The sequence below is a fragment of the Rhizobium arsenicireducens genome, from assembly GCF_964021225.1.
In genome coordinates, this window is sequence record NZ_CAXHYK020000001.1 from 795,891 (window position 1) to 1,021,786 (window position 225,896).

General features: G+C 62.1%; 204 protein-coding genes, 1 tRNA gene, 1 other RNA gene and 3 pseudogenes (2 of these 209 cut by a window edge). 103 read left to right on the forward strand and 106 right to left on the reverse strand.

The window, feature by feature from the left end; all coding sequences use genetic code 11:
• Positions 1-223 carry the 3' end of an ABC transporter ATP-binding protein gene (locus tag ACWPVA_RS03730; protein WP_454289521.1) on the forward strand. The gene continues 1,679 nt to the left of window position 1, outside the view, so only the last 223 of its 1,902 coding nucleotides appear in the window; its start codon lies off the left edge, out of view; its stop codon occupies positions 221-223.
• 19 nt (positions 224-242) lie between these two features.
• On the opposite strand, the gene ACWPVA_RS03735 is transcribed toward ACWPVA_RS03730, so the two are convergent.
• Complete coding sequence (locus tag ACWPVA_RS03735) at positions 243-1,187, reverse strand: endonuclease/exonuclease/phosphatase family protein (RefSeq protein WP_454286391.1); 945 nt, start codon at positions 1,185-1,187, stop codon at positions 243-245.
• 286 nt (positions 1,188-1,473) lie between these two features.
• Here ACWPVA_RS03735 and petA point away from each other — a divergent pair, with 286 nt between their 5' ends.
• From petA to ACWPVA_RS03755, 4 genes are all read left to right on the forward strand, one after another.
• The gene (petA, locus tag ACWPVA_RS03740) at positions 1,474-2,052 is read left to right on the forward strand and encodes a ubiquinol-cytochrome c reductase iron-sulfur subunit (protein ID WP_454286392.1); all 579 of its coding nucleotides are present in this window, start codon (positions 1,474-1,476) and stop codon (positions 2,050-2,052) included.
• A gap of 14 nt (positions 2,053-2,066) precedes the next feature.
• On the forward strand, positions 2,067-3,335 hold the full coding sequence (locus ACWPVA_RS03745; RefSeq protein WP_454286393.1) for a cytochrome b: 1,269 nt from the start codon (positions 2,067-2,069) through the stop codon (positions 3,333-3,335).
• 25 nt (positions 3,336-3,360) lie between these two features.
• Positions 3,361-4,239: a cytochrome c1 gene (locus ACWPVA_RS03750; RefSeq protein ID WP_454286394.1), complete on the forward strand. Its 879-nt coding sequence runs from the start codon at positions 3,361-3,363 to the stop codon at positions 4,237-4,239.
• 123 nt (positions 4,240-4,362) lie between these two features.
• Positions 4,363-4,905, forward strand: coding sequence for an adenine phosphoribosyltransferase (locus tag ACWPVA_RS03755; protein WP_454286395.1), 543 nt, complete (start codon positions 4,363-4,365; stop codon positions 4,903-4,905).
• A gap of 69 nt (positions 4,906-4,974) precedes the next feature.
• Here ACWPVA_RS03755 and ACWPVA_RS03760 read toward each other — a convergent pair whose 3' ends face one another.
• The 4 genes from ACWPVA_RS03760 to ACWPVA_RS03775 all read right to left on the reverse strand — a co-directional run bounded on the left by ACWPVA_RS03760 (position 4,975) and on the right by ACWPVA_RS03775 (position 6,695).
• Complete coding sequence (locus ACWPVA_RS03760; protein ID WP_454286396.1) at positions 4,975-5,133, reverse strand: hypothetical protein; 159 nt, start codon at positions 5,131-5,133, stop codon at positions 4,975-4,977.
• A 129-nt stretch (positions 5,134-5,262) separates the two neighbouring features.
• Positions 5,263-5,742: a glutathione peroxidase gene (locus tag ACWPVA_RS03765; protein WP_454286397.1), complete on the reverse strand. Its 480-nt coding sequence runs from the start codon at positions 5,740-5,742 to the stop codon at positions 5,263-5,265.
• 12 nt (positions 5,743-5,754) lie between these two features.
• Positions 5,755-6,222, reverse strand: coding sequence for a MaoC family dehydratase (locus tag ACWPVA_RS03770; RefSeq protein ID WP_454286398.1), 468 nt, complete (start codon positions 6,220-6,222; stop codon positions 5,755-5,757).
• Positions 6,219-6,695: a MaoC family dehydratase gene (locus ACWPVA_RS03775; protein WP_454286399.1), complete on the reverse strand. Its 477-nt coding sequence runs from the start codon at positions 6,693-6,695 to the stop codon at positions 6,219-6,221. Before ACWPVA_RS03775 ends, ACWPVA_RS03770 begins: the two co-directional genes overlap by 4 nt.
• Positions 6,696-6,866: 171 nt before the next feature.
• On the opposite strand from ACWPVA_RS03775, the gene ACWPVA_RS03780 reads away from it, so the two are divergent.
• Positions 6,867-7,073: a YgaP family membrane protein gene (locus tag ACWPVA_RS03780; protein WP_454286400.1), complete on the forward strand. Its 207-nt coding sequence runs from the start codon at positions 6,867-6,869 to the stop codon at positions 7,071-7,073.
• An 89-nt stretch (positions 7,074-7,162) separates the two neighbouring features.
• On the opposite strand, the gene ychF is transcribed toward ACWPVA_RS03780, so the two are convergent.
• Complete coding sequence (gene ychF, locus ACWPVA_RS03785; protein WP_454286401.1) at positions 7,163-8,266, reverse strand: redox-regulated ATPase YchF; 1,104 nt, start codon at positions 8,264-8,266, stop codon at positions 7,163-7,165.
• 188 nt (positions 8,267-8,454) lie between these two features.
• On the opposite strand from ychF, the gene clpS reads away from it, so the two are divergent.
• Positions 8,455-8,766 (forward strand): ATP-dependent Clp protease adapter ClpS, encoded by a 312-nt coding sequence (clpS, locus tag ACWPVA_RS03790; RefSeq protein WP_454286402.1) that lies wholly within the window; start codon positions 8,455-8,457, stop codon positions 8,764-8,766.
• 19 nt (positions 8,767-8,785) lie between these two features.
• On the opposite strand, the gene ACWPVA_RS03795 is transcribed toward clpS, so the two are convergent.
• The 7 genes from ACWPVA_RS03795 to ACWPVA_RS03825 all read right to left on the reverse strand — a co-directional run bounded on the left by ACWPVA_RS03795 (position 8,786) and on the right by ACWPVA_RS03825 (position 15,028).
• Complete coding sequence (locus ACWPVA_RS03795) at positions 8,786-9,484, reverse strand: oxygenase MpaB family protein (protein WP_454286403.1); 699 nt, start codon at positions 9,482-9,484, stop codon at positions 8,786-8,788.
• On the reverse strand, positions 9,447-9,713 hold the full coding sequence (locus ACWPVA_RS03800; RefSeq protein WP_454286404.1) for a hypothetical protein: 267 nt from the start codon (positions 9,711-9,713) through the stop codon (positions 9,447-9,449). The genes ACWPVA_RS03795 and ACWPVA_RS03800 overlap by 38 nt, the downstream gene beginning before the upstream one ends.
• Before the next feature lie 68 nt (positions 9,714-9,781).
• Complete coding sequence (locus ACWPVA_RS03805; RefSeq protein WP_454286405.1) at positions 9,782-10,240, reverse strand: N-acetyltransferase family protein; 459 nt, start codon at positions 10,238-10,240, stop codon at positions 9,782-9,784.
• Between the two features lie 4 nt (positions 10,241-10,244).
• Complete coding sequence (pth, locus tag ACWPVA_RS03810) at positions 10,245-10,964, reverse strand: aminoacyl-tRNA hydrolase (RefSeq protein WP_454286406.1); 720 nt, start codon at positions 10,962-10,964, stop codon at positions 10,245-10,247.
• A gap of 94 nt (positions 10,965-11,058) precedes the next feature.
• Positions 11,059-11,775 carry a substrate-binding periplasmic protein gene (locus ACWPVA_RS03815; RefSeq protein WP_454286407.1) on the reverse strand — a complete coding sequence of 239 codons (717 nt, stop codon included), beginning with the start codon at positions 11,773-11,775 and terminating at the stop codon, positions 11,059-11,061.
• A gap of 30 nt (positions 11,776-11,805) precedes the next feature.
• Complete coding sequence (locus tag ACWPVA_RS03820) at positions 11,806-14,181, reverse strand: EAL domain-containing protein (RefSeq protein ID WP_454286408.1); 2,376 nt, start codon at positions 14,179-14,181, stop codon at positions 11,806-11,808.
• Positions 14,182-14,413: 232 nt separating this feature from the next.
• Positions 14,414-15,028, reverse strand: coding sequence for a 50S ribosomal protein L25/general stress protein Ctc (locus ACWPVA_RS03825; RefSeq protein ID WP_454286409.1), 615 nt, complete (start codon positions 15,026-15,028; stop codon positions 14,414-14,416).
• A 463-nt stretch (positions 15,029-15,491) separates the two neighbouring features.
• Between ACWPVA_RS03825 and ACWPVA_RS03830 the strand changes: the two genes are divergently transcribed.
• The 3 genes from ACWPVA_RS03830 to ACWPVA_RS03840 all read left to right on the forward strand — a co-directional run bounded on the left by ACWPVA_RS03830 (position 15,492) and on the right by ACWPVA_RS03840 (position 18,616).
• Positions 15,492-16,451: a GAF domain-containing protein gene (locus tag ACWPVA_RS03830; protein ID WP_454286410.1), complete on the forward strand. Its 960-nt coding sequence runs from the start codon at positions 15,492-15,494 to the stop codon at positions 16,449-16,451.
• Positions 16,452-16,590: 139 nt separating this feature from the next.
• Positions 16,591-18,105, forward strand: coding sequence for an aldehyde dehydrogenase (gene adh / locus ACWPVA_RS03835; protein ID WP_454286411.1), 1,515 nt, complete (start codon positions 16,591-16,593; stop codon positions 18,103-18,105).
• Between the two features lie 112 nt (positions 18,106-18,217).
• A complete protein-coding gene (locus ACWPVA_RS03840) occupies positions 18,218-18,616 on the forward strand; it encodes a DUF779 domain-containing protein (protein ID WP_454286412.1) in 399 nt (132 codons plus the stop codon).
• Between the two features lie 66 nt (positions 18,617-18,682).
• Here ACWPVA_RS03840 and ACWPVA_RS03845 read toward each other — a convergent pair whose 3' ends face one another.
• From ACWPVA_RS03845 to lgt, 7 genes are all read right to left on the reverse strand, one after another.
• The gene (locus tag ACWPVA_RS03845; RefSeq protein WP_454286413.1) at positions 18,683-20,962 is read right to left on the reverse strand and encodes a methyl-accepting chemotaxis protein; all 2,280 of its coding nucleotides are present in this window, start codon (positions 20,960-20,962) and stop codon (positions 18,683-18,685) included.
• A 117-nt stretch (positions 20,963-21,079) separates the two neighbouring features.
• Positions 21,080-22,012 (reverse strand): ribose-phosphate pyrophosphokinase, encoded by a 933-nt coding sequence (locus ACWPVA_RS03850; protein ID WP_454286414.1) that lies wholly within the window; start codon positions 22,010-22,012, stop codon positions 21,080-21,082.
• 116 nt (positions 22,013-22,128) lie between these two features.
• On the reverse strand, positions 22,129-22,965 hold the full coding sequence (locus ACWPVA_RS03855; RefSeq protein WP_454286415.1) for a hypothetical protein: 837 nt from the start codon (positions 22,963-22,965) through the stop codon (positions 22,129-22,131).
• A gap of 117 nt (positions 22,966-23,082) precedes the next feature.
• Positions 23,083-24,234, reverse strand: a complete 1,152-nt coding sequence (locus ACWPVA_RS03860) for a M24 family metallopeptidase (protein ID WP_454286416.1) — start codon at positions 24,232-24,234, stop codon at positions 23,083-23,085.
• 1 nt (position 24,235) lies between these two features.
• Positions 24,236-25,030 carry a peptidoglycan editing factor PgeF gene (gene pgeF / locus ACWPVA_RS03865; RefSeq protein WP_454286417.1) on the reverse strand — a complete coding sequence of 265 codons (795 nt, stop codon included), beginning with the start codon at positions 25,028-25,030 and terminating at the stop codon, positions 24,236-24,238.
• A gap of 124 nt (positions 25,031-25,154) precedes the next feature.
• Positions 25,155-26,255 carry a class I SAM-dependent methyltransferase gene (locus ACWPVA_RS03870; RefSeq protein WP_454286418.1) on the reverse strand — a complete coding sequence of 367 codons (1,101 nt, stop codon included), beginning with the start codon at positions 26,253-26,255 and terminating at the stop codon, positions 25,155-25,157.
• A gap of 21 nt (positions 26,256-26,276) precedes the next feature.
• On the reverse strand, positions 26,277-27,101 hold the full coding sequence (gene lgt / locus ACWPVA_RS03875) for a prolipoprotein diacylglyceryl transferase (protein ID WP_454286419.1): 825 nt from the start codon (positions 27,099-27,101) through the stop codon (positions 26,277-26,279).
• A gap of 212 nt (positions 27,102-27,313) precedes the next feature.
• On the opposite strand from lgt, the gene ACWPVA_RS03880 reads away from it, so the two are divergent.
• The 4 genes from ACWPVA_RS03880 (at position 27,314) to ACWPVA_RS03895 (ending at position 29,716) form a co-directional block, all read left to right on the forward strand.
• Positions 27,314-27,574 (forward strand): accessory factor UbiK family protein, encoded by a 261-nt coding sequence (locus tag ACWPVA_RS03880; RefSeq protein ID WP_454286420.1) that lies wholly within the window; start codon positions 27,314-27,316, stop codon positions 27,572-27,574.
• A gap of 464 nt (positions 27,575-28,038) precedes the next feature.
• The gene (locus ACWPVA_RS03885; protein WP_454286421.1) at positions 28,039-28,539 is read left to right on the forward strand and encodes a YbjN domain-containing protein; all 501 of its coding nucleotides are present in this window, start codon (positions 28,039-28,041) and stop codon (positions 28,537-28,539) included.
• Positions 28,540-28,541: 2 nt separating this feature from the next.
• Positions 28,542-29,360, forward strand: a complete 819-nt coding sequence (gene proC, locus ACWPVA_RS03890) for a pyrroline-5-carboxylate reductase (RefSeq protein ID WP_454286422.1) — start codon at positions 28,542-28,544, stop codon at positions 29,358-29,360.
• Entirely contained in the window at positions 29,357-29,716 is a 360-nt protein-coding gene (locus ACWPVA_RS03895) for a tRNA-binding protein (RefSeq protein WP_454286423.1), read from the forward strand. The genes proC and ACWPVA_RS03895 overlap by 4 nt, the downstream gene beginning before the upstream one ends.
• Positions 29,717-29,731: 15 nt before the next feature.
• Here the strand turns inward: ACWPVA_RS03895 and ACWPVA_RS03900 are convergent, their stop codons facing one another.
• Genes ACWPVA_RS03900 through ACWPVA_RS03915 form a run of 4 tightly spaced genes read right to left on the reverse strand, consistent with a single transcriptional unit; the run spans position 29,732 to position 32,971 of the window.
• Positions 29,732-30,316 carry a DUF1349 domain-containing protein gene (locus ACWPVA_RS03900; protein WP_454286424.1) on the reverse strand — a complete coding sequence of 195 codons (585 nt, stop codon included), beginning with the start codon at positions 30,314-30,316 and terminating at the stop codon, positions 29,732-29,734.
• A gap of 23 nt (positions 30,317-30,339) precedes the next feature.
• Positions 30,340-31,719, reverse strand: coding sequence for an ATP-binding protein (locus tag ACWPVA_RS03905; RefSeq protein WP_454286425.1), 1,380 nt, complete (start codon positions 31,717-31,719; stop codon positions 30,340-30,342).
• A 33-nt stretch (positions 31,720-31,752) separates the two neighbouring features.
• Entirely contained in the window at positions 31,753-32,454 is a 702-nt protein-coding gene (locus ACWPVA_RS03910) for a response regulator (protein WP_454286426.1), read from the reverse strand.
• Position 32,455: 1 nt separating this feature from the next.
• Complete coding sequence (locus tag ACWPVA_RS03915) at positions 32,456-32,971, reverse strand: MarR family winged helix-turn-helix transcriptional regulator (RefSeq protein ID WP_454286427.1); 516 nt, start codon at positions 32,969-32,971, stop codon at positions 32,456-32,458.
• A 256-nt stretch (positions 32,972-33,227) separates the two neighbouring features.
• On the opposite strand from ACWPVA_RS03915, the gene ACWPVA_RS03920 reads away from it, so the two are divergent.
• A complete protein-coding gene (locus ACWPVA_RS03920) occupies positions 33,228-33,875 on the forward strand; it encodes an MBL fold metallo-hydrolase (protein ID WP_454286428.1) in 648 nt (215 codons plus the stop codon).
• Positions 33,876-33,943: 68 nt separating this feature from the next.
• On the opposite strand, the gene ACWPVA_RS03925 is transcribed toward ACWPVA_RS03920, so the two are convergent.
• The 8 genes from ACWPVA_RS03925 to ACWPVA_RS03960 form a co-directional block, all read right to left on the reverse strand.
• On the reverse strand, positions 33,944-34,369 hold the full coding sequence (locus ACWPVA_RS03925; RefSeq protein ID WP_454286429.1) for a BA14K family protein: 426 nt from the start codon (positions 34,367-34,369) through the stop codon (positions 33,944-33,946).
• Positions 34,370-34,522: 153 nt separating this feature from the next.
• Positions 34,523-34,738, reverse strand: coding sequence for a cold-shock protein (locus ACWPVA_RS03930; protein WP_454286430.1), 216 nt, complete (start codon positions 34,736-34,738; stop codon positions 34,523-34,525).
• A gap of 251 nt (positions 34,739-34,989) precedes the next feature.
• Positions 34,990-35,139 (reverse strand): hypothetical protein, encoded by a 150-nt coding sequence (locus ACWPVA_RS03935; protein WP_454286431.1) that lies wholly within the window; start codon positions 35,137-35,139, stop codon positions 34,990-34,992.
• 52 nt (positions 35,140-35,191) lie between these two features.
• On the reverse strand, positions 35,192-36,082 hold the full coding sequence (locus tag ACWPVA_RS03940; RefSeq protein ID WP_454286432.1) for a DMT family transporter: 891 nt from the start codon (positions 36,080-36,082) through the stop codon (positions 35,192-35,194).
• A gap of 164 nt (positions 36,083-36,246) precedes the next feature.
• The gene (locus tag ACWPVA_RS03945; RefSeq protein ID WP_454286433.1) at positions 36,247-37,410 is read right to left on the reverse strand and encodes a PQQ-dependent sugar dehydrogenase; all 1,164 of its coding nucleotides are present in this window, start codon (positions 37,408-37,410) and stop codon (positions 36,247-36,249) included.
• A 94-nt stretch (positions 37,411-37,504) separates the two neighbouring features.
• Positions 37,505-37,684, reverse strand: a complete 180-nt coding sequence (locus tag ACWPVA_RS03950; protein WP_454286434.1) for a hypothetical protein — start codon at positions 37,682-37,684, stop codon at positions 37,505-37,507.
• Complete coding sequence (locus ACWPVA_RS03955; protein ID WP_454286435.1) at positions 37,674-38,066, reverse strand: hypothetical protein; 393 nt, start codon at positions 38,064-38,066, stop codon at positions 37,674-37,676. The genes ACWPVA_RS03950 and ACWPVA_RS03955 overlap by 11 nt, the downstream gene beginning before the upstream one ends.
• Before the next feature lie 153 nt (positions 38,067-38,219).
• Positions 38,220-39,137, reverse strand: a complete 918-nt coding sequence (locus ACWPVA_RS03960; protein WP_454286436.1) for an EAL domain-containing protein — start codon at positions 39,135-39,137, stop codon at positions 38,220-38,222.
• A 229-nt stretch (positions 39,138-39,366) separates the two neighbouring features.
• Here ACWPVA_RS03960 and ACWPVA_RS03965 point away from each other — a divergent pair, with 229 nt between their 5' ends.
• A complete protein-coding gene (locus tag ACWPVA_RS03965) occupies positions 39,367-40,569 on the forward strand; it encodes a pyridoxal phosphate-dependent aminotransferase (protein ID WP_454286437.1) in 1,203 nt (400 codons plus the stop codon).
• A 77-nt stretch (positions 40,570-40,646) separates the two neighbouring features.
• On the opposite strand, the gene ACWPVA_RS03970 is transcribed toward ACWPVA_RS03965, so the two are convergent.
• Positions 40,647-41,852 (reverse strand): OpgC family protein, encoded by a 1,206-nt coding sequence (locus tag ACWPVA_RS03970; protein WP_454286438.1) that lies wholly within the window; start codon positions 41,850-41,852, stop codon positions 40,647-40,649.
• A 422-nt stretch (positions 41,853-42,274) separates the two neighbouring features.
• On the opposite strand from ACWPVA_RS03970, the gene ACWPVA_RS03975 reads away from it, so the two are divergent.
• The gene (locus ACWPVA_RS03975; RefSeq protein ID WP_454286439.1) at positions 42,275-42,541 is read left to right on the forward strand and encodes a DUF2188 domain-containing protein; all 267 of its coding nucleotides are present in this window, start codon (positions 42,275-42,277) and stop codon (positions 42,539-42,541) included.
• Here ACWPVA_RS03975 and ACWPVA_RS03980 read toward each other — a convergent pair.
• From ACWPVA_RS03980 to trxB, 5 genes are all read right to left on the reverse strand, one after another.
• The gene (locus tag ACWPVA_RS03980) at positions 42,538-43,014 is read right to left on the reverse strand and encodes a bleomycin resistance protein (RefSeq protein WP_454286440.1); all 477 of its coding nucleotides are present in this window, start codon (positions 43,012-43,014) and stop codon (positions 42,538-42,540) included. The two genes, ACWPVA_RS03975 and ACWPVA_RS03980, sit on opposite strands and share 4 nt — an antisense overlap.
• A gap of 165 nt (positions 43,015-43,179) precedes the next feature.
• A complete protein-coding gene (locus tag ACWPVA_RS03985) occupies positions 43,180-44,280 on the reverse strand; it encodes an alkene reductase (RefSeq protein ID WP_454286441.1) in 1,101 nt (366 codons plus the stop codon).
• A 61-nt stretch (positions 44,281-44,341) separates the two neighbouring features.
• Complete coding sequence (locus ACWPVA_RS03990) at positions 44,342-44,635, reverse strand: ArsR/SmtB family transcription factor (RefSeq protein ID WP_454286442.1); 294 nt, start codon at positions 44,633-44,635, stop codon at positions 44,342-44,344.
• Between the two features lie 377 nt (positions 44,636-45,012).
• Positions 45,013-45,909, reverse strand: a complete 897-nt coding sequence (locus tag ACWPVA_RS03995) for a LysR family transcriptional regulator VtlR (RefSeq protein WP_454286443.1) — start codon at positions 45,907-45,909, stop codon at positions 45,013-45,015.
• Positions 45,910-45,929: 20 nt separating this feature from the next.
• Positions 45,930-46,904, reverse strand: coding sequence for a thioredoxin-disulfide reductase (gene trxB / locus ACWPVA_RS04000; RefSeq protein WP_454286444.1), 975 nt, complete (start codon positions 46,902-46,904; stop codon positions 45,930-45,932).
• A gap of 223 nt (positions 46,905-47,127) precedes the next feature.
• On the opposite strand from trxB, the gene ACWPVA_RS04005 reads away from it, so the two are divergent.
• Both ACWPVA_RS04005 and ACWPVA_RS04010 read left to right on the forward strand, forming a co-directional pair.
• Positions 47,128-47,595, forward strand: a complete 468-nt coding sequence (locus ACWPVA_RS04005) for an Lrp/AsnC family transcriptional regulator (RefSeq protein WP_454289522.1) — start codon at positions 47,128-47,130, stop codon at positions 47,593-47,595.
• Between the two features lie 225 nt (positions 47,596-47,820).
• Positions 47,821-48,489, forward strand: a complete 669-nt coding sequence (locus tag ACWPVA_RS04010) for a glycosyltransferase family 29 protein (protein WP_454286445.1) — start codon at positions 47,821-47,823, stop codon at positions 48,487-48,489.
• 134 nt (positions 48,490-48,623) lie between these two features.
• Here the strand turns inward: ACWPVA_RS04010 and ACWPVA_RS04015 are convergent, their stop codons facing one another.
• Complete coding sequence (locus ACWPVA_RS04015; protein ID WP_454286446.1) at positions 48,624-49,655, reverse strand: polysaccharide pyruvyl transferase family protein; 1,032 nt, start codon at positions 49,653-49,655, stop codon at positions 48,624-48,626.
• A 379-nt stretch (positions 49,656-50,034) separates the two neighbouring features.
• On the opposite strand from ACWPVA_RS04015, the gene ACWPVA_RS04020 reads away from it, so the two are divergent.
• Positions 50,035-50,766: a hypothetical protein gene (locus tag ACWPVA_RS04020; RefSeq protein ID WP_454286447.1), complete on the forward strand. Its 732-nt coding sequence runs from the start codon at positions 50,035-50,037 to the stop codon at positions 50,764-50,766.
• A gap of 6 nt (positions 50,767-50,772) precedes the next feature.
• Here the strand turns inward: ACWPVA_RS04020 and ACWPVA_RS04025 are convergent, their stop codons facing one another.
• From ACWPVA_RS04025 to ACWPVA_RS04045, 5 genes are all read right to left on the reverse strand, one after another.
• The gene (locus ACWPVA_RS04025; RefSeq protein ID WP_454286448.1) at positions 50,773-51,591 is read right to left on the reverse strand and encodes a glycosyltransferase family 25 protein; all 819 of its coding nucleotides are present in this window, start codon (positions 51,589-51,591) and stop codon (positions 50,773-50,775) included.
• A 4-nt stretch (positions 51,592-51,595) separates the two neighbouring features.
• Entirely contained in the window at positions 51,596-52,660 is a 1,065-nt protein-coding gene (locus ACWPVA_RS04030; protein WP_454286449.1) for a glycosyltransferase family 4 protein, read from the reverse strand.
• Positions 52,661-52,684: 24 nt separating this feature from the next.
• Positions 52,685-53,161, reverse strand: a complete 477-nt coding sequence (greA, locus tag ACWPVA_RS04035) for a transcription elongation factor GreA (RefSeq protein ID WP_454286450.1) — start codon at positions 53,159-53,161, stop codon at positions 52,685-52,687.
• Between the two features lie 134 nt (positions 53,162-53,295).
• Positions 53,296-54,585 (reverse strand): T6SS phospholipase effector Tle1-like catalytic domain-containing protein, encoded by a 1,290-nt coding sequence (locus ACWPVA_RS04040; protein ID WP_454286451.1) that lies wholly within the window; start codon positions 54,583-54,585, stop codon positions 53,296-53,298.
• A 93-nt stretch (positions 54,586-54,678) separates the two neighbouring features.
• On the reverse strand, positions 54,679-55,128 hold the full coding sequence (locus tag ACWPVA_RS04045) for an SRPBCC domain-containing protein (RefSeq protein WP_454286452.1): 450 nt from the start codon (positions 55,126-55,128) through the stop codon (positions 54,679-54,681).
• Positions 55,129-55,427: 299 nt separating this feature from the next.
• On the opposite strand from ACWPVA_RS04045, the gene ACWPVA_RS04050 reads away from it, so the two are divergent.
• Entirely contained in the window at positions 55,428-56,276 is an 849-nt protein-coding gene (locus ACWPVA_RS04050) for a DMT family transporter (protein ID WP_454286453.1), read from the forward strand.
• Between the two features lie 70 nt (positions 56,277-56,346).
• On the opposite strand, the gene carB is transcribed toward ACWPVA_RS04050, so the two are convergent.
• The gene (gene carB, locus ACWPVA_RS04055; protein ID WP_454286454.1) at positions 56,347-59,829 is read right to left on the reverse strand and encodes a carbamoyl-phosphate synthase large subunit; all 3,483 of its coding nucleotides are present in this window, start codon (positions 59,827-59,829) and stop codon (positions 56,347-56,349) included.
• Between the two features lie 300 nt (positions 59,830-60,129).
• Positions 60,130-62,502 (reverse strand): methyl-accepting chemotaxis protein, encoded by a 2,373-nt coding sequence (locus ACWPVA_RS04060; RefSeq protein WP_454286455.1) that lies wholly within the window; start codon positions 62,500-62,502, stop codon positions 60,130-60,132.
• Between the two features lie 221 nt (positions 62,503-62,723).
• On the opposite strand from ACWPVA_RS04060, the gene ACWPVA_RS04065 reads away from it, so the two are divergent.
• The 3 genes from ACWPVA_RS04065 (at position 62,724) to ypfJ (ending at position 66,033) form a co-directional block, all read left to right on the forward strand.
• Positions 62,724-64,208: an amidase gene (locus tag ACWPVA_RS04065; protein ID WP_454286456.1), complete on the forward strand. Its 1,485-nt coding sequence runs from the start codon at positions 62,724-62,726 to the stop codon at positions 64,206-64,208.
• A gap of 116 nt (positions 64,209-64,324) precedes the next feature.
• Complete coding sequence (locus tag ACWPVA_RS04070) at positions 64,325-64,996, forward strand: glutathione S-transferase family protein (protein ID WP_454286457.1); 672 nt, start codon at positions 64,325-64,327, stop codon at positions 64,994-64,996.
• A gap of 110 nt (positions 64,997-65,106) precedes the next feature.
• Positions 65,107-66,033, forward strand: a complete 927-nt coding sequence (gene ypfJ, locus ACWPVA_RS04075) for a KPN_02809 family neutral zinc metallopeptidase (RefSeq protein ID WP_454286458.1) — start codon at positions 65,107-65,109, stop codon at positions 66,031-66,033.
• A 35-nt stretch (positions 66,034-66,068) separates the two neighbouring features.
• Here the strand turns inward: ypfJ and ACWPVA_RS04080 are convergent, their stop codons facing one another.
• Complete coding sequence (locus ACWPVA_RS04080; RefSeq protein ID WP_454286459.1) at positions 66,069-66,548, reverse strand: SRPBCC family protein; 480 nt, start codon at positions 66,546-66,548, stop codon at positions 66,069-66,071.
• 45 nt (positions 66,549-66,593) lie between these two features.
• Here ACWPVA_RS04080 and ACWPVA_RS04085 point away from each other — a divergent pair, with 45 nt between their 5' ends.
• Together ACWPVA_RS04085 and ACWPVA_RS04090 are read left to right on the forward strand one after the other, a co-directional pair.
• Entirely contained in the window at positions 66,594-66,926 is a 333-nt protein-coding gene (locus ACWPVA_RS04085; protein WP_454286460.1) for an ArsR/SmtB family transcription factor, read from the forward strand.
• Between the two features lie 313 nt (positions 66,927-67,239).
• Complete coding sequence (locus ACWPVA_RS04090) at positions 67,240-68,640, forward strand: MATE family efflux transporter (RefSeq protein WP_454286461.1); 1,401 nt, start codon at positions 67,240-67,242, stop codon at positions 68,638-68,640.
• A 37-nt stretch (positions 68,641-68,677) separates the two neighbouring features.
• Here the strand turns inward: ACWPVA_RS04090 and carA are convergent, their stop codons facing one another.
• Positions 68,678-69,883, reverse strand: coding sequence for a glutamine-hydrolyzing carbamoyl-phosphate synthase small subunit (gene carA / locus ACWPVA_RS04095; protein WP_454286462.1), 1,206 nt, complete (start codon positions 69,881-69,883; stop codon positions 68,678-68,680).
• Positions 69,884-70,206: 323 nt separating this feature from the next.
• On the opposite strand from carA, the gene ACWPVA_RS04100 reads away from it, so the two are divergent.
• The 5 genes from ACWPVA_RS04100 (at position 70,207) to ACWPVA_RS04120 (ending at position 78,133) form a co-directional block, all read left to right on the forward strand.
• The gene (locus ACWPVA_RS04100; protein WP_454289523.1) at positions 70,207-70,659 is read left to right on the forward strand and encodes a GatB/YqeY domain-containing protein; all 453 of its coding nucleotides are present in this window, start codon (positions 70,207-70,209) and stop codon (positions 70,657-70,659) included.
• Positions 70,660-70,952: 293 nt separating this feature from the next.
• Complete coding sequence (gene dnaG, locus ACWPVA_RS04105) at positions 70,953-72,968, forward strand: DNA primase (RefSeq protein WP_454286463.1); 2,016 nt, start codon at positions 70,953-70,955, stop codon at positions 72,966-72,968.
• Between the two features lie 78 nt (positions 72,969-73,046).
• On the forward strand, positions 73,047-74,336 hold the full coding sequence (locus ACWPVA_RS04110; RefSeq protein ID WP_454286464.1) for an adenylate/guanylate cyclase domain-containing protein: 1,290 nt from the start codon (positions 73,047-73,049) through the stop codon (positions 74,334-74,336).
• A gap of 437 nt (positions 74,337-74,773) precedes the next feature.
• Complete coding sequence (gene rpoD / locus ACWPVA_RS04115; RefSeq protein WP_454286465.1) at positions 74,774-76,828, forward strand: RNA polymerase sigma factor RpoD; 2,055 nt, start codon at positions 74,774-74,776, stop codon at positions 76,826-76,828.
• 195 nt (positions 76,829-77,023) lie between these two features.
• The gene (locus ACWPVA_RS04120; protein WP_454286466.1) at positions 77,024-78,133 is read left to right on the forward strand and encodes a DUF930 domain-containing protein; all 1,110 of its coding nucleotides are present in this window, start codon (positions 77,024-77,026) and stop codon (positions 78,131-78,133) included.
• A gap of 12 nt (positions 78,134-78,145) precedes the next feature.
• Here ACWPVA_RS04120 and ACWPVA_RS04125 read toward each other — a convergent pair whose 3' ends face one another.
• Together ACWPVA_RS04125 and ACWPVA_RS04130 are read right to left on the reverse strand one after the other, a co-directional pair.
• Positions 78,146-79,294, reverse strand: a complete 1,149-nt coding sequence (locus tag ACWPVA_RS04125) for an amidohydrolase (RefSeq protein ID WP_454286467.1) — start codon at positions 79,292-79,294, stop codon at positions 78,146-78,148.
• A gap of 77 nt (positions 79,295-79,371) precedes the next feature.
• On the reverse strand, positions 79,372-79,977 hold the full coding sequence (locus ACWPVA_RS04130; protein WP_454286468.1) for a LysE/ArgO family amino acid transporter: 606 nt from the start codon (positions 79,975-79,977) through the stop codon (positions 79,372-79,374).
• A 92-nt stretch (positions 79,978-80,069) separates the two neighbouring features.
• Between ACWPVA_RS04130 and ACWPVA_RS04135 the strand changes: the two genes are divergently transcribed.
• The gene (locus ACWPVA_RS04135; RefSeq protein WP_454286469.1) at positions 80,070-80,963 is read left to right on the forward strand and encodes a LysR family transcriptional regulator ArgP; all 894 of its coding nucleotides are present in this window, start codon (positions 80,070-80,072) and stop codon (positions 80,961-80,963) included.
• An 83-nt stretch (positions 80,964-81,046) separates the two neighbouring features.
• Positions 81,047-81,421, forward strand: coding sequence for a nuclear transport factor 2 family protein (locus tag ACWPVA_RS04140; protein WP_454286470.1), 375 nt, complete (start codon positions 81,047-81,049; stop codon positions 81,419-81,421).
• Between the two features lie 23 nt (positions 81,422-81,444).
• On the opposite strand, the gene ACWPVA_RS04145 is transcribed toward ACWPVA_RS04140, so the two are convergent.
• Positions 81,445-81,918 (reverse strand): heme-degrading domain-containing protein, encoded by a 474-nt coding sequence (locus ACWPVA_RS04145; RefSeq protein WP_454286471.1) that lies wholly within the window; start codon positions 81,916-81,918, stop codon positions 81,445-81,447.
• A 196-nt stretch (positions 81,919-82,114) separates the two neighbouring features.
• Here ACWPVA_RS04145 and ACWPVA_RS04150 point away from each other — a divergent pair, with 196 nt between their 5' ends.
• Entirely contained in the window at positions 82,115-82,537 is a 423-nt protein-coding gene (locus ACWPVA_RS04150; protein WP_454286472.1) for a secondary thiamine-phosphate synthase enzyme YjbQ, read from the forward strand.
• A gap of 162 nt (positions 82,538-82,699) precedes the next feature.
• Positions 82,700-83,062, forward strand: a complete 363-nt coding sequence (locus tag ACWPVA_RS04155) for a hypothetical protein (RefSeq protein WP_454286473.1) — start codon at positions 82,700-82,702, stop codon at positions 83,060-83,062.
• A gap of 102 nt (positions 83,063-83,164) precedes the next feature.
• Here the strand turns inward: ACWPVA_RS04155 and ACWPVA_RS04160 are convergent, their stop codons facing one another.
• The gene (locus ACWPVA_RS04160; protein ID WP_454286474.1) at positions 83,165-83,902 is read right to left on the reverse strand and encodes an SIMPL domain-containing protein; all 738 of its coding nucleotides are present in this window, start codon (positions 83,900-83,902) and stop codon (positions 83,165-83,167) included.
• Positions 83,903-84,059: 157 nt separating this feature from the next.
• On the opposite strand from ACWPVA_RS04160, the gene ACWPVA_RS04165 reads away from it, so the two are divergent.
• Positions 84,060-84,135: transfer RNA gene (locus ACWPVA_RS04165), tRNA-Ile, on the forward strand.
• Between the two features lie 47 nt (positions 84,136-84,182).
• On the opposite strand, the gene ACWPVA_RS04170 is transcribed toward ACWPVA_RS04165, so the two are convergent.
• From ACWPVA_RS04170 to ACWPVA_RS04180, 3 genes are all read right to left on the reverse strand, one after another.
• The gene (locus ACWPVA_RS04170) at positions 84,183-84,443 is read right to left on the reverse strand and encodes a hypothetical protein (RefSeq protein ID WP_454286475.1); all 261 of its coding nucleotides are present in this window, start codon (positions 84,441-84,443) and stop codon (positions 84,183-84,185) included.
• A gap of 116 nt (positions 84,444-84,559) precedes the next feature.
• Positions 84,560-84,748 carry a hypothetical protein gene (locus ACWPVA_RS04175; RefSeq protein WP_454286476.1) on the reverse strand — a complete coding sequence of 63 codons (189 nt, stop codon included), beginning with the start codon at positions 84,746-84,748 and terminating at the stop codon, positions 84,560-84,562.
• 28 nt (positions 84,749-84,776) lie between these two features.
• On the reverse strand, positions 84,777-85,736 hold the full coding sequence (locus ACWPVA_RS04180) for a homocysteine S-methyltransferase family protein (RefSeq protein ID WP_454286477.1): 960 nt from the start codon (positions 85,734-85,736) through the stop codon (positions 84,777-84,779).
• Positions 85,737-85,961: 225 nt separating this feature from the next.
• On the opposite strand from ACWPVA_RS04180, the gene ACWPVA_RS04185 reads away from it, so the two are divergent.
• From ACWPVA_RS04185 to ACWPVA_RS04195, 3 genes are all read left to right on the forward strand, one after another.
• The gene (locus ACWPVA_RS04185; RefSeq protein ID WP_454286478.1) at positions 85,962-86,582 is read left to right on the forward strand and encodes a TetR/AcrR family transcriptional regulator; all 621 of its coding nucleotides are present in this window, start codon (positions 85,962-85,964) and stop codon (positions 86,580-86,582) included.
• A gap of 250 nt (positions 86,583-86,832) precedes the next feature.
• Positions 86,833-89,166, forward strand: coding sequence for a heavy metal translocating P-type ATPase (locus ACWPVA_RS04190; protein ID WP_454286479.1), 2,334 nt, complete (start codon positions 86,833-86,835; stop codon positions 89,164-89,166).
• Between the two features lie 63 nt (positions 89,167-89,229).
• Positions 89,230-89,709, forward strand: a complete 480-nt coding sequence (locus tag ACWPVA_RS04195) for a DUF411 domain-containing protein (protein ID WP_454286480.1) — start codon at positions 89,230-89,232, stop codon at positions 89,707-89,709.
• A gap of 248 nt (positions 89,710-89,957) precedes the next feature.
• Here the strand turns inward: ACWPVA_RS04195 and ACWPVA_RS04200 are convergent, their stop codons facing one another.
• From ACWPVA_RS04200 to ACWPVA_RS04260, 13 genes and pseudogenes are all read right to left on the reverse strand, one after another.
• On the reverse strand, positions 89,958-91,034 hold the full coding sequence (locus tag ACWPVA_RS04200; RefSeq protein ID WP_454286481.1) for an ABC transporter ATP-binding protein: 1,077 nt from the start codon (positions 91,032-91,034) through the stop codon (positions 89,958-89,960).
• The gene (locus tag ACWPVA_RS04205; protein ID WP_454286482.1) at positions 91,021-91,965 is read right to left on the reverse strand and encodes a carbohydrate kinase family protein; all 945 of its coding nucleotides are present in this window, start codon (positions 91,963-91,965) and stop codon (positions 91,021-91,023) included. Before ACWPVA_RS04205 ends, ACWPVA_RS04200 begins: the two co-directional genes overlap by 14 nt.
• Before the next feature lie 3 nt (positions 91,966-91,968).
• Positions 91,969-92,986 (reverse strand): annotated as a pseudogene (locus ACWPVA_RS04210) (SIS domain-containing protein).
• A gap of 2 nt (positions 92,987-92,988) precedes the next feature.
• Positions 92,989-93,834, reverse strand: a complete 846-nt coding sequence (locus ACWPVA_RS04215) for a carbohydrate ABC transporter permease (RefSeq protein WP_454286483.1) — start codon at positions 93,832-93,834, stop codon at positions 92,989-92,991.
• A 1-nt stretch (position 93,835) separates the two neighbouring features.
• Entirely contained in the window at positions 93,836-94,717 is an 882-nt protein-coding gene (locus ACWPVA_RS04220; protein WP_454286484.1) for a carbohydrate ABC transporter permease, read from the reverse strand.
• A 103-nt stretch (positions 94,718-94,820) separates the two neighbouring features.
• Entirely contained in the window at positions 94,821-96,059 is a 1,239-nt protein-coding gene (locus ACWPVA_RS04225) for an extracellular solute-binding protein (RefSeq protein WP_454286485.1), read from the reverse strand.
• Between the two features lie 353 nt (positions 96,060-96,412).
• Positions 96,413-97,651: a phenylacetate--CoA ligase family protein gene (locus tag ACWPVA_RS04230; RefSeq protein WP_454286486.1), complete on the reverse strand. Its 1,239-nt coding sequence runs from the start codon at positions 97,649-97,651 to the stop codon at positions 96,413-96,415.
• 19 nt (positions 97,652-97,670) lie between these two features.
• Positions 97,671-98,504, reverse strand: a complete 834-nt coding sequence (locus ACWPVA_RS04235) for an ABC transporter ATP-binding protein (RefSeq protein ID WP_454286487.1) — start codon at positions 98,502-98,504, stop codon at positions 97,671-97,673.
• A 76-nt stretch (positions 98,505-98,580) separates the two neighbouring features.
• A complete protein-coding gene (locus ACWPVA_RS04240) occupies positions 98,581-99,825 on the reverse strand; it encodes an ABC transporter substrate-binding protein (RefSeq protein ID WP_454286488.1) in 1,245 nt (414 codons plus the stop codon).
• A gap of 111 nt (positions 99,826-99,936) precedes the next feature.
• A complete protein-coding gene (locus tag ACWPVA_RS04245; RefSeq protein ID WP_454286489.1) occupies positions 99,937-100,998 on the reverse strand; it encodes a branched-chain amino acid ABC transporter permease in 1,062 nt (353 codons plus the stop codon).
• Positions 100,999-101,001: 3 nt separating this feature from the next.
• Positions 101,002-101,895, reverse strand: coding sequence for a branched-chain amino acid ABC transporter permease (locus ACWPVA_RS04250; protein ID WP_454286490.1), 894 nt, complete (start codon positions 101,893-101,895; stop codon positions 101,002-101,004).
• Complete coding sequence (locus ACWPVA_RS04255; RefSeq protein ID WP_454286491.1) at positions 101,892-103,883, reverse strand: AMP-binding protein; 1,992 nt, start codon at positions 103,881-103,883, stop codon at positions 101,892-101,894. The genes ACWPVA_RS04250 and ACWPVA_RS04255 overlap by 4 nt, the downstream gene beginning before the upstream one ends.
• Positions 103,880-104,683, reverse strand: a complete 804-nt coding sequence (locus ACWPVA_RS04260; protein ID WP_454289524.1) for an ABC transporter ATP-binding protein — start codon at positions 104,681-104,683, stop codon at positions 103,880-103,882. The genes ACWPVA_RS04255 and ACWPVA_RS04260 overlap by 4 nt, the downstream gene beginning before the upstream one ends.
• A 63-nt stretch (positions 104,684-104,746) precedes the next feature.
• Between ACWPVA_RS04260 and ACWPVA_RS04265 the strand changes: the two genes are divergently transcribed.
• Together ACWPVA_RS04265 and ACWPVA_RS04270 are read left to right on the forward strand one after the other, a co-directional pair.
• Positions 104,747-106,846, forward strand: a complete 2,100-nt coding sequence (locus tag ACWPVA_RS04265) for a hybrid sensor histidine kinase/response regulator (RefSeq protein ID WP_454286492.1) — start codon at positions 104,747-104,749, stop codon at positions 106,844-106,846.
• Entirely contained in the window at positions 106,839-107,585 is a 747-nt protein-coding gene (locus tag ACWPVA_RS04270; protein WP_454286493.1) for a response regulator transcription factor, read from the forward strand. Before ACWPVA_RS04265 ends, ACWPVA_RS04270 begins: the two co-directional genes overlap by 8 nt.
• Positions 107,586-107,643: 58 nt before the next feature.
• Here the strand turns inward: ACWPVA_RS04270 and ACWPVA_RS04275 are convergent, their stop codons facing one another.
• The gene (locus tag ACWPVA_RS04275) at positions 107,644-108,018 is read right to left on the reverse strand and encodes a hypothetical protein (protein WP_454286494.1); all 375 of its coding nucleotides are present in this window, start codon (positions 108,016-108,018) and stop codon (positions 107,644-107,646) included.
• A gap of 303 nt (positions 108,019-108,321) precedes the next feature.
• Between ACWPVA_RS04275 and ACWPVA_RS04280 the strand changes: the two genes are divergently transcribed.
• Genes ACWPVA_RS04280 through ACWPVA_RS04290 form a run of 3 tightly spaced genes read left to right on the forward strand, consistent with a single transcriptional unit; the run spans position 108,322 to position 112,604 of the window.
• Positions 108,322-109,029, forward strand: a complete 708-nt coding sequence (locus ACWPVA_RS04280; RefSeq protein ID WP_454286495.1) for an ABC transporter ATP-binding protein — start codon at positions 108,322-108,324, stop codon at positions 109,027-109,029.
• Positions 109,030-109,033: 4 nt separating this feature from the next.
• Positions 109,034-111,397, forward strand: a complete 2,364-nt coding sequence (locus ACWPVA_RS04285; protein ID WP_454286496.1) for an ABC transporter permease — start codon at positions 109,034-109,036, stop codon at positions 111,395-111,397.
• A 4-nt stretch (positions 111,398-111,401) separates the two neighbouring features.
• On the forward strand, positions 111,402-112,604 hold the full coding sequence (locus ACWPVA_RS04290) for an efflux RND transporter periplasmic adaptor subunit (RefSeq protein WP_454286497.1): 1,203 nt from the start codon (positions 111,402-111,404) through the stop codon (positions 112,602-112,604).
• 25 nt (positions 112,605-112,629) lie between these two features.
• On the opposite strand, the gene ACWPVA_RS04295 is transcribed toward ACWPVA_RS04290, so the two are convergent.
• On the reverse strand, positions 112,630-113,886 hold the full coding sequence (locus tag ACWPVA_RS04295; protein ID WP_454286498.1) for an AGE family epimerase/isomerase: 1,257 nt from the start codon (positions 113,884-113,886) through the stop codon (positions 112,630-112,632).
• Between the two features lie 192 nt (positions 113,887-114,078).
• On the opposite strand from ACWPVA_RS04295, the gene metH reads away from it, so the two are divergent.
• Positions 114,079-117,846 carry a methionine synthase gene (metH, locus tag ACWPVA_RS04300; RefSeq protein ID WP_454286499.1) on the forward strand — a complete coding sequence of 1,256 codons (3,768 nt, stop codon included), beginning with the start codon at positions 114,079-114,081 and terminating at the stop codon, positions 117,844-117,846.
• Between the two features lie 191 nt (positions 117,847-118,037).
• Here the strand turns inward: metH and ACWPVA_RS04305 are convergent, their stop codons facing one another.
• The 6 genes from ACWPVA_RS04305 to ACWPVA_RS04330 all read right to left on the reverse strand — a co-directional run bounded on the left by ACWPVA_RS04305 (position 118,038) and on the right by ACWPVA_RS04330 (position 124,363).
• Complete coding sequence (locus ACWPVA_RS04305; RefSeq protein ID WP_454286500.1) at positions 118,038-119,201, reverse strand: polyamine ABC transporter substrate-binding protein; 1,164 nt, start codon at positions 119,199-119,201, stop codon at positions 118,038-118,040.
• Positions 119,202-119,371: 170 nt separating this feature from the next.
• Entirely contained in the window at positions 119,372-120,430 is a 1,059-nt protein-coding gene (locus ACWPVA_RS04310; protein ID WP_454286501.1) for an ABC transporter ATP-binding protein, read from the reverse strand.
• A gap of 10 nt (positions 120,431-120,440) precedes the next feature.
• Positions 120,441-121,232, reverse strand: coding sequence for an ABC transporter permease (locus ACWPVA_RS04315; protein ID WP_454286502.1), 792 nt, complete (start codon positions 121,230-121,232; stop codon positions 120,441-120,443).
• Entirely contained in the window at positions 121,229-122,104 is an 876-nt protein-coding gene (locus ACWPVA_RS04320; RefSeq protein ID WP_454286503.1) for an ABC transporter permease, read from the reverse strand. Before ACWPVA_RS04320 ends, ACWPVA_RS04315 begins: the two co-directional genes overlap by 4 nt.
• 117 nt (positions 122,105-122,221) lie before the next feature.
• Positions 122,222-123,328 carry an ABC transporter substrate-binding protein gene (locus ACWPVA_RS04325; RefSeq protein ID WP_454286504.1) on the reverse strand — a complete coding sequence of 369 codons (1,107 nt, stop codon included), beginning with the start codon at positions 123,326-123,328 and terminating at the stop codon, positions 122,222-122,224.
• Positions 123,329-123,490: 162 nt separating this feature from the next.
• Entirely contained in the window at positions 123,491-124,363 is an 873-nt protein-coding gene (locus ACWPVA_RS04330) for a MurR/RpiR family transcriptional regulator (RefSeq protein WP_454286505.1), read from the reverse strand.
• 184 nt (positions 124,364-124,547) lie between these two features.
• On the opposite strand from ACWPVA_RS04330, the gene ACWPVA_RS04335 reads away from it, so the two are divergent.
• The 8 genes from ACWPVA_RS04335 (at position 124,548) to ACWPVA_RS04370 (ending at position 133,640) form a co-directional block, all read left to right on the forward strand.
• Entirely contained in the window at positions 124,548-125,330 is a 783-nt protein-coding gene (locus tag ACWPVA_RS04335; protein ID WP_454286506.1) for an N-formylglutamate amidohydrolase, read from the forward strand.
• 116 nt (positions 125,331-125,446) lie between these two features.
• Entirely contained in the window at positions 125,447-125,956 is a 510-nt protein-coding gene (locus ACWPVA_RS04340; RefSeq protein WP_454286507.1) for a TRAP transporter small permease subunit, read from the forward strand.
• Positions 125,953-127,278: a TRAP transporter large permease gene (locus ACWPVA_RS04345; protein ID WP_454286508.1), complete on the forward strand. Its 1,326-nt coding sequence runs from the start codon at positions 125,953-125,955 to the stop codon at positions 127,276-127,278. The genes ACWPVA_RS04340 and ACWPVA_RS04345 overlap by 4 nt, the downstream gene beginning before the upstream one ends.
• 106 nt (positions 127,279-127,384) lie before the next feature.
• The gene (locus ACWPVA_RS04350) at positions 127,385-128,431 is read left to right on the forward strand and encodes a TRAP transporter substrate-binding protein (protein WP_454286509.1); all 1,047 of its coding nucleotides are present in this window, start codon (positions 127,385-127,387) and stop codon (positions 128,429-128,431) included.
• A gap of 106 nt (positions 128,432-128,537) precedes the next feature.
• Entirely contained in the window at positions 128,538-129,908 is a 1,371-nt protein-coding gene (locus ACWPVA_RS04355) for a glutamine synthetase family protein (protein WP_454286510.1), read from the forward strand.
• 250 nt (positions 129,909-130,158) lie between these two features.
• On the forward strand, positions 130,159-131,544 hold the full coding sequence (locus ACWPVA_RS04360) for an aldehyde dehydrogenase family protein (protein WP_454286511.1): 1,386 nt from the start codon (positions 130,159-130,161) through the stop codon (positions 131,542-131,544).
• Positions 131,541-132,686, forward strand: a complete 1,146-nt coding sequence (locus tag ACWPVA_RS04365) for an iron-containing alcohol dehydrogenase (RefSeq protein WP_454286512.1) — start codon at positions 131,541-131,543, stop codon at positions 132,684-132,686. Before ACWPVA_RS04360 ends, ACWPVA_RS04365 begins: the two co-directional genes overlap by 4 nt.
• 234 nt (positions 132,687-132,920) lie before the next feature.
• Entirely contained in the window at positions 132,921-133,640 is a 720-nt protein-coding gene (locus ACWPVA_RS04370; RefSeq protein ID WP_454286513.1) for an AAA family ATPase, read from the forward strand.
• 107 nt (positions 133,641-133,747) lie between these two features.
• Here the strand turns inward: ACWPVA_RS04370 and ACWPVA_RS04375 are convergent, their stop codons facing one another.
• Positions 133,748-135,076, reverse strand: a complete 1,329-nt coding sequence (locus ACWPVA_RS04375; RefSeq protein ID WP_454289525.1) for a L,D-transpeptidase — start codon at positions 135,074-135,076, stop codon at positions 133,748-133,750.
• A 269-nt stretch (positions 135,077-135,345) separates the two neighbouring features.
• Between ACWPVA_RS04375 and ACWPVA_RS04380 the strand changes: the two genes are divergently transcribed.
• The 4 genes from ACWPVA_RS04380 (at position 135,346) to ACWPVA_RS04395 (ending at position 137,191) form a co-directional block, all read left to right on the forward strand.
• A complete protein-coding gene (locus ACWPVA_RS04380) occupies positions 135,346-135,522 on the forward strand; it encodes a hypothetical protein (RefSeq protein WP_454286514.1) in 177 nt (58 codons plus the stop codon).
• Complete coding sequence (locus tag ACWPVA_RS04385) at positions 135,519-136,349, forward strand: DUF4432 family protein (protein WP_454286515.1); 831 nt, start codon at positions 135,519-135,521, stop codon at positions 136,347-136,349. Before ACWPVA_RS04380 ends, ACWPVA_RS04385 begins: the two co-directional genes overlap by 4 nt.
• A 92-nt stretch (positions 136,350-136,441) precedes the next feature.
• Positions 136,442-136,780 carry a TIGR01244 family sulfur transferase gene (locus ACWPVA_RS04390; RefSeq protein ID WP_454286516.1) on the forward strand — a complete coding sequence of 113 codons (339 nt, stop codon included), beginning with the start codon at positions 136,442-136,444 and terminating at the stop codon, positions 136,778-136,780.
• Positions 136,781-136,849: 69 nt separating this feature from the next.
• Entirely contained in the window at positions 136,850-137,191 is a 342-nt protein-coding gene (locus ACWPVA_RS04395; protein WP_454286517.1) for a RidA family protein, read from the forward strand.
• Between the two features lie 75 nt (positions 137,192-137,266).
• On the opposite strand, the gene ACWPVA_RS04400 is transcribed toward ACWPVA_RS04395, so the two are convergent.
• The 4 genes from ACWPVA_RS04400 to ACWPVA_RS04415 all read right to left on the reverse strand — a co-directional run bounded on the left by ACWPVA_RS04400 (position 137,267) and on the right by ACWPVA_RS04415 (position 142,197).
• Complete coding sequence (locus ACWPVA_RS04400; RefSeq protein WP_454286518.1) at positions 137,267-138,919, reverse strand: thiamine pyrophosphate-binding protein; 1,653 nt, start codon at positions 138,917-138,919, stop codon at positions 137,267-137,269.
• A complete protein-coding gene (locus ACWPVA_RS04405; protein ID WP_454286519.1) occupies positions 138,916-140,118 on the reverse strand; it encodes a CaiB/BaiF CoA transferase family protein in 1,203 nt (400 codons plus the stop codon). Before ACWPVA_RS04405 ends, ACWPVA_RS04400 begins: the two co-directional genes overlap by 4 nt.
• 11 nt (positions 140,119-140,129) lie before the next feature.
• Positions 140,130-141,092: a DMT family transporter gene (locus tag ACWPVA_RS04410; RefSeq protein WP_454286520.1), complete on the reverse strand. Its 963-nt coding sequence runs from the start codon at positions 141,090-141,092 to the stop codon at positions 140,130-140,132.
• Between the two features lie 154 nt (positions 141,093-141,246).
• Positions 141,247-142,197 carry an alpha/beta hydrolase gene (locus tag ACWPVA_RS04415; RefSeq protein WP_454286521.1) on the reverse strand — a complete coding sequence of 317 codons (951 nt, stop codon included), beginning with the start codon at positions 142,195-142,197 and terminating at the stop codon, positions 141,247-141,249.
• A 249-nt stretch (positions 142,198-142,446) separates the two neighbouring features.
• Here ACWPVA_RS04415 and ettA point away from each other — a divergent pair, with 249 nt between their 5' ends.
• The 4 genes from ettA (at position 142,447) to metF (ending at position 148,741) form a co-directional block, all read left to right on the forward strand.
• Positions 142,447-144,096, forward strand: coding sequence for an energy-dependent translational throttle protein EttA (gene ettA, locus ACWPVA_RS04420; RefSeq protein WP_454286522.1), 1,650 nt, complete (start codon positions 142,447-142,449; stop codon positions 144,094-144,096).
• 233 nt (positions 144,097-144,329) lie between these two features.
• Positions 144,330-146,624 (forward strand): methyl-accepting chemotaxis protein, encoded by a 2,295-nt coding sequence (locus tag ACWPVA_RS04425; protein ID WP_454286523.1) that lies wholly within the window; start codon positions 144,330-144,332, stop codon positions 146,622-146,624.
• Between the two features lie 179 nt (positions 146,625-146,803).
• On the forward strand, positions 146,804-147,823 hold the full coding sequence (locus ACWPVA_RS04430; RefSeq protein ID WP_454286524.1) for an ArsR/SmtB family transcription factor: 1,020 nt from the start codon (positions 146,804-146,806) through the stop codon (positions 147,821-147,823).
• On the forward strand, positions 147,824-148,741 hold the full coding sequence (gene metF, locus ACWPVA_RS04435; RefSeq protein ID WP_454286525.1) for a methylenetetrahydrofolate reductase [NAD(P)H]: 918 nt from the start codon (positions 147,824-147,826) through the stop codon (positions 148,739-148,741). It abuts the gene before it with no gap.
• Positions 148,742-149,193: 452 nt separating this feature from the next.
• Here the strand turns inward: metF and ACWPVA_RS04440 are convergent, their stop codons facing one another.
• From ACWPVA_RS04440 to ACWPVA_RS04460, 5 genes are all read right to left on the reverse strand, one after another.
• Positions 149,194-150,111 carry a DMT family transporter gene (locus tag ACWPVA_RS04440; RefSeq protein WP_454286526.1) on the reverse strand — a complete coding sequence of 306 codons (918 nt, stop codon included), beginning with the start codon at positions 150,109-150,111 and terminating at the stop codon, positions 149,194-149,196.
• 134 nt (positions 150,112-150,245) lie between these two features.
• Positions 150,246-151,430 (reverse strand): lytic murein transglycosylase, encoded by a 1,185-nt coding sequence (locus ACWPVA_RS04445; protein ID WP_454286527.1) that lies wholly within the window; start codon positions 151,428-151,430, stop codon positions 150,246-150,248.
• A gap of 171 nt (positions 151,431-151,601) precedes the next feature.
• Positions 151,602-152,387 (reverse strand): glycoside hydrolase family 25 protein, encoded by a 786-nt coding sequence (locus ACWPVA_RS04450; protein ID WP_454286528.1) that lies wholly within the window; start codon positions 152,385-152,387, stop codon positions 151,602-151,604.
• 125 nt (positions 152,388-152,512) lie between these two features.
• Positions 152,513-153,184 carry a class I SAM-dependent methyltransferase gene (locus ACWPVA_RS04455; RefSeq protein WP_454286529.1) on the reverse strand — a complete coding sequence of 224 codons (672 nt, stop codon included), beginning with the start codon at positions 153,182-153,184 and terminating at the stop codon, positions 152,513-152,515.
• Positions 153,184-154,431, reverse strand: a complete 1,248-nt coding sequence (locus ACWPVA_RS04460) for a DUF3419 family protein (protein ID WP_454286530.1) — start codon at positions 154,429-154,431, stop codon at positions 153,184-153,186. The genes ACWPVA_RS04455 and ACWPVA_RS04460 overlap by 1 nt, the downstream gene beginning before the upstream one ends.
• Before the next feature lie 196 nt (positions 154,432-154,627).
• Here ACWPVA_RS04460 and ACWPVA_RS04465 point away from each other — a divergent pair, with 196 nt between their 5' ends.
• On the forward strand, positions 154,628-156,001 hold the full coding sequence (locus ACWPVA_RS04465; protein WP_454286531.1) for a serine hydrolase domain-containing protein: 1,374 nt from the start codon (positions 154,628-154,630) through the stop codon (positions 155,999-156,001).
• Between the two features lie 77 nt (positions 156,002-156,078).
• On the opposite strand, the gene ACWPVA_RS04470 is transcribed toward ACWPVA_RS04465, so the two are convergent.
• The 3 genes from ACWPVA_RS04470 to ACWPVA_RS04480 form a co-directional block, all read right to left on the reverse strand.
• Complete coding sequence (locus ACWPVA_RS04470; protein WP_454286532.1) at positions 156,079-157,035, reverse strand: transglycosylase SLT domain-containing protein; 957 nt, start codon at positions 157,033-157,035, stop codon at positions 156,079-156,081.
• Between the two features lie 105 nt (positions 157,036-157,140).
• Positions 157,141-157,776 (reverse strand): LysE family translocator, encoded by a 636-nt coding sequence (locus tag ACWPVA_RS04475; RefSeq protein ID WP_454286533.1) that lies wholly within the window; start codon positions 157,774-157,776, stop codon positions 157,141-157,143.
• Between the two features lie 47 nt (positions 157,777-157,823).
• On the reverse strand, positions 157,824-159,038 hold the full coding sequence (locus tag ACWPVA_RS04480; protein ID WP_454286534.1) for a pyrophosphate--fructose-6-phosphate 1-phosphotransferase: 1,215 nt from the start codon (positions 159,036-159,038) through the stop codon (positions 157,824-157,826).
• A gap of 449 nt (positions 159,039-159,487) precedes the next feature.
• Between ACWPVA_RS04480 and ACWPVA_RS04485 the strand changes: the two genes are divergently transcribed.
• From ACWPVA_RS04485 to ligA, 27 genes are all read left to right on the forward strand, one after another.
• Complete coding sequence (locus ACWPVA_RS04485) at positions 159,488-160,225, forward strand: TerB family tellurite resistance protein (protein WP_454286535.1); 738 nt, start codon at positions 159,488-159,490, stop codon at positions 160,223-160,225.
• Positions 160,222-160,983, forward strand: a complete 762-nt coding sequence (locus ACWPVA_RS04490) for an N-acetylmuramoyl-L-alanine amidase (protein ID WP_454286536.1) — start codon at positions 160,222-160,224, stop codon at positions 160,981-160,983. Before ACWPVA_RS04485 ends, ACWPVA_RS04490 begins: the two co-directional genes overlap by 4 nt.
• A gap of 267 nt (positions 160,984-161,250) precedes the next feature.
• A complete protein-coding gene (locus ACWPVA_RS04495; protein WP_454286537.1) occupies positions 161,251-161,772 on the forward strand; it encodes a lytic transglycosylase domain-containing protein in 522 nt (173 codons plus the stop codon).
• Between the two features lie 234 nt (positions 161,773-162,006).
• The gene (locus tag ACWPVA_RS04500; protein WP_454286538.1) at positions 162,007-163,194 is read left to right on the forward strand and encodes an NAD(P)/FAD-dependent oxidoreductase; all 1,188 of its coding nucleotides are present in this window, start codon (positions 162,007-162,009) and stop codon (positions 163,192-163,194) included.
• Between the two features lie 82 nt (positions 163,195-163,276).
• Positions 163,277-163,675: RNase P RNA component class A (gene rnpB / locus ACWPVA_RS04505), an RNA gene on the forward strand.
• Between the two features lie 419 nt (positions 163,676-164,094).
• Positions 164,095-164,535: a division/cell wall cluster transcriptional repressor MraZ gene (gene mraZ, locus ACWPVA_RS04510; protein ID WP_454286539.1), complete on the forward strand. Its 441-nt coding sequence runs from the start codon at positions 164,095-164,097 to the stop codon at positions 164,533-164,535.
• Positions 164,536-164,549: 14 nt separating this feature from the next.
• Complete coding sequence (gene rsmH / locus ACWPVA_RS04515) at positions 164,550-165,575, forward strand: 16S rRNA (cytosine(1402)-N(4))-methyltransferase RsmH (protein ID WP_454286540.1); 1,026 nt, start codon at positions 164,550-164,552, stop codon at positions 165,573-165,575.
• A gap of 3 nt (positions 165,576-165,578) precedes the next feature.
• Entirely contained in the window at positions 165,579-165,953 is a 375-nt protein-coding gene (ftsL, locus tag ACWPVA_RS04520; protein ID WP_454286541.1) for a cell division protein FtsL, read from the forward strand.
• The gene (locus ACWPVA_RS04525) at positions 165,953-167,704 is read left to right on the forward strand and encodes a peptidoglycan D,D-transpeptidase FtsI family protein (protein WP_454286542.1); all 1,752 of its coding nucleotides are present in this window, start codon (positions 165,953-165,955) and stop codon (positions 167,702-167,704) included. Before ftsL ends, ACWPVA_RS04525 begins: the two co-directional genes overlap by 1 nt.
• Before the next feature lie 60 nt (positions 167,705-167,764).
• A complete protein-coding gene (locus ACWPVA_RS04530; protein WP_454286543.1) occupies positions 167,765-169,225 on the forward strand; it encodes a UDP-N-acetylmuramoyl-L-alanyl-D-glutamate--2,6-diaminopimelate ligase in 1,461 nt (486 codons plus the stop codon).
• Positions 169,222-170,655: a UDP-N-acetylmuramoylalanyl-D-glutamyl-2,6-diaminopimelate--D-alanyl-D-alanine ligase gene (locus ACWPVA_RS04535; RefSeq protein ID WP_454286544.1), complete on the forward strand. Its 1,434-nt coding sequence runs from the start codon at positions 169,222-169,224 to the stop codon at positions 170,653-170,655. Before ACWPVA_RS04530 ends, ACWPVA_RS04535 begins: the two co-directional genes overlap by 4 nt.
• A gap of 24 nt (positions 170,656-170,679) precedes the next feature.
• Positions 170,680-171,780 carry a phospho-N-acetylmuramoyl-pentapeptide-transferase gene (mraY, locus tag ACWPVA_RS04540; protein WP_454286545.1) on the forward strand — a complete coding sequence of 367 codons (1,101 nt, stop codon included), beginning with the start codon at positions 170,680-170,682 and terminating at the stop codon, positions 171,778-171,780.
• Positions 171,781-171,787: 7 nt separating this feature from the next.
• Entirely contained in the window at positions 171,788-173,197 is a 1,410-nt protein-coding gene (gene murD, locus ACWPVA_RS04545) for a UDP-N-acetylmuramoyl-L-alanine--D-glutamate ligase (protein WP_454286546.1), read from the forward strand.
• 1 nt (position 173,198) lies between these two features.
• The gene (gene ftsW, locus ACWPVA_RS04550; RefSeq protein WP_454286547.1) at positions 173,199-174,353 is read left to right on the forward strand and encodes a putative lipid II flippase FtsW; all 1,155 of its coding nucleotides are present in this window, start codon (positions 173,199-173,201) and stop codon (positions 174,351-174,353) included.
• An 8-nt stretch (positions 174,354-174,361) separates the two neighbouring features.
• Positions 174,362-175,483, forward strand: coding sequence for an undecaprenyldiphospho-muramoylpentapeptide beta-N-acetylglucosaminyltransferase (gene murG / locus ACWPVA_RS04555; protein ID WP_454286548.1), 1,122 nt, complete (start codon positions 174,362-174,364; stop codon positions 175,481-175,483).
• The gene (gene murC, locus ACWPVA_RS04560; RefSeq protein ID WP_454286549.1) at positions 175,480-176,892 is read left to right on the forward strand and encodes a UDP-N-acetylmuramate--L-alanine ligase; all 1,413 of its coding nucleotides are present in this window, start codon (positions 175,480-175,482) and stop codon (positions 176,890-176,892) included. Before murG ends, murC begins: the two co-directional genes overlap by 4 nt.
• On the forward strand, positions 176,893-177,867 hold the full coding sequence (murB, locus tag ACWPVA_RS04565; RefSeq protein WP_454286550.1) for a UDP-N-acetylmuramate dehydrogenase: 975 nt from the start codon (positions 176,893-176,895) through the stop codon (positions 177,865-177,867).
• A 394-nt stretch (positions 177,868-178,261) separates the two neighbouring features.
• A complete protein-coding gene (locus ACWPVA_RS04570; protein WP_454286551.1) occupies positions 178,262-179,188 on the forward strand; it encodes a D-alanine--D-alanine ligase in 927 nt (308 codons plus the stop codon).
• 20 nt (positions 179,189-179,208) lie between these two features.
• Complete coding sequence (locus ACWPVA_RS04575; RefSeq protein ID WP_454289526.1) at positions 179,209-180,108, forward strand: cell division protein FtsQ/DivIB; 900 nt, start codon at positions 179,209-179,211, stop codon at positions 180,106-180,108.
• A complete protein-coding gene (ftsA, locus tag ACWPVA_RS04580; protein ID WP_454286552.1) occupies positions 180,105-181,436 on the forward strand; it encodes a cell division protein FtsA in 1,332 nt (443 codons plus the stop codon). Before ACWPVA_RS04575 ends, ftsA begins: the two co-directional genes overlap by 4 nt.
• A 100-nt stretch (positions 181,437-181,536) precedes the next feature.
• Positions 181,537-183,282, forward strand: coding sequence for a cell division protein FtsZ (gene ftsZ / locus ACWPVA_RS04585; RefSeq protein ID WP_454286553.1), 1,746 nt, complete (start codon positions 181,537-181,539; stop codon positions 183,280-183,282).
• Between the two features lie 279 nt (positions 183,283-183,561).
• Positions 183,562-184,518: a UDP-3-O-acyl-N-acetylglucosamine deacetylase gene (lpxC, locus tag ACWPVA_RS04590; RefSeq protein ID WP_454286554.1), complete on the forward strand. Its 957-nt coding sequence runs from the start codon at positions 183,562-183,564 to the stop codon at positions 184,516-184,518.
• 303 nt (positions 184,519-184,821) lie between these two features.
• On the forward strand, positions 184,822-185,631 hold the full coding sequence (locus ACWPVA_RS04595; protein ID WP_454286555.1) for an outer membrane protein assembly factor BamD: 810 nt from the start codon (positions 184,822-184,824) through the stop codon (positions 185,629-185,631).
• A gap of 31 nt (positions 185,632-185,662) precedes the next feature.
• Positions 185,663-187,336: a DNA repair protein RecN gene (recN, locus tag ACWPVA_RS04600; RefSeq protein WP_454286556.1), complete on the forward strand. Its 1,674-nt coding sequence runs from the start codon at positions 185,663-185,665 to the stop codon at positions 187,334-187,336.
• A gap of 64 nt (positions 187,337-187,400) precedes the next feature.
• Positions 187,401-188,849, forward strand: coding sequence for a cardiolipin synthase (cls, locus tag ACWPVA_RS04605; protein ID WP_454286557.1), 1,449 nt, complete (start codon positions 187,401-187,403; stop codon positions 188,847-188,849).
• Positions 188,850-188,964: 115 nt separating this feature from the next.
• Complete coding sequence (locus ACWPVA_RS04610; protein WP_454286558.1) at positions 188,965-189,780, forward strand: endonuclease/exonuclease/phosphatase family protein; 816 nt, start codon at positions 188,965-188,967, stop codon at positions 189,778-189,780.
• 83 nt (positions 189,781-189,863) lie between these two features.
• Complete coding sequence (ligA, locus tag ACWPVA_RS04615) at positions 189,864-192,023, forward strand: NAD-dependent DNA ligase LigA (protein ID WP_454286559.1); 2,160 nt, start codon at positions 189,864-189,866, stop codon at positions 192,021-192,023.
• Between the two features lie 9 nt (positions 192,024-192,032).
• Here the strand turns inward: ligA and ACWPVA_RS04620 are convergent, their stop codons facing one another.
• The 3 genes from ACWPVA_RS04620 to ACWPVA_RS04630 form a co-directional block, all read right to left on the reverse strand.
• Positions 192,033-192,443 (reverse strand): TIGR02588 family protein, encoded by a 411-nt coding sequence (locus ACWPVA_RS04620; RefSeq protein ID WP_454286560.1) that lies wholly within the window; start codon positions 192,441-192,443, stop codon positions 192,033-192,035.
• Positions 192,444-192,450: 7 nt separating this feature from the next.
• Complete coding sequence (locus ACWPVA_RS04625) at positions 192,451-193,320, reverse strand: TIGR02587 family membrane protein (protein WP_454286561.1); 870 nt, start codon at positions 193,318-193,320, stop codon at positions 192,451-192,453.
• A gap of 278 nt (positions 193,321-193,598) precedes the next feature.
• The gene (locus tag ACWPVA_RS04630; protein ID WP_454286562.1) at positions 193,599-195,728 is read right to left on the reverse strand and encodes a DEAD/DEAH box helicase; all 2,130 of its coding nucleotides are present in this window, start codon (positions 195,726-195,728) and stop codon (positions 193,599-193,601) included.
• Between the two features lie 259 nt (positions 195,729-195,987).
• Between ACWPVA_RS04630 and ACWPVA_RS04635 the strand changes: the two genes are divergently transcribed.
• A complete protein-coding gene (locus tag ACWPVA_RS04635; RefSeq protein ID WP_454289527.1) occupies positions 195,988-196,599 on the forward strand; it encodes a 3'-5' exonuclease in 612 nt (203 codons plus the stop codon).
• A 49-nt stretch (positions 196,600-196,648) separates the two neighbouring features.
• The gene (locus tag ACWPVA_RS04640) at positions 196,649-197,137 is read left to right on the forward strand and encodes a CreA family protein (RefSeq protein WP_454286563.1); all 489 of its coding nucleotides are present in this window, start codon (positions 196,649-196,651) and stop codon (positions 197,135-197,137) included.
• A gap of 386 nt (positions 197,138-197,523) precedes the next feature.
• On the opposite strand, the gene ACWPVA_RS04645 is transcribed toward ACWPVA_RS04640, so the two are convergent.
• Both ACWPVA_RS04645 and ACWPVA_RS04650 read right to left on the reverse strand, forming a co-directional pair.
• A complete protein-coding gene (locus tag ACWPVA_RS04645) occupies positions 197,524-197,988 on the reverse strand; it encodes a chemotaxis protein CheW (RefSeq protein WP_454286564.1) in 465 nt (154 codons plus the stop codon).
• Positions 197,989-198,301: 313 nt separating this feature from the next.
• Entirely contained in the window at positions 198,302-199,090 is a 789-nt protein-coding gene (locus tag ACWPVA_RS04650; RefSeq protein WP_454286565.1) for a DUF2189 domain-containing protein, read from the reverse strand.
• 137 nt (positions 199,091-199,227) lie between these two features.
• On the opposite strand from ACWPVA_RS04650, the gene ACWPVA_RS04655 reads away from it, so the two are divergent.
• From ACWPVA_RS04655 to ACWPVA_RS04665, 3 genes are all read left to right on the forward strand, one after another.
• Positions 199,228-199,386: a hypothetical protein gene (locus tag ACWPVA_RS04655; RefSeq protein WP_454286566.1), complete on the forward strand. Its 159-nt coding sequence runs from the start codon at positions 199,228-199,230 to the stop codon at positions 199,384-199,386.
• A 135-nt stretch (positions 199,387-199,521) separates the two neighbouring features.
• Positions 199,522-200,121 carry an SCO family protein gene (locus tag ACWPVA_RS04660; RefSeq protein ID WP_454286567.1) on the forward strand — a complete coding sequence of 200 codons (600 nt, stop codon included), beginning with the start codon at positions 199,522-199,524 and terminating at the stop codon, positions 200,119-200,121.
• 124 nt (positions 200,122-200,245) lie between these two features.
• A complete protein-coding gene (locus ACWPVA_RS04665; RefSeq protein ID WP_454286568.1) occupies positions 200,246-201,136 on the forward strand; it encodes a 50S ribosomal protein L11 methyltransferase in 891 nt (296 codons plus the stop codon).
• Positions 201,137-201,333: 197 nt separating this feature from the next.
• On the opposite strand, the gene ACWPVA_RS04670 is transcribed toward ACWPVA_RS04665, so the two are convergent.
• The gene (locus tag ACWPVA_RS04670) at positions 201,334-201,507 is read right to left on the reverse strand and encodes a hypothetical protein (RefSeq protein ID WP_454286569.1); all 174 of its coding nucleotides are present in this window, start codon (positions 201,505-201,507) and stop codon (positions 201,334-201,336) included.
• Positions 201,508-201,803: 296 nt separating this feature from the next.
• On the opposite strand from ACWPVA_RS04670, the gene ACWPVA_RS04675 reads away from it, so the two are divergent.
• Positions 201,804-203,645, forward strand: coding sequence for an aminopeptidase P family protein (locus tag ACWPVA_RS04675; protein WP_454286570.1), 1,842 nt, complete (start codon positions 201,804-201,806; stop codon positions 203,643-203,645).
• Here ACWPVA_RS04675 and ACWPVA_RS04680 read toward each other — a convergent pair.
• Positions 203,630-203,941, reverse strand: a complete 312-nt coding sequence (locus ACWPVA_RS04680) for an AzlD family protein (protein ID WP_454286571.1) — start codon at positions 203,939-203,941, stop codon at positions 203,630-203,632. The genes ACWPVA_RS04675 and ACWPVA_RS04680 overlap by 16 nt on opposite strands.
• On the reverse strand, positions 203,938-204,654 hold the full coding sequence (locus tag ACWPVA_RS04685) for an AzlC family ABC transporter permease (RefSeq protein ID WP_454286572.1): 717 nt from the start codon (positions 204,652-204,654) through the stop codon (positions 203,938-203,940). The genes ACWPVA_RS04680 and ACWPVA_RS04685 overlap by 4 nt, the downstream gene beginning before the upstream one ends.
• A gap of 150 nt (positions 204,655-204,804) precedes the next feature.
• On the opposite strand from ACWPVA_RS04685, the gene ACWPVA_RS04690 reads away from it, so the two are divergent.
• A complete protein-coding gene (locus ACWPVA_RS04690) occupies positions 204,805-205,053 on the forward strand; it encodes a DUF2164 domain-containing protein (protein WP_454286573.1) in 249 nt (82 codons plus the stop codon).
• Between the two features lie 31 nt (positions 205,054-205,084).
• Here ACWPVA_RS04690 and panB read toward each other — a convergent pair whose 3' ends face one another.
• From panB to pncA, 3 genes are all read right to left on the reverse strand, one after another.
• Complete coding sequence (gene panB, locus ACWPVA_RS04695) at positions 205,085-205,912, reverse strand: 3-methyl-2-oxobutanoate hydroxymethyltransferase (protein ID WP_454286574.1); 828 nt, start codon at positions 205,910-205,912, stop codon at positions 205,085-205,087.
• A 1-nt stretch (position 205,913) separates the two neighbouring features.
• Complete coding sequence (panC, locus tag ACWPVA_RS04700) at positions 205,914-206,786, reverse strand: pantoate--beta-alanine ligase (RefSeq protein ID WP_454286575.1); 873 nt, start codon at positions 206,784-206,786, stop codon at positions 205,914-205,916.
• Positions 206,787-206,906: 120 nt separating this feature from the next.
• Entirely contained in the window at positions 206,907-207,536 is a 630-nt protein-coding gene (gene pncA / locus ACWPVA_RS04705; RefSeq protein ID WP_454289528.1) for a bifunctional nicotinamidase/pyrazinamidase, read from the reverse strand.
• Positions 207,537-208,406: 870 nt separating this feature from the next.
• Between pncA and ACWPVA_RS04710 the strand changes: the two genes are divergently transcribed.
• Positions 208,407-208,685, forward strand: coding sequence for a DUF6074 family protein (locus ACWPVA_RS04710; protein ID WP_454286576.1), 279 nt, complete (start codon positions 208,407-208,409; stop codon positions 208,683-208,685).
• 150 nt (positions 208,686-208,835) lie between these two features.
• Here ACWPVA_RS04710 and ACWPVA_RS04715 read toward each other — a convergent pair.
• A pseudogene (locus tag ACWPVA_RS04715) lies at positions 208,836-210,446 on the reverse strand (ATP-dependent helicase); the annotation flags it as partial.
• 174 nt (positions 210,447-210,620) lie between these two features.
• Positions 210,621-211,535, reverse strand: a pseudogene (locus ACWPVA_RS04720) (ATP-dependent helicase); the annotation flags it as partial.
• A 315-nt stretch (positions 211,536-211,850) separates the two neighbouring features.
• On the opposite strand from ACWPVA_RS04720, the gene ACWPVA_RS04725 reads away from it, so the two are divergent.
• The 3 genes from ACWPVA_RS04725 to ACWPVA_RS04735 are packed head-to-tail and all read left to right on the forward strand — an operon-like array spanning position 211,851 to position 217,027.
• Positions 211,851-213,059 (forward strand): efflux RND transporter periplasmic adaptor subunit, encoded by a 1,209-nt coding sequence (locus ACWPVA_RS04725; RefSeq protein WP_454286577.1) that lies wholly within the window; start codon positions 211,851-211,853, stop codon positions 213,057-213,059.
• Entirely contained in the window at positions 213,056-216,244 is a 3,189-nt protein-coding gene (locus ACWPVA_RS04730; protein WP_454286578.1) for an efflux RND transporter permease subunit, read from the forward strand. Before ACWPVA_RS04725 ends, ACWPVA_RS04730 begins: the two co-directional genes overlap by 4 nt.
• A gap of 39 nt (positions 216,245-216,283) precedes the next feature.
• On the forward strand, positions 216,284-217,027 hold the full coding sequence (locus tag ACWPVA_RS04735) for a dienelactone hydrolase family protein (RefSeq protein WP_454286579.1): 744 nt from the start codon (positions 216,284-216,286) through the stop codon (positions 217,025-217,027).
• 10 nt (positions 217,028-217,037) lie between these two features.
• On the opposite strand, the gene ACWPVA_RS04740 is transcribed toward ACWPVA_RS04735, so the two are convergent.
• A complete protein-coding gene (locus ACWPVA_RS04740) occupies positions 217,038-218,000 on the reverse strand; it encodes an alpha/beta fold hydrolase (RefSeq protein ID WP_454286580.1) in 963 nt (320 codons plus the stop codon).
• A 173-nt stretch (positions 218,001-218,173) separates the two neighbouring features.
• Between ACWPVA_RS04740 and ACWPVA_RS04745 the strand changes: the two genes are divergently transcribed.
• The 3 genes from ACWPVA_RS04745 (at position 218,174) to ACWPVA_RS04755 (ending at position 225,216) form a co-directional block, all read left to right on the forward strand.
• Positions 218,174-219,583 (forward strand): FAD-binding oxidoreductase, encoded by a 1,410-nt coding sequence (locus ACWPVA_RS04745; RefSeq protein ID WP_454286581.1) that lies wholly within the window; start codon positions 218,174-218,176, stop codon positions 219,581-219,583.
• A 74-nt stretch (positions 219,584-219,657) separates the two neighbouring features.
• Entirely contained in the window at positions 219,658-223,356 is a 3,699-nt protein-coding gene (locus ACWPVA_RS04750) for an AsmA family protein (RefSeq protein ID WP_454286582.1), read from the forward strand.
• Positions 223,357-223,512: 156 nt separating this feature from the next.
• Positions 223,513-225,216: a hypothetical protein gene (locus tag ACWPVA_RS04755; protein WP_454286583.1), complete on the forward strand. Its 1,704-nt coding sequence runs from the start codon at positions 223,513-223,515 to the stop codon at positions 225,214-225,216.
• A gap of 89 nt (positions 225,217-225,305) precedes the next feature.
• Here the strand turns inward: ACWPVA_RS04755 and ACWPVA_RS04760 are convergent, their stop codons facing one another.
• From ACWPVA_RS04760 to ACWPVA_RS04770, 3 genes are all read right to left on the reverse strand, one after another.
• Complete coding sequence (locus tag ACWPVA_RS04760) at positions 225,306-225,524, reverse strand: ribbon-helix-helix domain-containing protein (protein ID WP_454286584.1); 219 nt, start codon at positions 225,522-225,524, stop codon at positions 225,306-225,308.
• Between the two features lie 110 nt (positions 225,525-225,634).
• Positions 225,635-225,826 (reverse strand): DUF4169 family protein, encoded by a 192-nt coding sequence (locus ACWPVA_RS04765; RefSeq protein WP_454286585.1) that lies wholly within the window; start codon positions 225,824-225,826, stop codon positions 225,635-225,637.
• Positions 225,827-225,886: 60 nt separating this feature from the next.
• Positions 225,887-225,896, reverse strand: partial view of an SspB family protein gene (locus tag ACWPVA_RS04770; RefSeq protein ID WP_454286586.1) — the 3' portion only. Its footprint extends 500 nt past the window's final position; only the last 10 of its 510 coding nucleotides appear in the window; the start codon falls outside the window, past its right edge; its stop codon occupies positions 225,887-225,889.

Genomic DNA, 225,896 nt, shown 5'->3' on the forward strand with positions numbered 1-225,896 from the left:
AAAGACCGTGCTGGCGATCGCCCACCGGCTGTCGACCATTGCCGCCCTCGACCGGCTGGTCGTCATGGACAAGGGCAGGATCATCGAGGAGGGGACGCATGCTGAACTTGTTGAAAGGGGCGGGCTTTATGCCGAGCTTTGGGCGCGCCAGTCCGGCGGGTTCCTGCATACGCACGATAGTGAGGATGAAAACGGCGGCGAGGGTCAGCCAGTTGCCGTGTGATGCCGCCGGCGCCGCCGCATCAGTGCTCGACGATGAGCGCCAGATCGCCAATCAGACCGTAGTGGTTCGAACCGTAGGCGTCCTCGAGGCGGGTGAGTGAAAGCGGCACGATGTCCTTCGACACGTAGATGTGATCGATCGGGATGCCGAAAATCCCGGCCGCGACCGGCCAGGTGGCGGGTTCTGTGCCGGCGGTCTGTAGGGCATTGCGCCGCAAGAATTCCTGCATGTCCGGCGCGATGGTGTCGGAGTTGAAGTCACCGCCGATCACGACGGGTCCGCCGCGCTCGCGCAGGACCATACTGGCGCGCCGCAATTCGATGGTGTGATAGTCGTCGAAATACGGCTTTGTCAGGTGGATCGCGGCCAGTTGCACGGACTGCCCGCCGACCCGGATTGTTGCCATGGCGAAACGGTTGCTACGGATCTCGCTCAGGCTGAGAAACTGCGGATCCTCGATCGCATATTTCGACAAGATCATCAGGTCGCATTCCTCCACCAGGATGCCGCAGCCGATCCTGTAGGGATAGGCGGCTTGCAGGGCTGGAAGGTGATGCAGCAGCGGACCTGATTCGAATAGGTAGGCAACGTCCGCTCCCGAGGCGTTGATCATCTCGGCGATGCGGCTGGCATTTTCGTGGTTGTTGCTCAGCATGTTGAAGGAGAGGAGGCGCAACCGCGTCGCCTCCGACGGCATGCCGATCTGGGCGGGCAGGAATTCTCGCTGCATCCATAGGGCATGACCGCACAGCAATAGCGAGGCGGTGAGCAGAGCATATCCAAAGGCGCTGCGTTTCAGCACCAGACAGGTGAGGGCGCCCAGGGCGGCGGTGACGCCAAATTGTGGTTGCAGGCTGAAGAAGAAGGACAGGAACCAGGAATCGGTCACGTAGCGAAGGCTGACGACTATCAGGCCGAAGGACAGAAGCACGCCCAGAGCGGAGGAAGTTCGATCTCTTATCAAAGGTGCAAGTCCGTGGGCGTGAACCCTGTCCAGAAGCGGCGAACATGCCGCAATTCGCTTTGCGTTGCAACAAGGCCCGCGGCTCTTCCAAAAACCCGCGAACAGGCGTGAATATTCCGCGACATTGTGCCCTCATCCCCCTGTGAAGACTGGACATAATCCGATATCAAGCTTAGAAGGCGCCAAATTGGCGAGGAATCTGTGGCGCAATCGTGATCGCGTTGGATTACTTGTCGCCTGGCAATGCGGTGTGTCGCATAGATTTTGCGAAAAGGATGGTTTGACCGTGAGCGAGCACGAGATGAATAGCGAAACCTTGGGCGAGCCTTCTCGCCGCGACTTCCTTTACCTGACCACGGGTGTGGCCGGTGCCGTCGGCGCCGCTGCCTTCGTCTGGCCCTTCATCGACCAGATGCGGCCGGATGCCTCGACGCTGGCGCTCGGCTCGATCGAGGTCGATGTCTCGGCACTCGAGCCAGGCATGTCGCTCATCGTCAAGTGGCGCGGCAAGCCGGTCTTCATCCGCAACCGCACCGACGCGGAAGTCGAGCAAGGCAAGGCTGTCGCGCTCGCAGATCTCAAGGATCCGGTCGCACGCAATGCCAATGGCGATGCCGCCGCCGAAGCTACGGACCTCGCCCGCTCCGCCGGTGAAGGCAAGGAAAACTGGCTAGTGATGATCGGAGTCTGCACCCACCTCGGCTGCGTGCCTTTGGGGCAGGCTGGTGATTTCGGTGGCTGGTTCTGTCCCTGCCACGGTTCGCACTACGATACCGCGGGCCGTATCCGCACAGGTCCGGCTCCGGAAAACCTGCCCATTCCGACATTTGCATTTGTTTCCGATACTGTGATCAAGATCGGCTGAGGGGATTCAGAAATATGAGTGATCATTCCAGTTACCAGCCGTCGAGCGGCCTTGAGAAGTGGATCGATTCGCGGCTGCCGCTGCCGCGCATGATCTATGACAGTTTTGTCGCCTATCCGGTTCCCCGCAACCTGAACTATGCCTATACCTTTGGCGCCATGCTGTCGGTCATGCTGATTGTGCAGATCCTGACCGGCGTCGTTCTGGCCATGCACTATGCCGCCGAAACGAGCGTCGCCTTCGTCTCGGTCGAGAAGATCATGCGTGACGTCAACAACGGCTGGCTGCTGCGCTATATGCATGCCAACGGCGCTTCGTTCTTCTTCATCGCCGTATACCTGCATATCGCCCGCGGCCTCTACTACGGTTCCTACAAGGCGCCGCGCGAGATCCTCTGGATCCTTGGCGTGGTCATTTACCTCCTGATGATGGCAACCGGCTTCATGGGCTATGTTCTGCCCTGGGGTCAGATGTCCTTCTGGGGCGCGACAGTCATCACCGGCTTCTTCACCGCCTTCCCGCTGGTCGGCGAGTGGATACAGCAGTTCCTTCTGGGCGGTTTCGCCGTCGACAATCCGACGCTGAACCGCTTCTTTGCGCTGCACTACCTGCTGCCGTTCATGATCGCCGGCGTCGTCATCCTGCACGTCTGGGCCTTGCATGTCACCGGCCAGACCAACCCGACCGGTGTCGAGGTCAAGTCGAAGACGGACACGGTTCCGTTCACGCCCTACGCGACCCTCAAGGATGCCTTCGGCGTGTCGGTCTTCCTGATCGTGTTTGCCTGGTTCATCTTCTACATGCCGAACTATCTCGGCCATCCCGACAACTACATCATGGCCGATCCGCTGAAGACGCCGGCTCACATCGTTCCAGAGTGGTACTACCTGCCGTTCTACGCGATGCTGCGGGCGATCACCTTCAACGTCCTGTTCATCGACTCAAAGCTTGGCGGCGTTCTGGTGATGTTCGGTGCGATCCTCGTGCTGTTCTTCCTGCCCTGGCTCGACACGTCGAAGGTGCGTTCGGCGGTCTACCGTCCGTGGTACAAGCTGTTCTTCTGGATCTTCGTCGCCAATGCCATCATGCTCGGCTGGCTCGGGTCGCGTCCGGCGGAAGGCTTGTATGTCACCCTGTCGCAGATCGGCACAGCCTACTATTTCGGCTTCTTCCTCGTGATCATGCCGTTGCTGGGTCTGTTCGAGAAGCCACGTCGCATTCCGAACTCGATCACCGAGGCGGTTCTCGAAAAGAGCGGCAAGTCCGCTGACGCAACCGTCTGATCGCTGCGATAGAGGGAAAACAAAGATGAAAAAGCTTGTCACAAGCATCGCTCTGATCGCAGGCCTGACCGGTTTCGGTGCCAGTGCTACGCTTGCTGCAGAAGGTAGCGACCTTGCCGCTGCCGTCGAACATGCGGCGGCCGCGAGCCACTATCCGATCCTCAAGCCGCATAACCTCGACTGGAGCTTCGCCGGCCCGTTCGGGAAATATGACAAGGGCCAATTGCAGCGCGGCCTGAAGGTTTACAAGGAAGTCTGTTCGGCCTGCCACTCGATGTCGCTGGTTCCGTTCCGCACGCTGTCGGATCTTGGTTACTCCGAGGATCAGGTCAAGGCGTTCGCGGCCGAGTACGAGGTGCAAGACGGTCCGAATGCCGACGGTGATATGTTCACCCGCACGGCTGTTGCGTCCGACTACTTCCCTTCGCCCTTCCCGAACAAGGAGGCAGCGGCTGCCTCCAACGGCGGGGCCGCTCCGCCGGACTTCTCCCTCATCGCCAAGGCGCGCGGTGTGGAACGTGGGTTTCCGACCTTCGTCTTCGACATTTTCACCCAGTACCAGGAAGGCGGCGCGGATTATATCTACTCCCTGCTGACCGGTTACCAGGATCCGCCGGAAGGTGTTGAAGTGCCGGAGGGCACGTATTTCAACCCGTACTTCGTCGGCTCCGCCTCGCTCGCCATGGCTCCGCCGATCTCTGACGATCAGGTGGATTATGACGACGGCGCACCACAGACGGTTGATCAGTATTCCAAGGACGTCTCCGCATTCCTGATGTGGGCTGCCGAGCCGCACCTCGAAGACCGCAAACGCACCGGTTTCATGGTGATGGTGTTCCTGGCGATCTTCACCGCGCTCATCTATCTGACGAAAAAGTCGGTCTACGCCAACAAGGAGCACTGATCCCTTCCGGGACCAGAGCTTGAATTGAAAAGGCGACCTTCGGGTCGCCTTTTTGTTGGTCTGGATTTGCCAGACTTGATAGTGTCCAGCGTCATCTCCCATAAACTCTCCAATGGACCCAACATGAGCAATTTTGCCCTGGAGCTTGCATCCTCGATCCGCTCCATTCCCGACTATCCCAAGCCGGGCATTATCTTCCGTGACATCACTACGTTACTTGGCAATCCGCGCGCCTTCCGGCGCACCGTTGATGAACTGGTGCAGCCCTATGCTGGCCTCAAGATCGACAAGATCGCGGGAATGGAAGCCCGCGGCTTTATCCTCGGCGGGGCCGTTGCGCACCAGCTCTCGACGGGCTTCGTGCCAATCCGCAAGAAGGGCAAGCTGCCCCATGAGACGGTCAGCATTGCCTACAGCCTGGAGTACGGCATCGATGAGATGGAAATGCACATCGATGCCGTTGAGCCGGGGCAGAAGGTCATTCTCGTCGACGACCTGATCGCGACCGGCGGTACGGCCGTCGGCGCCGTGCAGCTGCTACGCAAGATCGGTGCGGATGTGATCTCCGCCTGTTTCGTCATTGATCTTCCGGATCTCGGCGGCCGCAAGAAGCTGGAAGCCCTCGGGGTTGAGGTCCGCACGCTGGTCGAATTCTCCGGCCACTGAGATACTAAAACGGTAGCGAGCACCTTTCAACCGAAGATGCCCTAAGCGGCGCCTCGGGCAGTCGTTTGTTCAGCGATTGCCGTCCTTACCGTTGCGGACGACGGTCCCGGCGGATTGGGGATCCTTCCCTTCATTTTCGCGGGCGCGCGTTTCGGGCCCGGCGACGATGATCCGGTGATCGAGATCGCCCTTGTCTTCGGCTTCCTGCTGTCGCTTGTCCTTGTGCATCGTCAGCTCCTGTTCTTGTCAAACACAGGGTAGAACGAGTGCGGCATCGGACAGTTCCATCGGTGATAGCGGGCCGGAACATTTGTCGGCAGGCGGAAGGGCGCGAACGGCGTCGCGCCCAGCAATTGGTCACGCGGTGAGCGCCTTGCGGATGTCGTCCTCCAAAGTCTCCGGTTTCGTCGCCGGTGCATAGCGCGCAATCGGCTCGCCGTTACGGCCGACGAGGAACTTGGTGAAGTTCCACTTGATTGCCTCGGTGCCGAGGATGCCCGGAACCTCATGCGTCAGGTACTTGAACAGCGGATGCGCGCCTGCACCGTTGACCTCGACCTTGGCAAACAGCGGGAAGCCGACCTGATAGTTCAGTTCGCAGAAGGCCTTGATCTGCTGTTCGTCGCCGGGTTCCTGGCCACCGAACTGGTTGCAGGGGAAGCCGAGGACGACGAGATCCGCAGCATAGGTTTCCTGCAGCTTCTGCAGGCCTTCATACTGGGGCGTGTAGCCGCAAGCGCTGGCGGTATTGACGACCAGCACCAGTTTGCCGGCGAAGTCCGAAAGCGGGCGATCCTTGCCGTCGATGTCAATCGCGTGGAAATCGTGGAGGTTCACGGGGCATCGCTCCTATTCGAATTCGAAAATCTTGGTCTTGAAGCGCAGGACGGTTTCTCCGTTCTGGTTCTCACCTTCACCGAGGCCGACATTCAGCATCAGCCCGGGGCGTGATGCCAGAGGCCGGCTCTCCAGGCTGGTCAGACTATAGGTGATCGTGTCTCCGGCATAGACCGGCTTTAACCACTGCAGTTCCTCGAAGCCGGGGGAGGGGCCGAGACGCGGAGGAACCGTCCCCTCATCCATCAGCCTCTTGATCTCGGCGCCCCAGAAATCGACGAAGCAGCGCATCCATCCGGCACAGGTATGCCATCCCGAGGCGCAGAGCGCGCCGAATACGTAGGATTTTGCCGCCTCGGCGTCGGTGTGGAACGGTTGCGGATCGAATTTTTCTGCGTAACGGATGATGTCCTCGGCGGTGAAGATCCGCGCGCCGGTCACGACCTTGTGGCCGGCGGGATAGAGCTCGATCAGCTTCATGCGGCATCCCCCGTTTCACTCGTATCACGCCGGCGGAACATGATCGAATTGCGCGAGCGCAGGACGATCTCGCCTCGCTGGTTTTCCAGTTCGTGGTTCAACGTGACGATACCGATATGCGGCCGCGAGCGCATCGGTCGGGCACCCTCGACTGTCGAGCGGCCCTTCAGGGTGTCGCCAGCCAACACCGGCTTCTTCCATTCCATCAGGTCGATACCCGGCGCGCCCTCGGAGACGGAGTCAAGCAGGTAGGAATTGATCATCATCCGCATGAACATGCTGCTGGTGTGCCAGCCCGATGCCGAGAGGCCGCCGAGGATGCTGGCCTTGCCGGCCTCCTCCGAAAGATGCATCGGTTGTGGGTCGAATTCCTGCGCGAATTCGATGATCTCCGAGGCGCTGACTGTCTTCGGTCCAAGCTCGAACGCGCTTCCGACGCGGAAGTCTTCGAAATGAAGTTTCGGAGATGGCATGCGACGTTTCCTTGTAGTCGTTTCAGTGTAGAATGATCAGCTTGAAGGGCAATTACAAGGAGTGCCGGCGTTTGGTTTCGAACAGGCGTCGTTCCTGGCGGAACCGCGCGCGCGGCACGCAGACATCCAGAGACCTTCCTGTTGAAAACCAGCCCCTGAAAGGAGATTGCCATGCTCGCCAAGAATGTCGGATCAATCGATCGTATCCTACGCATCATCGTCGGTCTCGCTGTGCTGTCGCTATTCTTCATCTATCCAGACGCCTCGTGGCGCTATTGGACGCTGATCGGCATCGTCCCCTTGCTCACTGGGCTCCTCTCGACCTGCCCGCTCTATTCCATCTTCGGCATGTCGACCTGCCCGATGAAGAAGGTCTGAGACCGACGCCACGGCGCAACGAGAAACTGCCGCCCGTCGAGTGAAGGGCGGCAGCGCAAAGTCTTTCGTGATATGTGGTCCAATCCGTCTCAGGTGTTGAAACGGAAGTGGATCACGTCGCCGTCCTGGACGACATATTCCTTGCCTTCGTCGCGGCCCTTGCCGGCTTCCTTGGCGCCGACTTCACCCTTGAAATTGATGTAGTCGTCATAGGCGATGGTGAAGGCGCGGATGAAGCCGCGCTCGAAATCGGTATGGATGACGCCGGCGGCGGCCGGTGCCTTGGTGCCACGCACGATGGTCCAGGCGCGGCACTCTTTCGGACCGACGGTAAAATAGGTGATGAGATCGAGCAGGTGGTAGCCTGCACGAATCAGGCGGTCGAGGCCGGCTTCTTCCAGGCCGAGCGCGGAGAGGAATTCCTTAGCTTCGTCTTCCGGCAGCTGCGCCACTTCGGATTCTATCGCAGCGGAGATGATCACGCACTCGGCACCTTGCTCGGCGGCCATCTTGGCGACGGCCTGGGTGTGGGCATTGCCATCGACGGCGTCGCTTTCCGCGACGTTGCAGACATACAGGACCGGATGCGAGGTCAGGAGGTTCAGACCCTTCAGGACCTCGATTTCGTCGTCCGCCAGAGTTTTCAGCAGCAGACGGGCGGGCTTGCCTTCATTCAGCAGCTTGATGACGGCTTCCATCACCGGCAGTTGGGCGAGCGATTCCTTGTCCTTGGAGGCGGCGCGCTTGCGGGTCTGGTCAACCCGGCGCTCCAGGCTCTCGAGGTCTGCAAGCATCAGCTCGGTCTCGATGGTCTCGGCGTCGCCGACCGGGTTGATGCGGCCCTCGACATGGGTGATGTCGTCGTCCTCGAAGCAGCGCAGCACGTGCACGACGGCATCGACTTCGCGAATGTTGGCGAGGAACTTGTTGCCGAGGCCTTCGCCCTTGGATGCGCCGCGCACCAGGCCGGCGATGTCGACGAAGGAGATGCGCGTCGGGATGATCTCCTTGGATCCGGCGACGGCCGCGAGCTTCTGCATGCGTGGATCGGGAACGGCGACTTCACCGGTGTTCGGCTCGATCGTGCAGAACGGATAGTTGGCGGCTTGCGCCGCCGCCGTCTTGGTCAGCGCGTTGAAGAGAGTGGACTTGCCGACATTGGGCAAGCCGACGATACCGCATTTGAAGCCCATGGCCAGAATACCTGCTTAGCTTGGAATTTTCGTTGCCCACGCCTATGGGATAAAGGAGGCAGGCGGTCAAGTGTTTGCACCATCCCGGCCAGGTGCGCGAAGGTCGACGGCGGCTGGCGGATGCCCTATTATGCAAAAGCTGGGCCGGCGACAGAGGCCGGTCTGAAGTCATCGCAAGAGAGGTTCCGATGACGGGCGACGATGCTGCTCTCAAGCCGAAAACCGTGACCAAGCCGAAGCCTGAAAGGCCAAGGCTCTATAAGGTCTTGCTGCTCAACGACGACTTCACACCACGCGAATTCGTGACACTGGTGTTGAAGGTGGTCTTCCGCATGAGCGAGGAAACCGGCTACCGGGTAATGATGACCGCACACAAGTTCGGTATGGCCGTGGTGGTCGTCTGTGCCAGGGATATCGCCGAAACCAAGGCGAAGGAGGCAAACGATCTCGGCAAGGACGCCGGCTTTCCGCTGATGTTCACGACTGAGCCGGAGGAATGATCCGGACGCTCTCGGGGGCTCAGGGCCGCCGGCGGTAGAGGTATGTGTCCGGAAGCCCGAGGCGGCGACAGGCCTGGACCGGTGCGGACGATGGAAGCATAATGCGTTCGGCGCCGTAGGCGGCCGTCTTCACCAGCGCGCGTTGCATGGGCGTCAGGGACCAGGACTGCCGAATCCCCAGCCTGTCGCCCACCCAGGCGGGCAACAGCTCGACCGCAGCCGCGATGAGCAGTTTCTGCAAGAGTCGCAGGGTTGCCGGAAGGACTTGAACCTTGCCGACGATATCGAGGAACTCGAAGACAATCTCGGATTTCGCAAGCCGCGAGCGCATTACGTCGAACAGCATGTTCAATTCGGAGACCGAGGCTGGTGCGTTGGTCGCGCCATAGAGGTCGGCGGCAGCCTTGCCTTCTGCGAGGAAGCGGTTGCGGGCCTCGTCCGAAAGCGGTTGGGCATAGCGATGATAGGCTTCCATGAAGCCGTAGGCGGCGGTGGCCTGTACCCAGTCGAGCAGGATCGGATCGTCGGCGCGGTAGTGCTTGCCCTCGGTCGTCAGGCCGGTCACCGAGCCGTGGCGGCGATTGACCCCCTCTATCATCGCTTCGGCCCTGCTGCGCGCGCCATAGACGGTGATCATGGCGGCAAGGCCGGTGCGTTGCATGCGGGTCAGCGCGTCGGTTCTAAAGCTGCTGTGTTGCCAGAACTCCGTCGCGAACATGGGGTTCGGCCAGTTCGAGCAGGACGGCGGTGATGCCGCCGATGAAGACCGTGACGGGGTTCTTGAACACCTGCCAGGAAACCGAGTTCGCCGGCACCAACGCCGGTTCGCCTGCGGGTGCGGAGAAATCGAAAGCCATGCCCTTGGGCTGGGACAGGCTGAGGGCAAAGAGATCGAGTCTGCGGCTCAAGGGGCCGGGCAGGGGCAGGGGTGAAAGGGCGAGTCGCATAGGTGGCCTCCAGGGCTGGTCAATGCAGGAAGAGCCGACCTTGTTCCGCCCGCCCAGGCGGGCGAATTCTAGCGGGGTGGTATCCGACGTACCTCCAAGCCGTGTTTCGTCAGGTCGAAGCCGCAGCTCCTGTAGAAGTCGAGCGTGCCGGGCCGCGTTCCACCCGTCTGCAGCCGAACCGTATAGCAGCCGGCGCCGAACGCCGCATTGATCGCAGTCTTGACCGTCTGGCGTCCAAGGCCGGTGCGGCGATGCGCTCCGTCGGTCACGACGTTCTCGATGAAGGCATAGGACATGCCGCCACGGGTGAGATTGGGCACCACGATCAGGACGCATGTGCTGGCGAGAACGCCGTCGACGAAACCACCGAACACGGTGAGGCCTTCGCGCTTCAGTATCTCGCCGAAACGTGTCTCGGCCAAGGCAGGAGAGAGCGGCAGGTCGCCTTCGATCAATTGGGCATAGAGCGCGAGCAGGCCTGCGAGGTCGCGCTGTTGTAGGGGCCGGACCTCGACAGGCATCGGCATCGGATCAGTCGTCCTTCTTGCCGAACATGCGCTTCAGCATCTCGGCCATCGGCCCGGTCTCGGGCAGTTTTTTGGGCTGGGCCGTGTTGCGGGCCTGGCGGATATGCGACTGGCCGGCCGGCTTTGCCGCCTTGACCGGGGAAGGGGCTTCCTCCTTGCCTCCGGTGGCGAGCGCAAGCTTGTTCATCAGCTTGCTATCGTCACCCTTCACCAGCAGTTCGACATTGTCGGAGATGGCGTCGAGCAGAGGCTCCAGCCAGATGTGGTCGGCCTTGGCGAAGTCGCCGAGCACATGGCTGTGCACGCGGTCCTTGTCGCCCGGATGGCCAATGCCGAGGCGCAGCCTGCGGTAGTCCTTGCCGCAATGGGCGTCGAGGGATTTCAGGCCGTTATGGCCACCATGCCCGCCGCCGACCTTGATGCGGACCTTGCCCGGCAGCAAATCGAGTTCGTCATGCAGGGCGATGATGGCACCGGGACCGAGCTTGTAGAAACGCATGGCCTCGCCGACCAATTCCCCGGACAGGTTCATGAAGGTCTGCGGCTTTAGCAGCAGAACCTTCTCGCCGGCGATTTCGCCTTCGGCGATCTCTGCCTTGAACTTCTTCGCCCAGGGCGAGAAGGAATGGCGCCGGTGTATGGCGTCCACCGCCATGAAACCGATGTTGTGGCGGTTCGCCTGGTATTGCGCGCCGGGATTGCCGAGCCCCGCTATGATGATCATGTGCCGTGTCCGTCGATGGTGAACGTGGCCCCTCAGCACCGCGAAACGGCGGCGTTGTCAAGCCGGTTTGCCGGCCGGCGCGGGCAAGAGACGATCAATTGCCGCTCGGCATCTTGTATTTCTCGAAGATTGCCTTCTGCCTCCCATCGGCGATCAGCTTGTCGAGGCCGGCCTGCATCTCGACGAGCAAAGCATCCGGGAAGTCGATGTTGCAGGCGATGGAGAACTTCTGTTCGGAAAGGATGAAGAGAGCCTCGATCGCGTTTCCCTCGGCCTTCAGGTCCTCATAGTATTTTTCGGAGATCGGCATCAGGTCGATCCGTCCGCTCATCAGCTTCTTGAAAGTGAGCTTCAAGTCGGTCGCGAGATCGATTTTCGGGAAGGCGTTCCGTTCAAGCAGGTCTTGAGTGTAGTCATTGCGCTGGGTGCCGACGACGTATTGCCGCGCCTCCTCAATAGAACGTGGCTTGATGCCGGATGCCTTGTTGGCAATCATTACATTGCGGTCGATGGCGAGTGGCTCAACCCATTTGAACCGCTTGTCGCGTTCGGCGATGTGGGCGGTGGTGAAGACGCAGTGCGTCTTCTCGCTCTCGGCGAGCTGGAGCGCCCGCGCCCAGGGCATCATTTCGATCGTGTAGTCCGCCTTGACGTCTTTCATCAGGCTGACCGTCTGTTCGTAGCCGACGCCCCGATATTCCCCGCCTTCGCGGAAATTATAGGGCGGGTAGTCCTCGGTGGTGAAGTGGATGGTCTCTGCGCCGGCGGCGCCGGCGAATGTCATCGACAGGAGAAATGCGGCGATCCTCATAGGCACTTTCCTTCGCGACATCGGGGATGCTCAGGTGATTGAGCGTCCGCGTTTTGATGAACTCTTCAGGGTCTCGATCAACTGGTGGACAGGCTGGGGGCGAGCGAACAGATAGCCCTGGCCGCGATCGACGCCGAAGCGTCGAAGAATTTCGTGCTGCTCCTCGGTCTCAATGCCTTCAGCAACCACCGAGCATTCCATCTTGTGCGAGATTGCGGTGATGCCTTCGACCAGCATGCGGCTCTTGTGCTGAAGCTCCGGCTCTTCGGTCGAGAGCGAGCGGATGAAGGACTGGTCGATTTTGACGATGTCGACGGGAAATCGGTTGAGGTAGCTGAGAGAGGAATAGCCGGTACCAAAATCGTCAAGCGCGATGCGGCAGCCGAAACGGTTGAATTCATCGAGAATGGTGCGGATCTGCGGATTGTCGTGCAGCAGGGTTGCTTCGGTAATCTCGATGACGAGACGGTGCGGCGCGATGCCGTAGCGGGAGACCAGCGCCGCAAGCCGGATCGGCAGGGTCTGCTCGAACTGCAAGGGCGAGAAGTTGATGGCGATATAGGCGTCGTTGTCCCCGGTCGCCTGGGAAATCACCACGAGATTGGCGAGTGCTTTCTCCAGAATGCGGTTGCCGATGCGGGTAATGGCGCCGGTCTCCTCGGCGATCTTTATGATGTCGCTGGGGGGAATGGTACCCTTTTGCGGATGCTCCAGCCGCAGCAGAGCCTCGTAACCGACGACAGAGCCGCTTGCGAGATCGACGATCGGCTGGAAATAGGCCTCGAACCAGTCCTCTTCGAGGGCGATCTCAATGTCGCGTTCGATGGCTGCACGCTGGCGCGTATTGTCCTGGATCAGCGGATCGTAGAGCAGGGCGCCATTCTTGCCGTCACGTTTCTTGCTGTACATGGCCATATCGGACTTCTGCAGCAGTTCGGCGGCATTGCTGGCATGACGCGGATAGAGTGCCACGCCGATGCTGGCACTCAGGCGGACCGTGGCGCCGTGCACGTGCAATGGCTCATCGAAAATGGCGCAGAGGCGATGGCTCAGCTCCAAGGCGTCATGCTCGACCTTGGCCGACCGCAAGAGGACCGCAAATTCGTCGCCGCCCAGGCGGGCCGCAACTGCGCCCGACGGAAGCAGCGGGCGCATCAAATCGACCAGCATGCGCAGCACCGTGTCGCCGGCCTGATGACCGAGATTGTCGTTGATCCATTTGAAACGGTCGAGGTCGACGAAGATGCAGGCAAGTTCTCCATCCATCTCGTCGGTTTCGCGGATCTCCGTGTCGAGGGCGTTTTCGAAACCCTGCCTGTTCATCAGGCCGGTCAGATGGTCCGTGATTGCCTGGCGGTGATTGCGCGCCTCGGATTGCTTCAGGGCCGTCACATCGGTCATGACGCTGAGCGAGAGGCCGGTCTCGCCGGCGTTGCCTTCCTTGTTCGCTTCGACGATCAGCACGTCCATCAGATTGCCGTCCGCACAAACGAATTTGCTCGTGCTCTCGACGACCGCGTCCTCGCGGCTTCTTCGCCGTTTGCGCTCGAGATAGGCGGCGCGCGCGTCCTCTTGCACGAGTTCAGCGAAACGCTTGCCAAGCACATCGCTGCGCTCGTAACCGGTGGCCAGCAGCCAATAGTCGCTGACGCCGGTGATGCGGTCCTGCTCATCGAGCGAGAACAGCATGGCGGGTGTCAGGTTGTAAATATTGGTGGCGCGCCGATGGGCAATCTTCAGCTCCTGCTCCTCCTGCTCGAGCTGGATTTGCATGGCATTGAAGCTCTTCGCCAGCCGGCCGATCTCGTCGTTGGACTGCCAGTCGACATGATGACGCGAACCGAGTTGACGCGTCGCCTCGATCGCTGCGGTGAGCTTCATTAGCGGCTGAATGATCATCAGGCGGTTGCCGAAGATCGCAGCCAGAACGAGGCCCAGCACGGCGACAATGAAGATGCCGATCAATATGGCTTCGGAATCGCGCAGCGAGGAAAGAGCATCGAAGCGGCCATAATAGATGGTAATCGTTCCCACCTGCCTGCGACCGTCGATGCCCTGATAGAAAATCTCACGTGACTTGGATTCCACGCCGCTTTTAGGCCAGGTCGGCAGGGGCGGCATGGAGACATTTATACCGCCCGAAAGATCGCGTACCTGGACCTTGCTCACGGCATTTGCAGAGACGATCGTCGTGGCGATCTGCTCGACGCTTTCGCGGTCGAAGTCCCACAACGGCTTGGCCAGCGCCTGGGAGTTCGTGGCTAGCAGGATTTCCACGTGATCCTGCAATTCCTTGGCGGCGCGATCCGATGAGAGGGAAAGAAACAGGGCAAAGAGCGGCACCACCAGGATGAAGACGGTGGTGGCGACGATCGCCAGGAATCGCCTCTCGATCGACCGGGTCATGCCGCGGTGGCTCCATCACATTTATGACGGCCTTCGATCCCAGCCAAGACGATATGCATCCCCGATGCCCCTTAAGATGAGGATGCATGCTGGCACGTATTGATTAAATCTCGTTAAAGGATAGCTCGTAAATCTTGTACAAGCTGAAATTGCCAAAAAAGTCCGGAGACAAAAAAATCCCGCCTCCGGGAGAGGCGGGATCAATACGGGGCAATCGTTTTTCCGTATCAGATCAGGCTTCTTCGCCCTCTGTACCTGCTTCGCTTTCTTCGGACAGACCGCCCGCAGGAGCGACGATCGTGGCGATCGTGAAGTCGCGGTCGGTGATGACCGGGCTCACGCGTGCCGGCAGCTTGACATGCGAGATGTGGATGCTGTCGCCGATCTTGTGGCCGGCGAGATCGACCGTGATGGATTCCGGAATGCCGTTGGCCGGGCAGTGCAGTTCCACCGTGTGACGAACGATGTTCAGAACGCCACCGATCTTGATGGCCGATTTCTCTTCGTTGATGAAGTGAACCGGAACTTCGACGGTGACCTTGCTGTCTGCCGAGACGCGCAGGAAGTCGACGTGCATGGTGAAGTCACGGACCGGATCACGCTGGTAGTCCTTCGGCAGGACGTTGATCTTCTCGCCGTCGACATTGATCACAGCGACAGTGGTCATGAAACCGCCTGCGTGGATGCGCTTTGTCACTTCGTTGGTGTCCAGCGAGATGGCAATGGGGGCCTGCTTGTCACCATAGATAACAGCGGGAATCAAACCGTTGCGGCGAAGTTCGCGGGAGGACCCCTTACCTACCCGTTCGCGTGCTACGGCCTTGAGCTCGTAAGAAGAGTGGCTCATGGCTTTTCCTTTCAAGTTGTCTGGAGAGTCTCGCATGCGCTAATCTGTGGCGCCTGTCGAAACCGGGGCTCCCGAAGGAACCTCATCCGCGTTGCCTCCAAGGGTGTCTACACGGACGGGCGCGCTATAGAACAGAAGTGCCGAAAAGGCAAGCTCCGACCGGGGTATTCCCCCAAATGCGCTGGTTTCGCGCTATCTGGGCCGGCTGATCGCTCGACCGTGCCGGGTGGGCGTCACGAGGCGAACCGGAGGCCCGCGTTAAGCTCACCGATGCGAGTGGAGGGTACCCCACTGGGTCGCGTGTCGTCCGAATGCGCCGTTCCAATGCGTGGGACATGCCGGCTCTCGATATGTGTCTCAGATTTGCGACAGATTGTGCGGCGAATGCGCGAACCGCCTTGTCTGGGACAATCGCGATTGAAAGATCTCTCCTTCGCATGCATGATCGCTTTGGGAGGAGCCGATGCGCCAGCAATCCAGCCACTCGGACTTGGTCTATGCAACCGCGTCACAGCATTCCGCGGCTGCGAGTTCGCCCATCGCCGCCTCCTGGCGGCGCTGCCTGGACCTTCACCAGCTTGCACCGGAAGAGGGGCGCAGGCCCGTCCTCGTCGACGAGGCGGCATTTCGCGACGCCCGCGAGCGCATGGAACATCTCGTCACGGCCTGCGCCGACGAGGTGGACCGTCTCTACCAGACCGTCGGCCGCTCGGGTTGCTGCATCGTGCTGTCCGATCGCGACGGCATCGTGCTCGACCGGCGGGGCGCTGCCGGCGACGACGCCGACTTTCGCGAGCTGGGTCTGTGGCAACAGAATCTGTGGAGCGAGGCGAGCGCCGGCACCAATGGCATTGGCACGGCGCTCGCCGACGAGCGCGCGGTGATCATTCATCGCGATCAGCATTTCCTCAGCTCCAACATCGAACTGAGCTGCGCGACGGCGCCGATCCGCGACCACAGGGGGCGCGTGACCGCAGCACTCGACATCTCCACCTGCCGCAGCGACGTGACCGAGATGACGCTGTCGATCCTGTCGCATGCGGTCCGCGACGTTGCCGCCCGCGTCGAGACGATCCTTTTCCGCCAGGCCTTCCCCGGCGCGCGCATCATCATGGTGCCCAGCGCTCATGCCGCGACCGTGGCCCTCATCGCCGTCGACTGTGACGACCTCATTCTCGGCGCGACGAAAGCGGCGCGCGCCGCGTTGAAACTCGACGACCAGCGCATTGCCCAGGGCCTTCCGGCTGCCGATGCCCTGCGCGAAAGCAGGGGCGAGGCGAGTTCCGATCTCGACTGCGCCGAGCGCGCGGCGCTCAGGCGGGCCTTGTCGCGCACCAACGGCAATGTCTCGCAGGCGGCCCAGATTCTCGGCATCAGCCGCGCCACCCTGCATCGCAAGATCAAGCGTCTCTCGCTGCAATAGGCCGCGGTTTCCCATATGTCGCATTTCTGAAACAGTGTGCATTGCGGTATGGGCCGGGGTCCCTATCGCTCACGGTCTTTGCAGGCAATCATCGTCTCACGGGTCCGCTGGAGGGACCTTTCTCAGGGAGGATGACATCGTGAATATTCAGGTTCAGACCGTGGCGGGTACGCCTTTCAAACTGAAATACGGCAACTTCATCGGCGGGCAGTGGCGCGATCCGGTCAACGGCCGCTACTTCGACAACATCACGCCGGTGACCGGCGGCAAGCTTTGCGAGGTCGCCCGCTCGGACGAGCACGACATCAACCTCGCCCTCGATGCCGCCCATGCCGCCAAGGACAAATGGGGCCGGACTTCGTCGACGGAACGCTCCAACATCCTGATGAAGGTGGCGCAGCGGATGGAGGACAATCTCGAACTCCTGGCGCGCGCCGAGACCTGGGACAACGGCAAGCCGCTGCGCGAGACCATGGCCGCCGACATTCCGCTGGCGATCGATCATTTCCGCTACTTCGCCGCCTGCATCCGCGCCCAGGAGGGCACGATCGGCGAGGTCGACCACGATACCATCGCCTATCACTTCCATGAGCCGCTCGGCGTCGTCGGCCAGATCATTCCGTGGAATTTTCCGATCCTGATGGCCGCCTGGAAGGTCGCTCCGGCACTGGCCGCCGGCAATTGTGTGGTGCTGAAGCCGGCCGAGCAAACTCCGGCCTCGATGCTGGTGCTGATGGAACTGATCGGCGACCTGCTGCCGCCGGGAGTGCTCAACATCGTCAACGGCTTCGGGCTCGAGGCCGGCAAGCCGCTGGCCACCAGCCCGCGCATCGCCAAGATCGCCTTCACCGGGGAAACCTCGACCGGCCGGCTGATCATGCAATACGCCAGCCAGAACCTGATCCCGGTCACGCTCGAACTGGGTGGCAAGTCGCCCAACATCTTCTTCGAAGACGTGATGCGCGAGGACGACGACTATCTCGACAAGGCGCTGGAAGGCTTTGCCATGTTCGCGCTCAATCAGGGCGAGGTCTGCACCTGCCCGAGCCGCGCGCTGGTGCATGAAAAGATCTACGACCGCTTCATGGAGAAGGCGCTGAAGCGCGTTGCCGCCATCAAGCAGGGCGACCCGCTCGACATGTCGACGATGATCGGCGCCCAGGCATCCAGCGAACAGCTGGAGAAGATCCTGTCCTACATGGATATCGGCCGGCAGGAAGGCGCCGAAGTGCTGATCGGCGGCGAGCGCAACAACCTCTCCGGCAATCTCGGCGGCGGCTACTACGTCAAGCCGACGGTGTTCAAGGGTCACAACAAGATGCGGGTGTTCCAGGAGGAAATCTTCGGCCCCGTGGTCTCGGTCACCACCTTCAAGGACGATGCCGAAGCGCTCGAAATCGCCAATGACACACTCTACGGTCTCGGCTCGGGCGTTTGGAGCCGCGATGCCAATCGCTGCTACAATTTCGGCCGCGACATCCAGGCCGGCCGCGTCTGGACCAATTGCTACCACGCCTATCCGGCCCATGCAGCTTTCGGCGGCTACAAGCAGTCGGGCATCGGCCGCGAGACGCACAAGATGATGCTCGACCACTACCAGCAGACCAAGAACATGCTGGTATCCTACAGCCCGAAGGCTCTCGGCTTCTTCTGATCCGACCATCTCCACAGGCAAGAGGCTTGTTGCCCCCGCTTCAGCCTCTTGCCGTCCCTCTCCCTGCTCTGGCAGGGGGAGGGATTGCCGTTTCGGGAAGGAGGAATACCGCATGATCGACGAGACAAACGCGGCGCAGCCGCGGGTGACAGCCACGCAGGCAGCGCTCGACTTCATCCGGGAGATCCAGGCGGATCATCCCGACATTCTGTTTCACCAGTCCGGCGGCTGTTGCGACGGCTCGTCGCCGATGTGCTTTCCGGTGGCCGAGTACCGGGTCGGCGAGAACGACGTGAAGCTCGGCGAGATCGGCGGCGTGCCGGTGTATATCAGCGGCTCGCAGTTCGCGGTGTGGAAGCACACGCAGTTGATCATCGACGTGGTGGCGGGGCGAGGGGGCATGTTCTCGCTCGACAACGGTCGCGAGCGGCGTTTTCTGACGCGGTCGCGATTGTATGCCGGCGGCGATGGCTGTGCCGTTCCTGTCCCAGCGGCCCGGTCGGCCGAATAGGCCCAGACGAAACATCCCGCGGAGCGCAAGCGCCGCGGGATTCACTTTTCGCGACAGCGGACGCGCTCAGGCGGCGTGGCGTGCCGAAACCGACGGGCGATGACCGATGGAGAAGCTGCTGACCTGATCGGTCAGGCCGTCCGCCTCACTTGCCAGCGCAAAGGCGGAAGCTGTCGTCTCCTCGACCATGGCGGCATTCTGCTGGGTTACCTGATCAAGGTCGTTGACCGAGGCATTGATCTCGCCAAGGCGTTGCGACTGTTCGCGGGAAGCGGTGGCGATCGATCCGATGTGGGTGTTGATCGTCTCGATGTTACCCTCGATCTTGTGCAGGCTCTCGCCGGTCTTCAACACCAGCGCCACGCCGTCGGCGACGTCGGTGGTCGAGGTATTGATCAACTGGCTGATGTCGCGGGCGGCACCCGAGGACTTTTGGGCGAGCTCGCGCACTTCCTGCGCGACGACTGCGAAACCCTTGCCAGCATCGCCAGCACGGGCCGCTTCGACGCCTGCGTTGAGTGCCAGAAGGTTGGTCTGGAAGGCGATCTGGTCGATCACGTCGATGATCTGGCGGATCTTGGTAGACGAGCTTTCGATCCTCTCCATGGCGACGATTGCCTCGTTGACCACGCTCGAGGAGGTCTTGGCGTCCGAGAGTGTGTCAGCCGTCACCTTGACCGCCGTCTCGCAACGCTGGAGAGCGTCATTGACCGAGCCGGTCATCTCGCCAAGGGCTGCGGCTGCCTCTTCCAGTGAGGCTGCCTGGCGTTCGGTGCGATGGGCAAGATTTTCCGAGGCGCCCTTCAGGTCGGAAGAACCGGCGCGGATCGTGTCGGCGCTTTCAGTGATCGTGCGGATCGTGTCTTCCAGGCGCTCGACGGAATTGTTGAAGTCTATGCGGAGATGATCAAGCGACGACACGAAAGGTCGTTCGATGCGAAGATTGAGGCGACCGCTCGACAGGTTCTGCAGACCCGTGGCAAGAGCCGAGACTGCATCCTCTAGTTCCTGGGCGCTGCGAGCCTTCTCCGCCTCGCGCTGGCGGCGCTCGTCGTCGATCTGTGCCCCCCGTTCGACGGCATCCGCTTCCATGCGCTCCTTCTCGACCGCGTTCTGGCGGAAGGATTCCAGCGCGCGCGCCATCACCCCGATCTCGTCGGCGCGACCCGTCGCGTTGATGTCGATTGCCTTGTCGCCCTGATTCAGCCGGTTCATCAGGCTCGCCAGATCCGTGAGAGGGCGGGTGAGGCTGGATGAAACCAGTATGCCGACGCCGCCCATGCAGACGAGGACCGCGACGGTGGTCAGCAGTGCCCACCAGGCAAGTTCGTTGGCGGAGGCGAGTACCTTGGCTTCGTGCTGCCCGACGACCAGAAGGTGGTTTTGGCCGAACAGCGTGACGGGGAGATAGGAATAGAAGGAGGAATGGTCGCCCGAAATGGCGAAGGCCGACCCGGTCTCGCCGTTAGACGCGGCCTTGGCGAGTTCCGGGGCGATCTCGGCATCCTTGCCGCCGCTCACTGTCCCGCCACGCACCGTTCCGTCATTGTTGAGAAGGAAGGCGTCGTCGATCGTGGTGCCAAGGCCATCGGGCGCGACCATGGCTGATAGCTTGGATGCGGAGACACGGATGATCACCACGCCCTTCTTTACCGTGTCGCCCCACACAGAGATGGCGAGCGGCTTTGCGATCAGGGCCGAGGCCCCGTCCTCACCCTGGGGATAGTCGGTGAAGCCGGAGACATGCGTCTGGTCCAGCGTTCCGGCATTGGCGCGATCATAGATCTCCTTGAGCGCTGCATTCTCCGGATCTACGACGTTCGACAGGAATTCCTTGCCCTTGGTGACAGTATAAACCAGCGTTCCTGCATTGTCGGCGATGATCACGTCACTGGCGTTGGTGTTTTTCCAGACGCTGGCAACGGTGCCATGGAAGCCGGCGTGCCGGACGCCGTACAGCAGCTTGAGCTTGGTGCCGTCCATCGCGACGCGCTCGTCGATCGTCGAGCCGCTCGGTTGGAAGATCTGCTTGATGTCGGTGGCCTCGAGAGGAATGATGTTGACCATCATGTCGGTCGCTTCGCCGATCGCCGTGTTCTGGGCGAGGTCCGAAAGCGACTGCTCGATGCGCCTGATATAGGCGTTAAGGTCCTTCGATTGGGTCTTGGCGACGGATTCAAGCCGTAGCTTGCTGGCTTCGATCAGGCCGCTCTTGCCGACCTGATAGCTCAGGATGCCGACGGCGAAACAGGATACAAGCGTGGCGCCAACGACGAGGCCGGCAAACTTCGCTTTTACGGATGATAGCGCGCCAGTCTTGGCAGCACCCAAATGGTTTCGTGACATTAATTCCCTCCACGGGCAAACAACCCGCGGAGAGTGTCACGAAAATTGCTTACAGTCGGGTTAAACCCTCGGGGGCTGATCTTGGAGTGAAGGAATGGGCTCAAGGTCCTACGAAGATTAGTCGAACAGGCTGGAGACGGATTCTTCTGCGCTGGTGCGGTTGATCGCTTCGCCGAGAAGATTGGCCGTCGTCAGCACGCGGATGTTGTGGGCTGACTGGACCGCCGTCGTCGGCTGGATCGAGTCGGTGATCACCAGTTCGCGTAGCTTGGAGGAGGTGACACGGCTGACCGCGCCGCCCGACAGTACGCCGTGCGTGATATAGGCGGTCACGCTGGTTGCTCCATTCTTCAGAAGGGCTTCTGCTGCATTGCAGAGTGTCCCCCCGGAATCGACGATGTCGTCGATCAGGATGCAATCCTTGCCGGCCACTTCGCCGATCACGTTCATGACCTCGGATTCGCCCGGACGGTCGCGACGCTTGTCGACAATAGCCAGGAGGCAGTCGAGGCGCTTGGCGAGCGAGCGGGCGCGGACAACACCGCCGACGTCCGGCGAAACGACCATGACATTCTTGGTGTCGTAACGGTCCTTCACGTCGCGGGCGAGAAGCGGTACGGCGTAGAGGTTATCGGTCGGGATGTCGAAGAAGCCCTGGATCTGGCCGGCGTGCAGGTCGAGCGTGAGCACGCGGTCGGCGCCGGCTTCGGTGATCAGGTTGGCAACCAGCTTGGCTGAGATCGGGGTGCGCGGGCCGGGTTTGCGATCCTGGCGGGCATAGCCGAAATAGGGGAGAACCGCCGTGATACGCTTCGCCGAAGAGCGGCGGAAGGCGTCGATCATGATGAGCAGTTCCATCAGGTGATCATTGGTGGGAAACGATGTCGACTGAACGACAAAGACGTCTTCGCCGCGCACGTTTTCCTGGATTTCTACGAAAATTTCCTGGTCTGCGAACCGCCTGACACTGGCTTTTCCGAGTGGTACGTTGAGATAATTGCAGATTGCCTCGGCGAGCTGCCGGTTCGAATTACCTGCGAAAACCTTCATTTTGGTCCGCCTGTTGTCATGCTGAGATGGGCGCCTTTTAGCGCCCTTCCCCCCGAATGCAAGTGGTTTGGCGGAAATGCATACCTTTTTCGTGAAAACTTTCTAACAGCTGCATTTCAGCTGCCGTGCGATTGGCGCCATGCTGTGTACTGGGCGATCGTTTTCGTGCCGATCTGCTGCATCAGCGAGGCCGGGACACCTGCCCAGGGATCGGTCGCGGCAGAGGGCACCTTTTCCTCGCCCTGGATCCGATGGATGCGGTTTCCGCCGCTGTCGAGTACGTCCCAGACATAGACCACCGTAACGGTCCCGCCGTCGCCGAAAGCGGAGAGATAGCCCTTCAGGATATGCTCGCTTGCCGGATCGCTGGCGCTTTTGATCGTCAGGCCCTTGCCCCGTGCCTCGGCGCCGAGCTGGCGTGACAGCGGTGTGACCGACTGGACGGGCGCTCCGATGATCGGCAGGAAGCGGATGGTGCCGGCGGCGCCAGCCGGGGCGAGCGCGGCGATGTTTTGTTGGGCTGATGGCGCTGGCTGTGCAGGCTGAGAAGGCGAGGCGGATTCCGCGGTCTGCATGGGCGGTTGCAGTTGAGCCGGGGGAGCGCCGAGCGTTTGCCCGCTCGGACTGGGCGCTACCGGATAACTGTCCTGATTGCCGTAGAGCGGCGGAGAGGCGACCGGATTGCTCTGGCCGGAGGCGAGGGCGGCGGCCTGGGCCTCGAGCGAATTTTGCGGCAGCTGTGCGTATCCCTGCTGGGCGAGCGGCGCGCTTTGGCCGTAGGACGGTTCCGTATAGCCATTCTGTTGGCCCCGGGACAGCGCGATGTCGCTTTCGCTCACAGGCTGGCCGCCATCGCCGATTTCCATGGGTGGCACCAGCGCTTCGGGCGTGTTGCAAGCAGTGAGCGTCGCCGCTGCGATCAGGCCGGCCGTCGCTGTTCGGGAAAGTCTCATATTCGCTGCCGTCCTCGTGCACCTCCGTCGGATTAGATGAGGATAACCTTAAAATCCTATCAATTCCTTAGAGTGCCGGGTGTCGACGACGGTCTTGCCTGCCGAAGTTGTCCTGCGCTACCGCGCAATCAGCTCCAGCGGGTGGCGCGAAAGGGGGCGCGGGGCTTCGGCGGTGGTCAGATAGGTGTGGCCGAGGGTCATGGCGGTATCACGTTCGCTGTCCATAATGATCATGTGCACGAAGAGCGTCATGTCGGCCAGGATTGGCTGCGCATTGCCGGAATGGAACATCTGGTGCTCCATCCACGAGGGCGAGAAGCGGGCGCCGAGAGAATAGCCGCAGGCATTGAGCCGATGGCGGGCAAGGCCACGCTCGTCGATGATGCGGGCATGAGTCTCGAAAATGTCGCCGAAGGTGTGGCCAGGCCGCAGAACCCCCTCGATCGCCTTGATGGTCTCGTGGCATGCGGCATAGAGTTCGCGATGGCGCGCGCTTGGCTCGCCGATGACGATGGTGCGCATCATGGCGGCATGATAGTGCGCGCTCACGCCCGCCCATTCGAGCGTCAGTTGGTCCTTGTCGGAGAGCGTCCGGCGACCGGCCTTGTAGCGGCACAGAAGTGCATCCGGTCCCGAACCGATAATGAATTCGTTTGCCGGATAATCGCCGCCGCCGGTCAGGACCGCGCCTTGCATGGCGGCGAGGATGGCGGCCTCGTCGCTACCGGCTTTGATCAGGGGGAGGGCTGCGTCGAGCGCGTCGTCTGCGAGTTCGGCCGCCCGCGTCACATGGGCGATCTCCGCCGGGCTCTTGACCAACCTGAGTTCGCTGACGAGATAGGAGGCGTCGGTGATCTCGCAGAAACTGGTCAGCTGATTGTCGATGAGGCGCGCGACGCGTCCCGTCATACCATGGGTGTCGTATTCGATCCCGATCTTCGCCCCAAGCAGATCCATCTCGCTCAACAGGTTGCGCAGGTCCATTGTCGGGTCGGCGTTCACCCGGTCGACCCAGATGACGATGTTTTCGATGTTGGATGTCCGCTTCGCCTGACGCAGGTCGGCCGAGCGGGTGAGTAGCGTCATCGAGCCGTCTGCCTTGACGATCAGCGTCTGGAAGAAGCAATAGCCGAAGGTGTCGTAACCGGTCAGCCAGTACATGCTTTCCTGGGCAAACAGCAGCATGGCGCCGAGCTTCTGCTCGGCCATGCGGGCCGTCAGCCGCTCCAGGCGAGCGGCGTATTCGCTCGCGTCGAAATGCATGGCCATGTCAATCCTCCCTTATGGCGATCGCGGAAATCTGTCGTCCGTAGTCCGGCTCTCCTGCATGGGTGGTGCGGCGATAGGAATAGAAGGCCTCCGGGTCGGCATAGGTGCAGATTCCGAGGCTGTGGGCGCGTACACCGGCGTCGGCCAGTCGCCTCACCGTCAGGCCCTGCAGATCGAACATGGCATGGCCAGGCTTAGGTGAAGGGCGGAAGAACTGGGTGAAGTCCGGGTTTTCATCGAGAAAGCGGTCGACGAACTCCGGTCCGACCTCATAGTTCTCGCCACTGATCGACGGGCCGAGACAGGCGGTGATCGCCTCGCGCCGCGCGCCGAGCGATTGCATGGCGAGAATCGTGTTTTCCAGCACGCCGCCGAGCGCACCCTTCCAGCCGGCATGGGCGGCGCCGATGATGCCCGCTTCGGCATCGGCAAACAGCACCGGGCCGCAATCGGCGGAGAGCACGCCGAGAATGACGCCCGGGGACGCCGTCACGAGGGCGTCGGCCGTGGGGCGGTTTCCGTCGTAGGTGCGGTCCACAACGACCACGTCCGGCGAGTGGATCTGGTGCACCGTTGCCAGCTTCTCTGGCTCAAGGCCGAACCAGTCGCTGACGCGGCGGCGATTTTCGTGAACCTTCTGCCTTTCGTCGTTGGAGCCGAGGCCGACATTCAGGCCGCGGTAGATGCCTTCCGAAACGCCACCCTTGCGGGTGAAGAAGCCGTGGCGGATGCCCTTGCTCTCGGCATCGGCAAGTAGCGGACTGGTGATCGGGTCGGGCAAGGGGTGGTCCTGCATAAGCAGCCTCCGAGGCGGTGGGTGGGTGATCGATTCGACCGCCTCGCCCCTGAAAATACTAGGGAAACAGAGATCTCGCCGCAGATTCAGCCGCCGCGATGGTGGCTTATCGCCGCCGCCCCTGTCAATTGGCTCCCTTAAAGGGCGGCAGAGCCATGGCTGGACTGGAAATCGCCATGACCTTGAAAAGCTCGCCCATGCGGCCCTCGCCAGCGCTGGCCAGTCGCTCGACCGCCTTGACGATTTCGTCCTGGGTCTTGGCGTCCTTGCCGCGGCCGAGAGAGGCCGCACGGTCCTCGATGCCAAGGCCGACGAGGAAATCGCCCTGATACATGCAGCCGTTGACATGAACGCCGGTCGCCAGTGCGGTGCGGGCGAGGTTTTCGAAGTCGACATGGCTGGTCAGGTCCGCCATGCCGGGATGGGCAAGCGGTGGGTCGTACTGATGCGCGAGGACCGCCTGGAGCGTGTCGCCGAAACCGCTGACCATGTGGCCATAGTCGATCACCAGCGCCGTTCCGTGACACTTCAGCAGGCGGTCGCAGAGCGTTGTCATGACTGCCTGACGGGCAGGGGCGATCTCAAAGATCTCGCCATCCGGTGGCGCAATTTGCCGCTGCGGCAAAAGGGCCGGATCAAGCGTCGCGACGCCAGCGGCAAAGCAGAGTTCGCCATCCGAATCGAGCCCGACCATGCGTTCGCGCCAGCCGGTCGGGGTCTTGACGAACTGGCGGATGGGAATGGCGTCGAACAGTTCGTTGGCGGCGATGAGCGTAAAGCCTTCCGGCACTTCGTCGAAGCTCGTGTGCCAGGCAATTCGGCCTGAGTGCGTGGAAAGCGTCTGGCGCTGCACGTCCTGCAGGGCCGGGCTCGTCTCGACGAGGTGGATGGTTGCCGTCTCATAGAGACGCGGTGCGAGCCGCGCGATCACGCGCAGCATGTCGGCCATCATCGTGCCGCGACCGGGCCCGATCTCGACGATGCGCGCATCCGCAGGTTCGCCATGGCGCTGCCAGGCGATGACCAGGAAGATTCCGACCATCTCGCCGAACAACTGGCTGATTTCGGGCGCGGTGACGAAGTCACCGGCCCGGCCGAACGGGTTGCGCGTCCTGTAGTAGCCGTGCTCGGGATCTGCGAGGCACAGGGCGAAATAGTCGGTCACGCTCATCGGGCCGCTGGCCAGTATCAGGGACTTGATTTTCTCGGCGAGGGCAGTGGTCATGCTGGGCGCCTCATGTTCGCTTCACGGCCGCGGATCTGCGGTGCGCCGGGCCCTCACAAGCGCCCAGGCGCCAGCGGCAAGCATCGGCACAGACAAGAGCATGCCCATGGTTAGCCAGCCGCCTACAAGATAGCCGAGTTGCGGATCCGGTTCGCGGAAGAATTCGACGGTGATGCGTGACAAGGCGTAGAGAATGACGAAGCAGCCGGTGACCAGGCCCGGCGAACGGAAGCCGCCGAGCAGGCGGCCGACGACCTGGAGTACGAGGAAGGTCAGCAGGCCTTCGAGCATGGCTTCATAGAGCTGGCTCGGATGGCGCGGAAAGGGGCCGCCTGTCGGGAAGACCATGGCCCAGGGCATGTCGGAGGGGCGTCCCCACAGTTCGCCGTTGATAAAATTGGCGATGCGGCCGAAGAAGATACCGAGCGGCGCGACGCTCGCGACGATATCGAACAGGCTCCACAGCGGGATGGCGTGGCGCCGGGCGAAAAAGACCATGGCCAATGTCGCGCCAAGGAAGCCGCCATGGAACGACATGCCGCCGTTCCAGATCTCGATCACACGGATCGGATCGTCGAGGATCGCGGCGAAATCGTAGAACAGGATGTAGCCGATGCGCCCGCCGAGTACGATGCCAAGCGCCACCCAAACGAGGAAGTCGTCGAGATGGGAAGCCGTGCAGGGCGGGGTGTCGTTTGGCCACAGTCTCGGATTGCGCAGCATGCCGCGCGCAACCAACCATCCGAGCAGGATTCCGGCGACATAGGCGAGGCCGTACCAATGGATCGCCAGTGGGCCGAGGGAGAAGGCCACCGGATCGATCGCCGGAAAGGTCAGTATGGACATGAGTTCGGCGGCTGAGGACAAGGTGCTCTTTCTCCAATGTTGCCGGAAAATGGCGTTCCGATCTGGCACGGTCAAGATGGAATCTCGTCGCGCGGCCGTTGCGCCCGAGCGCGACCGCGAAATTCGCTTGCAACGGCCCGGTTGAATACCTACCTCACTTTCTGTTACCGAGGACGCCGTCCAGGGGATCGAAAGCAAGAGGAGCCACAGCCATGTCGACCGGCCCGAACCGTATTATGGACGATTTCGCCAAGCTTATGACCGATGCCGCCGGCGCGGCCCAGGGCGTGCGCAAGGAAATGGAGACCGCCTTTCACGCGCAGGCTGAGCGCTGGCTGAACGGGATGGATGTCGTCAAGCGCGAGGAATTCGAGGCTGTTCGCGAAATGGCGATCAAGGCGCGCGACGAGAACGACGCTCTCTTGAAGCGCATAGAAGCCCTTGAGGCGAAGCTCGCCGCCAAAGCCAAATAAGCCATCAAAGTCGTACTGTGCCGCACTGGCGCTTTCATGCAGGCAGGAAAACTGCCGGTTTTTCGAGGCCTGTCGCGGCAATCCGCGGCAGGTCTTTTTCGTCGTTGCGCTTGTTTGCGCCGCGGGCTGGCGCCCGTTTCATACAAGTTATTTTTCCACATGCTCGCGGAGAGAAAAAAGCCAATGGGCAGAGTCGCTTAAGGGCGACTGCAAAGGTTATGCCGCTCGGCTGTCCACAGACCCTTAGGGCAAAACGCCGGTCAGGGGCTGGTACTTGGTCTTCGCCATTATACACTGATTTTAAATGATGATTCGAAACGGACCTTCGCAAGTTTCGGACAGGGTGGGTGTTTTATCCTGGGGTCCAAAGGGAATCATTCCCAGTGTTGTTTCCGGTAAAGTTGTCTGTGTCCTTCGGTGTTTCCACTCGAATATCGCATTCACTCCGGTCAAGAAGGTGCCGCATGAGCCTCATGGAATTGGAATTCGAACGACAGTCCAACCCGGTCGATATGATCGAATTCGTCGCTTCGAACAACGACTGGTCGTTCGAGCGCTCCGGCGAGGACGAACTCGCCATGACGGTCGCAGGCCGCTGGGCCGACTATCACGTCTCGTTTTCGTGGATGGAAGAGTTCGAGGCGTTGCACCTCGCGTCCGCGTTCGACCTGAAGATTCCGGATGCCCGCGTCAATGAGGTCATCAAGCTTTTGTCCTTCATCAACGGCCAGGTGCTGATGGGACACTTCGACATCTGGCGGCATGAGGATGTGGTGATCTTCCGCCAGTCACTTCTGCTTGCCGGCGGCGCCGAGCCGACCAACCGCCAGGTGGAAGTTCTGTTGTCCAGCGCGGTCGATGCTTGCGAAGCCTATTTCCAGGCGTTTCAATTCGTGGTCTGGTCGGGCATGGACGCCAAGAGTGCCATGGACGCAGTTCTGTTCGAAACGGCGGGAGAAGCCTGAGAATGAGCTATTCGGCGATGGGGCAAGTGGTACTCGTCGGCGCCGGCAATATGGGCGGCGCCATGCTGACCGGCTGGTTGAAGAGCGGTGTCCCCGGTTCTTCGATTACGGTGATTGATCCGGGCCCCTCGGAAGCCATGCTCAAGCAGATTGCTGATGCGGGTGCGTGCTATACCAAAGAAGCGACCGCAGACCTCAGGGCGGGCATTCTCTTTCTCGCATTGAAACCGCAGGTGATGGGGGCAGTTCTTCCGACCCTGAGGTCGCTGGTCGGGCCACGGACCGTCGTGGTCTCTGTGGCGGCCGGCAAGACGCTGGCTTTCATGGAACAGCATCTCGGTGCCGCCGCCATGGTGCGCGCCATGCCGAATACGCCGGCCATGATCGGGCGCGGCATAACTGGCGCCTTTGCGAATGATGCCGTCAGCACCGAACAGCGCGACACCGTCCATCGCCTGCTCAAGGTTTCGGGGCCGGTCGAGTGGCTGGACAACGAGGACCAGATCAATTCGGTAACGGCCGTGTCCGGCAGTGGGCCGGCCTATGTGTTTTATCTCGTGGAGTGCATGGCTGAGGCGGGCCGCAAAGCCGGCCTGCAGGCGGACCTGGCCATGCGCCTCGCACGGGAAACGGTCGCGGGGGCTGGTGAACTGCTTCACCAGTCCCCCGACGCCGCCGCGATACTGCGGCAGAATGTGACGTCGCCAGGCGGCACGACCGCCGCTGCCCTTTCGGTGCTGATGGCCGACGGTGGCATGCAGCCGCTGTTCAACAAGGCGATCGAGGCGGCGCGCAAACGTGCCGAGGAACTGGCCGGATGAGCGAGACCACCAAGGTTCAGCCAGAAATCAGCTATGTTGATTTCGAGAGGGTCGATATTCGTGTCGGCACGATTGTCGAGGCGGAACCCTTTCCTGAGGCCCGCAAGCCGTCGATCAAGGTCAAGATCGACTTCGGCCCCGAGATCGGCATCAAGAAGTCCTCGGCGCAGATCACCGTGCACTACACGCCGGAGAGCCTGCTCGGCCGGCAGGTGCTCGGCGTGGTCAATTTCCCGCCGCGTCAGATCGGTCCTTTCCGATCTGAAGTCCTGACGCTCGGATTTGCCGACGAAAACGGTGCGATTGTGCTTGCTGCGGTCGAGCAGCCGGTGCCAAACGGCATGAAGATGATGTGAGACGATGTCGCCGCGTCAGTGGATGTCGCGGCTGACTGGGTCGCTGACCGTGAAATGGTGGAACACAACCTTGAAGCCGGCGCGCTGCGGCGAGCAGGCCATCACGCCGGCATTCAGCTTCTCGAGTTCGGGCGGAAAATAGGCGAGCCGCGCCATGCGCCACGGTCCGGCGGGCTGTACGCGATATTGCACGAACATGGCATCTTTCAGCCGGCTCACGCGGATATCCAGCGCACCGGAAATACCCTCAAGCGCAAAGGCCGACCAATCGGAGCGCCCGTCGACGGTGACCACCGTGCTCAGGTGGCAAGAGCCATCAGTGAATTCGATCCCGCACTTCAGCCAATTGTTTTCATCGTGGCGGACCATCAGGCCTGCCTGATCGTAGAGCGTCTCATAGTGACCGCTAAAGCGTGTCTCGACTGTGAACTCGCCCTTTCGCGCAAGGTGGAGGAAATGGCCGCTGTCGTGGTGGAAGCCATAATAGGTCTTCTGCCAGAAGTCGGTTTCGTGACCGGTGGTGACATGCAGCCCCTCAGGGTCCGCATGCGCGCTCCGGGGCGGATTGAGCCAGGTCAGGGCGTTCCAGTCGGTCGACACGGGTTAGCTTCCTTGAGTGATTGTCAGGCCGGCACGCGGATCGTCGCGCGCAGCCCGCCGAGCGGGCTGTCGCTTAGGGTGACATTTCCACCGTGACTGCGGGCGATGTCGCGCGCAATCGCAAGGCCGAGGCCGGTGCCCGAAGCGTCGAGATTGCGGGCCTCGTCGAGGCGGAAAAAGGGCTTGAACACATCGTCGCGATAGTCGGCGGGGATCCCGGGGCCGTCATCGTCGATCACGATGGTCAGCCATTTCTCACTGTGTATTGCCTCGAGTTCCGCGCGGTTGGCGTAGCGGCGGCTGTTGGAGGCGAGGTTGGCAACGAGCCGCGTGAAAGCGTTGGGCCGCACCGCGACCTCTTCGTCTCCCTCAATGCGATAGGTCAGCGCCTTGCCGTGCAGCTCGAAATCCGCCTTGAGCTTTTCGAACAAGTCTCCGAGCTTCAGCCGTCCGACATCCTCTTCCGCCTCGCCGCGGGCGAAGGCCATATAGCCTTCGAGCATGGTCTGCATATCTTCTACGTCCTGGTTGAGGCCCTGGAGGTCGGGTGTGTCGCCGGCGAGCGCCAGTTGCAGCTTGAAGCGGGTGAGGATGGTGCGCAGATCGTGGCTGACGCCGGTCAGCATGGCCGTGCGCTGTTCCATCTGCCGTTCGATGCGTTCGCGCATCAGGATGAAGGCGAGGCCGGCGCGGCGCACCTCGTCAGCCCCCCGCGGGCTGAAACCTTCCGGCGGCCGCTGGCCCTTGCCAAAACTTTCGGCTGCCTTGGCCAGAGACAGGATGGGGCGGATCTGGCCGCGCAGGAAGAGGGTGGAGATGACGATCAGTACCAGCGACGTGCCGACCATCCACAAGAGGAAGATGTGGGTGTTGGAGGCATAGGCTGAATTGCGCCGGGCAAAAATCCGCAGCACGCCTTGATCGAGCGCGATGCGGATCTCGACCAGGCGGGAATCGCCGACCGTGTCGATCCAGAAGGGCTTGGCGATCATGTTTTCGATTTGGTCAGAGAGAATCTGGTCGAGTATCGAGAAGAACGGTTTCGGCCGCGCGGCCGGAAGTTCCCCGTCGGCCTCCATCGAGACCGTCATGTTCAGCTTGTCCCGGGCGATGCGCACGACGTTCCCGAAATCCTCCTCGCCCGGATAGGCCTCGATCAAGGCGATAATCGCGGCGATGTCGCGGGTGACGGCATTGGACATGCGCTCCGTCACCATCTGCCAGTGGCGCTCCATGAAGACAGCGGCCAGCACGGTCTGGAGAATCAGGATTGGCAGGATGATGATCAAAAGCGAACGGGCATAGAGCCCCGTCGGCAATTGATGCCTCAGCCAGCGCGACAGGCCCTTGAGCCCGCCGGGGGAGCGATCATTGTCCCTGCGGATGCTGTCGAACAGCGTCATCTTTCCTTCGCTTCCGTTGGGGCGCCTCCGGCGCTAGTCCATGCTCAACCGGTAGCCGATGCCGCGCACGGTCTGCAGCCAGACCGGATTGGCCGGATCGTCCTCGATCTTGCGGCGCAGCCGGTTGATCTGCACGTCGATGGTCCGCTCGCCGACTTCGGTATCATTGCCGATCAGTTCGTGACGCGGAATGGTGTCGCCGGCGCGGGTGGTGAACAGCAGCATGATTTCTTGCTCGCGATCGGTGAGCTTGATGACATCCGGCCCCCGCTTCAGTTCCTTGCGCAGGATGGAGAAACTATACGGCCCGAACATGACCTGCTCGATCTTCGGCTGGTCGGCGCTCAGGTTGCGCTTCAGGATGTTGGTAATGCGCAGCACCAGTTCGCGTGGATCGAATGGCTTGGCAAGATAGTCATCGGCGCCGGCCTCGAGCCCGGCGATACGCAATTCAGCTTCCGAACGGGCGGTCAACAGGATGACGGGGATCTTCTTCTCTGCGGCAATGCTGCGGGTCAGCGACAGGCCGGATTCGCCGGGCATCATCACATCCAGCACCAGAAGGTCGAAGTGCAGGCCTTCCAGCTTGCGCCGCGCTTCGCCGGCGTCGGCGGCCACGGTGACGCGGAAACCCTGCTCGGACAGATAGCGCTGCAGCAGGGCGCGGATGCGCGTATCGTCATCGACGACCAGAAGATGGGGGGCGTCATCCGGAATGAAGATCTTGCGCGCCATATCAGTCGACTCCGGCCGTGTCCGTTCGCGTGGTGCTTTCCGAGCGGCTCATTCTTTCGAGGAAGCTACGTACCCCCTCGCGCATTTCGGGCGTGAAGCCCTCCATGGCGCCGGCAATGCGCTGCGACTGCGGCTCGGACAGCGCCAGTGCCAATTCGCGACCGGCCAGCGTCGGGTAGAGCCGGCGCTGGCGGCGGTCGGCCGGGCCGGCCATCTGGCGGATATAGCCCGAATCGATCAGTTCCTTGAGCACGCGGGCGAGGCTCTGCTTGGTGATCTGCAGGATGGCGAGCAGATCTGCAACCGTCATGCCCGGCCGACGGCTGACGAAATAGACGACGCGGTGATGGGCGCGACCATAGCCGATCTTGGCGAGGATTGCGTCTGGATCCGAGACGAAATCGCGATAGGCGAAGAACAACAGTTCGATCGTCTCGAAATCGATGGTCTTGTCGTCGACGACCGGCATTTCCGGCAGTTCTTTCCTGGCAGCCTTGCCCGCAGACTGTCGAGCCACGTTGCATTTCCTTGTGCTGGCGGCGCTCCTTTTGGCGGCGGTCGCGAAACCTGCCGCGGCAATGGCTGCCGTTCCTTCCTGATGAGTGCAATACGGTCGATAGGCCGGCACTCGTTTTGCCGTAAAACTAAGCGTAGACGCGCAAAAACTCCAACGAAATTACCCGGATCGCACAGTTTACCCATGCGAGGCCGAGCATTTGAGATTTACCGGGGACGTGTTATGCGCAGCCTGCGCGAAAACAAGGAACTGACCCATGGGACAGATGCAGGCCGGGATCATTCCGGTAACCCCTTTCCAGCAGAACTGTACAATTCTCTTCGACAGCGATACGCATGAGGGCGTGATCATCGATCCGGGCGGCGATGTCGACGTGATCCTGCAAACGCTGAAGGAAAACGGCATCACCCTGAAGGAGATCTGGCTAACTCATGGTCATATCGACCACGCCGGCGGGGCAGAAGAACTCAAGGAAACGCTCGGTCTCGAGATTGTCGGACCGCACAAGGACGACCTTCCGCTGCTGCAGAAGCTCGAGCAGCAGGCCCTGATGTTCAACGTGCCAATGAAGGTCCGCAACGCCATGCCGGACCGCTGGCTGGAAGAGGGTGACAAGGTCTCGTTTGGCGAACATGAGTTCGAGGTTTTTCATTGCCCGGGCCATGCGCCGGGCCATGTTATCTTCTTTAACCGGGCACAGAATTTTGCCCATGTCGGCGACGTGCTGTTTTCCGGCTCGATCGGCCGGACGGACTTACCCGGCGGTGACCACCAGACCCTGCTCAATTCCATCCGCGACAAGGTGCTGCCGCTTGGCGACGACGTCGGCTTCATCTGCGGTCACGGGCCGGGCGGCCGGATCGGAGAGGAGCGCCGCACTAACCCCTTCCTGCGCGGTATCTGAGTGCTGCACCTGGCTGAAGCGAAAAATGCGCCGGCGATGCGGCGCATTTTTCACTTGTTTGTCCTGTCTTAGCCGGCGGTGCAGAAATGCGAGCGGCCGTCATAGCCCATATAGGTGCCGGAACGGGCGTTGAAGCTGCGGTAGCGGGCGGAGCAATAGTCGTACCATTCCGCCGACCATGGCTCGACGGCGGCGCCATAGACCGGGCGGGGTGCCGGCGGGTAGTCGTCGACATAGACCGGCTCAGGCTCGACATAGACGCGACGCGGTGCCGGTTCCATATAGATCGGTTCGGGCTCGATGTAGACGGTGCGCGGCTGGCTTGCGATCACGGCGCCCGTGACCAAGCCGGCGGCAAGGCCCAGCGCACCGGCGGCGAGCGCGTCGTTATGGTGGCGGCGATAGTAGTCGCCGGCCACGGCCTGGGTCGAAGCAGCGATCGGCGCGGCAGCAAGCGCGACCGCCAGCAGGGAATATTTCGCAATGTTCATCATGGCTATGCCTTCCTATGGCCTGCAAATCGACTTGCCCGCGTTCTGGTGGGCAATGTGGGCACAGGGTAGGGAGCATTGGCTGAACGCAGCCTGAACGAAAAAACCCGGCAAAGCTGCCGGGTCGCAATGCAAATGCTAGAGCGATTGCGAAAATCAGTCGGAAACCTGCAGGTTGACTGCCTTCGGGCCTTTGCCGCGACGATCGGGTTCCGTGTCGTAGCTGACCTTCTGGTTTTCAGACAGGCCCTGCAGTCCGGAAGCTTGGACGGCGGAAATGTGGACGAAGATGTCTGCTCCGCCATTATCAGGTTTGATGAAGCCAAAGCCCTTGTCGGTGTTGAAGAATTTTACGATGCCAGTCTCGGCCATGCGTCAGGTCCTTTTCTCTCTGCCCAGTGTCGGCGGGGCAGCATTGCAATGTTACCCGTAACCGGGTGCTCGACAGGCATTTCTCGATATTTGAGGAAAGGGCCCCTGTTACCGCAAGTCGCCACCACAAAAGCAAGTATACTTGCTTATATGAACGATAACCTGCCCGGAACTCTTAGCGTCTCCGGCACGCATGTATTATAAGGTCTTCCCGCTCGCAAAATTGCCCGAACGCGCGAAGATTGCTTGGTTTATAAAAAATTGGCAAGCGAAAGTTTTGCAGGCGATTGCCGGGGCTCGATCATCAGACGCCCGGCAAAAGCGGGGTTTTTGGCCTGTTCGGCGAAGAGTTTTGTTGCACAGGCATAAATTGCATCGCCAGCGATGTATTTTTTGGTCAAAACCTCCCCTATTTGGAAAAGTTCGCGCGTTCCGGCCTTGAAAAAATCGGCGCTAGGCCACCGCTGTTCGCCGCCTGGTCCATTCAGGCACCAATTCAACGAGCAGCATGGCAGCAAAGATCAGGCCGCAGCCGGCATAGCCTATCGATGGCAGCGTCTCGGCCAGGAGGATTGCCCCGAACAGGGCGCCGAAGAGGGCCTCGGACGACAGGAAGATCGCCGCTTGTGGCGCGGTGGTATAGCGCTGGCCAATGATCTGCAGCACGAAGGCCACGCCGGAGGAAAGGAGGCCAGCATAAAGGATCTCCGGCAGGGCCGAGACGATGGCGCCGGTGCTGATCGGTTCCAAGGCCCCAGCGGCGAGGCCGGCGCCGCCAGCGCATACGGTGAACTGCACGGTGGCGAGCGCCAGCGGTCGCTCGCTAATCCTGACCGCGATCGGCGTGAGCGTTATCTGTATCGCGATGAAAATCGCGCAGAGAATGACAAGGATGTCGCCTTCGCCAAGGGTGGAGAGCGATCCGCCGTTTAGCAGCAGGATTCCGATAACTGTCAGCAGCGCTGCCGGCCAGATGATCCAATGCGGGCGACGCTGAAGGAAGGCTACCGCGATCACCGGAACGAGGACAACATAGAGCCCGGTGAGGAAGCTGGCATTCGTGACGCTGGTCGATTGGATACCGATCTGCTGAAGGGTCTGGGCGGCCAGCAGGGAAAGACCGACAAGCAGGAACCAGCCATAGTCGCGAAGGGCGAGAGGTTTACCGGTGCTCCCCGCCTCGCGGAGGGCGAAGGGTAGTACGGCGACAGTTGCCAGCGCGAAGCGCAACGCATTGAACCAGTTGGGCCCGAGCCATTCCATCGCTTGCGACTGGGCGACAAAACCTCCGCCCCAGATCGCTGCGGCGAGAAGCAGGACGAGATTGGCCTGGATGCGAGACATGGAGTTCCGGATTGCGCTCGAACGGAGGATGACGAGGAAATCGACGCGTACCAGCTGCGTTCGATCTCGACAAGGCGGATCGTGCATGCCGGGCTTCGGGCCTGAAGTCTGAGCCTGGGCGGTCGGGAGACCGGCCACGATGCGCAACTATCGTTGGTCTGAGCTTACTGTGTTGTGGCGCGGCTTATGCGCAGGAGCTGACCGTCTACCTCGTCGGTCACGAGCAGGATCGCGCCGTCCGGCGCAACCTTCACGTCGCGCAGTCGGCCGTAGGATCCCTCCAGCAGACGTTCTTCGCCGAGGATCGCGCCGTTCTCGTCACGCTCGATACGCGCCAGCAATTCATACTTGAGCGCCGCGACAAGGAAGTCGCCTTCCCATTCGGGGAACATCGCGCCGCGATAGATATCGATGGCACCTGGCGCGATGGAGGGATCCCAATAGTGGATGGGCTGCTCATAGCCCTCGGACGACTGGCCAATGCCGATTTCCGCGCCGGAATAATGCTTGCCGTAAGAGATCACCGGCCAGCCGTAATTGCTGCCTGCCTTGAGCACATTGATCTCGTCGCCGCCGCGCGCGCCGTGCTCGACGGTAAAGAGCGCACCGTCGGAGGGATCAATGACAATACCTTGGGGATTGCGGTGACCGACCGACCAGATTTCGGCCAAGCCCGCGGCGCCACCGAACGCATTGCCATCTGCCGGCGTGCCGTCCGGATTGACGTGTAGGATCGAGCCGGCGTGATCCTTCGGATCCTGGGCGCGCTCCATTTCGCCACGGTCGCCTATGCCGAAGAACAGGGTGCCGTCCTCGCCAATCGCAATGCGCGAGCCGAAATGCTGGCTTGTATTGGTGAAGCGGTTCATCGCGAACAACTGCTCGACTTCATCCAGTTTCGTCTCATCGTCAGAAAGCCGGCCAGCGAAAAGTGCCGTGCCCTGTCCACCATCCCCCGGCACCGAGGCCGTGAAATAGAGCTTTCGGCTCGACACGAAATCTGGCGACAGGGCAATGTCGAGCAAACCGCCCTGGCCGCCGACGAAGAGTTCCGGCAGGCCGGCAATCGGCGGCGATGCCATGCCGTCGCGCACGACGCGCATCCGACCAGGGCGCTCGGTGACGATATAGGCCCCATCGGGAAGCGCCTCCACAGACCAGGGATGTTCTAGCCCGCCGACGATTTGGGTAACCTCGATCTCAACCTTCTGGGTCGCGATGCGCTCGGCGGCAAGCGCTGGCACCGCAGCCAGCGCGGCGGCAAGGCCGATGAGGGCGATCGACGGGACCGTGCGCACGGGGTTTGCTGCTGCTTTGCACTTTGCCATGTCAGAAGCTCCTGTTATTCATCGAACTATCTGGGGAGCGATGGCGCTTTAGCAAGTGCCGCTGACATGAACGTGAGAACAGAGCGTGCCGTTGCTAGTCGAAAAAGGGCGCATCGTTCGTCCAGACCGGCACCGGGTGCTCAGCCTTGGCTTTCAGATAAAGACCATCGGCGATCAGGATAAAACCGCCGATCGAGATGGCCGCGATCAAGACGGCGAAGGCCCGCTCGGCCGGTCCGAGGCGGCGCCAGAGCGGAGGGCGCCTAGACCCCATGGCGCTTCACCTTCACGTCCAGCATTTCTTTCAGGCTGCGGCGCCAGAGGGCCAGGCTGCCGGCGGCCATCGCGGCGAAACAGAGCATCATCAGGCCTAGCAGAATGTAGCGGTCGGCAAGGGTCTCGGTCGCGAAGTAGGGCAGTCGGATGGGGTGGGTGATCATAAGGGGTGCGACGACCGGCGTAGAAGCTGTCGCCATCGGGTCTACACTAAGAAGGCTCTCCGCCGCCGGTGTAGAAGCTGCCGCCGCATGTCCGGCAACTGCGAGGCCTGTCAGCATTGTGGTGTTCGCCAGCATGCCGAAAAACACGAGACGACCGCGTTGGACGATTCGATGGAACCAGGGACGCGCGTGTGAGATATCGTCTTCCGGAAACATTCGTCTTTCCTCGCATTTCAAGGGTCTAATGCGAGGAGAAAAGTCTTGTTTCTGGGCTTCTCGGGGACCGAATTACGGCATCAACCGGTATTTATCGTGACGATGTCAGGGCAGGATCATTCCTTCGGGACACGATGCCTGCGGCGTGATCCCTTAGCGCCTTTTGCCGAATATGCGGGCTGGACGCGGCAGACTTTCTCTACGTGGAGTCACTGTCATGTGCGGCTGAGCCTGTCCTTGCGCGGGGGAGTTGGCGGCGGGCTCCCCCGGCGGCAGAAGCATTTCGGGGAACTCGGCGTTGAAATCGGTCGGCGCCAGCTGCGGCCGGGCGAGGGCATAGCCTTGCAGCAGGGTTACGCCGAGTTCGAGGCAGAGGTCCACTTGCCAGGTCTCTTCGAGCCGCTCGAAGATCGGCTCGATCCCTTCTTCCTGCAATTGGCGCACGATGACCCGCAGCAGGGCGAACCCCGCTGAGTTGTGGAGGTAGTCACGAACCCAGTCGCCGTCGAAGCGAACGAAGTCGGGCCGGAGTGCCAGGACGTCCTGGATGTCGTGCTCGCTTGCCTCGTAATTCGACATGGAGACGCGCAGGCCTGCTTGTCGGAGCTGATCGACAGCGCGTTCGATCACCTTGCCGTTACTGGCGCCCGCAGAGAGGTCGCAAACGATGCGCTCAGGCGTGAGGGCTGCTTCGTGGGCTATGAGACGCATGCGGTCCAACTCGTGGCGGAGTTCCACGGTGCCAGTAAAGAGAAGCGGTTGGAAGCTGACCAGAACATTCGAGCGCTCGCGCCGCAGAAGGCCGGCATTGAGGATGTGAATGCTGCGCAGCAGGCTGTCGACAGCGGGCAGGTCTTGCGGTTCCACCAGAGGAAAGAACTGCGAGGGTGGATAAGTCTCCCCATTGCGTTCGGCTCGCACCAGTCCCTGGAAGGCGTGGATATCGAAGACACCGTCAGCCACTCTTTCGAAAATCGGCTGGAGGGCGGAGCGCAGCACGAAGGGTCCATAGGCGGTCGACCATGCGCCTGCGGCATTGACGAGCTGTGCATAGATGCTGTTCGTGGTCATCGGTTTGGCGCCGTGTTCGCGTCGTGATTGTCTCTTGAAACTCTCGCACGCAAGTTTATCGCGGAAGACTTACCTCCCGATTAAGAAAGACTTAAAAATGAAAACTTCGGCGATTGCCGCCCTTCGGCCGCTTTCCGCTTGAAACGGCGGAGCGATTTCGCCATAGAACTTGAACCTGGGGCCTTGGCCGATCGAGGTTCCGCCGATCAACCGCTTCAGGACAATCACAATGGCATTCATCGCCGACGCTCTATCCCGCGTAAAGCCCTCCGCAACCATCGCAGTCTCGCAGAAAGCCCGCGAGCTGAAGGCCAAGGGGCGCGACGTGATCGGCCTCGGCGCCGGCGAGCCCGATTTCGATACTCCGGACAATATCAAGAAGGCTGCGATCGACGCGATCAACCGCGGCGAGACGAAGTATACGCCGGTTTCGGGCATTCCGGAACTGCGCAAGGCAATCGCCGAGAAGTTCAAGCGTGAGAACGGCCTCGACTACAAGCCCGAGCAGACGATCGTCGGTACCGGCGGAAAGCAGATTCTTTTCAACGCCTTCATGGCGACCCTCAATCCGGGTGATGAAGTCATCGTGCCGGCACCCTACTGGGTGTCCTACCCGGAAATGGTAGCGCTGTGCGGCGGTACGCCGGTGTTTGTGTCGACCAAGCAGGAGAATAATTTCAAGCTGAGCGCCGCGGAACTCGAAAGCGTGATCACGCCGAAGACCAAGTGGTTCATCTTCAACTCGCCGTCCAACCCGTCGGGTGCGGCCTATAGCCATGACGAGTTGAAGGCGCTGACCGACGTGCTGGTCAAGCACCCGCATGTCTGGATCCTGACCGATGACATGTACGAGCACCTGACCTATGGCGACTTCAAGTTCGTCACCCCGGTCGAGGTCGAGCCGAAACTCTATGATCGCACGCTGACGATGAATGGCGTGTCGAAGGCCTATGCCATGACCGGTTGGCGTATCGGCTATGCGGCCGGCCCGATCGAACTGATCAAGGCGATGGACATGATCCAAGGCCAACAGACGTCCGGTGCCTGCTCGATCGCCCAGTGGGCCGCCGTCGAGGCGCTCAACGGGCCGCAGGACTTCATCCCGGCCAACAAGAAGACCTTCGAAGGCCGCCGTGACCTCGTGGTGTCGATGCTCAACCAGGCCAAGGGCATCGTCTGCCCGTCGCCGGAAGGCGCCTTCTACGTCTATCCGTCCTGCGCCGGGCTGATGGGCAAGACTGCTCCTTCGGGCAAGGTTATGGAAACGGATGAGGACTTTGTCAGCGAACTACTGGAATCCGAGGGCGTGGCCGTCGTGCACGGTTCGGCCTTCGGCCTCGGCCCGAACTTCCGCATCTCCTATGCGACGTCGGAAGAGCAGCTGGAAGAAGCCTGCAAGCGCATCCAGCGTTTCTGCGCCGCCTGCAAATAAGCGCTGCAAGAGACGGAATCAGAAAGGGCGGGCCTCGCGGTCCCGCCCTTTTCGTTTCCTTGGTTCCATGCCTTCCTTCAGGTCGCGGCCTTTGGGCGCGGAGCTAGTTTTGCCGGAGCGGAGGCGACACGGTTCCGCTCGCGCCACAACGCCGGCAGGCTCAGGAGTGTCAGCGACCCAAAGGCGATGACCGTTTTGGTCAGATCCGAGAACGCACCGAAACGGCCGTCAATATAGAAGACGCCGTAGACGATGAGGACGTGCCAGACATAGATCTGCAGCGAATGGCGGCCGAGCAGTTGGAGATAGCTCAGCGAGAAAAGGCCGGTGAGCGTCGAGGCGATCTTTCGGATCACTGCATTCTCATGACGCGGGCCGGCAATCAACAGCCAGGCGAGGCCATAGGCGACCGCCGCGAAGTTCAACAGGTACACCGGACCGAAATCGGCTCGGACCTCCATCAAACCGAATTTCTCAAGTACGAAGCCAGGCATCATGCCATGGGCGGTCGCGATGCGCAGGGGCAGGAAAAAGGCACAGACTGCGAGCGTCGCCTTGGCGATGAAATCCTTGCGCGGGTCGAAGAAGCGTGTCCACTCGATCTTCTTCATCGCGGTCAGCGATCCGGCGACAAGGCCAGCGAAGAAGACGATCTGCCAGCCGAACAGGTTGAACGCTGTGCGAATGCCTTCCTTTTCCTCGCCGCCTTTCAGCCAGTCGTTGATAGGATAGGTCACGATGCGCTGCAGGCCGAGCTGGGCTGCCATCCAAAGGAGCACGGATATTATGGCCACGGTCTTCCAGCGGCCCTGAATACAGAGCCAGATGATGGCCGGGGCGAAGAACATGTAGACGATATATTGCGGCAGGATGTCCATGAAGGTCGGCTGGAACAGGAAGCTCGCAATTGTGGCGAGCCGCAGCGGGTCGTCGATGCGGGTTGCTCCGAGCCAGTTCGTCCAGATCGCCGCCGCGCCCGGCAGAAGGAGCTGCAGGGCGAGAATCACCAGCACGATCGCCATCGCATAGCGGTAGAGTTCGAAGACGCGCGACCAGATGCGGTCTCGAGCCGGGCCATAGCCGTCTTTTAGCATCTTGCGGGCATAGACCATGCCTGTCAGCAGACCGGATAGGAAGACAAAGCCCTGCGCATCCTCGACGAAGGCCAGGTTGCGGTGGTTGATCTGGACGAGCCAGAGGCCGCCGGTAAAGACCAGATGGTTGATCAGCATGAAGACCAGAAAATAGCCGCGCATGCCGTCGATAACGTCGAGTCTCTTCAAGTTCGGCTCCCGAGTTTGCCCCCCGCGACCCGCGGGAGCTTTCTGGTCGGGCATCTTGGTGAGAATGGGGCGAGCCATCGACCAAGCTGTGGACCACATCTGGAGAAAGCGGCAAGCGCAGGAAAAGTTCCCCCTTTTCCAGACGGGCAAAGTCGTCAGAGGCCGAGGAATGGGAGCATGATGACGGTGGCTGAGAGGGAGAAATGGGTCATCCCCGCGAAAGCGTTGGCCTCGGCGTCATTGAGGTGAACGCCGCAGCAATCCGCGTGATAACCACTATGACCGGTCTTTGCGGGTGACATCGTCATACCGGTGGAGCAAGTCCGGCGAGGCCGAGCGATTGAATTGATCCCTCCGCTTCGGGTTTGCGGATTGCAGCGCTTGATGCGATACTGAAATCCAGCACAGGAAAGGAGGACATCATGACCAAGGTTGCCTACGAGATCGTTCCCCACGACGGGGGATGGGCCTACAAGCTCGGCGACGTGTTCTCCGAAAGCTTTGCCAGCCACGACGAGGCCCTGGAGGCAGCGCGCATCGTCATGCAGGAGCAGCAGGTTGGCGACGAGCCGGTCAAGATCAGCTATCAGGACGAGAAGGGCAAATGGCATTACGAATACAGTGACGGCGGTGATCGGCCGGAGGTGGAGATCGTTGATCGCTACCAGTCTGATGAGAGGCCGATCTAGCCTATCGTTCGCACGCCCAGTGACTGGGCGAACCGGAGCAGGTAGCCGTCCGGGTCCTGCACGAGGAACTCCTGAGACCCGGTTTCCTCAATCTCACCAATGCGATACCAGCTTTCGCTCGGCTCTTCGAAGAGGGGCCAATCCATTTTACGAAGGGCTTCAAGTATTGATTCAAGATCGTCCGTGGCGATCTGGAAATTGATGCCGCGTCCGAAGGGACGCTCGAGCCGCCCAGTCTGCCAGTTGCCGTTGATTTCACACAGCATGACCTGCGCGCCCTGCCGCTCCAAGTAGGCGAACTTCGCCTGCCGCCGCTCGTAGGCAATGCGAAAGCCGAGGCCGCCGCACCAGAATGCGAGGCTCGCCTCAATGCTGGAGACATCGAGTTCCGGCACGAGCGGCGCAAAGCCGCCGGTGGGGCCGCTGCCGGTTCCCGCTGACGCATCGCGCTCGGTGCGTGAGAGTTCTGTCATCGGCGGAGCCTCATTAAGATAGGTGGTCGCGCCGGCTGGCCACCAGGTCCGGATAGTGCCGTGCCGGTCTGTCCTAGCACATGCCTATGCCACCGCCAAAGGCGAAAGCCCCGCTCTGGGTTGCCAGCGGGGCTTTCGTAGGTCTGAATGTGCCTGGGCGTCGTGTCAGGCGAGCTTCGGATAATTCGTATAGCCTGCGGCTCCGCCGCCATAGAATGTGGCTCGATCCGGTTCGTTGAGGGGGGCGTCCACCTTGAGACGTTCGACGAGATCGGGATTGGAGATGAAAAGCCGACCGAAGGAGACCATGTCGGCCCGTCCGGAGGCGACGGCCGCGATCGCCATGTCGCGATCGTAGCTGTTGTTGACCATCCATACTGCCTTGCCGCCGTTGGCGTGATAGGCCGTCTTCAGCGCCGCCCAATCAAAGGGCAGGTTGTCACGAGGGCCGCCTGTCGCGCCCTCAATGACGTGGATGAAGGCGAGATCAAAGGCAGCAAGCTTCTCCGCCAGTAGATTGAACAACGGCTGCGGATCCGGATCGGATACGTCATTGGCCGGGGTCACCGGTGAGATTCGGATGCCGGTTCGCTCGGCGCCGATCTCCTTGACAATCGTGTCCACCACTTCGATCGCGAAGCGCGTGCGGTTCTCAATCGATCCGCCATAGGCGTCCGTGCGGGTGTTCGAATTCGAACGCAGGAACTGGTCGATCAGGTAGCCGTTGGCGGCATGGATCTCGACGGCATCGAAGCCGGCATCGACCGCGGAACGCGCTGCTCGGCGATAGTCTTCACGGATGCCGGGTATCTCGTCCAGGCTCAGCGCGCGGGGCTCGGAGGTGTCGGTAAAGCCACCAGTGCCGTCGTCGTTGATGATGAATGTCTTTGACTTGGCGCGGATCGCCGAAGGTGCAACCGGCTGGCCGCCATCGGGCTGCAACGAGGTGTGCGATACCCGGCCGACATGCCAGAGTTGCGCGGCAATGCGCCCGCCAGCTTCATGAACCGCCGTGGTGACGCGCTTCCAGCCATCGATCAATTCCGGGAGGTAGAGTCCGGGCACCTGGGCATAGCCCTGGCCTTGCTGGCTGATCGGCGTACCTTCCGAGATCAGGAGACCGGCCGAGGCACGCTGCTGGTAGTAGGTGACATTGAGGTCGTTGGGGACCGCGCCCGGCGAGCGGTTGCGAGTCAGCGGGGCCATGGCGATGCGGTTGGAAAGCGTGATGCGTCCGAGTTGGATCGGATCGAAAAGGCTGGTCATGAATATCTCCAAATTGGCCGGCAGTCTGGGAGGCGATCGCCGGCACCCAGCATCTGGGGCCTCACAGCACCTTGTTCAAGGTGTTGAGGAATGCGCCAATGGTATCGTCGTTGCGACGGTAGAGAACCCACTGGCCGACCCGGATGGACGTGATCAATTTGGCGCGCTGCAGGGTCGCGAGATGAGCGGATACAGTTGACTGCGACAGTCCGCAGCGCTCGAACTGCCCTGCACTGACGCCTAGAGTGAGGGGGTGAGGCTGGGCGGCGAAATGAAGCTCAGGCTCTTTGAGCCATTTCAGCATTTCGATTCTTGCGGGGTGTGCAAGCGCTTTGAGTATCTCTTCCAGATTCATCGGCAGTGATCCGTGTCCGCGTTTGCCATTGCACATAAGGTAGGAATTCGGTGCGTCAACGCACGCACGAGCGAATGATCATGAAAAAGTGTCCAATTTTGGTACAATTCATTCTTGAGTTTTCGCAGGTCGGCGGGATGCTTCTTCGGTTCATGACAAAAAAAGAGGGCCACCGGATTGCTCCAGGGCCCTTTAATTATGAAGGTCAAAAACCTCCAGAGGGGAACAGCTGGTGCGGTGGAACTGGGAGGAAAAAGCCACCGTGTGCATCAGCTATGTGCGATATGGTGGTTTTTTGTGCAGTGAACAATGCATTTTAATGCAGGTCAGATATGCGCCCACCGCAGGTCTTAACTTCTCGTTCTGCGGTGAGCGGCCTAGAAGTTCCAGTTGCGGGCTTTTGCCACGATGAAATCGCGGAAAGCCTTGAGTTTCGCCGCGTTCTTCATCTCTTCCGGGTAGCAGAAATAGGTGTCGAACGACGGCACATCGGCGTTGGTGACAAGCTGTAGCAGCCCCGGATCGCGTCCGACAATATAGTCAGGCAGCATGGCAATACCGATCCCGAGCAGGGCAGCACGCTTGATCGAGGTCAGGCTGTTGATCTGCAGATGTGGTTGGCGAGGATTGTCCGAGGTGCGACCGGCCACTTCCAGCCAATTCACGTCGAGCAGATATCCCGGTGCTGGCTCGCCGAAACTTATGATGCGGTGGTTGTCGAGATCCTCGATCGACTGCGGCTCGCCATAGCGGTTGATGTAGGAGGGGGCCGCGTAGACGTGCATGTGTACGGTGAAGAGCTTGCGTTGGATCAGGTCCGACTGTTGCGGCTGGCGCAGGCGAATGGCGCAGTCGGCGTGGCGCATGTTGACGTCCAGTTCCTCGTTGTCGAGGATCAGCTGGATCGACATATCGGGATAGAGCTGGAGGAACTCCTGGATCTTGTCGGTGAGCCATCCCTGGCCAAGGCCGACGGTGGTCGTGACGCGCAGCTTGCCACTCGGCTTCTCCGTCGTCTCGGTCAGTTGCATCTTGACCGTTTCGAGCTTCAAGAGCACGTCATGGGCGGTGCGATAGAGCAGTTCTCCCTGTTCGGTCAGGATCAAGCCGCGCGCATGCCGGTGGAACAGCTTCACGCCGATCTCCTGCTCGAGTGCGCTGACCTGGCGGCTGATCGCCGACTGGGACAAATGCAGTTTGTCGGCTGCGTGGGTGAACGACCCCGCTTCCGCTGCTGCGTGAAAAATACGCAGCTTGTCCCAATCCAATGGCATGCGCCCCCCTCTTCTGATGGTTATTCCGCGGCTTCGGCCCTGACAGGTGCAGCAGACAAGAAGCGCTCGGCTTCGAGCGCTGCCATGCAGCCCATGCCGGCGGCGGTGACGGCCTGGCGATAGATGTCGTCGGTCACGTCACCGGCGGCAAAGACGCCGGGGACATCGGTGGCGGTCGAATCCGGCGCCGTCCAGAGATAGCCGTTGGACTTGAGCTTCAGCTTGTCCTTGAACAGCTCAACGGCCGGCGCATGGCCGATGGCGACGAACACGCCGTCGATCGGCATGTCGGTGATCGCGCCGGTTTGGGTGTCGCGTAGCTTCACGCCCGAGACGGACGGGGGCATCGGCGGCTTGGCCGGCGTGCCGGTGATCTCCGCCACCTCGGTGTTCCACATCACGCGGATGTTCTCCTTGGCGAACAGGCGCTCTTGCAGAATTTTTTCGGAGCGAAACGAATCGCGGCGGTGAACGACGGTGACCGATTTGGTGATGTGCGAGAGATAGAGCGCCTCTTCGACCGCGGAATTGCCGCCGCCGACAACGATGACGTCCTTGTTACGATAGAAGAAGCCGTCGCAAGTGGCGCAGGCGGAAACACCAAAGCCCTGGAAATGCTGTTCGCTCTCGATGCCGAGCCACTTGGCCTTGGCGCCGGTGGCGATGATCAGCGTGTCCGCAGTCCAGACCTGGCCGGAATCGGTTCTGGCGGTGAAAGGACGGTGCGACAGATCAACTTCCGTCACGAGGTCGTTGATAATCTCGGTGCCCACATGGGTTGCCTGGGCGAGCATCTGCTCCATCAGCCAGGGACCCTGGATCGGATCGGCGAAGCCCGGATAGTTCTCGACGTCGGTCGTGATCATCAGCTGACCACCCTGTTCCATGCCGGCGATCAGTACCGGCTTCAGCATGGCGCGGGCGGCATAGATCGCTGCCGTGTATCCGGCGGGGCCGGAGCCGATGATCAGCACCTTGGTGTGGCGGGCGGTCATGGTGATTCCTTTCGAAGCGGGCAAGAGAGGCGCGATATAGGCGTGCCCGCCGCTTGTTTGTAGCCTCATTTATGATCGGTCTATGCATTTATTCAAGGTCAGCATTGCAATACCAACAAGGCAATGCGTCGCATGGTAATTTTTGTGCTCAAGGTCGACAGATTATTGCCAATCCTGGCGATTCAGCTAGATATCGGGAATATCTGTCATGAAAGGTCAGAGCGTGTTGAGAGCCGAGCTGGACGCCATCGATCTTAAGATCCTCAAGGAGCTGCAACGCGACGGTCGCATGACCAATGTCGAATTGTCGGAACGAGTCGGCATTTCGGCGCCGCCATGTCTGAGGCGCGTGCGCAAGCTGGAAGAAGCGGGCATCATTGAGGGCTATCACGCCATGCTCAACGCCCCGAAGCTTGGTTTCGACCTCGTCGCCTTCTGCATGATCGGCCTCAAACACCAGTCCGAAAGCAATCTGAAGGCGTTTGCCGCTGCCACCGACAGTTGGCCGATGGTGCGTCAGGCCTGGATGGTGTCGGGCGACAGCGACTTCCTGCTGCATTGCGTGGCCGAAAACCTGACCAGGTTCCAGGACTTCGTCATCGAGGTGCTGACGGCGAACGAACATGTGCATACCGTGCGCACCATGCTGACGATCCGTCAGGTGAAGAAAGTGGGGCTGGTGGAAATCTGAGCTTCGAGGACATCCGTCGCTAAACGAGCCGTGAGCAGGAGAGAATGCACCACCGCGAACTGCGCGAGATCCGATATTTTTGGACGCTGTTTGCTTACCGCGGGAGCGTTGTTGACGGGTTTGGTCTAAGTTATGGTCACTGATCGTCGGCTCTTCGCTGACGAGAGCGGAAAAGGCCATGTCGGGCGCTCCGAGAGCGGTGCAATTGCATAAAGAGGTGAGGATTTGTCTATCTGGTCGAACTTTGTTCGGAAGCTTGGAAAGAAGCGTCTCCGCTTCATCGGCAATGTGCGTCGGCTCTTCGGCCTGGAATATAGCTCACCTGTAACCGAGGAAGGCGTTTTCGATTTGGTTCGGGGAAAGCGGGTTGCAGTCGTCGGAAACGCGAAATCTCTTTCTGACACAACCTTTGGAGAAGAGATCGACGACCACGACCTGATCCTTCGCTTCAAATATGCACCAATCCCGTCCACTGCCTCCCACGGCAGCCGCACCGACGTGATCGCCACGAGCGCCATACTGGAACGTTCACTCATGATCGAGCGAGGAGCGAGCCATATTTTCTGGATGTCGCCGCCGCGAAACGCCTTGCCGCGCTGGATCGTGCGATTGCCGTCCTTTTTCCTTTATCCGCGAGCGCGCCATCAGGCCCTATGCGCCAAGGTCGGCAACCCGCGGCCGACAAGCGGGTTGATGGTGATCGACCTGCTCAGCCGTTCGCCGTGCAAATCGGTGGACCTCTACGGTTTCGACTTCTATCAAAGCGGGTCGTTCTCCGGACAGCAGACCAAAGAAACGACACCTCATGACTACGATGCCGAGGAGGACTTCGTCTTGCGCCTAGTGCGTTCGGACCCTCGTTTCTCGCTCCGGCGATCTGAACCGGATGCATAAACAGGAATTCCGCATGAGCCGTGCCATGCAGGCCATGTCATCAAAGCGCGTAGTCGCACTTGGGAGGTGAATCAAAGGCCCGGCCCAGGCCCACTCCGAGTTCCGCAAGGCGCTCGACTAGTACAGGCCGACCCTTAATGGCCACGAGCGGCTATCGCCAGATCGTAGACATGACCAAGGTTGCGATCGGCTGTCGTTATTGCATCTTCGATTGCCTTGGCGATGTTTGTTTTTTCAGTGTCCGAATAGGCCCATTTTGAGGGGGCAATGAGGACCTCATCTAATTGCTCCGAGGAGACAAGCCTTTCCGGCGCAAGTCCAACGTCTCGAATTAGCATTTCTACCTTCCACGAATTTGAATCCAGACCGACAAAGGGGATTCCGGCGGCAAGTGAGATGCAAATGGCGTGGAAGCGACCGGTCAAATGTAATGGGGAGCCATATATATGCTGAATGTAGCTCTTCTCATTTCTTGGGAAGTAAGCATTTCTGTGGAAGAGGCGGAATAGGCCAGCATGGGCGTACCTTAGAGCGGCGCGGGCAGTCTTCACTACAATCGGTTGATAGGGCTTTTTTCCCATAATTGTTGTCGTGATGGGGCAAAACAGAACATCGCGATGCCTTGCAGATAAGTCGATCAACGCCTGCCGCTGGCTACCCAAAACTGAGTCCCCGACGATTATTGGCGGGCAAATTTCGGCACCTTCGACGGGTTCGATTTCTTCGGCAAGCGAAAGGTCGTGCATCCACTCGACCTCCCGCCCGATTAACTCGCTAATTGACGCTGCGCTTCTTGAATCACGCGCTGATATAAATGAGAGTTTCTCGAGATACTTTTTCCATTCAGGAGGATTTTCTTGGTAGATTGCGTTCAGGAGGACGATCGGTTTTCCTCTGGCTGCTTCATGTTCGGTGATTTTCAGCAGGTTTTCACCGTGCACACTTCCGTGATGTAGCGTTCCCTCGCCATTGATAATTATAACGTCAGCTTCGCCGATGCCTTTGAGCAGTCCTGGGTCTAACCACCATTTTGCCTTCAATCCTGCCCGGGCTGAAATTCGAATGCTGTTGGCATTCGCGTGTTTCTCCAGAATTCGAACAACTCTTTGACAACCAAAATGGTTCGTGGTGCTCGTGTCGTTTAGGAGTGCGGCTTTTATCAGCATAGGGAAAAACTATCGTCCCTAGCAATAAGGTCTAAAACATACATCTGCTCAGCCTTGTAATCTTGCGGCGTTGTTTCCAATGTCTGCTCGCCGGTTAGGAATTGGGAAGCGAAAAGGTCAAAGCCATATAGTTCAACCTTTGCCCATTGTGAACGGCAGTTTCGATCGATCAGCATCAGGCCTGTAGTCGGTCGATTGGAGGCACCGTCCACAAGTTCTGAATGGGCTTGTGGATTATGCCCTTCCCGGAAAGACTTGGTCAGGTCGGTCTTCAGCCGTTAACTCCGCCTTCAACATGCCGTGCCGGCATAGATGTGGCAATCATCCCGACTCTCTGTTTATAAGCACACTGGTTCTCCCGATTGAAGAGGGCATCGGCATGCCTCGAAAAAAAAGCAGACTCGAACGGTTGCTGTCGTTCAATCAGCATCGCAAGCGCTGGGGTGCGCGCCGGCATGCGGTAGCGGTCGAGGAATTCGGGGCGCTGAAGTCGACACTGATTAGTGGGGCAGCGGTCACCCAGACGCGTGGCTCGGAGAAATCGCTGGATCAGCATCTGGCCAATCTTCGGTTGGAATTCGTAGGTCAGCCGGAAATCGTCTTCCATCATGCCCGTCTGATCGTGCTGATCCGTCGGGAATTTAATGTCGAAGCGACATTTGCCCAATTCAAGACGCTCTGGGACCAGGAGGCGGCCTTTCTCTGCGCGCATCTGAACCTGCGCTGGCTGGTCTCAGCCTCGGACACCTTTGCCGACCATCATCCCGAAAAGGTAGCAAGGGCGATCGGCATGATGGCCGCAGCATTGGTCAACACCGTGAAGATCTACGAGACAGAGCGGCTGGTTGCGACCGGCGGGCCGACTGTGCCCGATGTGGAAAAGATCGAAAAACTACAGACCGACCTGCTGCCGCTGTTTGAAGGGCTGTCAGGTTTTACGATCGGCACGGACGACACCTTGCGCAACATGCGCTGGCGGCTGGAGCCGTTTTTCGAGGAAGGGGCGGTTGGGCAGATCCTGAAGACCGTCTACGATCGGCTGCAGACCAACGACACCGCCTTTGCGCGGTTGCGTGCCCTGCATCGACGCGAGCGCACCGGCTGGTGGTGAGAGCCGTCAGTTGTCGTTGCGCCAATCCTGAAGATATATGAAATCGCGCGGATCGGGCCGCACCAGGCACCGTTCGGCAACGAGCGCATAGCGGAGCTGCCGCAGCCCCATGCGCAACTGGGCGGCAATGCGCCGGGCCTTGAAGGCGCCTCTCTGTGGCGCGGAGTAATCGGCCGCCTCTGTCGCTGTTCCTCGCGCGGCGTCGATCGATGAGGCGGTCGTGACCGGAACGGGAATGGCATAGGCTGCGCACCGGTCCGTCTGGAGGGCAAGGGCCGGGTCTGCCTGAAAGGCCCGTAAGGCATAGGCGGCGCAAATCACGGCGTCGGCAAGGCCAGCGCTTTCAGCCGTTCGCGCCAGCAAGAGCCGCGCGCCTTCTGGCCAGAGAACATAAGCGGCGGCCCCGGAACGGTCCTGGTAGAGGCGCCGGATGGGAAGGTCATCATCGGCCTGCGGGCGTGCCAGCAGTTTCTTGCGGCCTCGGGTTTCCAGCGTCAGCAGGTCGATGTCCCGGCGATCGGGAAGCCGCCCCAGCAATGTCGGCACCTTGTCGGAGAGCACGGCATCGTCCTCGAGCACAAGCATCGGGGCGTCTGCGGCGGCAATCCTCTCCCATGCGGTGCGATGGCTGAGCAGGCAGGCCTTTTCGGCATCCTTGAGCGGCCGTTCCCAAGTGTCCCAGTATGCGGGCGGCCGCAACGCGGCGGCATCCTCGGCGCGCACGGCCTCCAGCCTGTTGAAGGCAAGACCGAGGCGCTGCAATTGGGCGGCCTGGAAGGCCAAGCGCTCGGTGGCGGCGGCGAGATTGATCACGATCGCCTGCATCGTCTTATCTCCCGGCGCTGTCGTCGGCGAGGCGGGCATAGACCCGTGCAAGTGCCGTAACTTCCCGCTCGATGGCGAAATCCGACAGCACATGGGCCAATGCCTTCGCGCCTTGCGCCTTGAGCAGCGCCGGCGCAGCAAGATAGGGGGCGATGCCGTCGATAAGGGCATCCAGGCTGTCCGACGCAACGACCCGGCCAGTTTCTCCCGGCAGAATCAATTCGCTGAAGGCGCCGACATCGGTTGCTACGACCGGCACGCCGCTTGCCATGGCCTCCAGGGGGGTCAGGCCAAAGCCCTCCCAGCGCTGCGGCGCCACGAACAGGTCGAGCGTGCGGTACCAGTCTGGAATATTGGTCTGCTCGCCAACGAACAGGATGCGTTGGCCAAGGCCTGCCTGTTCGACGCGCTGCTTTAGGCCCGCCTCGAAGGCTGAATGAGCAGCGGTTGCGCGACCGGCGATGACGGCGATCCAGTCCGGATGGTCCGGTAGCAGGCGGATCATCGCATCGACGAAGAGGTCCGTGCCTTTCTGATGACGGACCCGGCCAAAACACCCGACGATGGCTCTGTCTGCGGACAGCCCGAGTTTTTGCCGGGCAGCCGGCTTGTCACCGGAGGGGTGGAACCGGCCGGTATCGATGCCGTGATGGATCACCGTGTGCGGCACGGTGAGGTAGGCGGCCGTCTTGGCGCTGGTGGCGACCACCGCGTCCATCCTGGAAATCAGCCAGCGGGTATAAGCGGTGTGGTGCCGTTGCGATGCCGAGGTGAACAGGAGCTTCAGTGGCATGCGCAGGACGTCGCGCAAGAGACAGCCGAACAGCATCTCGTTGTTGCGGCGAGCATGCCAGACGCGGTACCTCGCGGACTTCGGTCGGCGCCACAGGCCCGCCAGTTGCCACCAGGACATTTTCGGCAGGTCGTCCGGCAGGCCGGGGCCGAGCGTGACGATTCCGTGCCCGATCCGGCGTTGCTCGGGGATGAGCTGCACGACGGTCGAGGTCACGCCGGAAAGGCGCCGCTTGAAATGCGGCGCGATCACCGTGATGTCGTCAAGGGGAGGCAAAGGATGAGCCTTCCGGGCCGAGAATCAGCCCCAGTGGATCGAGAGGATCTCGTAGGCCTTGGAGCCGCCGGGCGCCACGACTTCGATATTGTCGCCGACTTCCTTGCCAATCAGGGCCCGGGCGATCGGTGAAGAGATCGAGATGCGGCCGGCCTTCACGTCGGCTTCCTGGTCGCCGACGATCTGATAGGTCTTGTGCTCCTCGGTGTCCTCGTCGATCAGCTTGACGGTCGCGCCGAACTTGATCGTGGAGCCGGACATCTTCGACAGGTCGATGACTTCGGCGCGCGCGATCAGGTCTTCCAGCTCGCCGACGCGGCCTTCATTGTGGCTCTGGGCTTCCTTGGCGGCATGATACTCGGCATTTTCGGAAAGGTCGCCATGGGCGCGCGCTTCGGCGATCGCCTCGATGATGCGGGGCCGTTCTTCCTGCTGGCGCCAGCGCAGTTCCTCGTTCAGCTTCGCAAAGCCGCTCTGCGTCATCGGTACCTTTTCAACCATGTCATCTTCCTTCGCATTTCATGCCCGCATGGTGCTGGACATAAAAGAAAACAGGTCCCGAAGCGAAGCTACGGAACCGGTTCAAATCAACGATCCGCAAACTATAGCAGATTGGATCGCGCTATTTCCAGAGATTAATTTTTCTCGTCGGTGGAGGGTGCAGCTGACGCACCGGTGAGCGGCCCCCAGGGTGCGATCCGGTATTGGCTCGGCAGGTTCACGGGCCGATAGGGGCTATCAGCCGGCGCTCCATTCAACCGATCGACGACCGATTGATGGATCAGCGCACCTGCCGGGATGAAGCGCGGATCGCAGAGTGGCAGATAGATACCTCCGCCCTTGCCGCCGCGGCGCCAGGATGAGGCGGGAACGCGACGTGGCAAGTATTCGACCAAACGCCACGCGAGGCTCATCGAATCCTGGGCTCGCGCCATGGCGTCGGGTTTGACATAGGGCTTGTTCGGGTTCTTGCCGAGTACGATCTCGTTGACCGTGCGTGTCGCATAGTCGAGCCCCATGGGCTTGGTCTCCTCGATCATCCAGGCCAGAGGCACCTTGATCAGGGCGCTCCTGGCTTCAGGCGATCCGCCTCCGACATCACCATGCACACCGGTGAACCACACTTCCTTGACGTCCTGCGGCACGACCGGCCGGTCCTTTGGCGGCGGGAAGGGGCTTCCCCAGAAGGGCTGGTCCGGTGTCCAGGGTTCCGAGCGATACATGGTCCGGCGTTCGTCGATCGCAATGGCGTGTCGGACCGCGCGGACACTCGGATTACGGTGGGTGAACGGATGGGTCTTCAATTTCAGGCCGATCTTGCCGGATTCGATCACCGAGGCGACGGTGTCGAACAGGCCGAGCAGTTCAATCGCCGGGCGATGGCCCTTGAGAGTGCGCTCGTAGAGGCGCATGTCGGCAAAAGCCGATTTGCCATCGTCCTCAGCGCGGGATTTGTCGATAACGGCCGTCTTGTGGTCGGAAATGCCCTTGTAGGTGCGGTAGGCATAGTCCAACAGGTTGAGTTGCTGCGGACGGATCAGGCCGAGGCTGTGGATGAAGCCGGCCAGAACACGGGCCGTATAGGCGCCACGACTGAAGCCGAAGAGATAGATCCGGTCGTCCTCACCGATCTTCTTGCCGTCCTTGTCGCGGGGTGCGGCCTGGTAGTTCTCGACCAGGAAGCGATAAGCCTGCTTCACGTTGGCGTCAATACCCCAGCCGGTGGCCAGTCCCCAGACTTCCACCGTCTTGCGCCACCCGCGCGACCAGGCGTTGTCCGCCCCGAAAGTGCCGACTCCCGGATCGTAGTAGACAATCTGGTCGTCAGTCTGCCGAAGCGTGCCGAACAGGCGCAGGATATTGGTGCGGTCCGCTGCGATCTCGTTCGATGTTCCGTCGAACAGAATAACGATGTTCTTGGCCAAGGGCGTTTTCCCAACCGCGATAAAACTACTATAGCAGCTGACGCGAATGGTTTCAATTTCAGGTTGATTTTTGCGGGGCTGGTGGGGAGCTTGTCAGTTCCCACCGGCACAGGCCATTCCCAATACCCGCTCCAGCCGGTCGAAATTCTGCTCATTCGCGTAGGCGATAAACTGCCTGAACTGGATATTCTCCTCGTTGGGCTCCATTAGCATGCGCCAAGAAAGGCGCGTCCCGCCGTCTTCTGCGCGAAAATCCATTTCCAGAGTAAAGACATGGATCGGGTCGTGATGGAGCAAAACGATGCGCTCAGGCCTTGCGACTTCCTGAAATGTGGAATGATTGAGGAATTCCGCTCCTTCGTCGCTCTTCATCAGGATGACCCAGCGGCCACCAGGCCTCAGGTCGAATTCATGGATCACATTGGTGAACCCGTCGGGACCCCACCACTGCGCCAGTTTCTTCGGATCGGCAAAGGCGTCGAACAGGGTTGCGGGATCGACACCGAACAGGCGATCATTGAGGATTTCTGTTTTGTCAGTCATGCTTGTGTACCTTTTCCGGCTGCCCAAAGCGTGGTGAGGTCGCCTTCGGATGGGATCGCGGTGCGATCCGCCTCGGTCTCATCTTACCTTCCGTCGAAAACCAGAACGATGCTCCTCGCCATGGACAGAGCCGGTTTGGTGACCAAGCCGATCGTAGCGCGGGACGGCGGAATTCTCAAACGCGGTTGTCGGTGTTTCGACTGGCCAGTTTGGGGGGCGGCGCCGATTGACGAAGCCGCGGTTGGTGCCGATGATGGCACAGTCACGGACGGTGAAGGATCGCGTGCGAGGGAGGTGGCATGAGATCCGTGGTCTGGCTGACAATCGTGGCGATGATCGCTTTCGCGGCAAATTCCCTGCTGGCACGATTGGCGCTGGGGTCCGGTTCGCTGGACTGGGCAAGCTATACGACGCTGCGCATTCTTTCCGGCGCTGCCGTCCTGGTCCTGCTAGCCCGCAGGCGCGACACGTCGGGCGGACCTCGCGCCGGAAGCTGGCCGGCGGCGGCCGCACTCCTTGTCTATGCGCTGGCCTTCTCTCTGGCCTATCTCGATCTCGGTGCCGCGACGGGTGCTCTCATCCTGTTCACTTCGGTTCAGGCGACCATGGTTGGCTATAGCCTGATGCGCGGCGAAAGCCTGACCCTTGCCGAACTGCTTGGCTTTACCATCGCCTTCGTCGCATTCGTCTATCTTATCCTGCCCGGCATCGGCCGGCCGGACCCGGCGGGTAGTCTGTTGATGGCGGTTTCCGGGATTGCCTGGGGGGTCTACTCGCTGAAGGGCCGGGGAGCGGTCAATCCGCTTGCGGCCACGGCGGGCAATTTCCTCTACGCATCGGCCTTGTGTGTGCCGCTCGGGATCTTTGCGCTTGTCGTTGGAACGGCGTCCTGGACCGGTGTTCTTCTTGCGATTTTCTCCGGCGCCGTGACGTCCGGTCTTGGCTACGTGATCTGGTACCGGGCGCTGGCCGGACTTACGAATTTCCAGGCGGCCCTCGTCCAACTCTCGGTGCCGGTCATCGCCGCGGCAGGTGCCATTCTTTTTCTCGATGAGGCGATGACGATGCGGTTCGTGATCTCGGGATCAGCGGTGATTGGCGGCATCGGCCTGGCGATCGTGGCCCGACGGAAGGCGCGGGCTGGTTGAACGGACGGTAAAAGGTCGGCAAGAAAGGCAGGTGAGCCACCTGCCTTTCCGCATGAACCTGTCGTTTCGATCAGAAGTAGCTCTGCAACGGGCGAACCTCGAGCTGGCCCTTCTTCAGCGCCTGGATGGCTTCGGCGGCGGCGAGCGCTCCGGCCATGGTCGTGTAGTAGGGCACCTTCTGCATCAGGGCGGCGCGGCGTAGCGACTTCGAGTCGGAGATCGCCTTGTTGCTGTCGGTCGTATTGACCACCAGCTGGACCTGCCGGTTGCGGATGGCGTCCTCGATATGCGGGCGGCCTTCGAGAACCTTGTTGATCTTGATCGCCTCGATGCCCTGTTCGGCGAGGAAGCGCTGGGTGCCGCCGGTCGCCATGACCTTGAAGCCGATCTCGGTCAGGAGCTTGATGGCGGGCAGGACGCGCACCTTGTCCTCGTCACGGACCGAGACGAAGACCGTTCCGTCACGCGGCAGTTCGACGCCGGCGCCGAGCTGGCTCTTGGCAAAGGCGAGGGCAAAATCGGTGTCGAGGCCGATCACTTCGCCGGTCGAGCGCATTTCAGGACCAAGCAGAGTATCGACGCCGGGGAAGCGGGCGAAGGGGAAGACGGCTTCCTTGACGGCAATGTGCTTGAGGTTGCGCGGATCGGGCTTGGCGCCATAGGCGGCGATCGCGGCATCCAGCTTTTCGCCGGTCATGATGCGCGCGGCGATCTTGGCAATCGGTGCGCCGATGGTCTTGGCGACGAAGGGCACGGTGCGCGAGGCGCGCGGATTGACTTCCAGAACGTAGATAACGCCGTCCTTGATGGCGTACTGCACGTTCATCAGACCGCCGACGTTCAGTGCCTTGGCCATGGCTCGGGTCTGGCGTTCCAATTCGTCGAGGGTTTCGTTGCTGAGCGAGCGCGACGGCAACGAGCAGGCGCTGTCGCCGGAGTGGATGCCGGCTTCCTCGATGTGCTCCATGATGCCCGAGACGAAGACGTCAGTGCCGTCGCACAGTGCGTCGACATCGACTTCGATGGCGTTGGTCAGGTAGCTGTCGAACAAAAGCGGGTTCTTGCCGAGCAGGGTGTTGATCTGGCCGGTCTTGTCGTTGGGGTAGCGCTGCTTGATGTCTTCGGGCACCAGACCCGGAACGGTATCGAGCAGGTAGGACTGCAGCATGCTCTCGTCATGGATGATCTGCATGGCGCGGCCGCCGAGAACGTACGACGGGCGCACGACCAGCGGGAAGCCGATTTCGGACGCGACCAGGCGGGCCTGCTCGACCGAATAGGCGATGCCGTTGTTCGGCTGGTTGAGGTCGAGCTTCATCAGGAGCTTCTGGAAGCGGTCGCGGTCTTCGGCGAGGTCGATCATGTCGGGTGCCGTGCCGAGGATCGGGATACCGTTCTTTTCCAGCGCCTCGGCCAGCTTCAGCGGCGTCTGGCCGCCGAACTGGACAATGACGCCCACCAGTTCGCCCTTTTCCTGCTCTGCGCGCATGATCTCGATCACGTCTTCCGCGGTCAGCGGTTCGAAATAGAGGCGATCCGAAGTGTCATAGTCGGTCGACACGGTTTCCGGGTTGCAGTTGATCATGATTGCTTCATAGCCGGCGTCCTTCAAGGCGAAGGCGGCATGGCAGCAGCAGTAGTCAAACTCGATGCCCTGACCGATGCGGTTCGGACCGCCGCCAAGGATGACGACCTTCTTGCGGTCGGATACCTGGGCTTCCGAACGGGCCTGCCCCACGAATGGTGTCTCGTAGGTCGAATACATATAGGCCGTCGGCGAGGCGAATTCGGCGGCGCATGTGTCGATACGCTTGAAGACCGGGCGTACGTTCAGCGCGTTGCGGATCTCGGCCACTTCCTTCGGACGCTTGCCGGTGAGGCTCGCAAGGCGGGCGTCGGAGAAGCCCATGGCTTTGAGCATGCGCAGATTCTCGGCGTCTTCCGGCAGGCCGTGCTCGCGGATGCGGGCCTCCATGTCGACGATCGCCTTGAACTGGGCGATGAACCAGGGATCAATCTTGCAGCCTTCGTGTACCTCCTCCGGCGTCATGCCGAGGCGCAGCGCCTGGGCGACCATGCGCAGGCGGTCCGGCGTCGGCGTGCCGATGGCGGCGCGGATGGCGTTTTTGTCATCGCTCTCCCCGAGGCCGGGGATCTCGATCTCGTCGAGTCCGGTCAGGCCGGTCTCAAGGCCGCGCAGGGCCTTCTGCAGCGATTCCGCAAAGGTGCGGCCGATCGCCATGACTTCCCCGACCGACTTCATTGCGGTGGTCAGCGTCGGCTCGGCGCCGGGGAACTTCTCGAAGGCGAAACGCGGGATCTTGGTAACGACATAGTCGATGGACGGCTCGAACGAGGCGGGTGTCGCGCCGCCCGTGATGTCGTTTTCCAGCTCATCGAGCGTGTAGCCGACGGCGAGCTTGGCGGCGACTCTGGCGATGGGGAAGCCGGTGGCCTTTGAGGCCAGCGCTGAGGAGCGCGAGACGCGCGGGTTCATCTCGATGACGACGAGGCGGCCATCGGCCGGGTTTACGGCGAACTGCACGTTCGAGCCGCCGGTCTCCACGCCGATCTCGCGCAGCACCGCGATCGAGGCGTTGCGCATCATCTGGTATTCCTTGTCGGTCAAGGTCAGCGCAGGGGCGACCGTGATCGAGTCGCCAGTGTGAACGCCCATCGGGTCGATGTTCTCGATCGAGCAGATGATGATGCAATTGTCCGCCTTGTCGCGGACGACTTCCATTTCATATTCCTTCCAGCCGAGCACCGATTCCTCGATCAGCACCTCGGTGGTCGGCGAAGCGTCGAGGCCCGAGCCGATGATCTCGAAGAACTCCGAGCGGTTGTAGGCAATGCCGCCGCCAGTGCCGCCCATGGTGAAGGACGGACGAATGATCGCCGGCAGTCCAACCTCGTCGAGCGCCTGGGCAGCAACCGCCATGGCGTGGTTCATGTAGCGCTGCTTGCGGTCGGTCTCGCCGAGGTTCCACTGGTTTTCCAGTTCATCGAGCGCCTTGTCGAGTTCGCCGCCCGACAGCGTGGCCTTGAGATGGGCACGGGCCGATTCATGCGTCTTGCGGTCGGCTTCCTTGATGTCGGTGGCATTGGCCAGCATCGACTTTGGCGTTTCGAGGCCAATCCTGGCCATGGCCTCGCGGAACAGCGCGCGGTCCTCGGCCATGTCGATGGCAGCGGGCTTGGCGCCGATCATCTCGACATTGTAGCGGTCGAGCACGCCCATGCGTTTCAGCGAGAGCGCGGTGTTCAGCGCCGTCTGGCCGCCCATGGTCGGGAGCAGCGCGTCGGGGCGTTCCTTGGCGATGATTTTGGCGACGACCTCAGGTGTGATCGGCTCGACGTAAGTTGCGTCGGCCAGGCCCGGGTCGGTCATGATGGTGGCCGGGTTGGAGTTGACCAGGATGACCCTGTAGCCTTCCTCCTTCAGCGCCTTGACGGCCTGTGTGCCGGAATAGTCGAATTCGCAGGCCTGGCCGATGACGATCGGCCCCGCGCCGATGATAAGGATGGACTTGATATCTTGGCGCTTTGGCATGGTCACATTCCGCTTTTCAGGCTGCGCGAAAAGCCGGCCAGGGTGATTTATCCACCGGTCGGGCGCAAGCAGGGTCTTTGAAGGCTAGAAGCGGCTTATAGGGAAATCTTCGCTGCAAACCAACCCCATAAATGAGCACGCGGCAGGAAAGTTGGGGAGGGGGCGGTGGTGACGCCTGTCATCGATCCGCGCGCATTCAAGTCGGCTTTCGGCTGCCGGGCACAATGCGCACGAGCACTCCAGCACAAATGAAAATGGCGGACCGAGGCCCGCCATCCTGCGTGACGAATAGGATCGGTATCAGAACTCTTCCCAGTCGGCGGATGCAGCGGTGCTCATGGTACCGACGGCGGCGGCCAGACGATTGCCGAGTGCGCGGGCCGGGGAGGCGACGGGGACGCTTACCCGCGTTGCGGTGGCCACGAGCGGTCGTGACGCCATCGGCTGGGCGACCGGCGCGCTTGCTGGCGCGGCAGGCGTTGTCGCGCGGAAACCTGTTGTGTTGCCGGTGCCGAGGTTGAACTGAGCAAGGCGGGCGGATAGCGCCGAGACTTCCGACACAAGCGTATGCGAAGCGGCATTGGTCTCCTCGACCATGGCCGCATTCTTCTGGGTACCCTGGTCCATGATGGTGACGGCGGAATTGATCTCGCTGAGGCCCGTCGACTGGTCGCGGGCGGCCAACACGATCGCCTGGACGTTTGTGTTGATCTGCTGCACTTCGGCGACGATCGCCTGTAGCGCTTCGCCGGTCTCACCGACCAGCGAGACGCCGTGCTTGACCTGCTCACCGGAGGCGGTGATCAGCCCCTTGATTTCCTTCGCGGCATTGGCGGAACGTTGCGCGAGTTCGCGCACCTCCTGGGCGACGACGGCAAAGCCCTTGCCGGCTTCGCCGGCGCGTGCCGCCTCGACACCGGCATTCAGTGCCAGCAGGTTGGTCTGGAAGGCGATCTCGTCGATCACGCCGATGATGTTGGAGATCGACTGCGACGACTGCTCGATCGCGCTCATGGCGTCGACGGCGGTGCGAACCACTTCGCCCGAGCGCTCGGCGCCCGCCTTGGTCCGGCTGACCTGGAGTCCGGCATCCTCGGCACGCTGGGTCGATTCGTGGACCGAGCGGGTGATCTCGGCCAGCGCCGCGGCCGTCTGCTCGACGGAGGCGGCCTGCTGCTCGGTGCGGCGGGCGAGGTCGTCGGCGGCGGAGCGGATCTCGTTCGAACCGTTCTGAATGGTCGAGGCGTTCTCGCGGAAGGAGAGCATGGCGGCCTGAAGCTTTTCGATCGACTCGTTGAAATTGCCGCGGATAGAATCGAGCGCGCCGCTGAACGGCTTTTCGAGGCGCACCGTCATGTCGCCGTCCGACAGGCGGGCAAGGCCGTTGCCGAGTTCGCTGACGACGAAGCGGATTTCTTCCTCGCGGGCCTGATGGCCCTTGGACCGTTCGTTCCGCTCGACTTCTTCCTGGACGCGATGGGCCTCGGCTTCATTCTCGAGCTGAACCTTGCGGCGGTTGTTCTCCAGCAGGATCTGCAGCGAGCGGGAAAGGTCGCCCAGTTCGTCGGACTTTTCGCGGTCAGTCAGTTCGACGTCGAGGCGGCCTTCGGCGATCTGCGTGGTCTGGTGGATCACGCGGTTGATGCGCCCGATGAAGCCACGGGCGAGCAACCAGCCGGCCACGACCAGAAGAACGGCCGCCAGGCCGATGATCGCCGCGGAATTCCAGACGATCTTGGTGAGGCTGGCATAGACCGTCGCGCTGGGTACCGAGACGACGACGTTCCAGACGGCACCTTCGAACGGCACGATCGGCAGCGCCACGGCGAGATCTTCGGTGCCGTCGGGCCGGACGATGGTCTGGGCCTCGCCGGGCTTGGCCAGGGCGCGCTCCCAGGCTGCGGCATCGACGCCGCTTTCCTTGAGCGCCTTGCCCATCACCGCCTTGTCCGGGTGGCTGACGAAAGCATTGGCGGAGGAGAGCAGTGCGACATAGCCGTCACCCAGCGGGCGTTTGGCGGCAAGGTCGGCTGCCGTCTTGTCGAGGTCGATGTCGGCGCCGACATAGCCGACGACCGCACCGTTGGCGCGGGTCGGCAGCGACAGGGTGGTCATCAACACGTCCTTGCCGTTCACCGGGTAGACGTAAGGCTCCATGAGGACCGGTTTGCCGGTCTTCACCGGCAGTTGATAATAGTCGCCGGCGCCCGGCTTGTCGTAGTCGACCAGGACCTCGACCTTGATGTCGCTACCGGCGCGGAACACGTAAGGCACGAAGCGGCCGCTCGCGTCGTGGAAAGGTTTGCCGACATAGTCCGCGTCCTTGCCGTCGAAGGCGTTCGGTTCCCACCCGGTCGAGACACCGATCGCGCCCGGATAGCCTTCGAGCGTCTTGTGCAGAAGGGCCACGGTATTGTCGCGGGTTGCCGAGCCGGTTTCGCGCAGCGACGTGATCGCCGCCTCCAGACCGCTGACCATCCGGTGTCCATCACGCAGACCCGCATTGATCTCGGCTGCGGCCTGCTGCGCGGCTGCGCGCATTTCGTTGAGGCTTGCGGTGCGGATATTGTCGTAGGAGATCGTCACCAGCGTGGCTGCGACGCCAATCGTCGTCACGACACCGAGCGCGACCGCCGAGAATATGTTGCGGCTTGTGGCCGATTTGAAAAGCATGGGGTGCCCCCTCTCGAGCAGGTTTCTGAACCTTCGGTCCGCATGGCGAACCGGCAGGTGACCACGCGGTTTGCCAGCGCAGCCGGGCAAGATTAGACTTTTCGTGGTTAAGCAGATGTTTAAAGAGGCTCAATGTCGGTGCCGTTTTGGCGCTTTACTCGATTTATTGCGTTGTCGGCGCCGTTTGACCTGCTAGTTTGGACAAAAAAGCGGGGTATGGGATGTATTCTTCCTATTTTGAGCATGACGGTTTGGGGCTTGCCGACCTGGTCCGGCGCGGCGAGGTCAGTGCGCCCGAGCTGGTCGAGACCGCGATCACCGCGATCGAAAGGCTGAACCCGCCGCTCAATGCGGTGATCCGGCCGATGTTCGACGAAGCCCGGCAAGCGGCAGCCGGACCGCTCAGTGACGGCCCGTTCGCCGGTGTGCCTTTCCTGCTGAAGGACCTGTTGTCGCAGGTCGCGGGCATCCCGACCTCGCAGGGCAACCGTCTCTGGGCCACGATCCCGGCCTCCGCCGACAACGAGCTCGTCAAGCGCTGGAAGCGGGCGGGATTGATCATCCTCGGCAAGACCAACACGCCGGAGTTCGGCCTGACGCCCTATACCGAGCCGGAGACCTTTGGTCCGACCCGCAACCCCTGGGACCTGACGCGTACGCCGGGCGGCTCGTCCGGCGGCTCGGCGGCCGCAGTTGCCTCCGGAATGGTACCGCTCGCGTCCGGCGGCGACGGAGGCGGCTCGATCCGCATCCCGGCCTCCGCCTGCGGCCTGTTCGGCATGAAACCGACGCGCGGCCGCAACCCGGTCGGCCCCTTCATCGGCGAAGCATGGTCTGGCCTTGCTGGGGAACATGTGCTGACCCGTTCGGTACGAGATTCGGCCGCCCTGCTCGACGCCACCCACGGCTCCGACATCGGCAACCCGCATCCGCTGCCGGAGTTTCGCGGATCGTGGCTCGACGCCGTCGGGCGTCCGCCGAAGCGCCTGCGGATCGCGGTGTCCTGCGAACCGATGCTCGGCAAGGCGGTCGCGCCGGAGGTTCGCGCGGCCTTTGCCGAAACGGTCCGCCTGCTCGAAGGTCTGGGACATGAGGTGGTGGAGGCCGCCCCACCGGTCGAGCGCGAGCGGTTCTCGCTCGCCTTCCTTACGGTGCTTGCCGCCGAGCTGCGCGCCGACATCGAGTTCATCGCCGAATTGAGCGGTGTCCGGGTGCGGCCGGAGGATTTCGATGCGTCCTCCTTCGGCCTCGGCCTGCTCGGCCAGGCTTTCTCTGCCGCCGAACTGGCTGCGGCACTGCGCTACCTCAAGCTCTCGGCGCGATCGATCCTCGGCTTCTTTGAAACTCACGACGTACTGATGACGCCGGTCCTCTCCAGCCTGCCGGTGAAGATCGGCGCGCTCCAGCCGAAACCGGTCGAGAAGAAGCTGATCCGCTTCATGGGGCATATCCACGGCGGGTCGCTGCTGAAGAAGCTCGGCATCGCCAACCAGCTCGCCGCCCAGACCTTCGAGTTCATCCCCTGGACGCCGGTATTCAACGTCACCGGCCAGCCGGCCATGTCGGTGCCGCTCGCTTGGTCACCCGAGGGGCTGCCGATCGGCATGCATTTCGTCGGCCGCTTTGCCGACGAGGAAACCCTGTTCAGCCTCGCAGGAGAACTGGAGCAGGTGCGGCCATGGAAGGATCGGCGACCGCCGGCTTGAGGCCTGGGCGGGTTCGATGGAAAACGCCGGGGCGAGGAAACCGCTTGGGCGGCTGAAGCGTATTGCTTGCATGTGGCCCTGCGCATTTCCTGTCGGCGTCGCCCATGGAGCAGTCGATGATCATTGTCCACTACCTCGAGAATTCCCGCGCCCATCGCATCCTCTGGCTGCTCGAAGAACTCGGCGTTCCTTATGACATCAATGTCTATCGTCGTGGCGCGGACATGCGGGCGCCGGCAAGCCTGAAGGCGGTGCATCCGCTCGGCAAATCGCCGGTGATCGAGGACGGCGGAAAGGTGATTGCCGAAAGCGGGGCGATCATGGAGTACCTGATTGACACCTATGGTGGGCAAGAATTGCGTCCACCGGCGGGAACAGACGAGCGGCTGCGCTACACCTATTTCCTCCACTATGCCGAGGGTTCGGCCATGCCGCTGCTGGTGATGAAACTGGTTTTTGCCAAGTTGCCGCACCAGGTGCCGCTGTTGCTAAGGCCGATTGCAGCGCTGATAGCCAAGGGGGCGGGTTCCAAATTCCTCGATCCGCAACTCAAGGATCACGTCGCTTTCTGGGAAAGCGAACTCGGCCGCGACGGATATTTTGCCGGTGCAAGCTTCACGGCCGCCGATATCGCGATGAGCTTCCCGATCGAGGCGGGCATGTCGCGGTTTGGTGAACAGGCCACTGCGCTGCCGGGGATCCGGAGTTTTCTTGCCGCGATCCGGGCAAGGCCGGCCTACCGGCGGGCGCTGACACGTGGCGGCGCTTATGACTATGCCGAAACCTGAGCATTTGCCTTGTCCGTCTGTTCGTTCCCTGATTTCCATGGTTCTGTGGAACGCTTTGCTTTATGAAGGGTTTGAAGCCGCAGGCATGCGTTACGGAGAGGGATGAGATCATGGAATGGAAGGGTCGGCGACAGTCGGACAATGTCGAGGATCGACGCGGCAGGTCCGTCGGCCGCAGCGGAATGGGCCGCAATCCCTTCGGCCGTTCCGGTATACAGATCCCGATGGGCAGCGGCCGCCGCGGTGGCGGGCTGAGCATTGGCACGATCATCTTCCTTGTCGTCATCTACTTCGTACTCAAGATGATGGGCATCGACATGCTGCAGGTCTTGGACGGGGGCTCCGCGCCGCCGGCCGGCTACGAGCAGTCAACGGGAGAACAGCCGACCGCGCCTGCATCCGACGAGATGACCGCTTTCGTCCGGACCGTTCTGGCCGAGACCGAGGATACCTGGAACGGTATTTTCAAGGCCTCCGGCGAAAACTATCAGGAGCCGACCCTCGTGCTGTTTTCCGGGCAGGTCCAATCGGCTTGCGGTTTTGCCTCCTCGGCTACGGGGCCGTTCTATTGCCCGGGTGATCGCAAGGTTTATCTCGACACGAACTTTTTCCAGCAGCTAAAAGACCAATTCGGCGCGTCGGGTGATTTCGCCGAAGCCTATGTCATCGCTCACGAGATCGGCCACCACGTGCAGAATCTGACGGGGGTACTGCCGAAGTTCAACCAGTTGCGGCAGCAGATGAGCGAGGTCGAGGCCAACCAGATGTCGGTGCGTGTCGAATTGCAGGCCGACTGCTATGCCGGCATCTGGGCAAGCTACACCGAGCAAAAAGGCTTGCTCGAAGCCGGCGACCTCGAAGAGGCTCTGAATGCGGCCCATCAGATCGGCGATGACACGTTGCAGAAGCGCAGTCAGGGCTATGTCGTGCCCGACAGCTTCAGCCACGGAACCTCCGCCCAGCGGGCAAAATGGTTCAAGCGTGGTTTCGATAGCGGCGAAGTCTCGTCCTGCGATACGTTTTCGGGATCGATCTGATCTTCGGGACGCGATGCGTTCCGTCGATTACCTCTCTATCGATACATCCCCTCGCGCAGGTTGATCCCGTATTCGATCCAAGCCTTGAGGGCACAGAGCATCTGTGCCCAGCCCTGGCAGTTGCCGTAGGATGCGGCGAGGCCCGTCGGGGATTCCCTCCAGCCTTCCTCGGCGATCGTCACCAGGGTTCTGCCATCTTCGAGCGGAGCGAAGGTCATGGTGACTTGCGTCTTGTAGCCGGCACCGGCGGTGACTGCGTCGCCGTCGGCCGGGCCGCCTTCGTTTGCTTCCCATCGGAGCACGATCCGGCGGTCCTGTTCGACCTCGATCACATCCACGGGGAAGGCGCCAGGGAAGTCGTGGAAATCCCACGTGACAGTCGCTCCCAATTCGAGCCGCCCCTTGGCGCCGCCAGTGGTGAAATACTGCGACAGGTTCTGGGGATTGGCGACGGCCTCGAAGACATCGTGCACGGGGCGGGCGATATGGGCGGATACTTTGAACTTGAGTTCCATCATGGCCTCCTTGTATCGGCATCGATCATGTTATAAAAATATAACATGACTGCTTCACATCTGGAAGATACTGTTTTCAAGGCGCTGGCGGCGCCGGTGCGCCGGGCGATCCTCGATGCATTGAAGAAAGGCCCCAAGACGACGGGTGCCCTTTGCGATTCATTTCGATCGCTTGACCGTTGCACGGTGATGCAACACCTGAAGGTGCTTGAGGGCGCAGACCTGGTCATTTTCCGGCGCGAGGGGCGAGAGCGCTGGAACCACCTGAACCCGCTGCCGATCAAGGCGATCCATGACCGCTGGATTGGTGCCTATGCGGCCGACGCGGTCAACCTCCTGGCGCGGATGAAGAGCGAGCTCGAAGGGCCGCTCTCCTGAGGCGATCGATGAAGTCGGTCCGGCGCCGCGCCTGGATGAAGGCGGATATTGCGCACAGGTCCCCGGTCCGTTCCTCTACTCTCCGAGCCGCCATATAGGGTTGCCGCTCAGAGCCTTTGTGGACTTTGTCTGGCGGGATCGGGCGCCTGCGCCAAAGGAATTACGCATTCCATCAGCCTTTGTGATCTATCAACGAAATTTTCTGCACTATCCCGCTGCGGCTTGCTACCGCAGCGGGTTTCTTCTATCCAAGCGATAGACGCCGCTCGCCAGTATCCCCTGGAAGCGGCTTTTTTCGTCTTGGATAAAGCTCATGTCTAGCCATCGTGTTTACCCATCAGCTGGGAAGACGGCCAATAGCTGGGCCTCGCATGTTCGTGCGACGCTCGCGCTCGGAATACCGCTGATCGGCGCGCAATTGGCACAGCTCGGCATCCATACGACCGATGTCGTGATCGTCGGCCAGCTCGGTGCGCAGTCCCTTGCCGCCATGGTCCTGTCTGGTCAATTCTTCTTCACGATCTTCATCTTTGGCTCCGGCTTTTCGATTGCCGTCGTGCCGATGGTGGCGCAGGCCTATGGCCGGGGCGACGTCGTGTCCGTGCGCCGCGCGATCCGCATGGGCATGTGGGTGTCGATTGGCTACACACTCTTGACCGCGCCGCTGTTCTTGAATGCCGAGGCGATCCTTCTGGCGCTCGGGCAGAAGCCCGAGGTTTCCGCGCTCGCCGCCGACTATGTGATGATCGTGCAGTTCGGCCTGTTGCCGGCGCTGCTCTTTGCCGTGCTGCGTGCCCTCGTCAGCGCAATCGGCCGGGCCGGGATCATTCTCTATGTCACGCTTGCCGTTCTGGTGATGAACGCGGTGCTCGCCTATGCGCTGGTGCTTGGTCATTTCGGCCTGCCGCGGCTTGGCATGATCGGGGCGGCCATCGTCGCGGTCATCGTCCAGTGGGCGAGTTTTCTGTTTATGGTCGCCTATATCCAGACGCGCCCGGAGACCCGCCGCTACGAATTGTTCGTCCGCTTCTGGCGCCCGGACTGGCAAGCCCTTTGGGAAGTGCTGCATCTCGGCCTGCCGATCAGCATCACGGTGCTCGCCGAAGTCAGCCTGTTCACGGCCGCCTCGCTGATGATGGGCAAGATCGGCACGATCGAGCTTGCAGCCCACGGGATCGCGCTTCAACTCGCCTCGATCGCCTTCATGATTCCGCTCGGCCTGTCGCAGGCAGCAACTGTCAGGGTAGGGGTTGCGCACGGACGGGGCGACTATCCGAACCTGATGCGGGCGGCGATCGCCGTTTTGGGGATCGCCAGCGCGATCGCGATTGTCGGTGGGCTGCTTTTCTACTCGATACCGCGCGTGCTCAGCAGCGCCTTCATTGACTTGAACACGCCGGATGCTAGCGCTGTCCTCGACTTCGCCGTGCCGCTCGTCGTGATCGCCGGCATATTTCAGCTTGTCGATGGCCTGCAGGCGATTGCCAGCGGCTTGCTGCGCGGCCTGAAGGATGCGCGCATCCCGATGGTCATGGCGCTGATTGCCTACTGGCCAATCGGTTTCTTCCTCGCCTGGGTCATGGCCTTTCCACTGGGGCTCGGTGGCATCGGTATATGGCTCGGCTTCCTGATCGGCCTGATGAGCGCGGCGCTTTTGCTTTGCCTGCGCTTCTTCCAGAAGATGCGCTACGAAATGAAAACGGCCCGGGTCTGACCGGGCCGCATCTCAACTTTCTAATCTGAGAGTCGGATCAACGCTCTGCGAGCGCGGGCTCACCCTTGTTCTCGCGCACCATGTTGATGAAGCGACGGAAGAGATAGTGGCTGTCCTGCGGGCCGGGCGAAGCTTCCGGGTGGTGCTGCACCGAAAAGACAGGCTTGCCAGCGAGGCGCAGTCCGCAGTTCGAACCGTCGAACAGCGAAACGTGAGTCTCTTCAACGCCTTCCGGCAGCGACTTCGAATCGACGGCGAAGCCATGGTTCATAGAGACGATCTCGACCTTGCCGGTGGTGAAGTCCTTGACCGGATGGTTGGCGCCGTGATGGCCCTGGTGCATCTTTTCGGTCTTCGCTCCGAGTGCGAGGCCCAGCATCTGGTGGCCGAGGCAGATGCCGAACAGTGGCTTGTCGGACTTGATCAGGTTCTGGATGACCGGAACGGCATATTTGCCGGTTGCAGCCGGGTCGCCGGGGCCGTTCGACAGGAAGATGCCGTCGGGCTGAAGCGCCAGGATGTCTTCTGCACTTGTTGACGCCGGTACGACGGTCACCTTGCAGTCGAGGCCGGCAAACAGACGAAGAATGTTGCGCTTTACGCCGAAGTCGACGCAAACGACGTGATACTTTGCATCGGCCGAGCCCAGCGTCGAATAGCCTTCGTTCCACACCCACGGTTTTTCGTCCCAGGTCGAGGATTGGCCGGATGTGGCGACCTTGGCGAGATCGAGGCCGACGAGACCGCTCCAGGCCTTGGCTTCCGCCTTCAGCGTGTCGATATCGAACACGCCGTTCGGGTCATGGGCGATGACCGCGTTCGGCGCACCATGCTCGCGGATCCAGGCGGTGAGCGCTCGGGTGTCGATGCCGTATAGTCCGATAATGCCGCGGGCCTTCAGCCAGGCATCGAGATGCTTGACGGCGCGGTAGTTCGACGGGTCGGTAATGTCAGCCTTGAAGATCACGCCGACAGCGCCGTGGCGGGCCGCCGGCGTCAGGTCCTCGATGTCTTCGTCATTCGTGCCGACATTGCCGATGTGCGGGAAGGTGAAGGTGACGATCTGACCGAGATAGGACGGATCGGTCAGGATTTCCTCGTAGCCGGTCAGTGCCGTATTGAAGCAGACTTCGGCCTGTACCTTGCCGGTGGCGCCGATCCCCTGGCCTTCGATGACGGTGCCGTCGGCGAGAACGAGAAGCGCGGTCGGCTTGCGGGTGGTCCATGGGGCTGTCGAGGTCATGTTCGTTCCTTGTCCGGCCGAGGACCACCGATCCCTTGAAGAACCGGAGCCTACGCGCCATTTATGATCGCAGATCAAGGTCGCGCAACGAAGCGCGGTTTCCCCCTGATGACAATTTTCGTGCAGGTGCCGATAAATAGACGGATCAATCAGCAAGGTCAATTCGTTGCTGTGGAAAGCGTGGAAATTGGACCCATGTATTTCAATGGGTTGCCCAATTGATTTGCGTGGACCCAAAGGTCTGTTTAAGAGTTCGGCAAAATGACAAGGAAAAGCCATAATTGGCGGCGCTCGGCAACTGGCTTTCCCATGGAGATGAAGAGATGATGCGTGACAGGCTCACCGAGGTTATGAAAGAATCGCTGAAGGCGAAGGATGTACGCCGCACTTCGACCGTGCGGCTGATCCAGACCGCGATCAAGGATCGCGATATCGCCAATCGCGGTGTCGGCAAGGATCCGGTCACCGATGACGAGATCATGCAGATCCTGATGAAGATGATCAAGCAGCGCGACGAATCGGCGAAGATCTACGCCGATAACGGCAGGCCCGAGCTTGCCGAGCAGGAGCGGCAGGAAATCTGCATCATCAAGAGCTTCATGCCGGATCAGTTGTCCGAGGAGAAGGTGCGCGAGCTCTGCGCTTCGGTGATCACCGAAACCGGTGCTCAAGGGTTACGCGACATGGGTAAGTGCATGAACACTCTGAAAGAGCGCTATCCCGGCCAGATCGATTTCGCCAAGGCTTCCGGCCTGGTCAAGGATCTGCTGAAGTAAGTACGTCTTCTGCGGAAGACTGCCGGAACTCCGCCTTCGGGCGGAGTTTTTCGTTGAGCTCCTTTGGGCGCTTCTGCTGCGCGGTGAAATGGCGCAGAGAAAGCGAAGGTTGCCGGCGATGGGGTGATCACAGGCTTGGTCCGATCCGCAGTTGCCAGACATTTGCCGGCCTTTGGCAATGTCAATTCACCTGTCATTCTGGTCAAGCGCTGTGGATAGCGGGCGCAAGTTCTGAAACCCTTGGCGCTTCCCGTATTGCCCGCCTATATGGAGGGAACGACCAAGAGGCCGACATGCGCTTTTCCAACGATTTCCTCGACGAGATACGCGACCGCGTGCCGATTTCGGCTGTGATCGCCAGGCGTGTGTCGTGGGATCGCAAGAAGACCAATGTGTCGCGTGGCGATTATTGGGCATGTTGCCCGTTTCATGGTGAAAAGAGCCCGAGCTTCCACTGCGAGGACCGCAAGGGACGTTACCATTGCTTTGGCTGCGGCGTATCCGGCGACCATTTCCGCTTTCTCACCGACCTCGAGGGCCTGAGCTTTCCCGAAGCGGTCCAGCAGATCGCCGATATGGCAGGCATTGCCATGCCGAAGGTGGATCCGCAGACGGAGCGGCGCGAGAAGGAGCGCACGACACTTCAGGACGTCATGGAAATGGCGACGCAGTTTTTCCAGGATCAGCTGCAGACGGCGAGTGGCGCCAGGGCCCGGGCCTATTTGCGCGAACGTGGACTTTCGGGGCGGACGATCGAAACCTTTCGGCTCGGCTATGCGCCTGAGAGCCGCAATGCGCTGAAGGAACATCTGGCCGCCAAGGGCGTGCCGAAGGAGCAGATCGAGGCTTGCGGCCTGGTGCGGCATGGGCCCGACATTCCCGTGTCCTACGACTATTTCCGCGACCGCATTATGTTCCCCATCCTGTCTTCGCGCGACAAGGTGATCGCCTTTGGTGGCCGGGCCATGGCGCCGGATGCGATGGCAAAATACATGAACTCGCCGGAGACTGAGCTGTTCCACAAGGGGAATGTCCTTTTCAACCTGTCGCGCGCGCGTCGCGTCTTGCAGGGCGCGGGAGGGGCGGACACGATCATCGCCGTTGAGGGCTATATGGACGTGATCGCTCTGCATCAGGCGGGTATCGAGAACGCGGTCGCGCCGCTCGGCACAGCACTGACCGAGAACCAGCTCGACCTGATGTGGAAGATGACCCCGGTGCCGGTGCTCTGTTTCGACGGCGACAGTGCCGGCCAGCGTGCCGCCTTCCGTGCCGTGGATCTGGCGCTTCCGCATCTCAAGCCTGGTCGGTCGGTGCGGTTTGCGATGCTGCCGGACGGCAAGGACCCGGACGACCTGGTCAAGCAGGACGGTCGGGCGCCGTTCGACAAGCTACTCGCCGAGGCTCGGCCCCTGGCCGAAATGCTGTGGACGCGCGAGGCCGGTGGCGCGCAGTTCGATACGCCGGAAAAGCGCGCCGAGCTTGAAGCGCGAATGAAGCAGGTGGTCCAGGTGATCGCCGACGAAAATGTTCGCCGCCACTACCAGCAGGACGTCCGCGACCGGTTGAATGCCTTCTTTCAGCCAAGCCAGGGGGCGCGCAATGAGCGCCGCGGCGGCTACGAGCCGGGCAATCGTGGCGCCGGCCGTGGCGGAGCGGCGGGGCAAGGTCGGTTCGGTGGGCGGGCGCCGGGGCCATCGGCCGGAGGCGGTGGTGCGATCTCGGACCGACTGGCGCGTTCCGGTCTCGTCAAGGGCCATCTGGATCAGCCGGCGCTTCGCGAAAGCGTTCTTGCGCTTACCATCGTCAATCACCCGCAGCTGCTGCAGGACGAGTATGACGAAATCGCCTCGATCGACTACGATAACCGCGAACTGCAGAAGCTCTGGTCCTCGCTGCTGACCATTGCGGCTGGCGCCGGGGCGCAGCTCACCCGCGAGGTGCTGATTGCGCGCCTCGAAGAGCAGGGCCATGGCGCACTCATCAAGGGTCTTGACCAGCAGATCCGCAATGCACGGCTGTGGACTGCGACCGAGATCGCAGCACCCGAGGACGCAGGTGAGGGCTATCACCAAGCCCTTTCCCTACATAAGCGGACGAAGGCGCTGCGGCGCCAGCGCATCGAGCTTGAGCGCGAGGTGGCGGAGGCGACGGAGGCCGAGGATGGTGACCGTATTGGCCAGTTGATCGGTGCGCTGCATGAGGTGCAGCTCGAAATCACCCGGATGGAAAACCAGGAAGCGATCATCGACGGCTTCGGCGTGATGTCCGGACGTGTCAAAGGTGCCGCCACGGGTCACAGTGCGTAGCGCCTCCCGCGATTAAGCAGTTGCCCTTGTCGGGCAGATGTTTCATGCAACAGTTCCAACTGCTTCCCGGAACAGATCGTGTCGACGCAGGAACTCGAAATCTCACTGCCGCGTGCCCGTCAGGCGGGTTCATCATGGCATCCGCGGTCCTTGCTGCGGATGGTGGCTGCGTGCGGGACGGAGGGATATCCGCCGCATGCCCGCCGCCGGATGGCGGTCACCAATGTCGGCTCGCTGCTCGCCAGCGTGATGTCCCTGCCTTATATCCTGCTCTATGCCCTCTATGATTTCGACGCTCTCTGGCCGGCGTTGCTGCTGCTGTCGCCGCAGATGGTCGTCTATGCGGCGACCCCGCTCTTCCATCGGTTCGGCTCGAGTGCCGCTGCCTTATACTTCTCTGCCATGTGGCTCGCTTTCGGCCTCGGCTATTGTTTTCTCTTCGGTCGCGAGTCCGGCTTGCATCTCTTCTTCCTGCCTGGAGTTGCGGCGACGATGCTGATCTTTGGCGCGGAGCGCCTGGCTGTTTCGGCCGTCGTTGCGGCATTCGCCCTGGCCGCTTTCCTCGTCACAGAAATATTCCTACCTGCCCCGGCCCGGTTCCTTGATGTCGATCCGGCCTTTCTCGATGTCCTGTTCTTTCTGACCGCGCCTCTGGTCTTCCTGCTGATCTTCACGACCGTCTTTTTCGCCTTTCAGGAGGCAAGCCGGGCAGAGGTGGCGCTAGAGAAAGAGCACCGGTTCTCCGAGCGCTTGCTGGAAGACATGTTGCCGCGCTCCGTCGCCCTGCGGCTCAAACATCGTGAAACCGCAACGGTCGCCGACAACATTAAATCTGCAACCATCCTCTTTGCCGATATCGTCAATTTCACTCCGCGAGCGGCCAAATGGCAACCGCAGGACGTAGTGACGTTTCTCAGCCGCGTGTTCAGCAGTTTCGATGATTTAGCGGCGGCTTATGGACTAGAGAAGATAAAGACGATCGGGGATGCCTATATGGTGGCTGGCGGACTGCCTGAGCCGCGTGCTGACCATGCCGAGAGCGTGGCGTCCATGGCGCTCGGCATCCTGGAATGCTGCCGGGAGATCTCGGCGCAATACGGCGAGACTGTCGAAGTGCGCATCGGCCTCGACAGTGGGCCGGTCGTTGCCGGCGTGATCGGGTCGAACAAGTTGCTCTACGACGTATGGGGCGATGCTGTGAACACTGCGGCGCGCATGGAGTCTCACGGAATTCCCGGCCGGATCCAGGTCGGAGATGATTTGAAAAGCATGCTCGACGACCGCTTCGATTTCGAACTGCGCGGCGAGATCGAGGTCAAGGGCAAAGGGCCCATGCGCGTCTGGTTCCTCAACGGCCGCAAATCGTGAGATCGCCGTGCTGTCTGCCGCGCACCATGCCAAGGCAGCAAAACCCATGGGCCGGACGCCATTGCAAGCGGCGCCCCTTGTTTCCGAAGCTTTCGGACCTACATCTGCCCACAGCGGTTTGCACAAGCACCAGCGTTAAGAATTTTCCCGTTTTCCCGGGCAATCGTACGGGAAGAGCTTGACGGCAGGGAAAATTGTGGGAATCACCAATACAGACACACAAGGGTGAAGTGGGTCCAGACGAATCTCTAGTACCATGACCGGTCATTCGGAAGAACGAGGACGTTGCGCGGCGGTGATGCAGTCCTTAGTTAATCGGGAATTAAGCACCATTCCGGTAGGTCATTGACAGAAATCGTAGCGGGCAGGGGCCTTCGGGCCACTCTCCGCTGTGCATCGTTCGGACAAGATCAGACGTCAGGAAAGCGACGAAATAGATGGCATCCAAAGTCAAAGAAAACGAAGAAGCAGACAGCGAACGCGACGGCGCCACCGATGGTCCGCTTCTCGACCTTTCCGATGACGCGGTCAAGAAGATGATCAAGGCCGCCAAGAAGCGCGGCTATGTCACCATGGACGAGCTGAACTCGGTCCTGCCTTCGGAGGAAGTGACCTCCGAGCAGATCGAGGACACCATGGCCATGCTGTCCGACATGGGCATCAATGTGATCGAGGACGAGGACGCCGAAGAGGCTGCTCCCGCCGAGGAAAGTGACGACGACAGCGACGGTGAGAGCGAGGGGGGCGAACTTGCGCCGTCGCGAGGCACCCAGCTTGCGACCGCCAAGAAGAAAGAGCCGACCGATCGCACGGACGATCCGGTGCGCATGTATCTGCGCGAAATGGGCTCGGTCGAGCTTCTGTCGCGCGAGGGCGAAATCGCCATCGCCAAGCGTATCGAGGCCGGCCGAGAGACGATGATCTCTGGTCTTTGCGAAAGCCCGCTGACCTTCCAGGCGCTGATTATCTGGCGCGACGAGCTCAACGAAGGCACGACGCTGCTGCGCGAGATCATCGATCTCGAAACCACCTATTCCGGTCCCGAGGCCAAGGCTGCCCCGCAGTTCCAGAGCCCGGAAAAGATCGAGGCCGACCGCAAGGCCGCCGAAGAGAAGGAAAAGACCCGGCGCGCCCGTGCACCGAGCGGCGACGAAGACATTACCAATGTCGGCGGCGATGGTGCTCCGCCGGAAGAAGAGGAAGAGGACGAGGACGAATCGAACCTGTCGCTCGCGGCCATGGAAGCGGAATTGCGCCCGCAGGTCATGGAGACCCTCGACACGATCGCTGACACCTACAAGAAGCTCCGGAAGCTGCAGGATCAGCAGGTCGAGGCCCGCCTTGCCTGTGCCGGCACGCTGTCGTCGGGACAGGAGCGCCGCTACAAGGAGCTCAAGGACCAGCTGATCACGGCAGTCAAGTCGCTGTCGCTTAACCAGAACCGCATCGACAGCCTCGTCGAGCAGCTCTACGACATCAACAAGCGCCTCGTGCAGAACGAAGGCCGCCTGTTGCGACTCGCTGAATCCTACGGCGTCAAGCGCGATAGCTTCCTCGAGCAGTACCAAGGTGCGGAGCTCGATCCGAACTGGATGAAGTCGATCGGCAATCTTTCGGCCCGCGGCTGGAAGGATTTCGCCCGCGAGGAAAACCAGACGATCCGCGACATCCGCGCCGAGATCCAGAATCTCGCGACCGAGACCGGCATTTCGGTGACGGAATTCCGCCGCATCGTGCACATGGTGCAGAAGGGCGAGCGTGAAGCGCGCATCGCCAAGAAGGAGATGGTCGAGGCCAACCTGCGTCTCGTCATCTCGATCGCCAAGAAGTACACGAACCGCGGCCTGCAGTTTCTCGACCTTATTCAGGAAGGCAATATCGGCCTGATGAAGGCGGTCGACAAGTTCGAGTATCGCCGCGGCTACAAGTTCTCGACCTATGCGACCTGGTGGATCCGTCAGGCGATCACCCGCTCGATCGCCGACCAGGCCCGCACGATCCGCATTCCGGTGCACATGATCGAGACGATCAACAAGATTGTCCGCACATCGCGCCAGATGCTGCACGAGATCGGCCGCGAGCCGACGCCGGAAGAACTGGCCGAGAAGCTCGCCATGCCGCTCGAAAAGGTCCGCAAGGTCCTGAAGATCGCCAAGGAGCCGATCTCGCTCGAAACCCCGGTCGGCGACGAGGAGGATTCACATCTCGGCGATTTCATCGAGGACAAGAACGCGCTTCTGCCGATCGACGCGGCCATCCAGGCGAACCTGCGCGAAACCACGACCCGCGTTCTCGCCTCGCTCACGCCTCGTGAGGAACGCGTGCTGCGCATGCGCTTCGGCATCGGCATGAACACCGACCATACGCTCGAAGAAGTTGGCCAGCAGTTCTCGGTCACCCGCGAACGTATCCGCCAGATCGAAGCCAAGGCGTTGCGCAAGTTGAAGCACCCGAGCCGTTCGCGCAAGCTGCGGAGCTTCCTGGATAGCTGAGGCGGGCTACGAACCTCACGAAAGAGAGCACCCGGCCGGAGCGATCCTGCCGGGTTTTCTTTGGCCGATCAGGAGCAAGGGTGCGACGATCTCGCCCTGTGTCCTTGATGCCGCCCCCTTTGGGGGCCACATCAGCCGGGACTTGAGAAGGAACTGTTGATCGGCATGGGAAAGACATGGACGAGGTGTTGGGGAATGCTGCGTGGGGGGCTTGCCGCCTCCGTGCTGCTGCACCTTCTCATCGTTGCAGTGTTGTTCGTTCGAATGCCGGTTCAGAATTCCCAGCCAGAGCCGGAAGAAAGCGTGGCAGTCGAGATCGTGCCACCACCGGAGGAGGAGGAGACGTCGGAGGAGGAGGCGCCGGAACCGCAGCCGCAGCCGGAGGAAGAGGCAGAACTCGTGCCAGAGCCCGAGCCACCGAAAGCGGAGCAAGCAGAAGTCGCGCCTCCGCCGCCCCCACCTTCTCTGGAGAGTGTGCCGACGCCGCCCGAGCGGCCTGTCGAGCAGCCGCCTGTCGAGGCAGCCGGACAGCAGGTGCCGCCCATGCCCATGCTCCGTCCCGTGTTCGAATTCGGTGAGAAGGACAGCGGCCCGCGGGAGGATACCAGCGGCAACGCCGCGCAGGAGGGGGCCAAGGTTGGCGATGTGCCGCCCGAAGAGCCCGAGACGCCGGCTGAAGCATCCAATTCTTCGCTGCCAGAGGATGAGAACGCCGCCGAAGCCGATCAGCCGCCGGGCACGCCGCCGCCGGACGACATCGCTTTGCCACAGGTCGATACCGGAACGCCTGGCGCCGATGCTGACGGGGAAAAACCTGCGGACCAGCCGAGCGAGACGATGGTGAACCTAGCTCCGGAGCCGCCCGCTGAAAATCCCGAGCAGCCGGCGGATACCCCGGACGCCCCCGCCACAACTGCAGCTGAGGTTGCCGAGACCGTTGTCGAACTCGACGAGGTGAAAACGCTCTATTCGACCAATATCACCGGCGATGCAGCAGCCGTCACGGCGATGAACGACATTCCGCGCCCCGATCGGGCCGATCAGCTGTGCGTCACCGAACTGCGCGAGCAGTTGCGCAATGGGACGCCTGCCTATTGGCCCGAACTCCTGCCGTCCTTCCGCCTCCAGGACGGCGATGTACTCGCAGTCAACAAGGCGGCTTTTCGCGCCAATGGACAGTGGTTCGACCTGCGATTCCGCTGCGAGATCAATCCGGATGCCACCCGCGTGCTGTCATTCGGCTTCGAGGTCGGCAAGCCGATCCCGAAGAGCGAGTGGAAGCGTTATGGGTTTCCGGACTTCTGAGGCGCTGGACGCCTAACCCAGCACGTTGCGCACCACCCGCATGAACACCCGCGCTCCGATGGCGATCAGATCGTCAGGAAAGTCATAGTCGGGATTGTGCAAGGCCGGATGGCGCTCGCCAGATCCGAGGAAGAACATGGCAGAGGGCGCGCAGGCGCGGAAGCGGCCGAAATCTTCCGACGCCCGCATCGGCAGGTCACCCGGGTCGTGGCTGATGCCTTCAGCATCGAGCGCGCGGGCGAGGTGGGCGACAGCTTCGGGGGCGTTCTCGCAATGCAGGAATATGTCATCGAAGGTGATCTCGAGATCGAGCTGCTCGGTCCTGGCGGCATCGCGGGCGAGTTCCTCGGCTTCGGCACAGAGTTCGGCCATCCGGTCATCGACGAGCGTGCGCAACGTCACCCAGATCTCGCCGTCGCCGGGGGCGATGCCGAAGGCGGGCGCGCCAAGCGAGGCATGGGTGACAGTCGCCAGCCGGAATCCGCGATCGGGTGGGGCGTTCGTTGAAAGCGCGGTCAGTGCGGGCATCAGCCTCGCCATGGTTGCCATCGGGGATCGGCCCGTTTCGGGCATGGAGGCGTGTGCCGTCTTGCCGGAAAGCCGGATCTTCATGCCGCGCGAGGCGCAATTGACCGGACCGTCCGTCAGGGCGACATGGCCGAGCGGCAGGCCCGGCAGGTTGTGCAGAGAAAAGGCGAAATCGGGGGTGATTTCGGCAAAGCGCGGATCGGCGATCACGGCAGCGGCGCCCGTGCCGTTCTCCTCCGCCGGCTGGAAAAGCAGCACGACGCGACCGCGCTTTGGCGCCTCGCGTGAAAGGCCCAGCCCGAGCGCCAGCAGGATGGTCGTATGCCCGTCATGGCCGCAGAGGTGGCCTTTGCCGGGTATTGCGGAGGCATAGCTCGCCCGGGTCTTTTCCTCTATCGGCAGGGCGTCGAGTTCGGAGCGGAAGAGAAGGGTGGGGCCGGGCTCGGAGCCCTCGAAGACTGCCGCTAAGCCGTGGCCGCCGAGTCCTGTCAGGACGTTGGCTGGCCTCATGGGGCCAAGAAAGGCTGCCACACGGCGCGCGGTCTCCTCTTCTTCACCGGAGATCTCCGGATGGCGGTGGAGGTCGTGACGGAAATCGATGAGATCGACCATGTCGTGATTGGTGAGGAACATCAGACGCATCCATTGCAAACAGCCATGTGGAACCTACACCGGTTGCGCGCAATCGCCCATCCTTGATCGATGTCCGGTCAGGTGTTCCACACGAGACTGACGGCGATCGTTCCCATCACCAGCGCGATCAGGCCGTCGAGCACCCGCCATGAGGCTGGGCGGGCGAAGAGCGGACGGAGATAGCGCGCGCCAAAACCGAGCGAGAAGAAGAAAAGGAAGGAGGCAGCCGTTGCTCCGAGACCGAAGGCCAGCCCCTCGCCGGGGTACTGGGTCGAGATCGCCCCGAGCAAGACCACCGTGTCGAGGTAGACATGCGGGTTGAGCCAGGTCAGTGCGAGACAGGTCAGAAGAGCGGCGGCAAGGCTCTCTTCGACCTCGCCTTCCGGCTTGAGCGCCGCATTGCCGGCCATCGCCGCGCGCAGGCTTCGAAGGCCGTAGTAGGCGAGAAAGGCCGCCCCGCCGTAGCGCATAAGCGGAGGGAGCCAGGGCAGGGCGCCAATGGCCTTTCCAAGCCCGCCGACGCCGGCCGCGATCAACGCCGCGTCCGACGCTGCGCAGGTGAGGCAGATGGAAAGCACATGGCTGCGCCGTAGACCCTGACGCAGCACGAAGGCGTTCTGTGCCCCAATGGCGACGATCAGGCTCAGGCCGAGGAAGAAACCGGCGGTAGAGGCAATCAGCATGGCAGGCTCCGTGACTGGAGGTTCCTTGACTAGCTGGGGTCTTGAGATTAGCAAAGCTAATAATTCTTTCACTGGATTAGAGATTTTAATCAATGCTCGACTATGCGCTTTTGGACGCGCTTGCCTCTGTGATCCGGACCGGAAGTTTCGAACGGGCCGCCCGCCAGATCGGGGTGACGCCGTCGGCAATCTCGCAGCGCATCCGACTGCTGGAGGAAAAAGTCGGCTCCGTGCTCGTTGTTCGGGGCCAGCCATGCCGGGCGACGGAGCCGGGGCTGCGGCTCGCGCGGCATGCGGAAGAGGTGACGCTTCTCGAACGCACGCTGGCCCGGGACATGGGGCAGGTGGAGTTCGGCGCACGGTCGCCGACCATCCGCGTCGCCGTCAATGCCGACAGTCTTGCAACCTGGTTCGTGCCCGCCATGGCGGCGCTACCTGATTGTCTGTTCAACCTGGTGCTCGATGATCAGGAGCACAGTGCCGAATGGCTGAGGCGCGGCGAGGTGCGGGCGGCGGTTAGCGGCTCGGACGTGCCGGTGCAGGGCTGCGACTGCCGTCCGCTCGGGCGGTTGCGCTATATCGCCACCGCCAGCCCGGATTTCATCCGCCGCTGGTTTCGAGGCGGCGTGACCGCCGAGGCGCTGGCTTGCGCGCCTTCGCTCACCTTCAATGCCAAGGACACGCTGCAGGCGCGCTGGATCGCGGCGAATATCGGCGACGGGATCGTGCCGCCCACCCATTGGCTGCCGTCGTCGCAGGCCTTCGTCGACGCGACGATCGCTGGGCTGGGTTGGGGGCTCAATCCGGATGCCCTGGTGGCCGAGGCCCTCGCCGCGGGAAAGCTCGTGCCGCTCAAGCCAGACAGTCCCTATGATGTCCCGCTTTACTGGCATTGGAGCCGGTCTGTGGCGTCCGCGCTCCGGCCGCTCAACCGCGCGGTGCTGGAAATTGGGCGCAGAATGCTGGTGCCGCCGGAAGCCCCTTGAGATCGGGCGGCGACTGCCCATCATTGCCGAAATGCCCGGCGCGCCCTAAGTCCTTCTTAGATTTCAGCAGGAGGATTTTGCCAATGCCGATCCGGCAACAGATGTCTGAGGCCATTGAGGCGCTCAATCAGCGCGACTTTGCCGCGATCGAAGCGCTTTTCGATGCCGAGGCGGTGCTCGATATGCCGGATGGTAAGCGCGTGATCGGCTTCGGCTCGTTGCGGGATACCCTGTCGGCCTTTCTCCTGCGCCACGATGCCCGCTTTGCCAACGGCGTCAGCATGATCGATGAAGCTGGATTGCGGGGCGCCTTCGACGGTACGATCGACGGGCGCGACCATAGCGGCGCCGCGTCGATGGAAAAAGGAAAGCGGTTTTCACTGCCTTGCGTCCTTGTTTTCGAGAGCGAAGACGAGCATTTGACCCGGCTCAGCATCTACATGTCGACCGCACTCTGATCGTCCAGCGCCCGGGAAAGGCGCTATTCGTCCGCCAGATAGTCCTCGAGCACGCGGATGATCATCCCATGGTCGTCCTCGGAGGCGAGACCCGAGACGGTAATGGCCGCAACGACGCCGGTACCGGTGACACGCACCGGAAAGCTGCCGCCGTGGCTCGCATAGTCGATTGGATCCAGGCCGAGTTCTACGCAGATTTCTCTGCCCTTCAGCCGGTAATTCTCGCCGACCCGCATGGACGACTTGTGGAAGCGCAGCGTGACATTGCTCTTGCGGCGCGCCCATTCGTCGTTGTCCGGCGTGGAGCCGGGCAGGGCGGCGTGAAAGAGCACGCGATCGGCGGTGCGGATATTGATCACCACCGGCAGATCACCGGAACGCGCGGCGCGCATCAGGTGCTCGCCGATCTCGATCGCGGTAATTTCGTCGAAAGCTCTGAACACCAGGGCGTCTTCCTGGCCTGCCAACGTGTCGAGCAGGTTTCGATCGTTCGTCATGTTCCTGATCCTCATCCTCGGTGCAACACAGCAAGTCTAGCGCCTGGCGTTCGCCGCGAAAAGGCCGCGCCGACGTTATGCAGGGGCAGCGGATAGGCGCGAGGCGATGTGGAAGGCACCTGACTTGACGTTCGCCGGGTGCGGGCCATATTCCGCCTTACGCCAAAGGTGAAAGCAGACGATGACGGAGGGGCGGATGGCCTTGCGACGGCTGATGATCAGGACCGAGGGCCAGGGGCTTTATGAGTTCACCCGCGAAACTGAGGCGTTCCTCGAGGAAGAGGATGCCGCCGAGGGGCTGCTTACAATCTTCGTGCGCCATACGTCCTGTTCCGTGCTGATCCAGGAGAATGCCGATCCCTCCGTCCAACGAGACCTGAGGGCCTTCTTCGCAAGGCTCGTACCGCCATCTTCCGATCCCGCCATGCACTGGATGGAACACCGCCAGGAGGGGCCGGATGACATGCCGGCACATATCAAGGCGGCCCTCACGCAGGTGTCGCTCGGCATTCCCTTTTCGGACGGGCGGTTGCTTCTGGGGGACTGGCAGGGACTCTATCTCTTCGAGCACCGTGACCGGCCGCATCGACGTGAAATCGTTCTGCATATTGCCGGCTGAGGTATCCGTTCCGGGATCGAGAACCGCCAAGTATTGCCCATGAACAGTTCCTGAATAAGCGGTTCGGTTCGCGTTCAGGGCGCCTCTGGCACTCTCTTCCCAATCGCTGATGAGAGCGGGAGTTTTACCCGGCCGAGACCGGGCAGCCAGAGGAGAGAACCCATGACCGGAATGCTTGCAAGACTGGGATTTGCCGCCCTCGTCACCTTCGCCACCACGATCGGCACCGTCGGCACAGCATCGACTGCCGCCGCCTCCGACATCGGCTGGGGCGTTTATATCGGGGGTGGCCCCGGCTACGAACGCGACCGTCACCGCCCCGGTTGGGGCCATGAGCCGCGCCGTCATCGCCCGCAGGGTTGCTCCCCGCGGCGCGCCGTGGAAGAAGCGCGCTGGAGCGGCCTGCGCCAGGCGCGGGTCGACAATGTCACGCCACGCCGCGTGGTTGTCGCCGGCTTCCGCCACGGCAAATTCGATCGCATGGTTTTCGCCAATGCGCGCGGCTGCCCGGTGATCCGCTACTAAGGGCGGTCGATATAAGAGCAGGCCCGCCATGCGGCGGGCCTGCTCGTTTGTGTTGTTCGGCAGGCCCGAGCGTTTGTCGCGCTGGATCGGGTTTCGCTGGGTCTACTGCGCGATGGCATAGGTGATGTTGACGGTCACCGTATATTCGTTTTCGCCGGAAGCGATCGGCGCCGCATCGGACATTTCCTTGGCCATGGCCGCACGATAGATCGGCTGCGGCATAGGACGGGCGAAGTTCTCGCTGATCTCGATCACGCGACCGAGCTTGACGCCGGCGGCCTCGGTCAGAATCTTTGCCTTGTCGATTGCTGCGGCCACCGCCTTCTTGCGGGCCTCGGCGATGGCTGCGTCGGGATTGTCGTTGGTGAAGCTTATGCCGCCGCCCTGGTTGACGCCGAGCTTTACCGCCGCGTCGATCAGTGCGCCGAGCTGTGTCAGATCGCGCACGCGAAGCGTCAGACCGTTGGTGACACGATAGCCGATGATGACCGGCGCCTCATATGCGCCATCGTCGGCTTTGTCCTGGCGATAGAGCGGGTCGACCGAGAAGTTTGAAGTCTGCATGTCGCGCTCGGCAATATTCTTCGCCTTGAGATCGGCGAACACCTCGGCCATGGCCTGGCTATTGGCCTTCAGCGCGGCCTCGGCGGTCTCGGCCTCGCGCACGACGCTCAAGGAGAGCACGGCCATGTCCGGCGCGATCGCTGCCTCGCCTTCGCCCGAGACGTTGATGGTTGCTTCGCGGATCTCCTGCTCTGCGGCGAGGGCGGGCAGTGGCAGGAAAAGAGCGCAGGAGAGGGTGGCGGCGAGGGCGAGCCTCGTGGTCTGCAAATGGTTCATCGTGATTCCTCGGATTGGCGTCCCTAACACTTGCCTTGATGACGGTTGATTGTGAAGCCATTGCGGCGGAGACTTGTCGCCTGTGGCGAATTGCTTTAGAGCGATCGCCTTAGGCGCGGGTGCCATTGCCCACGACCTGCGGCATCTTTGCCGTGATGGGCCTGTAGCTCAATGGTTAGAGCCGGCGGCTCATAACCGCTTGGTTGGGGGTTCGAGTCCCTCCGGGCCCACCATTTCCGTAAATCGTTGATTTTAAACAGGAATCGTTAGGGCGTTTCTTTCAACCTACACGGCGAAATACACGGCAGCGTACACGTTCGAGCCAGAATGAGAGGCTTGAAGTGTATTTATGGAAACGTGAAAACGGATTCACCTTCCAGCAAAGATTTCCCGCTAGCGTCAGATTTCGATTGGGGGAATCGCCGATCCGCGTGAATTCGGGGCCTCTTCCTGCCGCGGTGGTGAAGAAGTGGGCGATTATTTTGTCGGGTGCGGCCATGGCGGCAGCCGCAACGGCCGCCAGTCTGGTGGTCATGGTCATGTCAGTCTCTTTTCTGGTGTCTTGAGTTAGGGGCGACTGATGCGTCATCCATCCAGCCCAGCGGATGGTCGCATGCCGGTCGGCGCCGCCGGGCACCGACGCGGAATCTATGAACGTTACCGAAAGACGTCCCGGCTGATGATGCGGTCACGGGCCGGCAAGAGACCGATATCGCGCATCAGGTGGCCATCCAGTCCTTCCAATTCGATCAGGTCGAGGTCGGGCCGTTCGGGTCTGCCGCGTCCAAGCCAGCGGCCGATCAGGCGCCGCAATCTGCCGCGTCCGCGCATATGGATGATTGTCATGATCGTTTCCTTCTGTTGATGGCGCCCGTCAGGCGCTCAGTCGCATTTCCGGCAGGCAGGCCTCACAGATCGCCGCGACATGCCGGTGGTCGGTGCCGCAGCAGCCGCCAAGCACGCGTACATGCGGCATCTGCCGGGTGAGTTCGCGGTAGCGCCGCCCGAGATCGGCCGGATCGCCATCGTCCAGCGTCTCGGATTCGTCGAGTTCCGCATGGCTCATCCTCGAGGCGTTGGCCCGGATGCCGCCGATACGCTTCAGCCAGTCCTCGCCGCTGGCGACAACTTCCGCGAAATGGCTCGGATGGGCGCAATTGATCATGTAATAGTGCGGATAGTCTCCGGTCGCCGCGTCAACGGCCTCGATCGCTTGCCTCAGCGTCTGGCCGGTGATCAGATTGCCATCGGTCTCAACGGTGAACGAAATGGCGCAGGGCATGGCCAACCGCCGGGCGGCGCGGGCGATGCCGATTGCCTCCTCGACGTTCGTGAGCGTGAAGACCGTCACCATGTCGGCATCGGTGCCGGCGAAAGCCTCAATCTGCTCGGCATGATAAGCTTCGGCCTCGCCGGCCGTCATCCGCCCAGCCTTGTAGCCATCGCCGCGCGGACCGATGGCGCCGCTGATGACGATTGGTGCGCCGGGCTTCTGGTACAAGGCCCGAAGGTCCACCAACAGGTTGACGGCATCCTCGTTGACCGCTCGCAGTGCATCAGCGGAATAGCCAAGCTTGTCGCCCCAATCGGCGCTGGCACGCCAGGTCGGCGTATCGAGGACGAAGCCGGAGCCGTGGCGCGCGGCAATGTCGAGGTAACGCCGGTAGTAGTCCTCGGTCTGCTTGCGCCCCTCCGGCGTCGCAAGGAGCACGAACGAAGCAAAATGAGGAAGGTCGGCGCCTTCGTGGAAGATCAGCGTCGTCTCCATCCCACCATCGGTGAGGAACGCTCCGCCTTTGAGCTGTGGCAAGTCGTGTCTGTAGATTGTCGTCATGTTGTCCATCCCAGTTCAGTGGTTCTCTGGCCTCGCTTGGCCAGCGCTACGATGGGATTCTTGCCGTCTGGACTGTTTTGAAACTAGAAGACTTGCGGTATACTGTTAGACAAAATCAGTGTTACTCTTTGAAATCAGACATTTGCGAGCCAACTGAGCCAACAGGCGTGGGAATTCGATAAGCCAGCGCGCTTTGAAACCATACCCGCGGTACAGGAGCGCAAGATGCGCAAGGGCAAGGAAACGCGTGATCGCATCCTGGAGGTGGCCGAGGCCGCCGTTCTGGCGAAGGGCTTCGGCGCCACGTCGATCGAGGAACTGATCGTCGAGATCGGCATCACCAAGAGCGGCTTCTTCTACCATTTCAGGGACAAGAACGAACTCGCCAAGGCGCTGCTCAACCGCTACATCGATGCGGACGAGCGGATATTCGACGACATTTTCCGGCGCGCCGGGGAGTTGATGGACGATCCGCTGCAATCCTTCCTGCTGGGGCTGAAGCTCCTGGCGGAACTGCTTTCGGACCTGCCGAACGGCCATCCGGGCTGCCTGGTGGCGACCAGCTGCTACTACGAACGCCTGTTCGACCGCGAGATCCAGGACATAAACCGTCTGGCGGTGTTGCGTTGGCGGACACGATTTCGCGGCCTGATCCAGGAGATCATCGATGTTTACCCGCCGCGCGAGACCGTCGACGTCGACCGGCTCGCTGATATGGTCTCCACGGTGCTGGAAGGCGGCATCGTCATGTCGAAGGCATTGAAGGAGCCGGACACGCTGGCAAGCCAGTTGCTCGTGTTCAGGACATTCATCAAGCTTCTGTTCCAGCCCTCGCCGCAAAACTGAGCGCGGCATCGATAAGCTGACCTGCCGCCGCGCAAAGAAAACGGACCCTTTGTAGAGATTGTCGCGAGCTGAAGAGATTGAGTGGAGAGTACTGGCTCGGTTTGTCTGAACAGTTTCGGGCGTTTTGCTAAGTGGATTTCCGCCTCGATTATGCTGCCACCATCATCGATCATCGATCATCGATAATGTCTCTTGACCTTCCCATTGCGGGAAGCCCCAAGATGGATCCGAAAGTTGGAGGCGAAGCGATATGGAACAGCACCATAACCACACGGAAGCCGACATTCCGGATGGGGCCGACGCGGCGAAGGACCCGGTTTGCGGAATGACGGTTGCAGTCAAGCCCGACGGGCGTCGCGCGCAGTTCCAAGGCGAGACCTATCATTTCTGCTCCGACAGGTGCCAGACGGAGTTCGAAGCCGATCCATGGTTCTACGCCTCCGGTCGGGCGGCCGGGCACCAGAAACCCATTGCTGAGAACGTCCAGTATACCTGTCCGATGCACCCTGAGATCATACGCGACGCCCCGGGTTCCTGCCCAATCTGCGGCATGGCGCTGGAGCCGATGTTGCCCTCGGATGAACCCAGCGCGGAGCTGACCGACTTCACCCGCCGAATGTGGATCTCGGCTGCTGCGGCAGTGCCGCTCATCGTGCTGACGATGGGCGAACTGGTCGCCCTGCCGGTGCGCGACTGGATCGGGCATCAGGTCGCAGGCTATCTGGAGTTTGTCCTGGCGACGCCGATCATCCTGTGGGCTGCCTTGCCCTTCTTCAAGCGTGGCGGGGACTCGGTGGTGAACCGTTCTCCCAACATGTGGACGCTCATCAGCCTTGGCGTGGCAGCGGCCTATCTATATTCGCTGGTGGCGACCTTCCTGCCCGGGGTGTTTCCCGATGCCTATCGGATGGGCCACGGCGTCGGTACCTATTACGAGGCGGCGGTGGTGATCGTCGCGCTGGTTTTCGTGGGGCAGGTTCTCGAACTCCGCGCGCGCGAACGAACTGGCGATGCGATCCGGGCGCTACTGGATCTGGCGCCCAAGACCGCGCGGCGCATCCTGTCGGACGGATCCGAGTATGATGCGCCTCTGGAAAACATCATGGAAGGTGATCGCCTGCGGGTGCGACCCGGCGATGCGATCCCGGTCGACGGCAAGGTGATCGAGGGCCGATCGTCCCTCGATGAAAGCATGCTGACCGGCGAGTCGATGCCAGTGGAAAAGGGCCCCGGCGATGCGGTGACCGGGGCCACGATCAACAAGAACGGCTCTCTGGTGATGGAGGCTGGAAAGGTCGGGTCCGAGACGGTGCTGGCGCAGATCGTGGCGATGGTGTCGAACGCGCGCCGATCGCGCGCACCCATTCAGGGGCTGGCGGACAGGGTGTCGGCGGTGTTCGTGCCGACTGTGGTGGCCATCGCCATTGTCGCCTTCGTCGTCTGGCTGATCTTCGGCCCGGAGCCCGCGCTGGTCTTCGCCATCGCCTCGGCGGTTTCGGTGCTGATCATTGCCTGCCCTTGTGCGCTAGGTCTCGCGACACCCATCTCCATCACCACGGCGGCGGGACGTGGTGCGCAGGCTGGCGTGCTGATCAAGGACGCCGAAGCGCTGGAACGCATGGCGGCTGTCGATACGCTCATCGTTGACAAGACCGGGACGCTGACCATGGGCAAGCCGAAGCTGACGGATATCTTTACCCTGGTAGATTTGCCAGAGACGGACCTTCTGTCGCTTGCCGCAGCGTTGGAGCGCGGTTCGGAACACCCGCTCGCCGAAGCGATCGTTGAGGGAGCCGCAGGGCGGGGTGCCGAGCGTCAGGAGGCAGAGGATTTCGAGGCGGTCACTGGCAAGGGCGTGCGCGGCAGGATCGGCGGACGCGCGGTGGCGCTCGGCAATGCTGCGATGATGCGTGAGATGCATCTGGACACGGCGCAGGCCGAAGCAAGGGCCAATAGTTTGCGCGCGGAGGGAAAGACGGCGATGTTCATCGCCGTCGATGGTGCGCTTGCCGGCATCGTGGCGGTGGCCGACCCGATCAAGGAGTCGACGGCACAGGCGATCAGGGAACTTCACGGCCAGGGGCTGCGTGTCATCATGGCGACGGGCGATAACGAACGCACGGCGCAGGCGGTGGCGTTCAAGCTCGGGATCGACGAAGTGCGTGCGGGTGTCCTGCCTGAGGCCAAGAAAGACCTGATCGACCAGTTGCGTCGCGATGGCCATAAGATCGCGATGGCGGGCGACGGCGTGAACGACGCCCCCGCACTCGCCGCCGCCGATGTCGGTATTGCTATGGGAACAGGCGCGGATGTCGCAATGGAAAGCGCTGGGATTACGTTGTTGGGAGGCGATCTGATGGGTATCGTGCGAGCACGCAAGCTGGCTCGTGCGACCCTGCTTAACATCAAGCAGAACCTGTTTTTCGCCTTCGCCTACAATGCGCTTGGCGTCCCGATCGCAGCAGGGCTACTTTACCCCGTCACCGGCCTTTTGCTCTCGCCCATGATCGCGGCGGCGGCGATGAGCCTGTCCTCTGTCTCGGTGATTGCGAATGCCCTGAGGCTCAGGCGGGTCGATCTTTGACCACGACCATTGGCGCAAACTGCTGCGCAAACCAATGCAACATCCAACTTGGAAGGAAACCAGATGACCCAAGATAATCTCGCGCGCCGCGCGATCCTCATCGGCGCAACTGCGTTGTTGGCGGCATCGCCCCTGCGGGCGCTGGCGCAAGGCACCAAAACGGCCGTCCATGTGCTGAAGGACCCGGACTGTGGCTGCTGCTCGTCCTGGATTGAGATACTCGAAAACGACGGCTTCGCAGTTACGACAGAGCCCAGGGCCGGGGACCTGCTCATGCGTTATAAGCTGGACCACGGCATCCCGCAGGAGATGGCCTCTTGTCACACTGCGCGTGTCGAGGGCTATGTGATCGAAGGCCACGTTCCCGCGAGCGATATCCGTCGTCTGCTTGATCAACGCCCGGATGCCATCGGCCTCGCCGTACCCGGTATGCCTTACGGCTCGCCTGGTATGGGGCCGGAATCCGAGCGCGAAGCCTATGACGTATTCCTGATCAATGAGGATGGCAGTACGGCCGTCTTTACTCATTACTCCGCAGCGTGAGCGACCGGCAAGTCAAGATTCGCCGTGTGCCGCGATGCGGAAACCGAGTCTGGACGGGGCGTCGGTTCAATCCGATCGTGTCCCAGGGGGTGGTGGTGTTGACAGGGTGGCCATCAGTGTTTTCCGGTAGGATCGGTTTGTTCACCGGTCCCTACAGTCGTCCCATCCTCTGGCGATGAGGACAGTGGGAAAGTCGCCAAGCAGCGAACCTTCAGACCATTGCGAAGAGGACGGCCCTGCCGCAAGTGCTAGAGTGCCTGCTGGCTCTTCGGGTCGAAAACATGGAGCGCGTCCTCGTCGAAGGCAAAAAGGCGTTCGGATTCGTTGGTAATCGGGCTGTTGGGAGGAAGGCAGGCCGTGAGGCGCTGGTCGCCAACCTTGGCCATGACGACCAATTCCGGTCCGGTCATCTCCATGAGTTCTATGCGTGCCTTGATCCCGCGTCCTGGCGGTGTGCGATCGTCCAGTGCGAGCCTTTCGGGGCGGATGCCGATGCAGACGGGCTGGCCTTCCGCCAGGGATCCTTCGAGGCGGGATGGCATGGCGATCGTTTCCTCGCTACCACGCAGTTGCAACTGTCCGTTCGAAATGGTGGCATCCAGCAAATTCATCGGCGGCGCGCCGACAAAGCCGGCGACGTAGAGCGTTGCCGGGCGGTTGTAGATTTCTTCGGGTGTACCCATCTGTTCGATGCGGCCGGCGCGCATGACCGCGATGCGTGTGGCAAGCGTCATGGCTTCGATCTGGTCGTGGGTAACATAGACGACCGTGGTCTTCATCTTCTCGTGGAGCCGCTTCAGTTCCACGCGCATTTCCATGCGCAGTTTCGCATCGAGATTGGACAGCGGTTCGTCGAACAGAAAGATCCGCGGATTTCTCACCAGTGCCCTGCCGATCGCGACGCGCTGGCGCTGTCCGCCGGACAGTTCCGAAGGACGGCGATCGAGAAGGTCCTCGATCTGCAGCAGCGTGGCTGCATCGAGTATCGCCTTCTCTCGCTCCTTTTCCGGCACTTTGCGTATCTCCAGTCCGAAGCCGATATTCCGCGCAACCGACATGTTTGGATAGAGGGCGTAGGACTGGAAAACCATTGCGATGTCGCGGTTCTTGGGATGGACGCCAAGCACCGATCGACCGTCGATCAGCACATCTCCGCTGCTCGGCTCGGTCAGACCGGCGATGATGTTGAGCAAGGTCGACTTGCCGCAACCGGACGCTCCGAGCAAAACGAGAAACTCGCCGCTGTCGAGCGAGATGTTGATGCCTTTCAGCGTTTCGACTTGGCCGAAGCGTTTGCGGATGTCCCGGATTTCAAGGGCGCTCATCAATGGCCTCCAGCATGGAAATTGTGTCGGGGCCGCCATAGCGACGGGGCGCGGTGGAAATCGCTTGGGACGCCACGCGGGCGCCGTGCGACAGGCAGACGTCAAGTGCGTTGCCGGCGCAAAGGGCTGTGAGAAAGGCGGCATTGAACACATCGCCCGCTCCGATGGTATCGACGACTTTGACACGCGGCGTCTTGAACGACACAAGTGTGCCATCGGCATCTATCGCGATCACATCCTCGGCGCCGCGTTTGACCACGACGATTGCATCCGGCCGCATCAGGCTTTTCAGGCGGCGCGCCGCCTCGATCGGGTCGCTGCATCCGGCAACAGCGGTCGTTTCCACCTCGTTGAGCAGGGAGCAGCGGCTGCGTTTGAGCCAGCGGGTCGCAGCGGCGCGGTTTTTTTCTGTCCAGCCGTCGAGGGGCCAGCCGGTATCCAGCGCCACGTGGATCCCTTTCGCATCTGCCCAGTCAAAAAAGTCGTCATAGTCGTCGCGCAATGAATCCGTGAGAAAACTGCCGCAAAGCAGGGCATAGCCTCCACGCAGGCGTTCAACATCCAGCATGGTCTGCACTTGCGCGAAGCTGAGGAGCGGGAGGTGTCCTCGTGTCGTAAAGAACGTCCGCTCGCCGTTCGGATGGGTAATTCCCACACTAAGCGTTGTGCTGGCCGGTTCGACCGGCCAGTCCTTTGCCTGCTCGGCGAAGGCATCGCGCAACCAGAGCCCAAACTGGTCATTCCCGACACTCGCGGCTATCTGGAAATCGACCCCGAGTGCCGTCCAGGCCAAGGCCGTGTTACCGGCAGAGCCACCCACGCGTAGCTCGTCATGATCCACGATAACCTCGGTGCCGGCGGCCGGCCAGGGCTCGGTGGGGCCGAGAATAAGGTCGACATTGACATTGCCTATGACTGCAAGCGGACGCATTGGTCACTCGCTCCGTGTGATCTTGGTGGAGCGGACGGGCGTGCCGACATCGGCAACCCGGCTCGCCGCAAAGGCAACCATGAAACGTTGCGCGACAGGCAGGATGGCCAGGATTGCAGCCATTCCGCTCGCCTGCCCGAGGCCAATGGTCACGACATCGTCAGCCGGTGGATCGCCGGATGTGTCGAAAATCACAACGGGGGAGCCCGCTTCGAAAGCGGAGGCGGCCATCCCCGCCACCAGGGCTGCGGTTTCGTCGCGGGCGCGAAACAGGAGGACGCCGACCGAAGGCCCGAGCATTTCCATAGGTCCGTGGCGCAACTGGCCCCCCTCGAGCGAAAAGCAGGGCAGACGCGAGAAGCTCGGTCAGGCCGAGCGCAATCGCCTCGGCGACACCCTGAAGGCGCCGGCCGGAGGTGACAATGGTCATAACACCCGACATTGCGTCGAGGGCGGTGCCGATATCTGGAGCCTGTGGCGTGTTCAGGACGGCGAGGGCGGGCTGGGCATCTTGCCCGAGTGCCGCCAATATCGCCATGTGCATGGCGAATGTCACCGTCAGGCTCCGCGTTGCGGCGAAGGCCCGTTCGGTACCGCCAGCGCCAACCAGGCATGGGACTTTGCGGGCCAGCGATGAGCCCCCCTCCAGCGTGAGCCCGAAAGTATCCGGCTGCTCCCCGACCACGGCGAACCACCGCAGGACTTCGGCGCTTTCGCCGGATTGCGACGTCACGATGATTGTGCGACCGGCAATCGGCAGGGGTTGCCCCAGTTGCTCGGACAGCGGCAAGGCGATGGCGTCAATGCCGAGATCGCGATAGAGCGGCTCGACTGCGCGTCCGACGGCATGGGAGCCACCCATGCCGAGCAGCAGGAGCCGGCCAGTCCGTCGAAGGGACGCGGCGATGTTTTCGGCAAGCGGGGCTGCTGCCATGAACGTGGCGAGAGCATCCGCGTGCTGGTGCGCCATTTCGTTTTCGATGGCAATCAGTCCCGCTGGGCGGTTTGACATAGAGTTCATGGTCATCCTTTGACGCCGCCCGTCGTCAGCCCGGCAATCAGGGCACGCTGCATGACGAGGCCGACCACCACGGGCGGAAGGGAGGCGAGGACACCAGCCGTTGCGATCAATCCGTAATCGGAAACCCGGCCACCGGCGAGATCGGCAATGGCGACGGTCAGGGTCTTGGAACGTTGATCGGAGGTGAAAAGCAGGGCGTAGAAGAACTCGTCCCAGGCGAGCAGGAAGGCGAACAGGGCGGCCGTCGCCATGATCGGGGCAGCGAGCGGCAAGGTGATCATTCGCAAGATCTGATCAAGGCGCGCGCCCTCCATCATCGCTGCGTTTTCGATCTCATGCGGAATGGAATCGAAGCCTGATTTCATCAGCCATGTGGTGAACGGCGCCAGTATCGTCATATAGACCAGAGCCAATCCGTAGACGGTATTGAGCATGTCGAATGTCGCCAGCCCCATATAGAGAGGAACCGCAAGCGCGACAGGCGGTAGCATATAGGTGGCAATGACCGCATAAAGGGACCAGGTGACCGATGGGGTGCGCGAGACTGCCCAGGCGGCAGGAACAGCCACGACAAGAGCTGCAAGCGTCGCCATTCCGGCCACCATGATGCTGTTGATCAGGGATGCGGTGAAGGCCGCTCCGGCGCTATTGGGGATCCGCGAGAGTAGGAACTGATAGCGCGACAGATCGATCGCCGTTGGCCACCAGTTTAGCGGCTTTGCCGTCAGGTCGGCCGCTGGCGAGATGCTCATGACAAACAGCCAGAGCATCGGAGCAAGTATGATCACCGCAAGCAAGAGGGCGCTCAGATGGATGAATATCGTGAAGGTGAGGCTTCTGCGTTCCATGTCAGCCCATCTCCGAACTCTTGCGGACCAGGACCACATAGATCAGCGACAGCACCGTAACGAGCAGGGTGACAATCAGAGCCAGCGACGCGCCCGATCCGGCCCGCTGGAAGGAAAAAGCCTCCTGATAAACGAGTATCGACAATGTACGCGTACTGTTTGCGGGACCGCCGCGTGTCATCACCCAGATAATGTCGAAGACCTTGAAAGCCTCTATGGTGCGCAGCACCAGTGCCACCATCAAGGGGCCGGCGAGATAAGGCATAATGACGAAGCGGAACCGGGCGAATGCACCTGCGCCATCCATCATCGCCGCGGCCGTAATGTCGCGCGGGACAGCCTGAAGGGCTGCCAGGGCGATCAGCGCAACGAGGGGAAAGTTTTTCCAGCAATCGGCGACGATAAGGGCGGTCAGGGCCGTGCCGGGCTCTCCGAGCCAGGAGCGGTAGGCGTCCAGCATGCCGATCTGGATGAGGGCGGAGTTTAGCGCACCAAATTCGGGATTGTAGATCAGCCGCCAGAGCGTGGCATTGACGACCGTCGGCAGCGCCCACGGAAGGATCATCAAGGCCCGCAATAACGTCCGACCATGAAATTTCTGATTGAGCAGCAGCGCCGCAAGCACGCCGAGCACAATTTCTGCCGCAACGGAAACAACCGAAAACAGTGTGGTTGTGACAAGCGCTTTCTGGAAACTCGAGCCGCCGAGCATCCTTTCGTAGTTCGCAAGACCGACGAAATCGCCCTGACTGCCGACCAGCCTCGCATCGGTAAAGGAGAGCCGTATGGTGTCCGCCATTGGCCAACCGATGACCGCAATCATCACCACCAGAAGCGGCAGCATGAGGAGCCATGCCCGTGTTGTTATCCATGTGCTGGACATGCGAAAGAACCTAGTCGACGCTAATTACAGAATTGCCTGCCGGTGAGGCCTTTTGGCCGGCCTGCAGCGTCGGAAACCGACACTGCAGGCCTGCCTTGACCAATTACAGGCCACTGTCTTCAGCGGCGGCTTTCAAGGCCTCTTCCGGTGTCGCCTGACCGAGCAGCGTTACCTGGATTGCTTGCTGCAGCGCCGCCGAGAGCTCCTGATACCGAGGTGTTGTCGGACGTGGATACATGGCTGCCAGGCCCACTTTTGCAGCCGCGATGAGCTCTTCCTGATCGGCCGTGACGGCTGGATCGTCGTAGGACGATGCCCAGATCGGCAGGCTCAGTTTCGCATAGGCGTTCTGCGTCTCCTGGGATGTCATGAAGGCGACGTAGTTCCAGGCCTCGTCCGGATGTTTGCTGGTCGTGGTTACGCCAAGGCCCATCGAACCATTGACGGCCGAGACGGTACTTTTGCCTTCGATGCCCGGAGCGGGCACGACGCCCACCTTGCCGGCGACCTTGCTTTCCTTCGGATCATTGGCAAGGTTGTACATATAGGTCCAGTTGAGGGCGAAGGCTGCCTCCCCATTCTGGAAGACGCGGCGGACGTCTTCTTCCAGGAACTCCTTCGAATTCTTGTTGGTCAGACCGGAATTATAGCTTTCCGCCATGTATGTCAGCGCATCGAGGCCGCCGTCGGTCTGGAATGCGGGCTTGCCGTCCTGCAGGAAACTACCGCCATAGGCGCTGACCAGTGTGGTGTAGTCACAAATGGCGGCCTCCGCCTGAGCCCAGCTCCAGACGATCGGCGCGTCCAGAAGTCCTTTTTCCTTGATCGTCTGCGCCTGGGTTCGCAATTCTTCCCAGGTCTTCGGCGGCGATTCGATGCCGGCTTTTTCCAAGATTTCCTTATTGTAGAACAGATACTTGGTGTCGAGAATCCAGGGCATGCCATATTGCTTGCCGTCGTATTCAACGGTCGTCCACGCTCCCGGTAGAACCCCGCTCTTCATCTCCGGCGTGATGCGGTCGGAGATATCCACCAGCACGTTGTTGGCCGCATATTCGGCCGGCCAGATCACGTCGAACAGAACGACGTCGTAGCCGCCGCCAGATCCCTGGGCGAGGATCGTCTTGTCGTGCAGGCCTTCATAGGGCACGAACTCCAGATTGACCTTCACGTCCGGATTGGCCGTGGTGAAGGCATCGGTCATCGCCCGGACATCCGCCTCGCTATAGGCGGCCTGAGCCATGAAGAGCGCATTCAGCGTCGTTTCCGCATAAGCGTGCGTGGTAAGCGATGCGCCAATCAGCGTCGCGCCCAGGAGTGTTTTGCGCATGGATTTCAACATCATTCCCTCCAGTATCTGGCTCTTGCCGGTAACGGCGTTGCCCAACTTGGTGCCGACTTCCAGGAAACCTGCCGTGCATGGCGGTTTCGAAAGGTCGATCGGAACTTTCCTACGGTTGACAGATAGATGCCCGCACCGTGACCCGAGGCTCTCTCCCTACGTCGCTTAAGTCAATTGATTTCGCTAAATATTTCTCCGAGGCTTTTTCTGATCGATGGCCCCAAGCGTATAATTCGCAGGCACAGAAGGGAACATCGGACGAAGTCTCCGCCTGCGCGAACGGAGAGAGGCTTGGCAGGTAACGCGAAGCGCTTTATCGCGATGCCGAAGCGCATTCCGGCTTAGAGCGTACCCTATACGCCGAGCGAGCGCCGATCATCGATGACCTTCCCGTCATTGGGCAAGGTTCCCGGGCGCTCGATAACGACCCTGCCGCGAAGGCGGCATTCGACCTGTATTGCCTGCGAGAGATGTTCCGCAAGGCCATTTGCCTCTTCCGCACATTCGACATGAAGCGTCATCTGGTCGCGCCCGTCTTCCTCCGTGACGACCAGCCGCGCGCGGCCTATGTTGTCATGCGGTTTGATCAGGCGTGCGATTTGTGCCGGGTGAACGAACATGCCGCGCACCTTGGTGGTCTGGTCGGCGCGTCCCATCCAGCCCTTCAGGCGTGGCGCTGTCCGGCCACAAGGCGATGGTCCAGACATGAAGGCCGAGAGATCCCCCGTGGCAAAGCGGATCAGTGGGTAAAGCGGGTTGAAGGTTGTGACGACGACTTCTCCGACTTCGCCTTCTTCGACCGGGTCACCCGTGCCGGGACGGACAATTTCGACGAGCGCTTGTTCGTCCGTAATCATACCATCCGCCGGACCGGCCGTTTCGTAGGCTATGAGCCCGAGTTCTGCGGTCCCGTAACACTGGCGGACCGCGATCCCGCGTGCCTCGTACCATTCGCGCAAATGAGGAAAGAGGGGGCCTCCGGTGACCAGCGCCCGACGGAGCGTCGAGGCGTCACGGCTGCTTTCGTCCATCCTTTCGAGAATGATCTTCAGAAAATCCGGTGTTCCGACATAGGCCGTCAGACCGAGCTTTGCGATGGCCTCACCCTGTTGTTCGGTATTGCCGACCCCTCCGGGAAAGATGGTGGCCCCGATCTCTGCGCAGCCGTGATCGAACATGAAACCTGCGGGCGTCAAATGATAAGCGAAGGTGTTCAACACCCGATCGCCCGACCGGATGCCTGCCGCATGCAGCGCCCGAGCCATGCGCCAATGCTCCTTGCTACCTTCCGGCTCGACGATTGGGCCCGGTGAAAGGAAAAGGCGCCGGAACTGGCCCGGCTGGATGGTCGAAAGTCCGCCAAGCGGCGAATTCTCCTCCTGAAGCGCCGGGAGGTCCGACTTGCGCAAGATCGGCAAGCCGGCAAGTGCCTTGCGTTCCGTGATGGCGGCCGCGTCCGAACTGCTCATCCTGTCACGATAATAGGGAGAATGTGCCGTGGCGTGCGCCAGCAGATCGCGCAGCCGTGCAAGGAGATCGGCTTCGCGTTGGTCCGGGGAGCGGGTTTCGAGTTTGTCGTAAAAATCGGTCATCGTCATCTCCGGTCGCTGCTCAAAGCCAACGCTTGCGGCGTCGGAAACTCTTGACATTGTGGAATGATCGTCGCTCGCCACCGCCCAGATAGAATTCCTTCACGTCCTCGTTCTGCGCCAGTTCGGCGGCGGTTCCATCAAGCACGATCTTGCCGTTTTCCATGATGTATCCGTAGTCAGCGACCTTGAGCGCCATATTGGCGTTTTGCTCCACCAACAGAATCGAAATGCCGAGTTCCTCATTCAGCCGGCGGATGATGCCAAACACCTCCTTCACCAGCAGCGGCGATAGGCCCATGGACGGTTCATCCATCATGATGAGCTTTGGTTTGGCCATCATGGCGCGGCCGATAGCCAGCATCTGCTGCTCGCCGCCGGACAGATATCCAGCCAGCCCCTTTCGTTCCTTGAGCCTCGGGAAGAACCGGTAGACTTCTTCAATCTCGGCTTCTACATCCGCCCCTTTGCGAGTGAAGGCGCCGAGCCGCAGATTGTCGCGGATGGTCATATCCTGGATGATCCCGCGTCCTTCCATGACGAGAAAGATTCCGTCGCGTACTTTCCGGTCCGGTGCCGTGTGGGTCACGTCTCGGCCTTCATACGTCAGGTTGCCGCGGGTGATTTCACCGTCTTCCGTGCGCAGCAGACCGGCGATTGCCTTGAGTGTCGTGGACTTGCCCGCGCCGTTTGCCCCCAGGAGTGCCGTGATCTTTCCCTGCGGGACCTCGAGGGATACCCCGCGAAGCACCAGGATAACGTCATTGAAGACCACCTCGACATTGTTGACGGACAGAAGTCCACTGACCTCGCTCCGGGCAGCGGGTTTTGCAGGATGTTCCATTGCGGCGGTCATATTGGTTCATTCCTTCATGCAAGCCAGCGTTGGCGTGAGCCGATGCCCATCGGCACCGGCCCACGGTTTCTTGCTGTTACTGGCCGAGCCAGTCGTCGCGGCGCGGCAGCTCGATGGTCGCGATCTTGTCAATCACGGCCTTGCCGTCCTTCATGGAGCCTGAATTGATGGTGACTTGCGTGAGGCCACGATGATCCTCGTTGGTCCAGGTGGACGGGGTGCAGACACCTTCGAGGCCGGCCGGGACCCAGTCCTTGCGCTGATACATGCCGTCGCGGATGTTCTTGCCGGTCAGGCCGCCATTGGCCTTCGCCCAGTCCATCGCTTCCTTCATGTAGTAGGCCGAGCAGACGCCGCGCATGTAGTGGTGCGTCGGCCGGTCGCCGACCAGCCCTGCACCGTCCTGGACAATCTTCTTGACGAAGGCCATGCCGGGTACGTCTGCATCGTAGAAGGGCGTGGCGGAGGGGAATATAAGTCCCTGCGCTTCTGCGCCTTCCACTGTCAGGTAGTCTCCGGCCCAGGGATTGCCCATATAAGTTGCCTCTACGCCGACCGTGGTGCAGCTCTTGATCAACGAGACCACGGAACCGCCCAGATTGCCCATGTAGACGTAGTTCGCACCCGTTTCCTTGATCGTCAGGCATTGTGCCTTGAAGTCGCCGGGTGCCATCGGAACGACAACCGGGTTGGCAACCGTAAGGCCGAGTTCCTTCGCGTAGGCGGCGCACGCTTCCTTCGGTGCGTTCGGATAGGGGTGGTTATCGCCGGTGTGGATAAAGACCGGTTTCTCGATCCCCTTGGCCTTGGCGTCCTCGGACGCCCACTGCACCAGGGCACGGCAAGTGTCCGAATAGGATGGGCCGTAGAAGAAGTTGAAGGGAGCCGGCGCTTTGGTGTTCGGGTTCTTTCCCTGCGGATCGGTAAGATGCGCCGAATAGGAGCCGGAGATGGTGGGGATCTCGTCGCGCGTGACGAAACTGATGAGGGCTTCTGTGTCGGCCGTTCCCCATCCCTGGAGGGCGACCATTCCCTGGCCGACCCACTTCTTGTAAAGCGCGATGGCTTCAGGAGCCTTGTAGGCGTAGTCCACGGTATCGAGCCGGATTTTCGTGCCGTCGACACCGCCATCGGCATTGATCTGCTTGAAGGCGTCAGAGACACCCGCACCATATTGTTTGCCGACAAAGCCGGTCGGTCCGGTGTAGTCGGCCAGATGGCCAACGAGAACTTCATTGTCTTGCGCCATGGCGGATGTGCCAATCAGCAATGACCCAGCCGCAATAGTTGCGGCTAAAGGCAGTCTCCCGAGCAACGTCATTTTGGTTCCTCCCAATCGCGGCTGACGGTTGTGACCGGTCGGCGGTGCCGCGAAGACCGCCGTGATCCCCCAAATTGACCTGCTCCTCCCCGAGCAGGCCGGTAATTCCACCTAGTGCGAGAAGGGAAAGAGTTTCCAACTGGCGCGCATCAGCCGCCAGCGATGGACCAGCCCTTGCGGTTCCAGCACCAGGAAGAGGATGATGGCCGCGCCTATGCTCATTTGTTTGATGTAGGCAGTGCCCTGCGTCAGCGCCGGCACCACGAGCGCCAGCGTGCTTGCAAGCATTTCCATGGCCTGCGGCAGCAGCAGGATGAATGCTGCCCCAAGCAGAGAACCAGAAACCGAGCCAAGGCCGCCGATGATGATGATTGCCAGGAATTCGATGGACAGGATGATCGTGAAGCCCTCCGCCGAGACGAAGCCGAGGTAATGGCCATAGAGAGCGCCTGCAACACCAGCAAAGAACGAGGAGATTCCGAAGGAAAGAATGCGGTAGCGCGTCAGGTTGATCCCCATGATCTCGGCGGAGAGATAATGGTCCCGGATCGCGACGAGCGCACGGCCATCGCGTGTGCGGGCCAGATTGGCGACGCCGACGAACGAGACGACAACCCAGAAGAGGACGAGGTAAAGATAGCGCGTATCGCTGTTCAACTGAAACCCGAAAATGCTGGCGGTCTCCGCGAGAGAGCCGGACGTTCCTCCGGTGAACCAGTTCGCGCGGGCAAAAAAGTCCTCCAGGATATACTGGCTGGCGAGGGTGGCGATGGCGAGATAGAGCCCTTTGAGGCGTGCTGCCGGAATGCCGAACATCATGCCGACGGCCATTGTCAGCATACCGGCCATGGGTATGGCGAAAACCACGGGAACGCCCTTGGCAGCGAACCAGGCGGAGGCAAAGGCGCCAAAGCCGAAAAACGCACCATGGCCCAGGGAGATCTGCCCGGTCATGCCCGTCAGGACATTCAGCCCGAGCGCTGCGATCCCGTAGATGCCGATCATGATGAGCTGGCTCAGTATGTAGTCGCTGAAAAAGAGTGGCGCAGCTGCAACCAGAGCAATGCCAAGAAAAACCGCCCGAGTTTCGATTTTGGTCGAGAACAATGTGCGGTCAGCCGCGTAGGAGGTTCGAAAATCGCCGGTGGGTCTTGGATTGGGTACATGTGTCATCGCTTAGATCCGCTCGATGTTCGGCGTGCCGAACAGGCCGTAAGGCTTAATCATGAGAATGATGAGAAGGACGTAGAACGGAGCGACGGCATACATGTTTCCAACGTGGAAATACTGCCCGTCGACGTATTCCGCGAGGTTCTCGAGAACCCCGATCGTCAGTCCGCCGATGATTGCACCGACGATGGAATCCAGTCCGCCGAGGATGACGGCCGGGAAGACCTTGATCCCGATAAAGGCGAGTGAGTTGGAGACGGCGTTTACCAGCCCTATCACCACGCCGGCGATTGCCGACACGATGGCGGAAATGGCCCAGGCCATGGCAAAGACGCGGCCGATGGGGACACCCAGCGATTGCGCGATCTGCTGGTTGTATGCGGTTGCCCGCATGGCCAATCCCCACCGCGAATAGCGGAAGAAGAAGAAGAACAGGACCATCACGCTGACCGACAAGGCAAGACTGAGGGCATAGGCTGTCTCCACTCGCAGGCCCAATATCTCGATCGTGGACTGGCCAAAGACCGGCGGGAAACTCACCGCGTTGTTGCCGAAGACCCAGTTCATCAGCGCACGCATGAAGGTGGAAAGCCCGATCGTCGCCATGATGACCGAGATTACCGGCTCGCCCACGAGCGGGCGCAGCAGGAGAACCTGCACCACGACGCCGAAGATCGTCATGAAGACGAGGGTGAAAATGAACGCGAGCCAGAACGGAAGGCCCATGGATACGACAAGCGAGAGGCAGACCCAGGCACCCAAAACGACGAATTCGCCCTGTGCGAAATTCACCACCTGAGTGGATTTGTAGATCAGCACGAAACACATGGCGACGATGCCGTAGAGCATGCCGACGATGATGCCGTTGACCAGGAGTTGGACGAACAGTGATGAGCTCATGCGACCTTCGTCTCCTTCTTCTGCGTGCCGGGCAGGTCGCGAAGCGTCTCGATGGCGAGGGTGGTAACCACCCGCTGCTTGCTGCCGTCCTGGAAGTGAATGACCGTGTCGATATCGACGTGGGCGTCGCCTGCGTAGATATGCCCGATGATGTCGGCATATTTCTCCGTAATGACGCCCCGCCGGATTTTCTTCGTGCGCGTCAGTTCTCCATCGTCGGCGTCCAGTTCCTTGTAGAGAAGGATAAAGCGGGCGATGCGCTGCTGGGGTGGCAGCGTGGCGTTGACGCGCTCCACTTCGCCGCGCAGGAGTTCATAGACCTCTGATCTGCTCGCGAGATCCGAATAGGTGGTGAACGAGATCCGGCGCTCCTCCGCCCATTTGGAAACGATAGGGTACCGAATGCAAATGATCGCCGAGAGGTAAGGAAGATCCTTGCCCAGGATCACGGCCTCGGCCACATAGGTCGAAAACTTCAACTTGTTCTCGATGAACTGCGGAGAGAAGCGTGCCCCTACCGATGTCGTGGCGAGATCCTTGATGCGGTCGATTACGACCAGGTGGCCTTTTTCGGTCAGGTAGCCGGCGTCACCGGTCTGGAACCACCCGTCTTCCGTGAAGCTCTCGGCCGAGGCCTCCGGATTGCGGTAGTATCCAGGCATCATGTTGGGATGCCGGCAGAGGATCTCTCCGACCCCCTCGATATCGGGAGCACGGATCGCGAGTTCGCAGCCAGGCATGGGATAGCCGACTGTCTCATAGTCCACGTCGGAAGCCCGGTGGATGGCGTAGGCGCCGAGCGCTTCGGTCTGGCCATAGATTTGTTTGAGGGGCAGGCCCATCGCCTGGAAGAAACGGAACGTATCAGGGCCCATGGCGGCGCCCCCCGTCGCTGCGGATTTCAATCTGGAGAACCCCAGACGATCGCGCAGATGCCTGAAGAGCAGCAGATCGGCGGCGGCGGAGCGTGCGCCCTTGTCCAACGTGCGAAGGCCTTGGGCGAGACCCCAGTTGTAAATGCGTCGCTTCCACGGCTGCGTATCCATGATACGGGCGCGGACATCTGCGGCGATGCTCTCCCACACGCGGGGGGAGAGCAGAACGAAGGTCGGCCCTATTTCGCGCAAGTCCTTCATCAGGGTCTGCGCGTCTTCGGGGAAATTGACTTTCATGCGCGCCAGGAAGCTCCACGCGACCGAATACATCTGCTCCATCACCCATGAAAGGGGGAGCACGGCAACATATTCGTCTTCAGGCCCGTGTGGGTCGGCGCGCAGGTAGGCTGCGGCGTGACCGAGGAAGGCATTTCCGGTCCATTCCGCCAGTTTCGGGTTCGCGGTCGTCCCGGAAGTCGTGCACAGGACGGCGACGTCAGCGCCATCGGTTTCATCGACCATGCGATTCCACATGCCCGGATCGGCATCGAGCACCCGTTGACCCCGGGCCTCCAGTTCCTCGATGGAGATGAGGCGCGGATCGTCATATTTCTTCATTCCGCGGGGATCTGTATAGATGATTGCCGTTACCGACGGGATCGCCTCTGCGAGGTTCAGCAGCTTGTCGACCTGTTCCTCGTCCTCCGCCACGATGATCCGTGGTTCGGCATGACCGGCCAGGAAGCGGATTTCCTCCTCGAGGGCATCGCGATAGATGCCAAGGCTCATGGCCCGGCAGGCATGGGAAGCCACCTCCGCCCAGACCCACTCCGGGCGATTGTCGCCGATGATGCCGACCACTTCGCCGCGGGCGAGGCCCAGATCGAGGAAGCCTGCGGCCATCCTGGAGACATGGCCTTCCACCTCTGCCCAGTTGTAGCTGATCCAGATGCCGAACTCCTTCTCGCGCTGGGCGATCTCCTCCGGAAAGGTTCGGGCGTTGTGGCTTAACAGCCGGGGAAGTGTCTTTAGTCGGGCGGAGTCCTTGAGTTCGGCGCCAAGTTCGGGCCAGTTGACAGTGTCACCGGAAATCTCGAGGCGAGGGGAGGTCATGCGATCGCCCTCTCATCCTCGTCAGCCAACCTTTGCAGCTCGTCGTCGTCCTCGCCGAGATAGGCTTTCTTGACATGCTCATTCGCCAGCACCTCCTTGGGCACGCCGGCGGCGATGACACGTCCGAAATCCAGGACGGCGACATGGTCGGATAGATCCATCACCACGCCCATGTCGTGCTCGATCATCATGGTCGTCATCTCGAACTCCTGCTGCAGCCCGATGATGAAGCGCGCCATGTCTTCCTTTTCCTCGAGGTTCATGCCGGCCATCGGTTCATCGAGCAGGATAAGATCCGGTTCGATCGCCATGGCACGGGCCAGTTCCACACGCTTGCGAAGACCATAGGAGAGGGTGCCCGCCGGCTCGTGGCGGACGTGCTGGATCTCGAGGAAATCAATGATGTTCTCGACGAAGCGGCGATGTTCGAGCTCTTCGCGGCGCGCTCGCCCGACCCAGTAGAGCATGCCGCTGACAAGGTTGGATTTCAGCTTGTGGTGGCGGCCCACGAGAATGTTGTCGAGCACGCTCATATGCCCGAACAGCGCAAGGTTCTGAAATGTTCGCCCGATGCCGAGATTGGCCCGATCGTTGATCGGATGTCGCAGGAGATCCGCACCCCTCCAGGTGATCGAACCGCTCGTCGGTTTGTAACGCCCCGAGATGCAGTTCAGCATCGAGGTCTTGCCGGCGCCGTTCGGGCCGATCAGAGAAAACAGCTCGCCCTTGCGGACCTTGAACGATACGTCGCTCAGTGCCTTCACGCCGCCAAACTGAAGCGAGACGCCTTCGACCCGCAGGATAGCATCATCATGTTCTGCCAAGCGCACTCCTCCCGTTCGCCCGGTCGATCATGCGCAGCATTGAAGCGACTGCGCGCTGACTGCAATTTTGAAGACAATTGTTACCAGAGTTTTTCTGCCCATCCGCATATCCATTCTCCATTCCCGCTTATTGGCTTGGCAAGAGCGCCAGAATTCTGCCAGTCTGGCGCGTCGCCTGTTGGGAGGAAGCAGATGACGGCTGAACTACCAGAGCTGGAATACAGCAAGCTGGACATACTCAAGGCTGGATTGGACCGCATCGACCAGGGGCTAACCCTGTTTGGCGCCGATCTGAAATTGATATTCGTCAATGCGCGAGCCTGTAAGCTCCTCGATCTGCCTGCCGAATTGTCCAGGCCCGGTACCTCCTTCGAGGCCATGGTCCGGTGGAATGCAATGCGCGGAGAGTACGGACCCGGCGATGTGGAAACCATGGTCGCGGAACGCGTGCGCGCTGCGTGGGAGTTCCGGCCGCATACGCTTGAGAGGGTGCGGCCAAACGGCGTCGTCCTGAATGTATCCGGCTGGCCTCTGCCGGATGGGGGGTTTGCCACGGTCTATTCTGACATCACCGCCCAGCGCAGGCGCGAGCTCGAGCTTGAGCGCCGCATCCTCAAGCGCACCGAGGAGTTGCGCCAGAGCGAAGAACGTTTGCGCCTGATTGCCAACGAGGTACCCGCGGGGATCGCCTATGTGGATTTCTCCGGCGTCTTCCGCTTCGTCAATGGACGGTTCGCCCGCGCCTATCAAAAGCAGCCGGACGAGATCATTGGTCGTTTCGAGCGCGAGATCCTTTCGCCGGAGACATGGGCCCATGTTGAACCCTATTTCGAGAAAGCCGCGCGCGGCGAGCCGCAGACATTCGATACGCCGATCCGCTTTCCCGATGGGCGGACACTCGAGACGCGCACGCTCCTGCGCCCCGACCGCTCCGCAGCCCAGGGCATCAGTGGCTTCTACGTGCTAAGCGTGAATGTGACCCGCGAGAAGATGGCCTTTGCGGCTCTGCTGCAGGCCCAGAGAATGGAAGCGTTGGGCCAGCTGTCGTCGGGAATTGCCCATGATTTCAACAATCTGCTGACAATCATTCTCGGCAATCTCAAGCCGCTCTGGGAGCGTATCGAGGATGAGCACCTACGGCGCGACATGCTGGAACCTGCGATCCGCGCGACGCGTCGGGGAACCGATTTGATGCGCAGGCTTCTCGCCGTTGCGCGGCGACAGCCGGTATCGCCTGCGCGGGTGGATGTGCCTGAATGCATACGTGATATCGCCAAACTGGTTCGCCCTTCCATCGGCGAAGACACACAATTGGTGCTCAAGTTTGCCGAAAATACCCCAGTCGCCTTTGTCGATCCTGCTCTTCTGGAGACGAGCCTCATCAATCTCGTCATAAATGCCGCAGACGCTATGAACGAGGGCGGGACGATTGTGATCGAAACCGCCGCGGGTCCGGACGGCTCAGTGCTGGTCACAGTCGCCGACAATGGTGCGGGAATGGACGAGGCCGTGCGGTCACGCATATTCGACCCCTTCTTTTCCACCAAGAGCGCTGAAGGAAGGAGCGGTCTCGGGCTGACGATGGTCCAGGGGTTCACCAGCGATTCAGGGGGGTCGATTTGCGTGGAGAGCGAGCCCGGTCAGGGAACGCGCTTTGCGCTGAGCCTGCCACAGGCAAGGGACCAGAATCCGAAGAACGAGGAGCAGGCAGACGAGGCCGCAGCGGAACTGGGCGACAGTGCAATTCGAGGTGTGCTCGTTCTTCTGGTCGATGATGACGAGGAGGTCCGAAAGGTCATGCGCCGTGACCTTGTCGCTGCGGGCGCGCAGGTCCTCGAGGCCGAGAATGGAGCGGAGGCGCTTGAACTGCTGCAGAATATTCCTGCCATAGCTGCTGTGGTTTCGGATGTTTCCATGCCGGTGATGAACGGCATTTTGCTGGCAAATGCAGCACGCCGCCTGCGGCCCTGCCTGCCCATCGTTTTGCTGTCCGGCTATGGCGCGGACGCCATGCGAGGCACGCTGCCAGCCGGTGTTTCCATTATGCACAAGCCCGTTGACGCAGCCGCCATAGCCGGCGCGCTGAGCGCGCCTGCCAGTGTCGCAACTCCCCAGTCGGAGGACCGTGTCCTTGTATGAGAATGACCTTATCTACCTTCTGGAAGATGAGCCCGATGTTGCTTCGGTATTCTGCCGCGCGTTGGAAGAGGCAGGCGTCATCGTCCAGCACTATCGGCGCCTGCAAGAGTTTCGTTTGGCGCTCCAGCGGCGCAGACCGACATTGTGCATCATTGATCTAGGTCTTCCCGATGGCGATGGACTATCCCTTCTGGGAGAGGCGCTCGGCTCCGAAGGCATACCGACAATCGTGGTCAGCGGACGGGCCTCTCTCAGTGAGAAACTGAAAGGGTTGGAGCAGGGGGCCGACGACTACCTGGCCAAGCCCATAGACCCGGCCGAGCTCGTGGCGCGCGTGAGGTGCGTCCTCAGGCGCACGCAACGGCAGGGGCTTTCACTGGAGCGCGACGACGGTTCGCCGGGTTCCGTCCAGCGTCAGGTCGGCCATTTCGGTCGTTGGACTTGCGACTTTCGCAACCTCGTGCTGACCCGTCCTGATGGCGTGGCCCAGCAGTTGTCGCGGGCCGATGCCGAGTTGCTGCGTGTGTTTCTCGATACCCAGGGCCGGGTGATAAGCCGCGATTTTCTGCTGCAATCGCTTTTTTCAAATGGCGAGGAGCCCTTCGACCGAAGCGTGGATGTCCGTGTCTCGCGCCTTCGCAAGAAACTTGCCGAGGACGCGAAGGAGACCAAGCATATTCGCACCATATACGGGGTTGGCTATATCTTTGCCACGGCTGTCACGTGGACAAGCGAATAGTCCAGACACGCTCCTCAGAGGTCGGCCCGCAGAAGATCGAGATCAACCAAAACGAACCTCAGTTCTGCTTGGCGAGCAGAGACTGAGCTTCCTCGAAACGGCGGCGGCGTTCCGGATTCTTCTCGTCGGCGGTGTAGCAGGTGTTGTTGAGGCAGAACTTGACGAGTTTGAAGGGAGCGCTCGCCTTTTCGAACTGGCATTCGATGGTATCAGTGATGTTCGCGTCCTCGGCGTCGAGTTTCGTGGAATAGGTCATCCGGACGCCCGGTGGTGTCAGTTCCGGAAAGGACTGGGTCACGCCAAGCTTCACCGCTTTGACCATCTCGAAATTTCGCGCAACGATGGCGCATGTTTCTTCGAGTCCGGGCGCCTGGGCCAAGGCAAAGGTCGGGGCGGCGAACAGGGCAGCAGCAACAAGAAAAATGGGCTTCATAGTCCCTCCGAGGGTAAATAGCTGAGATCCACCAAAGACTTCGCCAAGGGAAATTGTTCCCGAGACAATTCACTCTAACGCCTAATCCTTTCATTGTCCCCGGCGGAATTCGTAGGGATTGTTTATTTCCGGTTCTGAACTCAAATGCTCCGGTCTCCGCCGCTGAGGCGGGTCGAGCGGGCGTTGCGCGGCGCGATCCGAGGCCGGCTCGCCATGCGCAAGCGCCCGTTAATATGTTGACAGATGTCAACGCGAGAGGGATGTGCTTGCACTATCGTCACGGCGAGTCCACGGTGGTGCAGTATGACTGAGACACTCTTCCAGGTTGACGATGTCACGAAGACCTATCACACGGGCGATGTGGAGGTCTGGGCGCTGCGTGGGGTCGATCTCACGCTCGAACGCGGTGAGATGGCAGTCCTTCTCGGTCCCTCGGGCAGCGGAAAGTCGACGCTGCTCAACATCATGGGCGGGCTCGATCGTGCGACCTCGGGCATTGTCCGCTGCGCCGATCACGAACTGACCGGCTTCAGCGAACGGCAGCTCACGCAGTTTCGCCGCGATCACATCGGCTTCGTCTTCCAGTTCTACAATCTTATCCCGAGCCTCACGGCCTATGAAAATGTCGCACTGGTGACCGAAATCGCTAGCAATCCCATGGATCCCGGCGAGGCGCTTGAAATGGTCGGGTTGAAGGATCGGATGGATCACTTCCCTGCGCAGCTTTCCGGCGGTGAGCAGCAGCGGGTGGCGATCGCCCGCGCTATTGTGAAGCGCCCGGACGTGCTGCTTTGCGACGAGCCGACCGGGGCGCTCGATTCGAAGACCGGCGTGCTCGTGCTTGAGGTCCTGTGCCGTGTCAACGAGGAATTCAACACGACGATGGCGATCATCACCCACAATGCCGCCATCCGCCAGATCGCCCATCGCGTCTTCTCCTTCCGCGACGGCCGGATCGAGGAATCCTCGACCAATGCGGTGCGGCTGCCGCCCTCCGCCGTGAGCTGGTAGCGCCATGTCGATGCTCGACCGCAAGCTCTACCGCGACCTGCTCCGGCTCTGGGCCCAGGTGCTCGCCGTGGCGCTGGTGATGGCCTGCGGCGTTGCGACGATCATCATCGCCATCGGCTCCTACCGTTCGCTCGAAGAGACGCGCGACGTCTTCTACGAGCGCTATCGCTTTGCCAATCTCTTTGCCGAGGCCAACCGGGCGCCGCTGCACCTGCGCGACCGCCTTGCGGCGATCGAGGAAATCGGCGGGCTGGAGCTTCGCATCGTCAAGTATGTGATGCTCGACATCGAAGGCATGGTCGAGCCGGCGACCGGCGTGGCCGTTTCGCTGCCGGACAGCGGCCAGCCGGGCGTCAACCGTCTCTATATCCGCAGCGGCCGGCTCCCCGAACCGGGGCGCGCCAACGAGGCGGCCGTGCTCGAGAGCTTCGCCAAGGCGCATCGCCTCAAGGAGGGGAGCCGGTTTGCCGCCGTGATGAACGGCCGCAAGCAGGTGCTGACCGTCACCGGCATCGTGCTGTCGCCGGAATATATCTACACGATCGGCCCCGGCGACATGGTCCCGGATCCGCGGCAATTCGGCGTCTTCTACATGTCGCGCAAGGCCCTCGAAGGCATTTTCGACATGGGCGACGCCTTCAACAATGTCGTGCTCTCGACACTGCGCGGCACGAACCTCGACGTTGCCACGGCCGCCATCGATGACCTGCTCGAGCAGTATGGCGGACGTGGCGCCTATGGGCGCGAAGACCAGATCTCCGACACGTTTCTCGCCAACGAACTCGATGAGCTGCGCGCGATGGCGGCGGTCATTCCGCCTATCTTCCTGTTCGTCGCCGCCTTCCTGGTCAACATGATCCTCACACGGCTGATCACGCTGGAGCGTGAACAGATCGGCCTGTTGAAGGCGCTCGGCTATCGCGAGACCGAGGTGGCGTGGCACTATCTCAAACTCACGATCGTCATTGCGCTGATCGGCGTGGCGATCGGCTTTCTGGCGGGAAACTGGACCGGGCGCGAAATGACCAAGCTCTATGCGCGCTTCTTTTCCTTCCCCTTCCTGATCTTCCGCGAGAGTTTCGACCTCTATGCGATCTCGGCGGGGATCTGCGTCGCGGCCGCCTTTGCCGGGGCGATCCGGGCGATCTGGGCCGTGGTCGTGCTGCCTGCGGCCGTCGCCATGCAGCCGCCTGCGCCGCTTCGCTTCCGCTCGCTGTTCAAGGGGCACGGACGCGGGCCGAAGTTCCTGTCTCAGCTGACCATCATGGCCTTCAGGCAGATCATCAGGGCGCCGGTCCGCTCGTTCCTCACCTCGCTCGGGGTGTCTTTCTCCGTCGCGCTGCTGGTTGTCTCGATGTTTTCGGCGGATGCCATCGGCTACATGGTCGACGAGATCTTCTTCCGCATGGAGCGGCAGGATGCGAGCCTCTATTTCGATCAGGACAGGTCGATGGCGGCCCTTGATTCCGTGCGGCAATTGCCGGGCGTGATGCGCGCCGAACCGTTTCGCGCCATTTCGGTGACGCTGCGCAACCGCCACAACAAGAAGGACCTGACGATCTTCGGCGTCGGCAGCGACACCGATCTCGGACGCATCATGGATGCTGACATGCGGCCCATTCCGCCGCCGCCGAGCGGCATCCTGCTGATCGGGCGCGTCGCCGAGGCGCTCGGCGTCAGGGTCGGCGACAGCGTCGAGGTCGAGCTGGTCGAACGCGACCACCGCAAGATAAGGGTTCCGGTGACCGGCATCAGCCAGAGCCTGGTTGGCATCGACGCTTACATGCATATCGAGGCGCTGCACCGGCTGGTCGGCGACGGCCGGCGTATTTCTGGCGCGCGTGTCTCGCTAGACGCACTGGAGAAGGGAGCCCTCTTTGCCGAGATCAAGAATACACCGGCGCTGGCCTTCGTCATGCTGATCGGGCTGTCGCGCGAGCGCTTCCGGGCGACCATCGAGGAGAACATCGTGATGATCCAGATCGTCTATACGACGCTGGCCGTCATCGTCGCCTTCGGCCTGATCTACAATTCGGCGCGTATCCAGCTCTCGGAGCGGGCGCGCGAGCTGGCGAGCCTCCGCGTGCTCGGCTTTACGCCGGCGGAAGTCTCCAGCGTACTGATGACCGAACTTGCGGTGGTCATCCTCGCCGCCCAGCCGCTCGGCTGGCTGCTTGGCTACGGCTTTGCCAGGCTGGTCGTGGAGGGGATCGAGAGCGATCTCTTCCGCATACCGTTCTTCATCAACGCATCGACATTTGCCATTGCGAGCCTCGTGGTTCTTGGGGCATCGCTGGCCTCGGCGCTGATCGTGCGCCGGCGCATCGATGAACTCGACCTCATCGCGGTTCTGAAATCCAGGGAGTAGCCCCATGCAGGGAAAATGGATCAAGCGTGTCATGGGCGTCGTCGCGGTCGGCGCGATGGTTGCCGGCTTTGCCTATGCGCTCCGGGAGAAGCCGCAGATGGTCGATGTCGGCGTGGTGACACGCGGGCCGATGCGGGTCACGGTTTCGCAGGAAGGGGTGACGCGGGTGCGCGAGGTCTATGCGGTGTCATCGCCGATCGCCGGGCATTTGGCCCGCACGGTGCTTGACGAGGGCGACACGGTGAAGGCGGGCGTCACCGTGGTGGCGGCGATCCACCCGCTCGATCCGCCGCTGATCGATAGTCGCAGCCAGGCGGAGCTCATCGCGGCGCGCGATGCGTCGCGGGCCGCGGTCGCGATGGCGGAGACCGATCTCAAGCGCCTGCAGTCCGACTTGCATCTCGCGCGCGACAACCTGCAGCGGGCACGAACGCTCGCCAAGACGAATTTCCTTGCCCAGAGCCAGCTGCAAAAAGCCAGCAACGATGTGGACGTGCTTGAGGCGCAGATAAGCTCGGCCATGGCTGCAATCGAGTTGCGCAAGGCTGAGCTTGCGAGTGCCGAAGCGCGGCTCATTCCGCCGAGCGATCCGAACCGTAAACGCGAAACCAGTTGCTGTGTCTATCTGACAGCTCCCATCGACGGCGTCGTGCTGTCGGTTTTCGCCAAGAGCGAGCAGCCGGTGGCTGTCGGTACCAAGATCGCGGAAATCGGAGACCCGGAGGACATGGAAGTGACTGTCGACCTCTTGTCTTCGGATGCCGTGCGTATCGCGCCAGGCGCCAAGGCCGAGATCTCCGACTGGGGCGGTGATAAAGTCCTGTCAGCGACAGTACGCCGCATCGATCCAGCCGGCTTCACCAAAGTCTCGGCGCTCGGGATCGAGGAGCAGCGGGTCAATCTGGTGCTCAATCTGGTGGACAAGGATCCGCGCCTTGGGCACGGCTTCCGTGTCTATGCGCGCCTGACGCTCTGGCAGAGCGACGAGACGCTGCAACTGCCGATCAGCGCGCTGTTCCGCGATGGCCGCCAGTGGAGCCTGTTCGCCATCCGCGACGGCCGGGCGAGGCAGATGCCGGTCGAGATCGGCCATATGAATGACGAGGTGGCGGAACTGATCGGCGGCTTGGCGGAGGGCGATCGTGTCATTCTTCATCCGAGCGACATGGTGAGTGACGGAACGTTGGTCGAGGAGCGTCAGGAGTAAGAGGCGCCCGTGGGTGTCGGCGGATTTACAAGGCTCCGCCGGTCTCCCGGATAACGCGCGTCAAGCTGCCGGTCGCCGGAAAGAGCGGGATGAGGCAGGCTTGCAATGCGTGGTAAATGTCGCCTTTGCCGGCGAAGAGCGTGGTCGACGGGACAAGATCCTCGGTCAGTTCCTCGTGCCAGCCGCCATGCGCGTGGTCGAGGCTGTTGTGGGCGATGAAGCTCCAGATCTTGCGGTAGCTTTCCTCGTGGAATTCGCTGGGCAGGTGCTGGTTAAGGAAGTGGGCAGCGGCGGCGCCCTCGCAGAGCGGCCACCATAGCTTCATCTTCTTGTCGGGTACGTTCTCCCAATCGAGCGTATAGAAGAAGCCGCCCCTGTCCTTGTCCCAGCCGAGCGACATCGACTGGAAGAACAGGCCGCGCGCCGCCTCCGGCATCCAGTCGTGCTTCCTGCCACCCAGCACCCAGAGCTGCAGCACCAGGCGGGCCCATTCTAGCCAGTGGCCGGGCGTGGTGCCGGCCGGACGGAACATTTCGTTCGGGTGGTAGTAGATGCGGTCGATCGTCCAGGCCTCGTCGAAATGCTCGGGCACGCGGTAGCCCTGTTCGGCTGCACGACGGCGGATCAGGAGGTCGGCGATGCTCGTCGCCTTGTCGAGATAGCGGTGCTCGCCCGTCGCTTCGAAGGCCGCCATCAAAGCCTCGGTCAGGTGCATATTGGAGTTCTGGCCGCGGTAGCCTGGCACCGGCTGCCAGTCGGCCGCGAATTCCTCTGCGATCGCACCGTGCTTGTCCTCCCAGAACCGGGTTTCGATCACCTCCGTGATGTCGGCAAGCATCCGGTCGGCAAGGGGGTGGCCGACCGTCTTCGCCGAGGAAGCCGCCAGCAGCACGAAGGCATGGCCGTAACCCTGCTTGGAGGCGTTGGCGGCGCCCGTGTCGTGGACCTGCCAGAAATAGCCGCCATGGGTCTCGTCACGGTGGTGTTTCCAGAGGAATTGCATGCCGTGGTCGACAAGGTCCGCGGCCCCTGGGCGTCCCAGCAAATCGCCGATGGCGAAACAGTGGACCATGCGTGCGCTGGCATGGATGCCACGGACCGGATTGTCGGTGGACAGCGGCTTGCCGTCGCGCGTCAGCTCGTGAAAACCGCCCTTGGGGTTGATGCTGCCATACTGGAAGAAGTCGAACAGGCCGTTGGCCTGATCCAGCAGCCATCTGCGATGGTAGGGGCGGCCGCTCCAGTTTTCAGCAAAGGCCGAAAAGGTGGTGAGCGTTGACATGGCAATCCTCCCGAGGCGTTCTAATCGGTTGAAATTCTTACCGGCAATTTGCACCCTTGTCACCGCGTCCGCGCGTTTCTCCAGCAGTGCCGGTGTGCAGGGTAAATGAGCTGCGAAGGCCATTCGTATGTTGACATAAAGATATCTTTATGTGATCTGGCTGTGTCGCGTTTGAAACAAGGGAGTACGCTCATGCTCGATTCACTGTTCGGCCAGGAAGGTGCCAATCGGGATGGGGCTGAGGTCATGCGGGCGCTGCGCCAGGCGGCCAGCGAACGCATCCTGATCCTCGACGGCGCCATGGGCACCCAGATCCAGGGGCTCGGGCTCGACGAGGACGCCTTTCGCGGTCAGCGCTTCATCGGCTGCGCCTGTCACCAGCAGGGCAACAACGACCTCCTGATCCTCAGCCAGCCGGACGCGATCGAGGAAATCCACTTCCGCTATGCGATGGCCGGTGCCGATATCATCGAGACCAACACATTCTCATCCACCCGCATCGCCCAGGCCGATTATAAGATGGAAGATGCGGTCTACGACCTCAACCGCGACGGCGCCCTGGTCGCCCGCCGCGCTGCAGTCCGGGCCGAGCGCGAGGACGGTCGACGCCGCTTCGTCGCGGGTGCCATCGGTCCGACCAACCGCACGGCGTCGATCTCGCCCGACGTCAATAATCCCGGCTACCGCGCCGTCTCCTTCGACGACTTGCGCCTCGCCTATGGCGAGCAGATCGACGGGCTGATCGACGGCGGCGCCGACATCATCCTCATCGAGACGATCTTCGACACCCTGAACGCCAAGGCGGCGATCTTTGCCTGTGAAGAGCGTTTTCTTGCCAAGGGTGTCCGATTGCCGGTGATGATCTCGGGCACGATCACCGATCTCTCCGGCCGCACGCTGTCGGGCCAGACCCCGTCTGCCTTCTGGTATTCGGTGCGCCACGCCAACCCCTTCACCATAGGCCTCAATTGTGCGCTGGGGGCCGACGCCATGCGGCCGCATCTGCAGGAACTGTCTGGCGTCGCCGACACCTTCATCTGCGCCTATCCCAATGCCGGACTGCCGAACGAATTCGGCCAGTATGACGAGAGCCCGGAGGACATGGCCCGGCAGATCTCAGGCTTCGCCGAGGAGGGGTTGGTGAATGTGGTCGGCGGCTGTTGCGGCTCGACGCCCGAACACATTCGAGCGATTGCCGAGGCCGTCGCCGGCAAGGCGCCGCGTCGTCCGGCCGAGCACCGGCCGTTCATGGCCTTGTCGGGCCTCGAGCCCTTCGTGCTGACCAAGGAAATCCCCTTCGTCAATGTCGGCGAGCGTACCAATGTCACGGGCTCGGCGAAATTCCGCAAGCTGATCACCGCCGGCGATTTTTCAGCGGCCCTCGTGGTCGCCCGCGACCAGGTGGAAAACGGCGCGCAGATCATCGACATCAACATGGACGAGGGCCTGATCGACAGTGAAAAGGCCATGGTCGAGTTCCTCAACCTGATTGCCGCAGAGCCGGACATCGCCCGCGTGCCGGTGATGATCGATAGCTCCAAGTTCCCGATCATCGAGGCGGGGCTCAAATGCGTGCAGGGCAAGGCGATCGTCAACTCGATTTCGATGAAGGAGGGCGAGGAAGCCTTCATCGCCCAAGCGAAGCTGGTCCGCAATTACGGCGCGGCAGTCGTCGTGATGGCCTTCGACGAGAAGGGCCAGGCCGACACCTATGAGCGCAAGGTCGAGATCTGCGAACGGGCCTACAAGCTCTTGACCGAAGAGGCCGGCTTTGCCCCGGAAGACATCATCTTCGACCCGAACGTCTTCGCGGTCGCGACCGGGATCGAGGAACACAACAACTACGGCGTCGACTTCATCGAGGCTACCCGCACCATTCGCCAGAAGATGCCGTTGGTGCATATTTCCGGCGGTGTCTCCAACCTGTCCTTCTCGTTCCGTGGCAACGAGCCGGTGCGCGAGGCGATGCATGCCGTGTTCCTCTACCATGCCATCCAGGCGGGCATGGACATGGGCATCGTCAATGCCGGCCAGCTGGCGGTCTATGAGAGCATCGATGCGGACCTGCGCGAGGCTTGCGAGGACGTGGTTCTCAACCGCCGGGACGATTCCACCGAACGCCTGCTGGAGATCGCCGAGCGCTATCGCGGCACCGGGGAGAAGCAGGCCCGCACCCAGGACATGAGCTGGCGCGAGCTTCCGGTCGAGAAGCGGCTGGAGCACGCCCTTGTCAACGGCATCACCGAGTTCATCGAGGCCGATACGGAAGAGGCGCGGCTCAAGGCCGATCGTCCGCTGCATGTCATCGAAGGTCCACTGATGGCCGGCATGAACGTGGTCGGCGACCTCTTCGGCGCCGGCAAGATGTTCCTGCCGCAGGTGGTCAAATCCGCCCGTGTGATGAAGCAGGCGGTCGCAGTTCTGCTTCCCTACATGGAAGAGGAAAAGCGTGCCAATGGCGGGACCGGCGAGCGCGAGGCCGCCGGCAAGGTGCTGATGGCGACCGTCAAGGGCGACGTGCACGACATCGGCAAGAACATCGTCGGCGTCGTACTCGCCTGCAACAATTACGAGATCATCGACCTCGGCGTCATGGTGCCGGCGACCAAGATCCTCGAAGTGGCGCGCGAGCAGCAGGTCGACATCATCGGCCTTTCGGGCCTCATCACGCCGTCGCTCGACGAGATGGTGCATGTCGCGGCCGAAATGGAGCGGCAGGGATTCTCCATCCCGCTGCTGATCGGCGGGGCGACCACCAGCCGCGTGCACACGGCCGTCAAGGTGGCGCCGCAGTACAAGGCGGGGCAGGCGGTCTATGTGACCGATGCCAGCCGCGCCGTCGGCGTGGTGTCCGCGCTGCTGTCGCCTGACAGCAAGCAGGCCTATACCGATGGCGTGCGTAGCGAATATGCCAAGGTGGCCGAGGCTCATGCCCGCGCCGAAGCGGAAAAGCAGCGCCTGCCCTTGGCGCGGGCCCGGGAGAATGCCGTCAAGCTCGACTGGTCCAGCTACAAGCCGGTCAAGCCAAGCTTCCTCGGGACGAAGGTGTTCGAAGATTATGACCTGGCGGAACTCGCCCGCTATATCGACTGGACGCCGTTCTTCCAGACCTGGGAATTGAAGGGACGTTATCCGGCAATCCTCGAGGACGAGAAACAGGGTGAAGCGGCGCGGCACCTGTTTGCCGATGCCCAGGCCATGCTGGCCAAGATCATCGAGGAGAAGTGGTTCCGTCCGCGGGCTGTTATCGGTTTCTGGCCGGCGAATACGGTCGGCGACGACATTCGCCTGTTTACTGACGAGAGCCGCAGCCAGGAGCTTGCGACCTTCTTCACGCTGCGTCAGCAATTGTCGAAGCGCGACGGCCGGCCCAACGTTGCGCTTTCCGATTTCGTCGCGCCGGCGACAAGCGGCGTCGCGGACTATGTCGGCGGCTTCGTCGTTACGGCCGGTTTCGAGGAGATCGCCATTGCCGAGCGTTTCGAGCGGGCTAACGACGATTACTCCTCGATCCTCGTCAAGGCGCTGGCCGACCGTTTCGCCGAAGCCTTTGCCGAGCGTCTGCACGAGCGCGTGCGGCGCGAGTTCTGGGGCTATGCGGCCGACGAGAACCTCACGCCAGATCAACTCGTGGCCGAAACCTATCCCGGCATCCGCCCAGCGCCCGGCTATCCGGCCCAGCCCGACCATACGGAAAAGGTTACGCTCTTCCGTCTGCTCGATGCGGAGGCGAAGGCCGGCGTCAAGCTCACCGAGGGCATGGCCATGTGGCCCGGATCGTCGGTCTCGGGCCTCTATATCGGGCATCCGGACAGCTACTATTTCGGCGTCGCCAAGGTCGAGCGCGATCAGGTCGAGGACTATGCGAGCCGCAAGGATATGCCGGTCCGCGAGGTCGAGCGCTGGCTCGGGCCAGTGTTGAACTATGTGCCGGCGCCTCGGGATGAAGCGGTTGCGTGATCGCTGAGGGCTCAGAAAGTGCCGCTCGTAGATTGTTTTCTGGTGTTGAGAGACTGATTCAAGTCCTTACCGTGCCGATTCAGGCGATGCCCATAAGGCCTTGAGCCAGAATCGCAAACGGTGAACCGCGGCGACTGTTGTGATCGCTCCTTCGTGCCCGGATTTGCTTTCTTGCGGATGCGCGGTGCCGTTCATGCCGCCTTGAAGCGAGCCATCAGGTCGACGCGACCGGGATCAGTCAAAGTCACCGCGGCCGCGAACTCCAGCGGGGTGAGGGCGGCCTCGTCCGGATAGATGATCGGGTTGCTGCGGATCTCTTTGGGCAGGAGGGCAAGGACGCGGCTATCGGTGGTTGGCGCGCCGTTGGCTATGTGCTCCTTTACCGCCACCGTTGGATCCATCAGGAAGTCGAGCAGGGCATAGGCAGCCACCTTGTTCGACGCCGCCTTCGGAATGGCAAAATAATCAGTCCAGATTTCGCCGCCATCCTTGCCGAGCACGAACTCGATTTCGGGTATGTCGCGGTTCAGCTGCAGGCCGTCATTGGTCCAGCACATGGCCAGCCAGGCATCGCCGGCGCGCATGGTGGCCTGATAGTCGCTATCGATCGCAAGCAGGTGCGGCTTGACTTCAAGAAGAAGCTTCTCCGCCTCGGCCAGTTCCGCCGGCACGATCGAGTTGAAGGAGTAGCCGAGGGATACCAGCGCGCTGCCGATGGTCGTCAACTGGTAGTCGTGGATTACGGTGCGGCCGCTGCCTTCGTTCATTGCGGTGTCGAAAAATTCCTTCCAGCTCGCGATGTGCGTCCTGAGTTTGTTGGTATTGGCGGCCATGCCCGTGGTGCCCCAGTTCTTTGGCACGGCATAGGTCCTGCCGGAAACCTGCCCTGCCCATGTGAAAAGCAGGTTCTGACTGGCGGCGCTGTAGTTGCTGAGGCGGGTAAGGTCGAGTTCCTCGATCAGATCGAGACCCACATAGGTGGAGATCGTGTGATTGGTTGGGACGAAAAGGTCCCAGTCGGCGGCACCGCTCTGCAGTCTCTCCAGCGCCGCCTCGTTCGAGTTCGTCACGCTCAGGTGGACCGCTACGCCGGTGGCGGCAGTGAAGGCTTCGAAGGTTGCCGGATCATGATAGTTCGGCCAGGAACTGAGATTTACGTGCTGGCCGAGGTCCTGGGCGGCGGCATGGCCGATGAAAGGCCGGCCGTATGGCCCGCCAAGCGCCGCCGTGGCGAGGCCGAGGCCGGTGACGCCGAGGAAGTGGCGCCGGCTAACCGAGCCGCGCTTGAGACGCATGAATTCGTCCATGAATCGGGTGGCAGAAACCGGCAGATCGTCTCCGTCCTTCTTCCACATTCGCTGATCCTCGCGCATCCAATCGAACCGGTCTCCATGTTTCCATGATTCCGTAAACAAAGTGGATCGTTCGCGTGGAACTCCCGCGCGCCGGCGATCAGTTTTTGGTCAGAGGGCCCTATGGCTCGCCGTAACGACGTGTCTTCGCCATTCTCGCGGGCTTTTCCACCTCATGCCTGGAGGATAAGAAGATCCGCAGAGTCTATCTTCAGCGACACGGTATCGCCGATGGCCGGCGGCGTGATGCTTGGGTCGTTGAACATGTCGAAGGAGACGGTATTGCCGGCGACGTTGATACGGGTCCGGATGACGGAGCCGAGGAAGTGGCTCGACACGACCTGACCGGTCAGCGTTGTGTCGCCCTTGGCGCCGGCAAGGATAGAGCCGGCTTCTGGGCGCATTGCGATCTGAACCGTGCTGCCGGCTGGAACGGTGATCTTTTCCTTTAGCGCAACAGTCAGATCGCCGATCGCGACGGTGCTGTTTTGAGGATCAACGACCTTGGCTTCGATCAGGTTGAGCGTGCCGACAAAGGAGGCGACAAAGCGGGTGGAGGGACGATTGTAGATCTCGAAGGGCGTGCCGATCTGGTCGGCGTGGCCGGAGTTCATCACCACGACGCGGTCGGAGATCGACAGGGCCTCTTCCTGATCGTGGGTGACGAAGACCGTGGTGATGCCGAGCTGGCGCTGGATCTGGCGGATTTCCTCGCGCAGCGAAACACGAATCTTGGCGTCGAGCGCCGAGAGCGGCTCGTCGAGCAAGAGCACCTGCGGTTTGGGTGCAAGCGCCCGGGCGAGCGCCACTCGCTGCTGCTGGCCGCCGGACATCTGATAGGGATATCGATCCGCCAAATGCTCGAGGTGGATCAGCTTCAGCATCTCGGTGACCCGGCTTTTGATCTCGTCTTTCGGCTTGCCGGCCACTTTCAGTCCGAAAGCGACGTTGTCGAACACATTCATGTTGGGAAACAGCGCATAGGCCTGAAATACCATGCCGATATTGCGCTGGTTCGATTTTAGGCGTGACTGGTCCTTGCCGTCAATGGTGATGGTGCCCCCCGTGGGGATCTCGAAGCCGGCCACCATCCGTAGAATCGTCGTCTTGCCGCAGCCGGACGGCCCGAGGAACGAGACGAATTCGCCCTTGTTGATCGACATGTTGAAGTCGTGAACGACTTTGACCGCCCCGAAGGACTTCTGGATATTCGTCAGGGTCAAAAATGCCATAAATCTATCCTCAAGCGGGGCGCTGGCCGGTCTTTTGCAGCCGTGAGACAAGTTGGATCAATACGAGGCAGCCCCAGGTAATGCCGAAGGCGATAACCGACAGCGCGAAAGGTTCGTAAGCCTTGTTGGCCCCGATACGTTGCAGGTATGGACCAAAAGCCGGACGGTCGAGCAGGGCGGCGATTGTGAATTCGCCGATGACGATGGCGAAGGTCAGGAAGGCGCCGGACAGCACCGCGGGAACCACGTTCGGCAGGATGATGCGGGCGAGGATGCGCACCCAGCCGGCCCCCAGGCTTTGTGCCGCTTCGGTGAGCGTTGCGACGTCGATCGTTCGAAGGCCGGTATCGACTGCGCGATACATGTAGGGCAGTGCGAGCATGGTGTAGCCGAAGGCAAGCAGCAGGTTGGTTCCGAACACCGACCCCGTCAGCGGCAACCAGCTCGATGTGTTGTAGAGCCGGATATAGCCAAACACGACGACGATCGCCGGAATGACCAGCGGCAGGAGGGTCAGGAATTCGACATAGGGTCTGGCCCAGGGCATCTTGAGCCGGACCCAAAAGGCGGTTGGCACAACCAGCAGCACGCCGATGGCGATCGTCACCAGCGCCATGATGACCGAATAAGTGAAGGTCTGCTGGAACTGCGGGTCAGCCAGCACCTTGGCATAGGCGTCGAATGAATAGACACCACGGCGGGCCTTCAACGAGAATTCAAACAGGCCGCCCAGCGGTACGATGAAATAGAGCAGGCCAAAGATCAGGGCGGCCCAACCGACGATACGTGCCCAATAACTCATTTCAGCCACCTCTCGGCGCGAATGCGCAACCAGATATAGAGGACATTGGCGATGGCCGTGACCACGATCATGCCGAATGCCATGGCATAGCCGAGATGCGGATTGCCCAGCACGTCGCCACGGATCTGTGCGTAGAGCTGGATCGGCACGATGTTGAGGCTCGAGCCGGTCAGCGCAATGGCGGTCGCGACAGCGCCAAAGGCATTGGCGAACAGCAAGGCGAAAGTCCCGAGGATCGCGGGAAAGAGAATCGGCAGGGCGACCATGCGCCAGTATTGAAGGGTGGTCGCGCCGAGCACCTGGGCGGCTTCGCGCCACTCCCGGCGCAGGCCTTCGAGGGCGGGCGTGATGATGAGGATCATGAGCGGGATCTGGAAGAACAGGTAGGTGATTGTCAGGCCCCAGAAGCTCAGGATGTTGAAGCCGAGATCGCGCTGGAGGACAATGCCGAAATTGTTGCGCAAGAATACCGTGACCAGGCCGACAGGCCCGAAGGTTGCCAAAAAGGCGAAGGCGAGCGGCACGCCGGCGAAGTTCGAGGCAACGCCGGAGAAAGTCAGAAGGGGCGACTTGATCCAGCGCGGCACCGCGCCGAAGATCACGGCGGCGGCCATGGCGAAACCGATGAGACTCCCGAGCGCCGCAGAGGCCACGGAGATCTTGATCGAGATCCAATAGCTCGAGGGGATGGTACCCGAGTTGAGATCGATCAGGTTCTGAAGCGTGAACGCGCCGTCACGGGTCTGGAAGGCGCCGATGACGATGTGCATCGTCGGCAGCACCAGGAACATCGTCACGAAGACCACGAATGGCAGGAGGCCCAGCCAGGTGAGCGGCAGGCGCAGTCGGCGCGCGGGAGGGGCTTGGTTCATGTTCGCGGATCTTCGCTAAGGGCGTGAATGCACCTGGGCCACAGTATGGCGGGTGCTCCAGGTATCGCAAGCCCCGGCCCGAACGGGTCGGGCCGGGGCAACAGGCTGTTGGCCTGATTACTGGACGTTGGCGCCGACGACGCTGTCCCAGCCGCCGGTCACAACCGTCTTGTTGGCGTTCTGCTCTTCCACGGTCGGGAAGACGGCGGCTTCGTAGCTTTCAGCCGGCGGCAGGGCGTCCAGAAGTTCCTTCTGGATCTTGTCAGCCTTGACCATGGCGTTGAAGCGTGCCGGGTGGCAATAGCCCTTCAGCCACAGGTTCTGGCCTTCGTCCGAATAGAGATATTCCATCCAGAGCTTGGCAGCGTTCGGATGTGGAGCGTAGGCAGAGATGCCCTGGACATAGACGCCAGCGAGGACGCCGGTCTTCGGGACGACGACTTCGACCGGCGGGTTGCCGGCAAGTTCGTCACGCCATGCCAGTACGTTGTAGTCCCAGGCGATGGCGATCGGGGTGGCGCCCTGGGCGATGGTGCCGGCCTTGGCGATGACCGGAACGAAATTGCCGGCCTTGTTCAGCTCGGCGAAATATTCGAGACCAGCCTTGCCCAATTCTTCACCGGGCTTGGCTCCCTTGTGCAGGCCGGCGGCGAGGACGCCAAGGATGGCCTGGTTCGAGGCGCGCGGATCGCCGGCGAGTGCGACCTGGCCGGCATACTCCGGCTTCAAAAGGTCGGCCCAGTCGGCCGGGGTGTTCTCGACGAGGTCCTTGTTCACGATGAAGGACAATACGCCGTAATAGTCACCATACCAGTAGCCTTCGGCGTCCTTGATGGTGTCCGGGATTTCGTCCCAGGTCGAGACCTTGTAGGGCTGCAGCAGGCCTTCGGCCTTCATCTGCGGTCCGAAGGCGAGACCGACGTCGACGACGTCCGGAGCTTGCGGGCCCGTGTTGTCCTTGTTGGCCTTAATGGCTTCGACTTCGTCAGCCGAGCCGGCGTCCGGGTTCAGTTCGTTGACCTGGATTTCCGGATACTTTGCCTTGAAACCGGCGATGACGTCGCCATAACCGCACCAGCTGTGGGGCAGGGCGATGGTGGTCAGCATGCCTTCCTTCTTGGCGGCTTCGATCAGTTCGGCACTCGGTTCGGCGAAGAGGAGCGAGGTGGAGGCGACGACCATGGCGGTCGACAGCGAGAGAATGCGGCGAAGATGAGTGGTCACTGGATTTCTCCTTGTTGGTTCTACTAGAGCGATGCGGACTGTTATTCAGCTTGCATGATAGTTATGTGACGGGCCCGGTTGATGATTTTCCGCGACTTCGCATGCCGCATATGAATATCCTGGCTCGTGCTTCCGTCTTCTCCTCTCCCCCCTTGCTTTCTTTCAGCGTGGCTTGCGAAACAGCCGGGCTTGCTCGAAGAGTCCCTCCAGCGTGTTCATGCGTTCGCGGGTTTCGTCCCAGGCGGAACTCTGCACGGCCTCGATCAGGGCCTCGACGACGAACAGCGTGACCACCGAGGAATCCCATGCGGATGGTGCCTCGATCTGGACCTTGAAACTGTGCTGTGCATATTTCTCCACGGGCGATGTCCAGTGATCGGTGAAGAGCACTATAGTGACGCCGCCGGCCCGGGCCACGTTTGCCAGCGTCGCAATATCATCCTCATAGCGACGTATATCGAAGATCACGAGAACATCGCCGGCACTCATGTTCAGCATATGCTGCGGCCAGGCGCTGGTGTTCGACGACATCAGAGTGGTCTTCGGTCTGATCACCTGCATGTGGGCGAAGAAATACTCCGCCAGCGCGCCCGTGATGCGGCCGCCAACGAAATAAATGCTGCGCTTGCGGTCTGCCAGCAGCTTGGCGACTTCGTCGAAGGTTGCGGTATCGAGTTCGCTCAGCGTCTGGCGCATGTTGTTCATCACGGCTTCGGCAAAGCGATTGAGGATATGCGTGCCTGGGGCATTCGACGCCCAGCGGTCATGCTTCGCAATCGGGCTCGAGAGGGTGGCTTCAAGTTCGTGATGGAGATGCGCCTGGAACTCCGGATAGCCCTTGTATCCCAGCTTCTGCACCATACGCGCGACCGTCGGCGTCGAGACGCCTGCATTCTCTGCGACCGTCGTGATGGAGCCGAGACCGGAGACCGGATAGTTGTCGAGCAGGCTCTCCGCGAGCTGGCGCTCAGCGCGCGTCAGCCCATCGAAATGGGCGCGGATCACGTCCGACACTGTCTTCGGCGTATTCGTCAAAGGTCTGTTTTCCCCTCGGACCGGTCTTCTGCCAGTCTCTTGGCGATTTAAACTTGGCCGTCACAATTCTGTCAATGTGCAATTTGAAGAGAATTTTTCACGAACCCGTTGACAGCGCCGCAATCGTGAAGAATTCTCTTCGCAATGATAAGGGCTGCCGTAAAGGCGCGGGGGGGAATTCCGCATGCTGATGAGGTCGGACATACTGACTGAGGCGGACGGCGAAGCCGTGGCCGTCGATAATCCCGAAGGGGCAGGTGCCTGCCTCTTCGTCTGCGAGCACGCGTCGCGTCGTATGCCGGAGCGGGCCGACAATCTCGGCCTTGATGCCGATGCGCTGGTCAGTCACATCGCCTGGGATCCGGGTGCGCTTGACGTTGCCAAGCGCCTGTCGGCCCTGCTCGACGGGACGCTCGTCCATCAGTGTTTCTCCCGACTGGTCTATGACTGCAACCGACCGCCGGAATCGCTCGCCGCGATGCCGGAGAAGAGCGAAATCCACGACATTCCAGGAAATCACGACCTGTCGCCCGCTGAGCGCTATGCACGTACCGCGGCGATCTACGTCCCCTTCCATGATCGGATCTCGACCATCCTGGCCGAGCGCCGGACGCTTGGCAGAAAGACCGTTGTGGTCACCGTTCACAGTTTCACACCCGTCTACATGGGCAGGCAGCGCGACGTCGAGATCGGCATTCTGCACGATGTTGATAGCCGACTGGCTGACTGCATGCTGGCAGCTTCGGCAGGCGGAGCCTATCGGGTGGCGCGCAACGAACCCTATGGACCTCAAGACGGCGTTACCCATAGTCTCAGGCTGCACGCGCTGCCTCACGGACATTTGAATGTGATGATCGAGGTCAGAAATGATCTTATTCGTGATGAGGGCGGCCAGAGGGTCGTTGCCGACTATCTGGCGGGGCTGTTGCGGAGCAGCATGGAGATGCTTTCGTCCGAAGCGAGCTGACACCGATTTCTGGCATGGTCTTATAAGAAGAGGGGAGCGGATGCCGATACGACGAGAGAGAAAGTTTGCGCCGCATGGGCCGGCCGTGGCCTGTGTGACAGAGGCGGGTGGCGTACATGCCTGACGCCATCAAGACCTACGTGCGGGTGGTGGACGCCTTCAATCGGCGTGTCGGCCGTATCGTGATGTATGGCATTTTCCTGCTGATGGGCATTCTGCTCTATTCGTCGATCTCCAAATCGCTGTTCCTGCCGGCGCACTGGACGCTGGAAATGGCGCAATTCGTCATGGCGGCCTACTACCTTCTCGGCGGGGCCTATTCGCTGCAGCTCGACACGCATGTTCGCATGGACCTGCTCTACGGCCGGTGGTCGCCGAAGACCAAGGCGGTTGTCGACGTGGTCACCGTTCTGATGCTGTTCGTCTACCTCTTCTTTTTGCTCTACGGCGGGGTCTCCAGCACGACCTACGCGCTGAAATTCAGCGAGACGAGTTACTCGGCCTGGTCGCCCTATATGGCGCCGATCAAGATCATCATGGTGATCGGCATCTTCATGACATTCCTTCAAGCGACGTCGATCCTGATCAAGGACGTGGCCGTGGCGATCGGGAGGCCGCTCGCATGAGCTATGAAATGATCGCCCTTCTGATGTTCTCGTCGATGATGATGTCGATGCTGACCGGACAGCGCGTGTTTGCCGCCATCGGCTTTGTCGGTGTGGTCGCGGCCGCTTTCCTGTGGGGCAATGGCGGCTTTGAGCTTGGCTTTTCGGCCAGCATGAAACTGATGAAGTGGTATCCGTTGCTGACGCTGCCGATGTTCATCTTCATGGGCTATATGTTGTCCGAATCCGGCATCGCCGAAGACCTCTACAAGGCCTTCCACGTGTGGTTCGGCGGTTTGCGTGGGGGGCTTGCGCTCGGCACTATCGGCCTGATGGTCGTCATCTCCGCGATGAACGGGCTTTCGGTCGCCGGCATGGCGATCGGCGCGACCATTGCGCTGCCCGAACTGCTGCGCCGCGGCTATGACAAAATCATGGTGTCCGGGGTCATCCAGGCGGGCAGTTCACTCGGCATTCTCGTGCCGCCCAGCGTCGTCATGGTGCTCTACGGCATGATCGCCCGCCAGCCGGTCGGCCAGCTGTGGCTTGCCGGCGTCATGCCGGGGCTGCTGCTTGCTTTCCTGTTCTCCGTCTACGTGATCATCCGCTGCCAGATCAATCCCGCCCTCGGGCCGGCCCTTCCCAAAGAGGAACGGGAGATGCGGCTTGTCGACAAGCTCAAGCTTGCGCGTGCCGGGGTGCTGCCCTTTCTCATCTTCTTCCTGATGATGGGCCTGTTCGTCATGGGCGTGACCAGCCTCGTCGAGAGTTCCGCCGTCGGCGCGCTCGGTGCGATGTTCGCGGCCTGGGTAAAAGGTCGCCTGACATGGGCGGTGTGGAACCGCGTCCTGGAGCAGACGCTCGGCATCACCTGCATGTTCATGTGGATCATTCTCGCCGCACTTTGCTTCGGCGCGGTCTTCGACGGACTGGGTGCCGTCAGGGCGCTCGAAGGGCTCTTGGTCGGCGAGATGGGGCTGAGCCCCTGGCAGATCCTGATCCTGATGCAGCTTTCCTTCCTGATCATGGGTGCGTTCCTTGACGATACCGCCATGCTGGTCATTGTCGCGCCCCTCTACATCCCGCTGGTCGGCAAGCTTGGCTTCGACCTGATCTGGTACGGTGTGCTCTACACGATCACCTGCCAGATCGCGTATATGACACCGCCATTCGGCTATAACCTGTTCCTGATGCGGGCCATGGCCCCGCCCGAGATATCCCTGGTCGACATCTACCGTTCGGTGTTCCCGTTCGTCGCGATCATGATCATCGGCATGATCATTATCATGGCCTTCCCACAGATCGCGCTGTGGCTGCCGCAGCACGTCTACGTCCGGGGGTGAGTGGAAATCAACAATCCAAGAGGTCCGGTTGAACGGCCCCGTTGCGTACAGGATCCGCCGATGGCCGGCGGGTCACGGTTCAAAGAAGCAGAAGAGGGAAACAGACATGAACAGCAGAAGACATTTTCTCAAAAAGGCCGGGCTGGTCGCCGCCGCATCGCCGGTCGCGCTCGCCGCGCCTTATGTCCGGGCGCAGGACAAGAAGATTACCTGGCGTCTCCAGACCTATGCAGGTGCAGCACTTGCCGAATTCGTCGTTCGTCCCGCGGTCGACGCCTTCAACAAGGCCGCCAATGGCGAGATGGAAATCCAGCTCTTCACCGCCGACCAGCTTGTCCCCACGGGCGAACTGTTCCGCGCCATGCAGGCCGGCACGATCGATGCCGTGCAGTCGGACGACGACTCGATGAACTCGCCGGTCGACATCAAGGTATTCGGCGGCTACTTCCCCTTCGCCTCGCGCTACAGCCTTGATGTGCCGACCCTGTTCTATGAATACGGCCTCGCCGAGATCTGGGATGAGGCCTACACGGAAGTGGGCGTGAAGTGGCTCTCGGCCGGTGCCTGGGATCCCTGCAACTTCGCCACCAACAAGCCGATCACCAAGCTCGACGACCTGAAGGGGCTGCGCGTCTTCACCTTCCCGACTGCCGGTCAGTTCCTGTCGCAGTTCGGCATCGTGCCCGTCACCATCCCGTTCGAGGACGTGCCTGTCGCCATGCAGACCGGCGAGATCGACGCGATCGCCTGGTCGGGCATCACCGAAGTGTTCACCTCCGGCTGGGTGGACGTCACCAAGTACTTCCTCACCAACAACGTCTCGGGCGGCTGGGCCGGCTCCTTCTTCGCCAATGCCGATCGGTGGAACGAGGTGCCGGAACATCTGAAGACGCTCTTCAACCTGTGCATGGACAGCTCGCACTATCACCGCCTGCACTGGTACTGGGGCGGCGAGGCGAAGCTTCGTGCCGAGGGCGGACGTCTCGAACTCACCAGCATTCCCGATGCCGAGTGGAAGACGGTCGAGGATGCCGCGCATGTCTTCTGGGAAGAGGTCGCCAAGCAGACGCCACGCACGGGCAAGGTCGTCGAGATCCTCAAGAAGTACAATTCCGACATGGAAAAGGCCGGCAAGCCCTACCGCTACGGCTGATCGAGCAGGCACCAAATACCGTGATCCGGGGCTGCTTTCCCCGGATCACGCCAAACCAGAACCATTCCGGGCTGGCGCCCGGTCAGATTGAGACCAGGATTTTCCGATGGCCGCGCAGTACACGTTTGACGATCTGAAGAAGGATGTTGCCGAAGGCCGCATCGACACCGTTCTCGCCTGCATGGTCGATATGCAGGGCCGCTTGATGGGCAAACGGTTCCATGCGCAATTTTTCGTCGACAGCGGCTGGAAGGAAACGCACAGCTGCAACTACCTGCTGGCCACCGACATGGAAATGGAAACCGTGCCGGGCTATAAGGCGACGAGTTGGGAGAAGGGCTATGGCGACTATGCGCTGAAGCCCGACCTTTCGACGCTGCGGCGCGTGCCTTGGCTCGACGGCACGGCGCTCGTGCTCTGCGACGTGCTGGACCACCACACCCACGAGGACATTCCCCATTCTCCGCGCGCCATCCTGAAGAAGCAGGTCAAGCGGCTCGAAGCCATGGGACTGAAGGCCTTCATGGCGACCGAACTGGAGTTCTTCCTGTTCGACCAGACCTATGACGATGCGCGCGCCTCGGGCTATCGCGACCTGCAACTCGCCTCCGGCTATAACGAGGACTACCACATTTTCCAGACGACCAAGGAAGAGGACGTGATGCGGGCGATCCGCAACGGGCTCCAGGGCGCCGGCATCCCGGTCGAGAACACCAAGGGCGAGGCGTCGGCGGGTCAGGGCGAGGTCAATGTGCGCTATGCCGACGCGCTGACAATGGCCGACCGCCACGTCATCATCAAGAATGCCTGCAAGGAGATCGCTTGGCAGCGCGGCAAGGCGATCACCTTCCTCGCCAAGTGGCACTATAATGCCGCCGGTTCGTCCTCGCATATCCACCAGTCGCTGTGGAGCGCGGACGGCAAGACGCCGCTGTTCTTTGACGACAACGGCGAACACGGCATGTCCGAGCTGATGAAGCATTATATGGCGGGCCTGCTGTCGCACGCCAGCGAGATCACCTATTTCCTCGCTCCCTACATCAACTCCTACAAGCGCTTCATGGCGGGCACGTTTGCACCGACCAAGGCAATCTGGTCGAAGGACAACCGCACCGCCGGCTACCGGCTCTGCGGCGAGAACAGCAAGGCCATCCGCGTCGAATGCCGCGTCGGCGGTTCCGACATCAATCCCTATCTCGCCATGGCGGCGCTGCTGGCCGCCGGCATCGACGGGATCGAACGCAAACTGGCGCTTGAGCCGGCCTTCGTCGGCGATGCTTATGGCGCCCGCGAAGTTCGCGAGATCCCGCGCACGCTGCGTTCGGCGGCCGTTGCGCTGAACGGATCGGGACTGCTGCGGCAGGCGTTCGGCGACGATGTCGTCGAGCACTATGTGCGCGCCGCCGAATGGGAGCAGGAGGAGTATGATCGCAAAATTACCGACTGGGAGGTGGCGAGGGGTTTCGAACGCGCCTGATCCGGCGCGGCCGGCAGCACGGAGCTGGCTGGCCGCCTATCCCTTTCGGGTGATATTCCTGCCGCGCGATTGGCAGTATGACAATTTCACGGCCCTTCACGGTTCGACCGGGGAGGGCGTTCGTGCCAGCAAGCACCGGACATGCGTCAGCGCGGTCCGGTCGGGGCGAGCCGGTTGCGCCATCTTGGCAGATGGCGCGTGATCCGACTTCGCGCTACTGGCTGGCGAGGCTTTCAAGGAGCAACTGAAAATGACCATGATCAAATGCATTTCGCCGATCGACGGATCGGTTTACGCCGAGCGTCCGGCCATGTCGCTGGAAGCGGCCAGCGAGGCGGTGGCGCGCGCCCGCAAGGCGCAGAAGGCCTGGGCGCGTCGCCCGCTCGAGGAGCGCGTCCAGCTCGTGCTGAAAGGCGTTGCCCGCCTTAACGAGATGGCGGACGAGGTCGTGCCCGAACTTGCCCACATGATGGGCCGTCCGGTGCGCTACGGTGGCGAGTTCAAGGGCTTTAATGAGCGCTCGAACTATGTCGCATCTATCGCGGCGGATTCCCTTGCGCCCCTGGTGGTTGAAGACAGCGCGACCTTCGAGCGCCGCATTGAGCGCGAGCCGCACGGCGTCGTGCTCGTCATCGCGCCGTGGAACTACCCGTATATGACGGCGATCAACACGGTGGCGCCCGCCCTGATGGCCGGCAATACCGTCGTCATCAAGCATGCCACGCAGACGCTGCTGGTCGGCGAGCGCATGGTGCGCGCCTTCGTCGAGGCCGGCGTTCCCGACGACGTGTTCGTCAACCTGTTCCTCGATCACGCCACCACCTCGGCGCTGATCGCCACCGGCAAGTTCAACTTCATCAATTTCACCGGCTCCGTCGAGGGCGGGCGGTCGATCGAGCGGGCCGCGGCTGGCACCTTCGCCGGCATCGGCCTCGAACTCGGCGGCAAGGATCCGGGCTATGTGATGGAGGATGCCGATCTCGACGCAGCCGTCGACACGCTGATGGATGCCGCCACCTACAATTCCGGCCAGTGCTGCTGCGGCATCGAGCGCATCTACGTCAACGAGAACCTCTACGACGCCTTTGTCGAAAAGTCGGTCGCCTGGGTGTCGAACTACAAGCTCGGCAATCCGCTCGATCCGGAAACGACCCTTGGCCCCATGGCGCACCGCCGTTTTGCCGCGCATGTGCGCGAGCAGATCGCCGCGGCCGTGGCCAAGGGAGCGAAAACGCTCGTCGATCCGAAGCGCTTCCCGCAGGATGATGGGCATGCCTATCTGATGCCGCAGATCCTGGTGAACGTCGATCATTCCATGTCCTTCATGAAGGACGAAACCTTCGGTCCGGCGGTCGGCATCATGAAGGTCAAGAATGACGAGGAAGCGCTTTCGCTGATGAACGACAGCCCCTACGGTCTGACGGCCTCGCTGTGGACGCAGGATCCCGAGCGGGCCGCCCGCATCGGCCACGACATCGAGACCGGCACCGTGTTTATGAACCGGGCCGACTATCTCGACCCGGCACTGTGCTGGACCGGCTGCAAGGACACCGGCAAGGGCGGCTCGCTCTCGGTCCTCGGCTTCCAGAACCTCACCCGCCCGAAATCCTACCACCTCAAGAAGGTCACGAAATGAACATCGTCGCAAACTGGAGCTATCCCACCGCCATCAAGATGGGGCGCGGCCGCATCAAGGAACTGGCGGACGCCTGCAAGTCGCTTGGCATGAAGAAACCGCTTCTAGTCACCGACCGGGGTCTCGCGCCGATGCAGATCACCCAGGCGGCGCTTGACGTGCTGGAAGAAGCCGGCCTCGGTCGTGGGCTTTTCGCCGACGTCGATCCGAACCCGAACGAAATCAATCTCGAAGCCGGCATCAAGGCCTACAAGGACGGTGGTCATGACGGCGTCGTCGCCTTCGGCGGCGGCTCGGGTCTCGATCTTGGCAAGTGCGTCGCCTTCATGGCCGGGCAGACGCGTCCGGTGTGGGATTTCGAAGACATCGGCGACTGGTGGACCCGCGCCAATTCTGACGGCATCGCGCCGATCGTCGCCGTGCCGACCACGGCCGGTACGGGGTCTGAAGTCGGACGCGCCTCGGTCATCACCAATTCCAAGACCCATGTGAAGAAGATCATCTTCCATCCGAAGTTCCTTCCGGGCGTCGTGATCGCCGATCCGGAACTGACCGTCGGCATGCCCAAGATGATCACCGCCGGCACTGGCATGGACGCATTCGCCCATTGCCTGGAAGCCTATTCCTCGCCCTTCTATCATCCGATGTCCCAGGGCATTGCGCTCGAGGGCATGCGTCTGGTCAAGGAATTCCTGCCGCGCGCCTACAAGGACGGCACCGACATCGAGGCACGCACCAATATGATGTCGGCCGCCGCCATGGGTGCGGTTGCCTTCCAGAAGGGGCTCGGCGCCATTCACGCCCTGTCGCATCCGATCGGCGCGGTTTACAACACCCATCACGGCATGACCAATGCCGTGGTCATGCCGCCGGTGCTGCGGTTCAACCGCCCCGAGATCGAAGAGAAGATCGCGCGTGCGGCCGCCTATCTCGGCATTGCCGGAGGCTTCGACGGCTTCTACGACTATGTCCTGTCGCTGCGGGCCGAACTCGGCGTACCGGAAAACCTGACCGCCATGGGCATCAAGTCCGATCGCATCGATGAACTAACCGCCATGGCGATCGAGGACCCGAGCTGCGGTGGCAATCCGGTGAAGATGACGCTGGAAAACACCAAGGCCTTGTTCCTCGACTGCTTCTGAGCGACCGGAGTTCAATAAATGTCAAGGCCCGCGGCATCGAAAGTGCTGCGGGCTTTTTTCTATGCCGATCAGGAGGATGAAGAGGCCGCACTACCATTTTTGGGGAGGTGGGCACGGCCATTTCTTTTCGATTTGTTAACTATAATTAGCAAGGATGAATTTACTGACACCATGAGCCAAAGGTGCCGGCGAGAGCGATGAGACGCTCGGTTCATACCCTTTCGAGGAAGCAGCATGCCAGTCATCTCATTTGCCAATGCCAAGGGCGGAGCCGGCAAGACCACGGCCGCCCTGCTGCTCGCGACCGAACTTGCCCATCAGGGCTATCGCGTCGGTATCCTCGATGCCGACCCGCAGCGCTGGATCACGCAATGGCATGAAAGCTCCGGGCCGCAGCACAATATCGAGGTGATTTCAGAAGTTTCGGTTGCATCGATCCAGGGGCATCTGCGCGAGCTGTCGCGTACCGCTGACTACACGATCATCGATCTCGCCGGCGCCCGGGATGCCATCGTCACCACCGCGATCGGACTTTCCGACCACGTGATGATTCCGGTGCAGGGCTGCGCCATGGACGCCAAGGGTGCGGCGCAGATCCTCGATCTGATCGCGTTGATGGAAAGCGCGGGCCGTCTCAAGATTGCCCACTCGGTCGTCTTGACCCGCGTAGCCTCGATGGTAACGACGCGCGCGCTCCTCGCCATCAAGGGCCTGCTCTCCGCGCGCGGGGTCAATGTCATGGATACGCCAATCGTTGAACGTAGCGCCTTTCGCGAGATCTTTGACTGCGGCGGCACGCTCTACAGCATGGATGCGGCGCGAATTAGCAATCTCGACAAGGCTCATGAGAATGTGCAGGCCTTCGCCGCAGAGGTGCGTCGCCTGCTGCCGATCAAGGTCATCCGGAGCCAGGAACCGCGCCGTCTGCTCCGTCTCGTTCGAAACGCTGCTTAGTTCTCCTCCCACTCCTCCCGAGCAGCGTAGTGAAAGAGCCGCAGGATTTCGATCCGGCGGCTCTTTTCGTTTGGGAAAGCGTGGAGTGCGTCGGGGCTCTCGCCCGTTCAGTCGATGAATTCTACCGTCACGCCGGGCTTCACCATCTTGGCGAGTTCCGTAGCATCCCAGTTGGTCAGGCGAATGCAGCCATGGCTCTGGGTGCGGCCGATCTTGGACGGTTCGGGTGTGCCGTGGATGCCGTAGGTCGGTTTTGAGAGAGCCATCCACACCGTACCGACTGGGCCGTTGGGGCCTGGCGGAATTGACAGGATCTTGTCGTTCGCTCCCTGCTGGAAGTTGATTTTCGGATTGTAGGTATAGCCCGGATTGAAGGCGATACGCTCGACGGTGACGATGCCGGACGGCGAGGGGGTGTCGGCGGAGCCGATGCTGGCCGGATAGGCGGCGATCAGCGCACCGTCAGCACCGTAGGCAAAGACCTGCTTCAGACCCTTGTTGGCGACGATCCTTGCCACTTCGCCCTTCTTCGCCTCGCCAGGGGCCACGACCTTGATGATCGTGCCCGGTATGGTGAAATCGACGCCTGGGTTCAGCGCGCGCAGATAGGCTTCGTCCATGTGGAACTTCTCGGCCAGCTTTTCCGCGGTCGAGGTATAGGAGAGTTCCGGGAGTTGCGCCTTCTGGGCGTAGTCTTCTGGGATGGCGGCGACAAAGGGACCGGCCGCATCGCCGGGCGTGATGGTGTAGGAGGTGATCGCCAGTCCGCCGGAAAGGCGAAGGCGCTCGAGGACGTCCTCTGCATTGTTCGGGTCGATCGTCTCCCCTGTCATTTCCTGCCAGGCGACCAGGGCCTTGTTGACGTTCTGACCCATCTTGCCGTCGATCACGCCGGGCGAGATTCCCTCGCGGTCGAGAAAGACCTGCAGCGCGGTGATTTCCAGCTGCGACAGGTTGCTCTTGACCGGAATATCGGGCGTGACGGTGCGCAGGGGTGTCTGATCCACCGGAGGCGCCATGTCCGGTCCACCGTAAGGCATGTCTGGCATCGGCTCGTCGAGCGGCTGGCGATCGATCACGTTCGGCGAGGGGATTGTGCCGGTCACGATTCCGTCGTCCTCCCATCCGGGCGGCGGGGAACCGAAGTCGTCGTAGACGGGCGCCCGAGCCTCGCGCTGGCGCGGAAAATAGGTTTCGGCAGGCACTTCGGTGGCCACCAGATTGCCGTAGCGATCGATCAGGACGCGCCGGCCCATCCGGTCGCGACTGATCACGACTTCTCCCGCTTCCGGCGTGAAGTCGAGCAGATCGCCGTCCGGCGAAACCAGCAGTACCGAATTGTTGCGGTAGCCATAGGGTTCGTTGGCCACGACAGATGTGCTCGCACCGGCCAGCAGAGCCGCGACGGAAACCACAATCACGCCCGCTTTCAGCATGTCGACCAAGATTCGCTCCTTCTTTTGCCCATTCGACAAACGCGACAAATTTGACACTAGTGTGGAAGAGGTGAATTCATGATGAATATTGATTTAAATTCCGGCACCGGGGGACATGCCGGCTCGGCTGTCTTGGCAAACGACTAGGTGCACATTTCTTGTGTTCAGCTGCGCTAGCGGGAGGATTTTCTGGTGGCGCGATCGATTGTTCCCTGGTCGCTTGGGGTGACGGTCGGCCAGTTCGATTGCTGGCGCCGAGGATGTCGGGCATGGAGAACTACGCCCAGCTCAAGTCCTGCGCTTCCGGCTACCGGTGCTGGCTTGAGAGCGCGACCGATTTGCCGTACCTCAAGGCTGTCGACGACGGATTGTCCGGCGTGGAGGGGATGATGTCGAGCGGGCAGATCATGACGCCGCCGCCATTGAACGAGGAGACCGCGGCATGATGGAGTTCAAGGGGCGCAAGGGACCGATACTGACGCTGGACGAGGGCTCCGTTCTGGATGTCGGTTCCTGCGTCGTCGGTGGCGTGGATCTGGCGCCCGGTCGGGCGATCCCGGACGATGGCGATCCGCGCATCAATCATTCGCTCGAAGGCTTTCTGTTCACCTGCGGTCCAGACCATATCCGCCATCCCGAACCGATCGGCGGGGGCAAGGTGGGAGTGTATCCGCTGCACGGCTCCTTCTCGTCGCATCCGGCACGCGATGTGGCGTTGTCGGGTGAGGGGAGTGACGCCGAATGCCGCGCTGTCGTCGACGTCAGGCTGGCTGACGGTGGCCGGGCGCGGCTGGAGCGCTGCTGGAGGATCCATGGCGAGAGCGGCGAGGTGAGCCTTGTCGATATCGTGACCAACATCGGCACGACGGCTTTCCCGGCTTTCCTCATGTACCACATGAACCTCGGAGCAAGGCATTTCGACGACGGCGTGCGGCTCGAGGGTGCCATGCTGGACGGCGGCGGCTTCCCCTGGGCTTTCGGTGAAGGCGATGGTGGTGTCTTCTGCGTTCCGGCCGGCAAGGGCGGATGGGCGGAGGTCCGTCTCGGTCCGATCGCAGCGATCGGCGGCAAGACCCTCCTGGTGCGCTTTCGCACCGACACGCTGCCCTTCCTGCAGGTCTGGCGCAATCAGGCGGCGCCGGCTCATGTGCTCGGCATCGAGCCGGTCTCGCATCGCTGGGAGCCGCGCGCCAAGCTCGCGGAGCGTGGCGAAATGGTCGATCTCGCGCCGGGCGAGAGCCGGGAATACGGGCTCGCCTTCGCTTTCGTCTGACGCTGCCATGGGCCGTGGAACGGGTTGCTCGGCGATTGACGACCGGGCACGCCCATCGTAGATGTTTGCCCCTCGCAAGCAGGGAGCACGCCATGAACATTTCGCAGATCAACGATGAATACTCCGTGACCGGCCAGATCTCGGTTGCCGATCTCGACACGATCAAGGCGCTCGGCTTCAAGTCCATCGTCTGCCATCGCCCGGATGGCGAGGAGGCCGGCCAGCCGACCTTTGCCGAGATCGCGGCGCGCGCCGAGGAACTGGGCCTGAAGATCGCCCATGTGCCGGTCGGTCCGATGGGCGTCACGCCCGACGCCATTTCCGGCATGGTCGATGCGCTCGACGATTTCGACCGGCCGATGCTCGGCTATTGCCGTTCCGGCGCGCGTTCGACCGCGACCTATCAGAAGAGCCAGCACCTGCGCGGCTGAGCAAGCCGTCGCGACTTTCGCTCGCCATTCTCCCTTTCCGTCCCATCACGTCCAACAGGAGTATTTCCCATGACCATCAAGCGTATCGAGCCGGGCGCCCGCATGAGCGGCGCTGTCGTCCACGGCAACACCGTCTATCTGGCTGGCCAGGTCGGTGAAGGCACGTCCGTCACCGAGCAGTCGAAGTCGGCTCTGGCCGAAGTCGACCGCCTGCTGGCCGCTGCCGGCACCGACAAGTCGAAGATCCTGCAGACGATCATCTACCTCTCCGACATGGCGACCTTCGGCGAAATGAACGCCGTCTGGGAAGCCTGGATCGACCCGAAGAACCCGCCGGCCCGCGCCACCAGCGAAGCGGCGCTGGCGACCCCGGACTACAAGGTCGAGTTCATCGTCACCGCGGCGATCTGATAAGCGCTTGATGTTCAGAATAAAGAAAAGGCCGGGATCGCTCCCGGCCTTTTCTCGTTTGATCCGAATGGCTTATCAGGTTTTTTCGCGAATCTGAGTCAAGGTCTTCATCGGCGTGATCGCCTCCGGGTCGAGCTTGATCTCGATGATCGAGGGCTTGCCGGAGGCGCGGGCGCGCTCAAAAGCGGGAGCAAAGTCTTCCGTTGCCTCGACGGTTTCGCCGTGCCCGCCATAGGCGCGGGCGAAGGCGGCGAAGTCGGGGTTGGTGAGGTCGGTCGCGCTGACGCGGCCGGGATATTCGCGCTCCTGGTGCATGCGGATCGTGCCGTAGATGCCGTTGTTCACCAGGCAGACGATGATCGGCAGGTCGTAGCGGATGGCGGTGGCGAATTCCTGGCCGTGCATCATGAAGCAGCCGTCACCGGCAAAGCAGATGACCTCGCGGTCCGGATGCAGCGCCTTGGCGGCAACGGCGGCGGGCAGGCCGTAGCCCATCGAGCCGGAGGTCGGGGCTGCCTGAGTAGCGAAGTCGCGGAAGCGGTGGAAGCGGTGCACCCAGGTGGCGTAGTTGCCGGCGCCGTTGGTGAAGATGGTGTCCTCGGCCGTATTGGCCTCGATCCAGTCCATGATCGGACCCATGCGGACCGGGCCGGGGCCTTGGGTCGGCGGCGTCGACCATGAAAGATAGGCGGCGTGCATGGCTTCGGTGCGGGCGGCCCAGACGGGCCGTTCCGGCGCTTTCAGCGACTTCAGCGCGCCGACGAACTCGACCGGGGCGGCGCAGATGGCGAGGTCCGGGCGATAGACGCGGCCGAGCTCGGAGGGATCCGGATAGACATGCACCAGCGTCTGCGACGGGTAGGGCACGTCGAGCAGCGTATAGCTGGAGGAGGGCATTTCCGAGAAACGGCCGCCGATCAAGAGCACGAGATCTGCCTCCTTGATCTCCCTGGACAGCGACGGATTGATGCCGATGCCGACGTCGCCGGCATAGGAGGAGTTGAGGTGGTCGAACAGCATCTGGCGGCGGAAGGAGCAACCGATCGGCAGTTTCCAGCGAGTAGCGAATTCCTCGAAATCGGAAACGGCCTGCTTCGTCCAGCGCGTGCCGCCGAGAATGGCGATCGGGCGCTTGGCGGTGCTAAGCATCTCGCCCAACCGCTCGATCTGAGCGGGGCCCGGATGGGCTTCGACGGGCATGGCGGCCTTGGCGGCCGGCGCCTCGACCTCGTCCACCAGCATGTCTTCCGGTAGAGAGAGCACGACCGGGCCGGGGCGGCCGGAGGTGGCGACGGCAAAGGCGCGGGTGACGAATTCCGGGATGCGGCGCGCATCGTCGATCTCGCCGACCCATTTGGCGAATTCGGTAAAGGCGCGGCGGTACTCGACCTCCTGGAAGGCTTCGCGCTCGCGCATGTCGCGACCGACCTGGCCGATGAACAGGATCATCGGGATCGAGTCCTGCTTGGCGATGTGCAGGCCGGCGGTGGCATTGGTCGCGCCTGGACCACGGGTCACCATGCAGATGCCGGGCTTGCCGGTGAGCCGACCCCAGGTGTCGGCCATCATCGCGGCGCCACCCTCCTGGCGGCAGACGAGCGTCTCGATGCCGCTGTCGCGCAGCGCGTCGAGAACGGCCAGATAGCTTTCGCCGGGCACGCAGGAGACGCGCTCGACGTCGTTGGCCTTCAGTGCCTCGACGATCAGTTCCCCGCCAGTCTTTTTCATTGGTTCCTCTCCCTTTCGATCTCTGCCAGTTCGGCGAGAATTTCTTGCTGGTGTTCTCCGATCCGTGGGCTCGGTCGCTCGTAGCGCAGCGGCGTCTCGGACAGCACGATGGGGGTGCGTACGCCCGGAATGACGTTTCCGTCGGCATCCTCGAGTTCGATGCGCAGGTCGCGGGCCTTAACCTGCGGGTCATCGAACATCTCGGCGATCGAGTTGATCGGGCCAGCCGGGACGGCATTGGTCTCGCAGGCGGTCAGGAGATCACGCTTGATCCACTTCGCCGTCTCAGCGGTGACGATCCGGCGGACCTCGGTCTTGTTGGCGACGCGGGCCTTGTTGGTCGCGAAGCGTTCGTCTTCGGCGATCCCGGCAATGCCGAGAATGGCGCAGAGCCGCTTGAACTGGCCGTCATTGCCGACCGCAAGGATCAGATGGCCGTCGGCAGTCGGCACGACCTCGTAAGGCGAAATGTTGGGATGGGCATTGCCGAGGCGGACCGGGGCCTTGCCCGAGATGAGGTAGTTCAGGTTCTGGTTGGCGAGCACCCCCGACATGACGTCGAGCAGCGCCATGTCGACGAACTGGCCTTCGCCGGTCTTCAACGCGTGGATCAGCGCGGCCTGGATGGCGGTGACGGCATAGATGCCGGTGAAGATGTCAGCGATCGCCACGCCTGCCTTCATCGGCTGGCCGTCCGGCTCGCCGGTGATCGACATAAAGCCCGACATGCCCTGGACGATATAGTCATAGCCGGCGAATTCGGCATAGGGGCCGTTCTGGCCAAAGCCGGTGATCGAGCAGTAGATGAGCTTCGGATTGACTGCCTTCAGGCTTTCATAGTCGAGGCCGTATTTCTTCAGGCCCCCGAGCTTGAAGTTCTCGATCAGCACGTCGGAGGTCGCGGCGAGGCGTCGGACGATCTCCTGGCCTTCCTCGGTCTTCAGGTCGACGGCGATCGAGCGCTTGTTGCGGTTGGTCGAATGGTAATAGGCGGCAGACAGGTTCTCGCCGTCCTTGCCCTCGACGAAGGGCGGGCCCCAGGCGCGGGTGTCGTCGCCGCCGTCCGGGTTTTCCACCTTGATCACGTCAGCGCCCATGTCGGCGAGCATTTGGCCGGCCCAGGGGCCGGCGAGAACGCGGGCCAGTTCAAGGACGCGGATGCCGGCGAGCGGCGGTTTCTTCGGTTGCGTATCGGTCATGGAATGTCCTGTCATGGCGCAAGCGTGGCGTTTTCGGAGACGGGCTTCGAGGTGAAGCGGCGCTCCCGCCAGATGATGAAGAGGCCGGAGCCGATGATGATGGCAATACCCAGCCATTTGATGGCATCGGGGAATTCGCGGAACACCAGCCAGCCGAAGATCGTCGTGGTGACGATTTCGAGATATTGCAGCGGAGCGAGTGTGGAGGCTGGTGCCGAGCGATAGGCATAGACGCCGAAAATGCCCGAGACCGCTGCGGCAAGGCCGACGCCGGTCATCCACATCATGCTGGTGAGATCCGGCAGGCTCGGGGCAAATATCGCAGGCATGCTCCGGCCGAAGAGGGCTATCGCCACCAGCGAGATTACCAGGCCCCAGAAGCCGGTCTCGATCTGCATCGACCAGGGATCCTCGCGGTGGGCAAGCTTACGTGTCAGAATGGCAAACACGGCCACGCAGAAGGCAGAGACGGCCGGAAGGAGCGCGATGAAGCCCACTTCCTTGAAAGTCGGCTGAATGATTAAAAGCGCTCCGCCGAAACCGACGGCGCAGGCGCTGTAGCGGCGCCAGCCGATGGTTTCCTTGAGGAATATGCTGGACAGCACGGTCAGGATGATCGGTTCGATGAAGAAGATTGCCAGGGCGTCGGCAACCGACATGACCGAAAGCGCTGTGACGTAGCAGACCATGGAGAGCGCGATCAGACCGCCGCGGGCGATATGAGAGCCGGTATTGGCCATGGAGAAACGTGGCAGGCGTCGGCGCCAGAAAAATATCGGCATCATGAACACCATCTGGAGCAGGAACCGCACCGCGGTGATCTCCATGGGCGATGTGGTCTCGGTGGCGAGCTTGGAGAAGATGTCGATGAAGGGAGCGATCAGCACCGCTGCGACCATGAGAAGGAGACCGACTGTCACATCCGCGGACGGGGCGGGCAGGGCCTGCGCGGGGTGTCCGGGTGGGGTGGTCATCGCGGGCTATGCTCTTTTGCGGTGCGGAACGCGGCTAGCCGTGCGCTCGCGGTTTCACGAACAAAATCCTGTTGGTCTACCTATAGCTTCGGCCTTGATGGTAAGCACTTGAATTTCTCTCATGGGATCATTCCGTTTCGGCATCGCGAGGGCTTCAGGCAAGCCGCGCTGCAGCTCGGGCGGTGATGCTGTCGCACCAGCTTATGAAGTCGGCGATGGCTTTCTCGCGGCCGATCTCGTTCATAGTCTCATGGCGCATGTCCGGATAGATCCGGGTGGTGACCGCAGCAAAACCAAGACCGCTGAGCCGTTTGCTCAGCCACTGGATGGCTTTGGCATTGTCGGTCGCAGGGTCCTCTCCACCGCCGACCAGATGGATCGGCATCGATTTCGGCAGATGGTTCAATTGTGCATGCGAGGCGCCGCGGAAGGTCAGGGTGAACACGTCGCGCCACATCGCGACGCTCGCGTCGAAGCCGCAGAGAGGGTCGCGGGCATAGACGTCGACTTCGGCCGCATCATGCGACAGCCAGTCGAAATCGGTTCGGCGGTTGGGAATTCGCTTGCCCCAGGCGAGGAAGGTCGCTCGCGGCAGGATGAGGCTCGGCACATCCGAGCCTTTGAGCATGCGCTCGAGCGCCAGAACCATCTGGGCGATGCGACCGGCAGTTCCTGGATTGAAGTTGGAGTTCCACACGGCCAAGGCATCAAAAGCGTCCGGATGGTCCGTTGCCGTATTGAGCGCGATCAACCCGCCCATGGAATGACCGAAGAGGATCACCGGAAGGCCCGGAAATCGTTCGACGGCGAAGTCGCGCATGGCCAGCGTGTCGGCAATCACGAGCCTCCATCCCTCGCGCCGGGCAAAACGGCCGATCGGCGCGTCGACCGCCGTCGTCTCGCCATGGCCACGGTGGTCGTGGGCGAAGACGTGATAGCCTGCCGCAGAGAGCGCCTCGGCAAAACGCTGATAACGGCGCGAATGCTCGGCCAGGCCGTGGCAGATGACGACGATGCCCTTTGCCGGCGCGGATGCCGCCTGATGATGATAGGTCAGTTGCGCGCCGCTGATCGTGGCCAGCCGGTGGGCGTTTACAAATGGCATTTTCGTTCTCCCTCGCCGCACCAAGGGTTAAATGGCATCGTCAAGGGCGGCAAAGGAAATATTCATGTCGGGACCTGAGGACGAGGCGCTGGTGGTGAGCAGAGTGCTCGCATGGCGCAGATACAGGCCGCTGGGTGACAGGTCAGGCCAGAAAAGAGCCCGGTATCGCAGCCTTCCGCATTGCCCCCGCAGGCGCTTTCGCCTACATAGCGGCAAATCCCCTTCACGCCCGCGGAGCAATTCAACACGATGGCACGTCAGTTCATCTATCACATGGCCGGCCTCAACAAGGCCTTTGGCGCCAAGAAGATCCTCGAAAACGTCAACCTGTCCTTCTACCCCGATGCCAAGATCGGTATTCTGGGTCCGAACGGCGCGGGTAAGTCGACGGTTCTCAAGATCATTGCCGGTCTCGACAAGGAATATACCGGCGAAGCCTGGTTGGCCGAAGGCGCGACGCTGGGCTATCTCGAGCAGGAGCCGCATCTCGACCCGTCCAAGACCGTGTTCGAAAACGTCATGGAAGGCGTCGCCAAGAAGACGGCGATCCTCGAGCGCTACAACGAACTGATGATGAACTATTCCGACGAGACGGCGGACGAGGGCGCCAGGCTCCAGGACGTCATCGACAGCCAGAACCTCTGGGATCTGGAGAATCAGGTCGAGATGGCGATGGACGCGCTGCGCTGCCCGCCGGGCGATGCCGATGTCACCAGCCTGTCGGGCGGTGAGCGTCGTCGCGTGGCGCTGTGCAAGCTCTTGCTCTCGCAGCCCGACCTCCTGCTCCTCGACGAACCGACCAACCACCTCGATGCCGAGACCATCGCCTGGCTGGAAAAGCACCTGCGCGATTATCCGGGCGCCGTGCTGATGATCACCCACGACCGCTACTTCCTCGACAACGTTACCGGCTGGATCCTCGAACTCGACCGTGGCCGTGGCATCCCCTACGAGGGCAATTATTCGGCCTATCTGCTGGCCAAGGCCAAGCGTATGCAGCAGGAAAGCCGCGAAGAGGCCGGCCGCCAGAAGGCCATTTCCCGCGAACAGGAGTGGATCGCCTCCAGCCCGAAAGCTCGTCAGGCCAAGTCCAAGGCGCGTATCAAGTCCTACGAGCAACTGGTCGAAGCCGCTGCCAACGTTCGTCCCGGCGACGCGCAGATCATCATTCCGGTCAGCGAGCGTCTCGGCCAGGTGGTCATCGAGCTGGACGGCGTCACCAAGGGCTATGGCGATCGCGTGCTGATCGAGGATCTGACGATGAAGCTGCCGCCGGGCGGTATCGTCGGCGTCATCGGCCCGAACGGCGCCGGCAAGACGACGCTGTTCCGCATGATCACCGGCCAGGAGAAGCCCGACAGCGGCACGATCCGCATCGGCGACAGCGTCCAGCTGGGGTACGTCGACCAGAGCCGTGACGCGCTGGACGGCAACAAGACCGTCTGGGAGGAGATCTCCGGCGGGGCCGAAATCATCAAGCTCGGCAAGTTCGATATGAACTCCCGCGCCTATTGCGGAGCGTTCAACTTCAAGGGTGGCGACCAGCAGCAGAAGGTCGGCAACCTGTCCGGCGGCCAGCGCAATCGCGTGCATCTCGCCAAGATGCTGAAGGCCGGCGGCAACGTGCTGCTGCTCGACGAACCGACCAACGACCTCGACACCGAAACGCTCGGCGCGCTCGAGAACGCCCTGGAAAACTTCGCCGGCTGCGCGATCATCATCTCTCACGACCGCATGTTCCTCGACCGCCTGGCGACCCATATCCTCGCCTTCGAAGGCGATGGTCACGTGGAGTGGTTCGAAGGCAACTTCGAGGACTATGAAAAGGACAAGGTCCGTCGCCTGGGTGCCGACGCGCTCAATCCGACGCGAATGAGCTACAAGCGCCTGACGCGCTAAGCAAGGAAATCCAACGATTAACCCCGGTTCGCCGGGGTTTTTTGTTGGGCTTGAGGCCCGCGCGCTTGCGTCGCGCGGGTTTGCGGTAGCTTGCTTGATCTGCGAATTATGTCGTCACATAAAGACAATCTCAAGATTTGCGCAGCATGCTTTTTATCGGAGTGCCATGCCCCCCTTTTTCCGGTCACTCGCCACAGTCATGACGACCTGGAAATATCTTCAAGAGGATTTGGATGCGCACTTTACTCGGAACCCTATCTTTCCGCAGTCTTCTGACTAGCCTAGCGGCTGTGCCCCTAGTTGCCGTGCTCGTGCTCGGTGGTTGGCTCAGCCTGATCTCCTACCGCGAGAGCGATGAATTGTTGCGGGCCGTGCGGCTCGCCGATCTCGCCAAGAGCGGTATTGCAATGGGCCTGGCCGGTCCTGCCGAAACCGGCGCGTCGGCGGCCCAGCGGGCTGAACGCCGAGCCCGGACGGATGCGGTCGCTGCTTCGATCGAGGCGAGCTATCGCGAGGTTCTGGCCCAGGGCTACGATGATCCTGGCCTTGAGTTGCTCAAGCGGGCCTTTGACGAAAAGTTGTCGCGCTTGGCCGAATATCGCACCAAGACCGATGACGGCACCGCCGCGCCGCTGCTCGCCCTTGAGATCGTGCAGCCGATCGTTGCCGCGGGTTCGGAACTGACCCGCCGTGCTGCCACCCTTTCTGAGGACCACGAGCTTTCGGCCGCGATTTCCGGTTACTTTGCCTTCATGCAGGTGAGCGACGCCTACCAGATGCTCAATCGCCTCGGCCAGGCCTATCTCAAGGCCGGCACGCTGGAACCGCCCGCTTTCGCCATGGTCCACCGCAGCGATATGCTGATCAAGTCCTATGACAAGGTGGTCACCGAATCCGTGCCCGCTGACCTCGTCTCCGACTATCGTGCCTACTTCCAACAGCCGACCGGCAGGCGGATTGAAACGCTGCGCCAGGCGATGCTGACGAATGAGCCTTATACAGCGTCCGAGGGCGAGCTTGAGGCGTGGATCGCAGCTCATGACGACAGGCGTATTTTCGTCTCCGATCTGATTGCCCGGACAGGCGAGCGCATGACCCAGATGATCGCAGACAAGTCGGCTGCGGCACAGACGCGTCTGATGGTCCTGATTGCCGGGGTGGCCGCGGCGGTACTGGCCGTGATCGGCCTTACCATCGTGATTGCCCGCGTTCTGTCCGGTTCGATCAACCGCATCGGCGAGCGCATGAAGTTGCTGGCCGACGGCGACACGCAAAGCGTGATCCCCTATGCTGAACGTGCCGACGAAATTGGTGGCATGGCTCGCTCGGTGGCAGTGTTCCGGCAGGCGGCGATCCGCAACGCGGAACTGGAGGCAAGCGCGGAGCAGAACCGCATCGCCGCCGAACGCGAGCGTGCCGAGATGCAGGCGCGGGCCGAAGCCGAGGCCGAAGCGCGTCTGAGCCGTGCGACCAGCACGCTGGCTGCCGGCCTGCAGCGGCTCGCCGCTGGCGATCTCCTGACCGAGATCGAGGAAGAGTTTGCGCCGCAGTTCGAGGCTCTGCGCCACGACTTCAATACGTCGGTGCGCCAGTTGCGCGAGGTCATGCAGAGCGTCGGCCAGGTCGCCGGCACCGTGACCAGCGGATCGGGCGAGATCTCGCAGGCGTCGGACAGCCTCGCCAAGCGCACCGAGCAGCAGGCTGCCTCGCTTGAGCAGACTGCCGCGGCTCTTGAGGAGATCACTTCCAATGTCGTCTCCACGTCCAAACGCACCGCGGAAGCCCGTGATCTGGTAGAGACCACCCGCCAGCGCGCCGAAAAGTCCGGCGAGGTCGTCAACAATGCTGTCTCAGCCATGAGCCGCATCGAGGATTCGTCCCGCCAGATTGGGCAGATCATCGGCGTGATCGACGAAATCGCCTTCCAGACGAACTTGCTGGCGCTGAACGCCGGTGTTGAGGCCGCTCGTGCCGGTGATGCCGGCAAGGGCTTTGCCGTGGTCGCGCAGGAAGTACGCGAACTGGCGCAGCGTTCGGCCAATGCCGCCAAGGAGATCAAGGCGCTGATCGGCAATTCCGAAGCCGCAGTCAGTGAAGGCGTCCGCTTGGTCAACGACACGGGTGAGGGGCTTTCGTCCATCGCCGAACTCGTCTTGTCTATCAACAGCCACATGGGGGCGATCTCGACGGCGGCGCAGGAACAGTCCGTCGGTCTCGGCGAAGTCAACACCGCCGTCAACCACATGGACCAGGCGACGCAACAGAATGCGGCGATGGTCGAGGAGATGAATGCTGCAGGCGCCAGCCTCGCCCAGGAGAGCGGGCGGCTAGCGGAACTCCTGTCGCGCTTCCGCACGGGCCATGAGCTTCGGCAATCCGTTCAGGCCACCGATACCGGTCCCGCTCGCTCCGCGCAGCGGCCGGTTCCCCAGGCTCCGCGGCCAATGCCGAGCCGAGCTCGTCCAGTGTTCGCCAGCCAGGGCAATGCGGCGCTGGCTCAACAGAGCGAGAATTGGCAGGAATTCTGACAATCCGTCCTTGGTGATTAGATCGGAAAGGCGACTGCCACGCGCAGTCGCCTTTTTTGAATCCGAAATCTGTGGTTGATCCCCTGCTGCGTGGAATCTTCGCCGTCGGTAGATGATTTGCTCTTGCACAGGCCGCCGTGCCGACATAAAGATATGTTTATATCTTGATTGGGTACGTTATGGCGGCAAACATGAAATTCGGCGTCGATGCCTTGGTGGAGCTTCTGAAAGCAGCTGGGGAGCCGACGCGCCTGCGACTGCTGGCGCTGCTTTCGGCGGGAGACCTGACGGTCACCGACCTGACCGACATTCTCGGTCAATCCCAACCGCGCATTTCCCGTCACCTTAAGCTGCTGACCGAGGCCGGTCTCATTGACCGTTATCAGGAGGGCGCCTGGGCCTATTTCCGGCTCAAGCAGGACGGTGATGCCGCAGCGCTCGCCAATACCCTCTTGGCGGCCACCTGCGAGGACGATGCCGTGCTCCTGCGTGATGGTGAACGTCTTGCTGCCGTCAAGCGGACCCGCGCCGAGCGTGCCCAGGAGTATTTCAAGCTCAATGCCTCTGAATGGGACGAACTGCGGCGCCTGCATGTCGATGATACCGCCGTCGAGGCCAAGCTGCTCGAACTCATCGGCACGGATACCGTCGATGCGCTGCTTGATCTCGGCACAGGCACGGGCCGGATTCTGCAACTTCTGCAGAACAGCTACCGCCGCGCCACCGGCATCGATGCCAGCCGCGACATGCTGGCTGTGGCGCGCGCCAATCTCGACAAGGCTGGCGTTCTCAAGGCGTCGGTGCGTCATGGCGACATCCTCAACCTGCCGCTCGACGGCAACGAGTACGACATCGTCATCATTCATCAGGTGCTGCACTTCCTCGTCCAGCCCGAACTGGCGCTGGCCGAAGCGAGCCGCATGCTGAAGACCGGCGGGCGGCTGGTCATCATCGACCTTGCACCGCATTCGCTCGAGTATCTGCGCGACGAGCATGCGCATCTGCGGCTCGGCTTCTCGCACCAGACCATGGCCGAATGGTTGTCCAAGTATGGGTTGACGGTCGAGAAGACCGTGGACCTGCCGCCGGGAAGCTCCGCAAGCAAGGGGCTGACCGTCACCATCTGGCTCGCCCGCCAGGGCGCCGAGTCCTCCGCAGCGACCAACAACGGGACCACCGACCAGACCGGGAGCAGGTGAATGGCAATCATGCACGATCGAAAAGACGCGACCGGCCAGCGCCTGCGTTGCTCCTTCGAGTTCTTTCCGCCCAAGTCGGCGGACATGGCTGACCAGTTATGGAAGACGGTGGACGAGCTTTGCGCCTGGGCCCCTGACTTCGTCTCCGTGACCTACGGCGCAGGGGGCACGACGCGTGAACCGACCCACGAGACGGTCAAGCGGCTGATTGCCGAGACGCCGCTTCGCACCGCCTCGCACCTGACCTGCGTCGGGGCGACGAAGGAGGAGGTGCACCAGGTGGTCGAACAGTTCCGCGCCGTCGGCGTGAAGCACTTCGTAGCACTTCGGGGCGATCCGCAAGACGGCATGGGCACGGCCTACCAGCCACATCCGGGTGGCTATGCCAATGCCGCCGAACTGGTCGCCGGTCTGCGCGAACTGGGTGACTTCGAGATTTCGGTGTCGGCCTATCCGGAAAAGCACCCGGAAAGCCCGAACGAGGCGGCAGACATCGACATGCTGAAGCGCAAGGTGGACAATGGCGCCTGCCGCGCTCTCACCCAGTTCTTCTTCGACAACGATGTGTTCGAGCGCTACCTCGAGCGGGTGCGGGCGGCCGGCATTTCAATCCCGATCGTCCCCGGCATCATGCCGATCCAGAACCTCAACCAGTTGAAGCGCTTCGCCTCGATGTGCGGTGCGACCATTCCGGTCTTCCTCGACAAGCGTTTCGCCGGTCTAGACGAGCAGCCGCAGGCCCGGGCCGAGGTTGCGGCTGAAGTGGCGGCCGAGCAGGTCGAGGACCTCCTGCGGCGCGGCGTTGGTGATTTCCATCTCTACACGATGAACCGCTCGGCTCTGGTCAGCGCGACGCTTCACAATCTCGGTCTCGAACCACAGGGCCGGGCGAGCGAAGGGGCGGGTGCCGCGGCGTGACGTAAATGCCCTCCGGCCAAAACGAGAAAGGCGCATCTCCGAACGGATGATGCGCCTTTCTTCATGAAACTGGAAAGCTCTATTGGCTTGTTCGGGGCCTGACCGCTGACGGTTCCTTCGAGGCCTTGTTCAACTCATGTGGTTCAGATGAACAGCATTGTGGCAATGAACACAAACGCCGCACCGACGATCAGGACATTGAGAGAGTTTGTAAGTCCCATGTCTGCCTCCTTGTGTTGACCGTTAGATAATATGTCGGATTTGTGTCGCAAGGAAAGCGATTAATGTGCTGCAGTGCCGTTGCAGACGGTGGATAACTTGTCGCACCCTTGGCCTTTTGTAGAAAATTCAACCGCTTGTCTAATTTCAGCGTTTGTTAATGTTGCTTAACAAGCGTGATCGGCAAAGCTCGCGAGCCGCTCCCAATAGGCACAGCGCGGTGCTTTGGCCACTTATGTTGCGCTGCGGCGAAACACCGGCAGACGGCCATCGAGGACGAGCAGGGCCGCGCCGATCAGCAGCATTCCGGCGAGGTCAAGGGGCTCCAACGTCTCGTTGAGGAACAGCGCGCCAAGCAGGATCGCGCTCGGCGGCACGAGCAGCGTGACCAGCGATGCGTTGGTGGCGCCGGCAAGGGCCATGATGCGGAAGAAGAGGATATAGCCGAATGCGGTGGAGATCAGCGCCAACGCCAGAATCGCGGCGACGGCTTCGAGCGGGGGAAAGGGAATTTGCCAGGAATGGTCGACCAGCAGCGCGGCCGGCAGCATGATGAGCGAGGACGCCGTCAACTGGCCGGTCGCTGTCACCGGCGCGGGCAGATCGCGGAAGCGTTTGCCATAGGTCGCGGCAAAGCCATAGGAAATCGCCGCGGCAATGGGCAGCATGAGGGCCCAGAGCGGTATGTGGCTGGCGTTCAGCGCGCTCGGGCCGATCAGCACGGCGGTGCCGGCAAACCCCAGCAGCGTGCCGGCGAGCTTGGCGGATGAGAGCTTCTCGTCGGCGGTCAGGCGGTTGGCGATCAGCACGGTCCAGATCGGCGTGGTGGCGTTGAGAATGGCGGCAAGGCCCGCGCCGATTTCCGTCTGGCCAAAGAGAATGAGTGTGTGTGGGATGGCGTTGTTGATCAGGCCGAGCAGAAGGAAGGCCGGCCAGCGCTGCCACAGCGAGCGGTAGAGATCCACGCGCCCATGCAGGTAGATGTGCAGCGCCAATGCAGCGATGGACAGCCGCAGGAAGGCGAGCGTCACCGGTGGGACATAGGGCACCGCGACCCGGCCGAAGAAGAACGAGCCGCCCCAGATCAGTCCGAGCAGGGCGAGCAACGACCAGGTCGTGGCATTGAGGCGGGGCGGGGCGACGGACGGCATGGGCAGGCTCCAGGGGAAAGAACTGGAGCGAGGTTTAGGCTAAGGGCGTAAACCGGACCACCCGAAATATGCTGCCTGTCAACGATCGTTGCACGTTGTGGGCGGCGCAAGGACTTGCACCGCCCCTGGCCGCGTCAGAGCGCGCCGAGAAGGGCTGGCGTTGCCCAGCCGTCGGCAGGCATGCCGAGGCGCTGCTGTTCCTTCTGGATGGCGACGCGCGTGCCGGAGCCGAGGATGCCGTCGATCTTGCCAACATCATGGCCCATGGCCTGCAGCTTGGTCTGCAGGGCCTTCATCGCTGCGTCGTCGAGCCCCTGTTCCGGATTACCCTTCTGATAGGGCTGGGCGCCCATCAGCCGCGTGGCGAAATAAGCGGCCGAGGTCGTGTAGATGAACGACTGATTCCACTCCAGATAAATGTTGAAGTTGGGATAGGTGATGAAGGCCGGTCCCTTGCGGCCCTGCGGCAGGACGAGCGAGGCCTGTAGTGCACCGAAGCCCGTGTTGCCGTCGCGCGGCTGTACGCCGAGCGCGAACCAATCGGCGGCGGTCATACTGCTACCGAAGCCCGACTTTTCCCAGGGGAGATTTTCAGGAACGACGACCTCCTGGATCCATGGCTCGCCACGGCGAAATCCAAGATGCTCGATGAACTTGGCCGCGGTCAGGATGGCGTCCGGGGCGCTCTGCTTCACGTTGACATGGCCATCGCCGTCGCCGTCGATGCCGAAGGCGACGATGTCCTTCGGCAGCATTTGCACCTGGCCGATCTCGCCGGCCCAGGCACCGGTGTTGGTGGCCGGGTCGAGATCGCCGTGTTGGACCATGGTGATGAGGTTCAGGAGCTGCGGACGGAAAAGCTCGGGACGGCGGCAGTCATGGGCGAGTGTGACCAGCGCGTTGCGGGTGTTGAAGTCGCCCTGGACAACGCCGAAATCGGTTTCCATCGCCCAGAATGCGGCGATCACGCCCGCCGGAACGCCATATTCCTGTTCGGCACGGCCAAAGACCTCGGCATATTGCTTGATCTTCTGGCGACCGATGTCGAGCCGGGACTGGCTGACGGTGCGCTGCGAGAATTCGAGGAAGGTCTGTTTGAAGACACCCTGCGACCGGTCACGCGACAACACCTTCTGGTCGATTTGCGCACCGGCGAGTGCCGCCTCCGCAGCCTCGGGCGACGCGCCTGCGGCGACTGCCTCGGCCTTCACGCCCTCAAGAAAAGCGCCAAGATCGCCGCCGCACTGCTGTGCAGCGGCAAGAGAGCTCGTGGCGAGAAAGGCGGTCAGGGCAAGAGCGAGGCGGGAGGTGGACTTCATGGGAGCATCCTTGCGAGGCTGGCGGTGAATGGCTTTGCTAATCGACCCGGTCGCGAGGCACAGCCGGGCGAAACGATACAGAGACGATATTGGCCGACTTTTTGACGAAAGCGAGATCGTCGCGGAAAAACCACCCTGAACGCGACATTTTTCGCGGCGAAGCCACGAAGGTCAGTGCTTCGAGGTGGCGGCGACCCAGTTCTTCCAGTTCTTCTCCGTGCCGGCAAAGACGTTGATGTCGGTATTGCCCTTGATGCCCGGGACGACGCCAGTGGACGTATACTGCCAGAAAGCCCAGCGGCGGGCCGGATAGATTTCCTCCGGATGCTGCGCGACCGCGCGGACCCAGAAATGATAATCCTGGAAGCTGCCTTCGAGATTGTCGCGGTGGAAGTCGACTGAGGTGTAGATGATCGGCCGCTTGCCGTAATGCGCCTCGATGCGGTCCATGAAGCGTTTCATCTCGGAGCGTACGGTCAGGGCGCCCGGACGGTAAGTGCAGGTTGGCGAGGTTGGGTTCCATTCGACGTCGAGCACCGGCGGCAGGTGCATCGATGCCTTCGGCACGTTGCGGATGAACCAGTCGGCCTGCTCGTCGGCTGTGGAGCAGAAATAATAGAAGTGATAGGGCGCATGCGGAATGCCGGCGGCTGCGGCCTGGCGCCAGTATTCCTCGAAGCGCGAATCGACCCTGTCCTTGCCCTCGGTCGCCTTGATGAAGGCGAAGGCGACGCCCGACTTCTTAACCTTCACCCAGTCGACGTTGCCGTTCCACTTCGACACGTCGATCCCGTGCACATTGTGCTTGTGCGGCGTCTTGCCGCCGAAATCCTGCGGGTCCTTGTCCTCAAAGCGCGGCGCCGCAATCGATGCGGTCTCCAGCAGGTCATAGCTGGCGGAGGTGCAACCGCTGAAAGTGAGCGTGATCGGCAGGAGGACAGAAAGAAGCCACCGCATGGAACATCCAATAAATCTAACTTGAGGTCATGCCCCGGTGTGGCGCGCGCCCACGCAAGCACAAGAGAGGCGCGAACCTCCATTTGTCTCCATCATCCTTAAATATCGGTTATTTTCAACTGGTCTTAGGCAATTGAGGTGCGAATGACCGCATGCCAGGCATAGCCGCGACCGATTGTTTCGAATTCCAGACGCCCCTTGACCGCATCGGCCCTGGCTTCGAGCACCGCCTTCAGTGTCGCGCGCGGGGTGACGTGGAAACGGGTGAGCCATGCTTGCAGCATGCCGCGAAACCAGCGGGGAAGGCGCTCCTGCTGGCCGAAATCGACGATGTGCAGCGAACCGCCGGGATTCAACGCGGCAAGCGCAGCGTCGATCGCCTTTTCCCAATCCGGGATCATCGATAGGGCATAGGAGATCATGATCCGGTCGAAGCCTTCGACGTCGAAGGTCGCGGCGGTGAAGGTCGTGGCATCCGCCACCTCGAGCATTGGCTTGACCGGCTTGCCGCGGAAATTGGCTCTGGCCGAGACCAGCATTTCGGCGGAAATGTCGAGCCCGTAGAGCCGGGCCGCCGGATAGATATGGTGTGCCAGCAGAAGATTGCGCCCCGTTCCGCAGCCGAATTCCAGCAGCGTGCCGTCGCGCGGCACGTCGAGGCGGGCGATCATCCGGTCGCGGCCGAAGAGGTAATACTTGCGTGTCAGATCGTAGATGTGCCGTTGGTAGCGATACATGCCGTCCATGCGCGCGGCGTGTTCGGTATTGAGGCGGGGCTCGGTCGAGGGGACGACCATCAGGCCATCCTCTCGTAGATGTGGAAGCCGCCGTAGATTGCCGAACGGTCCTGCTTGTTCAGCTCCTGCGAGCGCTCTGCGTGATAGGTCCAGCGGCTGAGCAGGGCATCCGAGAGGCGTCCATCGAGCACGCTCTTTTCGGCTGCGGTGCGGAAGATGACGCGGGCGCCCGGGGCGGCGGTCCGGGTGATCTCGGCCCACAGATCGGCGAGTTGTTCGTCGTTCATCCAGTCCTGGGCGTCGAGCAGGATGTAGCGATCGACGCTGCCGGCCGGCTTCGAGGTCAGCAGTTCGGTGAAGCTGGCGTGATGGACAGTCACCCGCCCAGAATTCGCGCGAATCGCCGGGTAGTTCTCCACTTTGAGATAGGTTGGCAGTGCGCCTTCGTGCGGCTGCGGATAGCGGCGGGCAAAGGCTTGCCAGGCGAAATAGTTATCCTTCAGCGGGAAGTGACAGGTGAGCTTTTCCAGCCTGTGGCGCAGAACGGGGGCGATCGTGCCGCCTTCCGAGAGGCTGGCCAGTTCGTCATATTGCTGCGGCGGAATGCCGAGGCCGAAAAGGGAACTCTTGCGGCTGGTCATCCAGCGGATCAGCGGCTTTTCGAACAGCGGCGCGATACGGTTGTCGAAGAACTGGCGCTGCTCGCGGAGCGATTTCGTCTTGGTGATCTCGGTCAGGTCGACGCCGTGCAGGCGCGCCAAGAGATGCCCTGCGCCGATGAAGCGGCCGAGCAGGCCGGTGCGGCAGAAATTGCGGTCGAAGGCGGCGATGCGACGCTTGCCGTCGAGGCCGCGCCGGTTCCAATAGGTGCGCGTCCAGTCATCGAGATTGGGGGCGACGTAGCGGTCGAAATTGCGGCTGTTGGTGCGGTTTCTCTCGCCGGCGAACTGGCGCACCACGGTCTCGTGATCCGGCATGTGGCGGAAGGTGGCAAGCTTCAGCCGGTTCAGCGCGACATGGTTCGGATTGAGGTCGACCACGTCGATCCGCGAGGGGTGGCGCGACAGGTAGGCGAGCATGTTGCAGCCGCCCGAACCGATCGTCACGATCGAATGGCCCTCGCCAAGCTCCATGGCCTCCATGTCGACTTCGGGGTCCTCCCAGATCTGGGCATAGACCAGGCCGGAGAACAGGAGTTCGAACAGTCGCTCCGACAGACCGTCGCGGCTGAGCGGCTTGTGCTGGAGCAAGGCGTTCTTCAGTTTATGGTTCTTGCGAAAGCCGGCATCGGGCGCAACATCGGTCATCTGTGTCAGCCATCCATTGAACGTTGATGGCGTTTAGCCGCGCACTGCTACAGTTTAATGACGCGGGCTGTTGGTTGGTCCGGACCGACATCGTCGGCCAAATAGCAGTGAGCAAGCGGCGTGAAGATGGCATTACTGGCTTTCCTGCTGCGGCAATTCCTGCTTGCATGGGTCGAAATCGGCAGAGGAGAGTTTTATGCGGCTGCTCGTGAAGGTGCTGAGGCGAGGAGTGCTCGCTCTCATCATGCTGGTGACCGGCGTGATTGTCTGGCTCTCGGCTGCTCCGCCCGAACTTCTGAGGGTCGGCACGGGCTATGCGGCAAAGATCGTCTGCTCCAATGTTTTCCTCGCCGGACGCGATCCCCAGGCGGTGCTGGCACTCGACGTCCAGGCACCCGGCCATCCGTTGCTCAAGCTGGTCGGTGTCGATGTCGACACGGAGAACAGGATCGTCACGGCGCGGATGCTGGGGGTCTTTGCCGCCAGCACAGCCGTCCATCGGGAAGGCCTCGGCTGCGCCAGCGTTCCGGATGGTGACCTCGATGCCGCGCTGACCGTCGTCGCGCCGGAAGCTGAGCCCCGTACGGTCACGGATACCGGTGCGCCCTGGCCTGAGGGCGAGGGGACCACGCCGGTTGATGGGCGCATTGCCACACTTCTTTCCGACGCGGACCTCGGCGGTCCCGGCATGCGAGCCGTCGTGGTCGTCAAGGACGGACGGATCGTCGGAGAAGCCTATGGTCAGGGATTCTCCGCCTCTACACCCTTGCTCGGCTGGTCGATGGCAAAAACCGTCAATGCAGCGATTGTCGGCAGGCTGCTTAAGGAGGCGCGCCTCGGTCTGTACGATACGCGGCTCTTCCCGGAATGGAGCGATGCGCCCGACGCATCGATCCGGCTGCGCGACCTTCTGGCGATGGAAAGCGGACTCGAGTTCAACGAGGACTATGGCGACGTCACCGACGTCACCCGCATGCTCTATCTCGAGCCGGACATGGCAGGCTTCAGCCTGTTAAAGCCGGTGCTTGCCGGCACGGGTGAGCAATTCAGCTATGCATCGGGCACCAGCGTGCTGCTCGCCCGTATCTGGATGAGCCGGCTTCCCGACCCCGGGCAGGCGCTCGCCTATCCGCGCAAGGCCCTGTTCGATCCGCTGGGCATGACGAGCGCGGTACTGGAGACCGATGCCGCCGGCACTTTCGTCGGCAGTTCCTATCTCTATGCCACTGCCCGGGATTGGGCGCGCTTTGGCCAGCTTCTCGTCGACGACGGGGTGTGGAACGGGGAGCGGCTGCTGCCGGAGGGGTTCGTCGCGGCGATGCAGCGGCCGACGGCCGCGTCCGGCGGGCGCTATACCGAAATCCAGGCCTGGCAGGTGGGGCCGGGCGACGAGCCTGACGAGCGCTTCGGCCTGACGCCTGAGACCTTCTGGCTGCTGGGACATGATGGGCAGGCGGTCGCGATCATACCGTCCGAGCGGCTCGTCGTCGTTCGCCTGGGGCTCACCCCGTCGAAACTAGGCTACCGGCCGCAGTCTCTGGTGAAGGCGGTTGCCGACGCGCTCCGCTGAGTGGGGCGAGGGAGGTGATTGTCGCGCCGAAATCCTACAAAAAAGCCGGCGACGTGGCAAAGGTCAGCAAGGGTCGATCACATGAAATCGGGCTGCAGGACGTGCAGCATGCCCTTGCGCTTGGCATCGTAATAGAAACCGCGGGAATAGTGCCGGACGGCACCGTCATGGCTCTTGTCGGCGACGAGCCAGGCGCCCTTGAGATACTTGATCGCGTATTTCAGATTGGTTTCCGCGTCGAACAGGCCGGAGGCTGGGCCGTCATAACCCATCGACTTGGCGGTCGCATACTTGATCTGCATAAGGCCGTAGTGGCCATTGTTGTAGGCCGTCGGCTTGTAGGTGCTCTCGCGGTTGACCACGCGGTGGATCAGCGCTTCCGGCATCTGGTAGATCGCCGCGTATTTCTTGATCAGCGCGTTGATTACGGTCGGACCGGAGGTCTGCGGCGTGATCGTTTCGATCAAGGGGGCAGGACCCGGCGGCGTGACATCGAACTGGGAGTCGAGTGCGGCGAGCGATGTGGCGGCCGAGGGTGAGGCATAGGCGAGGGGAGTGCCGGCGGGCTTGGCGGCCGGCACGATCGTCTGCTGCGCGGTCACCTCCGGCGGAAGCACGGCCGGGTCGGCGGTATCCGTCGACATCTGCAGCGTGGTCACCGTATTCGGCGAATTCGGCATTGCCGCAGTCTGGATGGCGATATTTTCCTGCCCCGCCGCCATGGCGATCGCCGCCGGGCTCGCAGCCGGATGTGTCAGAGCGACCGCTTTGAAGGTCGGAATGGGTGCCGGGGTGGCCGTGCCGGGAATGATCGGCGCGAGTTCGGCCGGTGCATTCGGATCGGCTGGTGCAGGAAGCGTGCTGGCCGCCTCGACGGCAGAGGTCTGGACCTGTCCGGCAGTGCTGCCGGCGACCGGATTGGCCTTCAGTTCCTGTTTTGCGGCTTCTTCCATGCTGCTGGTGCAGCCGGCCAGACCGGCGATCAGGACGGATGCGAGGCCGAAATGCCATCCGTAGTTTTTCTTTGCGAACATGCCGGCTTCCCAATCAATCCCCGGGCGGCACGCCAAGCGAGCGCCCTCCGTTAACATTCCGTTGTCATAATGGATGGGCCAAATTGCGGCAAGCTGACTATCGGTTCAGGCAGCGAGCTTGCGATAGCCGGCAATCACCGAGGCGGAGGCGATCAGGACTGGGTCGTGGCGGCGGCTCGTCAAGCGCTTGGGAATGCGCTGTCGCATGCGGCGGTGAATGGGTCTTGCGCTGAGCGCTACGGCGATCCAGACCACCACGGCGAGTGTGAGGACGGTGCCGACCAGTGCCGCCGCCTCCTGCGTCATCGACGCGCCAGGGCGCAAAAATTGCGTCAGCAAGGTGGCGGCAAAGACATAGTTCCATCGGCTGAACGCGGTCACCGCAAAGGCGTGGCGCATGATTCGCAGTGGTTTCTTCTCGGGCAGATTGTCGTTGTCCGCGATGGGCCCTTGCCCGCGGGGAGTGCGCCAGAGTTGAACAAGAACATAGACGAGATAAGCGGGCCCGAGCCAGCGTACGGGGTCGAGGATCTCCGGCACGGTGTGAAGCAAGCCAGCCAGGGCGAGCAGGGTCGCGCTTGTCACGACGAACGCCCCGGCCACAAGTGCGGGGAGGGTGGCGAACAGTGACTTGCGTCCCTGGCCGAGCGCGTAGGATACGACGAGAAACGTGACGCGACTGGGCGATGCAAGAAATAGCGCCGCGACGGCAGCGAAAGCCAGCCAGGTTTCAAGTGACATCTATCCAGTCCTCCACTTGAAGAGCAAGCCAGCTTTCGTCCTTGTCGTCAATTGGCCGGGCGGAATTTCTGACCCATATAGTCCATGACCTCGTGGAACCACGGGGTGTCGAGATCGAAGGCCTTGCCACCCTTGATGCGCGGGAACTCGATCGTGCGCAGGCGGCCGCCCTGGTCCTCGTCGTGACCGGTGACGCCCGAGATCTTGTTGAGCGCGCTTTCGACGGCGAGGTTGACCATGCTCTGGATGAGGCGCAGATCTTCGTAATTGGCCGGTGCGGAACGGGCATAGTAGCCCGACTTCTGTACCATCGAGCGGTCGGCCTTCAGCAGTTTGGCGAAGTGCTTCTGGAACCAGTTGCCAACGTTGATCGTGTCGATCTTCACATGGCCGAACGCATCGCGTTTGACCTCCTCGCCGGCGGCCTCGCGGTCCGCGACGATCTCCTCGAGGCAGGCGCCTTCCGAGACGAACAGCGTCACATAGCCGCTCCTGTCCATGATCTCCTTCAGGCGCTCGGCTTCGGCGTCGAGATCGAAATGGGTTTCCGGCAGGTAGAGCCCGTCGATGTTCTTGAGCTCGGTGTTCATCATCAAGCCTTCGATATATTCATTGTTGCGCGTGCGGTTGATGTAGGCACGCGCCGTCGCGGCGGTCAGCCAGCCGCAATGGCGGCCCATGACTTCATGGATGACCAGGGTGCGCGGGGCGGCACTCTGCTCGTTCGAGACGTGGTCGAAGAAGCGGGCGCCGACTTCGGCGGCCGTCCAGGCGCCGAGCGACTGCCTGATCGGTACTATGTCGTTGTCGACGGTTTTCGGCAGGCCGACGACGGTCAGGTCATAGCCGTTGGCCCCGAGATAGGCGGCAAGGTCGGCGGCCGTCGTGTTGGTGTCGTCGCCGCCGATGGTGTGCAGGATGGTCACGCCGTCTTCGGCGAGGCGTTCGGCCGCGACCCGAAGCGGATTTTCGCCATCCTTCACCAGGCCGCGCTTGGCGCAGTCAGTGGCGTTCGTCAGCTTGACGCGGCTGTTGCCGATCGGCGAGCCGCCATAGCGGTGGAGCAGGTGAGCCTTCTCGCGCATGTCCTTGGTGATCTCGATCCGGTCGCCAAGCAGCACGCCCTGGTAGCCGGAACGATAGGCGATCATCTCGATCTCCGGCGCGATGTCCGTGTAGCGCTCGATCAGTCCGCCGACCGCGGACGAGAGGCATGGCGCCAGGCCGCCGGCGGTCAGCATTGCAACTTTCTGTTTGGCCATCGATCCTCCTTCGACGCCGCTGCGGGCGCCGTTCGCATTCAGATTTTCCGCGCGAATGGATGCGACAGAAGGATAGGGCTGTAAAGGGAAAAGTTCAGGAAATACGGGGCTTTCACCCCATTCAAATGATGGAGGTCACGGCGATTGCGAATATAATCGTTTCAATGCTGACCTGCTTGCCGAGCGGGCTTGTGAAAATGCTCAGCAGTGTGGCGAAGGTCTGCCTGGACCCGATCTGCGCGACCCGGTGAAGGTCCACAGATCGCCAGTCTCGCAATCGACAATAGGGAAGCGCCGGCCAACGACCGCAGGCCTGGGGTGAGGCCGAGCATGGGACGGGCTACCTGCCGCCCCTGGTTCAGCATTTCGCATCGAATGTGAAGAAAGTTTAATGTCGCTGGCGGCCTGCCTGACTTGCTTTTTCTGGTGTTTTTTGATCAAGCTTATGGATGATTATCGATTTCGCCTGCGAACAGATCGCATCGTTGTGGGATCGTCTGCTGGGCGCTATCAGCGATGCAGCGGGCAGCGTCCTGTCGGGTATGGTCGAGGCGGTCCGCACAGTTTTCGAGGGCGATCCCGAAACGCGCCGCCGTGTTTCCTTCTCCGTGGCTATCATCGCGCTGTCTGCAAAGATGGCGAAGGCGGACGGCGTTGTGACCGCGGCCGAGGTCGATGCCTTTCGCAGCATCTTCGACTTTCCGGAAGAAGAAGCCAAGAATGTCGCACGCCTCTACAATCTCGCGCGCCAGGACGTGGCAGGTTACGAGGCCTATGCCCAGAGGCTCGCCGGCCTTTGCCGGACCTGTGACAGTTTCTGCCCTGTACTCGAGGACATCGTGGACGCGCTCTTCCACATCGCCAAGGCCGACGGCCTGATGCATGAGAAGGAAATGGACTTCCTTTCGCACATCGCCGAAATCTTCGGAATTACAGAGGAACGCTTCCAGACGATCACCGAGCGGCACCTGCATCTCGACGGCGATCCCTACGGCGTGCTGGGCGTTCAGCCGTCCGACGATTTCGCCACCATCCGCAAGCGTTATCGCGCGCTTGCCGCCGAGCATCATCCTGATCGGCTGCATGCCCGCGGCGTGCCGAGCGAGTTCCATGCCGTGGCCCACCACCGTATGGCCAAGCTCAATGCCGCCTATTCGGCGATCGAGAAAGAACGCCGCGCCGCATGAACTCATTTCCCGCCGATTTCCCCGGCGCCACCGTGATGCCGTCGCCCAACTTCGGCGAGCGGGCAGGCGGCTCGCGCCCTGACATGATTATCCTGCACTATACCGGAATGCCGGAGCATGATGGTGCGCTTGCCTGGCTCTGTGATCCGCAAAGCCAGGTATCGAGCCACTATTTCGTCCATGAGGATGGCCGGATCGTTCAGATGGTACCGGAGCACCGGCGCGCCTGGCATGCGGGCAAAAGCTTCTGGGCAGGCGAGACCGACATCAATTCGCGCTCGATCGGCATCGAGATCGCCAATGGCGGGCACCCCGCCGGGCTGCCGGGTTTTCCCGATCGGCAGATCGAAGCCGTCATTGAATTGTGTCTCGATTGCGGCCGCAGGCAACGTATCGCCCAGGAAAGGGTGCTGGCACACTCCGATGTGGCGCCGGTTCGCAAGGTCGATCCGGGTGAAAATTTCCCTTGGGGACGGCTTCATGCTGCGGGCGTCGGTCACTTTGTCGAGCCGGTACCGGTGCAGGGTGGGCGGTTCTTCCAGACGGGCGACCACGGGCAGCCGGTGGAAGCCTTGCAGTCGATGCTGTCTCTCTACGGCTATGACATTGATATAACAGGAGAATATTCCGACAAGACCGAAGGCGTCGTGGCCGCGTTCCAGCGCCATTTCCGCCCTGAACGCGTCGACGGGATCGCCGATATGTCGACGATCGAGACCCTGCATCGGCTGCTTGCCACGCTGCCGCGCTACGCCTGAAATTGCAGGCGAAAGACATCGGATTTCGCGCTGTCCGCTAAACGCGTGAAACGCCAATTTGTTGCACTGCCACACGAATTCCCTATTTCGCCGCTCTAAAGAACGAACTGAACGGCGGCACGGGCACCCAGTTTTTGCGGACCGTGTTTGCAAATATCAACGATGAGGGCATGGGCGGCGGCCTACCTGACGGGTAGGACGAACGAGGAAGATTTGCGTCCGGAACGGACGTTCGCCCGCCTCTCTGGTTCGGAGACTGACTTTTACATGATGAAGCGAATTGTTGCTGCTGCGGCATGCCTCGGTATTCTTTTGTCCTCGTCCATGACGGCCTCGGCCGGCGACGAGGAGCGTAGCTTCAGGGCTCCGCTCAAGACCGTGAACCGCGAGGCCGGCTATCCTGCGCCTTCCTTCTCCAAGAGCCCCTACACGAGCCTGATCTCCAAATACGCCAAGACCTACGGCGTTCCGGTGGCACTTGCCCATGCGGTCGTCAGGGTCGAAAGCAACTTCAATCCCAAGGCGCGCGGCAGCGCCGGTGAAATCGGACTCATGCAGATCAAGCCGGCGACGGCGCGCATGATGGGCTATTCCGGCTCATCCAAAGGGTTGTATGATCCTGAAACCAACATCCGCTTCGGCATGAAATACCTGTCGAAGGCGCATGATCTGGGCAATGGCCAGACGTGCTCCACCATCCTGAAATACAATGCCGGCCATGGCGCCAAGCGGATGAACCCGGTGTCTAAGCGCTATTGCGGCAAAGTGCTGGCGCTGATCGCTTCGTAAATCGCAAGGCACGGCCAGGGTGTGAAAAGCGCTGGCCGTGATTCCATCCCGGATCCTCGGTTGGACGCAGCACATGGCGGCAGAATCGCCGTCGTCGCGCAGTCTCCATGACAGCGTCGTCTGTTGATCAGCAGCGGAATTTGGACACCGTGTCCTCCATCTCCAATTCCGCACTTGCCGGCAACGCCTTGATCGGCAAAAGCTGTCGGCAATTGCGTCGATAGGGGACATGGCATGGCTGACCGCTTCAAGTACATCGTCATCGGTCGCGGCATGCTGGGTGCGGCCGCTGCTCGCCATCTGGCGGTGCGAACGGATGGTGTCGCGCTGATCGGGCCAGACGAGCCTGTGGATCCCGCCCGGCACGGGGGCGTCTTCGCCAGCCACTACGACGAGGCCCGGATCACGCGCACCATTGATCCCGACCCGGTCTGGGCGCTGCTCGCCAATCGATCGATCGCCCGGTACGGCGCGATCGCAGCAGAGAGCGGGATCGACTTCTTCCACGATAGCGGTTGCCTGATGGTAGGGCCGAAACGCGGCGGGCGTGATCCCTATGTCGCCGATATTTGCACTGCTGCAGAACGGGTTGGTGCGGATGCCGAACTAATCGACCACGGGACACTGGCCCAGCGCTTTCCGTATTTCTCTTTCGGCACTCGCTGCGAGGGCGTGTTCGAGGCTGCCAATGCCGGCTATGTCAATCCACGCCGTCTGGTCGAGGCGCAGTCGCGTCTGGCGCAGCGGAATGGCGCAACCATCATTGCCGAAACCGTCGTCAGTAGCCGTGAGGCCGGCGACGGCGTCCTGGTCACGACGGCGGAGGGGCGCGAGGTGACGGGCGAGAAGGTGCTGCTCGCCGCCGGCGGATTCTCCATTGCGGAGAATCTCTTGCCGAAGCCGATTGATCTATCGGTTTATGCGCGCACCGTCGCCTTCTTCGAAATCCCTGAGCACGAGCTTTCCCGCTATGCCGGCATGCCGTCTCTGATCCATCAGCCCGACGATCCGCAGGATCACATCTACCTCCTCCCGCCGGTGCGCTACCAGGACGGCAAGACCTATCTGAAGATCGGCGGCGATCCCGACGATCTCAGGCTCGATACAGAGCCGGATGTCCGCGGCTGGTTTCGTAGCGGCGGCAGAGCCAGCACCCGCGATCACCTCAAACGCATCATTGAAGGGCTCATTCCTGATCTCGTTCACGCGCCGCTCAGCATGGGGGCTTGTGTCACGTCGTTTACGCCGAGCAACTATCCGGCAATCGGATTTGCCAGCGAGCGCATTGCCGTATTGACCGGCGGTTGCGGAGCGGCGGCGAAGAGTTCGGACGAAATCGGCCGGCTCGGGGCGGCGCTGCTTGAGGCGGGCGCTCTCGAGGAGGCCGCCTATGGCGATGTTTTTCGACCCGCTTTCCGCTGATTGTTCACTATCCGGCGACGTGCGGCCATGACGGACTCCTTTTTGGTGGCAATCGCCGATCCGCTCGTCTATGCACGCGTTGCCAGTTGGCCGGGCAGCCGCGCTTTACCAATGCCGAAAGGCGGTAGGGTGAGGAAAGTCCGGGCTCCACGGAAATACGGTGCCGGATAACGTCCGGCGAGGGCGACCTCAGGGAAAGTGCCACAGAAAGCAAACCGCCTCGTTCGCGAGGTAAGGGTGAAAGGGTGGGGTAAGAGCCCACCGCGTCGCTGGCAACAGGGACGGCACGGTAAACCCCACCGGGAGCAAGACCGAATAGGGATGACGCGGGTCACGCGCAAGCGCGGCCACAGCCTGTTTCCGGGCCAGTCATCCGGGTGGGTTGCGTGAGGCAGTGTGCAAATACTGTCCCAGATGAATGGCTGCCACGTTCCGGGAAACCGGGGCCATACAGAACCCGGCTTACAGGCCAACTGGCGCTTTTTCCTCTTCTTCCGACCAATTCCCCCAGCGATTCAACCAGGAAATCCAGTGCCTTGAAAAGGCATCACAAACTTGTCTGACGGGTGTCCAGCTCCGGTCAAGGTCAAGGGACGATAAAGCGCTGATGGGAAAGGCGATTCTAACCATTCGTTAAGCTTAACCGCTTATCAATATTTGAATCCTTGACGCGATCGCGAAGCCCTCTGTCCCATTGACGCCCATGTAGTCCCATGCTATCCCATAACTGTACCGTTGAGGGGCTGATCGAAGTCCCGGAAATCGCATCGGAGAACGGGTCTGTGGTCAGGTGCCAGGGGTGGCATCCGGCTCGACCGGGCGGTTGGGCGGTGCGAGTGGAGTCGAGTTTGCAGTGGCGGCCTGGCCGTCTTCTGCTAGAGGGGAGCGCGGTCGATTGTCATGAACCGCTTCCTGTCCAATGCGATAAACAGGATCGATGCGAAGGGCCGGGTTTCCGTGCCTGCGGTATTCCGTGCTGTGCTGGCGCAACGCGATATCCGGGATCTCTACTGCATCCAGGATTTCGTCTTTCCGGCCATCAGCATTGGTGGCCCCGACTTGCTGGATCGCTACGAACGGCAGATTTCGGCGGAGGATCCGTTTGCGCGCGAAGGCAACGAGATGTCGCTGCTGGTTCATGGTGGCGGGGTCTTCATGAGGCTCGATGCCGAGGGGCGTCTCATGGTCACGGATTTCATCCGGGACTTCACCGGCATCACGACGGAGGTTTGTTTCGTCGGGCGCTCGGATCATTTTCAGCTTTGGCAGCCGCAGGCGTTTCACGAGGCGCAGGCGGCGGCGAGGGAAGCGCGCAGGCCGCGAGGGCTGCAGTCTTCATAGGACGGGGAAACGGAATGGCGGCGAATCCAGGCGGAGGTTCTTCTGATGCCGGTGGCGGACCGGTTCGCCACATTCCGGTCCTCCTCTCCGAGGTTCTGGCGGCGCTCGAGCCGGGTCCGGGGAAGGTCATTCTCGACGGTACTTTCGGGGCTGGCGGTTATACGGCGGCAATTCTCGATGCGGGCGCCGAGGTCATCGCGCTTGATCGGGACCCGACGGCAATTTCGGCCGGGCAGGCGCTTGTCGCCGCGCATGCTGGTCGGCTGACGCTCCATCACACGCAATTTTCCCATCTTGCCGACTATGCCCCGGAAGGCGGGCTGGACGGTATCGTGCTCGACATAGGTGTTTCCTCTATGCAGATAGATGAGGCCGAGCGCGGCTTCTCCTTCCAGCGGAATGGGCCGCTCGACATGCGCATGTCGGGCGCCGGCGTTTCCGCTGCTGACGTCGTCAATCGCGCCAAGGTTGGCGATCTCATACGCATCTTCGGTTTCCTGGGCGAGGAAAAGCAGTCCGGGCGCATCGCCCGCGCCATCGAGAAGCAGCGGGCAAAGGAGCCCTTCCGCACCACCCGCGATCTCGCCGGCCTGATCGAAGTCGTCACCCCGCGCAAGGCAAAGGACAAGATCCATCCGGCGACCCGGGTCTTCCAGGCGCTACGTGTGTTCGTCAACGATGAACTTGGCGAGCTTGCTCAGGCGCTGTTTGCCGCCGAGCAGGCGTTGAAGCCCGGCGGTCGGCTGGTGGTCGTCACCTTTCATTCGCTGGAGGATCGGATCGTCAAGAAGTTCTTCTCCGAGCGTTCCGGCAAGGCTTCGGGTTCGCGCCATCTGCCCATGGTGCAAGAGCGCGCGGCCACCTTCGAACCGATCGGCAAGCCAATGATCGCCGCGAGCGACGCCGAGGCGGAGATCAATCCGCGCGCCCGGTCCGCCAAGCTGCGCGCCGGCCTTCGGACTGCGGCGCCGGCCGAGCGTGCCGACATGTCGATCTTCGACCTGCCGGATCTCGCAAGTCTCGACAAGATCGGAGCGTGATGGATGATTAGGACCTTCGACCTCCTGTTGATCGGTTCCATGGCGGCGGCGGCGACCGTCACCTACCAGATCAAGCATCATACCGATATCAAGTTCGAGGAAGTCCGTCGCCTCGAAGCCGAGATCAAGCTTGAGAAGGACACCATCGACCTGCTCAAGGCTGATTGGGCCCTGTTGACGCAGCCGAACCGGCTGGAGCGGTTGCTCAAGGTGTATGGCGAGGAACTGCAGCTTATGCCGACGCAGCCTGAGCAGTTGGCGCGGCCGGTCGAGCTGCCCATGACGAAGGAACAATTGCCGAAACCGGAAGTCGCCCAAGGCGAGCAAAGCAGGGACCCGGTTTCGGATCTCATAACAACTGGATCGGTGAAGCCCTGATGACGTTCCTATCGCGAATCATGCTGTTGAAGAGCCAGGCGCATTTCTCGACCGACGTGCAACGCGGCGGGACGTCCATGAACGGGGCGGCCTTCAAGGGCACGGCCAAGCGCAAGACGCAACTCGCCCGCAAGCGGGTAGGCCTGATGATGGCGGCATTCACCGTCGCCTATGCCGTAATTGGTGGCCGCTTGGTGCAATACGGCTACGCCCAGCCCGAAGTGACTTCCAGCATCCTGCCGGCCGACCGGCTGATGGCTTCACGGCCGGACATTCTCGACCGTAACGGTGAAGTACTGGCGACCGACATCCGCACCGTCTCGCTGTTTGCAGAACCCCACAAGATTGTCGATCCGGACGAAGCGGTCGAGAAGCTTGCGACTGTCCTTGCCGATCTTGACATCAGAGGGACCTACAGGAAACTCGCCAATCCGAACTCCCGCTTCCAGTGGCTTCGTCGCCAGCTGACGCCCAAGCAACAGAGCCAGATCCTTGCACTTGGCATTCCGGGCATCGGTTTCAGGCCGGAAAAACGCCGCTTCTATCCCGGTGGCACGACCGCTTCTCACATCGTCGGTTATGTCAATATCGACAACCGCGGCATGGCCGGAATGGAGAGATACATCGACAGTCAGGGGCTCGCTGACCTGCGCGACCTCGGCATGACGGGCGATTCGCCACTCGAGCCGGTCAAGCTGTCGATCGACCTCAGGGTGCAGCACATCCTGCGCGACGTGGTGGTCAATGCCGTCGACAAGTTCAAGGCGCTGGGCGCCGGCGGGGTCGTGCTGGACGTCCATACCGGCGAGGTGCTCGCCATGGTCTCTGTTCCTGACTTTGACCCCAACAATCCGGCGGCAAGCGCGCAGGAAGGCTGGCTCAACCGCATGTCGAACGGCACGTTCGAGATGGGGTCGACATTCAAGTCCTTCACGATCGCCATGGGCCTCGATTCGGGCAAGGTGTCGCTCAACGATTCCTTCGACGCCCGCTATCCGATCCGCATCGGCGGCTTCACCATCAAGGACTTCCACGGCAAGAACCGCATTCTGACTGTTCCTGAGATCTTCCAGTATTCGTCCAACATCGGCACGGCCAAGGTCGCCGACATCGTCGGCACCGAAGGACATAAGGAGTTCCTGACGCGGCTCGGCTTGCTGACGAGGGTACAGACGGAGCTACCGGAAGTCGCCATGCCCTCGCAGCCGCGCGAATGGAAGAAACTCAACTCCATTACCATCTCGTTTGGACACGGTGTCTCGACCACGCCGTTCCAGACGGCGGTCGCCGCAGTCGCGCTCGTCAACGGCGGCAAGCTGATCGAGCCCACCTTCCTGCCGCGCACCCGCGAACAGGCCGAATTGGTCGCCAAACAGGTCATCCAGCCGTCGACCAGCAAGGACATGCGCTACCTGTTTGAACTGAACGGCGTCAAGGGCTCGGGGCGCAATGCGCGCGTCGAAGGATTCAACGTTGGCGGCAAGACCGGGACGGCCGACAAGGTCGTCAATGGTCGCTATGTCGGGGACAAGAACTTCAACGCCTTCCTGGCTGCTTTCCCGATCGACAATCCGCGATATGTCGTCCTGGCTGTGATCGACGAGCCGAAGACGGACAAGGGCAATGGCGCCGCACTCGCCGGGACATCGGCTGCGCCGATGGTGGGCGAGATCATCCGCAGAAGCGCCGCAATTCTCGGTGTAGAACCGAAATTCGGAGAAGACGGCTCTGCCCTGCTCGTTTCTTATTGAGCAAATTTGAAATCCGGAGGCGATTCGGGACTTTCGCCTCCCAGAAGTGGACAAATATCGATGTTGTTGCGGGATCTGGCGGGCGAGGAATTTCGGGATCAGGTCGGCAAGGCCGGTGATGCGGCCGGCGCCATCGAAATCACGGGTTTGTCGGCCGATAGCCGCAAGGTCGAGAACGGCATGCTGTTCGTGGCGCTCGCCGGTACCAGGGCCGACGGTGCGGCCTATGTGGCCGATGCGGTTTCTCGCGGCGCTGCCGCCATCGTTTCCGGGCATGCCGTCACCGCCTCTGTTCCGGTCATTGTTGTGGACAATCCGCGCCGTTTCCTGGCGCTTGCTGCGGCAAACTTTTTCGGTCGCCAGCCCGCTACCATGGTCGCCGTCACGGGTACGGCCGGCAAGACCTCCGTCGCCTCCTTCCTCCGGCAAATCTGGGCCGAGGCCGGCCATGTCGCCGCGCAGATCGGAACGACCGGCGTCGTCTCCCCGCGGCGCAACGACTACGGTTCGCTGACAACCCCGGATCCGATCGGCCTGCACAGGCTGCTTGCCGAACTCGTCGACGAGGGTGTCACCCATGCCGCGATGGAAGCCTCCAGTCACGGCCTCGACCAGTGTCGCCTCGACGGCGTGAATCTCTCCGCCGCCGCCTTCACCAATCTCGGCCGCGACCACATGGACTATCACCCGACGGTGGAGGCCTATATGGCCGCGAAAATGCGGCTGTTTGATACCTTGCTGCCCAAGGGTTCGCCGGCGGTGATCTTCGCCGATGATCCATGGTCGGCAGAGGCGATCCGCGTCGCAACCGAAGCCGGCCACAAGGTGCTCACTGTCGGTCGTGGCGGCACCTTCCTGTCTTTGAAGCGGGTCGAGCATTTCCGCCACAAGCAGGTCGCGGAGGTGCATTACGGTGACGAGATCTTCGAGGTTCACATCCCGCTTGCCGGCGACTTTCAGGTTGCCAATGCCTTGGTCGCGGCGGGCCTTGCAATCGCCACAGGCGTTTCGGCGGCCGCTGCTATGAAGGCGCTGGAAAAGCTTCAGGGCGCTTCTGGCCGACTGGAACTGGTGGGCCAGTCCAAGGCGGGGGCGCTCGCCTATGTCGATTATGCCCACAAGCCGGATGCTTTGGAAAACGTGCTGGCCTCGGTGCGCCCGTTCACCACGGGGCGGGTGATCACCGTGTTCGGTTGTGGCGGTGACCGCGACAAGGGCAAGCGCCCGATCATGGGGGAGATCGCCTGCCGGCTCGCCGACATCGTCATTGTCACCGACGACAATCCGCGCTCGGAAGTGCCGGCGGTCATCCGTTCGGAGATCATGGCGGCGTCACCCAAGGCAATCGAAATCGGCGATCGGGCGCAGGCGATCCGCGCCGGTGTCGCAATGCTGTCCTCGGGCGACACGCTGATCGTGGCTGGAAAGGGGCATGAGGAGGGCCAGACCATCGGCGATGTCACGCTGCCGTTCTCGGATCATGCGGAATTGCGCAAAGCACTGGAGGAGTTCGACCATTGACCTTTCTTTGGACGTCGCAGGAAATGATCGAGGCCATGGCGGGGCGGCCCTTCGGGACGCTGCCTGCGGGGATTGCCGGCATATCCATCGACAGCCGGACGGTTGCGCCGGGCGAGGCTTTCTTCGCCATAAAGGGTGACCGGGTCGACGGTCATGATTTCGCGAGCCTTGCGGTTGCCAACGGCGCCTCGCTGCTCGTCGTTGCCGAAGCCAAGCTTCCAGCGCTTGGCCGCCTGACCGTGCCGATGATCGTCGTGGACGACGTGCTTGGCGCCTTGCAGCAACTGGCGCTGGCGGCCCGTGACAGAAGCTCCGCGACGATCATCGCGGTGACCGGTTCGGTCGGCAAGACCACGACCAAGGAAATGTTGCGGCTGGCGCTTGAGCCATCCGGCAATGTGCATGCCGCGGTTGCCTCGTTCAACAATCACTGGGGCGTGCCGCTGACGCTCGCCCGCATGCCGGTCGACACCCGCTACGGCGTGTTCGAAATCGGCATGAACCATCCCGGGGAAATCGGGCCGCTTTCGCGCATGGTCCGTCCGGACCTGGCGATCATCACCACAATCGCACCTGCCCATCTCGGCAATTTCACGGGCATCGAGGAAATCGCCGCCGCCAAGGCCGAGATCTTCGAAGGCGTCGCTTCCGGTGGGGACGTCATCCTCAATCGCGACAACAGTCAGTTCGACTTTCTCGAACAGGCGGCGCAGGCGGCGGGCATCGACAACATCCACAGCTTCGGCCAGCATGCCAAGGCCGAGTTCCGGCTCGCCGAATTCGACGGTGCGGCCGAGCTTTCGACCGTCTGGTTCAACCATGGTGGCGAGACCCGCGAAGTCATCATCGGCGCGCCGGGCCGGCACCTTGCCGAAAATGCCATGGCGGTGCTCGGGGCGGTTTCGCTGGTCGGGGCCGACATGGACGCGGCGATTGAAGCGCTTGGACAGATTTCGGCAATCAAGGGTCGTGGTGCGCGTCACCGTCTTTCGATCGACGGCGGCAGCTTCACACTGATCGACGAGAGCTACAATGCCAATCCGGCATCGATGCGCGCGGCGATCGCCGTGCTCGCAGCGGCCCAGCCGGACGGAGAGGGGCGGCGCATCGCCGTGCTCGGCGACATGCTCGAAATGGGCGCGTTCTCGGGCGAAGTTCATGCCGATCTGGCGAGCCCCTTGCTCGCTGCCGGTATCGAGCACGTCTGGCTTGCCGGAACGGAAATGGCGGCGCTACGTGACGCCTTGCCGGACAGTGTCCATGTCGAGTACCGCCAATCCACAGACGAGCTCGCTGCCTTCGTCACCGGCGCAGTCGCCCCGGGCGACATCGTCATGGTCAAGTCTTCGCTCGGTCTGGGGTTCGGCAGGATTGTTTCGGCGCTCCTTGACAAGTATCCGGCATTCCACGACACGGGGCGCCAAATTTAATCCGGGCTTTTGGAAAGGGCTTCAATGCTAATCTGGCTTGTGGAACTGTCGGACACGTTTCAATTCTTCAACCTGTTCCGTTACATCACGTTCCGCACGGGAGCCGCGCTCCTTACCTCCGCCCTCGTCGTTTTCCTCTTCGGCCCAATGATGATCGATTCGCTCAGGGTCCGTCAGGGCAAGGGCCAGCCCATCCGTGCTGACGGGCCGCAGACCCATTTCAAGAAGGCGGGAACGCCGACCATGGGCGGGCTGATGATCCTTGCCGGCATTGTCGTCTCATCGCTGCTGTGGGCCGATCTGTCCAGCGTTTACGTCGTCGCGACCCTGCTCGTCACGCTCGGCTTCGGGGCCATCGGCTTCTATGACGACTACCTCAAGGTGACGAAGCAGACGGAGAAGGGCTTTTCCGGAAAGGCCCGTCTCGGCATAGAGTTCGTGATCGCCGGCATCGCCGTCTATTTCATGATGACAACGGCGTTGAGCTCCGGTGCGCAGGGCTCGACCTTCGGCTCCTCGATCGCCTTTCCTTTCCTCAAGGATTTCAGCATTGACCTCGGCCTGTTCTTCATCGTGTTCGGTGGTTTCGTCATCGTTTCGGCGGGCAATGCGGTCAACTTGACGGACGGTCTCGACGGGCTTGCCATCGTGCCGGTGATGATTGCGGCCGCTTCCTTTGGTGTTATCGCCTACCTGACCGGCAACGCGGTCTTCTCCAACTATCTGCAGATCAATTTCGTTCCCGGCACCGGCGAGCTCGCCGTCGTGCTCGGCGCCTTGATCGGAGCCGGCCTCGGCTTCCTGTGGTTCAACGCTCCGCCGGCGGCAATCTTCATGGGCGACACCGGTTCTCTGGCGCTAGGCGGTCTGATCGGCTCGGTCGCGGTTGCCACCAAACACGAGATCGTTATGGCGATCATCGGCGGGCTGTTCGTTGCCGAGACGCTGTCGGTCATCATCCAGGTCGGCTATTTCAAGCTGACCGGCCGGCGCGTCTTTCTTATGGCGCCGATCCACCATCATTTCGAAAAGCTCGGCTGGACCGAAAGCCAGGTGGTGATCCGCTTCTGGATCATCGCCGTGGGGCTCGCCCTGCTCGGCCTTTCCACCCTCAAGCTCAGGTGAGGGCAAAATGATTGCGGCCACCACCTTCAAGGGCAAGAGAATAGCGCTGTTCGGCCTCGGCGGCTCGGGCTTCGCCACGGCGAAGTCGCTGGTGGCGGGCGGTGCGGACGTCGCCTGCTGGGACGACAATCCCGATAGCGTCGCAAAGGCGTCGGCCGAGGGACTTTCGACCGAAGACCTACGTGGGATCGACTGGAAGAGCGTTTCGACGTTGGTACTCTCGCCCGGCGTGCCGCTCACCCATCCGAAGCCGCACTGGTCGGTCGAACTTGCCCGCGCAGTTGGCGTTGAGGTCATTGGTGATGTCGAGATCTTCGTGCGTGAGCGCCGGGCGCATGCTCCGCATTGTCCCTTCATCGCCATCACCGGCACGAACGGCAAGTCGACGACGACGGCACTGATTGCCCACATTCTCCAGTCTTCCGGCCGCGACACCCAGCTTGGCGGCAATATCGGCCGCGCCGTGCTGACGCTGGATGAGCCCAAGGCCGGGCGCTTCTTCGTCGTCGAGTGCTCGTCCTACCAGATCGATCTGGCCCCGACGCTCAATCCGACCGCCGGCATCCTGCTCAACGTGACGCCCGACCATCTCGACCGCCACGGTACCCTTCAGCACTATGCCGACATCAAGGAGCGTCTGGTTGCCGGCAGCGAGACGGCGGTGATCGGCGTGGACGACAGCCATTGCGAGCTGATCGCCGACCGCGTCGAGCGGGCGGGCACGAAGGTCGTGCGCATTTCCAAGCGTCAGCCGCTTGCCGACGGCTTCTACAACGACGGACATCGCATCATCGAGGCGCATGGCGGAGCGACATCTGAGCTCGCCGATCTCAACGGCATCCAGACGCTGCGTGGGGCGCACAATGCCCAGAACGCGGCGGCAGCGATTGCCGCATGCCTCGCCGTCGGCGTGTCTGCCGACGAGGTAAGGGCGGGGCTCAAATCCTTCTCCGGCCTGAAACACCGCATGCAGCCGGTCGGCCAGCGCGGCAATGTCGTCTTCGTCAACGACTCGAAGGCGACCAATGCCGAGGCGGCAGCACCTGCACTGTCGAGCTACGAGCGGATCTACTGGATCGCCGGCGGTCTGCCGAAAGAAGGCGGGATCGCCAGCCTGTCGCCGCTCTTCTCCCGCATTGCCAAGGCCTATCTGATCGGTGAGGCGGCGTCCGGTTTCGCCGCGACGCTCGGCAATTCCGTGCCTTACGAAATCTCGGGCTCGCTCGCCCAGGCGGTGGCGCATGCCGCAGCGGATTCGGCGGCGGAAGAAAGTCCGGTTGCCGTGATGCTATCACCGGCTTGCGCAAGCTTCGACCAGTACAAGAATTTCGAAGTCAGAGGGGATGCCTTCGTCGGCCACGTCGCGGCCCTCGAAGGGGTTGCGATGCTGGTCGACGTGCCCAGAGGAGGCAATTGACATGGTAAGCCGCGTTGAGAGAGGTCCGGTCGCTGACTGGTTCTGGACGATTGACCGCCTGTTCATGATCACCTTCATCCTCTTGATGGCGATCGGCTTCATGCTCTCTTTCGCGGCGTCGCCCGCCGTTGCCGAGCGCCTCAACCTCGATAGTTTCCACTTCGTCAAGCGCCATGCCGCATTCATGCTGCCCGCGCTCGGCGTGATGATCGGGCTTTCCTTCCTCACCCCGCGCCAGGTGCGCCGCACCGCCATGGTCATCCTGGCGGCCTCGTTGCTGATGATGGTGGCGGCGCTGTTTTTCGGTATCGAGGTCAAGGGAGCGCGCCGTTGGCTCACCATTGCCGGCCTTTCGATCCAGCCATCGGAATTCATGAAGCCGGCCTTCGTGGTCATCTGTGCCTGGCTGTTTGCGGAACATGCACGCCAGCCGGAAATCCCCGGCAACCTCTTCGCCATTATCCTCTTCGGCATCGTCGCTGCCCTGCTGGTCGCGCAGCCCGACCTTGGCCAGACCATCCTGATCTCCGCCGTATGGGGCGGCATGTTCTTCATGGCGGGCATGCCCTGGCTGTGGATCACCCTGCTCGGCGGCATCGGCGTCGTCGGTGTTTTCGGGGCCTATATGACTTTGCCGCACGTCGCGGGCCGTATCGACCGCTTCCTGACCGGCGAAGGCGACACCTTCCAGGTGGATACCGCCCGCCAGGCGATCATCCGTGGTGATTGGTTCGGCCAGGGACCGGGCGAGGGGATCGTCAAGCGCATCATCCCCGACAGCCACACCGACTTCATTTTCTCGGTCGCGGCGGAAGAGTTCGGCATCTTCTTCTGTATGGTTCTGGTGTCGATCTTTGCCTTTCTGGTGATCCGGGGTCTCAGCCATGCCTTCAAGGAACGCAACGACTTCAACCGTTTTGCCGTCGCTGGTCTTGTGCTTCTGATCGGCACCCAGTCGATGATCAATATCGGCGTCAATCTCGAACTCTTGCCGGCCAAGGGCATGACGCTGCCGCTCATCTCCTATGGTGGCTCCTCGATGATCGCAATCTGCATCACCGCCGGATTCATCCTCGCGCTGACCCGGCGTCGGCCGGAAAAACGGGCGCAGGAGCGCAGCCTTTTTCGCGCCGTTCACGGCCTTCCGGCGGAGTAAGCCACAAAATGACAAAGGGCATCATTCTGCTCGCCGCCGGCGGTACCGGCGGCCATCTCTTTCCTGCGGAAGCGCTGGCACATCTGCTCGCCGAGCGTGGGTATTCGGTCCATCTGGTGACCGACAGTCGCGCCGAGCGCTATGCCGGCACCTTCCCGGCAGTGGCGATCCACACCGTTGCCTCGGCCACGATCGGATCGAAGAATCCGGTTTCCGTTACCCGGGCGCTACTCGCTCTCTGGAAGGGTTTCCGTCAGGCGAAACAATTGATCCGTGAGTTGAAGCCCATCGCGGTGATCGGCTTTGGCGGTTACCCGACGGTGCCGCCGCTCCTGGCAGCAGCAGGTCTCGGCGTGCCGACGGTGCTGCATGAGCAGAATGCCGTGATGGGCCGCGCCAACAAGGCGCTCGCGTCGCGCGTCAAGGCGATCGCCGGCGGCTTCCTTCCCGAGGGCGGAACCTTTGCCGACAAGACCGTGGTGACCGGTAATCCTGTGCGGCCGGCGGTCATTGCCGCCGCTTCCGTACCTTATTCGGCCTCGCAGCTGGGCCATCCGTTCCGCCTCGTGGTGTTCGGCGGCAGCCAGGGCGCGCAGTTCTTCTCTTCAGCCCTGCCGAACGCCATCAGCCTGCTTGAGGATGCGCTTCGGAACCGCCTGACGGTCACCCAGCAGGCGCGCCCCGAGGATGCCGAACGCGTCAAGGGCTGTTACGAGAAGCTTGGCATTCCGGCCGATGTCTCGCCCTTCTTCAACGACATGGCGGCGCGCATCGCTGCCGCGCATCTGGTAATCTCTCGCTCGGGTGCCTCGACCGTCTCCGAGCTCTCGGTTATCGGTCGGCCGTCAATCCTCGTGCCTTACCCTTATGCACTCGATCACGACCAGGCTGCCAATGCGGCGGCGCTGGCGGCGGCTGGCGGCGCAAGCGTCATTGCCCAGTCGGAGCTTTCGCCCGAGCGTCTGGCGGAGCTGTTGAGTAGCGCCATGCAGGAACCGGACAGGCTGGCGCAGATGGCGGCGGCGGCCAAAACCGCTGGCAAGGCCGATGCATCGCGCTTGCTCGCAGACCTCGTTGAGTCTATTGCCGCAGGCAAGGGTATCGCTCAGGTAAAGGGAGCCAATTCATGAAAATGCCGACGTCCATCGGGCTCGTCCATTTCATCGGCATCGGTGGGATCGGGATGAGCGGTATTGCCGAAGTGCTGCACAATCTCGGCCACCGGGTCCAGGGTTCTGACCAGGCCGATGGCGCCAATGTCCAGCGCCTGCGCGCCAAGGGCATAGAAGTCTTCGTCGGCCACAAGGCTGAAAACATCGGCGATGCCGAGGTCGTGGTGGTTTCGACCGCGATCCGAAAGGACAATCCGGAACTCGTCGCGGCGCGGGAAAAGCTGCTGCCGATCGTGCGCCGGGCCGAAATGCTGGCCGAACTGATGCGCTTCCGCAATGCGATCGCCATCGGCGGCACGCACGGCAAGACCACGACGACGTCGATGGTTGCCGCACTGCTCGATGCCGGTGGGCTCGATCCGACCGTCATCAACGGCGGCATCATCAATGCCTATGGCACCAATGCCCGCATGGGCGAGGGCGAGTGGATGGTGGTGGAGGCCGACGAATCGGACGGTACCTTCCTCAAGCTTCCGGCCGAGGTGGCGATCGTCACCAATATCGACCCGGAGCATCTGGATCACTACGGAACCTTCGACGCCGTGCGGGTCGCCTTCAGCCAGTTCGTCGAGAACGTGCCGTTCTACGGCTTCGGTGTAATGTGCCTGGACCATCCCGAAGTGCAGGCTCTGGTCGGCCGGATAGAGGATCGCAAGGTCATCACCTACGGCGAGAACCCCCAGGCCGACGTGCGCTATTCGAATGTGCGCCTCGAGGGCACGCATTCGATCTTCGACGTCGAGATCCGCCGCCGCCGCACCGGCCGGGTGTTCAATTTCAAGGACCTCCGGCTGCCGATGCCAGGTCGGCACAATATTGCCAATGCCTGCGCCGCAATCGCCGTCGCCAACCGGCTCGACATTCCGGAAGAGGCGATCCGCAAGGGGCTTTCGTCCTTCGGTGGCGTCAAGCGGCGCTTCACGCTGACCGGCACCTGGAACGGCGTGCAGGTTTTCGACGACTACGGCCACCATCCGGTCGAGATCAAGGCGGTGCTGAAGGCGGCCCGCGAAGCTTGCCAGGGCCGCATCATTGCCGTCCACCAGCCGCATCGCTTTTCGCGCCTGTCGAGCCTGTTCGAGGATTTTGCCAATTGCTTCAACGATGCCGATACGCTGTTGCTCGCCCCGGTCTATGCTGCCGGTGAGGACCCGATCGAAGGCGTCAATGCGGAAGCCTTGGTGGAGCGCATCCGCGCCGGCGGTCATCGCGATGCGCGCTATCTGGCGTCATCCGACCAACTCGCGCCGATTGTCGCGGGCATTGCACAACCGGGTGATTTCGTGATTCTGTCGGGAGCAGGTAACATCACCCAGTGGGCGGCAGCATTGCCGCGCGAACTGGAAGCGTTTTCGGGAAAGTCTTGAATGAAACAGGTGGATGGAGAAAAGTTGCTGGTCTCTCTCGGGCCGGGTGTTGATCAATTGCGCGGTCGTCTGACGCCGGACGCGCCGATGGATCGCGTCACATGGTTCCAGGCGGGCGGCCTCGCCGAGCTGATGTTCCAGCCACATGATACGGACGATCTCGTCACTTTCCTCAAGCTCTTGCCTGAAGACGTGCCGCTGACCGTGGTCGGCGTCGGCTCCAACCTTCTGGTGCGGGACGGCGGCATTCCGGGCGTGGTGGTTCGTCTCTCCGCCAAGGGCTTCGGCCAGGTCGAGCTGGCCGGCGAAAACCGCATCCGCGCCGGTGCCATCTGCCCGGACAAGCACATCGCCGCCATGGCGATGGACCACAATATCGGTGGCTTTCATTTCTATTATGGCATTCCCGGTTCGATCGGCGGCGCGGTTCGCATGAACGCCGGTGCCAATGGTGGCGAGACCGCCGAGCGTCTGATCGAGGTCGAGGCCGTCGACCGCAAGGGCAATGTCCATGTGCTCAGCAAGGCCGACATGGGCTACAGCTATCGCCATTCGTCGGCACCGGAAGGGCTGATCTTCACCAGCGCACTGTTCGAGGGGTATGCGGAGGACAAGGCCAAGATCCGCGCCGACATGGATGCGGTGCGCCAGCACCGCGAGACGGTGCAGCCGGTCAAGGAGAAGACCGGTGGGTCGACCTTCAAGAACCCGGATGGCCATTCGGCCTGGGAACTGATCGACCAGGCGGGATGCCGCGGCCTGATGATCGGTGGCGCGCAGATGTCATCGCTGCACTGCAACTTCATGATCAACATCGGCCACGCCACGGGCTACGACCTCGAGTATCTTGGCGAGACCGTGCGCCAGCGCGTTTTCGAGCATTCGGGCATCAAACTCGAATGGGAAATCAAGCGCCTCGGCATCTTCATGCCCGGCCGCGAGATCAAGCCGTTCCTCGGCGCAACGGCCGAATAAGGGGCGCGTGCGGGGAGGATCGGCTCCCAGGTGGATTGCCTTGTGCCCGTCGCCAGGCGAGGGGCAATCGAAGCGTCCGCAACGGGGGGCGTTGATTCGCGCTCGAGCTGCGCGGTCGCCCTGGCGCTGACCCTCCAACTGCCTTCACACCGCGCTCTCCCAAGTGACACACCGTCGCCATGGAACGGCGAACAGGCGCTGTTTCAAGCCTTTACGCCTGTCTTCAACGCATCTCGCCGATCAAGAAAAACGCGCTCCCACGCCGCCCGGTTAACCAAAGTAAACACTTCATTAACCTTAATGTCGTCTAACTAAACAATGGCTGGTGGCCCCGTCGGATGACTTCGTCGGCGCCAGGTGTCCGGTGGTTGATTTGCGATTTGCGGGGGCGTTGATGAGTGGCAAGCATGTAGCCGTCCTGATGGGTGGACTTTCTTCGGAGCGGCCGGTGTCGCTTTCCTCGGGGAATGCCTGCGCCGATGCCCTTGAAAGTGAGGGCTATCGCGTCACCCGGATCGACGTCGATCGCTCTATCGGTCAGGTGCTTGCAGACCTTCGTCCGGACGTCGCCTTCAATGCGCTTCATGGTCCATTCGGTGAGGACGGCACTATCCAGGGCGTGCTCGAATATCTTCAGATACCCTACACCCATTCGGGAGTCCTTGCCTCGGCGCTTGCGATGGACAAGGGGCAGGCAAAGATTGTCGCCGCCAATGCCGGTGTGCCGGTGGCCGAGGCGAAGGTCATGTCTCGACTCGACATCGGCAACGATCATCCGATTGCGCCGCCCTACGTGGTCAAGCCGGTTAATGAGGGTTCGAGCTTCGGCGTTGTCATCGTTCGTGAGGATATGGCGCATCCGCCTCAGTCGCTGAGGTCCAGTGAATGGCGTTACGGCGACCGTGTCATGGTGGAGCACTATGTTGCCGGTCGTGAGCTGACCTGCGGCGTCATGGGCGACAAGGTGCTTGGTGTCACCGAGATCGTGCCGCAGGGGCATAGCTTCTACGACTATGATTCCAAATATGTTGCCGGCGGATCCCGTCACGTACTTCCTGCGGAAATTTCACCGAAAATTTACCAAAAAATACAATCATTGGCCCTCAAGGCGCATCAGGCAGTCGGGTGTCGCGGAGTGAGTCGCTCAGACTTCCGTTACGACGATCGTTCCTCCGAGGATGGCGAGCTGATCTGGCTGGAAATCAACACCCAGCCCGGCATGACTCCGACCTCTCTGGTGCCTGAGATGGCCGCTCATGCCGGCCTGGGTTTTGGTGAGTTTGTTCGTTGGATTGTGGAGGATGCGTCTTGTTTGCGGTGAACGGCGATAGGTCTGCGGATATGGATGGGCGCTACAGTGTTGCCTCCGGTTCTGCCGTCGAGGGGCGTGTGCTGCCCCGGCCGATGCGCCGCGTCGTGCGCTTCGTCGTCAGCCTGTGTTCGGGTCGGATTGCCATTCCGCAGCATGCCGGCAAGGTCTCGCTCGCCGGCTTCTATTCGGCCGTTGCCTTCTACGGAATCATTGTCGGTGGGCATGGTCCTGCCGTCGTTCAAGCTGTCACGACCGGCGCCGGCTTTGCTGTCGAGGATGTGCTTGTCTCCGGCAATCGGCAGACGTCGGAAATCGACATTCTTCAGCTGCTCGGCCTGGATGGTTCCACCAGCCTGCTGGGGCTCGATATCGCCGTTGCCCGTCAGGCCCTTGCCGATATGCCTTGGGTCGAATCGGTCGAGGTTCGCAAGGTCTATCCCCGTGCCGTCGAGGTCGTCCTGCGCGAGCGTCAGGCATATGGCATCTGGCAGCATGGTACCGAGCTTTCGCTCATCGAGAAGTCCGGTAGCGTGATTGCGCCGCTGCGTGACAACAAGTTTGCTTCCCTGCCGCTTTTCGTCGGGCGCGATGCCGAGACGGCAGCAGCCGCTGTCGAGCTGGAATTCGCCAGGTTTCCCGACATTGCCTCGCGGGTAAAGGCCTTTGTCCGCGTCGCTGGCCGTCGTTGGGATATCCATCTGGACAACGGGGTGGTCGTGAAGTTGCCGGAAGATGATGTCGGTGCCGCGCTCGCCAAGCTGTCGCGTCTCGATGCCGAGCAGCAACTGCTGGCTCGCGACATCGCTGCCATTGATATGCGCCTTGCCGATCGCACTACCATCCAGCTGACGCCCGAAGCGCAGGAGCGTCGTCTCGCCGCCCTCGAAGAGCGGCGCAAGATGCTGAAGAAGGCGGGGCAGAGCATATGAGTTCTTTCGGGAGCTCACATTTCGGTCTGCCGCGCATCAAGCCGCTTTCGTCCAGGCGCGCTCATGTGGTCTCCGTGCTCGACATCGGGTCCACCAAGGTCGTCTGCATGATCGGCCGGCTGACGCCTTGCAGGGAAAGCTCGGTCCTTCCTGGCCGGACCCATAATGTCGAGGTCATCGGCATCGGCCACCAGCGTTCGCGCGGCATCAAGTGCGGCGTGATTTCCGATCTCGATGCGGTCGAGAGCGTTGTGCGCCTTGCTGTCGATGCAGCCGAGCGCATGGCAGGCCTGACGGTCGAAAGCCTGATCGTCAACGTCTCTGCCGGCCGCATCGCTTCCGACGTCTATACCGCGACCATCGATCTTGGTGGCCAGGAAGTCGAGGAGAGCGACCTGAAGAAGGTTCTCGTCGCCGCCGGCCAGCAGTCCCAGGGCAATGACCGTGCCGTGCTGCATTCGCTGCCCACGGGCTTCTCGCTCGATGGCGAGCGAGGCATCCGTGATCCGCTCGGCATGTTTGGCGACGAGTTGGGTGTCGACATGCATGTCGTGACCGCCGAGCGGGCCGCGCTGCGCAATCTCGAACTTTGCATCAATCGCGCGCACCTGACGGTCGAAGGCGTGGTCGCAACCCCTTATGCCAGCGGCCTTGCAGCTCTGGTCGACGATGAGGCCGAACTCGGCTGCGCGGCAATTGATATGGGCGGCGGCATGACGACGATCTCGGTCTTCGCGGAAGGCAAGCTCATCCACACCGACGCCATCAGCATCGGCGGCCATCACGTGACAACCGATCTCGCGCGCGGGTTGTCGACCCGCATCGAGGATGCCGAGCGTCTGAAGGTTGTCCATGGTTCGGCGCTGTCCAATGGTGCCGACGAGCGCGATGTGGTTTCGGTTCCACCGATCGGCGAAGATGACCGCGATCAGCCGCTACAGGTGCCGAAGGCACTTCTGACCCGGATTATTCGCGCGCGCATCGAAGAGACCCTTGAACTCTTGCACGATCGGATTCAGAAGTCGGGCTTCTCGCCCGTTGTCGGCAAGCGAGTCGTCCTCACGGGCGGCGCCTGCCAGCTGACCGGCATGCCGGAGGCGGCGCGCCGCATTCTGGCCCGCAACGTGCGAATCGGGCGCCCGATGGGTGTCGCTGGCCTTCCGGCCGCGGCCAAGGGCCCCGCTTTTTCGACCGCAGTCGGATTGATGATCTATCCGCAGGTCGCAGATCAGGAAACGCATGCCGGGCAGGGCGGATTGTTCTCCCCTTTCGGCAACGGAAACAGCCGGATAGCCCGCATGGGCCAATGGCTGAAGGAAAGCTTTTGAATTCTCACCAGGCCGGCCGCCCGCGGTCCTGCCTGGTGAGGACAGGTGAATTGACAATGGCCGGCGTGGCGCTGTGGCCGGAGAAAGAAGGAAGTCTGAAATGACCATCAAGCTGCAAAAGCCAGATATCACCGAGCTGAAGCCTCGGATCACCGTCTTCGGCGTCGGTGGCGGCGGCGGCAACGCTGTCAACAACATGATCACCGCTGGCCTCCAGGGCGTCGACTTCGTCGTTGCCAACACGGATGCCCAGGCCCTGACCATGACCAAGGCCGACCGTGTCATCCAGCTCGGCGTCAGCGTCACCGAAGGCCTCGGCGCCGGCTCTCAGCCGGAAGTCGGCCGCGCTGCCGCGGAAGAATGCATCGACGAAATCATCGACCATCTCAACAGCACTCACATGTGTTTCGTTACTGCCGGCATGGGCGGTGGTACGGGTACGGGGGCTGCACCGGTTGTTGCCCAGGCTGCCCGCAACAAGGGCATCCTGACCGTTGGCGTCGTTACCAAGCCGTTCCACTTTGAAGGCCAGCGCCGCATGCGGCTTGCTGAAGCCGGTATCGAGGAACTGCAGAAGTCGGTCGATACGCTGATCGTCATCCCGAACCAGAACCTCTTCCGCATCGCGAATGACAAGACCACCTTCGCGGACGCCTTTGCCATGGCCGACCAGGTTCTCTATTCGGGTGTTGCCTGCATCACTGACCTGATGGTCAAGGAAGGCCTGATCAACCTCGACTTCGCCGACGTACGTTCGGTCATGCGCGAAATGGGCCGTGCCATGATGGGTACCGGCGAGGCTTCCGGTCAGGGCCGTGCCATGCAGGCCGCAGAGGCCGCGATTGCCAACCCGCTGCTGGACGAGACCTCGATGAAGGGCGCCCAGGGCCTGCTGATCTCCATCACCGGCGGTCGCGACATGACTCTGTTCGAAGTCGACGAGGCGGCAACCCGTATCCGCGAGGAAGTCGATCCGGACGCCAACATCATCCTCGGTGCGACCTTCGACGAAGCGCTGGAAGGCCTCATCCGCGTTTCCGTGGTTGCGACCGGCATCGACCGGGCAGCCAATGCGATGGCCGGCCGCGACGCCGCTCCTATGGCAAAGCCCCTTATCCGTCCTTCGGCGGCCGTAGCTTCTGCTCCGGCCGCAGTGCAGCCTGCAATGGCGCAGGCACCCAAGACCATCGACCCGGTGGCAGAAACCATCCGTTCGGCCGAAGCTGAAATGGAACGGGAACTGGAAATCGCCATCGGTCGTCAGACCGCCGTGGCACCGCAGCCGGCCGCCGAGATGGAATTCCGCCCGCAGAGCCGGCTGTTCGCCACGCCGGCGGCTGCCGAAGCACAGCCCGCCGTCCGCATGCCGGTCGAACCGGTTGCCGCTCCGGCACCTGTCATGAGCCGCCCGGCTCCTGAGATGCAGGCTCCGCTTGCGCCGGCGCCGGTTCGTCACGAACCGGTTGCTCCGGCTGTCCGCCAGACGGTCGATCAGGTTCGGATGCCGAAGGTGGAAGATTTCCCGCCCGTGCTGCGTGCGGAAATCGATCACCGCGCCCATATGGCGGCTCCCGCTGCCCAGGACGAGCGCGGTCCGATGGGTCTCCTGAAGCGGATCACCAACTCGCTTGGCCGCCATCAGGACGAAGAACCCGCCGCCGATATGACCGCCTCTGCACCGGCCACGGCCGCTCCGCAGCGTCGCGCTCTTTCGCCGGAAGCCAGCCTCTATGCGCCGCGTCGCGGCCAGCTTGACGACCAGGGTCGCGCCACGCCCCCGTCGCGTTCGAGCAACGAGGACGACCAGCTGGAAATCCCGGCATTCCTTCGCCGCCAATCCAACTGATCGAACGCTTTCAGTGATCAAGGGCTCGGGTCTTGCGACCCGGGCCCTTTGTGTTTTTCCCCCGCGAAACGGAACTATTTCTCTTCTTTGTCAGTCCCTTAGTTTCGTTACAAAGCGAAAGAAACAGTGATTTGTAACGACAGGACCCTGTCCGTATGTATGGCATCGGAAATGGGTATGGACGGCAACTGCTGGTGATTCCCATTCCGGAAATGACAAGAGCAGCCGCAACGTTTTGTCTCAAGGCAGGGGCGGGCTGCATCGCTAAAGGCAATTTTTATGGCAATCGCATTGCTGGGTTTCCAGACAACCATCGCAACTCCCCTCAGCTTGACAGGTATTGGTGTCCATTCGGGGCGCCAGGTCACGCTTAACATGCTTCCGGCCGAGGCGGGTGCAGGGATCGTGTTCGTGCGCCAGCATGACGATGGCAGCGCAACCGAGCTGAAGGCGGTTTCCTCGCAGGTCGGCAATACCGATCTCTGCACTGTTCTCGGGTTCTCGCCGGCCCATTCGATCGCGACCATCGAACATGTGATGGCGGCGATTTATGCGCTCGGCATCGACAACCTGGTGATTGAGGTCGATGGCGCCGAAATGCCGATCATGGACGGCAGTTCGGAAGCTTTTATTGATGCGATCGAAGAGGTCGGCATCGTCAATCTCGGCGTCAAGCGCCGCTATATCCGTGTGACCAAGCCGGTCCGGATCGAGTCGGGTGCTTCCTGGTCGGAGTTCCGTCCCTATGACGGTACGCGCTTCGAGGTGGAGATCGATTTCGACACGCCGCTGATCGGCCGCCAGAAGTGGGAAGGTGATCTGACCGCCTCCACCTTCAAGCGCGAGCTCTCGCGTGCCCGCACATTCGGTTTCATGCGCGACGTTGAACGTTTGTGGGCGGCCGGCTTCGCGCTTGGCTCCTCGCTGGAGAATTCGGTCGTCATCTCGGACGACAACACGGTGATCAATGTCGAGGGCCTGCGTTACGAGAAGGACGAATTCGTCCGCCACAAGACGCTCGACGCTGTCGGCGACCTGGCGCTTGCCGGTGCACAGTTCATCGGTTGCTACCGCTCCTACCGTGGCGGTCACAAGATGAACGCCAATGCGCTCAAGGCTCTGTTGAGCGATCCGACCGCCTACGAGGTCGTTGAAGCCCCGGCGCGCAGCCTGCAGGCGCGGGCGCGTGAATTCGTTGCCGTCAATGTGCCGGAATTCGCGCCATGGTCGGCGTGAGCGTTCAATAACCTCCAAGCTGGGGCCGGGGCGTCATGTCCTCGGCCCTTTTTTTGTGCAGTTACTTTTTTCAGCTTGTCCAGGTGCCGCCCAGCCTCGGCGACCATTTCCGGGTTTCACCGCCCGCCGCCACAAAAATGCGTTAAATCGCCATCATTGCGTTGCTCTCATACTGCTTTTATGGCTAGAAACGCGTGTTAAAAGCGACTGTTTTCTAGCGGCGCTGCAATCGGGAACTGTCGAATGAGTCATGTAGGGTCGGTCGTTGTGAATAAAGCCGCGCGTATTGCCAGTATATGTGTGATGATGACGGTGTCCGGCGCGCTGCTTACGGCGTGTCAATCCGATCCTGATATCGATATCACCAAGCTTGGCATCGAAACCGATCCGCCGGAAACGCTCTACAACCAGGGTCTGGCCAATATCAAGGCCGGCAATATTGTCGAGGCTTCGCGCAAGTTCGACGCGATCGATGCACAGCATCCCTTCTCCGAATGGTCGCAGAAGGCGCTGGTGATGAGCACGTTCACCAAGTACCGCCTGGCGCGCTATACCGACGCCGTGACCGCTGGCAACCGCTACCTCAATCTCTATCCGCGTTCGGACGATGCCGCCTATGTGCAGTATCTCGTCGGTCTTTCCTATTGGAAGCAGATCGTCAACGTGACGCAGGACCAGAAGACCTCGATGCAAACGATCGACGCCATGCAGAAGGTGGTCGACAACTATCCGGACTCGGAATACGTCGATGACGCCCAGGCCAAGATCCGCTTTGCCCGCGATCAGCTTGCCGGCAAGGAAATGCAGGTCGGGCGCTATTATCTGGAGCGCAAGGAGTATCTTGCGGCGATTTCGCGCTTCCGCGTCGTGGTCGAGAAATATCCGAACACCAACCAGATTGAAGAAGCGCTTGCGCGTCTCGTCGAGGCCTATTACGCCATGGGCGTGGTACAGGAAGCCCAGACGGCCGCGGCGGTGCTCGGTCACAATTATCCCGACAGTCAGTGGTATGCCGATTCCTACAAGCTCCTGAAGTCCGGCGGCCTCGAGCCGCGCGAGAATTCGGGTTCGTGGATCGCAAGGGCCGGCAAGAAGATCCTTGTCGGGAGCTGACCCTCTTTCCTAGACGCGAGATGAGTGTTCCATGCTGGTCCAGCTGTCGATCCGCGATATCGTTCTGATCGAGCGGCTGGATCTTGCCTTCGAGGCCGGACTGTCCGTTCTGACCGGCGAGACCGGCGCCGGCAAGTCGATTCTGCTCGACAGTCTGTCGCTGGCGCTCGGCGGGCGCGGCGACGGTTCGCTCGTTCGCCATGGCGAAGACAAGGGGCAGGTGACTGCGGTCTTCGACGTTGCGATGAGCCACCCGGCCCGCACGCTTCTGCGCGGCAATGGCGTCGATGACGACGGAGATCTGATCTTTCGCCGTATCCAGTCCGCAGATGGCCGCACCCGCGCCTATATCAACGACCAGCCGGTCTCGGTCCAACTGATGCGTCAGGCGGGCCAGCAACTTGTCGAAATCCATGGCCAGCACGACGACCGGGCGCTCGTCGACACCGATGCCCACCGCATGCTGCTCGATGCCTTTGCCGGTCTGTCGGACGAGGCGGTCAGCCTCGGCGAAAGCTATCGGCGCTGGCGCGAGGCCGACCGGGTGCTGAAATCCCATCGTGCCCGTGTCGAGGCGGCTGCGCGTGAAGCCGACTATCTCCGGGCTTCCGTCGAGGAACTGGAGACGCTTTCTGCTCGCGACGGTGAGGAGGAGGATCTGGCCGAACGCCGCACCGCCATGCAGAAGTCCGAGCGGATCGCCGGCGACATTGCCGAGGCGACGGAGTTTCTCAACGGCCATGCCTCGCCCGTACCGTTGATCGCCTCGCTGGTCCGCCGCCTTGAGCGCAAGAGCCACGAGGCGCCGGGCCTGCTCGAGGACACGGTGCAACTGCTCGACAGCGCGCTCGACAACCTTGCCAACGCGCAGATGGAAGTCGAGGCGGCGCTCAGGCGCACCGAATTCGATCCGAATGAACTGGAGCGGGTGGAAGAGCGGCTGTTTGCCTTGCGCGCCGCGGGCCGCAAATATTCCGTACCAGTGACCGGACTGCCCGCCCTTGCCGAAAAGATGATCGCCGATCTGGCGGAACTCGACGCCGGCGAGGAGAAGCTCGGCGCACTGGAGGCTGCCGTCGTCGAGGCAAAAAATCATTACGACCATCTCGCCCAGGCTCTGTCCGTCAAGCGACACAATGCCGCCTCCGCGCTTTCCGAGGCGGTGATGGCCGAGCTTCCGGCGCTGAAGCTGGAACGGGCACGCTTCATGGCCCAGGTGACGAGCGCTGCGGATGCCGCAACGGCCGATGGTATCGATACGGTCGAGTTCCACGTCCAGACCAATCCGGGCACGCGCCCGGGTCCGATCATGAAGGTTGCCTCCGGCGGCGAACTGTCGCGCTTCCTTTTGGCGCTCAAGGTGGCGCTCGCCGATCGCGGTTCGGCACCGACACTGGTCTTCGACGAGATCGACACGGGCGTCGGCGGAGCCGTCGCCGACGCGATCGGCCAGCGCCTCAAGCGGCTCTCCGCCAAAGTGCAGGTGCTCTCCGTCACCCATGCCCCGCAGGTCGCAGCCCGTGCCGCCACACATCTGTTGATCTCCAAGGGGCCGACGGGCGAGGGCGGCGAGAAGATCGCCACCCGCGTCGCGACCATGGAACCGGAACATCGGCGCGAGGAGATCGCCCGGATGCTTGCCGGTGCCTCGGTCACCGACGAGGCGCGGGCTGCCGCCGCGCGCCTGCTTGCCGGAGAAAACTGAGGGCTCGCGGACCTTTGGGTCGGTGATTGCATTCAATGACCAAACCTGTTTCCCTCGGTGCACGATGTTCGAAGCCCTGTCTCCCTATTGGCCGTATATTCTCGCTTTCCTGTCGGTGACGATGGGGGCGGCGGCGGCCATCCATGCGGCGATGACCAAGCGCGAGGTGCGATCGGCGATCGGATGGGTCGGCGTCATCGTTCTGTCGCCCTTGCTCGGCGCGCTGATCTATGCGGTCGCCGGGATCAATCGCATCCGCCGCAAGTCGCTGATTTCGCGCCGCGCGCTGCATCTCGATGAGCTGTGGCGGACGCTTTCGCACTATGGCGTGTCGCGCGATGAGGTGGTAGCGCGTTTCGGCAGCCGTATGGCCGGTCTGAAGACGCTCGGCGATCGGGTCGCCAAGCACGCGCTCTCCTCCGGCAACCGCATCGACCTGCTCGCTTCCGGTGCCGAGACCTATGCCGCCTTCTGCGCGGCAATCGACGGCGCGGAGCGCAGCATCGTCCTCGAGACCTATATTTTCGATCGCGATGCTGCGGGTTTGCGCGTTGCCGACTGCCTGATAGCCGCCCACCGGCGCGGCGTGGCGGTTCGCGTCCTCATCGATGCGGTCGGGGCCCGCTACAGCGTGCCGAGCATCATCGGCTATCTTACCGACGCCGGGGTCGAGGTTGCCGCCTTCAACGGCAAGGTCATCATGGGGCTCAGGCTTCCCTATGCGAACCTGCGTACGCATCGAAAGATCCTGGTGGTCGACGGTGCCATGGCTTTTCTCGGCGGGATGAATATCCGCGCGGCCTTCGAGGGCGACGAGGCGGCGCGCGACACGCATTTCCGTCTGACCGGCCCCGCGGTCGCCGACATATTCGCTGTGGCAGCCGAGGACTGGCATTTTGAAACGGGCGAGATCCTCAACGGCGAGATCTGGAATGTCGCGCCCTTTGCGGCAAAGCCCGGCACGCCAAGCTTCGTGCGCACGGTGGTCTCCGGTCCGGACACCAATCTCGAAACCAATCACAAGATGCTGATGGGTGCCTTCTCCGCGGCGGAGAAATCGATCCGCATCATGTCTCCCTATTTCCTGCCCGACAATATCCTGCTCGGAGCGCTGGCCACGGCGGCGCGGCGCGGGGTTACCGTCGACATTATCATCCCGGCACAGAACAATCTCGCCATCGTCAGCCATGCCATGGCCGCGCAGTTCGACCAGATCCTCAAGGACGGCAGCCGGATCTTCCGCGCCCAGGGACCTTTCGATCACTCGAAACTGCTCACCGTCGACGGCCAATGGGCCTTTGTCGGCTCGTCCAATCTCGATTCGCGCTCGCTCAGGCTCAATTTCGAAATCGACATCGAGGTCTTCGATCCGGCTTTCGCCGCGACGATCGAGGCGCGCCTGGATGCCGCCCTCGAAGATGCCGACCCTGTCTCGCTGGAGGAACTGCGCCAGCGTCCGTTCGTTTTCCGTCTGTTCGACCGTGTCCTTTGGCTCGGCTCGCCCTATCTATGATGGAGGCCTGTCTTTTTGAAATACTGCCGAGATCCAGAAACGGGCGTGGTTTTTTCCTCGTCACGCCTTATGCTCCGTTCACCGTCGGCAAGGGCGCAGTCTGCATGGAAATGAAATGACGAAGACCAGCCATACCCTGACCTCGGCGGCGCTCGCCGCGATCAAGAACCGGTCCAAGCGCATCCACAACCGATTGACGAGGGAAGAGCGGGACGGCTCAATGCTGGTCGCCTCCTACAACGTCCACAAATGTGTCGGCACCGACGGACGCTTCGATCCAGAGCGGATCATTGAGGTCATCCGCGAGATGGACCCGGACGTGATCGCCTTGCAGGAGGCCGATCAGCGCTTCGGCGAGCGGTCCGGCCTGCTCGACCTGCCGCGGCTGAGGCTGGAAACCGGGCTGATGCCGGTGCCGGTGCTGCACAAGCCGAAATCCCATGGCTGGCGCGGCAATGTCCTGCTGTTCAAGGAGGGCGTGGTGCGCGACGTTCATCAGGTGGCCCTGCCGGGGCTTGAGCCGCGCGGCGCACTGGTCGCGGAGATCGATATCGAGTTGCGCGAGGGACTGCGAATCATCGCCGCCCACCTCGGTCTCCTGCGCTGGGCGCGCCGCCAGCAGGCCGATACCATCCTCGACATCATCGGGCGGCGCGAGGAGCGGCCGACCTTGCTCATGGGCGATTTCAACGAATGGCGCCTCGGCCCCGGATCGGCGCTCACCCGTCTCGAATCGGTCTTCGGACCGCTGCCGGCCCCGATCCCCAGCTATCCGGCCCGTATGCCGGTGCTTTCGCTTGACCGGATCATGGCGAACCGGACCGATCTGATCGCCGAAATGGCGGTGCACGACACGCCGCTCGCCCGCAAGGCCTCCGATCACCTGCCGCTTCTGGCGCGGATCGACCTCGGCGCCGGCAGTCTGGCTTAAGCAATCCGTCTGGATACGCGACCACGGTTTTTCATCCGGAGAAATTCGGCTAAGACCGTCGAGTCACATTCGGAGCGGGGGCAATGGCAGAGCATATGATCGCAGTCGAGGATCTGAGCGAGGAGCAGGCGAGAGCCGAGCTTGAATGGCTGGCCGCGGAGATCGCCCGTCACGACGCGCTCTATCACGGCAAGGACCGGCCGGAGATCTCGGATGCCGACTATGACGCACTGAAGCGCCGCAACGACGCGATCGAGGCGCGCTTTCCAGCCCTCATCCGGCCCGACAGCCCGTCGCGACGTGTCGGCGCCGCGCCTTCGGTGACCTTCGCCCAGGTCGTCCACGCCCGGCCGATGCTGTCGCTCGACAACACCTTTTCCGACGAGGACGTCGCCGATTTTGTCGCCTCGGTCTACCGCTTCCTTGGACGCCTGCCGGACAATTCGATCGCCTTTACCGCCGAGCCGAAGATCGACGGTCTCTCCATGTCGATCCGCTACGAGAACGGCCGCCTCGTGACTGCGGCGACCCGCGGCGACGGCACGACCGGCGAAAACGTCACCGCCAATATCCTGACCATCCAGGAAATCCCGCGACAATTGCCGGCCGGTGCGCCGGCCGTGGTCGAGGTGCGCGGCGAGGTCTATATGGCGAAAAGCGCCTTCCTGGCGCTGAACGCGCAGATGGAGGCCGAGGGCAAGCCCCTTTACGTCAATCCGCGCAACACCGCATCCGGCTCGCTGCGTCAGCTCGATCCGAAGGTGACGGCCAGCCGCAAGCTGAAATTCTTCGCCTATGCCTGGGGCGAGATGTCGGACATGCCGGCCGACACGCAGATGGGCATGGTGGAGAAGTTCCGCGAATGGGGGTTCCCGGTCAATCCGCTAATGAAGCGGCTGACATCGACCGCCGAAGTGCTCGACCACTATCGCCAGATCGGCCTGATCCGCGCCGATCTCGACTATGACATCGACGGCGTCGTCTACAAGGTCGACCGGCTCGACCTGCAGGAACGCCTCGGTTTTCGCTCGCGTAGCCCACGCTGGGCGACTGCCCACAAGTTCCCGGCCGAACAAGCCTTCACTACCGTCGAGGCGATCGACATCCAGGTCGGCCGCACCGGAGCGCTCACCCCCGTCGCGCGGCTGGAGCCGATCACGGTCGGCGGCGTCGTGGTCACCAATGCGACGCTGCACAATGCCGACTACATCAAGGGCATCGGCAATTCCGGCGAGCGCATCCGCCCCGACGATCACGACATCCGTGTCGGCGACACGGTGATCGTTCAACGGGCCGGCGATGTGATCCCGCAGGTGCTCGACGTGGTGCTGGAAAAGCGCCCGGCCGGGGCCGAGCCTTACGCGTTTCCCACCAAGTGCCCGGTCTGCGGCAGCCATGCCGTGCGGGAGAAGAACGAGAAGACCGGCAAGCTCAATTCGGTCACCCGCTGCACCGGCGGCTTCGTCTGTTCGGCCCAGGCCAAGGAACACATCAAGCATTTCGTCTCGCGCAATGCCTTCGACATCGAGGGGCTGGGCACCAAACAGGTCAACTTCTTCTTCGAGGCCGAGGATCCGGCGATCCAGATCCGCACCGCGCCCGACATCTTCACCTTGAGGCGCCGGCAGGAAGCCTCGCCGCTGGTCAAGCTCGAGAACATCGAGGGTTTTGGCCGTGTCAGCGTTCGAAAACTGTTCGATGCGATCGACGCACGCCGCGAGATCGCCCTGCACAGGCTGATCTTCGCGCTCGGCATTCGGCATGTCGGCGAGACCACCGCCAAGCTCCTGGCGCGCTCCTACGGCTCCTACGGTGCCTTTGCCGAGGCGATGAAGGCGGCCGCGCCGATGTTCGGCGATGCCTGGAACGAACTCAACGCCATCGACGGCATCGGCGAGGTGGTCGCCGCCTCGATTGTCGAATTCTTCAAGGAGCCGCGCAATCTCGAAGTGGTCGACAGGCTGCTGCAGGAGGTGACCCCGATCGACGCCGAGGCGCCGGTCCTTAGCGGTAGCCCGGTCGCCGGCAAGACCGTCGTCTTCACCGGCTCTCTGGAAAAATTCACCCGCGATGAGGCAAAGGCGCGGGCCGAGAGCCTGGGCGCAAAGGTTGCCGGATCGGTGTCGAAGAAGACCGACTATGTCGTGGCCGGCGCCGATGCGGGCTCCAAGCTCGCCAAGGCGCAGGAGCTTGGCGTTGCGGTTCTGACCGAAGACGAGTGGCTGGCGCTGATCGGCGGGTGAGGGCGCCGTTCACGGATCGGTATAGCCGATCGCGCGGAGCGTCAGTTGGGCGCTGCCGGGATCGGTCGTGAACAGGATCGCGCCGCTCGACTGGGATTCGCCGGGCACGTAGTCGAAGGTGACGTCGACCGTCTCGACACTCTCTTCGCCCCGCACAAGTTCCCCGCGCACGACAACGGCCGCGGCTGTGGTATTGGCGCGATTCTCGATGTCGAAGGTGATGCGGTAGCCGCCCGTCATGCGCTCCATACCGGTCGCCTCGATGGCGAATTCCGGTGGTTCCATCCGCTCGCTCAGTGCATTCCAGCCGACATAGCCGATCAGCGTGGCGATGAGAGCAGCCGAGACGAAGCCGGTCAGCCACTCCATCCAGTGCGGATTGTCGGCTTCTGTGTGGTGGGGGTGATGGGAGGGGCTCATATCTTCCTCACAATATCAGCCGGGCGGCGGCGGCGCCAATCGCGGCGGGAAAGGCGAGCACGATGACGGCGAAGATCAGCGGGGTCAGGGCGGTGCCATCGACCTGCTCGAAGATCCACAGGGAGAACAGGCTGATCGTCAGCGCGATGACGTAGCCGGGCAGGGTGAAGCGGATCAGGGCGTGCCACCAGGGAGTCTCCGGCGAAAGCTCGTGGCCGCCCTCGAAGGACACCGCGTAGACGAAACCGTGCATCAGGGTGATCGACAGGAGAATGGTCGCGAGCGCGTGCCAAGCGGTCATCTTGTAGGAGAGTAGGATCATCTCCTCCGTCGGCGCGACGTTGAGCGAAAGGAACAGCGCGCCGACTGCCATGAGGAAAAGCTCGCCGAAATAGCTTGCCGGCCGCTTCCGCAATTCTGGCTTTTCGCACGCCTCGTCCTCGTCGCGGGTCAACTGGCTGCGGCCGAACATGGCGCCGATGCTGGCGGGAACGGCCTGCACGGCGATCTTGCCAAGCACCTCGCTTGCCGGCATGTCGGGCTTCAGCAGCCCGAACAGCGTGAGGATGAGGCCGCTCGCCGCAATGCCGATCCCGTAGGCGACGATCGCGTCGCGAAGATCTTCGCGCCAGCCGAAGGTTTCCTCGAAGCCGATGTGGTGGGAGAGGATGATCAGCAGCGGGAGGTTGATGATGAGAAGCAGGAACAGCTTGTCACGGCCGATGTAGAAGCCGAGCTGCCACATTTCCATCGTCATCAGCATGGGAAGGGCAAAGAGCAGGGCGCCGGCGAGCCCGCGCCCCATGCCGGCGAGAAAGGCTGTCCTTGCCTTACGTTGCCGGTCCGGATCGTGGCCCTGCACTGCAAAATCCGACATGCCGCCCCCGCTTCATTCTTGCGCGCTCGACAACGCCGAGGCGGGGCGATTGTTCCATGGCCGCTCTCGGCGGACGGCGGGGGGCGGGTCTGGCGATACGGACCACGGGGCAAGAGGTCGGCTCGGGATTCCCTCTGCCCGCCTGCTCGGAGAGGGTTGGGGTGAGGGGCAATTGCACGATCGCAGCCTTTGCCGCGCCGGGCGGGCGACGCGGCAAACGATAGGGCCCGCGCATGGGAATGCACGGGCCTTGCAATGACGTCACATGCGAGCGGAAATCAGCCCTTCGGCTTGAAGCTCTTCTTCTTCGCACCCGCTGCCGGGCCGCGATCGTCGAACTTGCCCTTGGGCTTGCCTGCATAGGCCGGCTTGTCACCCTTTGCTGCATAAGCGGGCTTGTCGTTCTTCGCTGCATAGACGGGCTTGTCGCCCTTGGGCTTTCCGGCCCAGTCAGGCTTGGCTGGCTTGTCGTAGGCGTTCGAGGCGCCCTTCGGCTTCTTCTTGAAGGCGGGCTTTTCACTGCTCCATTCGTCGCGGGCGGGCTTGGCCGGAACGTCGCCCCAGACTTCGGCATCGGCCTTGGCCAGGTCGTCGGGCAGGTTACGCGTCGCCGCCGGGGCGGGCTTGTCGGCCCAAGGCTTCTTGTCGTCTATGGCACGCTTATCGCCGTAGGGTTTCTTGTCTTCGTAAGGCTTCTTGTCGCCGAACGGCTTTTTCTCGGCAAATGGCTTGGCGTCGCGGGCCGGGCGCTCCTTCGGCGGGGCGTTGAAGTTCGGCGTGCCGTCGAGACGCTTGACGACGATGCCGCGCTCCAGCGTCTTGTTCGGGCCGAGGGCGGCGAGGAAGCCCTCGACGCCGTTTTCGGCGATCTCGACGAATGTCTCTTCCGGCTGCATCTTGATCGCGCCGATCACCGCCTTGGTGATGTTGCCGTTGCGGCACAGCATGGGGATCAGCCAGCGCGGCTCGGCATTCTGCCGGCGGCCGACCGAGAGCGAAAACCAGGTGCTGCCGCCGAAATCCGAACGCGGCTTGGTCGCGGCGCTCGATGGATTGGCATAGTCCGGCTCGCGGCGCTTGGCTCCGGCCTCCAGGTTGACCGGGATCAGGTCTTCCGGGGCGGAACGATTACCGCGCTGCAGGCGCAGGAAGGCGGCGGCCACCTGCTCGGCGCCGTGGGTCGCAAGCAGGGTGGCGATGAACGGGGCTTCGTCCTCGTTGATCTTCTCCGACAGGGCCGGATCGGCAAGCAGACGTTCGTCGTCGCGGGCCAGCACGTCGTCGGCCGACGGCGGCAGGACCCAGGTCGGCTGGACGTTGGCGCCGGCGAGCAGGCGTTCGGCCTTGCGCCTTGCGCTCATCGGCACGATCAGGGCGGACACGCCCTTGTTGCCGGCGCGACCGGTGCGGCCCGAACGGTGCAGCAGGGTGTCCGAATTGGTCGGCAGATCGGCGTGGATCACCAACTCGAGGCCGGGCAAGTCGATGCCGCGGGCGGCAACGTCAGTGGCGATGCAGACGCGGGCGCGGCCGTCGCGCATGGCCTGTAGCGCGTGGGTGCGTTCGTTCTGCGACAGTTCGCCGGACAGCGCCACGACCGAGAAGCCGCGATTGTGCAGCCGGGCCGTCAGGTGGTTGACGGCGGCGCGGGTCGAGCAGAACACGATGGCGTTGCGGGCTTCGTAGAAACGCAGCACGTTGATGATGGCGTTCTCGCGATCGGGATTGGCAACCGTCAAGGCGCGATATTCGATGTCGATATGCTGCTTCTGCTCCGACACCGTTGCGATGCGCTTGGCGTTGCGCTGGTAGCTCTTGGCCAGGTCTGCAATCGAGCGCGGCACGGTAGCCGAGAACATCAGCGTGCGGCGATCGTCCGGTGCGGCATCAAGAATGAATTCGAGGTCCTCGCGGAAGCCGAGGTCGAGCATTTCGTCGGCCTCGTCCAGCACCACGGCGCGCAGGCCGGAGAGGTCTAGTGCCCGGCGGGTGATGTGGTCGCGCAGGCGGCCCGGCGTGCCGACGACGATATGGGCGCCGCGCTCCAGCGCCCGGCGCTCGTTGCGCACGTCCATACCGCCAACGCAGGAGGCAATGACCGCGCCGGTCTTCTCATAGAGCCATTCCAACTCGCGCATGACCTGCATGGCCAGTTCCCGGGTGGGCGCGATGGCGAGCGCCAGCGGCGCGCCAGCGCGGCCGAAGCGGTCCTCGCCGGCCAGAAGCGTCGGCGCAATGGCAAGGCCGAAGGCAACCGTCTTGCCCGAGCCGGTCTGGGCCGATACCAGCGCGTCCGCGCCTTCGAGGTCCGGGTCGAGCATGGCCTGCTGCACCGGGGTCAGCGTCGCATAACCGCGCTTGGACAATGCCTCTGCGATCGGCGCCACGATGCCGTTGAATTCTGTCATGGAATTAAGTCTTTCGAATTGGATGTCTGGAGCGGGCCAATGCACCGCGCCCGCCGATTGCGGGTATGTTTGCGGTGTTCCTATCCGGCAAACGCTGAATTGTATAGGGGGAGCGCTGAAAAAGGCGAGAAATGCGGGCGAAGACGGGCGTTAGAGCCCGGTCGTCGGGCCGGGCCGCGAGGATATGTCGTGTTTGCCAAGCTTGCGGGGAAGCCTTATGACCCAGACAAGGACCATCGCATTCGGAGAATCGCCAGCCTTGAAAACCATTGCCATCGATTTCGAAACAGCGAGCGAAGAACGCGGCAGCGCCTGTTCGGTGGGGCTTGCCTGGATCGAGGACGGCGAAGTCGTTCGGGTCGAAGAGCGCCTGATCCGGCCGAAGTCCATGCGGTTCTCGCCCTTCAACATCGCCATTCACGGCATCCGTCCGGAGCATGTCGAGGATGCGGCCGAGTTTCCCGAGGTGATGGACGAGTTCGCCGAGGATTTCGCCGGTGCCATGATGATCGCCCATAATGCCGCCTTCGACTTTTCTGTCTGGCGCAGCGCCCTCGACGCTTATCGCCAGCCCTATCCGGAACTGTCCTATCTGTGCAGCGTCAAGATGGCCCAACGCATGTGGCCGGATCTCGGCTCGCATCGGCTGAACAGTCTCGCTGCCCATCTGGGCGTCAGCTTCCTGCACCACAATGCCGCCGAGGATGCGCGCGTCTGCGCGCTGGCCTCGATCGCCATGGCGCGTGAGGCGGGTGCTGCCCATCTCGCGGAACTTCCGGGCCTGATCGGCATTGCCGCCGGCCGGCTGTTCCGCGGCGGCTACGAGGCCTGCTCGGTGCGCCGCATCCGAAAGCGCGAGCCGGCCTTGTAAGGTCGCTTGCCGCGCTTATCTAGATTGCAGTCACCCCAGGAGATTTGCCATGTCGATCCGCTCCCTTGCGCTTTCCGCCACCGTCGCCCTTGCCGCCCTTGCCGCACCGGCCAGCGCTGAAGTGGTGGGGGAAGTCGGCGTCGACTGGGTCGGCAACGACATCGTCATCGAGGCGGTCAGGGACCCAAAGATCAAGGGTATCACCTGCCACGTCACCTATTTCGACCGGTCAATCATCGATCGGCTGTCAAAGGGGAACTGGTTCGAGGATCCGTCCAACAGTTCGATCGCCTGCCGTCAGACCGGGCCGATCGAGATCGGTGACATCGATCTTTCCAAGGACGGCGAGGAAGTGTTCCGCGAAGGCATGTCGCTGATCTGGAAGCAACTGGTCGTCAATCGCATCTACGACAAGGCGAACGATACGCTGATCTACCTGATCCACTCGCGACAGGTGGTGGATGGCTCGGCAAAAATGGCGATCTCGACCGTTCCGCTGTTCGACCAACCCGTCACCTGGACGAAGGGCAAGCCTTAAGCGCTTAGGATAGCAGGGGCTCTGGTTAACCGTTCCTTGCCGAAGTGGTGCGGTCTTGCCCAAAATTGGTCAGCCTGAGCTTGGCCAATTGTTCATTTTTTGCGGCGACGTCACTTTCGCTGCAGGCTAAAGTTTGGCAAGCTTGCAAAAGGCATCGGAAAACGAGTGCATCACCCCATGCGTTTGTTTGCTGTTCATGTCTTGCCAATCGAGGGGTTGCAGCCTCGAACTCCGAACAAGGTTGCGCTCCGGGCTTTCCATGGCCGGGGCGCAATTCGTTTCGGCGGGGGGCTTGTCGCGACAGTCAACCAAATCACATGCAAAAACGCCCCATAACCCCGCGTCAGCGGGGTCATGGGTGGGAAGATCGAAGGTATCAGGGGCGATCAGGCGGCCTGGGCAAGCTCGTCGGCGATAACCGTGTCGAGGTTGAGGAAGCAGACCATCGACTTCTCCAGCGCGACGATGCCGCGGCAGAAGGCGCGCTGTTCTTCAGGAATGATTTCCGGTGCCGGCTGCAGGTCTTCTCCCTTGATCGTCATCATGTCGGAAACCTGTTCGACCAGCAGGCCGACCAGCTTGCCGGCAATGTCGGTGACGATGATGGCGGCGCGCTCCGACGGTTCGGTCATCTTCATGCCGAGACGGCAGGCCATGTCGATGACCGGGATCACCGCGCCGCGCAGGTTGATGAGACCCAGCACGTAGGGCGGCGTATGCGGCATCGGGGTCACGGGCGCCCAACCGCGGATTTCGCGGATCGCCATGATGTCGATGCAGAATTCCTGCTCGGCGAGGTGAAAGGACACGATTTCCAGGTGATCGCCGGACTGCTTGATGGCATTGTTCATGTTCAAAACTTCCCAGTTTTAGACTGTGGTACCCTGGCTTGCGGCGCGGGCGACAGCATTTCGGTTGAATGTCCCTGCGACCTTGTCGACGCTCCCGCAGTCGGCAGATGCAGGGCGTCGACAATTCCGTTTGCATGCTGAGGCCAGGAAGATTGTTCAGCTGTTCCGGCGGACCTTATGTCCGAATGACCGATCCGGTCATCTCGCGATTGAACAATGGCAAATAGCCGTTAAGCAATGGATAATGTAGACGCGTCTCGCGCTGCGCGTCCGGAATCCGGGCGTCCTTTCCCTTGCCGACCGGCCGGGCATCTCAAACGGCAGAGATTGCCCGCCGATAGAGGTGCCAGGTTGCATGGCCGAGCACCGGCAAGGCGACGAGAAGGCCCGCAAAGAACGGCAGCAGGGAGAGGAATGCCGTCACCGCGACGACCAGACCGAAGACGAGCATCGGTGCGGGATTTTCGACGACCGTGCGGATGCTGGTCAGCATGGCCGTGACGAAATCGATGTCATGGTCGAGCAGCAACGGCATGGAGATGACGGTCAGCGAAAAGAGCACGGTGGCGATTACAGCGCCAACCACCGTGCCGACCAGCAGGAAGAATATGCCCTCGGGCGTGGTCGTCACCACCGTGACAAAGGCAGCAAGCGAGGCGGGGATCTTGAAGCCGAGGAAGAGGGCGAGCAGCAGCCGCACCTGGTAGATCCAGATCCAGAAAACGAAGAGGACCGCGAATGCCATCCAGGAGAGCTGGCGTTCCCGCTGCCGGAACACTTCGGTCAGCACGCCGCGCCAGCTGATCGGCTCGCCACGCTCGTGACGCCGGCTGATCTCGTAGAGACCGACCGCGACGAAGGGGCCGATCAACGGGAAGCCGATGGCAACCGGAATGATCATCCAGGGTTGATGGTAGAGGCTGAGCACGGTGACGATGAAAATGCCGCCGAGGACATAGATTCCACCGAAGAACAGGCCGAACATCGGATAGCGTCGAAAGTCCCCCATACCGTCGGCGAGTGCCCCCGTCACGTCCTTCATCTCAAGTCGATTGATCCGCATCTTGGGCTGCTGTGCCGCCGGAATGACCTGTTCCTCCATTCGTCCCTCCCAAGACATTCGGTTGAATCACAGAATGGATGCAGGCTGGCAGAAAATCCTTGTTATTCATCAAGTTTCTTGCGGTCGGCAAAAACTTTCCCCTTTCACAGGCGCAAGGCCCCCATTATGTATGGCGAATGGACCACATTGCGCCCAAGCCGCTGAATGCCTTGCTGATCGCCGCCCTGCTTGCCGGTGCGGGTCTGCTCTCTGCTGCCGTGTTTGCCGGCTGGATGCGATTCGGCGCTGATATTGTGCTGACCTACGCCGAGAACGGCCTCTCCTCCTGCCTCTAGGCCACATTTATGCCGGGCTCCTGGGACAAAACGGCGCGCCCGGACGCTGAAACGGCGAGTTGATTTGCACTTCGGCACGGATCGACGTATCCGCAGATACCTTCCTGCCGTCGTTCCAAAGGGATCTGACCTTCGATGAAGACTTTGCGCATTATTCTCTGGGCCGGCGTCGTCGTGCTTGCCGGCGTGCTCGGCTGGCTGACGCTGGCGGTCACCGACACCAAGGACAAGATCGCCGAGGCGCCGTTCGGCGTGCCGTTCACGCTTGTCGACCAGAACGGCCAGGCGATCACCGAGCAGGCCTTCCGCGGCAAGCCGACGGCGCTGTTCTTCGGTTTCACCCACTGCCCCGAGGTCTGCCCGACGACGCTGTTCGAGCTGAATGGCTGGCTGACCAAGGTCGATCCCGACAAGACGAAACTACAGGCCTATTTCGTCACGGTGGATCCGGAGCGCGATACGCCGGAAATGCTCGGCGGCTATATTTCGAACGTCACTGACCGCGTGATCGGCATTGCTGGCGATCCGGAAAAGGTGGGCGAGGTCGTCAAAGGCTTCCGCGTCTATGCCAAGAAGATCCCGCTCGACGAGAAGGATCCGAATGGCGACTACACCATGGACCACACCGCTTCGGTCTTCCTGCTCGACAAGGAGGGGCGTTTTGTCGGCACCATCTCCTATGGCGAGAATCCGGACGTGGCGATCAAGAAGCTCGAGAACCTCGCCAAGGGCTGACTGCGGACGCGTTCTGATTGCTCACCTGTTGCCATTGGCGGCGTCGCGTTGTACCGCAGGCGCCAGCGCCGGGCGGCGTTTCAGCGCGGTCCCGCTCTCTCCCTTTGCGACAGGATGACCGACCGTGAGTGAAATCCGCCTCTATGTAAGCACGACCGAAGCGCGGGCGACGGAAATCCTCGATCTGATGACGCTGTGCTTCGGTGAAGAGGATCTGGCGATTGCCACCACCGAGGTGGACGAGAAGAACGATGTCTGGGAAGCCTCCGTCTACATGATGACCGACGAGGAGGACGAGATCCGCGTCCGGCTCGAAGACCTGTTTGCCGTCGATTTTGCCGATCTCGCCATCGAGAGGGAAGTGCTGCCGGACATCGACTGGATCGCCAAGTCGCTCGAGGGGCTGAAGCCCGTCCGGGCAGGGCGGTTCATCGTCCACGGCTCGCATGACCGCGACAAGGTGCGGGTGAACGATCTGGCGATCGAGATCGAGGCCGGCCAGGCCTTCGGCACCGGCCATCACGGGACCACGGCCGGCTGCCTGGAGGTGATCGACGAGGTGGTGCGGTCGCGGAAGGTGCGCAATGCGCTGGACCTCGGCACCGGCAGCGGCGTCTTGGCGATCGCGGTGCGCAAGTTGAAGCACATCCCCGTGCTTGCAACCGACATCGATCCCGTCGCCGTGCGCGTCGCCAGAGAAAATGCACGCAGCAATGGCCTCATCGAGGGGATCGAGTTCCGCGTCGCGCCCGGTTTCCATTCGACCGCATTTGGCCAATACGGACCGTTCGATCTGATCATCGCCAATATTCTCGCCCGCCCGCTGATGAAGATGGCGCCGCAACTCGCCGTGCATCTGGCGCCCGGCGGCTCCGTTATTCTCTCGGGGATTCTCGCAAGCCAGCGCTGGAAGGTCATTGCCGCCTACAATGGAGCTGGCCTCGCGCATGTGAAGACCATCTGGCGCAATGGCTGGGTGACGCTCCATCTGCGGCACGGCCGAGGGCTGGTTTAAGGCCGGACTCTTTCGCGCTGCACAATTGCGCAAAATGCATGGCAGGCGCGCAACAGGAAATCAAAAAAGGCGGCATCCGGGATGCCGCCTTTTTCAGATCAGTTGCCTGATCGGGACCTGCGAGCTTTGGGAGGAGAGCTACCAGCAGGTATTTGATGTCGTTGCACTGCCTATTCCGCCTGTCCGGCAGTCGAGGCTCAGAAGGCCGAAGCGCGGATGCCCTTGCGGCGCAGTTCTTCGCGGGTCGTTCCCAGGTTTTTCAGGGTTTCGTCGTCGAGGTTCATCAAGGCGCCGTTGATGTAGCGGTTCGCCTGCAGTTCACGTGCTGCCACGAAGCGCTGAAAGGCATTGCGAAAGAAGGTGTTTGCCATTGCCATGTTCCTTGCAGTGGTTGCGATTACTTGTTCGTTAAATGCAATATAGGCGCTGCAAACGCTTTGAGTGATAGGGCTTGCTACATGGGTGTTATGCGTTTGGCGCATGAGTGGGGCATATTTTTGCCCATGTTGCCGATTGTTTGACCAGAAATTAGGCGCGATGCCTCTCTTGTGGCGCACTGCAGCATCAGTGAGGGCGCGGCGCGCCTGCGGGCTTTTGGAATGGTGCAGGATCGGCACGGCTTGCTATAAGGATCGTTCCAGATTCTAATCCCGAGGAAGCGCCTGCCATGTTCCAGTCATTCGATGTCACCTCTACCCCTGAGTTCGGCCGCGAGCGGGTCGAGGCGCTCCGGGCGCGATTTGACGAGCTTGGTATCGACGGTTTCCTTGTGACGCGCGCCGATGAATATCAGGGGGAATATGTGCCGGCATCCGCCGAGCGGCTGTCCTGGCTCACTGGTTTCACCGGATCGGCTGGCCAGGCGCTGATCACCACGGCAAAGGCGATCGTCTTCGTCGATGGACGCTATGTGACGCAACTGGCCGAACAGGTCGATCCCGCCGTTTTCACGCCGGGCGATCTGGTCGGCGAGCCGCCGCACAAGTGGATCGCCAAGCATGCGCACAAGGGCTTCCGTCTCGGCATAGATCCGTGGCTGCACACCGGCCAGGAGGTGCAGCGGCTGGAAAAGGCGCTCGCCGAGCAGGACGGTGCACTCATCGTCCTGCCCGCCAATCCGCTCGACGCGATCTGGACGGATCGTCCGGCCGAGCCGCTCGGTCCCGTCGTGATCCAGCCGATCGAATATTCCGGCGTGCTCGCCAAGGACAAGATCGCCACGATCGCCGCCGACCTTTCCGACAAGCAGGTCGAAGCGGCGCTGATTACCGATCCTTCGTCGATTGCCTGGATCTTCAACATCCGCGGCAGCGACGTGCCGCACACGCCGCATCCTTTGGCGCGGGCCATCATCAGGGCCGACGGGACGGCCGAACTCTTCCTCGACAAGCGCAAGACCGGTATCGAGGCGGAGGCCTATCTCGGCCAGCTGTGCAAGCAACTGGACCCGCGCATGCTGGTCGCGCATTTGGAAAAGCTCGCGGTCGAGGGCAAGCGCATCCTCGTCGACCCGGAACTTGCGCCCTTTGCCCTTGTCGAACTCATTCGCGGCCACGGCGGCACGGTCGTGCCGGGCGCCGATCCGGCGAAAATCGCCCGGGCGGTGAAGAACAGCGTCGAGCTCAACGGTTCGGCGGCGGCCCATCTGCAGGACGGCGTGGCAGTCGTCGAATTCCTGGCCTGGCTCGACGATCAGCATCCCGGCACCGTCACCGAAATCGAGGCAGCCAAGGCGCTGGAGGCGGCCCGGGCACGGGTCGGCGAGCGGATGCAGAACCCGCTCAAGGACATTTCCTTCGACACGATCGCCGGCGCCGGAGAGCATGGCGCGGTGATCCACTATCGCGTCACGACCACAACCGATCGCAGCCTCAATTCGGGCGAGCTATTCCTGATCGACAGCGGCGCGCAATATGTCAACGGCACGACCGACATTACCCGTACGCTTGCGATCGGCGCCGTGTCCGACGAGCAGAAACGCTTCTTCACGCTGGTGCTGAAGGGCATGATCGCCATCAGCACCGCGCGCTTTCCCAAGGGTACGCGCGGCTGCGATCTCGATCCGCTGGCGCGGATCGCGCTGTGGAAGGCCGGTGCCGACTTCGCCCACGGAACGGGCCACGGCGTCGGCTCCTTCCTCTCGGTGCACGAAGGGCCGCAGCGCATCTCGCGGCTTTCCACCCAGGAACTGCTGCCCGGCATGATCCTGTCCAACGAGCCCGGCTACTACCGGCCCGGCGCCTTCGGCATCCGCATCGAGAATCTCGTCTATGTCCGCGAACTGGAGCCGGTCGAGGGTGGCGATATGCCGATGATGAGCTTCGAGACGCTCACCTATGTGCCGATCGACAAGTATCTTGTCGTCACGGATTTGCTGACGGACGAGGAACTGCGCTGGCTCGACGATTACCATGCCAAGACCCGCGAAGAGCTGATGCCGCTGGTACACGACGCGAAGGCCAGGGCCTGGCTGGAGCGCGTGACGGAGCCGTTTCAGCCGACCAGGTGACGCATGATCATCACGGCGATCCAGCCGCCGATCAGCATGGGGATGGAGGAAAAGCCGAGGCCGATCGCCAGCGACACCGCCATGGCGACCTTGACGTCGATGCCGCCGGAGAAGAAGGCCGGGGCGACGAGCGTGGTGAGGACTGCGGCCGGCACGGCGTTGAGCGCCGCATCGACGCGCGGCGGCACGCTCTTCAGCCGGCTGATCAGCAGATAGCCGCCGATCCGCGTCAGGTAGGTGGCGGCCGCGCCGGCGAGGATCAGCAGGGTCATGTAGGGCGTGAAGAGCTCGCTCATGCCTTGATCTCCGCTTCGGCGCCGTCGGCGGCTTTGGCGGCCTTCGGTGGCAGGAGCGCGGCGAGAAGGACACCGGCAAGCGCCCCGATGCTGACATGCCACGGCGAGCCGACCACCTGCTGGGCGAGAACCGAGACCAGGGCGCTGACGAGGACCACGGCGAGAAAATTCGAACGCTTGCGGAAACCGAACACCAGTCCCATGAAATAGATCGGCAGAAGGACGTCGAAGCCAAGCGATTTCGGGTCGCCGATGAGCTTGCCGAAACCGGCGCCGATCGCGCTGACGCCGACCCAGCCGACATAGATCGTCGTGGCAAAACCCATGTACCAGGCAAAGGACACGCTTCGTCCGGTCTCTCCGCGTGTCAGTGTCTGGGCAAATTGCGGGTCGGTCAGCAGGAAGAACGAAAGTGCCTTCTGGGCCGGCGAAAAATGGGTGATGAAGGGCGTGATCGCCGCCGAATAGAGGATGTGGCGGAAGTTGACGGCGAAGATCGACAGCACGATGACCCAGACGGGCACGGAATGGCCGAACAATTCGATACCGACCAGCTGGCTTGCGCCGGCGAAAATGATCGCGCTCATCAGCGTTGCCTCGGCGACCGTCTGGCCGTTGCTGACGGCGATGGCGCCGAAAAGGGCTGCAAAGGGGATCGTGGAGACGAGGATCGGCACGCTGCCGCGCAGGCCCTCGGTATAGTCGGAATTCATCTTGCGTCCTACCCTGTTTTGTTAGGAGCCAATAGAGCCAAGCCCTTTGCATCGCAAACAAATAAGCCTGATGGATCGATTGATTCCCCTGACATGTCGCCTTAGTTTGCTACCTTCCGGGACGATGGGGACAACACAAGGAACGGACCTTTGCCGAAACTCGATTTTTCCAGTGAAGATCAAGCGGCGATCGTTGCGCGGGTGAGGGATTATTTCCTTTCCGAATTCGAACTCGACGTCGGGCGCTTCGAGGCGGAAGGCATGTTGGAGTTTTTCGCGGGCGAGATCAGCGCGCATTTCTACAACCGCGGCCTCTACGACGCCCAGGCCGTCATCACCAACCAGATCGAAGCGATCAACGACGCGATCTACCAGCTCGAGCAGTCGCCCAGCACCTGAGCCCCGGGGTCTGCCGGGTCTGCTATGTCTGCTATTTCTTCGGCCGGACCTGGAACGTATGTTCCGGGCCGGGGAAGCTGCGAGCGCGGACTTCCGTCGCATAGTCTTCCGCCGCCTTTGAGATCACAGCCGCGAGGTCGGCGAAATGCTTGACGAAGCGCGGCTTGAAATCGTTGAACAGGCCGAGCATGTCGTCCGAAACCAGAACCTGGCCGTCGCAGGCAGGTGAGGCGCCGATGCCGATGGTGGCGGCGGCGACCGAGCCGGTGATCTCGCGGGCGAGTGGCTCGACCGTTCCCTCGATGACGATGGCGAATGCGCCGGCCTCGTCGATGGCGCGGGCATCCCGCCGGATCTTGTCGGCTTCCTTATCGCTATGGCCCTTGGAGCGATAGCCGCCGGCGGTGTTGACCTGCTGCGGCATCAGTCCGACATGGCCGAACACCGGCACGCCGCGCGAGACGAGGAAGGCGACGGTTTCGGCCATTTCCTCGCCGCCCTCGAGCTTGACGCCGTCGCAGCCGGTTTCCTTCAGGATCCGGGCAGCGGTGCGGAAGGCCTGTTCCTTCGATTCCTGATAGGCGCCGAACGGCAGGTCGACGATGACGCAAGGGCGGCTGGCGCCCCGCATGACAGCCTGGCCATGGGCGATCATCATCTCGACGGTGACGCCGACCGTGGTATCCATGCCGTAGAGCACCATGCCGAGGCTGTCGCCGACCAGCAGCAGGTCGCAATGCGGATCGAAGAGCCGTGTCATGGGCGTGGTATAGGCGGTAAGGCAGACGGCGGGGCGGACGCCCTTGAGGGCGGTGATGTCGGCCGGCGTCAACCGCTTCTGGCGGGGCGGTGTGCTCATGTCAGGCGGCCTCCATGCCGTTTTCGGATTGAATGTCGATCACCCGGTTGTCGAGCAGCTTCGTCTGGCCGATGCGCACGTAGAGCAGCAAGAGGACCGGGCCGGAGACGGTGTCGATCTCGGCGAGGGTCTCGGGGTGGCGCAGGGCGACCACCTCGGGCTCAGCCAGTGGCTCGGCGCGGATGAATTGGGCGATCTGCGCCTCGAGCGTTGCGACGTCGTCAAGGCCGGAGCGGATCAGCCGGGCGGCCTGGTCGAGCGCCCTTGGCAGGATGACCGCAGCGGCGCGCTGTTCGGGACTGAGATAGACATTGCGCGAGGAACAGGCGAGGCCGTCGGCCTCGCGCACGGTCGGGACGGCCACGACGCGGACCGGCTGGGCGAGGTCTTCCACCATGCGGCGGACGATCGCCACCTGCTGGTAATCCTTCTCGCCGAAATAGGCGGCGTCGGGCTGGACGATGTTGAAGAGCTTGGTAACGACGGTGGCGACGCCGGCGAAATGGCCGGGGCGGGCGGCGCCTTCCAGTTCCGAGCCGAGCTTCGGTACGTCAACCACGGTTTGCATCGGCCGGGGATACATGTCGGCAACGCCGGGGGCGAAGAGGACATCGACGCCAGCCTGTTCGAGCAGGGTGCTGTCGCGCTGAAGGTCGCGGGGATATTTCGCAAGGTCCTCATTGGCGCCGAATTGCAGCGGATTGACGAAGATCGAGACGACGGTCACCGCGTTTTCGGCCTTCGCCCGGCCGACCAGCGCGAGATGTCCCTCGTGCAGGTAGCCCATGGTCGGCACGAAGCCGATCGCGCGGCCGGCACGACGGTGGGGGCCAAGGCGCTCCCTCAGTTCGGCGATGGTGGTGACTGTCTCCATATCGGTCCTCCGCAATACCCTATGGCGCGCCGGTCCCCTAACGTGGATGGGCGGGGAAATCAATCGGCCGAAGGGGGAAGGGCGTTTTCGGGCGTGGCCGGATGGCTTCTCCAGGATAGCTCAACCGCCGAGGATATCTTTGCTCGAGACGATCGAAACGCCGGCCGCGCGCATCTCTTCGATCGCTGCCGTGACGCCTTGCGGGTCGATGCCGCGCGAGCCGTCCTCGATGAAGCGGACCTTGACGCCGGGCAGCATGTCGATGGCGTCGAGCGCCGAGAATTTCACGCAGTAATCGGTGGCAAGACCCATGACATCGAGTTCGGTGACGCCTTTTTGCCTGAGGTAGCCGGCAAGCCCGGTGAGCGCGGCCCGGTCGTTGTCGCGGAAGGCGGAATAACTGTCGACGGCAGGGTTCTCGCCCTTCTTTTGTATGTGGGCTATGGCCGAGAGGTCGAGACCGGGATGAAACTCGGCGTCCGAGGTGTCCTGTACGCAGTGGTGGGGCCACAGCACCTGCGGCTTGCCGGAGAGTTCGCCCATGTCGAAGGGTTTGGCGCCGGGATGCTGCGAGGCGAAGCTGCCGTGATTGACGGGATGCCAGTCCTGCGAGGCGACGACAAGGTCGTAGCGGCCGTCCTTCATCAGCGCATTGGCGACGGGCACGACCTGATCGCCGTCGGCGACCGGCAGATTGCCGCCCGGGCAGAAGCCGTTCTGGATGTCGATCAACAGCAGGGCCTTCGTCATGGTCATCGTCCTTTCATTCGGATGCAAGATGGCAAGGGGGCGCGGCGGGATCAAGGGGCGAGATCGACGCGGGGCGGCCCCTTGCCCAGCCGGAAACGCCGGCCAGGCCTTCGCCCTCCGGTTTCGCTCGCATTTCCTTGTGCTCAAGGTCAACTTGAGCGGACGGGGCGCCTCAGGCTGCCTCGTAAGGTAAAAAACAAATGACACCCTGCGGCGCCCCGTTCGGCGGTTTTTGCCCGCGACTTCGATCTCTCTGCGGCGCCGGCCCTTGCCGGGGATTTTTCAGGCAGGCCCGGCTTTTCACCGGCGGACGCCCGCACACCCTCGACAACCCGGTCTTACCACCATGCCACGCCACACAGGCGCTCCCGGCGCGCTGTCAGGGCCGGCAAGGGTTTGGGCTGTCCAAAGCCTTCACCCTTGCCCCCACGTCGCCAGGGGGAGACCATTTTCCGCGGACCCGGAGCCTGGGATCTTGCGTCTCTCCCCCAAACCCCGCGCCGGCCCCGCCTCGCCACAACGCCTTGTGGTGTATCCGCGACGGAACGCGATGAGTTTAGATCGAGGCGAGAGGGCGGGGATGAATGAAGGAGGCCAGCGCTGAATTTGTTGTCGTTTCCGGTTTTTTCATCCCCGGATTTGGGGCGATGGCGGGGAGGCGGCGCCTGCGGCCGGACGCTTCGAGGCCCTCGCGTTGCCCGGACACCTCAGCGTGAGGCGTGTTTGCGACGACTTTCGGCAGGCGGGCGGGCCTCCGGGCGCGAATGCCTGGCGTGTGTCTTTCCCTTTGCGAGACTTCGGACGTCGGGCGAAACGGAACATTAACCACGTTGATTCTAAAGGTGTTTTGTCAACGTGAGGATGTAACGCATGAGTAACGACGCCATGATCGGCCAAGCCACCCCGTCCATTGCCTTCTTTCCGCTCGCCAGCCGCCGCGACCTCGTTCGCCGCTCGGCCGTGGAACTCGACAATTGCCATGGCCCGGCCGCCGTCGATTTCTGGCGCACGACGTGCCGGGCGCTCGGTGCCGAACTTCTGGCGCTCGGCTGCCCGGAAGAGGAGATGCGGGCCGAGATCATGGATTTCCAGGCCGCCGTTCAGATGGAACTGATGTGGTTGCATCGGGGGCAAGAGGCGCGGGGGTGAGGTTTTCCGAGATCGGCGCGGACGCGTTTGTGTCGGCCTGTTTCCAGTCGGGCGTCTCGGGGCCGGTTAGCGTTCGATCTCCCCCTTGAGGGGGAGATGCCCGGCAGGGCAGAGGGGGTAGCCCAAAGCGCAGTCCGGGTGATGCCTCCCTCAAACCCTCTCCACAAACCCGTCCAGCACGCGCTTTTCGCCGGCGCGGTCGAAATTGATGGTCAGCTTGTTGCCCTCGATCGACGAAATATTGCCGTTGCCGAACTTGATGTGGAAGACGCGGTCGCCGACGGTGAATCGCGAAGGTTCTGTGGTGGTGGACTTGGCCACCAGTTCGCCCTCGATAGTGCGGGCCTTCGGGCCTGACTCGCCATAGCCGATGCGCTCGACGGCGTGGCCGGAGCGGTTGCCCCAGTTGTCGCGGGTGGCGTCCGACTTGTTGGCCTGGGCGCGTTTCCAGCCGGGGGTGGAATAATTGTTGGCGAAGGGATCGGCCTTGTCGAAGCGCGACTGGCCGTAGCCGCCGCGACCGTAGCCGCCATAGTTCTGTTCGCTTTCGGCAACATCGACATGGGTGACCGGCAGTTCGTCGAGGAAGCGCGACGGCATGGTCGATTGCCAAAGGCCATGGATGCGGCGGTTGGAGACGAACCAGATGTGGCAGCGACGCTTGGCGCGGGTGATGCCGACATAGGCGAGGCGGCGTTCCTCCTCGAGGCCGGAGCGGCCGCCTTCGTCGAGCGAGCGCTGGTGGGGAAAGAGGCCTTCCTCCCAGCCGGGCAGGAAGACCGTCTCGAATTCCAGCCCCTTGGCCGAATGCAGCGTCATGATCGACACGGCGTCCATCTCGGCATTCTGCTCGGTGTCCATGACCAGCGAGACGTGTTCGAGGAAGCCGCGCAGGCTCTCGAAGGCCTCCATCGAGCGGATGAGTTCCTTGAGGTTTTCCAGCCGTCCCGGCGCTTCGGCCGACTTGTCGTTCTTCCACATGTCGGTATAGCCCAACTCTTCGAGGATCTGCTCGGCAAGCTCGGTATGGGGTACCGTTTCAAGCAGTTCCGACCAGCGGCGGAAGTGTTGAATCACGTCGAACAGCGCCTTGCGGGCCTTGGGCTTGACCTCGTCGGTCTCGATCAGGTCGACGGCCGCGGCCAGCATAGGCACGTCGCGGGCACGGGCATAGTCATGCAGCGTGCGGATGGTGGTGTCGCCGAGGCCCCGCTTCGGGGTGTTGACGATGCGCTCGAAGGCGAGGTCGTCGGCCGGCTGGCAGACCAGGCGGAAGTAGGCCATGGCATCGCGGATCTCGAGCCGCTCGTAGAAGCGCGGGCCGCCAATGACGCGGTAGTTGAGGCCGAGGGTCACGAAGCGGTCTTCGAACTCGCGCATCTGGAAGGAGGCGCGCACCAGGATCGCCATGTCGTTGAGAGCGTGCTTCCTGCCGTCGGCATCGCCGCGCTGCAGCCGTTCGATCTCCTCGCCGACGGCGCGGGCTTCCTCTTCACTGTCCCAGGCGGCGTGCACCACCACCTTCTCGTCGTCCGGGTTCACCCGGTCGGTGAACAGCGTCTTGCCGAGGCGACCTTCATTGTGGGCGATCAGGTGGCCGGCAGCGCCGAGGATATGCTCGGTCGAGCGGTAGTTGCGCTCCAGCTTGATGACCTTGGCGCCGGGAAAGTCCTTTTCGAAGCGCAGGATGTTGTCGACCTCCGCGCCGCGCCAGCCATAGATCGACTGGTCGTCGTCGCCGACGCAGCAGATGTTGACGGTGGCGCTGTCAGAAGAAGACCCCTCCCCAACCCCTCCCCACAAGGGGGAGGGGCTTTGCTGCCGCGCCGCCCCGTCTGGTCCAGCAGATAGGCCGCCAGCGGATTGATCGTTGAACGAGGTTGCCAGGGGCGACGCGTTGGAAGGAGAGGTTGGACCGTTCCGCGCGGGAAGTCCCTCCCCCTTGTGGGGAGGGGTTGGGGAGGGGTTTTTCTTGCCCGGCCGCTGTGCCAGCAGCCTCAGCCACATGTACTGCGCGGTGTTGGTGTCCTGGTACTCGTCGACCAGGATGTATCTGAAGCGCTCGTTATAGTCTTTCAGGATGTCCGGATTGGCGCGGAGCAGGCGGATCGGGTGGAGCAGCAGGTCGCCGAAGTCGCAGGCGTTCAAGGTCTTCAGGCGGTTCTGGTAGGCGGCGTAGAGTTCGCGGCCGCGACCGTTGGCAAAGGCGCGGGCGTCGCCCTCGGGGATCTGCGAGGGATCGAGGCCCTTGTTCTTCCAGCCGTCGATCATCTGGGCGAACTGCTTGGCCGGCCAGCGCTTGTCGTCGATGCCCTCGGCCTGGATGATCTGCTTGATCAGGCGGATCACGTCGTCGGTGTCGAGAATGGTGAAATCGGAGCGCAAGCCCACCATTTCGGCATGGCGGCGCAGGATCTTGACGCCGATCGAATGGAAGGTGCCGAGCCAGGGCATGCCCTCGACGGCGCCGCCGACGAGCATGCCGATGCGCTCCTTCATCTCGCGGGCGGCCTTGTTGGTGAAGGTCACGGCAAGGATCTGGCTGGGGAAGGCGCGGCCGGTGGCCAGGATATGGGCGATGCGGGTGGTGAGCACGCGGGTCTTGCCGGTGCCGGCACCGGCCAGCACCAGGACCGGGCCGTCCAGGGTTTCCACGGCTTCGCGCTGTTCCGGATTGAGGCCGGCGAGATAGTCAGGCACACGGGCCTGGTCGCGCGCCGCCATGGCGCGGGCGGCGAGCCCCAGGCCGCCGGCGGCGGGTGTGGAGGCGGGGGCACGGCCTTCGGCGGGCTTGCGCGGGGCGGGTTCCTCGTCGTCGAAGAAGGGTATGTCGTCAAAACCGTCAGTCATGCGGCCAATGTAGTGATTCGGATCGGAAAGGCCAGAAAAGATGTTCTCCTTTCATTCCGAATAGGCTGCTATCCGCAGGCAATCGCCGTTCTTTGTCAGTTCGGGGCGCCGCCGTCCAAGGCGGGGTGCCGAGGGCTCCGTGCCCGCGTGTGCACGCGGGTTGGCGGATGACAATTTCGTAATGTTGGTCTTTCCGCCTTGCCGTTTGTGCCTTGCAGCGAAATATTGCCGCTTCGATGATCCGCAATTCGCCTCATGACTGCACTGCGTCCGCAAGGCGAGACGCATCGAGCGCGGCATAGGCTGGAGTTCCTAATGGCATTTTGGAAGCAGTTGACCCTCAGTTTCTTGGCAGTCGCCGCCGGTATCCTTCTGTGGGTCTGGTTTGTCCCGGGCGCCGATGGCGTATTGCGGCGGATCGGGATGCCGGAGGGCGTTGTCGCTCTGGTGGCGCCGGCCGGACAAGAGGGCGCAACGCCGGGTGAGCCGGGTCAGGCGACGGGTCAGGGACAGGCCAACGGCAATCGCCGCGCGGGCGCTGGCGCGGCGACGCTGGTGGTGGTGCAGCCTGTCGCCATCGGCACCGTCAACGACCGGCTCACCGCGCTTGGGACCGGCGACGCGATCCAGTCGGTGACGGTCATGCCGCAGGTTTCGGGGATGCTGGCCGAAATCGCGATCAATTCGGGCGACCGGGTGGAGAAGGGCCAGGTCATTGCGCGGCTCGAAAGCGAGGAGCAGCGGATCGCCCGCGACCAGGCGCAGGTGGCGCTGAAGAGCGCGACCGAGAAGAACCAGCTCTACACCAACCTGAGATCCGCCGTCTCGCGCATCGATGCCTTCGATGCGGCGATCGCGCTCGAAGCGGCGGAACTGGCGCTGGCGAGTGCCGAACTGGAGTTCAGCCGGCGTGCGATCATCGCGCCGATTGGCGGGGTTGCTGGCATCGTCACGGTCAATCCGGGCGACAATGTCACCAGTTCGACGGCGATCGCCACGCTGGACGACCGCTCCGAACTGCTCGTCGACTTCTGGGTGCCCGAGCGTTTCGCTCCGGTTATCAAGGTCGGCCAGCCACTGACGGCCACTCCGGTGGCGCGGCCGGGCAAGCTCTACGAGGGCACTGTCGAGGCGGTCGACAACCGCATCGATGAGGCGAGCCGGACGCTCAGGATCCGCGCCAGGATCCCCAACGAGAACGACGATCTGCGCGCCGGCATGGCGTTCACCGTGCAGATGAGTTTCGACGGCGAGCGCTATCCGGCTGTCGATCCGCTGTCAGTCCAATGGGACAGCGATGGCTCCTTTGTCTGGCGGGTCACCGACGGCAAGGCAGAGAAGGTTGCGGTGCGGATCGTCCAGCGCAATCCGGATGCCGTGCTGGTCGAGGCGCAACTGGCCGAGGGCGAACGGGTGGTGACCGAGGGCATTCAACGCGTGCGGGCCGGACGGCCGGTGCAAATTCTGGGCGACGAGGCAGGGGCAACACCCGCCGAAGGCGGACAACCGGTGGCAAGCCGATGAGCGAGAAGACGGAACTCCCGGGCGGCACGGGTGCCGCAAGCGAAACGCAGGGATCGGCGCCGGGCCACGCCTCAGCTCCGACACCGGACAAGCAGGCGGGCTTTACCGCACTGTTCATCCGGCGGCCGATCTTTGCGGCGGTGACCAATGCGCTTCTGGTGGTGGCGGGTCTTGCTGCCTTCTATGGTATCGAAGTGCGCGAACTGCCCGATGTCGATCGACCGGTGATCACGGTCCGGACCTCCTTCGACGGCGCCGCGCCGCAAACCATTGACCAGCAGCTGACGACGGTGGTCGAGGGCGCGGTCGCCCGCGTCGCCGGGCTGAAATCCATTTCATCGACCTCCTCCTTCGGTTCGAGCCGGGTGACGCTGGAATTCTCCGATTCGACCGACCTCAACGTTGCGGCAAGCGATGTGCGCGACGCGATCGCCCGCGTGACCAACAGGCTTCCTGACGATGCCGATGAGCCGCGCATCGTAAAGGCGGATTCCGACAGCGATCCGATCATGCGGCTGGCCGTCACCTCGGACCGGATGAGCCTCGAGGATCTGACGCTGCTGGTCGACAACGAGATTATCGACCGCCTGGCATCGGTCGACGGCGTTGCCGATGTCGAGCTCTACGGGGATCAGGACAAGATCTTCCGCATCGACGTCGACCAGTCGGCGCTGGCGAGCCGGGGACTGACCGTGGCCTCGTTGACATCGGCGCTTTCCAATATAGCCTTCGACGTGCCGGCGGGCTCGATCACCAGCACGACGCAGGACATTGTCGTCAGGGCGACGGCGGACCTGAAAACGCCGGAGGATTTCACCAGGCTGATCATCGACAGGAATGTGCGTCTCGGCGATGTCGCGACGGTCACCTTCGGGCCTGATCTTTCCAGCACCGCCCTGCGCTCGAACGGCAAGGCCGGTATCGGCATGGGCATCATCCGCCAGGCACAATCGAATACGCTGAGCATATCGAACGGCGTCAAGGACATGGTTGCGCGATTGCAGACGGAGCTGCCGGCCGGGACTGAACTGCGCATCACCAGCGATGATGCGGTGTTCATCCAAGGCGCAATCGACGAGGTGATCACCGCGCTGGTATTGGCCGCCGTGATCGTCGTCGGCATCATCTTTCTCTTTCTCCGCGACTGGCGTGCAACCATCATTCCGGCAATCACCATGCCGGTCTCGCTGATTGGCACCGTGGCGGCCCTCTACCTTGTGGGCTTCTCGATCAATATCCTGACGCTGCTCGCCATCGTTCTGGCGACCGGCCTCGTCGTCGATGATGCGATCGTGGTGCTCGAAAACATCGTGCGCCGGCGCGGCCAGGGGCTCGGCCCCCGCGCTGCGGCCGTGCTGGGCACGCGCGAGGTATTCTTCGCTGTCATCGCCACGACCGCGACGCTTGCGGCGGTCTTCGTCCCACTTTCCTTCCTGCCGGGACAGGTGGGGGGGCTCTTCCGCGAGTTCGGCTTCGTGCTGGCCTTTGCCGTGACGCTGTCGTCGATCGTGGCGCTGACGCTTTGCCCGATGCTGGCCTCGCGTCTTTTGACAGCGCATGCGATCGAGCAGCACGCCGGCCCGCTCGCGCGCTTCGGTAATGCATTTGCCGCATTCTACAGCAGAACATTGCGCGCCTGTCTCAATGCGCCGATCGTGGTCGCCGCCGTGGCAATCGCCTTCTCCCTTATCGCCTTTGCGGCCTTTTCGCTGATCACCAACGAACTGACGCCGCGTGAAGACCGAGCGGTGGCCCTGATGCGCGTATCCGCGCCGCAGGGCGTGAGCCTCGATTACATGCAGGACCAGATGCGACGCATCGAGGAGGTGCTCACCCCATTGCGCGACGGCGGGGAGGTTACCAATCTCTTTTCAATCTCCGGTTTCGGCAGCAGCAAGAACAGCGGCTTCATGGTGCTGACGCTGGCGCCCTGGGGGGAGCGGGATCGTAGCCAGGATGAAATCGTGCGCGACATGACACGGCTGACGCAAGGGATTCCCGGCGTCAACGCCTTTGCCATGCAGCCGAACAGTCTGAGAATTCGCGGCGGCGGCAGCGGCCTGCAATTTGCCCTTGTCGGGTCGAGCCATGAACAGCTGACCGAGGCGGCGATCAAACTGGTGGCCGATCTGGAGGCAGACGGCAGTTTCGACAATCCCCGTTTGTCGAACGATATCAGCCAGGCCCAGCTCGGCGTGTCGATCGACCGTGAGCGGGCCGCCGATCTCGGCATCGACATCACCGGGCTGGCCCAAGCCATGCAATCCTTGCTCGACGGCCGTTCGATCGGCGATGTCTTCGTCGACGGCGAAGCCTATCCGGTCAAGCTCGCCTCGACGACGCGGCCGATCGACGATCCCACCGACCTGGAAAACATCTTCCTCAGGACGGCGGACGGCAAGACCGTGCCAATGTCGGTGATCGCGACGCTCGAGGAAAAGGCCGTGGCACCGTCGCTCGCCCGTCAGCAACAGCTTGCCGCCGTGCAGATCACCGCCGGACTGGGGCAAGGGCTTTCGCTCGGGGCGGCACTGGAGAAGGCGACAACGCTCGCCGAGCCGCATCTGCCGACGGGGGCGCGGGTTCTGCCGCTCGCGGAAGCAGCCACGCTCAGCGAAAACAGCGGCGGCATGGCCTCGACCTTCGGATTTGCCATCATCATCATCTTCCTGGTGCTGGCGGCGCAGTTCGAGAGCGTGCTGTCGTCGATCATCATCATGGCGACGGTGCCGTTGGGCCTGGCCTGCGCGGTCTTCGCGCTGCTGCTGACCGGCACGAGCCTCAACGTCTACAGCCAGATCGGGCTTGTCATGCTGGTCGGGATCATGGCCAAGAACGGCATCCTGATCGTTGAATTCGCCAACCAATTGCGCGACCGCGGGCAGGGGGTGCGCGAAGCCATCGAAAATGCCGCCAATCTGCGTCTGCGACCGGTGCTGATGACGATGATCGCCACCATTCTCGGCGGCGTGCCGCTGGTGCTTGCTCAAGGGGCAGGGGCCGAGGCCCGCATCGCGCTCGGCTGGGTGATCGTCGGCGGGCTCGGCTTCGCCACGGTGGTGACGCTCTATGTCACGCCCCTGGCCTACCTCGCTCTCGCGCGCTTCTCCAAGCCGCATGCTGATGAGGAGAAGCGGTTGCAGAAGGAAATGCAGGTGGCAGCGGCGATCGAGGCGGCCGAGTGACGATCTGCGCGCCATGCGGACAGAGGGGAGGAGCCTTTCATGACCAAGCATGCCATCGACATCCAGACCGCCGACGGTATCGCCAAGGCCGGGCTGTTCCTACCTGATGCTGCAAGCCCGGCCATTATCCGCCCGGGCGTGATCCTCTACATGGATGCCTTCGGGCTTCGCGCCGCACTCGACCAGATGGCCGCGCGGCTGTCGCGCGAGGGTTATACCGTGCTGGTGCCGGACCTGTTCTACCGCTTCGGCGCCTACGGTCCGTTCGATGCCGGGACGGCATTCAAGGAGGAGGCGAGCGGGCGCCAATTGCGCGCGATGATCGACGGCACGAGCCAGGCCATGACGGCGGCCGATACGGCGCATTTCCTCGATGCGCTGGCCGATGCCGGTGCTGGCGGGCCGGCCGGCGTTGTCGGCTATTGCATGGGCGGCTCTCGGGCGCTCTCGGCCGCTGCAGCCTATCCTGACCGGATCGGCGCTGCGGCGAGCTTCCACGGCGGCAATCTGGCGAGCGACAAGCCGGACAGCCCGCATCTGAGGGCCGCTTCAATCAAGGCGCGCGTCCACGTCGGTGCGGCTGGCGTCGATGGTTCGTTCACACCCGAGCAGGCGGCGCTTCTTGTCCAGGCGTTTCGTGCGGCCGGGGTCGATTTCGTGCTGGAGAACTACGTCGGCATGGCCCATGGCTGGTGCGTGCCAGACCACAGCGTCTACAACGAGGCCGGTGCCGAGCGGCACTGGCGACGGCTGCTCGCCTTCCTTGGCGAGACACTGAAATAGAGGGCCGGCGTCAGCTGCCTTCGGCGCCCGGACCGACCACGACGAAGACATTGCCGGCGGGCTCGGGCCGCAGGTAATCGTTCTTCAGGGCGGGGGCGCCGGTCTTCAGGATGTCGGCGAAGATCTGGTCGATCGCCTCGCTGCGCTGGCCGGAGACGAAGAAATAGTGGCGCCAGCTTTCCGGGTCGAGCAGGATGTAGTCGACATTCTGCGCCAGCGGTTCGGGCGAACCGTCGAGATTGGTCAGCGTCCGGCCAAGCCGGGCGGTATTGTACATGCGTGTGGTGACCTGGAGGGCTGGATCGTCCGAATTGACGAAGACGAAGACCTCATCCGCAAATCCGAGCTTTTCCATCCACAGCCGATGATCGGGCAGCGCCGTTTCCGGGACGGCGAAGAGGATGCGCGAGACCAGTCCCTTGGGAAGATCGGTCGCTGCCTCAGCCACATGGCGGAAGACTTCGCCGGCCATCGAATGGCCGACGATCATCACCGGGCGGTCCGCCAGCGCCTTCCCGGGGCCGCGCAGTTCGGCCATGTTCTGTAGCAGAATGGTCAGCCGTTCGCTCGCCGCCTTGGCGTTCAGCACCGGGAACTCGGTCATCGAAATCCAGGACGGCCAGTTGAACATCAAAACGTCGGCGTTCGCGCCCTTTGCCAGTTCGCCCATCGTGTAGAGGCCGAATGCGCCGTCCGGATCGGGGCCAAAGCCGTGGACAAAGAGCACGAGCGGGCGCGGGGCTGCATCGGCGGATGGCGGGAAAGTTGAAAGCGCGCCTTCGAGATCGCCAAGCGCGAAGTGCCGGCCGTCGGCCGTGACGAGGCCGAAGCTCTCCTCGGTGATGTCGCCGGCGGTTGCAGTCTGGGGTTTGAGGATCATCGTCACGACGGCATCGTAGTTCCACCAGACATAGCCGCTGGCGGCGCCGATGAGCACAAGGACGATGGCGAGGCTTTTGAGGAAAGTTCTCATGGGCGCCATCTAGCCCATCGCGTTGTGGCGTCGCAATACTATGAGCCAGCGGATTTGTGCATTACGGTTGGCGGCCACAGGCGAGGCACTGGACAAGCGGGATCGACTTGGCCATAGCTCGGCCCTGTTTTGGTGAGCATACTGCCGAGATGGCAGAGGGGGAGACAGTTCGCATGGCCTTGAAGGATGTCGTCGCAGGGGTTCGCAACGAGGCGGGGATCACGGCCGTGCTCGGCATCCTCAAACAGGGGTTCGGCGAGCGTTTCCAGACCGGCCAGTCCTTCCGCGAGCAGCACAGCCACACCACGTCCTATCTGCCGGCGCAACTGCCGGACGGCGTCGTCTTCGTCGAGACGAGCGACGACGTGAAGACGGTGGTCAAGACCTGCGCGGCGCACAAGGTGCCGATGATCCCGTTCGGCACCGGCTCCTCGCTCGAAGGTCACATCAATGCGCCGAGCGGCGGCATTTCGGTCGATTTCACCCGGATGAACAAGGTGCTCTCGGTCAATGCCGAGGACCTCGACTGCACCGTCGAGCCGGGCATCACCCGCGAGGAGCTCAACACCTATCTGCGCGACACCGGCCTGTTCTTCCCGATCGATCCCGGCGCCAATGCCTCGATCGGCGGCATGGCCTCGACGCGCGCCTCGGGCACCAATGCGGTGCGCTACGGCACGATGAAGGACAATGTGCTGGCGCTGACCGTGGTCACCGCCGACGGCGAGGAGATCCGGACGGCGCAGCGCGCCCGCAAGTCGTCGGCCGGCTACGACCTGACGCGGCTTTTCGTCGGCGCCGAGGGCACGCTCGGCATCATCACCTCGATCACGCTGAAGCTGCAGGGCATTCCGGCGAAGATCTCCGGCGGCGTCTGCGCCTTCCCGAGCCTGAAAGCGGCTTGCGACACCGTCATCATGACCATCCAGATGGGCATACCGGTTGCCCGCATCGAGCTTCTCGATGAGATGCAGATGAAGGCGGTCAATGCCTATTCCAAGCTCTCCTATCCGGAAAAGCCGACGCTGTTCGTCGAATTCCACGGCACCGAGGAGACGGTTGAATTGCAGGCCGAGCAGTTCCGGGAAATCGCGGCCGAATTCGGCTCTGACGCGTTTCGCTATACCGCCAATGCCGAGGAGCGGGCGCAGTTGTGGAAGGCGCGCCACAATGCCTATTGGGCGGGCCGGGCGTTGGCGCCGGAACTCAACGGGCTATCGACCGATGTCTGCGTGCCGATTTCCAGGCTTGCCGACTGCGTCGCCGAGACCCAGGCCGATATTCGCGAAACGGGGCTGCTGGCGCCGATCGTCGGGCATGCCGGCGACGGCAATTTTCACGTGCTGATGCTGTTCGACGACAAGAACCCGGCGGATCTCGCCAAGTCGGAGGCCTTCATGGCACGCCTCAATGCCCGGGCGCTTGCGATGGAGGGCACCTGCACCGGCGAGCACGGCGTCGGGCAGGGCAAGATGAGCTATCTCGAACTCGAGCTCGGCTCGGCCATCCCGCTCATGCGCTCGATCAAGAAAAGCCTCGATCCGGACAATATCTTCAATCCCGGCAAGATCTTCCGCATGTGAAGTGCGGCCCTTGCGGCTTGCTCCTGCAGGGAATTGCATTACCTTTGCGCCGGAAGTGATGGGAGTCGCAGGACGTGCTTGGACGCATACTGGTTTTCCTCGGCGGGCTGCTGGTTGTGGCGCTGTTTGCGGCGCTGCTCGGGCCGTTGTTTGTCGACTGGACCGATTTCCGCAAGGACTTCGAGAGCCAGGCGAGCCGCATTCTTGGCAAGAAGGTCACGGTGCTCGGCGAGGTGAATGCGCGCCTTTTGCCATTCCCCTCCGTTACCCTGCATGACGTAACGGTCGGTGCCGACAAGGACGGCAAGCCGCTGGTGCATGTGGCGCGTTTTTCCATGGATGCTGAACTCGCGCCGCTTTTGTCCGGCGAGGCCCGTATTTTCAACATGCGCATCGAGGAGCCGAAGGCGCGCATCCGGCTCTCCGCCGACGGCACGCTCGACTGGTTGCGTGGCAGCAGCGCCGACATTCCGGCGCGCACCGTCGTGCTCGAGAATGTCACGGTCGTCGGCGGTGAGATCGAATTCATCGATGAGCAGACCGGCCGCACACGCAAGATTACCGGTCTCGACGCCGACATGTCGGCGCGTTCGCTGGCCGGGCCGTGGTCGGTCGAGGGACGGGCGGCGCTTGACGGCGAGGCCGGGCGATTCTTCCTGTCCAGCCTGCAGCCCGAAGTCGGCGCCGATGCCATTTCGCTGAGACTGCGGTTGCAGCCCGAGACCCGGCCCGTCGACATCGAACTCGACGGCGATCTGAGACTGAAATCGGGCAAGCCGAGTTATGAGGGGCAGTTCCAGGCGAGCTGGAAGGGCACGGAGCCCGCCAGGGGCGAGCCGAAGACGCTACCGCCGCGCGCCAAGGGTGAGTTCGAACTCACCAATGAACGCATCGCCCTGACCTCCTACCGGTTCGAGCTTGGCGATGCGGCCGACCCCTATGTCGTCATCGGCGAGGCCAAGCTGGACACCGGCTTTAATCCGGAATTCCTGCTGACGGCCGAGGGCCAACAGGTCGACGTCAACCGACTGGCCAATGAGAGCACGAAGGGCAAGACGGCCCGCAATGCCGCGGGTTCGGTGCGCGAACGCCTCGACATGCTGGTCGCCATGGCAAGCCAAATTCCCATTCCGAACCTGCCGGGCAAGGCGACGCTCAGGCTGCCGGCGATCGTTGCCGGCGATACGGTTCTGCGCGACGTTACCCTGGACGTCAGGCCGGACGGACGCGGCTGGAACGTCGAGCGCGCGGTGGTGGTCCTGCCGGGCCGCACGCAGGTGGAGGCCAAGGGACGCCTGACGCTGGGTACTGCACCCTCGTTCAACGGCGACCTGCTGGTCGCCTCGACGCAGCCTTCGGGTCTTTCGACCTGGGTTTCTGGCAGCGTCGACCCCGCCATCCGCCAGTTGAAGTCCCTGGGTTTTTCCGCTGCGGTCAACCTGACGCCGCAGATCCAGCGTTTCGAGAAGCTCGAACTTGCGCTCGGGTCGGCGCTGCTCTACGGCCGGCTCGAACGCCAGTCGCTCGACAAGGCGGCGGCCACGCTGTCGATCGACCTTAGCGGCAACGAGATCGATCTCGACGCGGCCCGTGCCGTCGCCAGCCTGATTGTCGGCGAGGAGGCGAATGAGGCGCTGCTCGCCGAGAAGATCGCCACGCGCCTCAAGGTCGGGCGGTTGACCGGCTACGGCATGGAGGCGAGCGATGTGGAGACAATCTTCACCTATGACGGCGCAAGCCTCGTCGTCGACCGGCTGAGTATCGGCGACGTGGCGGGCGCGAACCTCAGGGCGAGCGGAACGGTCAAGGGGCCGGTTGCTACGCCCTCGGGCAAGGCCCAGGTGGCTTTGTCCGCCGCCGATCCGGGGCCGTTCCTTGCGCTGATCGCCAAACGCCTGCCGGCGCATCCGCTCGGGGCGCGGCTGGTGGAAAGTGCGCCCTGGTATGCAGACAGCAATCTTACGGCCAGTCTCGTCTTTGGCGATGCGGCCGGCGGCGGCATGGCGGTCAAGGTTGCCGGCACCGCCAACGGCAGCCGCATCACCCTCGATTATGGCGTCAACGATCTGGCGCGGATTGCCAGCGACGCAAAGGTCAATCTCGCTGCGACGCTGGAAAACCCGGAGGCGCAGGTTCTGCTCGGACAGGCCGGCCTGGATCCGCTGCCGATCGGCGGCGGCGAGGGTGGACGGCTGCAATTCAGCGTGACCGGTGCCGGCAACGGACCGGCCGATGCAGTGCTGACCCTTTCGGCGGGACGCTCCTCGCTTGCCGCACGCGGCCGGATCGGTCTCGCAGCGGCTGGCTTTCCGAAGGGGAAAGGGACCATCAAGCTGGAGAGCCCGGACCTTGAGCCCTATCTGATGATGACCGGCGTCCTGTTGCCCCAGGGCGGGACAGGCCTGGCGGCGCGACTTGGCGCCGAGCTGACGCTGGGCGAGGGCAAGGCCGAGCTTTCGGCGATCGATGCCGAGGCCGCTGGCAACCGTATGGCCGGCACGCTTGTCATCGACTGGAATGGCGCCGTGCCGAAACTCGCAGGGCAGGTCGCCCTTGACAGTGTCGATCTCGCCTGGCTGGCCGAAGGCGTGCTCGGACCGGTCAGCAACGGCGCAACGGGTGAACTGCTGACGACGCCTCTGCCGAAGCCCCGCAATGATTTCGACTTCGCCGTGGATCTGACGGCCAAGAGCTTTTTACCGGGTATCGACGGACCGATCGCCGATTTTTCCGCAAAGCTCACCGGTTCAGGTGGTCAGTTGATTGTCGAGGATGCGGCAGGGCAGTGGCTTGGCGGCACGATGAGCGGGCGGCTGATGGTCGCCAATACCGATGGCAACGGCTTCTACCAGGGACGCATCGCGCTGCGCCAGGCGGATCTCGGGGATGCAGAACGGGTGCTTGGGCCGGTAAATTCAGCGGCCGTTCTGGAGGGCAAGTTCGACCTCGACCTCGTGGCGGAGGCGACAGGGGGCAGCGTCAGGGATCTGCTCAAGGCGACCAATGGCTCCGGTGCGGTCAAGATCGCGGCGCTCACCGTGCGGCGGCTCGATGCCGGCTTGCTGCCGAAGCTTTTGCCCCGGGCGGACGCGATCGAAGGGGAAATCACCGCGGACAAGGTCGAGGAACTTGTCGATCCGTTGCTTGCAAGCGCACCGAGCAGTTTTGTCAATGTCGAACTTCCGTTCAACATTACCGACGGGATCCTGCGCGCCACAACATTTGCGCTCGCCAATGAGGCGGCAAAGCTCGACGGGACCGTGCGGGTTGATCTGCGCGAGTGGCGGACGGATGCAGACATTCGCGTCGCTTTCGAGGCGGGTGACGAGGCGCTGGCTGGCGCGGAGCCTGCCTTGCGGCTCCTGCTGTCAGGCGACGTTGCCGAGCCAGAGCGCAAGCTCGATGTCGGCGATCTTGCGAATTTCCTGTCGCAGCGGGCCTTCGAGCGCGAGCGCCGCAGGGTCGAGACGCTGCAATCCAACGTGCTGGAGAAGCAAAGGCTGCGCCGCGAGGCAGCACTCTATCGCTACCGCGCCGAGGAGCGCGCCAGGGCCGCGGCGGAAGCCGAGCGGGCAAGGCTTGCGGAAGAGGTGCGGCTGAGGGCCGAGGCGGATCGTCGGGCAGCAGAGGAAGCGCGCCGGAAGGCCGCTGAAGCCGCCGAGCAGCCTGTACCACCGGTCGGCGATGCTCTTCCGCCGGTTGAGGGCGTGACGCGCGGGGGCGCGCTTCCCCCGGTCGAGCTGCAATTCGAAGGTCTGCCTGGTGTGAATTAGGCACACTGAGGCCAAATCGAATTCGTACGGCTGGTTGGCGGATGTTCCGGCGAGCGCGCAAGGCTGCGACGGCGCAGCTTCTTGCCTGTGGCAAAACGCTCGCCTAGTCTGGAATGACTTGCTGGTGGGGCCATGCAGGGTGGAGGGGTCTGGATCATGTTTCGCGCGCTCATTTCTTGTCTTTCGCTGTTCCTGGTGCTTGCGGCCTCCGGCCCAGGCCTGGCGGACGAGCGCTATCAGCCGTTCGCCGAGAACCGCGGCTGGACGGTGGCCTATGATCGTCAGGACAAGGTTTGCATCGCCAGTCCGAAGGACGGCAAGGAGGGGTTGTTCTTCATCCGACCGAACAGCAATGTCGTCGTCGTGCTGGTCGCCAGCAGCAAGCTCGGCTGGCTGACCAACGAACAGGACTACGACATCGTCGTGCACACCGATCGCCGCAGGTGGACCGGTACCATGCGGGCGAATGTCACGGACGGTTCCGGCGGTCTTTATCTCACCAATCCGAATGCGAGCTTCATGGCCGCGCTGCGCGATGCCGGGCGGATGAGGTTGACCGTCGACAATGTCAGCTACGGCCCATATTCGCTCTCAGGCTCCAGCGACACGATCCGGCAGATGGCCGATTGCGCCCGGGCGCTCGATCGGGGTGCTTTCGGTCAGGTAAAGACGGAGGAGGTGGCCGAGCCTCAGGAGGTGACGATCGGCTCCGGCATGATGGTCGACTGGAGCCGCGCCGATTTCGGCAAGATCTATCGCGGCGAGGACTGGACGTTGACGCTGAGTGGCGAGGACAATGACGAGGGCACGGCGACGGCGGTGCTCAAGGTCCGGCACAAGGACAAGGGCGAGGCGACGATCCGGCTCGAGACCGGGCCTGACGACATGGCGCGGGGCCAGATCGGTATCTATCCCCTGCAATGGGCGCAGCCGGGCGTGGTGTTCTCGTCGTTCAGTGGCGGGGCGCATTGCTGCACGGCGGTTACCCTTGCCCATGCGAGCGACGATGCGGTCAAGACAGTCGAACTCGGCACGTTCGATGGTTTCGGCGTGCTTGCGGCGGATCTCGACGGGGACGGCAATGTCGAGTTCGACCTTGGCGACGACCGTTTTCTCTATGTCTTCTCCAGCTATGCCGAATCCGCGCCGCCGGTGAAGATCATGGCCTTGCGCGACGGGGCGGCGACGGATGTGACGCGGGAGGACGCTTTCCGCCCGGTGGTCGAGCGGCGCCTGACGGCATCGATGCGGGCCTGCTTCGAACAGTCGACTGCCGGCGTTTGCGCCGGGGCGCTCGGCAATGCGGCGCTGCTCGGCTATTTCCCCGCAGCGCTCGAACTGATGACGCTGGAGGAGATCGACAGGCAGATGGAGGACTATTTCCTCGACTGCGACGACAGCACGGCCTGCAAGGGCAAGAAACGCTTCCAGGATTTTGCCGAGGCGGCCGCATGGCGGTTGCAGAACTGGGGTTATAAGACCCGGGCGGTGCTCGACGACAAGGTGAATGCCTTTGCCCGCGAGCTTGCGAGCGCCAAGGACGGCTATGCGCCTGCCCATGCGGATCCGGACACGGAGTTTTCCTGCAACATGGGGCCGCTGACGTTCGAATATGATGCGGCCAAGGGCAAGGCGCTGGTTCGGGGCTATGAGTTCGGCTGCAATTTTGGCGCCGCGACCGTGCTCAAGGACAGCCTGGTGGTGGACCTGCTCTGTTCGGGCGAGGCCGATTTCTGGCTGGACCGCCATGTCTACGAACGGGACGGCGAGGCGCTCACGTCCTTGTCGGTCTCCGGCGCGCTCGATGAAGGGGCGACGCGCCTGGACAAGTGCCCAGCCAAGCCCGTGTCGCAGCCATGAAAAAAGGCGGCCCCTGCTGGCCGCCTTCAACATTCATCGCCGGGGACGGCGCTCAGACCTAGGTGTAGCGCTCGCCGAACTGGGTCTCTTCAATGGCGTAGCGCAGCCTTCAGGCGCGCCAGGACATGGAGCCTGGCGGCGGAGGAGAGGTTGGTGCGCGGGTCTCGCTTCTCGTCGATCTCGGCGACGAGGGTAGCAAGCGGGATCTGGCGCTCGATGGCGATCGCCTGCAGTTCGTCCCAGAACTCCTGTTCCAGCGAGAAGCTGGTGCGGTGGCCGTGCAGGGTGATCGAGTGCTTGCGGATCATCGCGCCTCTGGCTCGGAGATTGATTCAAGTGCCTGGCAAGTTGAATCCGGAAATCGGCGCAGGTGCTTGATCGGGAATCGTTTTTGCTGGTCGGGCAATTCGTCTTCAGGCTAATCGTCGTCGGACCTGTCGAGGCGGCCTTGGTCGAGCGTCTTTTCTGCCCTGGCGTTGAGTGCATCCGTCAGGTTCTTCTCCGCCTTGGTACGGCCGAAGGACAGGCGGTTCTGTTCCGCCTGTCTTTCCTTTTCCGAGCGGGCCTTGATCTTGCGGAACTGACGGAGATTGACGACGTCTGCGCTCATGCCTCTCATCCCCGAACGATGCGCGCCATCGGGCGACGGCGCTGAAGGTCTGCTTGAAGCCTACTGCTTC

What these genes read in the sequence shown, in the direction of transcription:
- ACWPVA_RS03955 (WP_454286435.1), bottom strand. Translation starts at nt 38,066, where the DNA reads ATGTTTCCGGAAGACGATATCTCACACGCGCGTCCCTGGTTCCATCGA.
- dnaG (WP_454286463.1), top strand. Translation starts at nt 70,953, where the DNA reads ATGCGCTTTTCCAACGATTTCCTCGACGAGATACGCGACCGCGTGCCG.
- ACWPVA_RS04400 (WP_454286518.1), bottom strand. Translation starts at nt 138,919, where the DNA reads ATGAAAAAGACTGGCGGGGAACTGATCGTCGAGGCACTGAAGGCCAAC.
- ACWPVA_RS04475 (WP_454286533.1), bottom strand. Translation starts at nt 157,776, where the DNA reads ATGTCACTTGAAACCTGGCTGGCTTTCGCTGCCGTCGCGGCGCTATTT.
- ACWPVA_RS04375 (WP_454289525.1), bottom strand. Translation starts at nt 135,076, where the DNA reads ATGCTGAAAGCGGGCGTGATTGTGGTTTCCGTCGCGGCTCTGCTGGCC.
- ACWPVA_RS04685 (WP_454286572.1), bottom strand. Translation starts at nt 204,654, where the DNA reads ATGAATTCCGACTATACCGAGGGCCTGCGCGGCAGCGTGCCGATCCTC.
- ACWPVA_RS04240 (WP_454286488.1), bottom strand. Translation starts at nt 99,825, where the DNA reads ATGACGTTGCTCGGGAGACTGCCTTTAGCCGCAACTATTGCGGCTGGG.
- ACWPVA_RS03830 (WP_454286410.1), top strand. Translation starts at nt 15,492, where the DNA reads ATGCGCCAGCAATCCAGCCACTCGGACTTGGTCTATGCAACCGCGTCA.
- ACWPVA_RS04655 (WP_454286566.1), top strand. Translation starts at nt 199,228, where the DNA reads ATGGACCACATTGCGCCCAAGCCGCTGAATGCCTTGCTGATCGCCGCC.
- ACWPVA_RS04660 (WP_454286567.1), top strand. Translation starts at nt 199,522, where the DNA reads ATGAAGACTTTGCGCATTATTCTCTGGGCCGGCGTCGTCGTGCTTGCC.
- ACWPVA_RS04670 (WP_454286569.1), bottom strand. Translation starts at nt 201,507, where the DNA reads ATGGCAAACACCTTCTTTCGCAATGCCTTTCAGCGCTTCGTGGCAGCA.
- ACWPVA_RS04480 (WP_454286534.1), bottom strand. Translation starts at nt 159,038, where the DNA reads ATGGCCAAACAGAAAGTTGCAATGCTGACCGCCGGCGGCCTGGCGCCA.
- ACWPVA_RS04640 (WP_454286563.1), top strand. Translation starts at nt 196,649, where the DNA reads ATGTCGATCCGCTCCCTTGCGCTTTCCGCCACCGTCGCCCTTGCCGCC.
- panC (WP_454286575.1), bottom strand. Translation starts at nt 206,786, where the DNA reads ATGGAGACAGTCACCACCATCGCCGAACTGAGGGAGCGCCTTGGCCCC.
- ACWPVA_RS04650 (WP_454286565.1), bottom strand. Translation starts at nt 199,090, where the DNA reads ATGGAGGAACAGGTCATTCCGGCGGCACAGCAGCCCAAGATGCGGATC.
- ACWPVA_RS04180 (WP_454286477.1), bottom strand. Translation starts at nt 85,736, where the DNA reads ATGACGACAATCTACAGACACGACTTGCCACAGCTCAAAGGCGGAGCG.
- ettA (WP_454286522.1), top strand. Translation starts at nt 142,447, where the DNA reads ATGGCACGTCAGTTCATCTATCACATGGCCGGCCTCAACAAGGCCTTT.
- ACWPVA_RS04065 (WP_454286456.1), top strand. Translation starts at nt 62,724, where the DNA reads ATGTATTCTTCCTATTTTGAGCATGACGGTTTGGGGCTTGCCGACCTG.
- ACWPVA_RS03895 (WP_454286423.1), top strand. Translation starts at nt 29,357, where the DNA reads ATGAGCGAGACCACCAAGGTTCAGCCAGAAATCAGCTATGTTGATTTC.
- rsmH (WP_454286540.1), top strand. Translation starts at nt 164,550, where the DNA reads ATGGCGGCGAATCCAGGCGGAGGTTCTTCTGATGCCGGTGGCGGACCG.
- ACWPVA_RS04125 (WP_454286467.1), bottom strand. Translation starts at nt 79,294, where the DNA reads ATGTTCCTCACCAATCACGACATGGTCGATCTCATCGATTTCCGTCAC.
- mraZ (WP_454286539.1), top strand. Translation starts at nt 164,095, where the DNA reads ATGAACCGCTTCCTGTCCAATGCGATAAACAGGATCGATGCGAAGGGC.
- ftsL (WP_454286541.1), top strand. Translation starts at nt 165,579, where the DNA reads ATGATTAGGACCTTCGACCTCCTGTTGATCGGTTCCATGGCGGCGGCG.
- ACWPVA_RS04085 (WP_454286460.1), top strand. Translation starts at nt 66,594, where the DNA reads ATGACTGCTTCACATCTGGAAGATACTGTTTTCAAGGCGCTGGCGGCG.
- ACWPVA_RS04130 (WP_454286468.1), bottom strand. Translation starts at nt 79,977, where the DNA reads ATGCTGATTGCCTCTACCGCCGGTTTCTTCCTCGGCCTGAGCCTGATC.
- ACWPVA_RS03755 (WP_454286395.1), top strand. Translation starts at nt 4,363, where the DNA reads ATGAGCAATTTTGCCCTGGAGCTTGCATCCTCGATCCGCTCCATTCCC.
- metH (WP_454286499.1), top strand. Translation starts at nt 114,079, where the DNA reads ATGCTCGATTCACTGTTCGGCCAGGAAGGTGCCAATCGGGATGGGGCT.
- ACWPVA_RS04355 (WP_454286510.1), top strand. Translation starts at nt 128,538, where the DNA reads ATGGCCGCGCAGTACACGTTTGACGATCTGAAGAAGGATGTTGCCGAA.
- ACWPVA_RS04495 (WP_454286537.1), top strand. Translation starts at nt 161,251, where the DNA reads ATGATGAAGCGAATTGTTGCTGCTGCGGCATGCCTCGGTATTCTTTTG.
- ACWPVA_RS03995 (WP_454286443.1), bottom strand. Translation starts at nt 45,909, where the DNA reads ATGCCATTGGATTGGGACAAGCTGCGTATTTTTCACGCAGCAGCGGAA.
- ACWPVA_RS04445 (WP_454286527.1), bottom strand. Translation starts at nt 151,430, where the DNA reads ATGAAGTCCACCTCCCGCCTCGCTCTTGCCCTGACCGCCTTTCTCGCC.
- ACWPVA_RS04680 (WP_454286571.1), bottom strand. Translation starts at nt 203,941, where the DNA reads ATGAGCGAGCTCTTCACGCCCTACATGACCCTGCTGATCCTCGCCGGC.
- greA (WP_454286450.1), bottom strand. Translation starts at nt 53,161, where the DNA reads ATGGTTGAAAAGGTACCGATGACGCAGAGCGGCTTTGCGAAGCTGAAC.
- ACWPVA_RS04135 (WP_454286469.1), top strand. Translation starts at nt 80,070, where the DNA reads ATGCTCGACTATGCGCTTTTGGACGCGCTTGCCTCTGTGATCCGGACC.
- ACWPVA_RS04745 (WP_454286581.1), top strand. Translation starts at nt 218,174, where the DNA reads ATGGCCTTGAAGGATGTCGTCGCAGGGGTTCGCAACGAGGCGGGGATC.
- ACWPVA_RS04395 (WP_454286517.1), top strand. Translation starts at nt 136,850, where the DNA reads ATGACCATCAAGCGTATCGAGCCGGGCGCCCGCATGAGCGGCGCTGTC.
- ACWPVA_RS04080 (WP_454286459.1), bottom strand. Translation starts at nt 66,548, where the DNA reads ATGGAACTCAAGTTCAAAGTATCCGCCCATATCGCCCGCCCCGTGCAC.
- ACWPVA_RS04465 (WP_454286531.1), top strand. Translation starts at nt 154,628, where the DNA reads ATGCGGCTGCTCGTGAAGGTGCTGAGGCGAGGAGTGCTCGCTCTCATC.
- ACWPVA_RS04315 (WP_454286502.1), bottom strand. Translation starts at nt 121,232, where the DNA reads ATGAGTTATTGGGCACGTATCGTCGGTTGGGCCGCCCTGATCTTTGGC.
- ACWPVA_RS03880 (WP_454286420.1), top strand. Translation starts at nt 27,314, where the DNA reads ATGTCGACCGGCCCGAACCGTATTATGGACGATTTCGCCAAGCTTATG.
- ACWPVA_RS03850 (WP_454286414.1), bottom strand. Translation starts at nt 22,012, where the DNA reads ATGAAGGTTTTCGCAGGTAATTCGAACCGGCAGCTCGCCGAGGCAATC.
- ACWPVA_RS04740 (WP_454286580.1), bottom strand. Translation starts at nt 218,000, where the DNA reads ATGAGAACTTTCCTCAAAAGCCTCGCCATCGTCCTTGTGCTCATCGGC.
- pgeF (WP_454286417.1), bottom strand. Translation starts at nt 25,030, where the DNA reads ATGCAGGACCACCCCTTGCCCGACCCGATCACCAGTCCGCTACTTGCC.
- lpxC (WP_454286554.1), top strand. Translation starts at nt 183,562, where the DNA reads ATGGCAATCGCATTGCTGGGTTTCCAGACAACCATCGCAACTCCCCTC.
- ACWPVA_RS04140 (WP_454286470.1), top strand. Translation starts at nt 81,047, where the DNA reads ATGCCGATCCGGCAACAGATGTCTGAGGCCATTGAGGCGCTCAATCAG.
- ftsW (WP_454286547.1), top strand. Translation starts at nt 173,199, where the DNA reads ATGGTAAGCCGCGTTGAGAGAGGTCCGGTCGCTGACTGGTTCTGGACG.
- murD (WP_454286546.1), top strand. Translation starts at nt 171,788, where the DNA reads ATGATTGCGGCCACCACCTTCAAGGGCAAGAGAATAGCGCTGTTCGGC.
- ACWPVA_RS04275 (WP_454286494.1), bottom strand. Translation starts at nt 108,018, where the DNA reads ATGAAGCCCATTTTTCTTGTTGCTGCTGCCCTGTTCGCCGCCCCGACC.
- ACWPVA_RS04730 (WP_454286578.1), top strand. Translation starts at nt 213,056, where the DNA reads ATGAGCGAGAAGACGGAACTCCCGGGCGGCACGGGTGCCGCAAGCGAA.
- ACWPVA_RS04120 (WP_454286466.1), top strand. Translation starts at nt 77,024, where the DNA reads ATGCTGCGTGGGGGGCTTGCCGCCTCCGTGCTGCTGCACCTTCTCATC.
- ACWPVA_RS04645 (WP_454286564.1), bottom strand. Translation starts at nt 197,988, where the DNA reads ATGAACAATGCCATCAAGCAGTCCGGCGATCACCTGGAAATCGTGTCC.
- proC (WP_454286422.1), top strand. Translation starts at nt 28,542, where the DNA reads ATGAGCTATTCGGCGATGGGGCAAGTGGTACTCGTCGGCGCCGGCAAT.
- ACWPVA_RS04490 (WP_454286536.1), top strand. Translation starts at nt 160,222, where the DNA reads ATGAACTCATTTCCCGCCGATTTCCCCGGCGCCACCGTGATGCCGTCG.
- ACWPVA_RS04410 (WP_454286520.1), bottom strand. Translation starts at nt 141,092, where the DNA reads ATGACCACCCCACCCGGACACCCCGCGCAGGCCCTGCCCGCCCCGTCC.
- ACWPVA_RS04170 (WP_454286475.1), bottom strand. Translation starts at nt 84,443, where the DNA reads ATGACCATGACCACCAGACTGGCGGCCGTTGCGGCTGCCGCCATGGCC.
- ACWPVA_RS04090 (WP_454286461.1), top strand. Translation starts at nt 67,240, where the DNA reads ATGTCTAGCCATCGTGTTTACCCATCAGCTGGGAAGACGGCCAATAGC.
- ACWPVA_RS04290 (WP_454286497.1), top strand. Translation starts at nt 111,402, where the DNA reads ATGCAGGGAAAATGGATCAAGCGTGTCATGGGCGTCGTCGCGGTCGGC.
- ACWPVA_RS03965 (WP_454286437.1), top strand. Translation starts at nt 39,367, where the DNA reads ATGGCATTCATCGCCGACGCTCTATCCCGCGTAAAGCCCTCCGCAACC.
- ychF (WP_454286401.1), bottom strand. Translation starts at nt 8,266, where the DNA reads ATGGGCTTCAAATGCGGTATCGTCGGCTTGCCCAATGTCGGCAAGTCC.
- ACWPVA_RS04630 (WP_454286562.1), bottom strand. Translation starts at nt 195,728, where the DNA reads ATGACAGAATTCAACGGCATCGTGGCGCCGATCGCAGAGGCATTGTCC.
- ACWPVA_RS04155 (WP_454286473.1), top strand. Translation starts at nt 82,700, where the DNA reads ATGACCGGAATGCTTGCAAGACTGGGATTTGCCGCCCTCGTCACCTTC.
- ypfJ (WP_454286458.1), top strand. Translation starts at nt 65,107, where the DNA reads ATGGAATGGAAGGGTCGGCGACAGTCGGACAATGTCGAGGATCGACGC.
- ACWPVA_RS03800 (WP_454286404.1), bottom strand. Translation starts at nt 9,713, where the DNA reads ATGCGACTCGCCCTTTCACCCCTGCCCCTGCCCGGCCCCTTGAGCCGC.
- ACWPVA_RS03930 (WP_454286430.1), bottom strand. Translation starts at nt 34,738, where the DNA reads ATGGCCGAGACTGGCATCGTAAAATTCTTCAACACCGACAAGGGCTTT.
- lgt (WP_454286419.1), bottom strand. Translation starts at nt 27,101, where the DNA reads ATGTCCATACTGACCTTTCCGGCGATCGATCCGGTGGCCTTCTCCCTC.
- murB (WP_454286550.1), top strand. Translation starts at nt 176,893, where the DNA reads ATGAAACAGGTGGATGGAGAAAAGTTGCTGGTCTCTCTCGGGCCGGGT.
- ACWPVA_RS04365 (WP_454286512.1), top strand. Translation starts at nt 131,541, where the DNA reads ATGAACATCGTCGCAAACTGGAGCTATCCCACCGCCATCAAGATGGGG.
- ACWPVA_RS03820 (WP_454286408.1), bottom strand. Translation starts at nt 14,181, where the DNA reads ATGACCCGGTCGATCGAGAGGCGATTCCTGGCGATCGTCGCCACCACC.
- ACWPVA_RS04570 (WP_454286551.1), top strand. Translation starts at nt 178,262, where the DNA reads ATGAGTGGCAAGCATGTAGCCGTCCTGATGGGTGGACTTTCTTCGGAG.
- carB (WP_454286454.1), bottom strand. Translation starts at nt 59,829, where the DNA reads ATGCCAAAGCGCCAAGATATCAAGTCCATCCTTATCATCGGCGCGGGG.
- ACWPVA_RS03950 (WP_454286434.1), bottom strand. Translation starts at nt 37,684, where the DNA reads ATGGGGTCTAGGCGCCCTCCGCTCTGGCGCCGCCTCGGACCGGCCGAG.
- ACWPVA_RS04015 (WP_454286446.1), bottom strand. Translation starts at nt 49,655, where the DNA reads ATGCTGATAAAAGCCGCACTCCTAAACGACACGAGCACCACGAACCAT.
- panB (WP_454286574.1), bottom strand. Translation starts at nt 205,912, where the DNA reads ATGAGCACACCGCCCCGCCAGAAGCGGTTGACGCCGGCCGACATCACC.
- mraY (WP_454286545.1), top strand. Translation starts at nt 170,680, where the DNA reads ATGCTAATCTGGCTTGTGGAACTGTCGGACACGTTTCAATTCTTCAAC.
- ACWPVA_RS04190 (WP_454286479.1), top strand. Translation starts at nt 86,833, where the DNA reads ATGGAACAGCACCATAACCACACGGAAGCCGACATTCCGGATGGGGCC.
- ACWPVA_RS04045 (WP_454286452.1), bottom strand. Translation starts at nt 55,128, where the DNA reads ATGACTGACAAAACAGAAATCCTCAATGATCGCCTGTTCGGTGTCGAT.
- recN (WP_454286556.1), top strand. Translation starts at nt 185,663, where the DNA reads ATGCTGGTCCAGCTGTCGATCCGCGATATCGTTCTGATCGAGCGGCTG.
- ACWPVA_RS03905 (WP_454286425.1), bottom strand. Translation starts at nt 31,719, where the DNA reads ATGACGCTGTTCGACAGCATCCGCAGGGACAATGATCGCTCCCCCGGC.
- ACWPVA_RS04385 (WP_454286515.1), top strand. Translation starts at nt 135,519, where the DNA reads ATGATGGAGTTCAAGGGGCGCAAGGGACCGATACTGACGCTGGACGAG.
- ACWPVA_RS04245 (WP_454286489.1), bottom strand. Translation starts at nt 100,998, where the DNA reads ATGACACATGTACCCAATCCAAGACCCACCGGCGATTTTCGAACCTCC.
- ACWPVA_RS04020 (WP_454286447.1), top strand. Translation starts at nt 50,035, where the DNA reads ATGCCTCGAAAAAAAAGCAGACTCGAACGGTTGCTGTCGTTCAATCAG.
- ACWPVA_RS04350 (WP_454286509.1), top strand. Translation starts at nt 127,385, where the DNA reads ATGAACAGCAGAAGACATTTTCTCAAAAAGGCCGGGCTGGTCGCCGCC.
- ACWPVA_RS03975 (WP_454286439.1), top strand. Translation starts at nt 42,275, where the DNA reads ATGACCAAGGTTGCCTACGAGATCGTTCCCCACGACGGGGGATGGGCC.
- pncA (WP_454289528.1), bottom strand. Translation starts at nt 207,536, where the DNA reads ATGACGAAGGCCCTGCTGTTGATCGACATCCAGAACGGCTTCTGCCCG.
- ACWPVA_RS04610 (WP_454286558.1), top strand. Translation starts at nt 188,965, where the DNA reads ATGACGAAGACCAGCCATACCCTGACCTCGGCGGCGCTCGCCGCGATC.
- ACWPVA_RS03760 (WP_454286396.1), bottom strand. Translation starts at nt 5,133, where the DNA reads ATGCACAAGGACAAGCGACAGCAGGAAGCCGAAGACAAGGGCGATCTC.
- ACWPVA_RS04430 (WP_454286524.1), top strand. Translation starts at nt 146,804, where the DNA reads ATGGCGGCAAACATGAAATTCGGCGTCGATGCCTTGGTGGAGCTTCTG.
- ACWPVA_RS04100 (WP_454289523.1), top strand. Translation starts at nt 70,207, where the DNA reads ATGATGCGTGACAGGCTCACCGAGGTTATGAAAGAATCGCTGAAGGCG.
- ACWPVA_RS04595 (WP_454286555.1), top strand. Translation starts at nt 184,822, where the DNA reads ATGATGACGGTGTCCGGCGCGCTGCTTACGGCGTGTCAATCCGATCCT.
- metF (WP_454286525.1), top strand. Translation starts at nt 147,824, where the DNA reads ATGGCAATCATGCACGATCGAAAAGACGCGACCGGCCAGCGCCTGCGT.
- ACWPVA_RS03815 (WP_454286407.1), bottom strand. Translation starts at nt 11,775, where the DNA reads ATGAGGATCGCCGCATTTCTCCTGTCGATGACATTCGCCGGCGCCGCC.
- ACWPVA_RS04765 (WP_454286585.1), bottom strand. Translation starts at nt 225,826, where the DNA reads ATGAGCGCAGACGTCGTCAATCTCCGTCAGTTCCGCAAGATCAAGGCC.
- ACWPVA_RS04285 (WP_454286496.1), top strand. Translation starts at nt 109,034, where the DNA reads ATGTCGATGCTCGACCGCAAGCTCTACCGCGACCTGCTCCGGCTCTGG.
- ACWPVA_RS04205 (WP_454286482.1), bottom strand. Translation starts at nt 91,965, where the DNA reads ATGCGTCCGCTTGCAGTCATAGGCAATGTCAATGTCGACCTTATTCTC.
- ACWPVA_RS04620 (WP_454286560.1), bottom strand. Translation starts at nt 192,443, where the DNA reads ATGAGCCCCTCCCATCACCCCCACCACACAGAAGCCGACAATCCGCAC.
- ACWPVA_RS03885 (WP_454286421.1), top strand. Translation starts at nt 28,039, where the DNA reads ATGAGCCTCATGGAATTGGAATTCGAACGACAGTCCAACCCGGTCGAT.
- ACWPVA_RS04760 (WP_454286584.1), bottom strand. Translation starts at nt 225,524, where the DNA reads ATGATCCGCAAGCACTCGATCACCCTGCACGGCCACCGCACCAGCTTC.
- carA (WP_454286462.1), bottom strand. Translation starts at nt 69,883, where the DNA reads ATGACCTCGACAGCCCCATGGACCACCCGCAAGCCGACCGCGCTTCTC.
- ACWPVA_RS04575 (WP_454289526.1), top strand. Translation starts at nt 179,209, where the DNA reads ATGGATGGGCGCTACAGTGTTGCCTCCGGTTCTGCCGTCGAGGGGCGT.
- ACWPVA_RS04735 (WP_454286579.1), top strand. Translation starts at nt 216,284, where the DNA reads ATGACCAAGCATGCCATCGACATCCAGACCGCCGACGGTATCGCCAAG.
- ACWPVA_RS03925 (WP_454286429.1), bottom strand. Translation starts at nt 34,369, where the DNA reads ATGATGAACATTGCGAAATATTCCCTGCTGGCGGTCGCGCTTGCTGCC.
- ACWPVA_RS04725 (WP_454286577.1), top strand. Translation starts at nt 211,851, where the DNA reads ATGGCATTTTGGAAGCAGTTGACCCTCAGTTTCTTGGCAGTCGCCGCC.
- ACWPVA_RS04425 (WP_454286523.1), top strand. Translation starts at nt 144,330, where the DNA reads ATGCGCACTTTACTCGGAACCCTATCTTTCCGCAGTCTTCTGACTAGC.
- rpoD (WP_454286465.1), top strand. Translation starts at nt 74,774, where the DNA reads ATGGCATCCAAAGTCAAAGAAAACGAAGAAGCAGACAGCGAACGCGAC.
- ACWPVA_RS04195 (WP_454286480.1), top strand. Translation starts at nt 89,230, where the DNA reads ATGACCCAAGATAATCTCGCGCGCCGCGCGATCCTCATCGGCGCAACT.
- ACWPVA_RS04320 (WP_454286503.1), bottom strand. Translation starts at nt 122,104, where the DNA reads ATGAACCAAGCCCCTCCCGCGCGCCGACTGCGCCTGCCGCTCACCTGG.
- ACWPVA_RS04345 (WP_454286508.1), top strand. Translation starts at nt 125,953, where the DNA reads ATGAGCTATGAAATGATCGCCCTTCTGATGTTCTCGTCGATGATGATG.
- ACWPVA_RS04235 (WP_454286487.1), bottom strand. Translation starts at nt 98,504, where the DNA reads ATGACCGCCGCAATGGAACATCCTGCAAAACCCGCTGCCCGGAGCGAG.
- ftsZ (WP_454286553.1), top strand. Translation starts at nt 181,537, where the DNA reads ATGACCATCAAGCTGCAAAAGCCAGATATCACCGAGCTGAAGCCTCGG.
- ACWPVA_RS03920 (WP_454286428.1), top strand. Translation starts at nt 33,228, where the DNA reads ATGGGACAGATGCAGGCCGGGATCATTCCGGTAACCCCTTTCCAGCAG.
- ACWPVA_RS03870 (WP_454286418.1), bottom strand. Translation starts at nt 26,255, where the DNA reads ATGACCACTGCCCTCGCCGAGAAAATCAAGTCCCTGATACTGGCCAGC.
- ACWPVA_RS04405 (WP_454286519.1), bottom strand. Translation starts at nt 140,118, where the DNA reads ATGACCGATACGCAACCGAAGAAACCGCCGCTCGCCGGCATCCGCGTC.
- ACWPVA_RS04295 (WP_454286498.1), bottom strand. Translation starts at nt 113,886, where the DNA reads ATGTCAACGCTCACCACCTTTTCGGCCTTTGCTGAAAACTGGAGCGGC.
- ACWPVA_RS04625 (WP_454286561.1), bottom strand. Translation starts at nt 193,320, where the DNA reads ATGTCGGATTTTGCAGTGCAGGGCCACGATCCGGACCGGCAACGTAAG.
- ACWPVA_RS04470 (WP_454286532.1), bottom strand. Translation starts at nt 157,035, where the DNA reads ATGTTCGCAAAGAAAAACTACGGATGGCATTTCGGCCTCGCATCCGTC.
- ACWPVA_RS04215 (WP_454286483.1), bottom strand. Translation starts at nt 93,834, where the DNA reads ATGGAACGCAGAAGCCTCACCTTCACGATATTCATCCATCTGAGCGCC.
- trxB (WP_454286444.1), bottom strand. Translation starts at nt 46,904, where the DNA reads ATGACCGCCCGCCACACCAAGGTGCTGATCATCGGCTCCGGCCCCGCC.
- ACWPVA_RS04185 (WP_454286478.1), top strand. Translation starts at nt 85,962, where the DNA reads ATGCGCAAGGGCAAGGAAACGCGTGATCGCATCCTGGAGGTGGCCGAG.
- ACWPVA_RS03750 (WP_454286394.1), top strand. Translation starts at nt 3,361, where the DNA reads ATGAAAAAGCTTGTCACAAGCATCGCTCTGATCGCAGGCCTGACCGGT.
- ACWPVA_RS04380 (WP_454286514.1), top strand. Translation starts at nt 135,346, where the DNA reads ATGGAGAACTACGCCCAGCTCAAGTCCTGCGCTTCCGGCTACCGGTGC.
- ACWPVA_RS04070 (WP_454286457.1), top strand. Translation starts at nt 64,325, where the DNA reads ATGATCATTGTCCACTACCTCGAGAATTCCCGCGCCCATCGCATCCTC.
- ACWPVA_RS04500 (WP_454286538.1), top strand. Translation starts at nt 162,007, where the DNA reads ATGGCTGACCGCTTCAAGTACATCGTCATCGGTCGCGGCATGCTGGGT.
- ACWPVA_RS04415 (WP_454286521.1), bottom strand. Translation starts at nt 142,197, where the DNA reads ATGCCATTTGTAAACGCCCACCGGCTGGCCACGATCAGCGGCGCGCAA.
- ACWPVA_RS03990 (WP_454286442.1), bottom strand. Translation starts at nt 44,635, where the DNA reads ATGAATCTGGAAGAGATACTCAAAGCGCTTGCACACCCCGCAAGAATC.
- ACWPVA_RS03985 (WP_454286441.1), bottom strand. Translation starts at nt 44,280, where the DNA reads ATGACCAGCCTTTTCGATCCGATCCAACTCGGACGCATCACGCTTTCC.
- ACWPVA_RS04390 (WP_454286516.1), top strand. Translation starts at nt 136,442, where the DNA reads ATGAACATTTCGCAGATCAACGATGAATACTCCGTGACCGGCCAGATC.
- ACWPVA_RS04340 (WP_454286507.1), top strand. Translation starts at nt 125,447, where the DNA reads ATGCCTGACGCCATCAAGACCTACGTGCGGGTGGTGGACGCCTTCAAT.
- murC (WP_454286549.1), top strand. Translation starts at nt 175,480, where the DNA reads ATGAAAATGCCGACGTCCATCGGGCTCGTCCATTTCATCGGCATCGGT.
- ACWPVA_RS03795 (WP_454286403.1), bottom strand. Translation starts at nt 9,484, where the DNA reads ATGTTCGCGACGGAGTTCTGGCAACACAGCAGCTTTAGAACCGACGCG.
- ACWPVA_RS03840 (WP_454286412.1), top strand. Translation starts at nt 18,218, where the DNA reads ATGATCGACGAGACAAACGCGGCGCAGCCGCGGGTGACAGCCACGCAG.
- ligA (WP_454286559.1), top strand. Translation starts at nt 189,864, where the DNA reads ATGGCAGAGCATATGATCGCAGTCGAGGATCTGAGCGAGGAGCAGGCG.
- cls (WP_454286557.1), top strand. Translation starts at nt 187,401, where the DNA reads ATGTTCGAAGCCCTGTCTCCCTATTGGCCGTATATTCTCGCTTTCCTG.
- murG (WP_454286548.1), top strand. Translation starts at nt 174,362, where the DNA reads ATGACAAAGGGCATCATTCTGCTCGCCGCCGGCGGTACCGGCGGCCAT.
- ACWPVA_RS04250 (WP_454286490.1), bottom strand. Translation starts at nt 101,895, where the DNA reads ATGAGCTCATCACTGTTCGTCCAACTCCTGGTCAACGGCATCATCGTC.
- ACWPVA_RS03855 (WP_454286415.1), bottom strand. Translation starts at nt 22,965, where the DNA reads ATGAGACTTTCCCGAACAGCGACGGCCGGCCTGATCGCAGCGGCGACG.
- ACWPVA_RS03940 (WP_454286432.1), bottom strand. Translation starts at nt 36,082, where the DNA reads ATGTCTCGCATCCAGGCCAATCTCGTCCTGCTTCTCGCCGCAGCGATC.
- ACWPVA_RS04150 (WP_454286472.1), top strand. Translation starts at nt 82,115, where the DNA reads ATGGCCTTGCGACGGCTGATGATCAGGACCGAGGGCCAGGGGCTTTAT.
- ACWPVA_RS03945 (WP_454286433.1), bottom strand. Translation starts at nt 37,410, where the DNA reads ATGGCAAAGTGCAAAGCAGCAGCAAACCCCGTGCGCACGGTCCCGTCG.
- ACWPVA_RS03845 (WP_454286413.1), bottom strand. Translation starts at nt 20,962, where the DNA reads ATGTCACGAAACCATTTGGGTGCTGCCAAGACTGGCGCGCTATCATCC.
- ACWPVA_RS04370 (WP_454286513.1), top strand. Translation starts at nt 132,921, where the DNA reads ATGCCAGTCATCTCATTTGCCAATGCCAAGGGCGGAGCCGGCAAGACC.
- ACWPVA_RS04225 (WP_454286485.1), bottom strand. Translation starts at nt 96,059, where the DNA reads ATGTTGAAATCCATGCGCAAAACACTCCTGGGCGCGACGCTGATTGGC.
- ACWPVA_RS03775 (WP_454286399.1), bottom strand. Translation starts at nt 6,695, where the DNA reads ATGCCATCTCCGAAACTTCATTTCGAAGACTTCCGCGTCGGAAGCGCG.
- pth (WP_454286406.1), bottom strand. Translation starts at nt 10,964, where the DNA reads ATGATCATCATAGCGGGGCTCGGCAATCCCGGCGCGCAATACCAGGCG.
- ACWPVA_RS04200 (WP_454286481.1), bottom strand. Translation starts at nt 91,034, where the DNA reads ATGAGCGCCCTTGAAATCCGGGACATCCGCAAACGCTTCGGCCAAGTC.
- ACWPVA_RS04310 (WP_454286501.1), bottom strand. Translation starts at nt 120,430, where the DNA reads ATGGCATTTTTGACCCTGACGAATATCCAGAAGTCCTTCGGGGCGGTC.
- ACWPVA_RS04050 (WP_454286453.1), top strand. Translation starts at nt 55,428, where the DNA reads ATGAGATCCGTGGTCTGGCTGACAATCGTGGCGATGATCGCTTTCGCG.
- ACWPVA_RS04360 (WP_454286511.1), top strand. Translation starts at nt 130,159, where the DNA reads ATGACCATGATCAAATGCATTTCGCCGATCGACGGATCGGTTTACGCC.
- ACWPVA_RS04280 (WP_454286495.1), top strand. Translation starts at nt 108,322, where the DNA reads ATGACTGAGACACTCTTCCAGGTTGACGATGTCACGAAGACCTATCAC.
- ACWPVA_RS04305 (WP_454286500.1), bottom strand. Translation starts at nt 119,201, where the DNA reads ATGTGGAAGAAGGACGGAGACGATCTGCCGGTTTCTGCCACCCGATTC.
- ACWPVA_RS04255 (WP_454286491.1), bottom strand. Translation starts at nt 103,883, where the DNA reads ATGACCTCCCCTCGCCTCGAGATTTCCGGTGACACTGTCAACTGGCCC.
- ACWPVA_RS04145 (WP_454286471.1), bottom strand. Translation starts at nt 81,918, where the DNA reads ATGACGAACGATCGAAACCTGCTCGACACGTTGGCAGGCCAGGAAGAC.
- ftsA (WP_454286552.1), top strand. Translation starts at nt 180,105, where the DNA reads ATGAGTTCTTTCGGGAGCTCACATTTCGGTCTGCCGCGCATCAAGCCG.
- ACWPVA_RS03780 (WP_454286400.1), top strand. Translation starts at nt 6,867, where the DNA reads ATGCTCGCCAAGAATGTCGGATCAATCGATCGTATCCTACGCATCATC.
- ACWPVA_RS04335 (WP_454286506.1), top strand. Translation starts at nt 124,548, where the DNA reads ATGCTGATGAGGTCGGACATACTGACTGAGGCGGACGGCGAAGCCGTG.
- ACWPVA_RS04710 (WP_454286576.1), top strand. Translation starts at nt 208,407, where the DNA reads ATGAGTAACGACGCCATGATCGGCCAAGCCACCCCGTCCATTGCCTTC.
- ACWPVA_RS04220 (WP_454286484.1), bottom strand. Translation starts at nt 94,717, where the DNA reads ATGTCCAGCACATGGATAACAACACGGGCATGGCTCCTCATGCTGCCG.
- ACWPVA_RS04230 (WP_454286486.1), bottom strand. Translation starts at nt 97,651, where the DNA reads ATGACCGATTTTTACGACAAACTCGAAACCCGCTCCCCGGACCAACGC.
- ACWPVA_RS04025 (WP_454286448.1), bottom strand. Translation starts at nt 51,591, where the DNA reads ATGCAGGCGATCGTGATCAATCTCGCCGCCGCCACCGAGCGCTTGGCC.
- ACWPVA_RS04675 (WP_454286570.1), top strand. Translation starts at nt 201,804, where the DNA reads ATGTTCCAGTCATTCGATGTCACCTCTACCCCTGAGTTCGGCCGCGAG.
- ACWPVA_RS03910 (WP_454286426.1), bottom strand. Translation starts at nt 32,454, where the DNA reads ATGGCGCGCAAGATCTTCATTCCGGATGACGCCCCCCATCTTCTGGTC.
- ACWPVA_RS04060 (WP_454286455.1), bottom strand. Translation starts at nt 62,502, where the DNA reads ATGCTTTTCAAATCGGCCACAAGCCGCAACATATTCTCGGCGGTCGCG.
- ACWPVA_RS03825 (WP_454286409.1), bottom strand. Translation starts at nt 15,028, where the DNA reads ATGAGCCACTCTTCTTACGAGCTCAAGGCCGTAGCACGCGAACGGGTA.
- ACWPVA_RS04440 (WP_454286526.1), bottom strand. Translation starts at nt 150,111, where the DNA reads ATGCCGTCCGTCGCCCCGCCCCGCCTCAATGCCACGACCTGGTCGTTG.
- clpS (WP_454286402.1), top strand. Translation starts at nt 8,455, where the DNA reads ATGACGGGCGACGATGCTGCTCTCAAGCCGAAAACCGTGACCAAGCCG.
- ACWPVA_RS04160 (WP_454286474.1), bottom strand. Translation starts at nt 83,902, where the DNA reads ATGAACCATTTGCAGACCACGAGGCTCGCCCTCGCCGCCACCCTCTCC.
- ACWPVA_RS04485 (WP_454286535.1), top strand. Translation starts at nt 159,488, where the DNA reads ATGATTATCGATTTCGCCTGCGAACAGATCGCATCGTTGTGGGATCGT.
- ACWPVA_RS04530 (WP_454286543.1), top strand. Translation starts at nt 167,765, where the DNA reads ATGTTGTTGCGGGATCTGGCGGGCGAGGAATTTCGGGATCAGGTCGGC.
- ACWPVA_RS03745 (WP_454286393.1), top strand. Translation starts at nt 2,067, where the DNA reads ATGAGTGATCATTCCAGTTACCAGCCGTCGAGCGGCCTTGAGAAGTGG.
- ACWPVA_RS03770 (WP_454286398.1), bottom strand. Translation starts at nt 6,222, where the DNA reads ATGAAGCTGATCGAGCTCTATCCCGCCGGCCACAAGGTCGTGACCGGC.
- ACWPVA_RS04460 (WP_454286530.1), bottom strand. Translation starts at nt 154,431, where the DNA reads ATGACCGATGTTGCGCCCGATGCCGGCTTTCGCAAGAACCATAAACTG.
- ACWPVA_RS03860 (WP_454286416.1), bottom strand. Translation starts at nt 24,234, where the DNA reads ATGGCCATGCATTTCGACGCGAGCGAATACGCCGCTCGCCTGGAGCGG.
- ACWPVA_RS03960 (WP_454286436.1), bottom strand. Translation starts at nt 39,137, where the DNA reads ATGACCACGAACAGCATCTATGCACAGCTCGTCAATGCCGCAGGCGCA.
- ACWPVA_RS04175 (WP_454286476.1), bottom strand. Translation starts at nt 84,748, where the DNA reads ATGACAATCATCCATATGCGCGGACGCGGCAGATTGCGGCGCCTGATC.
- ACWPVA_RS04755 (WP_454286583.1), top strand. Translation starts at nt 223,513, where the DNA reads ATGTTTCGCGCGCTCATTTCTTGTCTTTCGCTGTTCCTGGTGCTTGCG.
- ACWPVA_RS03980 (WP_454286440.1), bottom strand. Translation starts at nt 43,014, where the DNA reads ATGACAGAACTCTCACGCACCGAGCGCGATGCGTCAGCGGGAACCGGC.
- ACWPVA_RS04455 (WP_454286529.1), bottom strand. Translation starts at nt 153,184, where the DNA reads ATGGTCGTCCCCTCGACCGAGCCCCGCCTCAATACCGAACACGCCGCG.
- ACWPVA_RS04525 (WP_454286542.1), top strand. Translation starts at nt 165,953, where the DNA reads ATGACGTTCCTATCGCGAATCATGCTGTTGAAGAGCCAGGCGCATTTC.
- ACWPVA_RS03805 (WP_454286405.1), bottom strand. Translation starts at nt 10,240, where the DNA reads ATGCCGATGCCTGTCGAGGTCCGGCCCCTACAACAGCGCGACCTCGCA.
- ACWPVA_RS04450 (WP_454286528.1), bottom strand. Translation starts at nt 152,387, where the DNA reads ATGCGGTGGCTTCTTTCTGTCCTCCTGCCGATCACGCTCACTTTCAGC.